Origin of the sequence: Kribbella sp. CA-245084, assembly GCF_050942355.1 — a bacterium.
Taxonomy (GTDB): Bacteria; Actinomycetota; Actinomycetes; order Propionibacteriales; family Kribbellaceae; genus Kribbella.
Map to the genome: position 1 here is coordinate 7,845,589 of NZ_CP192053.1, position 224,098 is coordinate 8,069,686.

The window sequence follows — 224,098 nt, forward strand, 5'->3', positions numbered from 1 at the left end:
GCCGCGAGCTCCGGACGCAGACCCTTGGCCTCGTACATCATCGCGAGCTCGCGCTCTTCTTCTTCCGGATGGATCTCGAGCTCGCGCCGTTCGACCGCGATCTCGGCCTTCATCAACTCGGTCTGGGACGACACCGAGGTGAACTCACCGGACGCCATCGAGCAGGCGCCGGCGACCAGGCCGGCCAGCCCGGTCATGATCACGACCTTGCCGGTCGCACCGCCGCCGACCACACCGGCGACCAGCGCGAAGTTCGAGACCAGGCCGTCCATCACGCCGAACGTCGCCGGCCGCAGCCAGCCGCCGGTCACGTCGCGATGGGAGTGGTGGAGTTCGGGTGCTTCGGTTTCCGCAACATCCGCGGTCATGGGGGAACATTCCTTCCGCAGGGTAGGTGAGGCTTCCCGCACTGAGGTTTGCGTAACCTCAGTTAATATGCATCACCTGTTACAACAGTCTATTCGTTACTTCTCGTTGGCGCCAACGGCACCTCGGTCCGCGGCCGACAGGTGCTGCACGGTCACGCCGGTGGCAGTCATCGTGCGGGTCACCGCCCGGCCGCCGTACACCCAGTAGATGACGAGCTCATCCCTGCCACGGTTGATGAATTGGTGCGGTACGCCGCCCGGCACCCAGGTCGCGTCACCTGCCTCCAGGTCGACCCGCTCGCCGTCGATGACCGCGGTCGCCTGGCCGGCGAACACCAGCACCGACTCCTCGACGTTGTGCGAGTGCATCGGGATTTCGGTGCCGACGGCAAACGTTGTGGTACCGGTGGTGATCCGGTTCGCGTCGCAGTTCCAGGCGCCGACGTACGGGACGGTGCGGACGCCGCTGCCGCGGTCGAACACCTCGGTCTCGTCCGGCCGGATCACCAGCCGGGGCGCGGGCTCCGGCGACCAGACCGTCTTGACGTTCATGAACTCGCGCATCCCGTAGACGCCGAGTTCACGGCCGTACCCGGACTGCTTGATCCCGCCGAACGGCAGGCGCGGATCCGACGCGACGATCGCGTTCACGAACACCGCGCCGGCGTCGATCCGCCGTACCAGCTCTGCCGATCGCTCGGGTGACGTCCACAGCGAGGCGCCGAGGCCGAACTCGGTCTGGTTCGCCAGCCGGATCGCCTCGTCGGCGTCACCGGCCCGGACGACGGCCGCGACCGGGCCGAACGTCTCCTCGTCGAACGCCGCCATCCCCGGCAGCACGTGATCGAGAACGGTCGGCAGGTAGAAGAACCCCGGCCCGGCAGGAGATCCCCCGCAGACGAGGGTGGCGCCGGATTTCACGGTACGGCGTACCTGGTCGTGCAACGTGTCACGTAGACCGTCACGAGCCAGCGGGCCGAGGGTGGTCTCACGCCGGAGCGGATCGCCGACGACGAGCTTCTCGATCTCGACGGTGAAGAGGTCGACGAACTCGTCGGCGACGGACTCCTCGACGATCAACCGCTTCGCGTTCACGCAACTCTGGCCGGTGTTGAGGAAGCGTGCTTTCACCGCGGCCCGCGCGGCCGCTTCGAGGTCGGCGTCGGCGAGGACGATGAACGGGTCGGATCCGCCGAGCTCGAGGACCTGCTTCTTCAACGCCTGACCGGCCTGGGTCGCGATGATCCGGCCGACCTCGGTCGAGCCAGTGAACGTCACCGCGGCGATCCGGTGGTCGGTGATCAGCCCGGCGACCTGCTCGGTCTCGACCAGCGCGACCCCGATCAGGCCGCTCGGCATTCCGGCGTCCGCGAGGACGGACTCGATCGCGAGCGCGCTCTGGGGCACCGTGTTCGCGTGTTTGAGGATCGCGCCGTTGCCGGCCGCGAGTGCGGGGGCGGCGAAGCGGAAGAACTGCCAGAACGGGAAGTTCCACGGCATCACGGCCAGTACGACGCCGAGTGGTTCGACCTCGATCCGGCCCTGCGCGGTGACCTGTTCGGCGGCGAGGAAGCCTGCCGCGTGGGCGGCGTAGTACTCGCAGGTGATCGCGCACTTCTCGATCTCGGCCTCGGCCTCGGTGATCGGCTTGCCCATCTCGGTGCTGATCAGGTGCGCGAGGCCGTCCTGACGCGCGCGGAGGGTGTCGGCGATCGATTGCAGGAGTGCGGCGCGTTCGTCGACGGACGTGTTGCGCCAGTTGCTCTGGGCAAGCAGTGCGGCGCTGAGCAGGCGGTCGACGCGGTCTTCGCCGTACGGCTCGAAGGCTGCGAGGTGTTCGCCGGTGGCAGGGTTGATCGAGGCGATCACAGGGTGTGCCCTTCGCTGAGGCGGTGCAGGACGTAGGGAAGTACGCCGCCGTGGCGGTAGTAGTCGTGCTCGCGGGGCGTGTCTAGGCGGACGCGGAGTCGGTAGGTGCGGCCGGCGGAACGCGCGGTGGCTGATTCGTCGTCGTGCAGCTCTATGTCGATCGGATCGTTGCCGGTGAGGTCGTCGCCCTCGCCGGGGAGGAACTCGAGCGGGAGGATGCCGAGGCCGACGAGGTTGGAGCGGTGGATCCGCTCGAAGGACTGGGCCAGGACTGCTCGTACGCCGAGCAGGGCGGGACCTTTGGCGGCCCAGTCGCGCGACGAGCCGGTTCCGTATTCCTTGCCTGCGACAACGATAATCGGTACGCCGGCTCTTTGGTATGCCATCGCGGCGTCGAAGATCGAGGTTGTGGTGCCGTCGGGTCCGCGGGTCAGTGGGCCTTCGGCGTCGACGAGTTGGTTGCGCAGGCGAACGTTGCCGAAGGCACCGCGCATCATCACCTCGTGGTTGCCTCGTCGGGAGGCGTAGGTGTTCAGCTCGGTCTCGCCGAGGTCTGTCAGATAGCGTCCGGCGACGCTGTCGCGCGGGATCGCGCCTGCGGGCGAGAGATGGTCGGTCGTCACGGAGTCGCCCAGGCGGACCAGTGCGCGGGCTCCGGTGAGGTCATCGGTCTGCTTGGTGAAGTAGTCCGGTCGCTGGAGGTACGTCGAGTTGCCCCAGGCAAACGTCTCGCCCTGCGGCGCGTCCAGCTCCTGCCAGCGGTCGTCGCCGGTGAACAGGTCGTCGTACGCGTGCTCGAAGAGGTCGGGGGCCAGCACCTCCCGCAGTACCGCGTCGATCTCGGCGGGCTCGGGCCAGATGTCGCGCAGGTAGACGTCACCGCTCAACGGCTCGGTCTGCAGGTCGATGTCGATCCGCCCGGCGAGCGCGTAGGCGATCACCAGCGGAGGCGAGGCGAGGTAGTTGAGCTTCACGTCGGGCTGGATCCGACCTTCGAAGTTCCGGTTCCCCGACAGCACCGCCGCCACCGTCAGGTCCTGCTCGCGCACTACCTGGGCGACGTCGTCGATCAACTCCCCCGATGCCCCGATACACGTCATACAACCGAACCCGGTCAGATGAAACCCAAGCTTCTCCAGGTACGGCGTCAACCCCGCCGCCCGCAGATAATCCATCACCACCCGCGACCCCGGCGACAACGTCGTCTTCACCCACGGCTGACTAACAACCCCCAACTCCACCGCCTTCTTAGCAACCAACCCAGCCGCCACCATCACCGCCGGATTAGACGTATTAGTACAAGAAGTAATAGCCGCCACAACCACAGCCCCATGCCCCGGAACATCTGTGGTGCGGGGGCCGTTGGGGAGTTCGGTTTCGGTGGCTTGCTTGGTGTTTGTCAGGGGGATTCGTTGGTTTGGGCGGCGTGGGCCTGCTATGGAGGGGACGATTGTGGAGAGGTCTAGGGATACGTGTTCGTCGTACAGGAGGTTGGCTGTGGGGTCGTGCCATAGGCCTTGGGTGCGGGCGTAGGACTCGACCAGGGCGACCTTCTGGGCGGGGCGGTTGGTGAAGGTCAGGTAGTCGAGGGTTTGGTGGTCGATGGGGAAGTAGGCCGCGGTGGAGCCGAACTCGGGGCACATGTTGGCGATCGTGGCGCGGTCCGGGACGGGGAGGTCGGCCAGGGCGGGGCCGGTGAACTCTACGAACTTGCCGACGACGCCGTGCGAGCGCAGGGTTTCGGTGATGGTGAGGACGAGGTCCGTGGCTGTGGTGCCGGGCGGCAGCGCGCCGGTCAGTGACACACCGACGACCGGCGGCAGGACCATCGAGACCGACTGGCCGAGCATCGCGGCCTCGGCCTCGATCCCGCCGATCCCCCAGCCGAGTACGCCGAGGCCGTTCACCATCGTGGTGTGCGAGTCGGTCCCGAGACACAGATCCGGGAACACCCACCCGTCACGCTCCTCGACGACCCGCGCCAGGTGCTCCAGGTTGATCTGATGCATGATCCCGGCCCCAGGCGGCACGACGTTCAACTGCCGGAACGTCTGCTGCCCCCAGCGCAGGAACCGGTAGCGCTCGGCGTTCCGCTCGTACTCGCGGGCCACGTTCAGCTGCAGCGCATCAGGCCGGCCGAACACATCCGCGATCACCGAGTGATCCACCACCAGCTCCGCCGGGATCACCGGATCGACCAGCGCCGGATCCTTGCCCAGCGCAACCATCGCGTCCCGCATCGCCGCCAGGTCGACCAGCACGGGTACGCCGTTCGTGTCGTGCAGGAACACCCGGGACGGGTACACCTCGAGCTCACCGGTTGCCCCCGGCTCCCAGTTCCGCAGTACGTCGCTCGCCGTACCGTGCCGGAGCGCGTTCTCCAGCAGGATCCGCAACGTCCGCGGCAAGTGATCCGGGGCGATCCCGGCGAGGTCCTGGATCCTGCTCACGTTGGCTCACCGATGGTGGCGACGACCGCGTCGGTGAAGGCGGCGGTGCCGGCAACGCCGCCGAGGTCGGCAGTCCGCGTGCCTTCAGCGACAGTTGCCCGAAGCCCCTGATTGACCAGGCCGGCGGCCTCGCTCAAGCCCAGCCAATCGAGCAGCATCGCACCCGAGGCGATCATCGCGGTCGGGTTGGCGAGTCCGCGGCCGGCGATGTCCGGCGCCGAGCCGTGGGCGGCCTGGGCCATGGCCCGGTCGTAGGAGGCGTTGATGGACGGCGCGATGCCGAGCGAGCCGGCCAGTTCACCGGTCAGGTCGGACAGGATGTCGCCGAACATGTTCTCCGTCACGAGTACGTCGAAGTCCGCCCCGTGCCGGACCAGGTGCACGGTCATCGCGTCGATGTGGAAGTCGTCGACCTCCAGCTGCGGGTAGTCGGCCGCGACCTCCCGGCAGATCTCCAGGAAGAACCCGGTGGTGGTCCGCAGCACGTTCGCCTTGTGCACGATCGTCAGGTGCCGGCTCCGCCGGAGCGCCAGCTCGCACGCCTGCCGGGCGATCCGTTCGATCGCCGGCCGGGTGAAGATCCCCATCGCGATCGCCACGTCCTTGGTCGGCATGAACTCGCCGGTGCCGCGATAGGTACTGCGATCCGCGTAGAACCCCTCGGTGTTCTCCCGCACCACGACCAGGTCGAGCCCGGGCACCAGGGCCGGCGTTCCCTCGAACGCGCGAGCCGGCCGGATGTTCGCGAACAGGTCGAAGTGCTTGCGCAGGAACCCGCTCGGGTTCAGCACGGCCCGATGCTCGGCCGGGTACGACGCACTGTCGTGGGGGCCGAGCAACCATCCGTCGAGCTTGTCCAGCGTCTCGACCGTGAGGTCGGGCAGCGCACTGCCGTGGCTCTCGATCGCCGCGGCGCCGACCGGGAGCGGAACCCACTCGACCGGCTCGGCGCCCGCCGCGGCCAGGCCTGCGTCGAGGACCCGGACAGCGGCCGGAACGATCTCCGGCCCGATGCCGTCACCGTCGAGAACTCCTAGTCGATACGTCATAGCCAGGAGTGTGAGTCGTTATAACGACTCACGTCAAGGTATCGCTCCGTGATGTCTCGCGCCTTGATATGCTGCGATCTGGTGTTATAACCGAAGGGAGCGCGCGTGACGAAGGCAGAGGCCGCCTACGATCTCGTCCGGGGGCAGGTGCTCCGGGGCGACCTCGTCCCGGGCGCGGTCATCCCGCAGGCCGCCCTCGCCCGCGAGCTCGGCGTGAGTACGACGCCGTTGCGCGAAGCACTGCGCCGGCTGATGACCGAGGGCCTCGTCGAGCTCGACGCGCACCGCGACGCCCGCGTGACCCGGTTGACCCTCGAGGAGGCCCGCGACCTGATCGAGGTACGCCGCTCACTCGACCCGCTCGCAGCCGGCCTGGCAGCCGAACGGCGTACCCGCGAAGACCTCGCGCTGATCCGGCAGACGGCCGACGAACTGCGGCCGTTGCGCACCGACCCCGGATCGGCCGAGCTGCTCACGCACCGGCGCTTCCACGTGGCGATCTACAGCGCGTCGCACAACCAGCTGCTGGTCCAGCATCTCGACGGACTCTGGGACAAGGCCGACCGCTATCGCAGGCTGGCGCTCGAGGACGGCCGGAGCGAGGCAGACCTGGACCGCACGCACTCCGAGCACCGCGCGCTGGTGGACGCGATCGCAGCCGGCGACTCCGCCACCGCAACGACGGTCATGCTGGCGCATGTCGAGGCCAGCCTCGGTGCCCGCGCGGTCGCCCGCCTGACGTCCGCCGCCGACCAACCCGCCGCCCGGTCGCTCCGGGGCATCCGAGGAGGCCGTTCATGAGTGACCTGTGGACCGGGCACCAGCACTGCGAGGTCGATGCCGACGGCTGGACGACGTTCTGGCGACTCGACCCTCGCGACCGCGACTTCCGCCTGTCCGACTGGACCGGCGATCCGGACCGCGCCGGTCATCGGCTCTGGGAGCGTGCGGCGACACCCGCGGGCGTGCGGGCAGCCTGGCGCACCTCGGCGACCTCGGTCGAGCTGGAGATCCGGGCCGCGCTCGGCATCTACACCAGGATCGCGCCCGTCGACATCCTGGTCGACGGCGAGCTGCACCAGCGGAGAGAGGTGCGGGAGGGCGAGCAGCGGCTGAGGATCGAGCTGCCGGGTCGACGGGCCGAGGTCGAGATCTGGCTTCCCCAGGCCGGAAGAATCGCGCTCCGCGAGGTGTCCTTCGACGGCCCTGACCGGGGCGGCGGGGTGGGGAACGAGTCGGAGGCAGCCGAGCCGCTCGCGCCGACCGGGCCGCGGTGGATCACCTACGGCAGCTCGATCACACAAGCCGGCGGTGCGTACGGACCATCGGAGACCTGGCCGGCGCTGGTCGCCCGGACGAACGGCTGGGACGGCGTCAACCTCGGTTTCGCCGGGGAGTGTCACCTCGACCCGATCGCGGCCCGGACGATCCGCGACCTACCGGCGCGGCTGATCTCGCTGTGTCTCGGCGTCAACATCCACGGCGGAGCGACGTACAGCGGCCGGACGCTCCCCGGCCAGGTCGAGTCGTTCATCGCCACCGTTCGCGAAGGCCATCCGCAGACTCCGCTCGTCGTGATCACCCCGCTGCCCGCCCCGGACCGCGAAGGCCGGACGAACGCGGTCGGCCTCACCCTCGAGGAGGTCCGCGACTGCGTCGAGCTCGGCGCCCGCACCGACCCCGGCGTACGCGTGATCGACGGCCGGACGATCCTCAGCGCGGATGAAGCCCGGGCCCTGTATGCGGACGAAGTGCATCCAGGGCCCGACGGCTACCGGCTGATCGGCAACCGCCTCGCCGAGCTGCTCACCCTCGACTGAATCACTCAGCCGGGCTGAGGCTCGTGCCGAGGGCCTGCCAGTCGAGGACCGGTGCGGCGAGTTGGCTGATCGTGGCGAGCAGGCCTAGGCGGGCGGCGCGGATCTCCGGCTCCTTGGCCATCACGAGGATCTCGTCGAAGAAGGCGTTGACCGGCTCGACCAGGACCGACGTGGCGGCGACGAAGTCGGACAGACCGGTTGGTGCCTGGCCGATCTTCTGGACCGCCTCGTGCAGCACGACCTCGGCCGGCTCGGTCAGCTTGCTCGAGTCGTACGACGCCTCGGTGCCCTCCGGGACGATCCGGCGTACCCGCTGGAGAACGGCGACCAGGTCGGCGAAGTCGCTGTTGCCGACCAGCTCCTGCAGCGTCTTCAGCGTTTCGTCGGCTGCGGCCGGAGCAGTTGCCAACGGCAACACTGCAGCGACCTGGAGGTGGTCGTCACCCCGGTCGAGAAGCTGCTGCTCGTACCGCCGGACGGTGAACTCGGCCACCTCGTCCAGCGACTCCGCCGGTACGTCGATGCCCTGGGCACCGATCTCCGCAGCGGCTGCCTGCAGCCCGGTCTCAAGGGTAATCGCCCGCAGCTCCGAGTGCTCACGCAGGATCGCGACCACACCGCCGGCCGCACGACGCAACGCGAACGGGTCCGAGCTTCCGGTCGGCTTCGCGCCGACACCGAACAACCCGGCCAGCAGGTCGAACCGGTCGGCCAGCGCGAGCAGTGCACCCGACGTGGTCGACGGCACCGGGTCACCAGCGGACCGCGGCAGCTCCATGTCGAACAGTGCCTGCGCAACACCCTCGGTCTCACCGGCGCGACGCGCGTACTCGCGGGCCATCGTGCCGGCCAGGCTGGTCAGCTCGACGACCATCTGCGAACCCAGGTCGAACTTCGCCAGGTCGGCCGCCCGCTTCAGCGTGGTGAGGTCGTCGCCGTCGAGCTCCACCGTGCCGGCCAGCGCCAGCGCGATCCGGCCGATGCGGCCCGCGCGGTCGGCCATCGAGCCGAGCCGCTCCTCGAAGGCCAGCTTCTCCAGCTCGCCCTTCATCGACTGCAGCGGCGTCTCCAGGTCGGCCCGCCAGAAGAACGCGGCGTCCTCGTAGCGCGCCCGCAGTACGCCCTCGTTGCCTGCGCGTACGACGTCCTCGTCCACGGAGCCGTTGGCCACGGCAACGAAATGCGGGAGCAGCTTGCCGTCGGCGTCGCGCACCGGCAGGTAGCGCTGGTGCTTGCGCATGACCGTCGTCAGGATCTCGCTCGGCAGGTCGAGATAGTCCGCCGCGAAGCCTCCGAGGATCGCCGTCGGCTCCTCGATCAGGTTGACGATCTGGTCGACGAGCGCGGACTCACCCTCGAAGTCGACCGCGCCGTTCACGCCCTTCGCCAGCTCGGTCGCCGCGGCGACGATCTGCGCGCGGCGCTTGGCCGGATCGGCCTCGATGCCGTGGATCCGGAGCAGATCGAGGTATCCCTCGGCGGAGGCGATCTCGACCTTCGGCGGCGCAGCGGTCCGGTGGACCCGCGTGGTCCGGCCGGCAGCAAGCGTCGACACCGACACCGGAACCACCTCGTCGCCGAGCAGCGCGACGAGCCAGCGGATCGGACGGGTGAACGACAGGTTGGCGTCGTTCCAGCGCATGTTCTTGTCGGAGCGGAGGCCCTTGACGATCTCGCTCAGGACCCCGCTCAGGACCTCGGCCGCACCGCGACCCGGGTCCGGCTTCGTCACCGCGACGTACTCGACGCCGTCGACGTCCAGGTCGTGCAGCTCGCCGGGGTCGACCTTCTGGCCGCGGGCGAACCCGGCGGCGGCCTTGGTGAGGTTGCCGTCGGCGTCGTACGCCGCGGCCTTCTTCGGTCCGCGGACCACGCGCTCGGCGTCCGGCTCACCGGCCTGAACGGAAGCGACGAAGGCGACCACGCGGCGCGGCGTCGCGTACGTCGAGATCGCGCCGTGGCCGAGCCGGGTCGCGCCGAGCTTCTCCTCCAGCGCGGAACGCACGGCCTCGGCGGTCTTCGTGACCTCCGACGGCGGCATCTCCTCGGTGCCGATCTCGAAGGTCAGCTGCCGCGTCCCGGTGAGCGCCGGGAACTCGGTCGGCTCGGCAGCGGCCGGCGGGAGCTCGGCGTGACCCAGCGGGTACTGCAGCTCCTCGCGACGCTCGGCCCACAGCCGCGAGACCTCGCGGGCCAGCGTGCGCATCCGGCCGAAGGCCTTCGCGCGTTCCGTCGTACTCACGGCGCCGCGGGCGTCGAGGATGTTGAAGGTGTGCGAGCAGCGCAGTACCTGGATGTGCGCAGGCACCGGGAGCCGGTCGTCGATCATCCGGCGCGCCTCGGCGGCGTACTCCTCGAACAGCCGCTTCTGCGACTCGACGTCGGCGTCGTCGAGGTAGTACCGGCTCATCTCGTACTCCGCCTGGCCGAAGGCCTCGCCGTACGAGATGCCCGGCGCGTAGGCGATGTCCTTGAAGTGCGAGACGCCCTGCAGCGCCATCATGATCCGCTCGATGCCGTAGGTGATCTCCACCGACACCGGGTCCAGCGTCATACCGCCGGCCTGCTGGAAGTACGTGAACTGGGTGATCTCGAGGCCGTCGAGCCAGACCTCCCAGCCCAGGCCCCAGGAGCCGGTCGCGGGGTTGGCCCAGTTGTCCTCGACGAACCGCACGTCGTGCGCGTGGATGTCGATCCCGAGCGCGGTCAGGCTCTCCAGGAACAGCTCCTGCGGGTTACCCGGGTCCGGCTTGAGCACCACCTGGAACTGGGTGTGGGTCTGCAGGCGGTTCGGGTTCTCGCCGTAGCGGCTGTCGTCCGGACGGACACTCGGCTCGACGTACGCCACCCGCCACGGCTCGGGACCGAGCACCCGCAGGATGGTCGCCGGATTCAGCGTTCCGGCCCCGACCTCGGTGTTGAACGGCTGCACGACCATGCAGCCCCGGTCGGTCCAGTACTTCGTCAGCGCCAGCAGCGCGTCCTGCATGGTGAGCACAGCAAACCTCAAGCCATCTTCGGGGGGTTTTCGGAGCGAAGTCTATTAGGCCCGCGAGGGTGCTATGCCCCGGATGACCAGGTCGAGCAGGTGGCCGGCCCGGCCGGAGTCCTCGCCACTGGCCAGCGCGATGCCGTTGACCAGCGTCAGCAGGTCGGAGATGTCCACGTCGGCAGGCACCGAGCCGTCCTCCTGAGCGCGCTCGAGCAGGAGCCCGCCGGCCGAGCGGATCCGGACGTGACAGCGCGAGCCGTGTTCGGCGCTCATCACCATTGCCGGACCGAGACCGTGGACGGTGGCGATGTGTCCGACCATGCCGTGCAGCCAGATCGTCAACGCCCGCAGGGGTTCCGGGTGTTCCCGGAGCTCCTCGGCCCGGGCACAGACGCCGGCGATGCTGCTCTCGAAGACGGCATCGAGGAGCGCGACCCGGCCGCCGAAATGGCGGTGCAGGGTGGCCGAGCCGACCCCGGCGCGGCGGGCGATCTCCTCCAGCGAGGCCTCGGCTCCCTGCTCGGCGACCACCTCGGCTGCGGCCGCGACCATCCGGTCGCGGTTTCGCCGCGCGTCCGCTCGCACGATCAGGCTCCTTGCTTAAGTGGGGTGGTACCCCATATCGTAACAGCCGTAAACGGGGTATCACCCCACTTATCTCTCGTGAGGAGCAGCAGATGCGGATCGGACTGGCGTTCGGGGACGCCCGCAAACAACGCGATCTCGCCGGGATCACCGAGCAGATCCGGACGGCCCGCGGCATCGACACCGCCTGGGTCACCCAGGGCCCGAACCTCGACGCCCTGCTCACCCTCGCCACCGCCGGCGGGACCTCGGTCGAACTCGGCACCGCGGTGGTGCCGTTCCCCCAGCGGCATCCGCTGATGCTGGCGAGCCAGGCGCTCACCGTCCAGGCAGCGACCGGCAACCGGCTGACGCTGGGGATCGGGGCCGGCATCGCGCTGATGGTCGGTTCGATGTTCGGGCTGCCGACCGATCGGCCGGCTCGCCGGCTCCGCGAGTACCTGGAGGTACTGCGGCCATTGCTCCGGGGCGAAGCGGTCGACCATCACGGCGAGACGCTGACCGCGGTCGGCTCGGTCGCCGTGGAAGGAGCCGTCGCGCCGCCGGTGCTGGTCGCTGCCCTCGGTCCGGCCATGCTCAAGGTCGCCGGCGAACTGGCCGACGGCACCATCACCTGGATGACCGGCCCCCGGACGCTCGAGACCCACGTCGTACCGTCGATCACCAAGGCGGCTCAGGGCCGTCCGGCGCCGCGGATCGTCGCCGGCCTGCACATCTGCCTGACCGCCGACCTCGAGTCGACGAGAACGCAGTACGCGACTGACTTCGCGCTGTCCGGCCAGGTGCCGGAGTACCGGGCCGTGCTCGACCGCGAAGGCGTCGACGGGCCGGCCGAGATCCTGATCGCCGGCGACGAGAGCGCGGTGCAGAAGGATCTGGACCGGCTGCGTGACACCGGGATCACCGACCTGATGCTCGCCCCGATCGGCACCCCAGAAGAACAAACCCGCACGACCGCCTTCCTGTCTACAGTGGTCCGGTGACGGTTACGGATGCGCACGGGGCGGTTGACGCGGTCTGGAGGATCGAGTCGGCGCGGATCATTGCGGGTGTTGCGCGGATCGTGCGGGACGTCGGTCTGGCGGAGGAGCTGGCGCAGGATGCGCTGGTGGCGGCGTTGGAGCAGTGGCCGCAGTCCGGCGTACCGAACAATCCGGGGGCCTGGTTGATGGCGATCGCCAAGCGCCGGGCGATCGACCTCATCCGGCGCAAGGACACCTACCAGCGCAAGCTCGCCGAGATGGGGCACGAGCTGGAGATCGACGGGGACAGCGTCGAGGACGACGTGGAGGCGATCCTCGAGGACCACATCGAGGACGACCTGCTCCGGCTGGTCTTCACCGCGTGCCACCCGGTGCTGACGATGGACGCCCGCGTGACGCTGACGTTGAAGCTGCTCGGCGGCCTGAAGACCGACGAGATCGCGCGCGCGTTCCTCGCGCCGGAGCCGACCATCGCGCAGCGGATCGTCCGGGCCAAGCGCAACCTGGCCAAGGCCGGCGTCGAGTTCGAGGTGCCGTCCGGGCCGGACCTGCTGGATCGGCTGTCGTCCGTGCTCGAGGTCGTGTACCTCATCTACAACGAGGGGTACTCCGCGACCGCGGGCGACGACTGGATGCGTCCGGCGCTGTGCAACGAGGCGATGCGGCTCGGCCGCCTGATCGCGGAGCTGATGCCGACCGAGCCCGAAGTACTCGGCCTGCTGGCGCTGATGGAGCTGCAGTCGTCCCGGGCAGGAGCCCGCATCGGACCGGACGGCGAGCCGGTGCTCCTGCTCGACCAGGACCGCCGCCGCTGGGACCGGCTACTGATCCGCCGCGGCCTCGAAGGCATCGACCGTGCCTGGGCCCTGGAGAAGCCGCCCGGCCCGTACCTCCTCCAAGCGGCGATCGCCGCCTGCCACGCCCGAGCCGCCGACCCGGAGGACACCGACTGGGCCCGGATCGCCGGGCTGTACGCCGTACTCGCGCAGGTCACGCCCTCGCCCGTGGTCGAGCTGAACCAGGCGGTCGCGATCTCGATGGCCTTCGGCCCGGAGCGTGGGCTGGAGGCCGTCGACGCGCTGGCCGACGACCCGTCACTGAAGGACTACCACCTACTGCCGAGCGTCCGCGGCGACCTCCTGTTCAAGCTCGGCCGCCTCCCCGAAGCCCGCGAGGAATTCGAGAAGGCGGCCGCGCTGACCCGCAACGAACGCGAACGAAAGCTCCTCCTCGAACGCGCCGCCGCCTGTTTCGAGTGACGTAGGTCACAGTGTGTCGAACCCGGCTGAGGGCAGCCGACGCACGTGTGAACACTGCCTCAGACAGGAGAACGAGATGAACACCGTCGTTTCGAAGGACGGCACCACCATCGCCTACGACCGCCGCGGGGACGGGCCGGCGCTCGTCCTCGTCGACGGCGCGCTCTGCTCCCGCGCACAGGGCCCGATGCCCGCGGTCGCCGAGGCGCTCGCTGACCGGTCCACCGTCTACAACTACGACCGGCGCGGTCGCGGCGACTCCGGCGACACCGGACCGTACGACGTCGACCGGGAGATCGAGGACCTCGCGGCCGTGATCGAGGCGGCCGGCGGATCGGCGTACGTCTACGGCTCGTCGTCCGGCGCGGCGCTCGCGCTCCGGGCCACGGCGGCCGGGCTGCCGATCGAGAAGCTGGTCGCGTTCGAGCCGCCGTACGTCGTCGACGACAGCCGGACCCAGATCCCGCGCACGTGGGTCGCCGACCTGCAGGCGCTCGAGCCGGGCGACGCGATCAAGTACTTCTTCACCAAGGGGATCGGGCTGCCCGGGATCTTCGTCACGATGATGAAGCTGATGCCGGCCTGGAAGCCGATGAAGGCGATCGCCCACACCCTGCCGTACGACGCGCAGGTCGTCGGCGACAACTGCTTCGGCGACCCGATGGACGCGTCCCAGTGGGCCTCGATCCAGCAGCCGGTGCAGGTGGTGAACGGCGGCAAGAGCCCGGCGTGGATGAAGGCGTCCACCCGAGCGCTCGCCGACGCGATCCCGGGCGCCGGGCACACCGAAGTACCGGGTCAGAACCACGTGATCAAGGCGACGGCGATTGCCCCGGTGATTGCGGGCTTTTGCCGGTAGGCGCGGATCTCCAGGCCATCACAATCGCGCCCGCCCGGCCCCGCTGAGCGGGAACCGGGCGGGCGCGACGGATTGTGATGGCGTGCAGATCCGGTAGATCAGGCGCCGGTGATCAGCGCGCCCGCGCCGGCGCGGGCCGCGTCGAAGCGAGCCGACGCGTCGGCCCAGTTGACGACGTTCCACCAGGCCTTGACGTAGTCCGGCTTCACGTTCTTGTACTGCAGGTAGAACGCGTGCTCCCACATGTCCAGCATCGCGATCGGGGTCTGGCCGGCCGGCAGGTTGCCCTGCTGGTCGTACAGCTGGTGGATCAGCAGCTGGCTGCCGAGCGCGTCCCAGCCGAGGATGGCCCAGCCGGAGCCCTGGATCGTGGTCGCGCTCGCGGTGAAGTTCGCCTGGAAGCCGTCGAACGAGCCGAAGAACTCGTCGATCGCGGCGCCGAGCTCGCCGTCCGGCTTGTCGCCGCCGTCCGGGGACAGGTTCTTCCAGAAGATCGAGTGGTTGACGTGGCCGCCGAGGTTGAAGGCCAGCGTCTTCTCCAGCCCGACGATCGATCCGAAGTCACCCTTGTCGCGGGCCTCGGCCAGCTTGTCCAGGGTGTCGTTCAGACCCTTCACGTAGGTCGCGTGGTGCTTGTCGTGGTGCAGCTCCATGATCTCGCCGGCGATACTCGGCGCGAGCGCGCTGTAGTCGTAGGGAAGATCGGGAAGCGTGTACGTGGTCAACTCTGCTCCTTCGTCGGGGCCCCCTGGGGCCGATATCTCCGATGTCCTGTTCTCAGCGGCACCAGCTTGAAACTTGAACCACGGTTGAGGTCAAGGAACCACGCTGACGAACGCAGCACCCTCTTCGACCCCGGTGCCCGATGCAGCCGTCACTCACACCGAACACCCCCAGCTTCACATACTCCGCCCAACGACCCACGAGCGAGTCTCACCGAGGCTGATGAAGGACCTTCAGCTCCGCGCGCAGCGCCTCGGCGAACACCTCCGGCTGGTCGGCGAAGCCGGTGTGGCCGCCAGGGAAACGGGTGGGTTCGATGCCCAGCCGGTCGGCCAACGCCGTGGACGTCCGGTCGCAGAGTTGCCCGGTCGAGTCGGCGCCGATCCCGATGACCACGTTCGCCGTACGCAGTTTGGCCAGGTCCGGGGTCCAGGTGATCGTCTCGCGCATCTCGTGGGAGAACCAGAACCGCTCGGACGCGACCTGCTGCGGGTCGCGTTCGCCGCTGAACATCATCTCGACGACCTCGTCCGGTACGCCGAGGTTGGCCAGCTGGAAGAACTGCTGCCAGGCGCCGACGACGTCACCGGCCAGGTAATCGGCCATCAGCTTCTCGGACTTCGCCAGCAGCTCGTCGCCGTCCTCGACCAGCCGATCGAGCGGCGGCTCGTGGGCGATCACCGCGCGTACGACGTCGAGGTGCTCCTGGGCGAGCGCCAGCACGCTGACGGCTCCCCCGCTCGAGCCGAGTACGACGGCAGGGCCGGCGTCGACGTGCCGGATCAGCCGGGCCAGGTCGTCGGCCCGCTGCTCGGGTCGCGACGTACCGCCGGGATTGAGGGTGCTTCGCTTGATCCCACGCGGATCGGTCGTCAGCACGGTGTAGTCACCGGCCAGCAGATCGGCCAGGGGTGCGAACGAGTCCGCGTCCATCGGCGCGCCGACCAGGACCAGCAACGGTCCTGATCCGCGCACCTCGTAGTACAACTCCGCCTCGGGAACCTTCAGTGTGTTGTTCATGCCACCTCCACGAACGACAGTGGCACGAATGGACACTCAGTTCTGGAAGACGTCCGAGTCCGGGCCGAAATCGGCCTCGTCGACGACCCGGCGTACCTCGACCTCGGCGCCGAGCGCCTCGGCCAGCCGGGCGGCCCACTCGATCGCCTCGTCGCGGTTGCGGACCTCGACCACGATCATGCCGCCGACCAGCTCCTTGGTCTCGGCGAACGGGCCGTCGGTGACCGTACGCCGGCCGTCCTCGACCTTCACCCGGGCGCCGAGCGAGCTGCGGTGCACGCCCTCCGCGAACAGCAGCACTCCGGCCTTCGACAGGTCCTCGACCACGTTCCCGACCCCCTCCGCAACCTCCGGCGGCGGAAACTTCCCGGCCTCACTGTCGGCGTCCGCCTTGTTGATGATCATGTAGCGCATCGCTGCTGCTCCTCGTCGTATCGATCGATCCCTTACTCCCACGTCGAGCAGCCCCCACCCAGATCGACACGCGCCGGTCGACGATCAGTCGGACGTTGCTTCGGCGATGGATCTGGGGGCTCGCACCGGCGAGAACTGGAGGTTGCCGGTGGGCATCATCCAGGTCATGACCTCGACCGCCAGGCGGCCCGCGCGGACTGCCGGATCGGCCTCGGCGTGTTGTCGGGCGGTTGCGGCATCCACCGACCAGATCGAGAAGCCGCGGAAGCGCTCGTCGTCCTGATCGACCAGGGGTCCGCGAGCCAGCACCAGTCCGCGATCCTGCAGCTCGGCGCCGTGGGCGAGATGGCGGTCCTGCAGGTCGGCGGCCTCGTCGTCCGTCATGGACGGCGCATCCGGGCGCAACGTCAGCAGGATCACCGTGTACCGGTCGAAGCGCATGCCGCCAAGCTACTCGCTCCTGGCGCTCAGTTGGGCTGGTCGCCGTTGGGGTTGTAGGCGCAGGCGTCGGCGAGGTTCTGGGTGGGGCCGGGCGGCGGGGTGGTGGTTGTGGTCGTCGGCTTGCGGGTGGTGGTGGTCGGCGTGACCGTGGGTGCGGGGGTGGACTCGAGGGCGTTCTCGACGGTGTCGCGGAGGGCCTGGTAGTCCGGGTGGAGGTACTTGAGGCGCAGCTTCTCCGGGTCCAGCGTGACGTTGGAGACCGTGCCGGCCTTGACCTTGAGAGCGAGCTCGACCATCGCCGGGAGCAGCTCCTGCGGGATGTCGGTCCGGAGCAGATGCTGCCCCGCTCGAGCGATCGCCTTGTACTTCGTGACGAGGGTCTGCGGGTCCGCCGCGTCGACGATGCTCTTGATCACGCACCGCTGCCGGACCTGCCGCTGGTCGTCGTCGGCGCCGTACCGGCCGCGGGCGAACCAGAGCGCGTGCCGGCCGTCGAGGTGCTGGTTCGGGCCGGGCTCGATCCACTCCTTCGGCGGGATGTGCGAGCTGCTGATACCGCCCATCGCGACCCGCTCGTTGACGTTGACCTTGATCCCGCCGAGCGCGTCGACGATCTCCGGGAAGCTCTGCAGGTTGACCTGCAGGTAGTAGTCGAGCTTCAGCCCGATCGCCTCACCGACCGACTGCTTGACGACGTCGGCGCCCTCGTTGTCCGACGGGCCGAGGATGCCGGGATGCGCGTCCGGGATGTTCTGGTACATCGCGGTCAGCATCCACTCGAGCCGGCCGTCGAGGCTGAGCCCCTCCTTGCCGAAGCCGTTCGGGTAGTACTTGTACAGCGGCGAGTCCTTCGGGAACGGCATGAAGGTCAGGTTCCGCGGCAGCGAGATCAGCGCGGTGTTGCCGGTCTTGGTGTCGATACTCGCCACGATCACCGTGTCGGTCCGCACCCCCTCCCGGCTCGGCGCGTCGTCGCCGCCGAGCAGCAGCAGGTTGAGCCGCGGTTTGTCCTCCCATGGGTCCTTGACGTTGACCGTCGTCGGCCGGGTCGCACTCTTGCTCTCACCCTGCGCCTGGAACACATCCTGTACGAGCGTCCGCTGCGCGAGCACACTCTGTACGCCGACGGCAGCGGGCGCCGCGATCGCGAAGCAAAGCATCCCGACGAACCCGGCCCCGACGGCCCGGCCCCCAGCGCCGCCCGTTGCCGGACGCAACGACCGGTGCGACGCGACGATCACGACGATCCAGAGGAACGCGACCGCGCCGATCACCACCGAGGTCATCAGCAGCCGGCTCGGTACGACGGCGGCAGCGAGGACCTCCTCCCGCCGGGTCAGTCCGACGTACACGGCGAGGCCGACCAGTCCGAGGAACAGGGTGAAGACGAACGCGCCGATCCGCCGGCGGCCACCGACGATCAAACCGAGTCCTGGAAGCAGTGCGCCCAACAGGGTGAGCCCCAGCAAGTTCGGCACCGATCGTGGCCGTCTTGTTGCTGCGCGCGCACGTCTCCCCATCGGCTCCCCTGTCGCCCGTCCCGCTTCCAGTGTGCGCCAAGTACCGCACTCCGTACCTCTTCAGACGTGTTACAGCGTTAATCGGTTGTCAATCGGCCGGATCCGGCCGGTAGGTTGACCGATCGTGCAGATTCTGGTGCTGGGTGGAAACGGGTTTGTCGGACGCGCGATCGTCGAGGACGCGCTGGCGCACGGAGCAGAGGTTGCGTCGTTCAGCCGGGGCAAGAGCGGGTCGCCGCTCCCCGCGCAGGTCACCGAGCTGATCGGCGACCGGGAGACCGGGGACTACGAAGCGCTGCGGACCGGTGAGTGGGACGCGGTGGTCGACCTGAGCGGCTTCCGGACCCGGGACGTCGACCAGGCGATGGATGTCCTCGGTGACCGGGTCGGGAGGTATGTGTTCGTCTCGAGCCACGCCGTGTACGTCCGCGACCTGCCGGCCGGCACCGACGAGACGGCGCCCCGGCGCGAGCCGATGCGGGACGCCGACGTACTGACGAACGACACGTACGGGCCCTGCAAGGTCGCGTGTGAGGACGACGTCCTCGAGCGGTACGGCGACCGGGCAACGATCATCCGTCCCGGTCGGGTGACCGGTCCGGGTGACTCGTCCGGTACGGCGTTGTACTGGATCCGCCGCGGTGCTCGTGGCGGCCGGGTCGCACTCCCGACCAAGCCCGAGGCGCCCTTGCAACTCATCGACAGCCGCGACGTCGCGCGCCTCGTGGTGCAGCTGATCACCGACGAGCGCGCCGGCGCGTTCAACGCGATCGGCCCGGACTCGACCATCGCCGAGCTCATCGAATCCGCCGCCGAACTGGCGCACTCGACGGTGGACATCGTCCCCATCCCGTTCGACTCGGTCCCGCCGCGCTTCCCGTTGATGGACCCGGAAGCTGAGTGGGGCGAACGCCGCCGCAACCCGGCCAAGGCCCGTGCGGCGGGCATGTCGGTCACCCCGCTCCGGCAAACCGTCGAAGATGTACTCGCCTGGGACCAGGACCGCGGCGCACCTGAACTGAAGATCGGCCTGACGCCCGAGCAAGAAGAAGAGCTACTCCGGCAGAGCTAACGTCCGGCCCGCATCCCGGGCCGCATTGATCGAGCGAGTCAGGGTGTCCTTCAGCGCCGTCGCCTCGTCGGTGAAGCCTTGGACGATCGACGTGTCGCCGACCGGCTCGGTGCGGGCGAGGAGTTCGATGTAGCGGTCGCCGTCTTCCAGCGCCGCTTCGGCGCGGAGGGCGGCGTCGGCGGAGCGGACCCGGTCGGCGTACTGGTCCAGGAGATCAACCTTGCGTTTGATCGCGTCGACGGACAGCGCGAGCGCGCGACGCTGCGGTCCGAGTACGGCGTCCAGCTCGGCGGTCTCCATCCCGCGGGCGACGTCCTTCTGCCGCGCACGCAGTACCGTCTGCTCCCGCAGCACCTGCGCGATGTCCCAGAGCTGCTCCGGGAGAACCAGCTCGTTCTTCACGTCGTCGAGCAGCCCGCGGCGGGTAACTGTTGCCTCAAGCACCGTTTTCACCGCACGCTGCGCACGCCCGAGCAACCGCGCCGCGATCTCGTCGAAGTCCTCCGGCAGCAGGTACTTCCCGTGCTGGATCCGGACCGCCTTGTGCCCGCGGTCCTCGACCATCGACTTCACCAGGATCCCGCCGGTGGCGAGTACGGCGACGCCGGCCAGCGCGACCGCCGCCCACGCCGCGACCGCGGTCGGCAGCGTGGCCGCCATCACGATCAGCGCCAGGATCCATCCGCCCACGCACACGGCGAGCCACACCAGCAACGTGCCGAACGTGTTCCCGGGAGCCGTCGACCACGACGTCTGCCGTTTCGGCCGGGGCGCATCGGCCGCGACGAACAACTCCGGCCGGTGCTCGTACAACCGCCGTACGCCCACAGGCACACCCGGCGCGAACACAGGCTCCATCGCCACCTCCGGAGAAGTCGTCAGCACTCAGCGTAGCCGGGCAGCGAGTCCGTCGAGGAAGACATCGAGGCCGAACTCGAACAACTTGTCCAGGTCGTATTCATAGTCGAACCCGTCGGCGAGCAACTCGCGGAACGCGGGCAGATCTCCCATCGCGATCATCGCGCCCAGCTTGTCCGACTGCTCGGTGACCCACTCGTCCGCGGTCACGCCGGTGTCCTGCTCGGCCTGCGCCTCGGCCTCCATCACCAGCGCCACGCCGCGCACGTACGCGAACAGGCTGATCATCGTCGACAACGCCGCACTCTTCTCGAACCCACGCAAGGCCCGCAGCACCGCATCCGTGTGCGGAAGCAATCGCGGCACCAACTGCGGCCGGCTCAGACTGATCGCGCTCGCGAGCCACAGATGCCGCCGGTACGCCGCCCAGTGCACCCGCGCCACCATCGCGATCGCCGCGCGCCAATCGTCCGGCGAGGTCCCGAGCGGGAACTCCGCGAGAGCCGCGTCGACCATCTGTACGACGAGCACGTCCTTGCCGCCGACGTATCGGTAGAGCGCCATCGTCGACACCCCGAGCTCGCTCGCGATCCGCCGCATCGACAACGCCGCCAGCCCTTCGGCGTCCGCGATCGCGATCCCCATCCGCACGACCTCGTCGCGATTCAGCTCCGGTTGCTGATCCGGTTGCGGAGTACGGCGCACAGCCCGGGGAGGCGGACCGACGACCGTCCCGACACCGGGGCTCGGATGCACCAGCCGCTCGGCCTGCAACGTCTGCAGCGCCTTCGTCGCGGTCGCCATCGCCACCCCGAAGTCGCGCACCAAGGCCCGCGTCGACGGCACCCGGTCCCCCGGCTTCAGCTCACCCGCCTGGATCCGCCGCCGCAGCTCGGCCGCAATCATCTCGTACTGCGTCATCCGACCCCTCCCGAGGTAGTGCACATACAATGTACGCGCACTATCCCGGAATGAGACCCCTCCTGACATGTCAGCTTAGGTAAGGCTATCCTCTGCCGCATGCAGGAAACGAACGGGCTGACCGGCGACGGCCTGTGCCTCGGGTACCACGGCCGACGTGTCGTCGACGGCGCCTCGCTGCACCTCGAGCCCGCCCGCGTGACCGCGCTCGTCGGTCCCAACGGCAGCGGCAAGTCGACGCTGCTGCGTGCGCTCGCCCGTCTCCATCACCCCGACGCCGGCAGCATCACCTTCCCCGGCGGCGGCAATGCGCTCGACCTGTCGGCGAAGGAGTTCGCCCGCAAGGTCACGCTGCTCTCGCAGTCCCGGCCGACTCCGAACGGCGTCAGCGTGCGCGACGTCGTCGGGTACGGGCGTCATCCGCACCGGAGCCGTTGGCGCAACGACGACGCGGACGGTCCGCGCGCGATCGACCACGCGATGACGGTCACCGGCGTCACGTCGATGGCCGAGCGCGCGGTCGACGAGCTGTCCGGCGGCGAGCTGCAGCGCGTCTGGCTCGCAACCTGTCTCGCCCAGGACACCGGCGTACTCCTGCTCGACGAGCCGACCACGTTCCTCGACCTGCGGTACCAGATCGAGATCCTGGACCTGATGCGCGAGCTCGCCGACGAGCACGGGGTCGCAGTCGGCGTCGTACTGCACGACCTGAACCAGGCCGCTGCGGTGGCGGACCGGATCGCACTACTCGATCAGGGGCGGGTACGTGCGACCGGTACGCCGGACGAGGTACTCCGAGCGGACGCGCTCACCGAGACGTACGGCATCACCATCGAGGTCGGCACCGATCCGGCCACCGGCCTGGTCACCACTCGCCCCATCGGCAAACACCTGTCCCGCGTCACAACGATCTGAAAGTCATCCTGATGAGACGAACCGCCATCGCTCTGGTCGCTGCTGCCCTGCTGGGTCTGACTGCCTGCGGAACCAGCGAACCGACCGCCTCCAACGACGCCAGTGATGCGGCCGCGCAGCCGGTCTCGCTGACCGACGCGCGGAACAAGAAGGTCGACCTGAAGGCTCCCGCGAAGAAGATCGTGGCGCTGGAGTGGAACGCCGCCGAGAACCTGGTCACGCTCGGCGTGATGCCGGTCGGCGTCGCGGACACCAAGGGATACACGAACTGGGTCACCGCGGCGAAGCTCGACCCGTCGGTGAAGGATGTCGGTACTCGCGGCGAGGCCAGCGTCGACGCGATCGTTGCCCTCAACCCCGATCTGGTGATCACGACGACCGACGAGGCCGCGAACACGATCACCCAGCTCGAGAAGGCCGCGCCGGTGCTGGTCATCCGCGGTGCGGACGCGAAGAACGCGATCCCGCAGATGAAGACGAACCTGGACCTGATCGGCCAGGCGGTCGGCAAGGCGGACCAGGCCAAGCAGCTGAACGCCGACTTCGACAAGGCGGTTGCCGACGGCAAGCAGAAGATCGCCGACGCGGGCAAGGCCGGTACCGGGTTCACGATGTCGGACGGGTGGAAGCAGGGCAGCACGATCTCGATCCGGATGTACACGACCGGCTCGCTGCTCGGTGCCGTCGCGACCGAGCTGGGTCTGAAGAACGGGTGGACCGGTGCCGGTGACAAGGACTACGGGCTCGCGCAGACCGACCTCGAAGGTCTGACCAAGCTGCCCGACGGCAACTTCCTCTACATCGCGAACAAGAACGACGGCGGTGACGTGTTCGGCGGCGACCTGGCCGGTAACGCGATCTGGAAGAACCTGCCGTTCGTGAAGACCGACAAGGTTCACCGTCTGCCCGACGGCATCTGGATGTTCGGCGGCCCGAAGTCGACCGAGCAGTTCATCGACGCCGCCGTACAGGCAGTCACCTCTTGACCCAGCAGGAGACCGTTCAGCCTGTTCCCTTGGCTGTTCCGGTTCGCCGGTTGCAGGTCACCGGAGTGTTCGTGCTTGCGGTGGTTGCGATCGTGGTGCTCGCCGGTGTGCATCTGACGCAAGGCACGTCTTCGGTGGGGGCCGGGGATCTGGTGCGGCTGGCGTTCGGGCAGGGGACCGACAACGCTGCGAACGTGCTGGTTGCGTCGCGGTTGCCTCGGCTGCTCGCGGGCGTGCTGGTCGGTATCGCCCTGGGGGTTGCGGGAGCGGGGTTGCAGTCGTTGGCTCGCAACCCGCTCGCTTCGCCCGACACGTTGGGGGTCAACGCAGGGGCGTATCTGGCGGTCGTGATCGTGGCCGCGTTCGGGGTGTCGTTGCCGGCGCTGCCCGCGGGTGGAGTCGCGTTCGTCGGCGGACTGGCAGCTGCGGGGTTGGTGCTGGTCCTGTCGGCGGGCGGCTCCACCGGGCCGACCCGGCTGATCCTGGCCGGGTCGGCGGTCGCGATGGCGCTCGCCGGCGTGACCACGCTGCTCCTGCTGCTGTATCGCGAGGAGACGGTCGGTACATTCGCGTGGGGCGCCGGCACGCTGGTCCAGACCGACCTGCGCGCAGTCACCCAGATGGCACCGATCGTTGCCCTTGGCATCCTGGCCGCGTTCCTGCTCGCCGCGAAGCTCGACATCCTTGCCCTCGGCGACGACACCGCCTCCGTCCTCGGCGTGAACGTACGCCGGATCCGCGTCCTCACCACGCTCGTCACCGTCATGCTCTCCGCGGCGGCCGTCACCGTCGCGGGACCGGTCGGTTTCGTCGGCCTGGTCGCACCGGTTCTCGTCCGCCTCCTCGCGCCGCTCGTCCCCGGCCTGCTCCGGCACCACGTACTGCTCCCGCTCTCCGGTCTCGCCGGCGTCCTCGTCGTACTCGCGTCGGATGTCGTACTGCGGGCCGCGTTCGGCGGGCAGGCCGGGGTAGAGATCCCGACCGGGATCATGACGATGGTGGTCGGCGCGATCGTCCTCATCTGGCTGGCCCGCCGGCACCGCGACTCCGGCCCGAGCCGCTCCCCCGGCGGTACGAGCTCCGGGCTGCGCAGTCGTCGTACGTTCTGGATCGTGACCGCGGCGCTCGTCGTACTGCTGGTCGCGGCCGGCGTCGGGGCGATGCTGACCGGCGACGCGCTCCTGCGTACCGGCGACCTCGCGAACTGGATCAACGGCGCCTCGGGCCGCGCGATCACCTTCGTGCTGGACCAGCGCTTCCCACGAGTCGTGTCGGCGCTGCTCTGCGGGGCCGCGCTGGCCATCGCCGGTACGACGGTGCAGGCGGTGTGCCGCAACCCGCTGGCCGAACCGGGCATCCTCGGCATCACCGGCGGCGCCGGGGTCGGTGCGATCGCCACGCTCATCCTGTTGCCATCAGCAAGCATTTGGTTGCTGTCCGGTGTCGCGGCGATCGCTGCGGTGGTGACGTTCGGGTTGGTGTATCTGATCTCGTGGCGGGGCGGGCTGAGCTCGGACCGGCTAGTGCTGATCGGGGTCGGCGTCTCGTCGGTGGCGACGGCGATCATCACGCTGCTGATCGTTGCAACGGATCCGTGGAATCTGAGTTTGGCGATGACGTGGTTGTCCGGGAGTACGTACGGGCGGACGCTGCCGCAGGTGCTGCCGGTGGCGATCGCCCTGATAGTCCTGACTCCAGTTGTTGCGCATGCCCGCCGGGAGTTGGATCTGCTGGCCCTTGACGATGATGTACCGCGGATCCTCGGCGTGCGGCTGGAGCGGACCCGGCTGCTGATGCTGTTGGCGGCTGCTCTGCTGACTGCGGCGGCTGTCTCCGCGATCGGTGTGGTCGGGTTCGTCGGGCTGGTTGCGCCGCACGCCGCACGCGCTTTGGTCGGCGGGCGGCACGCGCGGATCCTCCCGGTCGCGGCGCTGCTCGGCGCGATCCTCGTCAGCGTCGCGGACAGCCTGGGCCGGACCGTCCTCGCCCCCGCCCAGATCCCGGCCGGCCTCCTGACGGCCCTGATCGGAGCGCCGTACTTCGTCTACCTGCTCTGGCGAACACGGGTTCCCTCCCGCTGACTTCGTGTCAAGATGGGCGGCATGTTGCGCGAACTGCACCTCACCGGCAATCCGGACGCCGACAAGCTGCTCAACGACGACCCGTTCGCCTTGCTGGTCGGGATGCTCCTGGACCAGCAGTACCCGATGGAGCACGCCTTCTCCGGGCCGTGGAAGATCGCGAACCGGATGGACGGGTTCGACCTGCACAAGATCGCCGCGTCCGACCTGGAGACGTTCGTCGAGCTCTGCGTCACCCCGCCGGCCATCCACCGGTACGGCGGGTCGATGGCGCGCCGGGTGCACGCGCTGGCGCAGCACATCATCGACACCTACGACGGCGAGACCGAAAACATCTGGCTGAGCGGCCGGCCGAAGCCGGACGGCGCCGAGGTACTGAAGCGGCTGAAGGCGCTGCCGGGGTTCGGTGAGCAGAAGGCGAAGATCTTCCTCGCGATGCTCGGCAAGCAGCGCGGCGTACAGCCGAAGGGCTGGCGTGAGGCCGCCGGCCACTACGGCGACCGCGGCTCGCACCGCTCGATCGCCGACGTCACCGACGCCGCCTCGCTGACCGAGGTCCGCAACTTCAAGAAAGCCGCAAAGGCCGCCGCCAAGGAAGTCGCCGGCGCCTAGGTCCTGGCTGGATCACCAGACAGGACCTCGTCCCGCGACACCCGGGCCCGACCTGTTGCAGGTCGGGCCGTTTGCGTGCGGGTTGTCCCTTGTGAACCACGCGGTTTCCTGCAGGAGACGACCTGGCGTCTTATGCTCGGCTGGGGCAGTCACGGGAGGAGAGCGGATGGACATCCGGGATCTGGATCGTCGTGCCGGCGCAGTGCTCGGGGAAGTCGTGATGCAGGTGCGGACCGAGCAACTCTGGTTTCCCACCCCGTGCCCCGACTGGACCGTCCGCGGTCTGCTCCGTCATCTGGTCAGCCAGAACGAGGGTCTGGCCGCCGCTGCCCTGAACGGCACCGCCTCCATCCACACCTGGAACGGCGGCCGCCTCGCCGACAACCCGGCCGGCGCGTACCGCCGCTCGAACGTGCGGGTCGCTGACGCGTTCGCCGACGGCGGCGCGCTGGACCGGCTGGTGGAGGTGCGCGAGTTCGGCTCGTTTCCGCGCCGGATCGCACTGACCTTCCACCAACTCGATTGCGTCGTGCACGCCTGGGACCTGGCCCGCGCGATCGACGTCCCTTACAACCCGCCGCCGGACATGGTCGAGATGGCGCTCACCCTGGCCCGCCGGATCCCCGACACCGACGGAAACCGCGGCCCCGGCTACGCGTTCGACCGGACCGTGAAGGTCTCCGGCACAGCCCCCGACCTCGACCAGCTACTGGGCCTGCTCGGTCGCAACCCGGAGTGGGTTTCCCCGCTCGACTGAGTACTCCGGCAGATCGATGGCGTCCGGCTTCGCAATCGTCATCTTCGTCAGCGCGCCGGACATCAGCTTCGAGGTCATCATCCGGAGTACGAAATCGCGGTAGCGGATGCCGAACGACGACATCGGCATCGCCATCTTGATCCCGCCCGGCGGGAGCTCCATCCGCTGGTCGACGTATGCCTGCATCCGGGCCTGGTACGCCGGGAACGCGCGGGCGTGATCGCCGTCGACCGCGGCCAGCTCCCCCGCCAGCACGTAAGCCCCGACGAGCGAGAGCGCCGTACCGTGGCCGGCCATCGGTGAACCGCAGTACCCGGCGTCGCCGGCGAGCGTGATCCGGCCACGCGACCACTCCGGTACGACGACGCGGCTCGTGCTGTCCAGATAGAAGTCGTCGGCCCGGTCGAGCTGCTCCAAGATCTCCGCCGTGTGCCAGCCGAGTCCGACGTACTGATCCCGCACCAACCGCTTCTGCGCCGCGAGGTCGCGCCGGTCGTAGCTGATGACCGGCGACCGGAAGCTCAACAACGCCTTCGCGTACTGCGGATCGTGATCCGGCCGCAGTCCGACCCAGCGCCCGCGCGGCGCGGTGTACACCTTGAACCAGTGGTCCAACGGCTCCGGCGACTCGACGCTGAAGTACGACGTGTAACCGCCGAGGTGCTGCACGAACTCCGACTCCGCGCCGAACGCCAGCCGCCGCACCCGCGAGTGCACCCCGTCCGCACCGACCACCAGATCGAATCGCCGCCGGGTCGCGCTCGCGAATGTCACATCCACCCCGGCCGCATCCTGCTGCAGCTCGGCGATCGAGTCGCCGTACACGTACTCCACCCCGGCGGTCGCCTCGGTCAGGATCGCGGCGAGATCACCGCGCAGGATCTCGATCTCCGCGACCGGACCGGCGCCGTCCAGCAGTTCCGCGTGCATCACCGCGGACCGCGTGCCGTCGGCCCGCACATACTCGAGCCCGCGCTCGTGCATCTTCCGCTCGGTGACGGCCGGCATCACGCCCATCCGCTCGGCCACCGTCCGGGACACGCCCCGCAGATCGACGGTCTGCCCACCCGGCCGCGGTCCCGGCGCGATCTCGACAACCGTCGGCGCGAACCCGAACCGCCGCAACCAGAACGCCAACGCCGGCCCGGCAATGCCACCACCGGAGATCAGAACAGTCTTCATCACTCACCCCTTCGACTAGTGCGCGTACGCCGTAAACGGTGCACTAGGCACAGGGGTGACCGCCAGCGCGCACTAGTGCGCTAACGACAGGAGGTAGTCAGCGCGGGCGGCGGCGCGCGCGCTCAACCCGGAGGGCCGAGGTGGCCGAAACGGCACTACCTCCTGTCGTTAGAGGGTGAGCGCAAGCCGAGTCGCCTGGTCGATGGCTCGTTTGGCATCCAACTCGGCCGCGACGTCGGCGCCGCCGATCAGATGGACCGGGCGGCCCGTCGCCTGCAGTGCCTCCGCGAGGTCGCGGACCGGTTCCTGGCCGGCACAGACGACGACCGTATCGACGGCGAGGACCTTCGACTTCTCGTGCTTCGGGCCGAAGGTGAGGTGCAGACCTTCGTCGTCGATGCGCTCGTAGTTGACGCCGCGCAACTGCTCGACCTGCTTGTTCTTCAACGCTGCCCGATGCACCCAGCCCGTGGTCTTGCCGAGGTCGGCGCCGATCTTCCCGGACTTGCGCTGCAGCAGGTACACCTTCCGCGGCGACGGTTCCGGATGCGGTACGCCGAGCGCACCCGCGAGCTTGGTCGGATCACCGACGCCCCACTCCGCCTTCCAGGCCTCGAGATCCAACGCGGGCGACTCCGGCGTGGTCAGGAACTCGCTGACATCAACACCGATGCCACCGGCCCCGATCACCGCAACCCTTTCGCCGACAGGCTTGCCCTCGCGGACGACTTCGGCGTACGACAAGACCGTCGGATGATCGATCCCGGGGATCGCCGGAACCCGCGGTACGACGCCCGTCGCGAGCACGATCTCGTCGAAGCCGGCCAGATCCTCGACCGTCGCGCGGCGGCCGAGGTGCAGCTTCACGCCGCTCAGGTCGAGCCGCCGCCGGTAGTACCGGATCGTCTCGGCGAACTCCTCCTTGCCCGGGATCCGCCGCGCGATCCCGAACTGCCCGCCGATCTCCGCATCCGCCTCGAACAGCTCGACCCGATGCCCGCGCTCGGCTGCCGTCACCGCCGCTGCCAACCCGGCCGGCCCCGCACCGACGACCGCGATGCTCTTGGTACGACGCGTCGGCAGCAGCTGCAGCTCGGTCTCACGGGCCGCAAATGGATTGACCATGCAGCTCGCCTTCTTCTTCGCGAACACATGATCCAGACAGGCCTGGTTGCAGGCGATGCAGACGTTGATCTCGTCGGCCCGGTCAGTCGTTGCCTTCAGCACCCAGTCCGGATCGGCCAGGAACGGGCGGGCCATGCTGACCAGATCGGCATCGCCGCGCGCCAGCACCTCTTCCGCGACCTGCGGCAGGTTGATCCGGTTCGAGGTGACGACCGGGATACTCACGTGCGGCTTGAAGGCCGCAGTCACCGAGGTGAAGGCCGCGCGCGGGACCGAGGTGACGATGGTCGGTACGCGCGCCTCGTGCCAGCCGATGCCAGTGTTGATGATCGACGCACCGGCAGCCTCGATCTCCTTGCCCAGCGCAATCACATCGTCCCAGGTCTGACCGCCCTCGACCAGATCGGCCATCGACAGCCGGTAGATGATCAGGAAGTCGTCGCCGACCCGCTCCCGGGTCTGCCGGACGATCTCGACCGCGAGCCGGCGGCGGTTCTCCGGGCTCCCACCCCAGCGATCGGTCCGCTTGTTCGTGCGCTCGGAGAGGAACTGGTTGATGAAGTACCCCTCGGAGCCCATGATCTCGACGCCGTCGTACCCGGCCTCGCGGGCGAGCGCCGCGCAATCGACGTACGCCTTGAGCTGCTTGAGCACTCCGCGGTCGGTGAGAGCGCGGGGTTTGAACGGGTTGATCGGGGCCTTGAGGGCGGACGCGGAGACGCTGAACGGGTGGTACGAATACCGGCCGGCGTGCAGGATCTGCAGGGCGATACGGCCGCCGGCCTCGTGGACCGCATCCGTCAGCAGCCGGTGCTTCCTAGCCTGCCGACGGGTGGTCAACGTTGACCCGAAGGGCGTCAGCCAGCCGGTGCGGTTCGGCGCGTAGCCGCCCGTCACCATCAGGCCGACCCCGCCACGGGCGCGCTCGGCGAAGTACGCCGCGAGCTTGGGCAGATCGCTCAGCCGATCCTCGAGACCGGTGTGCATCGAGCCCATGATCACCCGGTTCGGCAGCACCACATGACCGAGGTCCAGGGGCTCCAGCAAATGTGGGTACGCCGTCATCGGTTGTCCTTCCGGAGGGCTTCGATCACTTCGTCGCACCAGGCGGTGAACGACTCCTCGGCGCGGATGCCGCCGCGCAGTACGAGGTACTGGTGCAGGTCGCGGCCGCGCAAGGTCGACGGCTTCGGGAAGTCGCGCTTCTGGATGCTGCGGTACACCTCGAGCCGCGTCGCGTGCTCGGCCCGGTGCCGCTCGATCTCCTTGAAGACGACATCCAGTGAGCCGAGGGATGCACCGCGGAGCTTCACGCCGAGCCCGTCCCGCAGTACTGCGGGATCCTCCGGCTCGGCGAGCCAACGGGTGAGCTCGGCCCGCCCGGCGGCCGCGACCCGGTAGACCTTCTTGTCCGGCCGGCCATCCTGCGCGATCTCGGTGTGCTTCACCCAGCCGGCGTCGTCCATCCGGCGCAGCACCCGGTAAATCTGCTGGTGCGTGGCCGGCCAGAAGTAGCCGATCGACCGGTCGAACCGCCGGGCCAGCTCGTAGCCGGACCCGGCGCGCTCGGTCAACGAGACCAGGATCGCGTGCTCCAGCGCCATGACCGGAGCCTACCTATGCAACTCGTTGCACTGCACCTGATTGCAATCCGGATCACATCCAGGACCCGGAACGGGTGCTCAGGGTTTGAGAGAATGGTTGCAGACGCCATCTATTGATCGGAGCCTCATGAATCACCCGACCAAGACGACGTTGCCAGGGATCGGCACGCGGCACGACCTGGTCACCGAAGGCGGTAAACACGTCTCGGTGGTGGTGCACAACGACGGCCGGCGGTTCCTCGGCTTCCACGACCCGGAGGACGACGACACCTGCCAGGCCACGGTCCCGCTCGGTCACGACGAGGCTGCCGCGCTGGCCCAACTGCTGATCCCCGAGCGGATCGACCCGGTCCCCGGCGAGCTCGAGATCGACCTCGTCACCGAGCACATCCCGATCACGGCCAAGTCGCCGTACTCCGGCCGCACGCTCGGCGACACCCAGGCCCGCAGCCGCACCGGCGCGTCGATCGTCGCCGTACTGCGGCGCACCGGCGCGACGCCCTCGCCGACGCCGGACTTCCGGTTCGCGACCGGCGACACCCTGGTCGTGGTCGGCACGCGCGAGGGCGTGGACGCCGTGGCCGACCTGATCGCGGGTGGGTGAGATGCACGAGAACATCACCGCCCTGCTGATCGAGCTGGGCGCGGTCATCCTTGCCCTGGGCATCCTCGGCCGGATCGCGGGCCGACTCGGGTTCTCCCCGATCCCCCTGTATCTGTTGGCCGGGCTCGCGTTCGGCCACGGCGGATTGTTGCCGTTGGCAGCGAGTGAGGAGTTCGTTGCCACCGGCGCCGAGATCGGCGTCATCCTGCTGCTGTTGCTGCTCGGGCTCGAGTACACCGCGTCCGATCTGGTCGGCACGCTGAAGACGCAGTACGTGTCGGGCGCGGTGGACTTCTTGTTGAACGCGTTGCCGGGTGCTGCCGTGGCGCTGCTGCTCGGTTGGGGTCCGGTGGCGGCGGTTGCGTTGGCCGGTGTCACGTGGATCTCGTCGTCGGGCGTGATCGCCAAGGTCGTCGGGGACCTGGGCCGATTGGGTAACCGCGAGACCCCCGTCGTACTCGGGATCCTGGTGCTCGAGGACCTGTCGATGGCGGTCTACTTGCCGATCCTCACCGCTCTGCTGGCCGGCGTCGGGCTGGCCGGTGGGAGCATGACGCTGCTGATCTCGCTGGGCACGGTGAGCGTGGTGCTGTTCATCGCGCTCCGGTACGGGCGGGTGATCAGCCGGGCGGTGTCCTCCGACAACCCCGAGATGCTGCTGCTCGTCGTACTCGGTCTGACGTTGCTGGTCGCGGGGATTGCGCAGCACCTGCAGGTGTCGGCGGCGGTCGGTGCGTTCCTGGTCGGGATCGCGTTGTCCGGCGAGGTCGCGCACGGTGCGCGGAACCTGCTCGCTCCGCTGCGCGATCTGTTCGCCGCGGTCTTCTTCGTGTTCTTCGGGTTGAGCACCGATCCGGCGAAGATCCCGCCGGTGCTGGCGATCGCGTTCGGCCTCGCCGTACTCACGGCACTCACCAAGATCGCCACCGGCTGGTACGCCGCACGCCGGGCCGGCATCTCGACGGCAGGACGCTGGCGTGCAGGTGGGACGCTGGTGGCCCGTGGTGAGTTCTCGATCGTCATCGCCGGCCTGGCGGTCGGGGTCGAGCCGAAGCTGGGGCCGCTCGCCACGGCGTACGTGCTGATCCTGGTCATCCTCGGCCCGATCGCCGCCCGCTACACCGAGCCGATCGCGCGCCGGCTGTTGAAGTCCAGGTCCGGACCGCCCCCACTGACCAAGGCTGCCGCCGAAGAGCGTGACCGCCTGCCGCAGGCGTGAGCTTGCCCGCGGTCGGTCAGTTGATCAGTGTCTGAAGTCCGCGCTCGTGATCGAGCAGGGCGCGCTTCCGCTCGATGCCGCCGCCGTAGCCGGTGAGGCTGCCGGTCGAGCCGACCAGGCGGTGGCACGGGACGATGATGCTGATCGGGTTCTTCCCGTTCGCGAGGCCGACCGCGCGGGCCGATTGCGGCTTCAGCCCGAGCGCGGAGGCGAGACCGCCGTACGTGGTGGTCTCGCCGTACGGGATGTCCTGCAGGGCGGTCCAGATCTGGCGCTGGAAGTCCGTGCCGACCAGGTGCAGCGGTACGTCGAACTTCGTGCGGCCGTGGTGGAAATACTCGTCCAGCTGCTCGGCAACCGCCGGCAGGGTCGCGTCGTCCCGGTCGCCGAAGCCGGCTTCGTCGGGGCGGTAGCGCTGCTGGTCCATGTACAGGCCGGTCAGCTCGCCCGCATCGGTCCCCACGAGAGTGAGAGGACCGAGCGGGCTGTCGATGACGGCGTACGTCACTGAGTGGATTCCCATTGCGCGCGGCTGATCCGGTAGAGCACGTGCCGCTGCAGGCGGTGGCCCTCCTCGATGCGCGGGTGGTCGAAGTCGCCGGCCTCGTCGTGCACCATCCCGATCCGCTGCATCACCCGCTGCGACGGCAGATTCGGGGTCGCGGTGAACGAGGCGATCTCGTCCAGTCCGGCCGGCCCGAACCCGTACGCCAGCGCGGCCCTGGCCGCCTCGGTCGCATAACCGTTGCCCCAGGCACCTTTCGCCATCCGCCAGCCGATCTCGACCCCGGGCAGGAACGGCGCCTCGAAGGTCGGCACGTTCAGCCCGGTGAAGCCGATGAACTCGCCGGTGTCCTTCACCTCCATCGCCCACAGCCCCCAACCGCGGCCGTCGAGCTCCGGGATGTTCCGATCGATGAGGGCGTCGCTCTGCTCACGCGTCTGCAGCGCCGGGAAGTGCTCCATCACCGCCGGGTCGGCGTTCAACGCGGCGAAAGGCTCCCGATCGGAGTCACGCCACTGACGAAGCAACAGACGGTCGGTGGTCAGGTCGGTCATTCTCACTCCGGAATCTTGTTGATCGCATGGTCACCGGTGGCCCACAGGTACTGGACGGCGTACGCACGCCAAGGCCGCCACGCGCGGGCGTGGTCGGTCAGGAGTTTGGGGGCCTCGGGCAAGCCTAGGTCACGGGCGGCGTAGCGGATACCTAAATCACTGGCCACAAAGGCATCCGGGTCACCGAGCGCGCGCATCGCGATCGACTCGACCGTCCACGGGCCGATCCCTGGCAGCGCCGCGAGTTGCTCCCGCGCGCGATCCCAGTCCGCACCGGCGCCGAGATCGATCTCCCCGTCGGCCAGGGTCCGGATCAGCGTCGTCAACGTCGTACGCCGGGATTTCGGAAAGGCCAGTGTCTCCGGATCGAGCCCGGCCAGCGCCTGCATCGTCGGGAACAGATGCGTCAGCCCGCCGGTCGCATCCTCGATCGGCTCACCGTGCTGCAGCACCAGGCGATGAGCGTGCGTCCGTGCGGCCGCGGTCGACACCTGCTGACCGAGCACCGCGCGTACGGCGAACTCCTCGCCGTCGACCGTGTGCGGAACCCGGCGCCCCGGCGCCTTCACGATCAGCGGCGCGAGGACCGGGTCCTCGCTGAGCAGGTCGTCGACCGCGATCGGATCCGCATCCAGGTCGAGCATCCGCCGGCAGCGACTGATCGCGATCGCGAGATCGCGCTGATCGGTGAGCGAGAGCTGACAGGCGATGTGGTCGGGCATCGGCCGCAACGCGACCACCCCATGACCGTGCGGGAGTCGCAGCGTGCGGCGGTAGTGACCATCGCGCCACTCCTCCACGCCTGGCACGCCGGTCGCGATCAGATGGCCGAACAGGTTGTCCGGCGTCAACGGAGCGCGGAACGGGAGGCGCAGCGAGATCGTGCCCGGCGCGACAGTCGTCGTACCCCGTCGGGCGCGGCGGCGCAGCTCGGTCGGGGAGAGCGCGAAGACCTCCTGCACGGTCTCGTTGAACGTCCGCACACTCGAGAACCCGGCGGCGAACGCGACGTCAGCCATCTGCAGGTTGCTCGTCTCGATCAGCAGGCGCGCGGTCTGGGCACGCTGCGCCCGGGCGAGCGCGAGCGGCCCTGCGCCGAGCTCAGCCAGCAGCTGCCGCTGCACCTGCCGCACGCTGTACCCGAGCTGACCAGCCAGCCCCGGCACGCCGTCGCGGTCGACGACGCCGTCCGCGATCAGGCGCATCGCGCGGGCCACCAGGTCGGCCCGGTCGTTCCACTCCGGGGAGCCCGGGCTGGCGTCCGGACGGCACCGCTTGCAGGCGCGGAATCCGGCCTGCTGCGCCGCGGCCGCGCTCGGGTAGAACCGCATGTTCTCGACCTTCGGCGGCACCACCGGACAGCTCGGCCGGCAATAGATCTTCGTGGTCAGGACGGCCGTGAAGAACCACCCGTCGAACCGCGCGTCCTTCGACTGGACGGCCCGGACACATCGCTCCCTGCACTCGTACACGTCCTCCAGCATCCCTGCCGCCACCGACAGTCGCTAGCGGTTTTACGACATGGAGGTGGACCGGGTCGCGGTTTTGCGACGCGACGATCCGGTGTCGGATTCTCGCCAGCTTCACCGTGACGGCTCGCGTGGACTGGATGGCATGAACGAACTGCTTGGCAAGAAGGCAATGGTGACAGGTGGCAGCCGCGGGATCGGCGCGGCCACCGCGATCGCGCTGGCGGAGAAGGGCGCCGACGTCGTGATCACCTACAACGCGTCCGCGGATGCGGCGGCAACTGTGGTGAAGGAGATCGAGAGCCTCGGGCGGCGTGCCGTTGCCCTCGCGGTCGACGCAGCGGATGCGATCGCGGTCGGCGACGGCGTACGACGGGCTGCGGAATCCCTTGGTGGGTTGGACATTCTGGTGAACAACGCCGGCGTGGGAGCGATCGCGCCGATCGGGGATCTCACGCTCGCCGATGTCGATCGCGTGCTCGCGGTCAACGTGCGCGGGGTGTACGCCGCGACGCAAGCCGCCGTACCACTGCTGTCCGACGGTGGACGTCTCATCCACCTCGGCAGCTGCGCCGCCGGCCGGGTCACGACTCCGGGGATGACGCTGTACGCGATGAGCAAGTCCGCTGTCACCGGGCTCAGCAAGGCGCTGGCCCGCGAGCTCGGGCCGCGGCGCATCACCTCGAACGTCATCCAGCCCGGCCCGATCAACACCGACATGAATCCCGCCGACGGCCCTTTCGCCGCCGTCCAGCGCGCCAACCTGGCAATCGACCGCTTCGGCGACTCCACCGAGATCGCCGCCGCTGTCGCCTACCTGGCCGGCCCTGACGCCGCCTACGTCACCGGCACCGAACTCACCATCGACGGCGGCCACACCGCCTGACCCCGCCAAACGCGGACCTCCACCACTGACCAAGCGCCAGCGACCCGGCCCGGCCCGGCCGGGATAGGCGGCGCCGGGCCGGCCCGGCGCCGCATTCGGGGACTTGGTCAGTGCTGGACGTCCGGCTGGCGGCGGGCCGAGGAGTGAACTGTTGTCGGTGGGGGTGGCTAGCGTGAGCGGTGTGAAGTTCTCGGTGACGGTTGGGGCGGTGGGGACCGGGCGGGATCCGCGGGGGATGGCGGAGCTTGCGCGGGTCGTGGAGGACTGCGGGTGGGACGCGTTGTTCCTGGAGGACTACCTCGTCTACCAGGGCGACGCGTCCCAGCCGACGTGGGACCCGTGGATCTGCCTGGCGGCGATGGCGATGTCGACCGAGCGGATCCGGATCGGTACGACGGTGACGCCGCTCCCCCGGCGCCGACCGTGGAAGGTGGCGGCGGAGGCTGTTGCGTTGGACCGCCTTTCCGATGGCCGAATGGTGCTGGGGGTCGGGATCGGGGATCCGGGCGATCCGTTCATGGAGGGGAAGAGCCCGAAGGTCTTGGCGGAGATGCTCGACGAAGGGCTCGAGCTGATCGACCGGCTGTGGAGCGGGGAGCCAGTCAGCTTCACCGGGAAGCATTACCGCTTGGAGGACGTGCAGTTGACGGCTCGGCCGATGCAGAAGCCGAGGATCCCGATCTGGGTGGGCGGCAACATGTTGGTGCCTGCGGTGCGGCGGAGGATCCTTCGGTGGGACGGGTCTTGCGCTTATAAGGGGAGCACGGACGCGTCGCAGCAGATCACTCCTGATGACGTGCGTCGGCTGTTGGAGGACGGCGCGCGCGAGGTGAAGGTGAGTGGCGGTGAGCCGGCGGCGTTCGCTGAAGCGGGGGCCGCCTGGTGGGGGCGGTGGATCGCGCCGATGGGCGTCGAGGAGACGCTGGCGATCGTCCGGCAAGGACCGCCGCCGCTCTGAACCGTTGACAGTTTTGGACGGCCCGGGGCAGACTGCGGATGTTTTTAACGTTCAAAAGGTCCGTGGGAGGTCGCGTGGCTACGCTCAAGCAGGTCGCCGCGCACGCCGAGGTGTCGGTGCAGACCGTGTCGAACGCCCTCAACGCCCCGCACCGGCTCCGGGCGGACACGCTCGAACGCGTCAACAAATCGATCGAACTGCTCAACTACCGGCCCAATCGTAACGCCCGCAGTCTGCGCACCAGCGCGGTCGAGCTGATCGGGTACTGCGTCCCGAACTGGCCGAACCAGACTCATCTCGTGATGGACCAGTTCCTGCACGCACTCTGCGCCGCCGCCGAACGCACCGGCCGGCACATCCTGCTGTTCACCGCACCGCCTGGCGTCGACGGCATGCCGACGTACGACGATCTGCACGCTCGTCGGCTCGTCGACGGCTTCGTGCTCTCGCAGACCGAGACGCACGATCCGCGGCACGGCTGGTTGAAGGAGCAGGGCATCCCGTTCGTCAGCTTCGGCCGGGTGTGGAAGCAGACCACCCAGCCCGGTCCGTGGGTGGACGTCGACGGTGCGGCCGGTTCCGCGTTGGCGGTCCGGCACCTGTACGAGACCGGCCGCCGCCGGATCGCCTTCCTGGGCTGGCCGAAGACGTCCGGTCTGGCCGAGGACCGCGCGGGCGGTTGGCGTGACGAATGCAAGCGACTCGGCCTGCCGATCAGCGGCCTGTCCGTGCGCTGTCGCGGGGACAGCCTCGACGAAGGCGCCCGGGTCACCGCGGCTCTGCTCGACGCCGGCCGCGAGATCGACGGGATCGTTGCCCTGAGCGACGTTCTCGCGCTCGGCGCACTCCGCGAGCTCACCCGCCGCGGCCTCACCGCCGGCCACCAGGTCGGCGTCACCGGCTTCGACGACTCGCCGCTCGCGGACGTCGTCTCCCCCGGCCTGACCAGCCTCCGGCAACCGATGGACGAGATCGCCGGCGAACTGATCAAGATCCTCACCGGCGCGCCCGACGGCATGCCAACCGAACGCTTGCTGCAGCCAGAACTGGTGATCAGGGGCAGCTCAGCCCCTGGCTGATTCGCGGTGCCTGTCCCCCCGGGCGCCCGTGAGAAGGAGGAAACCGCCAATGACTCCCGATCCGACCAACCGAAGTAGACGACGCAGCTCCAGCCCGCCCACCCCGCGGTCCGGCTCGGCCGCCCGGCAATCCGGCCCACCCATCCGGCGGTCCGACTCGGCCGCCCGGCGGCCGGTGCGCCGCACCGTCGGGGTCGCCTTGCTCGCCGCCGCGACCGTCCTCGCCGGCACCGCGTCCGCCCTCGCGGGCCCATCCACCACCGGGTCAGCCAGTGGTTCTTCGGCAGCTTCTCGCGCCGGTGGCGCGACCGGCGCGGCCGCCACCGGCAGTTCTCCAACTGCCGGCGCAGCCGGCACTCCCGAGCTCTCGGAGACCACTCGGCTCGCCGACCGGCGTTCTCTTGTGGTCGGCGACCGTGCCTACGCGATGGGCGACGAGACGGGCCTCTACCCCGCCTCCGGCTGGCATATCCGCGGCGAGATGGGCGGCTTCTGGACCCAGCCGATCAAGCTGCTCGACGGCATCTGGTTCGGCCTCGACGGCAACTGGCTCGGCAAGGACGTCGCCGCCGCGAAGTACACCAGCGGCCAGGGCTACAGCCGGATCGACTACTCCGGCTCGGTCAACGTACGCCGTACCGACTTCGTCCCCGACGGGGTCCGCGCGACGCTGGTCGGCCTCACGCTCAGCTCGAGTACGGCGAAGACGGTCAAGCTCGACGTGGACGCGCACTCGGAACTGATGCAGTCCTACCCGTGGGACTGGACCGCCCCGGGCGCCGCCGACGCGAACCTGCCGGACACCGGCGACTACGTCAACGGTGCGCTCAGGTTCCGCGAGCAGGGCACACCGACGTACCCGAACGCGACCGCTCACGACTATGCCGCGTTCGTCGGATCGTCCCTGCGTCCGACGGACAATGAGCTCGGGGCGAACTTCCGCGGCCCGCAGGACCCCGCGGTGATCTGCCCGAAGGACGGTACGACGCCAGCCCGGTGCGACGACTCGCTCGTCGGCAAGGGCACCGGCGGCCGGCTCACGTACGACGTGAAGCTGTCGGCGGGTCAGCAGAAGACGATCTGGTTCGCAGTCGCCGGATCGGACCAGGGCAGCCAGGCCGCGCAGCGCGAGTACGGCAAGGCACTGAGCAACCCGGACAAGTTGCTGCGGGCAAAGACCTCCGCCCGGCAGCAGATCGACGCGCAGTCCGCAGTGGACCTTCCTGGTGACCGGCTGCTGCAGCAGAGCGTCGAGTGGAGCAAGCAGAACCTCGCCGACTCGGTGCAGGAAGCGCACAACCTGCAGATCCGGGACGTCAACGAGGGCAAGGACTACCCGGCACCGGTCGGGACCGTCCAGACCGCGCGCTGGTTCGGCGCCGGCTTCCCCGACTATCCGTGGCTGTTCGCGACCGATGGTGAGTACACCGCGTTCGCCGCAGTCGCAGCGGGACAGTTCGACACCGTCAAGGACCACCTCAAGGCACTGCGCGACGTCAGCGACCTCCTGAACAACCGCAGCGGCAAGGTCGCGCACGAGGTCACCCCGACCGGTTCCGTGTACTTCGGCTCGAACCAGAGCGCGGGCAACACCGACGAGACGGTGAAGTTCCCGAGCACGGTCGCGCTGCTGTGGCGGTGGACGGGTGACAACAAGTTCCGCGACGACATGTATGACTTCAGCGTGCGGAACTTGCAGTACGTGTACCGCGAGCTGGACAAGGACGGCGACGGCTGGCCGGAGGGCCTGGGCAACGTCGAGCGCACCGGGATGGGCGTGGAGAAGCTCGACAACACCGTCTACTTGATCCGCGGTCTGACCGACCTCGCCGACCTGGCCGCGTCGAAGCACGACACGACGGTGCAGCAGTGGGCCACCACCCGCGCGAACGACCTCGAGTCCCGCTTCGAGGCGCAATGGTGGGTGCCGCAGGCGAAGGGGTACGCCGACTCGATCGACGACCCGGCCAACCCGGCGAACGACAACACGCCGATCTTCCAGCGGCACTGGATCGGTGTCACGCCGATGGAGGCGATCCTGAACCGGTCGGGGCAGACGGCCTCGCCGCTCGCCTCGACGGCGCACGCGAACACCGCTCTCGATCAGCGCGAAACGGCCTGCTACACAGGCGAATTCGGCCTGTTCCACACCGGCACCGGCGCGACGTCGGACCCGGCCGGGAACCCCGGCGCAACGTGCGATCCGGTCGTGTCGCAGGTGAAGAGCGAGCGCAGCATCTTCGGTCTGAACACGTCGATCATGGCCGTTGCGGAAGGCAACTTCGGTCGGATGGGCGCGAAGCAGCAGCAGGCCTACACCACCGGCAACGCCCGGATCCAGCTCGACCCGTCGGTCTGGGAGACCCCCGGCGCGATGCCGGAGATCGCTCCGTCACCCGACTCCGCGGCGAACATCGGCCGGCCGTTCTACGACCGCTCGATGGCGCTGCAGGCGTGGGGCGCGTACGGCATCCTCTGGCCGGTGATCCACCAGCAGCTCGGCGTCGACCCCGACCTCGGGCACGGCAAGATCTCCGTGGTGCCGCAGATCCCGGCCGGACAGCCGAAGGTGGCCGGTAGCAACATCCGGGTCGGTCGCGGCTCGGTAGATGTGTCCGCACGCCTTACAGGTAAGGCGTTGTCGACCGACGTGACCGCGAAGGGTGTCGGCGCGGCGCTCACGGTCGGCGCTGTACTCCCGTCCGGGGCGAAGGTGAAGAGCGTGTCGGTCGACGGGCACGCAGCGCAGTACAAGCTCGTCACCACCGCCCGCGGGACCGAGGTGCAGGTGCCGGCGAACGGCTCTCACACCGAACTGAGAATCACACTCCGCTGAGAGCTCCGTACGCAAGAACCCCGAGGTCGTTCGCGACCTCGGGGTTCTTCATTTCTGCACCGACGAGTTCAAGAAGGCGGGCCCCTCCGAGTATGAGTCGGAGGGGCCCGCACCAGCTGAAGGAAGGTGACGTCTCCAGCTTCCCGATACGGGTCCGTGGAGGCCGGCAGACCCCGTCACCGGTCTACCTCGGTGGGGATCCCCACCGCGAGGGCCCTCGGTTTCCGATCGACCCACCGCTCCAGTCCGAAGCGGCGTGTCGACATTTCTACGCTCTTCAGCGGGGGTCGCACAAGCCTTTCCTGGCAACAGTTTTGGTCGTCCACAGTGATCGCGCACCCATCCACAGAAACTGTCCCGGTTATGCACACCCCCTGTGCATAACGTGTCTTAGCCCTTAGCGGGTTTGAGTGCCATCGGTTGCAGAATGCGATACCCGGCGTACACGCCGAGCGCACTGACCACGAGGACGGAAGGTACGGCGACGGCGAGTGGTGGCCGGTGATATCCGGCGTTGGTGAGGATGTCGGCGAGCCATTGCGCGACGAGCAGGAACTCGGCGGCCACCGCGGGGATCAACGCCAGCGGCAGCATCAGCAGACCGCGCCAGAAGCCGAGGCGGACGAACGTGATGCCGAGCAACCAGCCCGTCACCTCGTGGGACAGGATCAGCAGGAAGAACTCGGCGAACACCAGGCCGACCTGCGAGGTGCTGGTGAACAGGTGCGGGTTGGTCAGCTTGTCGGGCCAGCCCTGCCACGCGTAGAGCGCATGCTCCACCTGGTAAGCAATCACCCAAACGATCGATGTAGCCGCCGCGGCGCCGGTCAGATAGATGCCTGAGGCAACCGCATACATCCGCCGGGTGACGCCGTGCGCAACGAGCAGCACCAGGTACGCCGGGGTGAGCGTCACGCCGATCGCCAGCGAGAAGTACTTCGGCGACTGGGTTCCGTAGTCCCACATGCTGCTGGTGACGCCGCTGGTCGCGAGCTGGATAACGAGCCCGATGACCAGGAACGCAACGATCATCACGATCCAGTAGCCGACGAGCATCTGCCGCATACCGACGGCCATCGACAGCAACACCGTCTTCAGCCGGCGCCAGTCGGTTGCTTCCCGCGGAAGCGTCGCCGCCTCGACTGTGGTGGTCATGAGCGGGCTCCTGTCAGGTGGACGAAGAGGTCCTGCAGGCCGACCGGACCGATCTCCAGGCCGGCTGCGGTCGCCTGCGCGAGCAGCGCCGGGTCGAGGTCGCCGAGGACCGTGGTGGACTTGGTGCCGCCCAGCCGCTCCTCCGCGAGCACGGTGAAGCCGGCGGTGAACTTGTCCACGGCCGCGGCCGGTCCGACGATCGAGGCGCCGCGACCGCGCAGTGAGTCCACCGGGGACTGTGTGACGAGGCGGCCGTTGTCGAGGATCACGACCTCCTCGAGCATCGCGCTGACCTCGCTGACCAGGTGGGTCGACAGCACGAACGTGCGCGGTACTTCGGTGTAGTCGGCGAGCAGTGCGTCGTAGAACAGGTTCCGCGACGGGACGTCCATACCGAGGTAGCTCTCGTCGAAGATCGTCAGCGGAGCCCGGCTGGCCAGGCCGAGGACGACGCCGAGCGCGGACTTCTTACCGCGGGAGAGCTTCTGGATCTTCTTGTTCAGCGGTACTTCGAAGCGGTCGAGTAGGTCGCCGGCGAGGTCGGCGTCCCAGTACGGGCGGAGCGCCGCGGCGAGACCGATCGCTTGTTTGACCTGCACTGCCTCGGGGCGGTCGCCGGACTCGCGGATCAGGCACACGCGGCTGGTGACGACGGCGTTCTCGTACGGCTCCTGCGCCGTACCGAGGTCGCCGCCCTCGATCAGCACCCGGCCCTCGTCCGGCCGGCGGAACCCGGCCAGGACGGCGGCGAGCGTGCTCTTCCCGGACCCGTTCCGGCCGAGCAGCCCGTGGATCTTCCCGGGCGCCAGCCGCAGATCAAGCCGATCCAACGCCGGCACCCCGGCAAACCTCACCGAGAGGTTCTCGGTCCTCACAGTCAGGGCGGTCATCAAGCGTCTCCATACGAACGGATGTGCTGCTGGATGTCTTTGAGGGGGATGCCGATCGCTTTGGCTTCGCGGATCATCGGGTCGACGACGTCGGCGAAGAACGAATCGCGGCGGCCGGTGCGGAGCAGGTCGCGGGCGTTCGGGGAGACGAACATCCCGATGCCGCGTTTCTTGTACAGCACGCCCTCGTCGACCAGCTGCGCGAATCCCTTGGCCGCGGTGGCCGGGTTGATCCGGTAGAAGGCGGCGTACTGGTTGGTCGACATCACCTGCTCGTCCTCGGCCAGCGCACCGGTCACGATGTCGTTCTTGATCTGCTCCGCGATCTGCAGATAGATCGGACTCCGATCGTCGAACACAACCCACCCCCCCTTCACTGGTTAGTTACTGGAGTAACGAACCGTAGCACCTGCCGGGTTCACCCACCGGCCGAGGACTGCGCCTGCTGGAGCGCCTTCTTCAGAGCCGGTACGACGGGGCCGACGCGGACCGCGAGCTGCGCCAGGCGGTCCTTGTGGCGGATCCGCTGCTCCTTGGTGACGATCGTGCGCAGGTCCGCGGTGGACGCGAGTACGACGATCGATGCCTCGCGGAGGTCTACGCGGGAGACGAGCCGCGAGGCCCGCAGGGTGTCGTGCGCGGCCTGCAGGAGCTGCCGGCGCATCAGCGGGTGGCGGATGGTGATGCGGTCCGCCGGGATGATCCCGAGGATGCGATGCGGCTCGACCTTGATCAGCCGCGCCCGGTCGAGCTCGTCGCGCACCCGGCGTACCGTCGCCCCCGGCCGCCGCTCAACCCAATGCCGCCACCGCCGCGGCCCCACCGCCCGCATCTCCTCAAGCACCCCCGCAAGCACGGGGTCAGTCGGAGCCGGCACCGTCGTCACCCGAGCCCGCCCACCATCATCATCAACAAGATTCCCCGCCAACTGCAGATCTACCAACACCGCCGCCCGCAGCACCTTCCCAACCTTCCCCCGACCAACCAACCGCTGCCGCTCCGAATCACAACACAACAGAAAGAGCCTGCCCGCCAAGGAGTCCGGAACCTGTAGGTTGCCAAGGGCAACCACCTTCCGGGGCGGTCGCGCGGCTGCGCCGCCCCTCGAGCCGGCCCCGGCGCCAGCCGGCCCAGCCGGCCCCCGAGGCACTCGGGGCGCACCCGCCCCGCCCGCACTTACCGCACCGCGGGCGCCCCCTGCGCTTCCTGCACTGCGAGCACTCCCGGCACCGCCGGCACCCGCCGCGCTTCCCGCCCTGCGGGTGCTGCCTGCGGCGGGGCGCAGCCCCGCCTCACCAGCAATCGTGTTCCTTCTACTCATCGTCTTCCTCCTTGGGAGGGCGGCCGGGGCGGCGGAGTTTGCCTACGCCGCCGGGGAGGCGGCCGGCGTCGGCCAGGGCTCGGCGGAGCAGGTACTCGATCTGTGCGTTGGTGCTGCGCAGGTCGTCGGCCGCCCAGCGGGCCAGCGCGTCGTGCACCACGGGATCCAGCCGGAGCAGGATCTTCTTGCGTTCGACAGCCACGGCAGACGACCACTCACTGGTAGAGCGAGCCGGCATTGACCACCGGCTGGGCGTCGCGGTCGCCGCACAGCACCACCATCAGATTGCTGACCATCGTCGCCTTCCGCTCCTCGTCCAGGTCGACCACCTCATGCTCGGACAGTCGGTCCAGCGCCAGCTCGACCATGCCGACCGCACCTTCGACGATCCGCTGCCGGGCCGCCACGACCGCGCCGGCCTGCTGGCGCCGCAACATCGCCTGAGCGATCTCCGGCGCATACGCGAGGTGCGTGATCCGCGACTCGATCACATGTACGCCGGCTGCGTGCACCCGTGCACCGATCTCCGCCGACAACTTCTCGGTGATCTCGTCCGTGCTGTCCCGCAGCGACAGCACGCCGTCCTCGGTGTGGACGTCGTACGGATAGCTGTTCGCGATGTGCCGCACGGCGGTCTCGGTCTGGATCGCGACGAACTCGACGAAGTCGTCCACCTCGAACATCGCCTGCGCGCTGTCCTCGACCTGCCAGACCACCACCGCGGCGATCTCGATCGGGTTGCCGTCGGCATCGTTGACCTTGGCAACGGCCGTCTCGTGGTTGCGGATCCGGGTCGAGACCTCACGCCGCGAGGAGATCGGGTTCACCCAGCGAAGACCGTTGGTCCGCACGGTCCCGGAGTACCGCCCGAGGATCTGCAGCACCCGGGCCCGGCCCGGCGAGACCGCGGTCAGCCCGGCGGCGACGATCACGCCGACCACGAACACCGCGATCCCGCCCACCACCTGCGGACCCCGGTCGTGGGTGGCGCCAATGATGACACCGGACACCCCGGCGACCAGCAGCACGAAGGCCAGCAGCGCCATCGGCCAGCCGTTCAGATCCCGGCCGGCCCGCTCGGTCACCCTCGGCGCCGGCATCTCCACCGCGACATCCACCATCACACACGCTCCCTTGCTCGAATATCGCAAAGGTAGCAAAGTGATATCACATTTACAAGCGCCCTGAGTCAGGCCTCATGGCAGGCGGGCGGCGAGCGACTCCAGGTGGGATTGCCAGACGGCGGAATGGGAGTTGGGCAGCGGGTCGATCGCGGAGGCACCCCACGCATGGATCGGGCGGATACCGTGCAGAGCGTTCACCAGCCACGCCTCGGTCGCGTTCTGCAGATCCTGTGGCGTGACGGCCCGCTCAGAGGTCTCGACCCCCTGAGCAGCTGCGATCCGGCGCAGGAGCTGTGCGGTCACCGAAGCGAGCAGCGGCCGGTCGGACTGCGGGAAGCAGAGCGTGTCGTCCTCCCACCACGCGACCGCCGAGTACGCCGCCTCGAGCACCGTCCCGTCGGCGTCGAGCAGCAGGATCTCGTCCGCGCGATCAGGCGCCGACTCCCTCAGCTTGCCGAGCAACTCCAGGTCCGGACCTTTGACCCGCGGCGCGGTCCGCGGATCAGGACCCTCGTGTACGGCGACCCGCACCCGACCGCCGATCGGCGGCGCCGGCCGCAGCTGGACGGCGAGCTCACCCGACGCCTGCAGCTCGTACCGCGGGAACCACCGCCCGAACCCGGGCAGCCGCCCGGCCTGCTCGTCCCAGAACCGTTCCGCGGCGACCCCCGCCGCGGCGCACGACCGGACGAACCGTTCCCGGTGCAGCTCCAGTCCCCGGACCTTGCCATTGGCAACCAGGAACGAATCCGCCACCAGCAGACCACTCATCTCCCCCACCCTTCATCCGCGGAAAGATCCGTACCCGCGACCGGCCCGGCCGACGGCTGCCGTTGCTTTCAGCACCATTTCTTCGTACTCCGCGACCGCGTCGGAGTCCAGCACGATCGCACCCCCTGCCCCGATCACAGTCTCGTCCGGAGTCAGCACCGCCGTCCGGATCACCACGCTCAGATCCGCCCGCCCGTCCAAGGACAGGTAGCCGAGCGCACCGGAGTACACCCCGCGTGCGCTCCACTCGAGCTCGTCGATGATCTGCATCGTGCGGATCTTCGGCGCGCCCGTCATCGACCCCGGCGGGAAGCACGCCCGGACCGCGTCGACCGCGGTCAGCCCGTCCCGCAACCGGCCGCGGACCGTGGTCACCAACTGGTGCATGGTCCGGTAGCTCTCGACCTGCATCAGCTGCGGCACGGTCACCGTTCCCGGCACGCTCACCCGGCCGAGGTCGTTGCGGATCAGGTCGACGATCATCAGGTTCTCGGCCCGGGTCTTGTCGTCCTCGGCCAGCGCCTTCGCCGCGAGCTGGTCCTGCGCGGGGTCGAGATCACGCGGCGCGGTCCCCTTGATCGGCCGGCACTCGGCCCAGCCGTCGGCGTCCACGGTCAGGAACCGTTCCGGCGAGGAGCTCGCCACCGCGAGATCGCCGTACCGCAAGAAGGCGGCGTACGGCGCCGGGTTCGCGGAGCGTTGCCAGCGGAAGAACTCGAACGGGTCCTGCACGGCCGGCAGGCGGACACGGTTCGTCAGGTTGACCTCGTACGTCTGACCGGCCTCGAGCTCCTCCAGACAGCGCGCGATGCCGGCCAGGTACGTCGTCCGGTCCTGCTCGAGATGCGCCTCGAGATCGAGCGTGGCGATCGCCGGGGTGTCGAGGCTGCCCATCCACCAATCAGTGGCGGCCTGCTCGGCCCGGTCCAGCCAGTCCTCGCCGGCACCGGGCTCGTCGACCGCGACGAGGTAGGTCCGGTGGTGATCGTGGTCGATGACGATGAACCGGTTCGCCCAGATCCAGAGCGCGTCCGGCGTCGGCGACTCGTGCGCGGCTCGGCCGCCGGTGAGTGCCTTCAGCTCGTACCCGAAGTACCCGACGTAACCGCCGCAGAACAGCCCGGCCAGCTCCGGCGGCGGCTCGGCGGCCCGGGCAGCCAGCAGGTCATGAAGCTCGGTGAAGACGTCGCCGTCGGCAACATCCCTGGTGATGACCTCAGCCCCGAGTGAAGTGCCCAGGACGGAGACCCGCCGCGGGGCGCGGTCGGTCAGGCTGCCGTCGAGCCAGAACGCGACGGGTTCGGCGGCCAGCAGCTCGCGGTAGACCGTCTCGCCGTCGAGCGCTCGATCGAGCGTCCGGACAGACCAACGCAGCGCACTCACAAGCACACCGTACCGACCGTCGGCCCGGAGCGGACCCCAGCGCTCAGGAGATGGTCAGTGCGACCTTCGTGCGCATCGCTGTGATGCGGCGGATCGGGATCGCGACCTCGAGGCCGTCCTTCGATTCGGCGCGATCCGCGAGCCATGCGGCGGCGGTGTCGCGGCGGACGTCCGGCGTACCCGGGAGGTAGAGCGCATTGACGAGTCGCGTCGCGTCGTCGGGGCTGCGGATCGTGTACACGTACCGCTCGCGCTGGCTCTCCATCACGTGGAACCCGGCGTGATGAAGCTGGTCCTTCAGCTCGGTGATCTCGCCGCCGGCCGGGAACTGCGGCGTCGACCGCAGCCGCGTGGTCAGACCGCTCAGCGTGCGGATGTCCCCGCGCCGCAGCGGCCGTACGGCGGGCACGATCGCCGCCAGGACGCCGCCCCGCCGCAGTACCCTGGCCGCCTCCGCGAGTACGTCGGGAAGCGGCTGGAGGACCATCAGGCCCATCGAGCAGGTGACGACGTCGAAGACCTCGTTCGCGAACGGCAGGTGCAACGCGTCGGCCTGGATCCTCGGACCGGGCGCACCGGCCAGCTGGGCCGGGTTGTTGTCGACACCGACCACCCACCGCCCGTACAGCTCACGCGCGACCGGCCCGTTGCCGCAGGCGAGGTCGAGCACCCGCCGGGCCTCGCCCGACACGGCACGGACCAGCCAGCGGTACGGCGTGTGGTCGCCGGCCACTGCCCGTGACAACAGCGCTTCCGTGCTGCCGGGCGTGGCGGTGTGGAACTCCCGCAGGTACTGCGGCCAATCGATCGCGTTCTCAGACATTGCGGGATGACGCTACCCGCCGGCAACCCGACGTACCGCATCGGGTGCTCAGCGTTAACACAGGCTTGATACTCAAACGCGGCTGACGAAGATGTGGCCGGCGGTCTCGTCGCTGATCACGCCGCCGGCCTCGCGGCTGCCGACCAGCACGCCGTCGGCGTCCATCGTCGAGTCCACCTCGCGACCGGGCAGTGCGCCGGCCTTGCGCAGTACGGCCATCGCGCCGTCGTCGGTCTGCACCGGCTCCGCGATCCGCCGGACGAGCACTCGCACGCTCTCGCCGGTGGACTGGTCGAGGACCTGGTCGAGCGGCTCGACACCGATCCGGAAGTCCTCGATGTCGCTCGCGATACCGCTGGTCTGCAGCTCCTCCAGACCCGGGATCGGGTTGCCGTACGGCGACTCGGTCGGGTTGTCGAGGATCTTCAGCAGCCGCAGCTCGACCGCGTCGCTCATCACGTGCTCCCAGCGGCAGGCCTCGGCGTGCACGTCCTCCCACTCGAGCCCGATCACATCGACCAGCAGACGCTCCGCGAGGCGGTGCTTGCGCATCACCCGGACGGCCTGCTTGCGGCCGACGTCGGTGAGCTCCAGATGGCGGTCGCCCTCCACCTTGATCAGACCGTCGCGCTCCATCCGCGCAACCGTCTGACTGACCGTCGGACCGGACTGGTGCAGGCGTTCGGCAATTCGTGCCCGGAGAGGGAGGATGCCCTCTTCTTCCAGCTCGTAGACGGTCCGCAGGTACATCTCGGTGGTATCGATCAGCTCGCTCACGACAACCATTCTCACCTATTGAGGCAACCCTTACCGAATCGCTGCTGGGTACTGGCGGATGATGAGCACGATGACAGCGGTGATGTGGTTCCGCCGGGACCTTCGGCTGGCGGACAATCCGGCCCTGCTCGACGCCGTGGCGGCCGGTGACGGCCGGGTCCTGGGCGTGTTCGTGGTGGATCCGTTGCTCTGGGAGCGTTCGGGCGATCCGCGCCGGGATCACCTCTCGGCGTCGCTGCGCAGCCTCTCCGAGTCGATGGGCGGACGGCTCGTCGTACGGCGGGGTGATCCGGCGATCGTCGTACCGGCTCTCGCGGAGGAGGTCGGGGCCGCGAGTGTGCATGTCAGCGCGGACTACGGGCCGTACGGACAGCAACGCGATCAAGAAGTTGAAGCCTCATTGAAGTGTCCGCTGATGCGGACCGGATCGCCGTACGCCGTGGCGCCGGGGCGGGTGCTGAATCAGCAGGGGCGGTCGTACCAGGTGTTCACGCCGTACTTCAAGGCGTGGCTGGCGCACGGGTGGCGACAGCCGGTTGAGGCGCCGGCCGACGTGACGTGGGTGAAGGCTGCCGGCGAGGAACTGCAGTCCGGAGCCGAAGCCGGTGAGAAGGCCGCGCTCCGGCATTGGCAGGCGTACCTCGACGACGTCGCGGCGTACGACGACGAGCGGGATCGGCCCGATCTGGACAGCACGTCGCGGATGTCGATCCCGTTGAAGTACGGCGAGATCCACCCGCGGACGATGCTCGCCGATCTGGCCCGCAAACGCAGCGCCGGCGCGGAGGCGTACCGACGTGAGTTGGCGTGGCGCGAGTTCTGCGCCGATCTGCTCGCGCGTCACCCGCAGGCCGCGTGGAAGCCGCTGCGCCCGGAGTTCGACAAGATGCAGTACGACGAGCCGGGCGAGCTGTTCGACGCGTGGTGCGCGGGCCGGACTGGGTTCCCGATCGTGGACGCCGGGATGCGGCAGCTGGCCGAGACCGGCTTCATGCACAACCGGGTGCGGATGGTCGTGGCGTCGTTCCTGGTCAAGGACCTCCACGTGCATTGGCGATTCGGCGCCCGCTGGTTCATGCGGACACTGCGCGACGGCGATCTCGCGTCGAACTTGCTCAACTGGCAGTGGGTGGCCGGTTGCGGCGCCGATGCGGCGCCGTACTTCCGGATCTTCAACCCGGTCAGCCAGGGCCAGAAGTTCGATCCCGACGGCGAGTACGTGCGGCGCTGGATCCCCGAGCTGCGGCACCTCGACGGCAAGACGGCGCACGAGCCCTGGCGGTACGGCGCCGACGCCTACCCGGACCAGATCGTCGACCACGGCGAGGCCCGCGCCGAGGCCCTCCGCCGGTACGCCGCCATCCGCTGACCGCTCCAAGCTCTTGACGAGCGTTTGCGTCATACCCCTATAGTGCTAGTTACCTAGATGAATGGGGTTATGGATGATCGAGTTTCATCTGGACGGCCGGTCGGGGGTCTCGCCGTACCAGCAGATCGTTCAGCAGGTCCGGAACGCATTGCGGCTCGGACTGCTGCGGGAGGGTGACCAATTGCCGACCGTGAAGGACGTGGTGGCGGCACTTGCGATCAACCCGAACACCGTGCTCAAGGCGTACCGCGAACTCGAGCACGAAGGCCTGGTCCAGGCCCGGCCCGGCCGCGGCACGTTCGTCACCCGCACGCTCACCGACAACACGCTCGCCGCGCACGGTCCGCTCCGGCAGGACCTCCGCCGCTGGCTCGCCAAGGCCCGCAAGGCCGGCCTCGACGACGAGAGCATCGAGGCGTTGTTCCTGACAACCTTTCGGTCCGCCGCTCAGGAGGACATAGCGTGAACACAGTTCTGCAGGCCCACGGGCTGGGGAAGAAGTACGGGCGGCGCTGGGCGCTGACCGATTGTGAATTGGTGGTTCCGGCCGGGCATGTGGTGGGGCTGGTCGGGCCTAACGGGGCCGGTAAGAGCACCTTGCTGAATCTGGCTGTGGGGATGCTGACGCCTACGGCGGGGACCGTCGAGGTGCTGGGGGCGCCTGCGGGAGCGCAGCAGGCGAAGGTCGGGTACGTCGCGCAGGACACGCCGACGTACGCGCGGTTGAGTATCGCGGACCACCTGCGGCTGGGCCGACGTTTGAACCCGGCGTGGGACGAATCCCTTGCACAGCGACGGATCCAGCACCTGAAGCTCGATCCGAAACAGCGGGCGGGCAAGCTCTCCGGTGGCCAGCGGGCGCAGCTCGCGCTCACGCTCGGTCTGGCGAAGCGACCCGAGCTGCTGGTTCTCGACGAACCCGTCGCGGCGCTCGATCCGCTGGCGCGGCGCGAGTTCCTGCAGGACCTGATGGAGGCGGTCGCGGAGCAGGAGCTCAGCGTCGTACTGTCCTCGCATCTGGTCTCCGACGTCGAGCGTGCCTGCGACTACGTGATCGTGCTCGTCGACTCGCGGGTGCAGGTCAGCGGCGAGATCGACACCCTGCTGGCGACGCACTACCGGCTGACCGGTCCGCGCCGCGATCCGAAGGACCTGCCGCGGGACCAGTTCGTCGTGACCGCGAGCCACACCGATCGGCAGTCGACGTACCTCATCCGGACCGAGCAGCCGATCCACGATCCGGCCTGGACGGTCACCCAACTCACGCTCGAGGACCTGGTGCTGGCCTACATGGGCCGCGACGTCCAGCCGGAGCGCCCAGTTCTGGAGGTGCAGCGATGATCTGGCTGACCTGGCGACAGTTCCGCGTGCAGTTCCTGGTCGTCGCGACCGTGATCGTCGCGGCCGGCATCACCCTCGCCATCACCGGCCCGGGCCTCGCCGACGACTACCGGCGACTGGCCGACTCGTTCATCGAGAGCCTCGGCTTCCAGCGCTTCAATCCCTTCCTGTACATCGCCGGCCAGGCACTGCTGTACGTCACGCCGCCGGTGATCGGGGCGTTCTGGGGCGCACCGCTGGTCGCCCGCGAGTTGGAGACCGGCACCCACCGGCTGGTGTGGAGTCAGAGCATCGGCAGGCGCCGCTGGCTCGCGACCAAGCTCGGCGTGACCGGTGGCGCCGCGATCGCGATCACCGGGCTGCTGAGCCTCGCGGTGACCTGGTGGGCCGAACCGATCGACAAGGCGATCAACGCCGGTCAGGACTCGAACACCTACCTGCCCCGGATGTTCCCGCCGGTCTTCGCCGCCCGCGGCCTGGTCCCGATCGGGTACGCCGCGTTCGCGTTCGCCCTCGGTGTCGCGCTGGGCCTCGTGATCCGTCGTACCGTCGTCTCCCTCGCGGTCACGCTGGCAGCCGTGATCCTGATCCAGATCATCACGCCGACGCTGATCCGGCCGCATCTGCTGGCGCCGACGGACAAGTTGATCGTCGCGAGCGCGGAGAACGTCCGGGGCTTCGGGCTCAGCGGGGACGGGCCGAGTCCGACGGTGAAGGAGCTGGAGGTCGCAACCGGAGCGGTCGGTGCGTGGAAGCTGTCCGACGACACCGTGGACAAGTCGGGCAAGGCGCTGAGCACGCTGCCCGACTGGGTCATCAAGTGCGCGCCGGCGCCGCCGCCGGGCCTGGCGCAGGCACCGACCAGCGACGCGGACCGGACCGCCTGCTTCCAGCGGCTCGCCGATGAGGGCTACCGGCAACATCTCCGCTACTACACCGCGGACAAGTTCTGGGACCTGCAGTGGCGGGAGTTCGGGTTCTTCCTGCTGATCGCCGTCGCGCTGGGCGGGTTCAGCTTCTGGCGGATCCGGCGCGACCTGTCCTGAACCGGCGTACGAGAAGGGCTGCCGCGAGGAGCGCGGCAGCCACGACCGCGGACGTCCACGGGAGTGTGACCGCGAGTACGACGCAACCGGTCAGGCCGAGCACGTTGACGGCACGGGGCCAGCGACGCTGGTCGCGCGGCTGGGTGAACGCGGAGGCGTTCGCGATCGCGTAGTACAGCAGGACTCCGAACGACGAGAAGCCGATCACGCCGCGCAGATCGGTCGTGAGCACCAGTACGCCGACGACCGCGGCGAGCGCGAGCTCGGCGTGGTGCGGCACCTGGTAGCGCGGATGTACGGCGGCCAGCCAGGTCGGGAGATCCCGGTTGCGGGCCATGGCGAGCGTGGTGCGGCCGACGCCGGCGATCAAGGCAAGCAGGGCGCCCAGGCTGGCGAGCGCGGCGCCGATCCGGACGATCGGTGTCGCCCAGGCCGCACCGACCCCGTCGACCGCGGCCGCGAGGGGCGCCGTGGTCGACGCGGGGTCGCCGGTCCGCAACAGCGCGAAAGCGACGAGCAGGTAGATGCCGATGGCAACGGCTAGCGCGATGGTGATCGCTCGCGGGATCGTTCTGGCCGGCTCGCGGACCTCCTCGCCCATGGTCGCGATGCGCGCGTAGCCGGCGAACGCGAAGAACAGCAGGCCTGCCGATTGCAGCACGCCGTACACCGAAGTGCTGGAGGCCGTGTGATGCTGAGGTTCACCGGTGTAGAGCAGGATCAGCACGAGAGCGAGGATGGCGAGCGTGCAGGTGACGAGGATTCTGGTGAGCCGTGCTGTCCGGGTCACTCCTCGGTAGTTGACCGCCGCCAGGGCGAGGACGGCGACCAACGCGATCAGCCGTCGCAACCAGTTGATGTCGGTAGCGTAGGTCGCGAAGGTGAGCGCCATCGCGGCGCATGACGCCGTCTTGCCGATCACGAAGCACCATCCCGCGGCGAATCCCCACCACTCCCCCAGACGCTCACGTCCGTAGACATAGGTGCCACCGGACACCGGGTAGACGGCCGCCAGTTGCGCCGAGGAGGCAGCGTTGCAGTAGGCAACGATCGCCGCGATGAGGAGGCCGATCAGCAGGCCCGAGCCGGCGGCGTGCGCCGCCGGCGACCAGACTGCGAAGACCCCGGCGCCGACCATCGACCCCAGCCCGATAACCACCGCATCCCCAACCCCCAACCGCCGCGCCAGCCCAGCCTGGGGCGCGCCGGTGCCGGCCCCGCCGGTGGCGGAGCGGCGCGGCCTTGGTTGTGCCGCGTCCGGCGGCCCGGGGTCAGGCGCGGTCATGTCAGATCTCCGCCGCCAGAGCCGCGGCAATCTTGGCCTCGGCATCGGCGACGACCTCCTTGGGCGCTTCGGGCAGCAGATCGGCCCACAGCGGCAGCATCTCCCGTTTGGCCTCGAGCATGCCCAGCGGCCGGGGGTAGAACCACACGTGGAAGTGGGCGGAACCGTCGCCCCAACGATAGACGTGCACCCGCGCGATGTCGCCGAGCGCGAGAATCGCCCGCTCGATCCGGGCGACCATCGGCCCGTAGCTCGTCGCATGCCCGTCGGGGAGGTCGGCGAAGCTGTCGTAGTGACCACGGCTGGCCAGCCAGACCACACCGGGAATCGTCACACCGGTGGCTCGGCACAGCGCCCAGTTGTCGTCGCTCCACAGCGGCCCCTCGTGCTCGGGCTTGTTGCCGGCCAGCCAGTCGCACAGCCCACACGGATCACCACCTGGCTCACCGACCCGCGGCGGCTCCGGGATCACCCGCGGCGGCGGGTCCAGTCTGGTCAACGGTTCGGCGTACGGAAGTGTCATGGCGGTCTCCTCCTGAGAAGATGATGCCGTCAGTGAAACACGCTTGTTGCGTTTCGTGCAACAGTCGTGTTTCACGCCTCCAGTACGCCGCGGAGTACCAGGTCGAGGGTCAGGCGGCGGGCCCGCGACCGGGACCAGTGGTGCCGGCCGCGCATGTGCACATAGGTGAAGGCGGCCGAGACCATCAGCACCTCGGCCACATCGCTGACCCGGCCGTGCGGGTGCAGCGTGCCGTCCGCCTCGCCGTCGCGGAGGAACCGCTCGAACGGATCCAGGAACGAGACCGGGCCGTTGCGCGCCTGTTCCTGATGGAACACCAGGTCCGACGACAACATCAGCGGGAGGTGCCGGTCGATCACGTCGAACAGCGCCTCAATGGCGCGGATCAGGCCCTCACGACCGGTCCCGGAGCCGGCCAGCACCGGCCACATCGTGTCCCGGTAGTCGTCGGCCAGCGCGTCCAGCAGGGAGTCCAGCAGCGCCTCGACCGTCAGGCCCTGCCGCCAGAGCGTGACCCGGGACCGGCCGACCTGCTCCGCGACACGCTCCAGCGTCACGCCGGCCCAGCCGTGCTCGCCCAGTACGGCGATGGTCGCCGTACGCAGCGTCTCGTCCACCGCCACGGTCATCCCGACCCCTCACTCTTGTGCAACATGATCGTTGCACTGCACCATGACTGTAGCAACCAACTGAGGAGGCGACGTGGACAGCAGGACCGAGATCCGGGTGCAGTTCACCGACCAGGAGCTGGCCGGGCTGACCGCGCTCGCGGCCGGGCTGCGCGGGGTGGCCGAGTCCGACCTGTCCGAGGAGGATGCACTGGTCGCGGCGGTGGAGATGGCGCTGACCCGGCTGATCGACGATTTCGAGGTGCCCGATCCGGCGACCCGCCAGCAGGTCCAGGTCGCCCGCGACGACCTGCGCGCGCACTGGATCCGAGGCGCCGCCGGGATCTAGGCCGTCGCCTTCAGCACACCCAGCAGGCGCGCGACTTCCGTCGCCACGGCGTCACGGGCCGGGCCGAGGTACTTCCTCGTGTCGACCAGCTTCGGGTTCTCGGCGAGCACCTCGCGAACGACGGCGGTGAAGACGTTGTTCAGGTGGGTGGCGATGTTGACCTTGGTCATGCCGGCCTCGACGGCCCGGGTGAGGTCCGGATCGGCGACCCCCGACGAGCCGTGCAGGACCAACGGCACCGGGACGGCCTGGCGGAGTTGCGTGATGAGGTCGAAGTCGAGGGTCGCGGTGCGCTCGGTCATGGCATGGCTCGAGCCGACCGCGACCGCCAACGCGTCGACGCCGGTCGCCTCCGCGAAGGCGAGTGCTTCGTCGGGGCGGGTGCGGGCGCCGGGTGCGTGAACGCCGTCCTTGCCGCCGACCTCGCCGATCTCGGCCTCGACGAAGACGCCGTGGTCGTGGCAGTACGCAACCACCTCGGTCGTCGCCGCCACGTTGTCGGCGTACTCGAGCTTGGAGGCGTCGTACATCACCGACGTGAACCCGAGCGCGACCGCCTCGGTGACCAGGTCGCGGTCCATCGCGTGATCCAGGTGTACGACGACCGGCACCGTCGCGGCTGCCGCAGCAGCCAGCGTGCCGAGACCGATCGGCTTGAGCGCGCCGTGGTACTTCACCGCGTTCTCACTGATCTGCAGGATCACCGGCGCACCCACCTGCTCGGCACCGGCGATCAACGCGGTCGCGTGCTCCAACTGGATCACGTTGAACGCGCCGACACCACGACCGGCCTTGGCCGCAGCCAGCACAACCTCGGCCCCGGAAACCAACGGCATGAGAACTCCTTCTAATTAACGGTGACCTGAGGTTGCCATCGGCGATACGCAGCGAGGTCGATGTCTCCGGCAACGGGTGTCAATACTGCAGCTGCGGATGCGGCGACGGCCGACTTGAGTACGACGGACCAGTCAGGCTCGGGTGATTCGGCAACGGCTGCCGCGACGACCGCCGTACACGCATCGCCCGCGCCGGTCGGGTTCCCGCTGACGGTCTCGACCGGCAGCGCCCGCCAGACGCCTTTCTTGCTGGCGGCAACCATCCCGCGCGGACCGTCCGTGATGACCGCAGCGGAAGCACCGAGCGCAACCAGCTCCGACGCGCCCTCCTCGACCTCCACCTCACCCACAGCAGCGCGCAACTCGGACGCGTTCGCCCGCACCACCGCGCCAGCACGAGCCGCGGCCTTCAACGCATCACCACCGGTATCGATCACCGACAGGACGTCGTGATGCCGCGCCCGCACCGCAAGCTCGGCGTACGCGTCGGACGGCAGTCCCGGCGGCAGGCTGCCCGAACACGCGAGCACGCCCATCCGCCCCCACGGCATCCGATCCAGGAACGCCCGCCACTCGTCGGCACTCACCGTCGGCCCGGCTTCGTTGAAGATCGTCGCGTCGCCGTCCACATCGTTGACAATGGCAACGGTACGGCGGGTCTCACCCGCGATCGGTGTGAGCAGCGCGGTCAGCCCGGCGTCGAACAGCTCCTCGGCGACCAGCTCACCCGTCACACCGCCGACGAACCCGAGCACCAGCACCTGATGCCCGAGCGTGGCCGCGACCCGCGCGACGTTCACGCCCTTGCCGCCGGCCCGCCGACGAATCCGATCGACGCGATGGCTCCCGCCGACCTGCAGTTCGTCGACCTCGTACGTCACGTCCAGCGCAAGGTTGAGCGTGACGGTCCCGATCAGTCCAGCCACGACCCGGCCCGCATCACTTTCTGTACGGCGTACTCGTCGTCGAGCAGGACCAGGTCCGCCCGCTTCCCGGTCTCGATCGAGCCGACGTCGTACCAGCCGAAGTGCTGCGCCGGGGTCGTCGAGGCCATCCGCGAGGCGTCCACCAGCGAGACTCCTGCCTTGACGGCGTTGCGGTAGGCAACATCCATCGTGAGCGTGCTGCCGGCGATCGAATGCGTGCCCTCGGCAAGCGTCACCAGACCGTTGGTGACGTCAACGGCCAGATCGCCGAGCTGGTACCGGCCGTCAGGCATCCCCGCGGCCGCCATCGCGTCGGTGATCAGCGCGATCCGGTTCACCCCGGCGGCCGCGAGCGCGACCCGGACAACCTGCGGGTCGAGATGCATGCCGTCGTTGATCACCTCGAGCAGCAGCCGCTGGTCGTTCAGCGCGGCGCCGACCGGGCCGGGATCGCGGTGGTGGAACGGCCGCATCCCGTTGAACAGGTGCGTCGCCACGGTCGCGCCGGCGTCCACACCGGCGACCATCTGTTCGTACGTCGCGTCCGTGTGGCCGAGCGCGGCGACCTTGCCCGCGTCGCCGACCTGGCGGATCGCTTCCAGCCCGTTCTCGAGCTCCGGCGCGATCGTCACCATTCTGACCGCGTCGCCGAGCACCATCGCGACGTCGTCCTTCAGCGGCGGCCGTAGCAGCGCCGGGTCGTGCGCGCCACAGCGCGCCTTGGACAGGAACGGCCCTTCCAGGTGGACGCCGGCGATCACGCCGTCGGCGACCAGCTCCGCGAGGCAGGCTGTCTGCGAGACGATGACGTCGAGCGGCGCCGAGACCAGGCTGGCCAGCGTGGTCGTCGTACCGTGCTTGCCGTGGAAGGCCGCGACCTTGCGCGCCTCCTCCGGATCGGTGGTCGAGTACGACGACCCGCCGCCGCCGTGCGTGTGGATGTCGACGAACCCCGGTACGACGGTGACGTCGCCCAGGTCCTCCGGCCGCCTGCCGTCCGCGGGCATCCCTTCGGACCGGCGCCCGAACGCGTGGATGTCCTCGTCGACCACCTGGATCCAGGCGTTCTCCAGAACGTCGTCCGGCGTGACCACCCGGCCCACGCGGTACGTCGTCATGCCGTCTCCTCCTCGTCGGCGGTAACGCTGTCCCAGGCCATCTGCGCGGCGCCCAGCATGCCCGCCTCCTCGCCCAGCACCGCGGCCACGATCTCGGGCTCGCGCTGGAACGTCAGGCGCGCGTGCACGCCCTCGCGCAGGGGCTGTAGCAGCGTCTCACCGGCGCCTACGAGGCCGCCGCCGATCGCGATGCGGGTCGGTGCGACCAGGGTCGTGTAGAGGACCAGGGCGTCGATCAGAGCCGCCAGCGCGTCCTGCCAGACCTTCGCCGCGTCCGGGTCTCCGGCCGCGAGTAGCTCCATGACCTCGCGGGCGCCGTCCACGGTCCGTCCGGTCCGGGCGGTGTACCGCCGGGCCAGAGCGGCGGCGGAGGCGACCGTCTCGAGGCAGCCCCACTGACCGCAGGCGCACAGCTCGGCCGTGTCGCCGTAGATGAACTTCGAGTGGCCGAGCTCGCCGGCGTACCCGTCACCGCTGACCAGGGACCCGTCGACGATCATCGCGGCGGCGATCCCAGTGCCCAGCGGCAGGAACATCGAGTTCGTCGTACCGGCCAGGGCGCCTTGGCGCAGCTCGGCGTACCCGCCGGCGCGGACGTCATGGGCGAGCACGATCGGCACGTCGTCGCTGATCGCGGCCTTCAGCTCAGCCAGCACCGGTGTCGCGACCCACTCCAGGTTCTCGGCGCCGACCGTCCCGTGTTCGGCGTCGATGACGCCGGGCACGACGACGCCGATCGCGCGCACCCGGTGCCCGTCGGCGGTCGCCTTCTGGCTGAGCTCGACGACGGTCTCCAGCAGCGCGTCGAGCACGGCACGGCCCCCAGCGTCCCGGGGAGTAGGCCTGGTCTCGCGGTGCAGCAGGGCACCGTCGGCGGCGACCAGGCCGCACTTCATCCGGGTTCCACCGAGGTCGACGGCAACCACGACTTCACAGGGGTCCACGGAGCGCCATTATGCAGCGTTACCCGGTGGTCCGAACATCCATGAGCAAAACACAAGACAAAACTCACTGGACCAGGGCACGGTCTGGAGCAGTGTCACCCGGGAGCCGTAGGCAGGGATCCACGGTTTCCGGGGCATTGGCGATGCGGTCAGGCCCGCAGGCCGCGGTCGAAGGCCGCAACCAGGAACGTGACCAGGTTCTCGGCGAGTTTGCCGGGATCCTCCGTACTCACAGCACCCCCGGAGCCGGCGGCACCCGGCGTCGGGGACAGGGCCTGTGACTGGTGCAGGGCGAGCAGACCGAGCATGTTCATGTACCCGAAGGCGACCGCGTCCGGCGACGCCTGCGGCAATGCCCGTTGCAGAGCGGCCAGGTACCGGCTCTCGATCGGATCCGACTCGGCCGCGTACAGCTCCCGGATCCGCCGGCTCGGATCGAACGCGATCCGGCCGATGAACCGGGCGACCACGGCACCGCGCTCGCCCCGGCGCAGCACCAGTTCCAGCCCGGGCTCGATGAACGCCCGGATCAGCTCCTCCGGCGTCGGCGGCCCGCCGGCCTCCAACTGGTCCAGCCGGCGTCTGCGCTCGGTGTTGACCGGCGCCATCGCGCGCGCCACGGCAGCCCGTAGCAGCGCTTCCTTCGAACCGAAGTGATAGTTGACCGCCGCGATGTTCGCGGCTGCCGCGACCGTGATGGCGCGCAGCGAGGTGCCCTCGTAACCCCCTTCTCCGAATCGTTGCTCAGCCACGTTGAGCAATCTTTCCCGGGTCGTTTCGACCGGTGTCTCCACAGAGTTCTCCTTCCCCCCAGCTACCGCACGCGCAGGCACCCCACCTGCTCACGCGCAGTAGCCTGCAGTCAGCATAGTTCAAACGGTCGTTTGAACTGGAGGGCTCAGCTCAGTTGTTGCGAGAAATCCTCAGATTTCTCTGAAACCCTTTCCTTCCCACGGTTCTCGGCACTCACACCTCCACCACAGCCCGTGCACGATCGGGTGAAACCTGTTATTGCGTTAGGGTCCGGGGCCATGACTTTCGTGCGGGTCGACCAACGATTCCGGGGGCCGGAGCGATCGGGCAACGGCGGGTACGTCGCCGGCCTGGTCGGAACGACATTGGCGGCGCAGCTCAACGGCGTACACGTTCCGCAGGTTCGCTTGCGGATGCCGCCACCGCTGCAGAAGGACCTCGATCTGTCGGCCAACGACGCCGGCGTTCAGTTGACTGACGGTGACGAGTTGGTCGCGAACGCAGTACCGGTCGACAGCGGTTTCCTCGCCGACGCGACGATCGATCCGGTCCCGGCGGACGAGGCCCGGGCCGCGGAGGCGGCGTACCGCGGGTTGCAGGATCATCCGTTCCCGAACTGCTTCGTCTGCGGCCCGTCGAACCAGGGTGGTCTGCAGCTGAGGCCAGGGCCGATCGGCGACGGGCGTACGGCGTGCACGTGGAAGCCCGCGGCGGATCTGGCGACCGACGGACTGATCGATGAGCTGTTCCTCTGGGCGGCGCTCGACTGCCCCGGCGGATGGACGATCGACCTCGAAGGCCGTCCGTCGGTGCTCGGCCAGCTGACCGCGTGCATCGACGCGCGGCCGCAGGTCGGCGAGGAGTGCGTCGCGCTCGGCCGCTACCTCGGTGAGGACGGCCGCAAGACGTTCACCGCGAGCACCTTGTACGACGCCGACGGCCGCGTGCTCGCCCGCGCGAAGCACACCTGGATCACGGTGGACCCGGCGGCGTTCAACTAGCGCGCTCGGGCGGCGTGGGCGCGGACCTTGGCGCGGTTGCCGCAGGTCGCCATCGAGCACCAGCGGCGACGCCCGCGCGGGTCGAGGAACAGCCAGCCGCAGGACGGGCAGGTGCGGACGTGCTCGCGGGACGGGCCGGTGAGCAGGTCGCCGGCCAGCAGCGCGAGGTTGTGGAGCGGGAGCGCGAGGTCTTCGCGCAGCTCCCAGGTCAGTCCGTCATCGGTCGGCACGAGCCGCCGGCCGCCGTACGCCTTCTCGATCACGCGGGCGGCGGCCTGAAAGGTCGACTCGGCGGCCTGGTCGGTCAGGACGTCGTACAGGTCGACGCGGAAGTCCAGGGTGGTCTGCAGCCGCCGTGCCACCTCGGTCTGGCTGCTGCCGGCCTGCTCGATCAGCCGGAACACGGTGGCCGGCGACAACAGGCCGACGTACGAGTTCCAGATCAGGAAGGCCTCGTACGACGTCAGCCACTCGGTCCGGGCGGGGCCACGGGTGGTCCACTCGGACCGGGTGTTGACGAAGTCGAGCACCGGATGCGCGCCGACCGGCCTCGGCAGGACGACGCCCTGCACAAGCTCGAGGTGGGACGGCAACGCATTCATCCGATCAGCCGCCTGGTTGGGTCGTCGGCGAAGTCGTCGGCGTGGTCGGCACCGGGATGCTGACGTTGCCGTTCTGCGGGATGACCATGAACTGGATCTTGCCCGACTCGATCGCGGTCTTCAGCAGGTAGCCGTTCGCACCGAGCAGCGCGACCTGCTGCTTGACCGACTGCAGCTCGACGTTCACCTGCTGGTTCTTCTGCTCCTGGGTGGCCTTCGCCAGCTCGGCACGCTGCTTGGCCTCGAGGCCGTCGATGATGCCCTTGTCCAGCGGCATCGGCTTCTGGATCGTGAACGACAGCTCACCGCAGTCGTTGCTGCCGTTGTAGCCCGGTCCGCAGAAGTAGTCACCGCCGACGGCGGCCGGCAGCAGCCGGGTGAACTCCGTGGACGCCGCGGTCTGGAACGCGGCCTTCTTCGCCTCGTTGTTGTAGAGCTCGGCCCAGCCGTAGTTGGTGGCGACCGCGGCCAGCGCCCGGTCGATCTGCGGCCGGAAGTAGCTCTGCAGCATGTCGTTCCAGCCGCGTTCCTCGTAGGCCTCGGTCTTCAGGCCGATGCGCTCGTGGAACGACTTGATCACGTCCTTGTCCCGGTTCAGCGTGAAGTACACCTGCACCCGGACGCCGAGCCGGACGTTGTCCTTGCTGACCACGGTGACCTCGTCGGCCGCGTCCGTGTCGGCGCCGTCACCGCCGATGATGTACGAGCGCTGGTCGATCGGGTACGTGTAGAGCGTGTCGCCGGGGCCGATCAGCTGGTTCGTCGAGCCCGGCGGGACGATCGACTTGAACTTCTTGTCCTCGATCACGCCGCCGCCGTAGTGCAGCCCGATCCGGTTCGCGTCGGTGTTCGCGAAGTTGAAGATGTTGAACAGGATGATCAGCGCGATCACGGCGACGATCAGCCCGCCGATCACCTTCACCTTCGCACTTCCCTTGGGCTTGATCGCGGCGGCCGCGTTCCCCAGTTTTGCCATCAGTCGCCTAGCTCCTTGCGTTCCACCAGTCGCCGTACATCGGCGAGGGTCAGGTCGGCGGTGACCGCGACGTCGCGCGGCACCGACGGATGCGAGGAGAGCGTACGCAGGCCCTGCTCGGCAGCCGCGACCGCCCGCTCGAGCGACCTGACCTCGTGCATCAGCGCCCGGTTCTCGGCATTGACCTCGGTCAGGGCCCGCTCCGCCTGGGCGGCCCGGCGGTACGACGCCCACCCGAACCAGCCGGTTCCGATCAGGATCAGCAGCGGGATCAGCCCCAGTTCGATCATGTCCCGATTCTCGTTCATCCCTGGGCGAAAAACGGTTGAACGGCGTACCGCCCGGCAGTAGGTTCTGAGTACACGCGAAGGGAGGTGGTCCAACGCATGAATTGCTATCGGACTCGTGAGGTGGCGGCGGGCTAACCGCCAACCACTAGTTAGTGGGCAAGTGGTCGGCCAATTCAACGCCAGCCACCGGGCCTGCGGGCAGTCAGGTAGTCCGCCTGACCCTGAGTTCGGCCACCCGGTCGTGTCTCCGGAAGCGCCCGCAGGCTTCTTTATGCCTTCAGTCTTCTGCCTTCCGTCTTATGCCTTCAGTCAGCCGGCGGGCAGTCCAGGCCGAGGGCCTCGCCGATCTCGCGGAGCTGGGCCTCGAAGTACGCACCGGCATCCGGCAGCACCCAGTGCAGCTGGCCGAAGACCTCCATGCAGATCAGGCCGTAGAGCCTGGTCCAGTAGGTCAGCGACAGGTAGATCGCGCCCGGCGGCATGCCCTGGAAGTGCTCGGACTCCTGCGTGAGCTGCGCGATCAGCTCCGTCCCGAGCAGCTCGTCGCGCGGGTACGGGAACGGCTTCCAGTGCCAGATCTGCGCGACCAGCTCCTTGAAGACGTCGCCGAATCGCATCGCCGCCTGGTGGCCGGGCGTCTCGTCGTGGTCGTCCGCGTCGGGCATCGGGACCGCCGTACCGAACAGCAGCGTGAACTCGGCCGGATGCGCGAGACCCCAGTTGCGTAGGCCGTTGGCCAGCAGGTACAGCCGCTCGCCCAGGTCGGGAACCTCTTCGGTCGTCTGCAGCTGCATCAGCGCGGTCGTCAGCTCGTCGTACAGGTCCGCGATCATCGCGCCGATCAGCGCCTCGTGACTCGGGAAGTACCGGTACAGCGCGGGCGGGGTCAGGCCGAGCTCGCGCGCCACCGCCCGCAGGCCGACCGCGGACGACCCGCCGCTGACCAGCAGCCGGCGCGCGGCCGCCTTGATCTCGGCCAGCGTCGCCGCTCTCCGCCGGTCCCGGCTCTCCACTTCGAAAACTCTCCTTGACATCGCGGTAGGGCAGGACCTTAGAGTGAACACCGTTAACAGTTAACGCTGTTCACTCAGGCTCCTGCCGTTCAATCTACTCGCTGGGGAGAGTTTCGTGTTCGAGACGCTCGGCCACTTCACGTACCGGCGACGCCGTCTGGTGCTCGCCCTGACCGGTGTCTTCGTCGTCCTCGGGCTGGCCTGGGGCACCGGCGTGTTCGGGTCGCTCGCGAACGGCGGCTTCGACGCGCCGGACACCGAGGCCGCGCACGCGGTCGCGACGATCGAGCAGAACGTCGGCCGCACCGGCACCGATGTCGTCGTGCTCTATCGCAGCCAGTCCGGGACCGTCGCCGACCCGGCCTTCAAGCAGGCCGTCGAGAGCCATCTCGCGGGGTTGCCGAGCGCCGACGTGACCGGCGTGTCGACGTACTGGAGCACGAAGTCGCCGGCGTTCGTGTCGAAGGACCAGCACAGCACGTACGCCGTACTCACGCTGGCCGGCGCGACACCGGAGGACCGGCTGGACACGTTCCACAAGATCGCCTCGCAGGTCCGGACGGCGCCGGCCGGGCTCGACACCAAGGTCGGCGGCGAGGTCGTGGTGTTCGACGAGGTGAACACGCAGACCGAGCACGACATCGTCAAGGCCGAGTCGATCTCGACGCCGATCGTGCTGGTGCTGCTGGTGGTCGTCTTCGGCGGCCTGGTCGCGGCCTCGCTGCCGCTGTTCGTCGGCGCGCTCGCGATCCTCGGCTCGTTCGTCCTGCTGCGCGGGTTGTCGGCGGTCACCGACGTGTCGATCTTCTCGATCAACATCGTCACGATGATCGGGCTCGGGCTGGCGATCGACTACGCGCTGTTCATCGTCACCCGGTTCCGCGAAGAACTTGCTCGCGGCAACGATGTCGAGGCCGCGCTGACCACGACGATGGCGACGGCCGGTCGGACGGTCGCGTTCTCCGGCGTGACAGTCGGCGTGGCGATCAGCAGTCTGGTGCTGTTCCCGGTGATGTTCCTGAAGTCGATGGCGTACGGCGGTGCTGCCGCCGTGGCGATCGCGATGGTTGCGGCGCTGACCGCACTGCCGGCGCTGCTCGGCGTGTTGGGTCATCGAGTCAATAGTCTGCGGATCTTCAAGCCACGCAAGGCTTCCGCGTCCGCTTCGGCATCGGCTTCGGCTTCGGGTGCGCAGGGCGCCTGGTATCGGCTGGCGCACAGCGTGATGCGGCGGCCGGTGCGGTATGTGCTGGTGCTCGTCCCCGTGCTGCTGATTCTGGGGATCCCGTTCCTGTCAGCGCAGCTGGGCGGCGTGGACCATCGCTCGTTGCCGCCGGGCGCTACTTCGCGGACGGTGACCGAGACGCTGCAGCGGGACTTCCCCGGAGCCGGCGGGTCGGACATCTACTCGGCGGTGCGATTCGATTCCGCACCGAGCGATCCGGCGGCGGCGTTGGCGCCGTACATCTCACGGCTGGAGCAGGTGCGGGACGTGGAGAACGTGCGGATCGGTGGTTACGCCAACGGTGTGGCATCCGTTGTTGTGCACACTCATTTCACCGGACAGGAGTTGGCGGCGCGGGCCGTCGTCCACGGGGTGCGCGCGGTGCCGGCGCCGACGGGTACGCAGGTCCAGGTCGGTGGTGAGACCGCTGCGGTGATCGATCTGCTGGACGTGTTGAAGGAGCGCGCGCCGTACATGGCCGGGTTCATCGTGGTGGTGACGTTCGTGCTGCTGTTCATTGCCTTCGGCTCCTTCGTGCTGCCGGCGAAGGCGCTGCTGATGAACGTGTTGTCGTTGTCGGCGGCGTTCGGGGCGATGGTGTGGATCTTCCAGGACGGGCATCTGTCCGGGTTCCTCGGGTTCACTCCGGCCGGGTTCCTCGATGCGACCAACCCGGTGCTGCTGTTCGCCGTACTGTTCGGGCTGTCGATGGACTACGAGGTGTTCCTGCTCAGCCGGATCCGGGAGGAGTACGACCGGACCGGCGACAACACCGAGGCGGTCGCGCACGGTCTGCAGCGGACCGGCGGGATCATCACCAGTGCGGCGTTGCTGCTGATCATCGTGGTGGCGGCGTTCTCGACGTCGGGCATCGTGTTCGTGAAGATGATCGGCGTCGGGCTGGTGATCGCGATCGCGCTGGACGCGACGATCGTGCGGGCGCTGCTGGTGCCGGCGACGATGCGGCTGCTCGGTCGTGCGAACTGGTGGGCGCCGAAGCCGCTGGTGCGGTGGTGGGAACGCAACGGCTTCCGCGAAACCGATCAGGGCTGGAGCCGGACCAAGTCCCAGGAACCAGAGCTGGCGGGACGGCGGTAGGCAAGGCGGTCGTGCAGCCGGCCGACGCGGCCCTGCCAGAACTCGATTGCTTCTGGGGCGACCAGGTAGCCGCCCCAGAAGTACGGCGTGGAGATCTCGGTGCCCTCCGGCCACTGGCGTTCGTACGACGCGTACTGCAGGTCGAGCTCCTCGCGCGACGCCACGGACTGGCTCTGCTGGGATGCCCACGCACCGAGCTGTGACTCGCGCGGCCGGCTGGCGAAGTACTCGTCGACCTCGTCGGACGGGAGCTTCGTGACCGTGCCCTCGATGCGGACCTGGCGCTCCATCGCGTGCCACGGGAACACGAGCGCGCAGAGCGGGTTGTCGGACAGGTCGTCGGCCTTGCGCGATTGCTGGTTGGTGTAGAAGACGAACCCTCGTTCGTCGACGCGCTTGAGCAGGACCGTCCGCGCCGACGGCCGCCCGTCGCCGTCGGCCGTGGCCAGCACCATCGCGTTGGGCTCCGCCAAGCCGGCCTCCCGGGCCTGCTGCAGCCAGGTTGCGAACTGCTCGATCGGGTCAGAGGCCATCTGATCCTCGAGCAACTCCCCCAGTCCGTACGTACGCCGCATCTCCGCAAGATCCACACGACGAGCCTACTGAAGGAAAGAACAACCCGCCCCTCCGCTTCGCTCCGGGGCGGGGAGAGGCAGGGCAAAGAACTACCCGCCCCTCCGCTTCGCTCCGGGGCGGGGAAGGGCTGGGCAAGCCCCTTCGCTTCGCTCAGGGGCGGGGAAGGGTGGGGCGGAGCCTAGTGCGGCCGGTTGACGTGGTGGTTTATCTCGGTGAGGTGTTGGTTGAAGGTGGCTCGGTAGAGGGCCTGGTGGAGGGTTGCCTCGGCGGCGGCTGAGCTTGCGCCGGCTATCGAGGCGGCCCAGAGCGTGCTGAGATCGCCGAAGCCTTCGACGTCGGTCAGGAGCGGTTCGATCAGGTCGCGGTCGGCGGCCGACGCGAGGTTCCTGCGGACCGGGGTGAACGGCGTGACCCCTCGGCGCAGGGGCTCGACGGCGTAGAAGTAGTCGAGCATGGTCGCGTTCTCGATACCGCTGTCGACGGCAGCCTGCAGCACGCGGTCGATCTGCTCGGCGACCGCGGCCCGGGCCGCCTGCGTCGGTCCTGCGGCGGGGATCAGCCTGGTCTGCAGGTGGTTGCTGAAGGCACGCAGCTTGTCGGGCAACGGGAGCTCGTCGAGTTGCTGTACGTCGCGTGGATAGAAGTAGCCGTGGGCAACCTCACGGACCGGTGCGCTAGTGATGAAGCCGTCAGGCGGTGGGTCGAACAGGCTGCTGGCCGGCTGCAGACCCTCCGCGTACCTGTGCCAGCTCAACGCCCGCTTGATCAGCTCCACCGGCTCGGCTCTTAGGTACGGAGTTGCGACGACCTGCTGCGGGACAGCCGTCGTCGCTTCGAGCACGTAGGCCTTGGTCGTCCGTTGCTGACGGTGGCCGTCGGCAACAATGTGTGTTCCTCCGGGCACAGCCAGCACACCGTCGTACGGCGTGCTGTCGTCCATGAACCATCCGCACCCGGCGGCGAAGGTCCAGCCGCGCGTCGACGCGACCGCCGGTACACCCGCGAACAACAGCGCGGCGACCGGCCGATTGGTCCAAACGCACCCGTCCGGCAACTGCAGCTCGAACAGCCGGCTGACACCGATCGAGTCGGTGGACAGCTCCAGTCGTTCCTCGGCCAGATTCACCTGTGCGCCGGCGTCGTGCCACGAGGTGCTGTCGCGGCTGTCCCAGAGGTGCAGTCCGACTGCTGCGCCGGCGTACCCGTGGTGTTCGGCCTCGCCGCCGTAGTACGCCTCCACGCGGGCACGACCGGCCGCGGCGCGTGCGGCGCTGTCGTGCGCGAAGGTGTAGGCGACCAGCGTTCCCATGCAGAGCCTGATGCCCGCTCTGCGGCGAAAGTTATTGCGGCGGTTGCTGGCCCGGGTACTGCGGGGGTTGTTGCGGCGGCTGATGTGGCGGGTACGGCGGTTGTTGCTGTTGGCCCGGGTATCCGCCCCACTGCTGCGGCTGCTGCTGCGGGTAGCCGGGCTGGTACCCACTACCGTCCTGCAGTTGTCCTGGACCTGCCAGCAGCTTCGCCACCTTGGCGTCGACAGCCCAGCGCCGCAGGCCGACCAGCAACAGCGGTATGCCGAGCAGGATCACAGATCCGTCGAACAGCAGGTACGACCCGCCGTACTTCGAACCCGGGAACTGGAACAGCTTGACCAGGTCCAGCGCCTGCCTGATCGGCAGCACCAGCACGGCCACGCCGACCACTGTCAGCAGCAGACCGGCACCGGTGGTCACACCGGAACCAATGGCCGGAGCCATCATCAGCAGGCCGAGCACGACCGCGACGCCGATCATCAGCGCGAGCCAAGGCAGCACCCGGTCCAGGTTGCTGTTGTACAGCTGGACGCGGATCAGCAGCCGATTGGTCGCGTAAGAGGCGACGACCATGGCTGCATAGGACGCAATGACGCCGATCACGAGCCCAAGGGCGGGGAGGGGCTTGGCCATGCCGTCGACAGTAGACCTCTCAGCGGTCCACCACCGGCGCAATGTCCTCGAACCGGTCACAAAGCTGTCGTGTCATCAGTTCCGAGAACTATGCTGCGGGAGCGCCGACACGAGGACGAGGGAGTCGCATGTCTGATCCGAGGACCGAGGTGCAGCACGGGCTGGAAGGCGTGGTCGCCTTCGACACGCAGATCGCCGAGCCGGACAAAGAAGGTTCGGCGCTCCGCTATCGCGGCGTGGACATCGAGGACCTGGTCGGCCGCGTCCCGTTCGAGAACGTGTGGGGCCTGCTGGTCGACGGCGCCTTCACCCCGGGCCTGCCGCCCGCCGAGCCGTTCCCGTTGCCGGTGCACACTGGCGACGTGCGCGTCGACGTACAGTCCGCGCTGGCGATGCTCGCACCCGCCTGGGGTCTGCGGCCGCTCTACGACATCGACGACGTGCAGGCGCGTGACGACCTGTCCCGGGCGGCGGTGATGGCGCTGTCGTACGTCGCGCAGGCGGCCCGCGGCGTCGGCCATCCGATGGTGCCGCAACGCGAGGTGGACAAGGCGACGACGATCACCGAGCGGTTCATGATCCGCTGGCGCGGCGAGCCGGATCCCAAGCATGTCAAGGCGGTCGACGCGTACTGGACGTCCGCGGCCGAGCACGGCATGAACGCGTCGACGTTCACCGCGCGGGTGATCGCATCGACCGGTGCGGACGTCGCTGCTGCACTGTCCGGTGCGGTCGGCGCGATGTCCGGTCCGCTGCACGGCGGTGCGCCGGCCCGGGTGCTGACGATGATCGAGGGCGTGGAGCGGTCCGGCGACGCACGCTCGTACGTGAAGGGCTTGCTGGACGCGGGCGAGCGGCTGATGGGCTTCGGGCACCGCGTGTACCGCGCCGAGGACCCGCGCGCCCGGGTGCTTCGTCGTACGGCGCGTGAGCTGGACGCCCCGCGGTACGAGGTGGCTCAGGCGCTGGAGCAGGCTGCGCTGGCCGAGCTGCGCGAGCGGCGGCCGGACCGGGTGCTGGAGACCAACGTGGAGTTCTGGGCGGCGATCGTCCTCGACTTCGCGGAGGTGCCGCCGCCGATGTTCACGTCGATGTTCACCTGTGCACGGACGGCCGGCTGGAGCGCGCACGTACTGGAGCAGAAGCGGACCGGCCGGCTGATCCGCCCGTCGGCCATCTACTCGGGTCCCGCGTCCCGGCCCGCCGACGCCATCGAGGGCTGGAACCCGGATTGGGCTTAACGGTCTTGGCTGGGGGTGCGGCCGGTGCGTTGTTTGTACTGGCGGCTGAAGTACGGAACGTCGGTGTAGCCGAGGGCGGCGGCTGTCTCGGTGACAGTCATGCCGCTCTCGGTGAGCAGTTGATGCGCGCGGTCGATCCGGGCCTGGATGAGGTACTGCGCGGGTGACATCCCGAACTGCGCGACGAACCTTCGCGTGAACTGGGCGCGACTCAGAGAAGCCTTGGAGGCCATCTCCGCGACGGTCCAGTCGCGGCCCGGGTCCTGCCGGAGCTGCCTGGCGATCTCGTCGACGGCGGTGTCGGTGACGCGTCGGCCCGGGGTATGGACGGCGTCCCAGATCAGCGCGATCAGTTGCTCGAGGCACAGTTCCGCCTGGCGCCGGCCGAGCGCGTCCTGCCTGCGGTACGACGCGTCGCTCGTGCGGGCGAGGACGCCGAGCAGCTCGCGATCCATCACCTCTCCCCAGCGCGGGTCGGGCGCTGCGCCTGTGGTCTGGAAATGCATGCCGAAGACCAGCAGCCGACGGTGCGGGTCGTGGGTGGCGCGTGGCGCATCACCGGGCTGGAACACCGCGCAGATGCCGGGGTGCAGGTCCTGGCGTTCGCCGTTGAGAACCAGCTCGCCGCGTCCGTCCATCACGCACCAGAGCAGGTGGTCCGCCAGCGGGCGCGAGGTCCACGACCAGCTCGGCTCACACCGCCAGAAGGTCGGTGCGGACACCAGCTCGAGCTCCAGCCGCTGCAACAAAAGTTCAACTCCTCGCGCGAATCCTCCGTGGTTCGGTGCCGGTACCAGGCAGGAGAATTGGATCTGCCAAGCAGCGTAGAGCACAGCCGCGGGAGTCGTGCATGAGCGTTTCATCCAACGTCGACGTCGTACTTCGGGAAGAGTTCGAGCGGACCGGTTACGCGCTGGTGCGCGGGCTGTTCAGCACCGACGAGGTCGACCGGTTGCGGGACCACTACATGGAGGTCCGGCAGCGCGGTCCGCGGGCGAACGACTTCGCGGGGCACAACTCCACCGACCGCGACCCGCTGAAGCGGTACCCGCGGATGGCGCAGATGCACCGCTGGGACGAGGCATCGCTGCAGTGGATGATCGACCCGCGCATCGACGAGGTCATGACGACGCTTCTCGGGCGGTCACCGTACGCCGTGCAGACAATGGTCTACTTCAAGCCGCCGGGCTCCCGCGGGCAGGCGTTGCACCAGGACAACTTCTATCTGAAGGCCGATCCGGGGACGTGCGTCGCGGCGTGGATGGCGCTCGACCGGGTCGACGAGGCGAACGGGTGCCTCGAGGTCGTGCCCGGCTCGCACCGGTGGCCGATCCTGTGCACGGAGAAGGCCGACACCACGGTCAGCTTCACCGATGTCACGGTCCCGCTGCCGTCGACCGGGTCCGCCGTATCGGTGGAGATGGAGCCGGGCGACGTGCTGTTCTTCCACGGGGCGCTGGTCCACGGCAGCAATCCGAACGTCACCACGGACCGCTTCCGCCGGGCGCTGATCGGCCACTACATCGAAGGCGAGGCGGAGCGGGTCGCGCAGTACTACCACCCGGCGCTCCGGATGGACGGGACCGAGCTCACGCTCGAGGTGGCCGAGGGCGGCGGGGCATGTGGCGAGTGGACCGAGACGCCGGACGGGCCGGTTGCCGTCCTGACCGGTACGCAGACCATCACCCGCAAGCACGAGTAGTCCGCGCGGTGAGCCCCGGAGCGGTGGGTTGGGCCGGGTGTGCGAGGATAGAGCGCGCTGACAGCGTCGTCGGCTTTCTGAGATGCAGACGACGAAGGGAAGACGCTGGTGACCAGCGACATTCAGATTCCTGCTGAGCTCAAGCCCGCTGACGGCCGCTTCGGTTCGGGCCCGTCGAAGGTCCGCCCGGAAGCCGTCGCCGCGCTGGCGACCGAAGGCGCGAAGCTGCTCGGCACCTCCCACCGCCAGGCCCCGGTCAAGAACCTGGTCAAGCGGGTCCAGGAGGGCGTGGCCGACCTCTTCCAGCTGCCCGAGGGCTACCAGGTTGTGCTCGGCAACGGCGGGTCGACGGCCTTCTGGGACGTAGCGACGTTCGCGCTGATCCGGGAGAAGAGCCAGCACCTGAACTTCGGCGAGTTCTCGTCCAAGTTCGCCAAGGCCGCGCAGCAGGCGCCGCACCTGGCCGACCCGTCGGTGATCAAGTCCGACCCGGGCACCCGTCCGGTCGCCGTGGCCGAGGCCGGCGTCGACCTGTACGCGTGGCCGCACAACGAGACCTCGACCGGTGTGATGGCGCCGGTCAAGCGCGTCGAAGGCGCCGACGAGGGTGCACTGGTCGCGATCGACGCGACCTCGGGTGCGGCCGGTCTGCCGGTCGACGTCAACGAGGCCGACGTGTACTACTTCGCGCCGCAGAAGGGCTTCGCGTCCGACGGCGGCCTGTGGATCGCGCTGATGAGCCCGGCCGCACTCGCCCGGGTCGAGGAGATCACCGCATCCGGCCGCTGGATCCCGGCGTTCCTGGACCTCGCGACCGCGGTCGACAACTCGAGCAAGAACCAGACGTACAACACGCCGTCGCTCGCCACGCTGTTCCTGATGGCCGAGCAGACCGACTGGATCAACAACCAGGGCGGTCTGGAGTGGAGCGTCGGGCGGACGACGGACTCGAGCAACCGGCTGTACACGTGGGCCGAGAAGTCGGAGTACGCGACGCCGTATGTCACCGACCCTGACGCCCGCTCGCTCGTCGTCGGCACGATCGACCTCGACGACGCGATCGACGCGGCGGCGGTCGCGAAGGTACTGCGCGCCAACGGCATCGTCGACACCGAGCCGTACCGCAAGCTCGGCCGCAACCAGCTCCGCGTCGCGATGTTCCCTGCGGTCGACCCGAACGACGTCGAGAAGCTGACCCAGGCCATCGACTACGTCGTCGAGAACCTCAAGTAGCCAGAGCCACCGAACAGCCGCCGTACCCCATGTGGGCGCGGCGGCTGCTTCATTTGCTCAGAGGTTGATGCGGAGGACGGCTCGGCGGTTGCCGGGGCGGCTTACTTCGGTGAAGCCGGCGGCGGTGAACATGGCGAGGGTGCCGACGGAGCCGCCGTCCACGAGGTCGGGGTAGCCCTCGAGGGCTTGCGCGCCGCCGGCGCGGGCGAAGGGGACGGTGGCTCGGGCCAGGGCGCGGCCGATCCCTCGGCGGCGGTAGCCGGCGCGGGTGACGAAGCAGGTCACGGCCCAGACGGTCGGGTCGGTCCTGTCCTCGTTGCGGCCGAGCCACGGGACGCGGAAGTCCCTGAGCAGCCTCGGGTGGTCCGCGCGTGGCGCGACGGCGCACCAGCCGACGGGCTCGCCATCGACGTACGCGACCAGGCCGCTCGTCTCCTGCGCCTTGCGGTTGCCGCAGGCTGTCTGGTCGCGGAGTCTCGCGGAGAGTTCCTCGGGGCCTTCGGAGTCCCAGGACTCCTTCGGCAGCATCCGGAAGCGCTGGCACCAGCAGCGTGCGGGATCAGCCGCCGAGAAGATCGCCTGCAGGTCGTCCCACGTGGCCTGGTTGGCCGGCACGATCGTCAACTGCTCGAACGCGATCGGCTCCCGCGAACCAGCCGACCGGAGAACGGCAACCCGCCTGGCCGGCGCCGCCTTCGGCTGGGTCGGCTTACGCGCCGGCGCCTCGAACGCCACCCCAACCTCCACCGGATCCCCCGCATCCAGCCGCTCAGGCTTTCGTACGGCGTCCTTCAGCGGCAGCAGGTAACCGCCGTCCCTCGACCACAACGACGTCTTCCACTCGGTGCTACCGAGCCGGGCACGGATCGGCAGCATGCCCCAGACGTTGTACCCGGCAGCCGACGCAGCAGCCTTCATCGCCTCGGCTGCCTCGTCAGGAACGGGCACGAAGTAGTACGGTGCCGGACCGCGCCACTCGATGACCTCGCCGCTGAACTCATGCTCCATGCCCCGATGCTAGGGCTGGTTCCGGACGTACAGCTTCCGGATTTGTGGATCAGACGTGCGGGCGGCGGTGGCCGGTGGGTGGTGACTGGCCGGTCAGACGGTCGTTCTCGGCCTGGCGGTCCCGGCGTTCGCGGCGACCCGGCGGGAACGTGACGACGGTGATGATGAGCGCGAACAGGCTGGCGCCGATGACGATCCAGCGGAGGTTGTGGCTCTTACCGGAGTCCGAGTTGCTGGAGTCTGACGTCGTGGCCGGCTTCGGCGTCGCACTGGCGGACGGCGGCGTGGAGGTGACTGCCTTGGCGGGAGCCGTCATCTGGTAGACGGCCGAGTTGGCGCCTTCGCTGCCGACGAGGACAGTGTTGTCCGTGGGGCCTACCGCGACGGTCTCGCCCTGGCCGAGGACTGCGGCGCCGCGGGCGACCACGGTGGGGGTCTCGCCCCAGGCGACCGTTGCGACGTCGGTGTACGTCCGGAGCACCACGCGCTGTCCGTCCGGCATGAACGTGCCGTCGGTGATGATCCCGGGAGGCGACGGCGCCAGCTTCGAGAGGTCGTTGGTGCCTTGGCGGCTCGGGGCGGGCGGGGCGGCGTAGATCCCGCCGGTGCCCTTGAGCTCCTTCGTCACGATGTACAGCTGGCTGGTGCCCGGCTCGATCAGCAGCGTCTCGGCGTCGTGCGCGCCGTCGGGGTACTTGAAGTCGAACTGGTGGTACTTGAGGTCGGCGTCCTCGAGGGTCGCCGGCTCCGGGATCGTGTAGATCTCGATCTGGTCCCGGCTGGCCTTGTTGTCGCCGATGTCCGCGATGTAGATCGTGCCGTCCCGGTCCACGCCGAGCGCCTCGACGTCGGTCACCTTCGCGCCGAACCGCAGTACCGCCTCCACCTTGCCGGTCGTGCCGTCGATCGCGAACACCCGGCCGGTGTCACCGGAGTCGTTCACGGTGTAGTACGTGCCGGGGTGCTTCACGCTCTTCGCCAGACCGGACGACTCCTTGATCCGGTCGTCGTTGATCGTGAACAGCTTCTTCGGAGCGGCCGCGGTCGGGTCCGCCTCCACCGTCGCCGAGGCGGTTGTGGGAAGTGCCACACCCGCCAGCGTGCAGAGGGTCGCCCCCACCAGCGCAAACGCCGTCCGAAGTCGCGTCACAAGCCCACCTCGGCACCCGCGGCCGGCCTACCAGGCGGCGTCTCGGCCGGCGGCGTCTCGGCCGGCGGCGTCGCGGGCGGTAGGAGGAGCTGGGCCAGGCGGGGGTTGACCTGCCACTCGGTGACCAGGGCCTCGTACTCGGCCTGGAGCTCGGCGGTCGGCTTCGCGCCGGTCCGCGCAGCGCGAAGCAGCAGATTGCGCGGCGTGTGCTGACTGTCCACGAACTGCACGACCTCCACCCGGTAACCGACCTGTCGGAGCACCGCCGCCCGCAACGAATCCGTCAGGACGTCGGCAAACCGCTCACGAACGATGCCATATCGCGTCATCAGCGCATAAGGCGCCGGTGGTGTGACGCTCTTGAGCTGCTTTTGGATGTCGTGATGACAACATGGGGCCGCGAGCACCAGCTGAGCCTCCCAGCCGACCGCCCGCGCGAGGGCGTCGTCGGTCGCGGTGTCGCAGGCGTGCAGCGCCAGCACGACGTCCGGCCGTACGTCGAGCTCGGCCGCCTGGATGGTCGCGTCGACGAACCGCAGGTGGTCCTGCCAGCCGAGCGCCTCGACCACCCGCGCGTTCCGCTTCCGGGCCGCCGGGTTGTGGTCGATCCCCGTCATCCGGACATCGTGCCCGGCCGCGGACAGCAGGTGGTACGCCGCCAGCGTGAGATACGCGTTCCCACAGCCAAGGTCGACCACCTGCAGCGGACGGTCCGTCGCGATCCGGCCGGCCCCGATCGCCTCGTCGAGCGCAGGCGCGAGCAGCTTGCAGAACTCCTCGATCTGCTTGTACTTCGCCTGCCGCGACGGCTTCACACGGCCCTGGTGGTCGCTGATACCGAGCTCGATCAGGAACGGCGCGGCCGGGTCGAGCACCCGCTGCTTCACCCGGTCGTGCCCGGTCTCCTGCTCCCGGCTGTCGTCCTGCCGGTGCAGCAGCTCCTTGCCCTTCTTGGTGTAGCGCAGCCGCAGGGTCTCGCTCGTCGTCTCCACGTGCCACGACCCGTACGGCAGGTCGAGGAGCTCGTCGACCGCCTTCTCCACGTCGTCCGCGGGGATGTTCCGCGTGTGGGCCTGCCGCTCGTCGAACTCGGTGATCTGCAGGTGCCGCTCGCCCTTCAGATCGACGTACCGCACCTCGACCCGCAGGTACGCCGGCGGGTCGAACCCGCGGCGCCGCCCGGACGCCAGCGCCCGCACCAGACTGCCCTGATCCAGCAGGGCAGCACGAACCACCTCCAGCGCCCCGGCCTCCGCCGACCGCGCCGGCTCGCCCGACCGCACCACTGGTTGCATCGCGCCATTGTCTCCGACCCCCACCCCCGATCTCAAAAGGGTCGCAGAAACCCACCGTCGCCACCCCCGAACTCCCCGTACACTCCCCGCTGCGCCGGTGTACTACGGTCACCTTCCCTCGCACAGCCAGGACGTGTAGCACATGTGCTACATTGGATGCATGGACGCCCTGGGACTTCGTGAACTTCGGCAGCACGCAAGTGATCTCGTCCGCCGCGCCGAAGCCGGCGAGCACTTGGTGATCACCGTGTCCGGCCGCCCTGCGGCAGTGCTCGGACCACCGGAGCGGGACCACTGGCGGCACTACGACGAGGTCGCAGACGTACTGGTCCGACGCACCGACGACGCCTGGGAAACCGATCGCGACCTGATCGACCAAGACCTCGTCGATCCCTGGGAGCCGAAGGAATGAGGGCACTGCTCGACACCAGTGTCCTCATCAAAGGGCTGGACAACCCGGTCGACGCCGAGTTTGCGATCAGCGCCATCAGTCTCGCCGAGTTGCACTTCGGTGTACTCGTCGCCAAGTCACCGGAGATCCGCGCCGCCCGCCTGCGCCGTCTTGCAGGTATCGAGCGCGCCTTTGAAGCGCTGCCCGTGACTGACGCTGTCGCTCGGACATACGGCTCGCTCGCAGCAGCGGTCGCGGCAGCAGGAGGGCAGCCGCGCGCCCGTGCGTTCGACCTGGTCATCGCGGCAACCGCGGCTACCCATGAGGCCGCCCTCTACACGCGAAACCCGAAGGACTTCCACGCGGTCCAGGAACTCGTCGAGATCATCGCTGTCTGACCACTCCCCGAAGCACATCAAACCGCCGGGAGACGACTCGGCGAGGCGGCGTTTGTGACGGTTCCCTCGGATGGCTCATTCGAGTTTTTGGTCGTCGGTGAGGAGGCCTAGGGAGCGGAGGCGGGTGGCGATTCCACCTTCCTGGCGGCCGAGGGTGGTGACGAGGGCGTCCTTGGTGGCGCCGTTGTGGAACATCTCGATCAGGGTCTGCTCGTCTTCGGGGGACCACTGGGTGAAGGCCTTCGGGTGGTTCTTGCGGGCCTGCTCGATCTTGCGGGTCATCGAGCGCGGGTTGAGCAGTTCGAGGGAGCGGATCCGGGCCTGGCGGTGGCGGCCGACCTCCTCGCCCTCGCGCCAGAACACCACCGCCCCGTCGTCGAACGTCATCAGGTCGGCGGGGACGTCGCAGTAGTCGGCGTCCTCGAGCATCACGCGCATCATTGCTGGTTCTCTCCATTCACGGTGGATGCGTGGTCGACAGAGAAGATGCCGCGATCCGACCCACCCGCAGCCCACCGATCCGCAACCTGTGGACAACCGATCGCACAAGTTGTTTGCAAAATCTCTTTGCAAAGAGTCTTTGCAGTCCTATGCTCGACACCATGAGCGACGAGACCACCCCCGAGCCGCCCCGCACAGTCCGGCTGGACCGCCACCTGGTGCGCGCCCTCGCCCACCCGATGCGGAACCGGATCGTCGGCCTGCTGCGGGTGTACGGCCCGCAGACCGCGACTACCCTGGCCGGCCGGCTCGGCGTGAACACCGGTGCGACCAGCTACCACCTCCGCCAGCTGGCCGACGCCGGTCTGGTGATCGAGGACGACACCCGCGGCAACGCCCGCGACCGCTGGTGGAAGGCCGCGCACCAGGGCACCGAGTTCAACAAGGCCGAGCTGCTCGAGCAGGAGCCCGAGCTGGCGCTGGGCTTCCTGCACGGAGTCGGACAGACGTACGCCGAGAACATCTTCGGCTTCATCGATGCGATGCAGACGATGCCCGAGGACTGGCGCGACGCCAGCCTGCTGGGGGACTACTTCTTCCACCTGCGGGCCGACCAGCTCGACGCGATGATGCACGAGGTCGTGGCGGTGCTGGAGAAGTACAAGACCCCCGACCTGACCGCTCCCCTGCCGGAGGGGGCCGAGCAGGTGACGGTCCAGATCCAGGCCTTCCCGCGCGAGACGCGGTAGCAGGGCACGGGGTGAGGCAGATGAGCGACAAAGGAAACCGGGCGCCGCTGATCGCGTTCCTGGTGGCGAACGTGGTGTCGGTCTGTGGCACCAGGGTGAGCGCCATCGCGATCCCCTGGTTCGTGCTGATCACCACCGGGTCGCCCGTAAAGACCGGTCTGGTCGCCATGGCCGAGATGACGCCGCTGGTCCTGGTCAAGGTCGCCGGTGGGCCGTTGATCGACAAGGTCGGAGCACGCCGCATCAGCGTCGTCGCGGACACCGCGAGTACTGCGGTAGTCGGTCTCGTCCCGCTCCTCCACACGCTGGGCCTGCTGCACTTCCCAACGCTTCTCGTGCTGGTTGCGATCGCCGGCGCCTGCCGGGGACCGGGTGACTCCGCGAAGGAGACGCTCATCCCGGACATCGCCCGTGCGGCGAGAGTGCCGCTGGAGCGAGTGACAGGCCTGGAGAGTACGACGGAACGCCTGGCCGGCTTCTTCGCGTACGCCCTGGCCGGCGGACTCATCACCCTCGTCGGTGCGGTCAACGCACTCTGGATCGACGCCGCATCGTTCGGCGTATGCGCCCTACTGATCGCCCGCTGGATCCCCAAGCCCACCAAGCAGCCAACCACCAACGAGCTCGAACAGGGCTACGGACAAAGGCTCCTCGAGGGCTGGCAGTTCCTTCGCACCGACAAGCTGCTGCTTCCGCTCGTCACCATGATCGCCGTGACCAATCTGCTCGACGCCGCGACCAGCACGGTCCTGCTGCCGGTCTGGATCAAGACGCACGGCTACGGCCCCGGACACACCAGCCTGATCCTCACCGCGTTCGGAGTGACAGCCACCGCATTCGCCTTGCTGGCTTCAGCAATCGGCGACCGGATCCCCCGCAAGCTAGTTTTCACCGTGGCCTTCCTTATCGCCGGAGCACCGCGCTTCGTAGCCCTGGCAGCAGGCGCACCGATCTGGGCTCTGATGGCGGTGTACGCCGTCGGCGGCATCGGAGCCGGCTTCATCAACCCGGTGCTCGGCGCGATCCGAGTCGAACGGATCCCCGGCCACCTGCTCGGTCGAGTCAACTCACTGTCGAACGCGGCCTGCTGGACCGGCGTACCGCTGGGTGGCGTGGTCGCCGGACTGGCCATCGCAGGCATCGGCTTCGCGCCCGCAGTGCTTGCCGGAGGCGCCATCTACCTGATTGCAACCATGTCGCCGGTGCTGATCGGCCGGCACGAGAGCTGGAAGGCTACACAGGATCCGACGGGTCCTCAGGAAACGGCGGCTGATCCGGATCGGGTGGCAGTCGCAGCACCTTAGCCTTCGTGGTGCTCTCCACCTCGCGCCGCATCCGGTCCCGCTCCGCCCGCAGCAGACCGAGCATCACCAGGTCCAGCAACATCCCACCCGCGGCCGCGAACTGCGTCGCAGCGAACTGGAAGACCTGTGTCATCAGCAACGACACCAGGACAGCCAACTCGAACAGCCGCACCGCCCGGGCCCGATTGCCCTTCCGCAGCGCCAGCGCACCCCGCACCGTGAACGTTGCCGATAGCAAGCTCCCGGCCGTGACGCCCAGCACTGGAAGGTGATTGAGCCCATCGCCGACGACGATCGCGATGAGCAGCGCACCAACCACCTGCAACGCCAGTACGGCGACAGCGATCCGCGGCGCCTTCGGGTGCGTGGCGAGTCGCTCGAACCCGCGCTGCAGCGCCTGCCACCCCGCATCGACCGGAGCAGCCAACTCGACCTCGTCGGCCGGGCACGCAGCCAGCAACTCCCTGGTCTCCTGCCGCCCCTGCACCTGCAGAGGCACCGCGCGCAGCAGCTCCGACGCCTCCGCCCGGCGACGCCGCGACAGACCGCCGGCGACACCCTCGACAGCGTGGTCGATGACGTTGGCCAGCTCCTCCCGCGGGTCGATCGGCCGCCGCGTGGTGAGGAACCGGAATCCGAGAATGATCAGCACGAAGACGACGTACACGATCGCCGCGGTCGGCTTGTAGAAGTAGTTGTTGTCCGAGGTGACGAACTTCCCCACCTCGTCGATGAACAGTCCGAACCCGATCCCGCCGACCGTCGCGGCGGCCGGCCGGACGACGGGTCCGACGTACCCGAGCAGCAGTGAGATCGCGATCAGCATCAGCAGGCCGCCGGGCAGCACGTGCGCGATGTGCAGACCCTTGCCGCCGATCTGCGGGTAACCGCTCAGGCTGAGGATCAGCCGGGTCACCAGGACCGTCGCCACCCCCGACACCACGAACGTCGTCAGGTGCTCCCCGGACCGCACATTGCGGACCAATCCGGCCCGCATCAGGTACGACGACCGCGCGGCGGTGCTGTTCGTCATTGGCGGGACGTTACCCGGGCCCCGGACCCAGCACAGCCACAGAGCGTTTGAGACGTATGAATACGAATCCACTTAGCTATTGCGCTTCATCCACCAGCGGCCTAATCTCTCGCGTAGCGGAATATCACTTCCACCAGGTGATACCCGTCCGCGCCGCCCACTAACCGGCCGAAGTCCTTCCAGAGCTGTGATCCGAAGGCTTCGGCCGATTTTCCGGCCAGTTTCTACATCGGTGAAGAAGGACTCCTGAGAGGAGGCCACCATGAGCACGAGCACCGAGATCTCGGCTCCGGCAGGCCGTGAACCGACAGCTGAGGTCCCTCCCCCGGCACCGCGTCCCAGACCCGGCCGGCGCACGGACCGGGTTGCCTACCTCTTCCTGCTCCCCTGGTTCACAGGACTGCTTCTGCTGACGGCCGCACCCCTGCTGGGATCGCTGTACCTGTCGTTCACCAAGTTCAACCTGCTGCAGTCACCGCACTGGAACGGCTTCGGCAACTACGTGAAGATGTTCACCGACGACCCGCGGTACCTGCAGTCGTTGAAGGTCACCTTCATCTACGTCGCGCTCACCGTCCCGCTGCAGCTGGGATTCGCACTCGCGGTCGCCGTGATGCTGAACCGCCCGATGCGCGGGATGGCCTTGTACCGCTCGATCTACTACATCCCCTCACTGCTCGGCGGCAGCGTCGCGATCGCGGTGATCTGGGGCCAACTGTTCGACGACGACGGCGTACTGAACGCCTTCCTGGCGTTCTTCGGCGTCGGCGGCCGCAGCTGGATCTCCAACCCCGACACGGCTCTCTACACGCTGGTGCTGCTGAACATCTGGCAGTTCGGCTCGCCGATGGTGATCTTCCTGGCCGGCCTCAAACAGATACCGCAGGAGCTGTACGACGCGGCCTCGGTCGACGGCGCGAACGCCTGGCGCCGGTTCTGGTCGGTCACCGTGCCGCTGCTGACGCCGATCATCTTCTTCAACGTCGTGCTGCAGATCATCCAGGCGTTCCAGGCCTTCACGCCGGCGTACGTCGTGAGCGGCGGCAGCGGAGGCCCGTCGGACTCCACGTTGTTCTACACGCTTTACCTGTACCAGCAGGGTTTCACGAACCTGAACATGGGCTACGCCTCCGCGATGGCGTGGGTGCTGCTGCTGATCATCGCGATCTTCACGCTGATCAACTTCGCGCTCGCCCGCCGCTGGGTCTACTACGAGGACCGCTGATGACGACACTCCAGCACGCTCCCGCAGCCCGGCGGCGTACCCGCAGGTGGCTGACCCATCTCGCGCTGATCGCCGGCACCCTGGTGATGGTCTATCCGCTGCTGTGGATGGTCGGCGGATCCTTCAAGGACGAGTCCGACATCTTCTCGCAGCTCAACCCGTTCCCCAGTTCGCTCGACCCGCGCAGCTACATCGCCGGCTGGACCGCGACCGATCCCACCTTCACGCGGTTCTACATCAACTCGATGCTGATCGCGGTGCTCGCGGTGGCCGGCAACGTGATCGCCTGCACGCTCACGGCGTACGCGTTCGCCCGGCTGGAGTTCCGCGGCAAGAAGGTGTTCTTCGCGATCATGCTCGGCTCGATCATGCTGCCGGCGCACGCGCTGCTGATCCCGCAGTACGTGCTGTTCTTCCACCTCGGCTGGGTGAACACCTATCTCCCGCTGGTGGTGCCGAAGTTCCTGGCCACCGACGCGTTCTTCATCTTCTTGATGGTCCAGTTCATCCGCACGATCCCGCGGACGCTGGACGAGGCCGCGATGATCGACGGCTGCGGCAAGGTCCGCATCTTCAGCCGGATCATCCTGCCGCTGACCGGACCGGTGCTGATCACCACCATGATCTTCACCTTCATCTGGACGTACAACGACTTCTTCTCCCAGCTGATCTACCTGTCCTACCCCAGCAGCGAGACCGTGCCGGTCGCGTTGCGGCGATTCGTCGACGCGACCGGCGACTCGTCGTACGGGCAACTGCTGGCCATGTCGGTGCTGTCGCTGGTGCCGACCTTCATCGTCTTCCTTCTCGCCCAGCGCCGGATCGTCGAGGGCATCGCCACGACCGGCCTCAAGGGCTAGCCCGAAAGGACCACAGTCATGACCACACAGATCGACCGGCGGCGCTTCCTGCAGGCCGGACTCGCGGCCGGCGTACTCGCTCCTCTGCTGGCCGCCTGCAACCTCGACCCCGCGGCCAAGGAGGCGAAGAACTCGGTCCGGTTCTCGAGCTACGGGGACCCGACCAAACTCGGCCTGCGCAGCAAGCTCGCCGACCAGTACACCTCGAGCCATCAGAGCGTGAAGATGGTCTTCGAGGGCACCGCGACCGCGGAGTACTGGGACAAACTCGCCACCCAGATGGCCGGCGGCAACGCCCCGGACGTGATCAACATCGACATCGCCCGGATCGGCCAGTACGGCGCGGCCGGCGCGTTGCAGTCGCTGGAGAAGTACATCCCGGACCCGATCGACACCAAACCGCTCGACAAGAACCTGCTGATCCAGGGGCAACTGAAGGGCGAGCAGTTCGGCATCCCGGTCGCGATGGGCGCCTACAGCATGGGGTACGACGTGACCGTGCTCGACCAACTCGGTCTGGAGCACCCGACGGAGACGTGGACCTGGGCCGACTTCGCGACGCTGGCGAACCAGGTCCGGGTGAAGTCCGGCAAGAAGATCTACGGCGCGGAGGATCCCAGCGGGGACACGGCGTCGCTGCAGATCTTCCTGCGTGGCAAGGGCGAGGACCTGTACAAGGACAGCGCACTCGCGTTCACCGATGCGTCGCTGACCGAGTGGTTCGAGTACTGGGCCGCGCTGCGGGCGACCGGCGGCACGATCCCGGCCGATATCGCAGCCCAAGCGAAGTACGGCGATTGGCCGACCAGCCCGCTGGTGAAGAAGCAGGCCGCGCTCGCACATATCCACACGCCCAACCTCAAGGGCGGTTTCCAGGATCTGACCAAGAACACCATCGACATCACCCTGCCGCCGCGGAACACGAAGGGCGGCAAATGCGGGACGTTCCCGGCGCCGAGCAGCTACCTGTCGCTCAACGCCAAGAGCCAGCGCGCAGACGACGCTGCCGCGTTCATCAACTGGTTCACCAACGGCGCCGAGGCCGCGAAGACGCTCCGGCTGATCAGCGGACCGCCCGCCTCGGCCGAGGGCCGGGACGTGCTACTGAAGGGCAGTGACCTGTCGGCGAGCGAGAAGCAGGTGCTCGCGTACACCGACCTAGCGCTGAAGAACTCGTTCGCCCCGCCGCAGGCCGCACCGGCTGCTTCGACCGCCGTCGGCGACCTGCTGCTGAAGGTCAGCCAGGACATCGCCTTCAACAAGATCTCGATCAAGCAGGCCGTGCCGAAGTTCATGGCCGACGCCGGCAAGACCCTCGACGGCAAGTGATTGGAGCCCTATGAACGAGCAGAACCCCGTCACGACCGGTCGCACCGCGACCTGGGCGATGGAGCAGCTCGCGCAAGCCCTGGCTGAGCAGGGGATCGCCGACACACCGGTCCGGCTCGCCACCCCCGACGAGGTCCCGGCCGCCGACCTCGCCGACGTGCCCGAGTCGTACGCCGTACTCCGTGTCGACGACGAGCTCGTTGTCGTTAGCAACGACGAGATCGGCCTGCGCTGCGGAGTACTCGAGCTCGCGGACCGAGTCGCCGCCGGCGAGGACCTCGCTGGTACGACGCCGTTCGCCGAGCAGCCCGCCGTACCCGTCCGGGGTGTGGTGCGGTCGTTCTCCAGCGTGGACGAGGACACGCCCTGGTTCCACGACCAGCGGTTCTGGACGGAGTACCTGACCTGGCTGGCCGCGTCGCGGTTCAACCGGTTCCACCTCGCGCTTGGCATGCAGTACAACTACGGCGCCGATCGCCATGGCGCGACCGACAACTACCTGTGCTTCGCCTACCCGTTCCTGTTCGACGTGGACGGCTACGACGTACAGGCTGAAGGAGTCGGTGCCGACGAGCAGAAGCGCAACCTCGACACGCTGCGCTTCATCGCTGCCGAGAGCAAACGGCGCGGGCTGAAGTTCCAGCTCGGTCTGTGGAACCACGCGTACGACTACGGCCGCGACTCGGTGCACCGGTACCCGATCACCGGGATCGGTCCGGAGACCCATGCGGAGTACTGCAAGGCTGGTATCGCCAAGCTGCTCGAGGAATGTCCCGACATCGACGGGCTCACCTTCCGGGTGCACTACGAGGGCGGCATCCCCGACGACAAGCACGAGATCTTCTGGCGGGCGGTCTTCGAGGGTGCGAACTCGGTCGGCCGGCCGCTAGAGATCGACATGCACGCGAAGGGCGTCGACCAGGCCCTGCTCGACGCCGTCGACCTGCCGAACCTGTCCCCGGTGCTGTCGGCGAAGTACTGGGCCGAGCACGTCGGGCTGCCGTACCACCAGGCCTCGATCCGGGCCAAGGAGACGGCCAAGCCGATCCCGGCCGGCCACGAGATGAAGGGCATCACCGAGTTCTCCCGCCGGTTCACCCGCTACGGGTACGGCGACTTCCTGCGCGAGGACCGGACCGTCGACCTGATATTCCGGGTCTGGCCGGGAACGCAGAAGCTGCTGGCGTGGGGCGATCCCGCGATCGCGGCCGGGTACGGGCGGCTGTCGACGTTCGGTGGATCCCGTGGCGTCGACCTGTGTGAACCTCTGTTCTTCAAGGGACGTCACGGCAGCGGTGAGGTCGGCGGGCGCGACCCGTATGTCCGCGAGGACCTCAGGTTGTCTGACAACCGGGAGTGGACCAAGTACCGCTACGGCTACCTGTTGTGGGGTCGGCTGCTGTACAACCCCGACGCCGAGCCCGAGACCTGGCGTCGTCACCTGCGCTCCACGTACGGCGAGGCCGCGGCGCACGTGGAGGACGCCCTGAGCCCATTGAGCCGGATCCTCCCGCTGGTGACCGTGGTCCACGGCGTCGGCGGATCGAACAACGGCTACTGGCCCGAGGTGTATCTCAACCTCCCGATCTCGTCGCGCGTCGAGTCGCCCCACTACGCCGGCGACACCGACCCGCCCGCGAACTGGGGTGGCGTCAGCCCGTTCGACCCGACGACGTTCTACGCGATCGACGAGTACGTCGCGGCACTCGCGAGCGGCGCGGTGTCGGCGAAGTACACGCCGCTCGAGGTGGCGGCCTGGATCGAGCGACTCGTCGACGACGGACAGCAGGCTCTCGACCGCGCTCGTCAGACCGCGGACGAGTCGGACGCGCAGGTCCGCCGGGTCCTGATCGATCTGGAGATCCTGGTCAGGATGGGCAGGTTCTTCGCCGGCAAGTTCCGCGCCGCGGTCGACTACTCGACTTATCGGACAACCAGACAGGTGAGCGCTCTGGAGTCGGCCGTCAGGGTCTACCAGTCGGCGAGGGACGCGTACGCCGAGATCCCGGCGATCGTCGACGGCGTCTACCAGCCCGACCTGCGGTTCGGGATCGAGGCATCCGAGCACGGCCACTGGGCTCATCGGATCCCGGACATGGACGCCGACCTCGCAGCCCTCGCAGAGGAACTGCAGGAGGCGACCGACACACAGCAGGTCACCCAGTTGGCCCAAGCACCGACCCGGCCGGCCACCTCAGGCGTCGACCACCAGGTGCCGGAGAGCTTCGACCGGGGCAAACCGGTCACGCTGTCGCTGGAGGTCGTGGATCCCGACGTGACCGGCGCGACACTGCACTACCGGCATGTGGACCAGTCGAAGCCCTGGCAGCAGGTCCCGATGGAGCTGTCCGGGCAGACGTTGTCCGGCACGATCGACGGTGAGTACACGGCGTCGACGTACCCGCTGATGTACTTCTTCAGCGTGCAGCACCGGTCCGGTGGGCAGGCGCTCTACCCCGGTCTGGCCGCCGACCTGTCCAACCAGCCGTACGTCGTCCTGGGCTCGGCAACCGTCACCGGATGAACGCTGCGATCACGACGATCGCGATGAGCGCTGCCAGCACGATAGAGGTGACGAGGCGACGGGTCCGGGGGTCCACTTGCTCAGGCTAGTGGACCCCCGTCCGGGTCGTTCACACCAGTGGGTAGTTGCCGACCAGGACACCGAGCGGATCGACCCGCTGCTTGATCTCCCGCAGTCTGGCCAGGTCGGGCTCGCTGATGGAGTCCTGCAGCGACTCCCACGCGGACAGACCGGTCGGCGGCATCTCACCGGTGTGCCAGGGCGCCAGGGTCTCCTTCAGCGCACGCAGTGCCGCCTCTGCCGGCTCCTGCAGCTCTGGCACCGGCACGATCGACACGGCGAGCACCATGTACTGCGCTGCCGGGTCGGCCGCCGCCACGCCGGCGTGACCAACCTCACCGCTCGCCCGCAGGTGCCGGATCTGCACCTGGAAGATCAGCGACGGCTGACCGGCGTACTCGAGCAGTGTGGCGATCAGCTCCGGTGTGAGCTCGTCGAACGTGCTGGTGATGAGCGAAAGCGCCTGCGGCGGCGCCGGCACCGCATTCATCTCCGCGACTCCACTGGGCGACAGCGGAGTGATCGTGTCGGCCACAGGTGTCCCGGCCGCACGGATGGTCGAAAGCACTCCCTCCAATGCTTCCGGCGCGTACGGCGTGATCGCATCGACCATGCAGAACGACTTCCCACGTACTGCGTCCGGCAACGCCGGTGAGTGCGGGTAGTGGATCAGGTACGCCCACAGCGTCACCTGCTCCGCCGCCTCCTGCGTCGCCTTCCCGTACGCCGTCAGCACCGCCTCCGACTGCTCGATCGGGAACATCAGCCGCCCACCCGTGATGTCCGGCGCCGGATGCAGGTCCACCTCGATCGACGTCACCACACCGAAGTTCCCGCCGCCACCGCGCAGCGCCCACATCAGGTCCGGGTCGACCGCGTCGTCGATCCATCGGCGGGCCCCAGCCCCGTCGACGATCTCCGCGGACCGCAGACTGCCCGCACCGCTCCCGAACGGGCGAGAGAACCACGAGAACCCGCCACTCGTGCAGAAGCCGGTCACCGAGATGTTGCTGCTCGTACCAGGGAGTCCGGTCAGTCCGGTGCCGTCCAGCGCTGTCTGCACGGTCCCCCAGCGCACTCCGGCACCCAGCCGCGCGATGCGGGCGTGGGAGTCGACCCAGATGTCGTCCAATGCGTCAGTGCGCACCACGATCGTCCCGTCGAGCGCACGGGTCGCACCGTGGCCACCTGCTTGCGCAGCCACCTTCAGCCCGCGCGCACCGGCGTACGCGATCGTGTACTCGATATCACTCGGCCCAGCCGCCTCTACGACGGCCGCGGGCTGTTGGTCGACGGACAGGTTCCACGCGCGTCGTACCTGATCCCAGTCCGGGTCGCCCGGCGTCACCAGCCGCCCGCTCAGTACCTGACGTAGTTCGTGCATGCCCACCACAATCCAGCCACCTCTCCCCCAGCGGTATCCCAGGTTTCTGGGGTACCTCATGGCCTGGCACTGGTGCAGACTGATTTGGTGAAGACCTACCACGCGGAGTCCGCACGCGCAGGCCTGGAGGCTGCCGCGGACGCCGGGCTGTCGTGGCAGGACTTCGGACTGGCGACGATCGAGCTGTTGCAGCGGGCGATACCGAACGACGGGATCTGCCTCGGGCCGGCCGATCCAGCAACCAGTCTGCTGACCGGACGGGTGAAGAGCGGGCTGCGCTGGGCGGACGAGGTCGCGTTCGTCCAGCACGAGTACGGCGCTCCGGACATCAACCGGTTCGCCGATCTGGCCCGGCGGGAGATCGGCGTCAGCATCCTGGACGAGGCGACGGGCGGCCGCCCCGAGCTGAGTGCACGGCACCGGGAGATGGTCGCCAGCACCGGTCTGCGGCATGAGATGCGCGGGACGATGCGGTCGGACCACCGAATGTGGGGTTTCTACACGCTGTACCGAGAGAAGGGGCGCACCGGGTTCTCACCGGCCGAGGCCGAGTTCATGCACCGGCTGGAGCCAGTGCTAACGCGTGGCATGCGGCGTGGTCTGATCTCTGCGGACGTCGAGTGGCAGGACAGCGGTACTGCGGTCGTGATCGTCAACGCGGCCGATGAGATCACCTCGGCCACACCGGCCGCAGAGGATCGCATCGCGGACCTGGGCGGCGACCTGTGGTCGCGGCTGCCGGTCTCAGTGGCGATCGTGGTGTCTGCGGCGCGCTGCGTACCCGGACTCGCCACGCAGGTGCCACAGATGCGACTGCGCAGTCAGTCCGGTCAGTGGCTGACCGTCCAAGCCGCATCGGTCCGCGGACCGGATGGGCTGACCACAGACATCGCCGTCACCATCGAGCCCGCTGGCGCGGCGATCATCCCGCTCGTCGTCGCGGCGTACGGACTGACCGAGCGCGAGCGGGCCGTGGTGCAAGAAGTGCTGGGTGGCGCGAGTACTGCGCAGATCGCGGACCAGCTGCACTTGTCGCCGTACACCGTGCAAGACCACCTGAAGGCGATCTTCGACAAGGTCGGCGTCTCCAGCCGCCGCGAACTCTCCTCCCGCATCTTCATCGACCACTACGCCGGCCGCGTCGGCCAGAACGTCGGCGCAGACGGCTGGTTCAGTGGAGAGTGATGAGGGGTTCGGGGCGGTGTACGCCGCGGGGGCGGTAGCCGAGGGCGTCGGAGAGGCCTAGGTAGTCGGACAGCAGCCAGATGATGGCGAGCCACATCTCGGTGCCTTGCAGGCCGGGGATTGCGCGGTCGTCGGTGCCGTCGGGAGCGAAGGCGAAGCCGGCGCCGTCGACCCAGCGCGGGAGGATCGCGCGCAGTTGTTCCTCGGCCCAGCGGCGGGCGTCCTGCTCGCCGTACGTCGTCTGTTTGCGGGCCAGCCACAACGGGTGGATGACGTCGAGGATGTTGCACGAGTTGTAGTTGTCGCCGGTGAACATGCGGCGGTCGTTGCTGTGGGCAAGGACAGTGGCGACCGCTTGTTCGGGGTACGGCAGCGGGAGGCCGAACTGGGCGTAGGTACCGCGGGTGAGGCGGTAGAAACCGTTGACGACCTGCAGCCAGCCGTCGTCGGGATGTTGGTGTCCCCAAGCACCGGTCGTTGGGTCGACCCTCGTCACGAGCCAGCCCATCAACGCTTCGAGTGGGCCGGATTCCTTGTGGTCATGGAGATTCCGGGCGATAGCCGTGCTGAGGTGGTCGATACCGGACCCGGCCGACCAGGACCTCCTTGCCCAGGGCAAATTGTCCAGGTCGGTGAAGGTGAATGTGGTGTCGATCGGGTGCTCGAAGCTGCTGCCGAGGACCTGGAGCGCGTAGCCGACACACAGGACGTGATAGCCGGCCGGGCCTTCCAGGACAGAGAGTTTGGTGTCATCCGGAAGGTCCAGCCCGGAGTCCGAGAGGTCTCCTGGTGCGACCAGTCCGGTCTTCGGGTCCTGCCGGTGACGCAGCCGGCGGACCAGGTCGTCGCGCGTGTGCCCGAGCGGAGTACGACGTACCAGCAGGTCGGCGATCTCGATCGCGTCGCACCACGGGCGCACCGCCGGCTCATGGTCGAGGTCAGGACGGTCGACGAAACGCTCGCCGTCCCAACAACGAGCGAGTACGTCGTCCACCTGTGAACGCGCCTTGGCGGCGAAGGCTGTCAACTGGGTACGGAGGTCACCTGACATGGAGGATCCTGTTCGCGAGCGGAGGACGCGGGCGGGGTTGCCGGCGGCGACCGAGTTGGCCGGGATGTTCTTGGTGACGACCGCGCCGGCGCCGATGATGGTGTGTGGGCCGACGGTGACACCGTCGAGGATCGTCACGTTGGAGCCGATCCAGACGTCGTCGCCGATCGTGATGCCGAGGGCGGTGTGAGGTTGTTTGAAGATCGGCTGACCGGGAGCCGTGCCGTGATTGAACGCGAGCAGCGACGTATGGGCGCCGATCCGTACGCCGTCGCCGATCGTCACTGTGCCGCGAACGGCGGAGAACGGGTTGATCGTGGAGTCGGATCCGAGCGTGATGTTTCCGGTGACGTAGGCGTGCGCGGCGATGTACGAGCGCTCCCCCATCGTCAGCTCGTCGCAGTACACGGCGGCCGACTCCGCGACGTACACGTCGGCGTCGAGCCGGACCGACCCGCCGAGACGCGACTGCCGTTCGGCCTGGCGATCGCGTTCGGCGTCGGAGGCCGTTCGCTTGTACTCCCACGGCAGGAAATCGAGTCGCAACGGCTCATTCGGCAGCATGGGAAAACGCTATCCAAAACACCGCGAGCCCGCCAGCCCCGAAATGCCGCTGCTAATCTCCCGTCTGTGCGGGGAGCCAGGCGATGACGAGCAGCGGATCTGTGACCGACGGCGGTGAGGTCGGCGACGACGGCCCACAGGGCAGTACGCGCCGCAGTCATCGGGTCACGATCAGCGATCTCGCGCGCCGGCTGCACATCTCGAAGGCGTCGGTCTCGTACGCGCTGAACGGCCGGGCCGGCGTCAGCGAGGAGACCCGGCAGCGGGTGCTCGATCTGGCCGAGGAGCTGGGCTTCCACCCGAACTCCGCCGCGGTCGCGCTGTCGGCCAGCCGGACCCGGACGATCGGGATCGTGATCGCCCGTGACCCGGCGCTGATCTCGACCGAAGCGTTCTACATGCGCACGCTGGTCGGCATCGAGCAGTACCTGAACGAGGTCGATTCGTCGCTGCTGCTGCGGCTCACGGGCGAGCACGGCGAGGATCTCGACGTACTGCGGCGGTGGTCGCGGCAGGGACGTGTCGACGGGTTCATCCTGTTCGACGAGCACGACGACGACCCCAGGATCCCGCTGCTGAAGGAGCTCGGGGTTCCGTGCGTGGTGGTGAGCTCGAACGCGCCGGACGATTCGGTCGGGCGGTTGATCAGCTCACCGGAGGAGACGGTCGGGTTGCTGCTCGATCATCTGGTCGAGCTCGGGCATCGGAACATCGCGCATATCAGCGGGCCGTTCACGTTCGTCCACGAGCGGCTGCGGGTGCAGATCCTGCAGGAGCAGGCCGAGCGGCGCGGGGTCGCCGTACGGCAGATCGAAGGCAGCTACCGCTACGACGACGGCGCCGAGCTGACCCGTCAACTGCTGGCCGATCCGAATCCGCCGAGCGCGATCGTGCTCGGGAACGACCTGATGGCGGTCGCGGCCCTGCGGGTGGCGATGGACCTCGGTACGGCGGTGCCCGCCGAGGTCTCGATCCTCGCGTGGGACGACTCGCCGCTGTGCGAGCTCGCCCGGCCCGGTATCACCGCGGTCGACCAGAAGACGATGGAACGCGGGCGGGCCGCCGCCGATCTCCTGCTCCGGATCGTCACGGTCGAGGGCGAAAAGCACGAGGAAGCGCCGGCCGGCGAGCTGCGGGTCCGGGATTCCAGCGGTCCGGCCCCTTTCTGACCACTTTCAAGACTCTGTGAATTCATTCGGATTCGGAGGGTGTTGGATTGCGTTTACCGGGGCCTCGCGAGAGGTTGGATCAGTCACGAGGTCGTAACGAAGACCCCGGAACTGAACCGGTTAGGGTTTCGAAACTTAACCGGTTAGGTCAGTATGGGGCCGATCCGCCTTCGCAGCTCTGTGGAGGCTCGACGGGACGAGGGAGTCCGACGTGAGACTGCGTTCGTTAGTAGCCGCGGTGGCGGCGACCGCCATGGGAATCAGCCTCGCCGCGTGTGGTGGTGGCGACAAGAACGACTCCTCCGGCGGCGGTTCGGGTGGTGACCAGACGCTGACCTACTGGGCCAGCAACCAGGGCACCAGCCTGGACAACGACAAGGAGGTGCTGACCCCGGTCCTGCAGAAGTTCACCCAGGACACCGGCATCAAGGTCAACCTCGAGGTGATCGGCTGGAACGATCTGCAGACGCGGATCCAGACCGCGATCACCTCCGGCCAGGCGCCGGACGTGGTCAACATCGGCAACACCTGGGCGGCCTCGCTGCAGGCGACCGACGCGTTCCTGCCGTTCGACGGCGACGCGATGGGCGCGATCGGCGGGAAGGACAAGTTCGTGCCGACGGCTCTGGCGACCGGCGGCAAGGAGGGCACCGACCCGACCTCGGTCCCGCTCTACGGTCTGGCCTACGGCCTGTACTACAACAAGGCGATGTTCGCCGCGGCCGGCCTGCAGCCGCCGAAGACCTGGGAAGAGATGGTCACCGACGCGCAGAAGCTGACCGTTCCCGCGAAGAAGCAGTGGGGTATGGCGCTGGCGGCCGGCAGCTACACCGAGAACGTGCACTTCGCGTTCATCAACGCCGCGCAGAACAAGGCCGACTGGTTCGACGCCGACGGCAAGCCGACCTTCACCGGTGACGGCAACGTGCAGGGCGTCCTGCGGTACCTCGACCTGATGCAGAAGGACAAGGTCGCGAACCCGTCGAACGCGCAGTACGACAACGGCACCAAGTCGGTCAACGACTTCGCCACCAAGAAGGTCGCGATGGTCATCAACCAGAACAACGCCGACTCGTCGATCGTTGCCAACGGCATGAAGGCCGGCGAGTACGGCGTCGTACCGTTCCCGGCTCCGTCCGGCGCCGAGCAGGTGGCCAGCCACGTGGCCGGTATCAACCTGTCGGTGTTCAAGAACACCAAGCACAAGGACGCGGCGCTGAAGTTCGTCAAGTACATGACGGACGCGACCACGCAGACGACGCTGGGCAAGCCGTTCTCCTCGCTGCCGGTGCTGAAGGACGCGAAGCCGGTCTTCACTACCGACGCGGCCGAGGCGGCGACGTTCCAGGATGTCTACAACACCAAGTCCAAGCCGCTGCCGCTGGTGCCGGCCGAGGACCAGTTCGAGAGCACCGTCGGCAAGGCGATGAACTCGATGTTCGCCAAGATCGCCACCGGTGGGACCGTCACGGCCGACGATGTGAAGGCGGCCCTGAAGACCGCCCAGGATCAGGTGGCCGCAGGTAGCTGACCCGCGCTCAGTGGCCCGGACGACTCGTCCGGGCCACTGCCCGCGTCAGCCCACACCACCGATCCGACAGACAGGAGGCGACCAGTCGATGTCCGTCGCCACACAGGAAGCGACGCCGGCCGCCGCGAAGCCTGCGAAGAAGAAGACCAGGCGGGGCCCCGAACACCGCCCCGGACTGAACCGTTGGCTGCCGTATCTGCTGCTGGCGCCGGCCGTGCTGGCCGAACTGCTGATCCACATCATCCCGATGGTGGTCGGCATCTGGATGAGCTTCATCAAGCTGACCAAGTTCTTCATCGCGAACTGGTCCGCGGCCCCGAGCGCCGGGCTCAACAACTACAAGGTCGCGCTGGACTTCAACAACGCGGTCGGTGAGGGCCTGCTGAAGTCGTTCGGCGTCACCGTCGCCTTCTCGCTGATCACGGTCGCGCTGTCGTGGCTGCTCGGGATGGCCGCGGCGGTCGCGCTGCAGCCGCCGTTCCGCGGGCGCGGCATCATCCGGACGTTCTTCCTGGTGCCGTACGCGCTTCCGGCGTACGCCGGGATCCTGACCTGGAACTTCATGCTCCAGCGCGACACCGGCGCCGTGAACCACGTGCTGAACCAGTTGCACCTCAGCGACGGACGGACGTTCTGGCTGATCGGCAGCAACGCGCTGGTCTCGCTGATCGTGGTCGCGACCTGGAAGCTGTGGACGTTCGCGTTCCTCACGCTGATGGCCGGCCTGCAGAGCATCCCGGGCGATCTGTACGAGGCCGCGTCGGTCGACGGCGCGGGCAACCTGCGGCAGTGGCGCAACATCACGCTGCCGTCGCTGCGGCCGGTCAACCTCGTGCTCGTACTCGTCCTTTTCCTGTGGACGTTCAGCGACTTCAACACGCCGTACGTGCTGTTCGGTACGGCGCAGCCGCCCGCCGGTGACCTGATCACGTTCCACATCTACAACGCGTCGTTCCTGACCTGGAACTTCGGCACCGGTGCGGCGATGTCCGTCCTGCTGCTGATCTTCCTGATGATCGTCACCGGCGCGTACCTGCTCGTCACCGGAAGGAGGTCGCGTCGTGCGTGAGACCCAGGGGTTCAAGATCTACCGCGGTGTCGTGCTGACCGTGCTCGGCCTGTTCGTGCTCGTCCCGCTGTACGTGATGATCACGTCGTCGCTGAAACCGCTGAAGGACGTGCAGGGCGCGTTCAGCTGGTGGCCGTCGAACCTGACGCTGGCGCCGTTCGTGGACATGTGGAAGACGGTGCCGCTGGCCCGGTACTTCGTGAACAGCACGATCGTCTCCGTGTCGGCGACGGTGTTCTCGGTGGCGATCGCGATCCTGGCCGCCTTTGCGGTGTCGCGGTTCCGGTTCCGTGGGCGGACGGCGTTCACCACGACGGTGCTGTCGACGCAGATGTTCCCGGGCGTGCTGTTCCTGCTGCCGTTGTTCCTGATCTTCGTGAACATCAACAACTCGTTCGGGCTGCAACTGGTCGGCACGCGGCTCGGGTTGATCATCACGTACCTGACGTTCAGCCTGCCGTTCTCGATCTGGATGCTCGCCGGGTACTTCGACAGCATCCCGCGCGAGCTGGACGAGGCCGCGCTGGTGGACGGCTGCGGGCCGATGGGCGCGCTGTGGCGCGTCGTACTTCCCGCCGCGCGTCCTGGCGTGATCGCGGTCGCGATCTACTCGTTCATGACCGCGTGGGGCGAGGTCCTGTTCGCCTCGGTGATGACCACCGAAGCCAACCGCACCCTGTCCGTAGGCCTACGCCAGTACTCCACCCAAACCAACATCTACTGGAACCAGATCATGGCCGCCGCCCTGGTAGTCAGCGTCCCAGTAGTAATCGGCTTCCTCCTCGCCCAACGCCACTTCGTCGCCGGCGTCACCGCCGGCGCCGTCAAGTAGCGGACGCCCGTCACTGACCAACCTCCGCCCGGCGTGCCGTCGCACGCTCAGCAAGCCAGGCTGAAGGGCCGAACGGGGAGGTTGGTCAGTGGTGCAGGTCCGCCGCCGTCTCAGACGAACAGCTTCTCGCCCCAGTACCCGCCGGGGGTTACCCCCGGCGGGCAGGCGAAGATGCCGGAGCCTACGTGGTGGATGTACTCGTTCATCGTGTCGCTCTTGGCGAGTTGGTTCTGGATCGGGATGAACTGTTTGCGGGGGTCGCGTTGGTAGGCGAGGAAGAAGAGGCCGGCGTCGAGGCGGCCGAGACCGTCGGAGCCGTCGACGAAGTTGTAGCCGCGGCGGAGTAGTTCGGCGCCGTTGTTGAAGGTGGGGTGCGCGAGGCGGACGTGTGAGTCGGCCGGGATCTTCGGTTCGCCGTCGGCCTGCTTGGCGTTGAAGTCGAGGGTGTCGAACTCGTCGGACTTGCCCAGCGGGGCACCGGTGCCCTTGCCCCGGCCGATGATGCCTTCTTGTTCGCCGAGCGACGTACGGTCCCAGATCTCGATGTTCATCCTGATCCGGCGTGACACCAGGTACGAGCCGCCGACCATCCAGTCGGGGCCGTCCTCGGGCTGCACCCACAGCTGTTGCTCGAGTTTGTCGGCGTCCTCGAGCTTGAGGTTGGCCGTGCCGTCCTTGAAGCCGAACAGGTTCCGCGGGGTCGCCTGGGCGCGCGAGGTCGACGACGTACGGCCGAAGCCGAGCTGGGAATACCGTACGGCGACCCGTCCGAAGCCGATCCGGGCGAGGTTGCGGATCGCGTGTACTGCGACCTGCGGGTCGTCGGAGCAGGCCTGTACGGCGATGTCGCCGTACGAGCGGGTCGGGTCGAGGTCATCGCCGATGAAGTGCGGCAGGTCGACGAGCGCCTTCGGGCGTTTCGCGGCGAGACCGAACCGCTTGTCGAACAGGCTCGGTCCGAACCCGACGGTAATCGTCAACCGCGCCGGCGGCAGACCGACCGCCTCGCCGGTGTCCTCGGGCGGTGCTTCGTCGGGTCCGTTCACCGCGCCGTACTGACCGATGTCCCGCCCGGCCGTCAACAGCGCGGCCGCGGCGGTCCACTCCTTCAACAGCCCGATCAAGTCGTCCCGACTCGTCGTCGTCACATCAAACGCGGCAAAGTGCAGCCGATCCTGCACCGGCGTGATGATCCCGGCCTGGCGCGGCCCGTGAAACTCCACCGGCCCGTTGTTGTCGGCAGCCTGCGACGGTTCACTGGCCAATGCGGAGTGCGCGGCGTACCCGGCAACTCCGGTCGCGACCGCTGCACCAGCCGCGCCGAACAGGCCGCGGCGCGAGATTCCCTTGCGCTCGGTCATTTTTGGGCGATTACTCCGGCTACTTTGCTGACTGGCTCGGCCAGGCCGTCGACTACGGCGCCGAGGGCTTTCTTCTCGGCTTCGGAGGCCGTGTAGGGCTTGAAGCCGGCGTCGTCGCGGTATTTGTCGAGTGCGGCGAAGACGGCCTTGAAGTTGGTGTCCAGCTGGGTGACCAGCGCCTTGTCGCGCGACTGCAGTGCCGGGCGGAGCGCCTGGATCGCGGCCTGCGAGCCTTCGACGTTGGCCTGGAAGTCCCACAGGTCGGTGTGCGAGTAGCGGTCCTCCTCGCCGGTGACCTTGCCAGTCGCGACCTCGTCGAGCAGTTCCTTGGCGCCGTTGGCCAGCTGCAGCGGCGTCAGCTTCACGACCTTGGCCTTCGCGACCACCGTCTTGACGTCGGTCAGCAGCTGGTCGGCGTACTTCTCCATGCCCTTGGTGCTGTTGGAGACCCACAGCGCCTGCTCGATGCGGTGGTACCCGGTCCACTCGGTGCCGGGCTCGACATCGTTGACCCGGGCATCGATCTTCGGGTCGAGGTCGCCGAACGACTCCGCGACCGGCTCGATCCGCTCCCAGTACGTCCGCGACACGGGGAACAGCGCCTTCGCCTTCGCGACGTCGCCGGCCTTCACCGCGGTGACGAACTCGACCGTCTTCTGCTCCAGCGCGATCGCCTGCGAGTTCACGTACCGCTGGTAGCTCGAGGTCGCCTGCTTCAGCTCGGTGTCGGTGTCGACCTGCGCGGGCGCGTCACCGGTCACGGTGAGGTCGCCGCGGATCCCGTCGCCGACCATGCCCGGCTTGCAGACCGCCTGGTACTTGCCGGTCGGCAGCTCGACGATCAGGTCCCGCTTCAGGCCCGGGCCGATGTTCTCGACCTCGCCCATCACCCGGTCGCCCTCGGCGTACACGTAGAACTCGGTGATCTTGCTGCCGCCGTTCGCGACCGAGAACGTGCTGGTGCCGGACTTCACGTCGCGGCGGCTGAGGTCACAACCCGAGTCGGACGCCTTCACCGAGACCGGGCCGGTGCCGTCGTCCTTGGCCGCTGGCTCGTCCTTCGCGCACGCGGTCAGCGCGCCGATACTGATGACGACGCCGAGGATGGCGGCCCGACGGGGCAATGAGGTGGACATGGTTCTCCTGAGCGGGGATGTGAGGGGGTGGTTCAGGCCGCTTCGCCGGCGGTCTTGGCCACCGGTACGGGCGGCGGCGTGGAGCTCTTCACCGGACGGAAGTAGAGCACCATCACCGGGACCAGATAGACGACCCACGCGGTGGCCTCGAGCACGGTCGGGGTCGGGTTGAAATTGAAGATGCCCTTCAGCAGTACGCCGTACCAGCTGTCCGGCGGGATCACGTGCGAGATGTCGAAGGCGAGGTGCTGGATGCCGGGCAGGATGCCGGCCTCCTGCAGGTCGTGGAACCCGTACGCGAAGATGCCGGCCGCGACCAGGATCAGCACCGCGCCGGTCCACTTGAAGAACACGGCCAGGTTGATCTTCACCGCGCCCTTGTAGATCGCGATCCCCAGCAGCACCGACGTACCGAGCCCGAGCAGGACGCCGACCAGCGGTACGGCGGTGGTCGCGGTGGCGGCCGACGCGTACACGATGAACGCGGTCTCGATGCTCTCCCGGAACACCGCCAGGAACGCGAGGATGACGACGGCGCGGGAGCCGACCTCGAGGGCCTGCCCCATCCGCTCGCGCAGTTCCTTGGCGATGCTGCGGGACGCCTTGCGCATCCAGAAGATCATCCAGGTGACGAAGCCGACCGCGAGGATCGACATCACCCCGCCGACGGTCTCCTGGGTGGTGAACGACTTCGCGGTCAACGCGGTGACGAACTGGAGCAGACCCCAGGCGACCGCCGCGACAGCAAGTGCCGAGACGACTCCGATCCAGACCAGTTTCAGTCGATCGCGATGTCCGGACTTGACCAGGAACGTGGCGAGGATGCTGACAACCAGCGAAGCCTCGAGTCCCTCACGGAGTCCGATCAGATAATTCGCGAGCATGGCGGCGACACTTCCATAGCATTAGGTACGGCTAACCTTGCTGAGGTTAACCTAAGAAGTCCCATTCGCCTACTGTGTCGTACGCCGCACTCTGGCCCGGACCCTCACCGAGCCGGGATTCGATCAAACGCAGGCTGCCGGCGGTCCAGACCGGGCTGTCGTAGGTGTCGAAAACCCTGACCCACCTGGTCACATCGATCGGCCGCCGCAACCGGGCCAGCGTGACATGCGGGGTGAACTTCCTGCCCTCGACGGTGACACCGGCGCGACTCGCCGCCGCCCGGGTGGTCATCGCCAGGTGCTTGAGTGATTCGCTGTCATCACGTACTCCGGCGTACAGCACACGTGCATCCGGTACGCCGGGAAACGCGCCGGCGCCGGTCAGCTGCAACTCGAACGGCTTCTGCCGTTGTGCGGCCGACTCCAGCCGCTCCTCGAGTTCCTCGGTCTTCCAGTCCGGTACGTCGCCGAGGAACGCCAGCGTGATGTGCCAGTGCTGGTCCGAGGCCCACCGGATGTCGTCATCCGGATGCTCCCGCCGCGGCTCGACGAACTCGTTCAGATCCTCCACAACTTCGATGGGTGGCACCACGGCCACGAACAATCGCATCCCCCGAGATTAGGCGGTCGGAGGTGCGGACCGCGTGTTAATTTGGGGGTCGATCGACAGGACGTGGCTAGGGTTCCGCCGCCCGCGGGCGGGCTGGTCCGAGCGCCACGACCCACCGCGACGGTGGGCATCTGAAGGGGCAAAAGCCTGGTAGGGCGACGTCGGCGCACTTGACCGTGCCCGTCGAACGCCCGAGGTGATGTCCGTGTTCCGTCGTCCCGCAGACTTTCGTTCCATCCTTGCGCTGCCCCGGATCAAGTCCCTGGCCGTCAGTTCGCTGCTGGCCCGGATGCCGAAAGGCATCATGCCGCTGACTCTGGTGCTGCTGGTGACCCAGCGGACGGGGTCGTACGCGCTCGCCGGCACGGTGACCGCGCTCTTCGCACTGGGCGACGCGGCGACCGCTCCCTGGCAAGGTCGTCTCGTCGACCGGTACGGGTACGCCCGGGTGCTGATCCCGATCGCTCTGGTCCACGTGGCGGCCACGATCGGTCTCGTCAGCACAAAGACTCCCGCCGTTCTCGGCGCACTGGCCGTCCTGGCCGGTCTCGGCGTACCGCCGATCTCTGGAGCCGTGAAGGCCTTGTGGGCGGAGCTGGTCACCGAGGACCAACTGCCGGCCGCTTACGCGATGGAATCCCTGCTGCAGCAGAGCTTCTTCCTCTTCGGCCCACTGCTGGCGACCGGACTGATCGCACTCGCCGGGCCCGCCGTGACCGCACTCACAGCCGCCACATTGGTTGCTGGAGGCACCTTTGGTTTCGTCGTGGCAGCCGGTCCGCGCCGCCCCCGTCCGCACGAGCGTTTGCGCCACGGCGCGTTGCGGATAGCCGCAGTCCGGATCCTGAGCACGAGCACCCTGCTGCAGAGCCTGACGTACGGCGTCCTGCCGATCGCGCTCGTCGCCTCGGCGGCACGTGCGGGCGCGCCGACGGCCGCCGGAATCGTCCAGTCGACGCTGACCCTGGGTGGGCTGATCGGCGGCATGCTCGAGGCGTCGAGAGACTACGTCCGGTTGATGGTGTGGTTCGGCTGTGGGCTGGTGCCGCTGTCGGTGTTCGCCGCGATCGAGTCCCCGGCCGGCCTGATCGGACTGGCGGTCACGCTGACGGCGACCGGCCTCCTGGCTACGCCGCTGGCCATGTCCGGATACCTGTTGATCAGCCGCGCGACGCCTGTCGAATGCCGCACCGAGGCGTTCGCCTGGCAGTCGACCGGTCTGGCGATCGGTACGGCGCTCGGATCCGCGCTTGGCGGGATGTTGGTCGACCGAGGTGGACCCGCGCTCGCGTTCGCCGTACCGCCCGTCGCGGTCGGGGTCGCGGCGGCCCTGGCGGCGACGCTCCGGCGCTGGATGCCTTCCGTCTTCGGCTGATGTCGCGTCAGACTGCGGCATGGACGAGTTGAAGCTGCCGTCGCCGTGCGTGGTGATCCTGGTCGGGCCGGGGGCCTCGGGGAAGTCGACGTGGGCGGCGGAGCGGTTCGGGGCGGACCTGATCGTGTCGAGTGATCGATTGCGCGCGTTGGTCGGGGCTGGTGAGGACGATATTGCGGCCAGTGTGGATGCGTTCGCGTTGCTGGATGTGGTGGTGCGGCAACGAATCGGGCGGCGGCTGACGACTGTCATCGACACCCTGGGACTGGACAGGGAACGACGCGCGGCGTGGCTCGGCTTGGCGCGGGAAGCCGGAATGCCCTGTGTGGCCGTGGGTTTCGACACGCCGGCCGCGGAGTGCCGGAGACGGAATCGGGAGCGGGACTCGAAGCGGATTCCGGCCGATGTGCTGACCTCGCAATTGAAGTCGTGGGCGGCGGCCAAGAAGGAGCTACCGGACGAAGGGTACGACCAAGTCCTGCAACCGACGGCCGTCCGAGTGGTTCCCGAAGCGTTTGTCGAGGCAGGCGCGGCGGCCGTGCGGCAGGCGGAGAGGCCGAGCGGGCTGCGGTTCGGGTTGCAGTTGAGCAGTTACACACATCCGAGTGGTCGGGTGGGGATGGCTTCGTGGGTGCGCGAGGTGGCTGCGCGGGCGGAGGCGGTCGGGTTTGACGCGATTTACGTCATGGATCACTTCCGGCAGATTCCGCAGGTGGGCCGCGCTTGGGACGACTTCCTGGAGAGTTGGACGACGCTCGGCTATCTGGCTGCCTGTACGACGCGTGTGCGGCTCGGGACGCTGGTCTCGGGGATCACGTATCGGAACGTCGCGCACCTCGGCAAGATCGCGGCGACTCTCGACGTACTGAGTGGTGGGCGGGCGGTGTGTGGGGTCGGGCTCGCGTGGTTCGAGGCCGAGCACAAGGCTTATGGGTGGTCGTTCCCGCCGGTGAGTGAGCGGTATGCGCTGCTCGAGGACGCGTTGCAGTTGCTGCCGGTTTTGTGGGGACCAGGCAACAAACCGTTCCACGGCAAGGTTCTCGACGTACCGGACACCACGTGCTACCCGCGGCCGTTGCAGGAACACCTGCCCGTGCTGGTGGGTGGAAGCGGGCCGCGAACCCTGAGGCTCGCCGGGCGGTACGCCGACGCGGTGAACGTGTTCGGCGACGTCGCCGCAGTACGGAAGGCCGCCAGCCATCTCGGAGACCGACCCGTCGAGCTGACGCATCTGTCGACAACGCTTGTGGGCAAGGACTCTCAGGAGGTCGACCAACTCGTCCAGAAGCTGCGGCCGCGCAACGTGAACCCGGCGCGGTACGCCGCCATGGTGAACGCGGGCACGGTGGACGACCAGATCGGACGGTTCCGCGAGCTGTCCGAGGCGGGTGTGGCCGAAGTGATGATCAGCCTGCCCGACCTCGAGACACTCGACACAGTCGCCGAGGTGATCTCAGCCTTCCGGGTGTAGATCCAGCTGGAGTAGGGCGTTCTCGATCAGTTCGGGCATCGCGGGGTGGATCCAGTACTGGCCGCGGGCCATCGCGTAGGCGTCCAGCTCGAAGCTCATCGCCTGGATGATCGGCTGGATCACGGTCGGCGCCTGCGGGCCCATGATGTGCGCGCCGATGATCTGGCCGGTCTTCGGGTCGGCCAGGATCTTCGCGAACCCGGTCGTGTCCTCCATCGCCCAGCCGTACGCGATATCGGCGTACCGCTGAACCGCTTTAACATAAGGGATCCCGCGCTCCTTCGCCTCCTCCTCGGTGAGACCGACGGAGGCGATCTGCGGCGCGCTGAAGACCGCGTGCGGTACGAAGCGGTGGTCGGCCTCGATCCGGTCGTCGGGGTTGAGCAGGTTGTGCTTCACCACCCGCGCCTCGTGGTTCGCGACGTGCTTCAGCTGGTGCGGTGTGGTCACGTCGCCGAGCGCGTAGATGCCGTCGACGGTGGTCTGCTGGTACGCGTCCACGACCACGCGCGCCTCGTCGTCGACCTCGACACCGGTGGCGCCCAGGTTCAGCAGGTCCGAGTTCGGTTCACGGCCGACAGCGATCAGCAGCTCGTCGACGATCAGCTCGTCGGCCCCGTCCGGGTTCAGCATCCCGACCAGGATCGAGCCGTCGTTCCGGCGCTCGACCCGGATGGTCTCGTGGTTCAGGCGTACGTCGTACAGCTCCTGGGCGATCTTCGTGTACGCCGATGCGAGCTCGGCGTCCTCATGCCGGAGCAGCACGCCCGAGCGGGCCACGATCGTCACCTCGACCCCGAACGACGCGAACACATGCGCGAACTCAGCCGCGACGAACCCGCTGCCGATGATCGCCAGCCGGCGCGGCAGCTCCTCGAGCCGCATCACCGTGTTCGAGGTGTGGAACCCGGTCTCCTCGAGCCCCGGGATCGGCGGCACGATCGGCCGGCTGCCGGTGGCGAGCACGAACTGGTCGGCGCTGAAAACGCTCGTCGACCCGTCCTTGTTGTCGACGGTCAGCTCCTTGAACCCGGTGAACCGCCCGGTCCCGTCGTACACGGTGACGTTCGCGTTGTCCGCGTTGTGGTGCCGGTACTCCGAACCGCCCGCCGCGATCGGGTCGATCCGGCCGAAGATCCGGTCCCGGACGTCGGGCCAGCGGACGCCGAGCAGCTCCTCGTCGACGCCGTACCGTGAACTCTTCGACGGGGTCGCGGCGACGTCGGCAGCGTGCACGAACATCTTGGTCGGGATGCAACCGACGTTCAGGCAGGTGCCGCCGAAGGTGCCGCGCTCGACGATCGCGACCTTCCGGTCGGCGAACCGCCGGTTCACGATCGTGTTGCCGGATCCTGTCCCGATGATCACCAAGTCGTAATGCGTCACACCTCATTGTGGCGCTTACACGCAAGTCGGCTTGGGTCGGGGCAGGAAGGAAAGAAGAAGGTGTGAAGAAAGGGGTGGCGCTTACACGCAAGTTGGTCGGTGGTTACACGCAGGGACCTGCGGTGGACCCGCTCAGCAGGGAAGATGGGCAGGGTGGGTAGTGGTGAGCTGACAAGCACGAACGGCACGGTCGTCTGGGACGGGATCGGCGTCCTCCGGCTCCGGTACGACGGAACTCGAGCCGGACTGGATGCGCTGACCAGCTCGTTGTGGACCCGGTTGGGCGAACGGATTCTGCCGGTCGAAGCCCTGCAGTCGGTCGAGGTCGGCGCCGCGGGCCTCAAGCTCATCCTCCGCGACGGGGCCGACCCGCTGCAGTCCGTGACCGGCGGTCAGGTCGTGATGGATCCGTACGACTTCCCGGAGGTCGATCCCGCGCTCGCGGAGCAGATCGCCCGCGACATCCGCAGTACTCTCGTCCGCCGCGACGTACCGGCGACGCCGTCTGCTCGCTGGTTGCTCGCACCGCCGGCCGCGCCGGACCGGCTCGAGGGCCGGGACGCGATCCTGTCGGTCGCGAACGGGCTGCTCACATTCGACTACAAGCGGTCCGCCGGCCGGAAGAAGAAGTCCCTCGGCGAGCGGTGGTCGGTGCCGCTGGGCGAGATCGTCGACGTCGAGTGGACGCCGAACCAGGGACGGTTCAACACCCGCGGCTTCCTCCGGGTCGCGACGGCCGGTACGCCGGTCGAGCGCCCGAAGCCGAAGCACGACCCGGCGGCGATGCTCATCCCAGGCGGCGCCGACGTCGACGCCCTGTTCTTCGCCGCCCGCCTGCTGACCCGGATCAGGCCCTAAGCGACCCTTGGCCCGACGTCCTGCTTCGGCCCGACGTCCTGCTTCGCAGCGGGTGCAGGCTCGTCCTGAAGCGGGACAGTCTCCAGGACCGCCTTGTCGCCCAGCAGGTCGGTCTGCGGCAGCACCTCGAGATGCGGGCGCGGCAGCAACCGCGGCCGGATCGCGAGACCGCGCCGGCGGGAGAAGTACAGCACCGAGGCCACGGTCCCGAGCACGGTCAACCCACCGCCGACGATCAGCGAGTACCGCGCGCCGAGCACCTGGCCGATCCAGCCGATGAACGGCGAGCCGATCGGCGTACCGCCCATCAGGACCGTCATGTACAGCGCCATCACCCGGCCGCGCATGGTCGGCTCGATGCTGAGCTGCATGGTCGCGTTCGCCGAGGTCAGCATGGTCAGCGAGGCCAGCCCGACGATCGGCAGCACCAGCGCGAAGGTCAGGTACGTCGGCATCAGGGCGCTGACGATCTCGGCGATACCGAACGCGAGCGCGGCCCCGATCACCAGGCGAGCCCGGATCCGGACCCGGCGGGCAGCGAGCAACGCGCCGGACAGCGAGCCGATCGCGAGGACCGAGCCGAGGATGCCGTACTCCCCCGCGCCCTTGTGGAACACGCTCGTCGCCATCAGCGCCGAGGTGAGCTGGAAGTTCAGGCCGAAGGTGCCGGCGAAGAACACCGCGACCAGGACCATCATCAGGTCCGGCCGGCGCCACAGGTAGCGCATGCCGTCGCGGATCATGCCCTTCTCGCGGCCGGCCGGCTTCGGGGTGTGCAGCTCGGACACGCGCATCAGCCGCAGCGAGACGATCACCGCGGCGTACGTGAATCCGTTGACCAGGATCACCGGACCGGTGCCGATCCAGTTGATCAGCAGACCGGCCAGCGCCGGGCCGAGCAGCCGGGCCGCGTTGAACGAGGCCGAGTTCAGCCCGACGGCGTTCGACAGCTCGTCGCGGCCGACCATCTCGACAACGAAGGCCTGCCGGGTCGGGGCGTCGAACGCGGTGCCGACGCCGAACAGCAGAGCCAGCAGGTACACGTGCCAGGTCTGCACGACACCGCCGATCGTCAGACCGCCAAGCGTCAACGCAACGGCGGCCATGAAGATCTGGGTGATCGTCAGCACGGTCCGCTTCGGGAAGCGGTCGGCGATCAGACCGGCGTACGGACCGAACAACAGGGCAGGCAGGAACTGGAGTCCGGTGACGATGCCCAGCGCCGTACCGGAGTGGGTCAGCTCGAGGACCAGCCAGTCCTGGGCGACACGCTGCATCCAGGTGCCGACGTTCGAGACGATCGCGCCGGAGGCGTAGAGACGGAAGTTACGGACTTTGAACGCGCGGAAGGTCGGGCTCACTGGGCCGCCAGGCGTTCGAGAACAGGTGCTGCCTTGCGCAGGATGTCGCGCTCCTCGGGGGTCAATTGCTTCAGCTTGGTCTGCAGCCACTCGTCGCGGCGGCGCCGGTTCGCGTGGATCAGCTCGTCGGCGCGGGAAGTCAGCTCGACGACGATCTGACGCTTGTCGGTCGGGTGCTGGCGGCGGATCACCAGACCCGCCTCCTCCATGTTCGTCACGATCCGCGTCATCGACGGCGGCTTCACCTGTTCGTGGGAAGCCAGCTCGCCGATCGTCATCGACTCGTGCTTGGACAGCGCGCCGAGCACGCTGAGCTGGTTTGCGGTGAGGTCGTGACCGGGCTCACGCTGGCGCCGGATCTGCCGGGACAACCTGAGCATCGAGGACCGCAGGGCACTGGCCAGCCCGACGTCACTCTTCACCTGCTGGGCTACGACTTCGGGCATGTCTTTACCTTAACTCATTACCTTTGCTAACTAAAACCGGAAACCGAGGGGTGGTATTCCCGGCCCGCTAGAGTTCCGGGTCATGAGCGTGGAGCTGGAGCGGTACGAGCAGCGGTTCCGGCGGGCCGGGCTGCCGCTGTTCATCGAGGACTTCTCGCCGACGCACGACATCTTCACGCGGGCCACGCCGCTGCTGGTGCTCGTGTTCCTGGCCGAGATGCTCGGGGCAACCTCACTGGACTGGCACTGGTGGCAGAACCTGCTGGCCGCGCTGGGCGGGCTGATCGCGCTGGTGGCCGGGTTCGGGCTGCTGAACCGGCTGCGCGGGCGGCCGTTCTGGTCGTTGCCCACCCGCTTCGGCATCCCGGAGCTCGCGGTCTTCGTCCTGCTGCCCGCGCTGTTGCCGCTGGTCACTCAGGAGCAGCTCCGGCAGTTCTTCGGGATCGCCGCCAGCAACCTCCTGCTGGTCGGCCTCGTGTACGCCGTGGTCGGCTATGGCCTCGTCGGTACGACGCTGTGGGGCCTGCGCCGACTCGCGGGTGAGCTGGCCAACTCCGTGGCCAGCCTGGTCCGGGCGCTGCCGCTGCTGCTGATCTTCTCGCTGGTGCTGTTCATCACCGCGGACACGTGGCAGGTGTTCGCGGGTATGCCGGTCGCCTTCCTCGTTTTGCTTGCGGTCGGCTTCGCCGTACTCAGCAACCTGTTCCTGATGCTGCGACTGCCACGCGAGCTGGAGACGATCGAACGCGACGTCAGCTCCGGGCCGCCCCTGCGCCGCGTCCAGCGGATGAACCTCAGCCTCAGCCTGGTGATCCGTCAGTGGATGCAGGTCCTCGTCGTCAGCACCGGCGTCGGCCTGTTCTTCGTTGCCTTCGGCATGCTCGCGATCAGCGACCACATCTACCAGCAGTGGGGCATCGACCACGGCAACTGGTCGCACACCTTGCTCGTGCTGGACCACCCGGTGGTGATCAGCTCGTCACTGGTGAAGGTTGCCGTCGGCATCGCAACCTTCACCGGCCTGTACTACTCGATCGCGCTGCTGACCGATGCGACGTACCGCGCCGACTTCCTCGAGAGCCTCACCACCGAACTCCGCGACCTCTTCGTCACCCGCGCCGAGTACCTGGAGCTGCGCTCAGGGCCTCAGGTCAGCCAGTCGGTCAGCGGGCCGATGGCGAAGTAGACGACGAAGAGGGCGGCTACCACCCACATCAGCGGGTGGACCTGGCGGGCCTTGCCGCGGACGGCTTTGAGGATCACGTACATGACGAAGCCGGCGCCGATACCGGCGGAGATCGAGTAGGTGAACGGCATCAGGATGATCGTCAGGAACGCCGGGAACGCGACCTCGATGTCGTCGAAGTCGATGCCCTTCACCTGCGTCATCATCAGGAAGCCGACCAGGATCAGCGCGGGCGTCGCCGCCTCGTAAGGGACCAGCGTGACCAGCGGCGCGACCACCATCGAGATCAGGAAGCAGATCCCGGTGATCACGCTCGCCAGGCCGGTCCGCGCGCCCTCACCGACACCAGAGGCCGATTCGATGTACGACGTGTTGCTGGACACGGACGCGGCCCCACCGGCGGCGGCCGCGACGCTGTCGACGATCAGGATGCGCTGCGAGTTCGGCGGGATGCCGTCCTTGTCGAGCAGACCGGCCTCGGCGCCGATCGCGGTCATCGTGCCCATCGTGTCGAAGAAGTCGGCCAGCATCAGCGTGAACACCAGCAGCAGCGCCGACACCACCCCGATCTTCTCGAACGAGCCGAACAGGCTGAACTCGCCGATCGTGTCCAGGTTCGGTTTCGTGAACCACTGGTCCGGCAGCTTCGGCACGCTCAGGCCCCAGCCGCCGGGGTTGTCCGCGGTCCGGGCGCCGATGTTCCCGATCGCCTCGATGATGATCGCCAGCACGGTCGCGGCCAGGATGCCGATCAGGATCGCGCCCTTCACCTTCCGCGCGTACAGCGTGACGATCAGGATCAGGCCGAAGACGAAAACCAGCACCGGCCAGCCGCGGAGCGTGCCACCGACACCCAGCTCCACCGGCGGACCGGTCGGCGCGCCGGGTCGGCGTACGAAGCCTGCGTCGATCACACCGATGAACGCGATGAACAGGCCGATGCCGACGCTGATCGCGATCTTCAACTGGAGTGGAACCGCCTCGAAGACCGCTTTGCGGAACCCGGTCAGTACCAGGATCAGGATGATCAGGCCCTCGAGCACGACCAGGCCCATGGCGTCCGCCCAGGTCATCTTGGTCGCGACCGAGAACGCGATGAACGCGTTCAGGCCGAGCCCGGTGGCCAGGGCGAGCGGAAAGTTCGCGACCACGCCCATCAGGATCGTGACCACGCCGGCCACCAGCGCCGTCGCAACCGCGATCTTCGCGATCGCCGCCGCCGGGTCGGTGCCGCCGCCGACGAACTGGCCGGCGCCGTCCTTGACGGTGCCGATGATCAGCGGGTTCAGCACGACGATGTAGGCCATCGTGAAGAACGTGACCAGCCCGCCGCGGATCTCCCGTCCGAGCGTGGACCCGCGTTCACTGATCTTGAAGAAGGAGTCGAGTACACCGGAACCGGAGCGGGCCGTCGAGGCCTGGGGCGAGCTCATGACCGCATCGTGCCAGTTCCTACCGGCCAGTTGCGAGCACTGACGTCAAACCGTTGCGGGTTAGGGTAGGGGGGTGACGGAGGAGCAGGGCGGGACCAAGAAGCGCACCGACCCCACGAGCCAGCTGGCGCGCGGGGAGCTGGTGCACGCCGAGGTCAAGCCGCTGGACCTGTCCGGCATCCCCAGCGTCATCACCGGTATCGCCCTGTGGGTGGTCGCCTTCGTCGTCCTCCTGATCTTCCGCGACCACCTGAAGGCCAACGGCCTCGACTGGTGGCTCTGGGTCCCCGTCGCCGGCTTCGGCCTCGGCCTGATCGGCCTCTGGTACTGCAAACGCCGCTGGACCGCCATCCAGGCAGGCCACCGCCCCGCCACCGAAGACTGAATCAAAGGACGGCCGCGACAGTTCTTATTCCCGCGCGCTGGGGTGCTGGGGTGGTCGTACGCCCACGCCGTACCGAAGGAGAGCTCTAGTGCCGATCGAGTATGAGGCGAAGGTGCTGGGGATTGATCCGGACATTGTCGAAGGCAAGGTCTTGGACCTGGGCGGCCGCCGGGTCGCGGATCGGATGATGCGGCGGTTCGTGTACGACGTCGTACCGGGTGACGCATCGCGCTGGATCCGCCTGCGGGACACGGGTTCTGAGGTGACGCTCACCGTGAAGGAGATCGCCCACGACGGCATCGACGGTACGACGGAAACCGAGGTCGTCGTCAGCTCCTTCGAAACCACCAACGAACTGCTCCGCCAGATGGGCTTCAAGCCCAAGTCCTACCAGGAGAACCGTCGAACAAGCTTCGAGCTGTACGGCGCCCAGCTAGAAATCGACCACTGGCCCCACATCCCGCCGTACCTGGAGATCGAGAGCCACTCCCACGAACACGTCGTGGAGGTCGCCGCCGCACTCGGTTACCCCGAGCACGAGCTAACAGGCGAGAACACCATAAGGGTCTACGCCCGCTACAACATCAACCTCGCAGATATCCCCGACCTACGCTTCACCGACTAGCCAGCCCCGTCAGGAGCCCTCCCACGTCGTTCACCTCACGCCAAGCTCACCTGGCGGCCCCGCCGGAGGCGGCAACGAGAACAGGCGCGGCCGTTAGGCCGGGTCCGATGTGTGCGGCCGGTGGTACTTATTCGGCTGGTTGGTCGGCTAGTTCGAGGGTGTCGTAGCCGGTGGTGTCGAAGGCGTGGTCGGGGGTGGGGGGTTCGGGGATGTCGATGGTGGCGTCGGAGTGAGCGCCGCAGCCGTAGTCGTAGGCGACTACGCGGGCCTCGCCGGGGGCCATCTCGTTGGCGCAGACGCCGAAGGCCTGGCCGAGGCTGTCGGCCAGGCGGATCCAGTAGCCGCAGGAGTAGCACTTGTACGGGACGGCCTGCGCGATCGGCGACGTCGGCCCGAAGTCACCGGCGTACCAGCGTTCGGCCGCATCCTCGCGCCCGAACGGCGACAGCACGCGCTCACGACCGAGCCCGAGCTCCTCGACCACCGTGAGAACGTCCTCAGGAGCGTCGGAGGTGTCGGTGAAACCCGGCTCGAGGCGCGGGTCGTCGGGGAGCGTCGGGAACAGGTCGCCGGGACGGAGGTCGCCGGGCTGGACTCGATCCGACCACGGGACCCACTCGGGTGCGGTGATCGCGACGTCGCCGGGCAGCATCACGACCTCGTTGACCGTGACGGTCTTGGCGCGGGAGGCGCGGGTGACGGTGACCGCCCAGCGCCAGCCGCGGTACCCGGGGTGGGTGGAGGCGAAGTAGTGCGTGACGAGCCGCTCGCCCTCGACCAGATGACCGAGGTGTTCGCCGACCTGCGCGGCGCCTGCCTCGGCGATCGCAGCTTCACGGGCCGGTTCGACCGCCGCGACGGCGATGGCGTCGGGTTTGGCGCGGACCGGTTCCGGAGCTCTGACGGGAGTCACAATCGCCCATTCTCGCACGCCCGCCGTCGTACTCCGAACCGCCGTCGATCAACCGCCCGTACGCGCGGTAACTGCGCTCTGTCCCCGCCGCGAGGCAGGATGGTCCCATGCACTCCCCCGACCCCGACGACCCGCAGGTCGGCCCCGGCAACCGCGCAAGCGATGCCGCAGGCCGGTCACGCGGCGACGCCGGCCGGAGGCGGGAGGAGAATGGAAGCCAGCGGGGCGCCGAGCAGCCTTCGAACCGGGGGACTGCGCACGAGCAGGCGGGTGGTGGCATGGGGGGCAACACCGAAGAGACTGACGGCCGAGCCAGCAACTCAGGCGCAAATGCGGCGGGGAAGTCGGCGGGTGAGCGGTTGACTGATGCTCGGGGGCGGGTGGGGTCTGCGAGTAAGAAGGTCGGGCATGCGTCGAAGGTGGGGGCCGAAGGGGTTGCTACGGCTTCCAAGAAGGCGGCTGAAGTCAGTGGGAAGGTCGGGCGGGCGACCGGTCGGCGGATCCGCGGGCTGACTGGTGCTCAAGGGGCCAATGAGTCGGGGCTTTCGCGGTTGATCGAGCTGGGCGCGGTCAACGCGGCCGGTGATACGGCGTTCGCCGTTTCTCTGGCCGGGACGGTGTTCTTCACCGTGCCGAGCGACCAGGCGCGCGATCGGGTGGCGTTGTTCCTGGTGCTGACGATGGCTCCGTTCGCCTTGATGGCGCCGCTGATCGGCCCGATCCTCGACCGGTTCCGGCACGGCCGGCGCTGGGCGATCGGCGCGACCCTCGGCGTACGGGCGTTCCTCGTCTGGAGTCTCGCGTCCTCGATCTCCGGCCACGGCTCCGCCTGGCTGTATCCGGCGGCACTCGGCTGCCTCGTGGCCTCCAAGGCGTACGGCGTCACGCGCGCCTCCGCCGTACCGCGGCTGCTCCCGAAGCAGATCACGCTCGTCACCGCCAACTCGCGCATCTCGCTGGCCGGTGTCGCCGGCGCCACGATCGGCGCCGGAATCGCGGCCGCGTTCGCCTCGATCGGCCCGCAGTGGTCGCTGCGCTGGGCGGCGCTGGTGTACATCGTCGGCCTCATCCTCGCGATCCGTCTGCCGAACGCGGTCGACTCCCCCGCCGACGAAGAAGTCACGGGTACGGCGGGGCGCGAGGCACGCCGGCGCGCCATCACCGCGGCGGTCGCACGCGGGATCCGGTGCAATCTCGGACTGCGGTTCGTGTCCGGCTTCTTGACCATGTACTTGGCGTTCCTGTTGCGCGACCAGCCGATCAGCGGTGTGAAGGGCGCGGTCGCAGCCGGTGCGGTGATCGCCGCTGCCGGTCTCGGCAACAGTCTCGGCACCATCCTCGGATCGTTGCTCAAGGCACGTAAACCGGAAGCGGTCGTGCTGGTGGTGCTGCTCGCGGACGCCATCGTCGCGGTCGCGGCGGCGGTTCTCTACGGTCTGCCGATCCTGATCGCGCTCGGTCTGGTGGCCGGGCTGTGCAGTTCGCTCGGCAAGCTGTCGCTGGACGCGATGATCCAGCGGGACGTGCCGGAGTCCGTGCGTACGTCGGTTTTCGCTCGCTCGGAGACCGTGCTGCAACTGGCCTGGGTGATCGGCGGCGGGTGCGGGATCGTGCTGCCGCTGATCCCGCGGCTCGGATTCGGGTTCCTCGCAGGCGTGCTGGTGGTCGTCGTCTTCCTCGTACTGCGGATGCGCCCGGCGGCCCGCCCGACCGAAGGCCCACTGCGCCCCGGCGGTCTCGGTGGACCGCGGGCCGGAGCACACCCGCACGACACGAAGTCGTACGGCGGACGCTCCGAGAGCACGACCCGGACGATCCTCACCACCAGCGTCGCCGAGCAACGGGCAAACCGCGCGCGCCGCTCGGACTCGGGCGACGAGACAACCATCGAGTGGCGCGGCGGCGGTCAACCGCCGGCCGGTCCTCCGCCCGACCGGCCGCGAGGCTCGAGTCGGCGTCCCGAAGCCAGCAGTCGCCCGGAGCCACCATCCGGACGTTGGTGGAGCGGCCAGCCCGACGAGGACGACGACACCCAGAACCAAGCCCCCTGGGCCGAAGAACCAACCGAGGAACGCAACCAAGCCAACCCCTTCAAACGCCGCCCCGGCAACAACCCCCGCCACCCACCCCGCTAACACTGCGGGTCCGGCGTACTGCGGCTCCGGCGTACCGCGGGTCCGGCTGGCGGGTTGTCGGCTGAATGGCTGGTTGTAGCCCGCCAGCGGCGCAAGAACCCGCCAGCGAGAAGCGGCGGCCGGTGAAGATGCACACCGGTCGCCGCTTTGGGTTGTAGGTCAGAGGACTGGGGTTAGGTCGGACTCCTCGGTGGCGGGTTCTGGGGCTTTGGTGGGGGTTGGGTGGGTGGTGCCGCGGAGGGTGAGGGTGGCCAATGCGGCGGTGGTTAGTAGGAGGAGGGTGCCGACGACGGCTACCACGTTCATGCTGTGGGTGAAGGCGTGGCGGGCGGTGGTTAGGACGGTGTCGGCCAGTTGACCTGGGAGGTGTGCGGCGGCGGCGGTTGCGGCCGGTAGGCCCTCTCGGACGGGACCGGCGACACCCGCGGGCAGGTTGGACGGGAGGTCGGAGCGGTACGCCGCGGTGCCGATCGAGCCCAGGATCGCGATCCCGAGCGCCCCGCCGAACTCCGAGCAGGTCTCCATCACCGCGGACGCCGAGCCGGCGCGCTCCGGGGCGACCGAGCCGACGACCGCCTCAGTGACCAGGGTCATCACCATCACCAGACCGGCAGCCAGCAGACCCGCGCCGACCAGCGGCACTGCCAGCGACGAGTCGACGTGCACCTGGGTGAGCACGGCGTACCCCGAGGCCGCGAGTACGAACGCTCCGCCGATCACATACGCACGGTCCATCTTGTTGGCCAGCGCGGTAGCCAGCGGAGCCGCGCCACCGACGAGCACCGACGGAGCCAGCGACCACAGGGCGGCCTTGAGCGGCGAGAGCCCGTGCACCAGCTGCAGGTACTGGGTCAGGAACACCGCGTTGCCCACCAGCGCCAGGGTTCCAACAGTGTTGGCAGCCAGCGAACCGCTGAACGCCCGGTTGCGGAACATCGACAGGTCGACCATCGGGTACGCCGCAGTCCGCTGCCGCTGCACGAAGAGGACCCCGAACACCAGCCCGGCCACGATCGCCACCACCGGCAGCACCGACGCGCCGTTGGCCGCGATCTCCTTGATCCCCCAGATCACCGGCAGTACGGCGGCCAACGAGAGCACCGAACCCAGCAGGTCGAACCGTCCACCGGCAGGAGTCTTGAACTCGGGCAGCAGCATCGGCGCAAGCACCAGCAGGAGCACCATCGCCGGGGTGTTGATCAGGAACACCGAACCCCACCAGAAGTGCTCCAGCAGGAACCCGCCGAGCACCGGCCCGAGAGTGATCCCGCCCATCATCACCGCGCTCCAGAACGCGATCGCCTTCGACCGCTGCTTCGGGTCGTGGAACATGTTCCGGATCAGCGCCAGGGTCGACGGCATCAGGGTCGCGCCGCCGATCCCGAGCAGGGCGCGGGCCGCGATCAACTGCTCGGGGTTCTGCGCGTACGCCGCCGCGATCGAGGCGACCCCGAAGCCGACCGCACCGAAGATCAGCAGCCGGCGGCGCCCGATCCGGTCGCCCAGCGAGCCCATGGTGATCAGCAGGCCGGCCAGCACGAATCCGTAGATGTCGAAGATCCACAGCTGCTCGGTCGCCGACACGCCGAGGTCCGCGCTGATGAACGGGACCGCGAAGTACAGCACCGAGACATCCATCGAGACCAGCAGCAGCGGCAGCGCGAGCACGCCGAGCGCGATCCACTCCTTGCGTCCCGCGAGTTCCGGCTTACTCATGATGCCCCTCCGAAGATTTATCTGTCTACGCCGCACACTGTGTGCGCCATACACAGACCATACACAAGACTGTCTATGCTGTAAACAGATAAGGTGGTGACCATGGAAGAGAGCGAACTGCCGCGGGTGCTCCAGCAGCTCTGGGGATTCGAGGGGCGGAGCCGGCCTGGGCCGAAGCCGGCGTTTCAGGTCGGCGACATCGGTCGCGCGGCGATCAAGCTCGCGGACGCGGGCGGGCTCAGCGCGGTCTCGATGAGCAAGGTGGCCGCCGAGCTGGGCGTGACCACGATGGCGCTCTACCGGTATGTCGAAGCGAAGGACGACCTCTACATCGTCATGCTCGACGAGGCGTTCGGCCTGCCACCGGATGTCAGCGACGCGGAGGACTGGCAGGACCGGATCACGACCTGGGCCGAGGCATTCCGGTCCGCGCTGCAGGCGCACCCGTGGATCCTGCAGGTCCCGGTGTTCGAGCCGCCGCTGTCACCGAACCAGCTGGTCTGGATGGAGGAGGGCCTGCGCGCGTTCGAAGACACGCCGCTCACGCCGAGCGACCGGCTGTCCGCGATGCTCCTGGTCAACATCTACGTCCGCGGTACGACGGGCCTGAGCGTGAACATGCTCAACCTGCCGCCGCAGGAAGCCGCAGCCGCCGGCGAACGCTACGCCCGCCGCCTGCGCATGCTCGCGACACCGGAGCGTTTCCCCGCGATCAAGGCGACCCTCGACGGACCGCAGGACTTCATCGACAACGACCCGACCGAGTTCCATTTCGGGCTGACCACGGTCCTCGACGGCATCCAGACCCTGATCAGCCGGCGCACCTAGAAGCCGGGCCCAATCACAGCTAGAAGTCGAGCTTGTCGGCGACGCCGCGCAGTACCGTGGCCACCTGCTTGGCGGACTTGTTGTCGGGCTGGCGGCCGCGGCGGTAGTTCTCGCCGATCCGGTCGAGGAGCTTGATCAGGTCCTCGATGACGACCTGCATGTCCTCGGGCTTCGGGCGCATCGCCTTCGCGACCGACGGCGGAGGGTCGATCAGCCGGACCTGCAGGGCCTGCTCGCCCTTGCGTCCCTCGACGACTCCGAACTCGACCTTCTGCCCGGGCTTCAGGTTGGTGACACCGGCCGGCAAGGCCTCGGCGCGGACGTAGACGTCCCCGCCCTCCTCCTTGCTGAGGAAACCGAACCCCTTGTCGGAGTCGTACCACTTCACCTTGCCAACGGGCACGGGAACCTCTTCAGTAATCGTCGTCGGAAGCAAGCGAGCCGCAAGGCCCGCTCAGGAAACCCAGCGTACGTGACCCGGCGCAACCGCGCCTCCGGGAAACTACCTGATCCGGCAGTCTTCCCGCACCTCACAAACTCCGATACTTTTCGGGATCCGCGAGCCGCTCGTTCATCGACCCGGACCGGAACCCGCGCGGGTCGACCTGCGCCGCCGCGAACCCTTCGGCCATGACCGCATCGACCAGCTCCCGGTGGTCGACCCGATCGAGGAGCGCGGCGTCGATCTCGATCGAGGCGCTCTCGCCGAGATCACGCACCCGCACGTTCTGCACGTCGTACGACGCAAGCCGCCCGCGGACCGCCTGCTCGGCGCGGTCCACCCGCACAAGCAGGTTCGGCGTGATGCGGATGCCGTACGCGATCCGGCTCGACAGGCACGCCGCGGCCGGCTTGTCCGAGGTCTCGAGCCCCCAGCTGCGCGACGCCGTACGGATCTGCGCCTTGGTCAACCGCGCGTCCCGCAACGGCGTCAGCGCACCGCGCTCGAACGCGGCCCGGATCCCCGGCCGGAAGCCGGCGATCGCGTCGTCGGCGTTCGTCCCGGTGGCGATCGCGGTGATGCCGAACTCGTCCGCGATCGGCTGCAGCGTCTCGATCAGCTCGGCCTTGCAGAAGTAGCAGCGGGCACCCGAGTTGGCCTGGTACCCCTCGCGCTCCATCTCGTGCGTATGCGGGCTGACATGCCGTACGCCGAGAGTGTCGGCGAAGCGCGCGGCCGGCTCCAACTCCGCCGCCGGAAGCGACGGCGATACGGCGGTCGCCGCGACGACGTTGGCCGCCCCGATCGCACGCGCCGCGGCCGCGAGCAGGAACGCCGAATCGGCGCCACCGCTGAACGCCACGACCATCTTGTCGTACGACGAGAGCCGCTTCATCAACGCTTCCAGCCGCTGCTCGAGCACGTACTCATCGAGCCAGGCCGGGAACTCCGTGAGGTCGTTCAGTACGACGTCAGCGCCGTACGCCCGCAGCTCGTCCGCGGTGAACGGACCGGTCGCGACCGACACCGCCAGCGCGCCCGCCGCGTGCGCTCCGTCGATATCGGCGGTGTGATCGCCGACGAAGATCGTGGCCTCGTGCTCGCGCAGCGCCGTACCCTTCTCGGCTCCGTGCAGATCACCGACCGGCTCGTCGACGTCCAGGCCGAGGTGCTCGAGGTGCAGCCGGACCGACGGGGTGTACTTCGCGGACACGACCATCGTCCGCCCGCGCAACGCCCGGATCGCGGCCAGCGACTCGGCGACGCCCGGCAGCGGCAGGCTGCCCGTGATCGCGTGCGACGGGTAGTGCTCGCGGTACCGCGCGACCATCGCGTCGACCTGCTCCGGCGGGAACCAGTTCGCCATCTCCCAGGTCAGCGGCGGCCCGAGCCGGCTCACCACCAGGTCGGTGTCGATGTAGACCCCGGTCTCGGCGGCCAGCAGGTCCCAGACGGCCTGGATCCCCGGCCGGGAGTCGATCAGCGTCATGTCCAGGTCGAATCCGACCACGAGCTCCGGCACATCGGCGGCGGTCGGGGCGGGCTGGATCTCGGCGGTTGACACGTCCCCAACCCTACGTGCTCCGAATGAACCACCGGCAGCCGAGACCAAATTGGACATTCGGCGACATTCTGTCCGAGCACTTGACATCGGAGGCTGTTTTGTAAACCCTCGACCTCATGACCTCGTTTGCCGATCGGACCAAACGCCGGCTGCGTGACGAGCTACTCGACGCGGCGCAGGAGGCGGTCGTCGCCGGTGGGTACGACGGACTCCGGATGGCCGAGGTCGCTCGCCGTACGGGCGTCTCCCGTCAGACCGTCTACAACGAGTTCGGCGACAAATGGGGGCTGCTGGAAGCAGTCGCGGCCCGGGAGACCGAACGGTTCCTGCTGGATGTCAACACCGCAATAGCCGAGCAGTCCGACCCGATCGACGGTCTGCGGGCCGCGGTCGAGCGGGCGCTCACGCTGGCCGGCGAGAACCCGCTGATCAAGGCGGCGCTGAGCCAACCCGGATCCGACCAGGCCAGTCAACTGCTGACCACACGGGGGCAGCAGGTCATTGAACTGGCCCACCTCCGGCTGGGTGCCCACGTCAGGGAGCACTGGCCGGAGGTTCCCGCAGAGGACGCGACCAGCTGCGTGGACGTCGCCTTGCGCGTCGTCATCAGCCACATCGTCACGCCGGGCCCTCCCCCGGCGGCGGTGGCCGATCAGCTGGCTCGCGTCCTCTCACCCTTCTTAGCCGAGTCCCGGAGGTTGCACGTATGAACGACCTGCATCGGAAAGGCTTCACCACGCTGAAGGCCGGCGGCCTCAACTGGGACGCGCTGCCGCTGCGCCTGTTCGACAAGGGCAACCGCAAGTTCTGGAACCCGCGTGACATCGACTTCAGCCAGGACGCGAAGGACTGGCAGGAGCTGAGCGCGGACGACAAGGACAACGCGTTGATGCTCTGCTCGCAGTTCATCGCGGGCGAGGAGGCGGTGACCGAGGACCTGCAGCCGTTCCTGCAGGCGATGGCTGCCGAGGGCCGGTTCGGCGACGAGATGTACCTGACCCAGTTCTGCTTCGAGGAGGCCAAGCACACCGCGGTCTTCCGGCTCTGGCTCGACGCTGTCGGCGTCACCGACGACCTGCACCACTACGTCGAGAACAACCCCGGGTACCGCGCGATCTTCTACGAGGCCCTGCCCGTCGCGCTGAAGTCGCTGGCCGACGATCCGTCACCGGGCAACCAGGTCCGCGCCTCGGTCACCTACAACCACGTGGTGGAAGGGACTCTGGCCCTCACCGGCTACCACGCGTGGAACCTGCTCTGTACGGCGCGCGGCGTACTGCCCGGCATGCAGGAGTTGATCCGCCGGATCGGCGACGACGAGCGCCGGCATATGGCGTGGGGCACGTTCACCTGCCGTCGGCACGTCGCCGCGGACGAGGGGAACTGGAAAGTCGTCACCGACACGATGGAGGAGCTCCTCCCCCACGCGCTGACGCAGATCCAGTGGGCGATGGACAACACCGCCGCGCTCCCGCCGGAGATCAACCCGACCGCGCTGATGACATACGCCGGTGACCGCGCGACGCGTCGACTCGGCGCGATCGAGTCGGCTGTCGGCGCCGACGTGGCCGGGATCGACCTCGACTACTCCCCCGAGAAGCTCGAGGACGACTTCGGCGACGAGGACTCAGCCGCGCTGGCGGCGGTTCGCCAGTAGAACGATCAGCGCTGCCGTCGCCAGTACCGCGGGAAGCCAGGTGACCGTCGTCGTACCGAGGTGGTCGGCGACCTGGCCGCCGGTGAAGGCACCCAGCGCGATGGATCCGTTGTAGACGCCCACCAGGACAGCGGATGAGGATTCGGGGGCGTTGGGCGCGGCGGCGTGTCCCCATGCTTGCGTGCTGACGCTCGTTCCGCCGTACGCCAGGCCCCACAGGATGAGCAGGAGCAGCGAGCCTGCCGTGCCGACGAAGGGCAGTGCCGCGGTGGCGAGCGCGATACCGGCGGCGATGACCGCGAGGGCGCGGGTCGGGCGGAGGGCGCCGGTGAGGAAGTTGCCGACGACACCGGCCACGCCGTACGCGAGCAGGAAGGCGCCGATCAACGCCGGACCGGTGTGCGGCTCGATCAGCGGACGGACATAGGTGTACGCCGCGAAGTGGCCGGTCACGATCAACGCGACGAGGACCAGGCCGACGCGAACGTCCTTGATCTGCAGGACTTCTCGTACGTCGGACAGCTGGACCGATCGCTCAGGGGCGAGGTTCGGGAGGAAGGCTACGAGCGCGGCGGCGAGGCCGAGTGAGAGCAGCCCGACTCCGACGAACGCCCAGCGCCAGCCGACGAGCTCGCCGACGTACGCACCGGCCGGAATGCCAAGCACAGAAGCGATTCCGATGCCGCTGAAGATGAGCGAGGTCGCCGGGCCGGCCGCGTGCTCGGGTACGACGCGACGCGCGAGCCCGATCGTCAGCAGCCAGACGCCGCCGATCGAGATGCCCATCAAGACGCGGGCTGCGATGAAGACCCAGTAGACCGGTGCGATTGCGGCGACGAATGCCGCGAAGGCGAGCAGCACCATCAGTCCGCCCAGGACTGCCCGGCGGTCCCGCCTGCCCAAGACCAGCGGCAGGACGGGCGCGGCCAACGCGGAGACCACGCCGGTTGTGGTGAGCGCCAGGCCGGCGGTGCCTTCCGATACGTGAAGCGATCCGCCGATCGGAGTGAGCAGGCCCACGGGAAGCATCTCGGCCGTCACCACGGTGAACACCGTCGCCGACATGACTATGGATGCAATCCAGCCCCGGGTGTCCACCTCGTCCGCGCAGATCGTCGTCATACCTCCAGTGAGCGGCCGCAAGGCGACCCGGAACAACGGCGATGTGGTCATGCTTGTATTAGCTGAGCTAATCGATGAAGGTGGAACCATGGCCGTCGAGATCCGCGAACTGGAGTGCTTCCTGGTGCTCGCGGACGAGCTCCACTTCGGCCGTACGGCGGAACGCCTGTACCTCTCGCAGAGCCGGGTCAGCCAACTGCTCCAGTCACTGGAGCGCCGCATCGGCGGGCCGCTGTTCGAGCGCACGAGTCGCCGGGTCGCGCTGACGCCGCTCGGCAAGGAGTTCCTGACGTCGCTGCGCCCGGCGTACGCGGCCTTGGAGCGAGTCGTCGAAGCCGCCCGCGAGTACGCCGCCGACACCAAGGGCAAGCTCCGGATCGGCTTCCAGGGCACGGCGAACGACGAGATCCTCGGCGCGGTCGGCGGGTTCCAGTCGCGCAACCCGAACTGCTTGATCGACGTCTGCGAGATCCCGCTGAACGATCCGTTCGGCGCGCTCCGGCGCGGTGAGCTCGACGCCGCCGTCGTACTGCTGCCGGTTGCGGAGGACGACCTCGTGGTCGGCCCGATCTTCTCCCGCCAGCCGCAGACGCTCGCGGTGTGCACGCAGCACCGGCTCGCCGGCCGCGCCTCGATCGACGCCGAGGACCTGGCCGGCGAGACCCTGATCGCGTACGCCGGCCCGGCGCCCGGCTACTGGCGCCAGGCCCAGGCGCCGACGCAGACACCCGGTGGAGCGCTCATCCACCGCGGTCCGGACGTGAAGACCCTCCAGGAAGGTCTTTCGCTGATCGCCGCCAATCGCGGCGGCATGATCATCTGCCGGCCCACCGCCGCCCTCAACGGCCGCGCCGGCATCGCCACCGTCCCCCTCACCGGCCTCCCGGACTCCGCCCTCGCCCTCATCTGGCGCCGCGGCGAAGACACCCCCTCGGTCAAGGCCTTCGCCGAACACCTCAGCAGCTAGCTCGACAGGTAGTGCACCGGGTGTACGCCGTACGCACGGGGCAATCCACGCTCAGGTGCACTAATCACCACCCGACACCTCCTGTCGAGCTGCACATCAACCGCCGGTCAGAGCTTGTGGACCTCGGTGTCGGCGGGGGCGAGGAGGCGGCCGTCGGCGGCGTGGATCTCCAGCGGTCTCAGGGGCTTGTGGTTGCGGCGGTCGACGAGTTCAGAGTGGGGCTCATCAGCGGCGAACGCGAACGCCTCGCCCCACTGGCGGAGGGCGACGATCACGGGGAACAGCGCCTCGCCTTTGGCAGTCAGCTCGTAGCCGGATGGCACCTGTTCGAGGATGCCGTTCTCGACCAGCGCGCGCAGGCGGGCGCTGAGGATGTTCTTCGCCACGCCCAGACTGCGCTGGAACTCGCCGAACCGCCGGCTGCCGTCGAACGCGTCCCGCACGATCAGCAGCGACCACCAATCGCCGACCGCGTCCACCGAGCGCGCGACCGGGCAGCTCTCCTCGTCGAACCGGGTCCGTTTGACCACCATTCACCTCCTGGTTGCAACATGCTACCAACATCTCATACGGTAGCAACATGCAACCAAGCAGACTGTTCCTCGCCGTCGCGGCCGGGGTGGCGGTCGCGACCGTGTACTTCGCCCAGCCGCTGCTCGTGACGATGGGCACCGATCTCGGGATCGCCCCGGGAACGGTCGGGGTCTTCGTCACCGTCACCCAACTCGGGTACGCCGCCGGCCTGTTCTTCCTTGTCCCGTTGGGCGATCTGCTCGACCGCCGCCGGTTGATCCGCCGGCAGTTCTTGCTGCTGGCAACCGCCCTGCTGCTGACCGGGATCGCCCAGAATGCCGCGATGCTCCTGGCCGGGCTCGCCGCCGTCGGCGCGCTCGCCGTCGTGACCCAGTCCCTGGTCGCGTACGGCGCTTCACTGAGCGCGCCGGCCGAGCGCGGTCGCACGGTCGGAATGATCACCAGCGGGATCGTGCTGGGCATCCTGCTCGCGCGCACGGTCTCCGGCGTCGTCACCGATCTCCTGGGCTGGCGAGCGGTCTACCTGATGGCCGGTGCTGCTTGCCTGGTCATCGCCGGCTGCCTGACCGGCAGTCACGAACGCCCGTCGTCGCGCCTGACCTACGGCGAGCTGCTCCGCTCCACGATCAACCTCTGGAGCGAACCGTCGTTCCGCGAGAGCGCCATCCGCGCCTTCTTCATCTTCGGCTCGTTCAGCACGCTGTGGAGCGCGATCGCACTGCCGTTGACTTCGCGGTCGTTGTCGCACACAGAGATCGGCGCGTTCGGGCTGATCGGTGCGGCCGGAGCATTGGCTGCCGGCCCGGCCGGCCGACTGGCGGATCGTGGCCATGGGCAACTGGTCACGCTGATCGCGTCGGTGCTGCTAGCAACGAGTTGGATTGCGACGGCGCATCTCCTGGTGGGGTTGGCGATCGGCGCGGTCCTGCTCGATCTCGCCGTACAGGCCATTCACGTCACGAACCAGAGCCTGATCTATCGGCCGGAGCTCGGGAGCCGGTTGATCGGCGGCTACATGGTGTTCTACTCGTTGGGCAGCGGGCTGGGCGCGATCGCGTCGACCGCGCTCTACGAACGCGCCGGCTGGAGCGCTGTCTGTCTGCTCGGTGCGACCTTCGGCGTCGGCAGTTTAGTCACGTCAATCCGAGGAGCTCGACGGAGCGCTCGCGCATCTCGACCTTGCGAATCTTGCCCGTGACGGTCATCGGGAAGTCGTCGACGAGCAGGACGTACTTCGGGATCTTGAAGTGCGCGAGCTTGCCGGTGGCAAAGGTTCTGACGGCGGCGGTGTCGAGGGGGTCGGCGCCGGGCTTGAGTTTGATCCAGGCGCAGAGCTCCTCGCCGTACCGTTCGTCGGGGACGCCAATGACCTGGACGTCGGCGATCGACGGATGGGTGTAGAGGAACTCCTCGATCTCCCGTGGATAGACGTTCTCGCCGCCGCGGATGACCATGTCCTTGATCCGGCCGACGATGTTCACGTACCCGTCCTCGCGCATCGTCGCGAGATCGCCCGTGTGCATCCAGCGGGCCCGGTCGATCGCCTCCGCGGTCTTCTCCGGCTCGTCCCAGTACCCGAGCATCACGGAGTACCCGCGGGTGCACAGCTCGCCCGGCTCGTTCCGCGGTACGACGAGGCCGGTGGCCGGGTCGACCAGCTTCACCTCGACATGAGGCATGACGCGGCCGACAGTCGACGTACGGCGGTCGAGATCGTCGTCGCGCCTGGTCTGCGTTGACACCGGGGACGTCTCGGTCATCCCGTAGCAGATCGCGACCTCGGCCATGTGCATGTCCGCGACGCAACGCTTCATCACCTCGACGGGGCAGGGCGATCCGGCCATCACGCCCGTACGCAGGCTGGTCAGGTCGTACTCCGCGAAGTCCGGCAGACCGAGCTCCGCGATGAACATCGTCGGTACGCCGTACAGCCCCGTGCAGCGCTCGTCCTGCACGGCCTTCAGCGTCGCGGCCGGATCGAACGCCGGGCCGGGGATCACCATGCACGCGCCGTGAGTGGTGCAGCCCAGATTGCCCATCACCATGCCGAAGCAGTGATAGAAGGGCACCGGGATGCACAGCCGGTCGTCCGCGGTGAACGCGATCGTCTCGGTGACGAAGAAGCCGTTGTTGAGGATGTTGTGGTGGCTGAGTGTCGCGCCCTTCGGGAATCCCGTCGTCCCGCTGGTGTACTGGATGTTGATCGGATCGTCGAAGGACAGCTCGGCCTCGCGGGCCTGGAGCGCGTCGACGGTGATCCGGGAAGCGTCGTCGCGGAGTGCGTCCCAGTCGCCGGTGCCGAGGTAGATCGTCTCCTCCAGCGCGGGGCACTTCGGCCGGACCTCCTCGACCATCTCGCGATAGTTGCTGGTCTTGAATTCGGTCGCGGAGACAAGCATCCGGACGCCGGACTGGTTCAAGGCATAGGCCAGTTCGTGAGTCCGGTACGCCGGGTTGATGTTCACCAGGATCGCGCCCATCAACGCGGTCGCGTACTGCGTGATCGTCCATTCGGCCTGGTTCGGCGCCCAGATGCCGACCCGGTCGCCCTTCGCGATCCCCCGCGCCAGCAGGCCGCGCGCGACGAGTTCGACCTCCGCGCCGAACTCGTCGTACGTCCAGCGCCTTCCGGTCTGGACCTCCACCAGGGCCTCGCGATCGCCGTACTCGTTGATCGTTCGCCTCAGGTTGGCGCCGATCGTTTCACCCAGCAACGGAACCTCGGACACCCCGGACGCGTACGACGGAAGGCTCATCTTTTTATCGTCACCTCGCTCAGATGGCTCTGCAAGTGCACGTCCGGTTGGAAACAGGGGGTCTCCCTCCCCCTCCTCAGTCTTTCCTTCCCTCAACGGGAGCGACAGCGAAGGTGCACGTGCAGCGGGAAACAGGGGGTGGACGGCAAGCAATGTCATGACCAACTCTCTGTCACAACGGTAGCGCTGTGTGGTTGGACCGTTACATTAGTTGTGAGAGGTGTGAGGCGATGGACCGATCGATGGAAGGTCACGCCCGCAGCGACCGTCCGCCGCGGCGTTCTGCCGAGGCGGCTCAACGTACCGCTGCGGTACAGGAACGCGTCCAAGCCCTGGGCAACATCCTGGCCGACGCGCTGGCCGTCGATGTCAACGGCACCGATCTGCAAACCCTCAAACGGGCTCACCGGCGGGCTCCACCGACCGTCTCGCCGGCCGATCTCGAAGCGCATCCCGGACCTGTCTGGGATGCGTTCGTGCCCCACCCACCGGTTCGCTGGTGGGGCGCCCAGCGCCGGTTCTCCCGCCGGCTCGCCGATGCGGAGGACCGGTTCGCGGAGGCGATCGAGCGGCACCGGGCGTCCGAGGAGACCCGGCGCGAGCGGGTCGCCAAGGCACTGCGGGAGCAGGTCGAGCACCAGCGCCGGCTCGACGAGGCAACCGCGGAACAGCATGCGCGGATCGACGCGTACGAGCGCGCGGTGGCGAACCGCGGCCGGGCGGCGGTGACGCGCTACTTCACCAAGGCGCTGGATCGGCTGCCGGACCCGCTGGACTTCCCCCGCAGGCGCAAGGTCGGGTACGTGCCCGAGTCGACGCTGCTCGCGGTGGAGTGGGACCTCCCTGACGTCAGCGTGGTGCCGGCTGAGGCGTCGTACCGCTATGACCGCGCTGTCGACGCGGTGCTCGCCGTACCGCGCGATCCTCTCGAGCTGCGGCGGCTGTACCAGCAGCTGGTCGCGCAGCTGGCCTTGCGGGCCTTGCACCTGGTCTTCGGTAGTGACAGGTACGGCGTGGTCGACACCGTCGTGTTCAACGGGATGGTGGAGTCGGTGGACCTCACCACCGGGCAGACCGTGCGGCCGTGCCTCATCACCTTGCGGGCAACGCGGGAGCAGTTCGAGGCGCTAGTCCTGGACCAGCTGGATCCGGTGGCCTGCATACGGCACTACTTCGCTGCAGAGGTGTCACGGCACCCGGAGGAGCTGCAGCCGGTGGAGCCGGTGCTGGAGTTCGACCTGGCCGATCCACGCACCATCGAGGCAGTGGACGTGATCAGTGAGATCGACGCCCGCCCCAACCTGCTGGACCTGAGCCCCGAGTCCTTCGAACACCTCGTCCACAACCTCCTGACCCGCATGGGCCTGGAGACCCGCCTGTTCCGCCGCGGCACCGACGGAGGAATCGACTGCGTCGCGTACGACCCCAGGCCGATCACCGGCGGCAAGTTCGTCGTACAGGCGAAGCTCTGGACCCGCACCGTCCCCCCGTCCGCCGTCCGCGACCTCTTCGGCACCGTAGTAGACGCCGGCGCCACCAAAGGCATCCTCATCACCACCTCCGGCTTCGGCCCCACCAGCTACCAGTTCGCCAACGGCAAACCCCTCCAACTAATAGACGGCACAGCCCTCCTCTCCCTCTGCCACCTCCACAACATCCCCGCCCGAATAATCCCGAGAGCCAGCTGACAATGCCCTAAAAAGTGGGCATATGCCTGATATAGTGGGCACTGGAGGTGAGGTGTGCATGCGGTTCTCAGAGCCGATGTCCAGTGTCGTTCCCGGATTGCACGGCCGGGTCCTCGGAGTGCTCGCGCGGACCGATCGCGCACTGACAGGGCGATCCGTTGCCGCGCTACTGCATTCGCCGGCAAGTCCGAGCGGAGTGCAGAAAGTGCTGGATGACCTTGTGCGCAACGGTGTTGTCATCGCTGAGCCGGCTGGTCGTGCTCGGCTCTACACGCTCAACCGGGATCACGTGGGCGCTGCGGCCATCGATCAGCTCGCGCGGCTCCGCGACGTACTGCTTGAGCGGATCAAGGCCGAAGCGGAATCGTGGACGATACCCGCGAAGGCGATCTGGCTGTTCGGGTCGACGGCTCGTGGACAGGGAGATGCCGACAGCGACCTCGATCTGCTGATCGTCCGGCCGGACGACGTCGACGACTCGGAGCCGGGCTGGCTCGAGCAGGTCGAAACCCTGTCAGCGCACGCAAGTCTGTGGTCCGGCAACTCGTGTGAAGTCGTCGAGTACAGCGCGGAAGAGATCCGCGACCTCATCAGCCACGGCGAGCGCATCGTGACCGAGCTACGCCGCGATGCACTTCCGATCGCCGGCCGCACACCACGGCAAACCCTCGACCGAAAGGCGGGCTAGTGACCGCGCTCGACGAAGCCCGAGCGCACCTGGCAAAGGCTCGCGAGTTCCTCGAAGCCGCCGATCTGACGAACGACCTCCAGCTCTACAACGCAGCAGCATCCAATGCCGTCACCTCAGGCATCAACTCCAAGGACGCGATATGCCTTACCCTCACCGGCCGGACCAAGAAGTCTGACAACCACGCCGAGGCGATCGCGGAGCTGAAAGGCGCCGGATCGGCCGGCCGGGACAGCAGCGCGACGCTGGCCCGGCTCCTGAGGCTCAAGTCCAAGTCGCAGTACCAGGTTGCTTCGGTGTCTGCCGCGGATGCAGCAAAGAGCATCGACTGGGCCACACGATTGTTCGAAACCGCCAAAAGCGTCGTCTCTACTTGAGTGGGGTTTCGTAGATCTGGAGTTCGGTGCCGTGGGGGGTGTCGCCGTCGTCGGGGGCGGTGATGAGGCGGAGTTTGTCGGGGGTGGATTCGAGGGCTACTGGGTTGCGGGTGGCGTTGTGGTTGGTGGTTGGGGAGAAGTACGGGAACGGGATCTCGTGGAGGATGCGGTTGGTGCGTAGGTCGAGGAGTGCCAGTCCGCCGAGGTCGTACGACGTGTTGTTCGGGCCGGGCAGCGTGGTCACACCGCCGCACAGCTGCTTGCCGTCGGCGGTGTAACTGCAGTCCTGGTAGTCGACGAAGTGCGACGCGTTGGCGAGCTTGCTGAGCTGCTTGCCGGTGGGAGTCCAGCTGTAGAGAGTGCGGGAGCCCCAGCTCACCCCGTGCACGTGACCGGTCGTCCGGTCGCGCACTACTCCTCCGACGTGGTCCTGCACCCGGAAACGCTCGGTCACCTCGTACGTCGTCGGGTCGACCGTGTAGACGATCGCCCGCGAGTCCGGCCGGTACTCCGCCACCGGCACCCACAGGTCCTTCCCGTCGAAATCCAGTCCACCCGGGTGGTACGCCGTACCCTCGCCGAGCTGGATGTCCTGCTTGAGATTCCCCTGCCGATCCATGGCGAACAGATGCCCGATCCCCGCGCCTGGCGTCCGGTCGTACCCATCCACCGGCACCGGCGCCTCCAGCACCTCGACGCTGGTCATGAAGATCAGCTCCCCCACCAGCGCGATCCCCTGCGGGTGGTAGGTCGGGAACTTCAACGGCACCCGCTCCACAAGCGCCCACGCAGTACTGCGATCGGTGGCCTGGAACGCACGCGTCAAGTCAGAGTCCCGCATCAAAGGCTCCTCGCTCGATAGTCGATGGTGAAGTGTGTGATGCCCAGGTGACTTCCAGGTGATGCAGACTGGCCGCTATGGACACAGGGGTAAATGTTGTCGGGTCGGGGCAGGTTACTGGGGCGCCGGATCTGTTGCGGATCTCGTTCGGGGTCGAGCATGGGGCGCCGGATGTGGCTTCTGCGGTTGCTCGGGTCGGGGAACGGACCGACGCGGTGATCGCTGCGCTGCGGGGTCAAGGCGTGGAGCAGTCGCAGCTGGGGACCAGCGCGGTAAGCGTCTACCAGGAGTTCAAGGGGATGGAGGCCGACGCGCCGTACCGGGCGTCGCACACGATCACCGTCGTGACCAAGGACCTGACCGGGTTCGGCCGGCTGCTCAATGCGGCGGTCGATGCTGCAGGCAACAACCTGGCGCTGCACGGGCTCGAGTTCGACATCGAGGACAAGGCCGAGCTGCTGACCCGGGCGCGGGAGCTGGCGTTCGGGCAGGCGAAGGCGAAGGCCGAGCATCTAGCCGCTCTTGCGGGCTTCTCCCTCGGCTCGGTCTCCGCGATCGCGGAGACCCAGGCACACGCCCCCTGGGTCTCTCAGTCGGTGTCCCTCGGCGGCAAACAGGATGCCGGGGTGAACATCGTGCCCGGCGGCCAGGAGGTTCAGGTCTCGCTGCAGGTGCAGTTCGCCTGGGCGTAACGCGCGTCTCAAAAGCAGAACAAGGGTTGCGTTGTCGGTGCCTTCGTAGAGACTTCTCTCATGTATGCACCGGCGCCGCTGCGGCGGCAACTGAGTCGGTCCGGGCTGTTACTGCTCGGACCGGCCTTCGTTGCGGCCGTTGCGTACGTCGATCCGGGCAACTTCGCGACGAACATCGCGGCCGGCGCTACGTACGGTTACCTGCTCTGCTGGGTGGTCGTCGGCGCCAACCTGATGGCCGTCCTGGTGCAATATCTCGCGGCCAAGGCGAGCATCGCCACCGGGCGGACCCTGCCGCAGCTGTGCCGTGACCACTTCCGGCGGTCGACGTCGACCGGGCTGTGGGCGCAGGCCGAGGTGGTGGCAATCGCGACCGACCTGGCCGAGGTCGTCGGCGGTGCGATCGCACTGAATCTGCTGTTCAAGATCCCGCTGCTGCTCGGCGGCGCGATCACCGGCGCGGTGTCGTTCGCCTTGCTGATCTATCAATCGAAGCGCGGCCAACGCCCGTTCGAGGCAGCGATCATCGGCCTGCTCGCCGTCGTACTCATCGGCTTCGTGGTGTCGACGGCCAAGTCGGATCCGTCCGCGACCGGCGTGGTCGGCGGCCTCGTGCCCCGCCTGGACGGGACGCAGTCGCTCGTGCTCGCGGCCGGCATGCTCGGCGCGACCGTGATGCCGCACGCGATCTGGCTGCATGGTGCGCTCGTCACCGACCGCCACTGGAAGAGCATCCGCTCCCAGGAAGGCAAATCCCGGGTACTGCGTGCTACCCGACTCGACGTGGCAATCGCCATGGCGCTGGCCGGCGCGGTCAACCTGGCGATGGTCGTGCTGGCCGCGGCCGCCTTGAAGGGCACCGGCGCCGACTCGCTCGACGCGGCTCATCTCGCGATCGGCGACCGCCTCGGCCAACTCCCGGCCTTGTTGTTCGCGCTCGCCCTGTTGGCCAGCGGTTTCGCCTCCTCCTCGGTCGGGACGTACGCCGGTTCGGTGATCCTGGACGGCTTCTGGCGGCGCCGTGTCCCGCTGGCGGCCCGCCGTTTGATCACGCTGATCCCGGCCCTGGTGGTCCTCGCGATCGGCATCGACCCGAGCCGCGCACTGGTCGTTTCGCAGGTGGTCCTGAGCTTCGGCATCCCGTGCGCGCTGTGGCCGTTGGTGAGATTGACCGCATCCCGGCGCGTCATGGGTAACCTTGTCAACCGCTGGGCGACTACTCTCGCGGCATGCCTGGTAGCGACCGCCGTCACGGCCCTCAACGTCGTACTGATCGTGCTGACCATTCGGGGATGACGTGACCCGGGTGTTCGCCGTGAGCGACATCCACGGCCACCTGGAGAAACTGACCGCCGCCCTGCAGGACGCCGGACTCACCGATGCCGACGGCAACTGGGCCGGTGACGATGCCCGGCTGTGGTTCCTCGGCGACTTCTTCGACCGCGGCCCGGACGGCATCGGCGTACTGCGGTATGTGCGCGATCTGATCGAGCAGGCGCCGGGCGGCGCGATCGAGATGCTGCTCGGCAACCACGAGATCCTCGCGCTCGGGATGCGGAAGTTCGGCGACACGTTCGTCCCGCACGACGGAATCACCCTGCGCAGTTTCGAGCGTTCGTGGGCCCTGAACGGCGGGCAGGACCGCGACCAGGAGCTGCTCACCGACGACGAGACGGCCTGGCTGCTCGACCGGCCGATGCTCGCCCTGGACGCGGGCCATCTGCTGATGCATTCCGACACCTCGGAGTACGTCGAATGGGGTGACTCGCTCGAGGCCATCAACGCCGCGGCCGGCGCCGAGCTGCACTCCGACGACATCGAGGTGTGGTGGGAGATCTGGCGCCGGATGACGTCGCGGTACGCGTTCCGCGGTGACGGCGGGCCGGAGATCGCCCGCATCATGCTGCAGCACCTCGGCGGTCACCGGATCGTTCACGGCCACAGCATCGTGGCCGACCAGCTCGGCATCGACCCGCAGTACCTGACCGAGCCGCTCCTGTACGCCGAGGGCCTCGTGCTGGGCATCGACGGCGGCGCGTTCGACGGCGGACCGTGCCTAGTCGTCGAGCTGGAAGAGCTCACCACGGAGTGACCCGGCCCGCGGCGACTATTTGTCGGCTGTGAGCGTGCCGCCGATGGCCCAGCTGTCCGGCGGTGTCTCCTGGATCCAGACCTGGACGCTCTCGGCCGGGACGCCGAGGCTGTCGACGAAGGCGTCGGTGACCTTCTGGACGAGTTCGCGCTTGAGCTCCGGGGTCCGCGGGCCTTGCAGAACGGTGACGATGGGCATCGGATTGCCTTTCTCTGTTGGGTTCTGAGCCCATTTCAGTCGTCATCGCCGTCGCGAACGAGACGCAGATCCGATGTGTAGTCATCACTCGAACTGATCGGACGCCTTGCGGCAGGCTTCGAGCAGTACGGCGAGGTCGCCACCGACCGTCGTACCGGCCGGGACCGCGAGGCTCGTGGTCAGCGCGAGCCGGGGGCGTGGTCGCCGGAACACCACCCGGCCTTCGCGGAGCAGGCGGGCGTGGGACTCGTAGATGACCGTCCAGCTCGGGCTGCCGGCGCCGATCGCGGCGTGGGTGTCCTGCAGGCTGCTGGAGCGAGGGCCTAATACCGGCTCGAAGCCTGCCGCGGCGCAGGCTGACATGACGAGGTCGACCAGTGGTGGGTTGGTGCGGCGTTGGGTTATGCGGAGTGGCATCTCTTGGAGATCTTTGAGTGCGATCTCGTCGTTCGGAGCAGCTGACTTGGGTAGTGCGATCAGCAGTGCGTCTTGCCAGACGGGGACGAACTCCAGGCCGGCGGCCTCATCAAGGCCTCGGACGAAGGCGGCGTCCAGTTGGCCGCTGCGGACTCGGTCGAGTCTGGCGCGGGTTGACGTGCTGACCAGGTCGACGTGAAGCGCCTGGGACGAGAGCTCCGCGACTACGGTCTCGAGGCGCTCTCCCAGTCCTGTGCTGGTGCCAAGGCGGAGTGTTCTGCCCGGGCGACCGGTGGCGGCGGTGCGGGCAGTTTCTACCGAGGCCAGGACGGCGCGGGCGGCAGGGAGGAAGCGTTGGCCGGCCTCGGTGAGGCGGATCGCGCGGGCCGAGCGGTCGAAGAGGAGTACGTCGAGCTCGCGTTCCAGGCGCGCGATCTGCTGGCTCACGCCGGGCTGGCCGATGCCGAGTTGTTCGGCGGCGCGACCGAAGTTCAGGACCTCGGCCACGGTCACGAAGTACTGGATCTGCCGTAGCTCCACATCAGACATGATGCACGGGGGAATGACGCCGTGGCGGTCGGGGTTGTCTGCAGGTATGGCGGACAAGACTGTGAAGATTCCTGGGCCGGACCACCCGATCACCGTCGGGAAGAACCCGGATCGTGTGGTCGTGAAGGTCGGCGACCAGGTGATCGCGGACACGCACGACGCGCTGTCGCTGCAGGAGGCGAACTACCCCGCGGTGCAGTACATCCCACGGAAGGACGTCGACCTCACGCAGCTCGAGCGGACCGACCACGCGTCGTACTGCCCGTACAAGGGTGACGCGTCGTACTACAGCGTCCTCCCAGCCGGTGCGGACGGAGTGAATGCGGTCTGGACGTATGAGCAGCCGTACGACGCGGTCGCGGACATCCGCGAGCACGTCGCGTTCTACCCCGACAAGGTGTCGATCGAGATCATCGCCGACTGACGAAGTCGGTGAGCACCGGGGCGAGCAGCTCCGGCGGTACGACGTGGTGGTGGCCCGCGAGCTCGACGAGTTCGGCCGCGGGCAGGATCGTCACGATCCGGTGCGCCGCGTCGACCATGAACGGCGCTGACACGGTCCCGGCGAGCACGAGCGTCTCCGGCTTGATCGCGCGCAGCACCTCAACCGGAGTACCGGTGCCGGCGAGGCCGTGTTCCATCACTGCGAAGTCGTAGGCGAGCGTCGGCGCGCGGTCCGCGACACTCGGGGCGTACTCGAGCGCGTCCTGCTTCGGCAGTCCCGTCATCATCAGGAACAGCTCGACCGCCTCCCGGTTCTGCCCCTCGCGGATCAGTTCGAGCACCTGCTCGCCGTCGTCGGACGGATCCACGTCATCCGGCCCGTACGGCGGCTCGTGCAGCATGACGTGGGTGAACGGCAGCCCGGTGCTCGCCGCGATCGCTGCGAGTCCAGCGCCGGACGAGTGGCCGTAAATGGCCGCCGTACCGCCGAGGGCTGCCACCAGTGCGGCGATGTCGTCCACCTCGCGCTGCACGGCGTACGGCGTACCGTCGCCGGAGTCACCGCGCCCGCGGCGGTCGTACGTCACCACCTCGAAGTCGCTCGCCAGTACGTCGGCCAGCGGCCGCAGCGACTGCCGGTCGCACAACGCTCCCCCGACCAGGACCAGGGGGTGGCCACTGCCCAGCCGGTCATAGGCGATCGTCGTACCGTCCGCAGACGTCACTGTCTCCATGTTTGTCCTCCAAGGTGGTGTCGACGGTGTGACGTCGGAGCCGATGGGCGGCTTTCGACATATCCACTGGCGGTTGACCGGTCTGGGTGATTCACTGCCTGGCGATGATCACCAGAGTCGACACCTACCTTCATAGCGTCCCGCTGTCCGGTTCAGTCGCCGAACAGGTCGGACCGTTCACCCTCTTCCGCAGTACGACGGTGTGGCCGTACTACGCGCGTCCTGTGCCGGGCTCCGGCGTCACGATCAAGCCGGACGATGTCGAGCTCGTGCGGGAACGCTGCGCCGAGCTGGAGATCCCGCTGAGCTTCGAGTGGGTCGTCGACACCTGTCCGTCGCTGGGACCGGCTGCAGCTGCTGCGGGCCTTACTGTGGTCGAGCATCCGTTGCTGGTGCTCGAGCGCGACGACTTCCGGCCTGTAGTAGCGGATGCTCGCCTGGAGATCCTGTCTGCCGACGAGGACGTGGTCCGGCAGTGCCGTGCGGTCGCCGACCTGGCGTTCAGCGACCCGGGTACTGCGGTCGGCACCGCCGGCCCGGCTGAGCGGGACGCCGCTGCGGCTGAGACGGCCGACAAGATGGTGGCGACGCTGCAGGACCGGGCGCTCCGGGGTGTCTCAGTCAGCGCCGGAGCGTTCACCGACGACGGCATGGTCGCCAGCGGAACGCATCAGCCGGTCGACTCCGCCACGGAGATCGTCGGCGTCGGCACGCTCCCGTCGGCACGCCGCCGCGGTCTGGGGGCTGCTGTGACGTCGAAACTGGTCGAGCACGCGTTCGCCAACGGAGTGGACCTGGTGCTGCTGTCGGCCGAGTCCGATGCCGTTGCAGCCGTCTACGAGCGGGTCGGATTCCACCGGATCGGGAGCGCTGGGGCAGCGGAGTGACGGGCAGCCCGACCTCGCGCCTCGTCGTACTGCGCGGGAACTCGGGCTCCGGCAAATCCACCACGGCAAAGGCACTCCGCGAACGCCTCGGCCGCGGCACGGCCTGGGTAGAGCAGGACCACCTGCGCCGAATCCTGCTGCGCGAGCACGACCTCCCCGGCGGCGTGAACATCGGACTGATCGATCTGAACGCCCGCTACGCGCTCGACCACGGGTACGACGTGGTGCTCGAAGGCATCATGCACGCCGGCCGGTACGGCGACATGCTCCGCCGGCTGACGCACGACCACCTCGGCACCACGTTGCACTACTACTTCGACATCCCGTTCGAGGAGACCGCTGTCCGGCATGCCACGCGGGAGCTGGCCGGAGAGTTCACCGTCGAGGCCATGCGGGAGTGGTATCGCGAGCGGGACCTGCTGGACGGCGTCAAGCAGACCGTGATCGGTCCGGACAGCGCACTCGACCGAACCGTGGGTCAGATCCTGACCGACCTTGGGGTGGAGACCGGCGGGGCCGTACCGTTGTAGGGATGAGCACTACCGAGCCGACCCGCCCCCGTACCCTCGCTGAGGCGCTGCGGTCCTGGGACGACGCCGGGCTCGGTGAGCTGCTGCGACGGCGGCCCGATCTGGCGCTGCCGATTCCTGCGGACACCGGACAGCTGGCGGCGCGGGCGACGAGCAACGCGTCGGCTGCGCGGGCGGTCAACCGCCTGGACGAGTTCGGTGTGGACCTGCTGGAGTCGCTGTCCGCATTACCTGAGCCGGTCGACCTGGAGTCGCTGGCGCGGGGTGTGGATCAGCCGGTGGAGGTAGTCCGGCCCCGAGTGACCGAGCTGCTGGACCTCGCTCTGGTGTGGGGCACCGAGGACGACCTGCGGCCAATCCGTGCGGTGCACGAGCTGCTCGGTCCGACGCCTGCCGGGCTCGGTCCGGTCACCACACGGCACTTCGGTGACCTGGACAAGCTGATCGACGAGGCTGGTCCGGATGCGCGGGCCGTGCTCGACAAGCTGACCTGGGGCCCGCCGACCGGTTCGGTGGAGAAGGCCGAGCGTCCTGTGACGATCGCATCTGCCCGTACGCCGGTAGAGCGGTTGCTGGCCCGCGGCCTCGTCGTACCCAAGGACCCGAACACCGTCGTACTGCCGCGGCAGATCGGGCTGCATCTGCGGGGTGGACGTGTGCTGGCGTCGACCAGGCCGGTGCCACCGCCGTTGGACGGCAAGAAGGTGTCCGCTTCGATCGCGGACCGGGCCGCGGCTGGTGCCGCGCTAGACATGGTGCGGTTGGTGGACCGTGCGTTGGAGCAGTTGGGGACCGAGCCGCCGCCCGTACTGCGGACTGGTGGCATTGGTGTCCGTGAGCTCCGCAACGTGGCCGGGAAGATCGGTGCGGAGGAGCAGAACACCGCAGCGGTGCTGGAGATCGCGTACGCCGCTGGACTCGTTGCAGCGGTAGAGGTAGGCACCAGCGAGCTGTGGTTGCCCACCGGCGCCTACGACGACTGGCTGGAGCTGGACCTGGCGCATCGGTGGGCCCAGCTCGTTATTGCCTGGTTCTCCGGGCTCAGAGCGATCGGACTGATCGGACGGCGGGACAGCGGCGCTGGTACGGCGGCTGCACGAGAGCGGCTGATCAACGCACTGGCTCCGGACCTGGAGCGGTTGCTGGCGCCGGAGATCCGCGTGCTGGCGTTGCAGGCCCTGGCCGAAGCCGGTGCTGGCACTGCGCCTGCTCCGGAGACTGTGGTGACGTGGGTCGCGTGGCATCGTCCTCGGCGTGGCGGGCAGTTCCGCGACGACCTGGTCGAGTGGAGCGTGTCCGAGGCGGCCTTGCTCGGTCTGACTGGGCTGGGTGCGATGGCGAGTCATGCGCAACCGCTCTTGGGCGCTGAGCCGACTGCTGATGAGCTGGCCGAGGCGATCAGTCCGCTGATGCCGGAGCCGGTGTCGGAGGTGCTGCTGCAGGCAGACCTCACTGCAATCGCTCCTGGTCCACTGGTCCGCGTTGTGCAGGACGAGCTGTCCGCAATGGCAGATGTCGAGTCGGATGGTGGCGCGGGCGTCTACCGGTTCAGTGAGAACTCGGTGCGACGTGCATTCGACCTCGGCCGTACTGCGGAGCAGCTGCACGCCTGGTTGGTCGAGCATTCGCGTACTCCGGTGCCGCAGCCCCTCAGCTACCTCATCGACGATGTTGCGCGACGCCACGGCGTACTGCGACTCGGCACGGCGTCGACGTACCTGCGGTGTGACGACGAGACCGTGCTGACCCAGCTGCTCAACTCGAACCTGCCTGGTGTCCGCTTCCGTCGGTTGGCGCCGACGGTGGTGGTGTCGCCGTCCCCGCCGGACATGGTGCTGAGCCGACTGCGCGACGCCGGGTTGGCGCCGTTGGCGGAGACATTCGATGGTGCTCTGCACGTGACCGGTACGCCGCGACGTGGTGAGGCGCCACGTCGACGTACCAGCAGGGACTTCAACGAGAGCGCGTTCGACCTGACCGACGACCAGGTGAAGGCCGTCATCGAGAAGGTCCGGGCCGGCGACCGCATCGCCGCCGAACGCCCCGACGACCAGGGCCTCGTCGAACCAGCGGCCCCCGCCGCGACCATCGCCGTACTCACCAACGCCGCGGAGTCCCACAGCCGCACCTGGATCGCGTACGTCGACCACAACGGCACCTCGTCCGAACGCATCGTCGAACCAGTCCGCGTCGCCGACGGCTGGCTAACCGCCTACGACGACACCACCGACAACCCCCGCACCTACGCCTTGCACCGAATCTCCGCGGCGCGGGCCGTCGAGTGACGGACGACGACAACCGGGCCCTCTGGGCCATGTTCCGCTGGTCCCCGAACGGCGGCTACCTGCCTCTGATCGCCTCGGCCATGGTCTGGCCGAGGCCGCGGCAGGCCTGGTACCAGCTCCGTCTGCGGACCGGCGGTCGGCTGGCGCCTGCCAAGGACCTGGATCTGATGCTGGAGTCCGGCGGGTGGCGGACGAGCCTCGCGGCGATCTGGCTGATCGCCGCCGGCCGGCGCGGCGACCTGCGTCCACGGATGGAACGAGACCTTCTGGCGGGCCGAACGGGCGGCCTCGGCTGGAGCTACTGCATCCCTTGGCCTGCCTGGGCACGGAGACCGACGCCCAGATCCTCGCCCGCTACCTCGACCACGCACTCACCTTGCCGGTCGAGCGGGAGGGCTACGAGACCCAGTGCCAGGGAGCAGCCCTGGCCACTCTGGTGTACCTCGACGAGCAGCTGAGCACCATGTACGCCCAGCGCTTCCTCGGTGAAGGCGGCCCGTGGGAGTGCTGGCCGGGATCCGCGGACGACGACCTGGCAAGCTACGCCGAGGGCATCCGCGACGCAGTCGTCTTCGCCGCCGGGGGCAACCCGGGGATCCGCCGGCGACACAAGTCAGGGCGAGACTGAGGAGCGACGGGTGACAGACGGTCCACTGCTGATTGTCCTGACCGGATTGCCGAACTGCGGGAAGACCACGCTGGCTCGAGCGCTCGAGCAAGAGGGCGCGACCGTGGTCGAGCTGGACCACATCAACCGCGAGCGCGGGTTCCGGATCGAGGACGGCGTGCCGATGGCGGAATGGCCGGAGACGATCCGGCAGGCGGAGGCGAGGATCGAGGAGAGCAGCGCCGATGTGGTCGTCCTCAGCTGGGTCAATCCGGGTGAGCGCGACCGCCAACGCTGGCGGGACTTCGCGTCAGCGCGAGGGATGCGCCATCTGGTCGTGTACCTCGCCGCTGACCAGGAGCTGCTCGACACCCGTCGCAGCGTCGCCGTTGCCGCACCGGACCGCCACATCCTCTCCGACGAGGTCCTGCAGCGCGTGCAACGCCGCTTCCAGCCGCCAACAAACGCACTGGTCCTCGAAGCCAGCTGGAGCACCCAGAAACAGGTGGAGCTCGTGACCGCCGCCCTGTGAATTGACCGCTCAGGCACAATGGAAGGTCGGGGCGAGATTGAGGAGCAACGGGTGACAGACGGTCCACTGATCGTGCAGTCGGACAAGACGTTGTTGTTGGAGACCGCACATGCGGAGGCCAACGAGTGTAGGAAGGCCATTGCGCCGTTCTCTGAACTGGAGCGGGCGCCGGAGCATGTGCACACCTATCGGCTGACGCCGCTGGGGTTGTGGAACGCGCGGGCCGCTGGGCACGACGCGGAGCAGGTGATCGACGTACTGCTGCGCTACAGCCGCTACCCGGTCCCCCACTCGCTGCTGGTCGACATCGCCGAGACGCTGGACCGGTACGGGCGTCTGCGGCTGGAGAAGCACCCGCAGCACGGACTGGTGCTGGTGACGACCGACCGGCCGGTGCTGGAGGAGGTGCTGCGCAGCAACAAGGTCAAGCCGATGCTGGGCGAGCGCCTCGACGACGACACCGTGCTGGTGCACCCGTCGGAGCGCGGCCACCTCAAGCAGACCCTGCTGAAGCTCGGCTGGCCCGCTGAGGACCTGGCCGGGTACGTCGACGGCGAGGCGCACAAGATCGACCTCAAGCTCGACGGCTGGGAGATGCGCCCGTACCAGCAGCAGGCGGTCGACTCGTTCTGGCACGGCGGCTCCGGTGTCGTCGTACTGCCCTGTGGTGCGGGTAAGACGATCGTCGGCGCGGCTGCGATGGCACAGGCGTCGGCGACCACGCTGGTCCTCGTCACCAACACGGTGTCCGCGCGGCAGTGGAAGGACGAGCTGCTGAAGCGGACCAGTCTGACCGAGGAGGAGATCGGCGAGTACTCCGGTGCGCGCAAGGAGATCCGGCCGGTCACGATCGCGACGTACCAGGTGATGACGACGCGCCGGAAGGGCGTCTACACGCACCTGGAGCTGTTCGACGCCCGCGACTGGGGCCTGATCGTGTACGACGAGGTGCACCTGCTGCCCGCACCGATCTTCCGGATGACCGCGGACCTGCAGACCCGGCGCCGGATCGGTCTGACCGCGACGCTGGTCCGCGAGGACGGCCGCGAGGGTGACGTGTTCTCGCTGATCGGCCCGAAGCGGTACGACGCTCCGTGGAAGGACATCGAGGCGCAGGGCTGGATCGCACCGGCCGACTGCATCGAGGTGCGGGTGGATCTCGAGCAGACCGAGCGGTTCGTCTACGCGACCGCCGAGCCCGAGGACCGCTACCGTCTGGCCGCGTCCACGCCGGCGAAGTCCCGGCTGGTACGACGGATCGCCGACCATCACGCGGACGAACCACTGCTCGTCATCGGTCAGTACATCGACCAGCTGGACGAGCTCGGCGAACGCCTGGAGTGCCCGGTGATCAAGGGCGAAACCACCGTCCGCGAACGCCAACGCCTCTTCGACGCCTTCCGCCACGGCGAGATCACCCGCCTGGTGGTCAGCAAGGTAGCCAACTTCTCCATCGACCTGCCCGAGGCGTCGGTCGCAATCCAGGTCTCCGGCACCTTCGGCTCCCGCCAGGAAGAGGCCCAGCGCCTAGGCCGCGTCCTCCGCCCCAAGGGCGACGGCCGCACGGCCCGCTTCTACTCCATCGTCGCCAGAGACACCATCGACGCCGAATTCGCCGCCCACCGCCAACGCTTCCTAGCCGAACAGGGCTACGCCTACACCATCGTCGACGCCGAGAACCTCTTCGCCTGAGTAGAACGTGCAAGGTCGACAGGAGGTGTCGGGTTGAAGTGGTCCTCGTCGCGCTCGACGCTCGCACCGTCGGGCGCGATCCGCTGGACATCTCCTGTCGAGATGGCACGCAGTCAGCTGGCGAGCCGCCGAGCCAGCGCGGCCTTCACGGTCGCGACGACCCAGGCGGGGTCACCGATCACCTGCTCGTAGGTGAATCGGAGCACGAGCCACCCTGCCGCCACCAGTTCGTCGTATCGATGGCAGTCAGCGGCGAAGTCTCGCCGGGAGCCGTGAAATTCGAAGCCTTCTGCCTCCAGTGCCAACCGGGCTGTTCGGTGCCCGAGATCGACCCTGGCCCGAAACGGCCCATGGGTCACCAGCACCTGTGGTTCGAAGCCCCCGATGCCGGCACTGATCAGAAGTGCCCGGAGTATTGACTCGAGGAAGCTGTCGGACAGGCCGTTCGCGGCTGCCGCTGTTCTACGAGCGTTCGGGCAGCCGTGGCCACGCATCGCGCCAGTTGCTGCGAGGAGTTCGTCCTGGCTTAGCCGGCCGGTCGCGAGGGCTGCGTCTGCGACAGCCAGAGCCTCGCTGAACGGAAGGATCCGAGAGCAATCTACGACAGTCCGCAGCAACGAGGTGATCCGGTTCCGGCGTTCGCCAGACGTGGTGTCGGCCCAATGCAAAACAGCTGGCGGTCCCGGACGTGGATGGCGCTTGGTCGGGACGATGACATGTGGTTTCTCCGGCCTCAGCAGTAGTGGGAGGCCCAGCGCCTGGGCGGCGCTCAGATGCGACAGGACTCCGTCGTACGCGAGCACGGCCACCTCGTCGGCGGGAAGGCCCGGCAACGCATAGATCCCCAGGGCGATCCGCACTATTTCACCGCGCTCGAGCGCGGCCACGACGGTGCGGCGGGAAGTCGCCCTGATCAGTTCGGCGCGGGTTGCCCAGCCGCCGTGGCGCTGGAGGACCGCACCGACGGATTCCATCCGAGGATGGTGCCTCAAATGGGTCGTACGGTGACGTGGCTTATCCACAGCGGGCCAGCTCGACAGGACGTGTCCGCGGCCGAGGATGCCACGCACGCTCAGCTGATCGGCAGCCAACCTTCAGTGGACATATACGTCCTGTTGAGCTTGCACGCGTCCTATTCGCCTAGGCGGGTGTGGATGCCGTTGAAGTGGCTTTTCATGGAGTGGGCGTAGGTGTCTGGGTTGGCTGACTCGAGGGCATTGAGGAGGTCTCGGTGCCAGGCGGCGGCGTCTGCGGGGGTGTACCGGGCGCCGGGGAGGCGGGCGTCTACCTGGGCGAAGGTGCGCCAGAAGACTGACAGTAGGTCGATGACCAAGGCATTGCCGAGGGGCTCGTAGAGGGCCTGGTGGAAGGCCCAGTCCTCGTCGGGGAAGTACTGGCCGTCGGAGGCTTTGGCCTCCATGCGTTGGACGATCGGCTCCAGCGTGTCGTACCCGTACTGCTTGAAGTGGGCCACCACGTCGTCCGCCAGGCCGACCTCGATGGCCTGGCGGACCTCCAGGACGTTCTGTACGTCGCGGAGGTCGCCGGCCATCGACTGCGACATGCGGAAGGCCAGTCCGTCCTCGAGGGACTGCAGGTTCACCTCGCCGACGTACGTCCCGTACCCGTGCCGGATCTCGATGATCCCGACGGCCTGCAGTGCCTTCATCGCCTCGCGCAGCGGGTGCCGGCCGACGCCGAGCTGCGCCATCAGCTCCTGCTCGTTGGGCAGCGGGTCACCCGCCTTCAGCCCGCGCTCCAGGATGTACGACTTCATCGCATCCCGGATGAAGGACTGATTCCCTGCCGCACCTCGTGCCCGGCTGAGCCCACCCGTTGTCACTGCCGGCCTCCCTTAAGTCAGGACCGCTCAGTGTAATCCGGCGCGGTCCAGTAGGGGCCGGACCGCGGCGATCTCCGTGTCGTTCAAAGGAATGCAGGGGTACGCCGTGATCGGGCAGTCGATCACGCCGAGCAGGTGCAGCCCGGCCTTGAACGCGCCCAGTGCGGCCGAGCTCGCGCCCATCCGCTTCCGGTCCGCGACGTTGATGATGTCGAACAGCCGGAACAGCCGGTCCTGCTCCGCCCGCGCAGCCGCCGCGTCACCAGCGACAGCCGCCTCGAACAGCCGGACATAGCCCGCCGGGTCCACGTTGCCCAGACCAGGTACGACGCCGTCCACGCCGAAGGCCAGTGCGGAGTCGACCGTCACCTCGGAGCCGGTCATGATCGCGAAGTCGTCCAACTGCTTCTCGCGACGGGAGAGCACCAACTCGCGCAACGACGTCTCCTGGCCGGACGAATCCTTCACGCCGGCGATCACGCCCTGCTCGCCAAGAGCCACGACGACGGAGGCGGGGAGCTTGGTGCCTACTCGGGACGGGATGTCGTAGGCGTAGAGCGGCACGTCGCCCGCGAGACCAGCCAGCTTCTCGAAGTGGCGTTCGATCTCGGCGCGGTGTGTTGCTGCGTAGAAGGGTGCTGTAGCGACCAGTGCGTCGACACCTGCCTTGAGAGCGGCGGAGGCGTGGGCAGCGACCCGGTTGGTCGACGTGTCGATGACGCCGGCCAGCACCGGCACCTGTCCGGCCACCTCCGCCACGGTCGTCTCCAGCACGACCTGCCGCTGCTCGTCGGTCAGGAACGTGCCCTCACCGGAGGTGCCGAGCACGAACACCCCGTTCACACCCCCGGCCAGCTGGTACTGGATCAGCCGCGCCAGCGATGCGGTGTCGACGTCGTACGACGGGGTGAGCGGAGTGACGAGCGGCGGTACGACACCAGTCAAACGGGCGGATGCAGTCAAGGGGTCTCCCAACCTCAAAGGGCGAATGTGGCGAAGCGCAAGGTCGCGAACGAGGACGTCTCACCGGCCTCGTAGAAGATGCCGACGGACCCGTCGGCCAGCAGCACCAGATCGGAATACCCGGCCATGGCCTCGTGCACGACCAGAGCCGGCTCCCACGACACACCGGAGTCCTCGGACACGAAGACGGTCAGCTCACGGCGGGACGTCGGGTTGACCGGTGTGGACAGCAGGAGCCGTCCGTCGGGCAGGCAGACCACGCTGCCCTGGATACCCGGTGCGGTGATCTCAGGGATCCCGGCGTACGGCGCATCGAGGGTCTGGCCGCTGTCGGACGACCAGGCGTGTACGCGAGCCGGTCCGGTGCCCTGGTGGTTGCGGGCGTTGAAGTAGAGCCGTCCGTCGGGCAGTTCGGTCACGGTGGTCTCGTTGGCGTTGATCTCCGCGCCGTCGTTGCGATCGACGAAGCCGACGGACCAGCTCACACCACCGTCGTCGCTGTAGATGCAGTGCCCGCCGTTGAGCCGGATCAGGTCGTCCACGGGCTCGGACGGCACGTACGAGTGGTTCGCCGGTACGACGAGACGCCCCGAGCGCAGCGTGATCCCGTGACACGGCCCGGTCGCGTACCAGCCCCAGTCCGCCGGCTTCACCTGCGACGTGATCTCCGCCGTCGGACTCCAGGTCGCTCCGTCGTCCGACGACCGCTGCACGAACACACGCCGTCCGGACTCCGGATCAGTGCCACGAGCCAGTGACATCTCGACGGCGTTCGCGCCGTTCTCGACTGTCACCAGCACGACGTCCCCGGACACCGGGTCGAACAGCGGCACCGGATTGCCGCAGGTCTTGCCGGCCTTGGCCGACACCACCTGCACCGGCAGCCAGGTCTGCCCGCCGTCCAGCGAACGCCGCAGGACGATCTCGATCTCGCCCGCGTCACCGGACCCGTGCAGCCGTCCCTCGCAGAACGCCAGCACCAGCGAACCCCGCGCCACCACGGACGGGATCCGGTACGTGTGGTAGCCGCTCCCGGCGGGGTCGAAGACGATTTCCATCGCGCCGACTCTTGAAGACATAGGACGTACTATGTCATGGTGAGGCCCTCCGATGGAAGTGAGGCCTCATGCCAGTCAGCAGAAGATCTTTCCTCGGCGGCGGCCTGGCCGCCGCCGCTGTCGCGGTCACGGGTACGCCGCTGCTGGCGGGGTGCGCGTCGGACAAGAAGAACACCGCGGCCGCCAACTCGGCAGTGAAGCTCCCGACCTACACGAAGTACGGCGAGATCAAGCCGGACCTGCCCGGCACCGACGTGGTGCTCGACGGGTTCCTGAAGTACCCGGCGAACCCGGTGAAGGCAATCTCCGAGGTTCCCGGCGACGGCAAGCCGATCACGTTCATGACCAACATCCCGGGTGCGATCCCGCCGTCGGTCGACAAGAACCAGTTCTGGCAGGAGCTGAACAAGCGGCTCGGCTCCGAGCTGCAGATCAGCATGGCGTCGAACGACGAGTACAACGACAAGTTCGCCACCCGGATCGCCGGCGGCGACCTGCCGGACATCCTGAACGTCCCGCCGGGCACGCCGCAGATCCCGGGACTACTCAAAGCCAAGGCGATGGACCTGACCGAGCACCTGTCCGGCGATGCCGTGAACAAGTACCCGTTCCTGGCGAACATCCCGAGCCTGTACTGGAAGGGCTGCGTCTTCAACGGCGCGATCTACGGCGTCCCGGTGCCGCGCGGGATGTCGCGCACGTCGCTGCCGCTGTACCGCACCGATCTGCTCGCCGCGAAGGGCATCAACGATCCGGCGCCGAAGAACTTCGAGGAGTTCTTCGACATCTGCAAGGAGATGACCGCGGCGAAGGAGAACCGCTGGGCGTGGACCCGCGTGCCCACGTCGTACATCCGGATGATGCTCGGCCTTCCGAACAACTGGAAGCAGGAGGGCGGCAAGTTCACCTCGGTGTACGAGGTCGACGGCAACGAGGACGCGCTCGAGGCGTCGCGCAAGATGGTCGCTGCCGGCGTCATCAACCCGGACACGTTCAGCGCCAAGGCGGCCGCCCGCAAGCAGTGGTTCAACGGCGGCACCGCGGCCTTCGACTACGACAGCTTCGTGGCCTGGAACCAGTACTACTCCGACAACACCGCGGGCGACGCGTTCGGCGTCAACATGCTCGACGTACCGGGCTTCAGCAGCGGTGACGGCAAGGTGTGGATGGGCGCGGCGCTGAACAACGTCACCGCGTTCAACAAGTCCACCAAGCACTCCGCGGAGACGCTGCTCAAGGTGGCGAACTGGATGGCCGCCCCGTTCGGCACGGAGGAGTATCTGTTCCGCAAGTACGGCGTGGAGGGCCGGCACTACACCATGCAGGGCACCGACCCGGTCCCGACCAAGACCGGTGTCGTGGAGACGGGCATCGGCCTGCAGTACATCTCCGACTCGACGCTGGCGCTCTACTGGGCCGGCAAGCCCGCCGTACCGACGAACCAGCACAAGATCCAGCAGAAGATCGCGGACCGGCTCGTGTACGACGCGTCGTACGGGCTGTACTCCGAGACGATGTCGAAGCAGTGGGGTCAGCTGACCGGCGTACTGACCGATCTGGAGAACCAGATCGTGCAGGGCAAGAAGCAGGTGTCCGAGTGGGCACCGGCGGTCAAGACCTTCCTGTCCTCGGGCGGTGAGAAGATCCGCGGCGAGCTGCAGGACGCCTTCACCGCGACAGGCGGGAAGTAATGCTGCAACGGTCCTCGAAGCGTCCGCAGCAGCAGCTGAGCCTCGGCCGGCGGCTGCTGCGGGACCGCGTGCTGCTGCTGTTCGCACTGCCGGGCTGTGCGCTGATCATCGTGTTCCACTATGTGCCGTTGCTGGGCAACGTGATCGCGTTCAAGGACTACCAGCCGTTCCTTGGCATCACCAGCAGCGACTGGTCGGGCTGGGCGAACTTCAGCGTGATCTTCAACGGCGACCCGGCGTTCCTGCGGGCGCTGAAGAACACGCTGATCCTCACCTGCCTGCAGTCGGTCTTCGTGTTCCCCGCGCCGATCCTGCTCGCGCTGCTGCTGAACTCACTGTTCTCGGAGCGGATCAAGCGGATCGCGCAGAGCATCCTCTACCTGCCGCACTTCATGTCGTGGGTGATCGTGGTCGCACTGTTCCAGCAGATGCTCGGCGGCAGCGGGTTGCTGAACAACTACTTGCGGTCCCACGACCTGGCCACGATCAACATCATCGGGAACTCCGAGCTGTTCCACGTGCTGCTGACGTCGCAGATCATCTGGAAGGACACCGGGTGGGCGACCATCCTGTTCCTGGCGGCGCTGTCCCAGATCGACTCGCAGCTGTACGAGGCGGCGAGTGTGGACGGCGCCAGCCGGATGAAACAGCTGTGGCACGTCACGCTGCCCGGACTGCGCGGGATCATCATCCTGCTGTTCATCCTGCGGCTGGGTGACTCGCTGACCGTCGGGTTCGAGCAGATCATCCTGCAGCAACAGGCGGTCGGGCGCGACGTCAGCGAAGTACTGGACACGTACGTCTACAACAACGGCGTACTCGGTGGCGCCTGGGGCGTGGCAGCCGCGGTCGGCCTGGTCAAGGGCGTCGTCGGCGTGATCCTCGTCCTCACCGCGAACAAGGTCGCCCACATCTTCGGCGAGCAAGGGGTGTACCAGCGATGAGTACCAAGATCGTCCAGGGTGTGCCGATGCCCGGCTGGCCGATGCGGATCTTCAAGGGTCTCGTGCTGCTGGTCTTCTGCGCGGTCGTGATCATCCCGTTCGTCGGCGTGATCTCGACCAGCGTGGCGCCGAACAAACAGATCAACGAGTCCGGCGGCCTGGTGCTGTTCCCGAAGTCGGTCAACTTCGCGGCGTACGAATCGCTGTTCGCCGGCGGCGTGGTCACGCAGGCACTGTTCGTCAGCATCTTCGTCACCGTCATCGGCACGGTCCTCAGCCTGACCGTGTCGGGTCTGCTCGCGTACGCCCTGGCGCGGCCCAGCTTCACGGCCGGGCGGCCGATCCTGCTGATCGTGCTGTTCAGCATGCTGTTCTCGCCGGGCATCATCCCGACGTACCTGACCGTGAAGGGCGTCGGGCTGCTGGACAGCATCTGGGCGCTGATCGTGCCGACGATGATCAGCGCGTTCAACGTCGTCGTACTGCGGGCCTTCTTCATGAACCTGCCGAACGAGATCACCGAGAGCGCCCGGATCGACGGCGCGGGTGAGCTCAAGACGTTCACGTACATCGTGCTGCCGCTGTCGAAGGCGGTGCTGTCGGTGATCGGCCTGTTCTACGCGGTGGCCTACTGGAACGCGTTCTTTTCCGCACTGCTCTACCTCAACGACTCCAAGCTCTGGCCGTTGCAGCTGGTACTGCGGACCTACGTCATCAACGACACGCAGCTGGGCAGCGCGGAGCTTGGCACCGAACTGCTCCCACCGCAGGCCTCGATCCAGATGGCGATCCTGGTCGTGTCGATCGTGCCGATCCTGATCATCTACCCGTTCCTGCAGCGCCACTTCGCCAAGGGCGTTCTCACCGGCGCCGTCAAGGGCTGATCACAGCCCCGTCTCAAAGTGCGTTTCGGGGGTTGCCCAGGGCAACGCCAGGGTTGCGCCTGGGCAAACCCTGTGGGAACGGCAGGTACCGTCGAAAAGTATGGGGATCGAAGCGCTGGAGCGGGTGGGGCAGGGTGGGGAACAGCAGCAACGAGGAGTCCAGGTTTTCTGGAGGGTGGTACGGGAAGCAGTCCTGTTGGCCACCCTCTTCCTCGTCTACAGTGCGGGCCGGCAGATCGCGGCCCGGCATACCGGCTCTGCGTTCGACCATGCACACGAGGTGTTGTCGTTCCAGAACTGGCTGCACCTGCCGAACGAGGCCACGATCCAGCACTGGGCGCTCCAGTTCCCTCATCTGATCCAAGGCGCCAACCTGTACTACGCGAGCGTGCATGCGCCGCTGACCGCCGCCGTACTGCTCTGGCTGAGCATCTGGCGGCCGAAGGCGTACTCGCATGTCCGCTGGACGATGGTGTCGCTGACCGGACTCGCACTGATCGGTCACATCGCGTTCCCGCTGGCGCCGCCGCGGATGATGCCAGGCTTCATCGACACCGGGCTGCGGTTCGGTCAGTCCGTCTACGGCCCCGACCACACCGGCGGGCAAGCGAACCAGTTCGCCGCCATGCCGAGCCTGCACGTCGGCTGGGCGGCCCTGATCGCACTGTCGATGATCCTGATCACCAGGTCGCGCTGGCGCTGGCTATGGCTGTTGCACCCGATCATCACGTTCAGCGTGGTCGTCGTGACCGGTAACCACTACTGGCTGGACGGCATCGTCGCACTGCTACTGCTCGCGGCCAGCCTGCCGTTCCTGCTGCGGTCCGGCCTGCACGCCGACAGGCCGCGCTCGCGTAATTCGGTACCACCGCGGAAGGTGCTCAAGTAACGTAGCTGGGCTCCCCCACTGCTGCCGGAGGTTTCTGCATGCCCCCCGATACGTCTGACACCCTCCAGGCCGAGAAGGACTACCTCAAGAACTCCCGGGCCGCGCTGGCCGTGATGCGGGAGAAGACCGGCGCCCTGGAGATCCACAGCGCCGACCGGGTCAACCAGGAGTTCCTGAAGGCCGCCATCTACCGGCGGATGAAGGAGCTCGAGGACGACCCCGACGTACCGCTGTTCTTCGGGCGGCTGGACTACCTCGAGCCGACCGACGAGACCTTCCACGTCGGCCGCCGGCACGTGAACGACACGCTGGGCGAGCCGCTGGTGGTGGACTGGCGAGCAGACATCTCGGTGCCGTTCTACCGGGCCAGCAAGACCGAGCCGATGGGCGTGGGGGTACGCCGTCGGTTCGGCTTCACACACGGCGAGATGACGGCGTTCGAGGACGAGGACCTCACCGCGAGCGGGCAGGTCGAGCAGCACAGCAACATCCTCGACGCCGAGATCGAGCGCCCGCGTTCCGGCCCGATGCGGGACATCGTGGCGACCATCCAGCCGGAGCAGGACGTGATCGTCCGGGCCGGCGTCGAGGACACCATCTGCGTGCAGGGAGCGCCCGGCACCGGCAAGACCGCGGTCGGGCTGCACAGGGCGGCGTACCTGCTCTATGCGTACCGGGACCAGCTGAGTCGGGCCGGTGTGCTCGTGGTCGGCCCGAACGCGAGCTTCCTGCGCTATATCGGCGACGTCCTCCCCGCGCTGGGTGAGATCGAGGCGAAGCAGACCACAGTCGAGGAGCTGGTCGGGCGGGTGAAGATCGCCGGACCGGGGGCTGCGCTGGTCGATGTACTCAAGGGCGACGCGCGGATGGCCGAAGTACTGCACCGCGCTGTCTGGTCGAGCGTCAATCTGCCCCTGGAGTCGCTAGTCGTGCCGCGTGGGGCACACCGCTGGCGCGTGGCGGCGTACCAGGCCGAGGAGCTGATCACCGAGCTGCGCAACCGTGGCATCCGGTACGGCGCCGGCCGGGCGATGCTGCCCCAGCGACTGGCCCATGCGGTCCTGCTGCGCATGGAAGCGGCCGGCGACTCACCCGACGACCGGGTGCAGGACTCAGTCGCGCGGAGCCGACCGGTCAAGCAGTACGCCGAGGCGCTCTGGCCGGCCGTTGACCCGGCGAAGCTGCTCTTCCGGCTCTTCACCGACCCTGAACTGCTGGCTGAGCACGCCGACGGCATTCTCACCGCGGACGAGCAGGCGATGCTGATCTGGGACAAGGTGCCGCGGTCCGCCGGTGCGGCCAAGTGGTCCGTCGCCGATGCCACTCTGATCGACGAGATCGCCGATCTGGTCGACCGTACGCCGTCACTCGGCCACGTCGTGCTGGACGAGGCACAGGACCTGTCCGCCATGCAGCTGCGCGCTGTCGGACGACGGTGCTCGACCGGCTCGATGACTGTCCTCGGTGACATCGCGCAGGGCACCACACCGTGGGCCACGCCGTCCTGGGACGAGGCGTTGAAGCACCTGGGCAAGACAGGCGCCCACACCGAAGAGCTGACCGCGGGCTTCCGCGTCCCTGGCCAGGTCATCGAGTACGCCGCCCGCCTCCTCCCGACAATCGCGCCGCACCTCAAGCCCCCGACAGCCGTACGACGGGCGCGTGGTGAGCTCACGATCTCCCGCGTACCGGACAGCCTCGCCGCCGCGGTCGCCGCCGTACGTGAGGTGTCTGAGCGTCCCGGGTCGATCGGGCTGATCGTTCCGGACGCACTCGTGATAGCGACCCGGAAAGCGCTGCACGGCATCCCGTTCTCGGTCCTGGGCGACGAAGACGACGTTGACGCACACCTGGACGTCGTGCCGGCGTCGCTTGCCAAGGGTCTCGAGTTCGACCACGTCGTGCTGGTGGAGCCGGCCGGCATCGTGGCAGGCGAGGCCGACGAGCGGACCGGTCTCCGTCGGCTCTACGTCTGTCTGACCCGCGCCGTCACGTCACTGGTCGTGGTCCACAACGAAGACCTGCCTTTGGTTCTAGAAGCCGCGTGAGCCACCGGACCGGCGCGACGAGCGCCGGGACGAGCCGCCACCGCTCGAGCGCGTCCGCGACGAGAAGGAGCTCCGCCGGCTCGAACTGCTGTACCAGCTGCTCCCACTGTCGTCACTCGAGCTGCTGCTCGACGAGGCTGCCCAGTCGCCGACGGAACTGCCGACGTCCGAGCTGAACCGGCTGAAGCCTGCACCCGGCCGACGGGACCGCCAGCGCGACCGCATCTCCTCGCCACGGCGCCGGAAGTCGGAGTCCGGGAACCACCACACCCGGCCGTCGCCCTGCGACCAGTAACCGTCGACGTACGCGGCGAGGTCCTCGGCGTGCTCCCAGTACGGCGTCGAGAGCTGCCACCCCTTCACCATCCGGATCTGGGGCTCCTCGCCCGCCTCGTCACGTTGCTTGCAGTCCGCGCAGACGTCGACCGAGCGAGCCGCTCCGTCCTCGGGCTTCCACTCGATCTCGTCCGTGCTCGGTCCGTGCCGCGGGTCGAAGAAGCAAGGCGCGGTCGGCTCCGGGATCGGCTTGCCGGCCCGGAGCGCGTCCAGGCACACCATTCCGTAGCGGGCGGAGCCGAGCAGCGTCGTGACTGCCTCGATGTCCTTGTCGCCCTCGGCCTCGTCCAGCCGGTGCCGCGCTTTCTCGACCGTGTCGAGCACGTCCTTCGACAGCTTGGACTGCTGCGGGTCGGACACCGTCGGCAGCGCGGAGACCTGCTGCGAAAGGGCGATGACCTCTTCGTCCAGCAGCGGCTTGCTGACGCTGAGGTGAGTCTTCTCGTCCTTCCGTCGCGTCCTGCGAGCACCCCACGCGGTCAGGCCGTACCAGAGCCCGATCACCCCGGCCAGACCACCGGCGTACGGCGCGGCGTCGACGTAGAACGGTTTGTTGACCACCTGAGCCCGCTCGATGAACTTCTCCAGCATCGGCTCGTACTCCGGCGCACAGCAGTCGACAGCCTGGTCCACAGCGTCGCCAACGAAGTACGTCGGCCCATGGTCGGCCCGCTGTACGGCGTGGAACCCGCGTCCCGCGGACTCCGAGTTTGCATCGACGAGTACGCCGTACACGCCCTCGACGCCGACACGGTCATACAGCTGGTCGGCGATCTCCTCACCCTCCCAGGCGAGGTTCACGTAGTACCCGCTGTCCGACGTGTTGATCTTCGACGCAGGGATGACGGCGATGCGGATCGGAGCGGACGCCTTCTTGGCAGCGGCGTCGAGCGCCGCGACCTCACTGCTGGTCAGCTCCTTCACGTCCGGGTCGACCCAGACACCGGCGTCGCCCAGGTGACTGGCGACGGTGTTCATATACGCGTCAGGGTCCGTGGCCGCATGAGCCGGCAACGCGGGCAGGGCCGACAGAGCGATGATGGCGAACGCGCCGAGCAGGCGTTTCATCGTGATCCTCCCGAGAGGCGGTCGCGGCAGGCACTACAGACCGGGACTTCCCGTGGCTTGCCGCCGGGTGGCGTGTACATCCAGTCGGTCACGGACGTGCCGTGGCTGGGATCGAAGAAGCACGCGGCTCTGCGTGCCGGAGCAGGTGTACCGGCGACCTTGGCCTGTGCACAGGCCAGTCGCCAGCGCCCGTACTCGACCGTGGCCCGGACTTCGCGCAGCTTGTCGTCGTTGGGCTCACCATCGACCACGCGGCCGGCATCGGCGTACGCATCCATCGCCGCTTGCACATCGGCCCCGGTATCCACGCCATCCAGACGCACGTCTGCCGCATCCAGTTCCTCACCGAACCGCGTCACGTCCTCACGCGCCGTCGCCCGCCGCTCGTCGAGCGTGTCCACCTCATCCGGCAGCACCTCGTACGACGGCCGGTAGAGCGCCGGCCGGCTGTCCTTCTTTCGCGACAGCGCACGGATGGAGCGAGCGAGGAAGAGGGCAGCCAGCAGCATCACCAAGGCGGCCGGCAGAGCCCACAGCCAGGTTGAGCCCGACGACGACTTCTTCGGTACGTCGAGTTGGTCGAGCACTCCGTTGAGCGTGCCGACCGGATCGGAGCGGCTGTGCTTACCCAGCTCGTCGGTGAGGATCTCCGCGATCGGGGTGTCGACACCGACCGCACTCCCCCAGCTGATCGCGCCGCCGAACACCACCAGGTAGATGCCGTCCGCCTGCTGACGATCCACCAGCTGGTCGACGTACGTATGGGCCGCAGCACTCTGGTCACCGGGCCCGAGTACGGCGGCGGGCACGACCGCGATGCGAATCGCCGGGTCGTGCCCGTTCACCCGTTCAGCCAGCTCGGCGGCGTCCTTGTCCGGTACCAGCGACCGCTGCGCCGGATCGACGTACACCGGTGAGGTCTTCCAGCCGTCGACCACTGCCGCCGGATCGCTGGAGCCCGTCAGAGTCGAGGCGAGCAACAGCACACCGGCAAGCAGACGCATGGGCAGAAGCCTGCCCTACCGGAGGTCCTCCTCAGTCAGCAGCCGCTGTGACGAAGATGTCCTCCTCGCGCTCGAGCTCCTCGACCCGCTGGAGCGCAGAGTCACGCCAGAGCGCGTAGACCAGGCCGAGCACGACCAGCGACAGTGCGCTGGCCAGCACCGGCAGATAGCCGACGCCGAACGACTGGATGACCAGTCCGCCGACCACGGCCGACAGTCCGGCTCCGAGGTAGATGGCGGAGGCGTTCAGCGAGATCAGCAGGCCACCGCCGAGCTCGAGCAACAGGTTCTGGATCGGCGGATTGAAGGCCCAGGTCAGCATGCCCCAGACAACCAGTGCGGCACCGGCACCCACCTCGGTGGTCAGCGTGACGTCGAGGGTCGCGAGGACGGCTGTGATGCCGATCATCAGGACGGCGAGAGTACGGAGGCTGCCGAAGCGGTCCGTGATCCGGCCGCCGAGGAAGTTGCCGATGACCGCGCCCACGCCGTACAGCAGGAGGAGCAGCCCGGTGACATTGCCGGTCAGGCCGGCGGTGTGCTTCAGCAGCGGGACGATGTAGATGTACACGCTGAACGCAGCGAGCACTGCAAGGACTGTGATCGCCAGGATGATCTGCACGCGTCGATCGGTCACACCGGCGAACCGTTCGCGCAGACTGACCGCTGGAGGCGCATCGACCGTGGGCAGCGCGGCCCGCTCGGCGATAGCGACCAGGACGGCGACCGCGGTGATGAGAGCGAACACGCCCTTGTAGCCAAGGCTCGGGCCGAGCAGCGTGCCGGCAGGTACGCCGAGCACCAGCGCGAAAGTCAGACCGCCGAACACGATGGCGACTGCTCTACCGCGCTCCTCCGGTCGCAGCAGGCTCGTGGCGAACAGAGTGGCTGCCGGCGTGTACATGGCGGCGCCGAACGCAGCCACGACCCGGCCGGCGATCAGGATCGGGTAGTTGACGGCCAGCGCGGCGATCAGGTTGCCGAGCGCGGCCAGGACCAGTGCTGCGATCAGGAGCGTACGGCGCTCCCACCGGCCGGTCAGCGTCGACAGGATCGGCGCACCGATCGCATAAGACAGGGAGAACGCGGTGGCGAGCTGGCCCGCGGCAGTCAGCGAGACATGCAGCTCGGAGCTCACGTCGGGGAGCACACCGGACACGACGTACGCGCTGGTGCCCACCGCGAACGCACCAGCACCGAGCAAGTAGATCCGTGCGGACATCGAAGGCCTTCCGGGAAGAGGTTCGCTAGTTCGATCGTCATCGTACTACGATCTTCATCGAACTTCGACGGGCGTCGTACTATGGACACCATGAACGAGCGGAGCGAGTTCATCTACAAGCACAGCCACCTCGTGCCTCGTCGGCGCCCGGAGCGAAGCGGAGGGCGTCGATGAGTTCTAAAGTTCTCCCGCAGCCGGAGCGGGACGAGATCCGCGTAGAAGCGGTTCTGCAGGCACTGGGCGAGCCCGTCCGGCTCACGATCGTCCGTGCATTGGCCGACAACCCGGCAGGTGTCTGCTGCGGCGAGATCGAGCTCCCGGTCACTGCGTCCACCCGCGCCCACCACCTCAAGACGCTCCGCGAGGCCGGCGTGCTCTCCACCCACACCGACGGCACCCGCCGGATCAGCATCCTGCGCCGCGACGACCTCGAGGCGCTCTACCCCGGCCTACTCACGGGCATCCTGTCCGCCAAGCAGTAACCGCCTGCACACACCCGGTGAACCTGCACGCCAACCGCAAGGTGGCGGTGGGGTGATCGAGGGCTGGTTGTAGAGGTGCTGCTGGCAGACTGAAGCAGTGGTGGAGCTTCGGGCGCAGTGGGCTGACCTGGTGCCCGGGTCTGCCTCGCTCGCGGACGAGCTCGTCGCACGGTACGTCGAACGCAACCGCCGCGCGTACCGCGACCAGTACCTCGCCGTCGTCCTCACCGCACTGGACTCGTTCATCCAGCTCTCCACGGACCCGACCAGCGTCCGGCTCGCAGCGTGGTTCCACCGGGCGGTGCACGAGCCGGGCGGCACGCCGTCCGAGGACGCCGAGGCTTCAGCCCGGTTGGCCGAGCAGTTCCTCCCGCAGTACGGCGTACCGCCGATCCGCATCGCCGAGGTCGCCCGCCTGATCCGTCTGACCGGTGACCTCGCCGCACCACCACCGGACGCCTACGCACCACCCCGCCGCGACGCGAACGGCGACGTACTGCTCGATGCCGTCAACGCGATCCTCGCCGCCGACCCCAGCCGGTACGCCGTGCACACAGCCGAGGTACGCCGGGACGCCAGCGATCGCAAGGTCGCACTCGAGCACCGGTACGACGAAGTACGCGAACTGCTCGATGGGCACCTCTACCGCACGCAGCTGGCCCGCCAACGACTCGGACCGGTCGCACGCGTCAACCTCGAGTCAGAGCTGGCCGGACTGGACAGCGAACTCCCTGCTCCGTGGCGTGGTTGGCAACAGGCCGCATTGACCGCGACCGCTACCTTCACCGCGATCGCGGCCGCCGTTGTCGCCATCGCCGCCTCTGGTGCGTCCTGGCAAACCCCAGCAGCACAAGACGAAGCCGGCTGGCCACCTATCGCGCTGGCCGTCCTGTCGTTCTTCAGCGCACCGATCCTGTTCCGCTGCGCCCGCAGCGCCAGCCAGCGCGCCCGCCTCATCGCCGGCGCCGTATTGGCGATCGCCGTGACCGGACTGCTCGTCGCCTGGGCGCAGGCACCCCGGACGAACGTTGCCGTCGGCGTCGGCCTCCGCGTCCCGTTGATGATCTCCGCACTGCTCCTGCTGCTGATCGCCAGCGCTGCAGCTCTGGTGGCCTCACTGCTCCGCACCAGGACGGCCCGCTTCCTCCCGGCGCGCAACCTGGGCCAACAACTCGCGTGGCTGGCAGCACCGGTCGCAGTGGCTCTCGCGCTGCTGCTGATCATCCAGCCGCTGTCGCGCGGCTATGTGCTCAGCTCCAACGAGCGGGTCGAAGGAACACCAGGCCAAGCCGGCAAGGCGACACCGTCCGTCATCGACGGCAGCGTCGCGTGGGTCAGTGAGTCGGTTGCCGGCACCGGCGCAGAAGAAGCAATCGGCACCCGCTACGGCATCGCGATCCCTCGTCCGAGCGGCGTGGTCGAGATGCTCGATGCGGCCACCGGCGAACTGCGCTGGCGCTACAGCCGATCCGATTCCGACGAGAAGCCGGTCATCGCTGCGACCGGCAACGGCGACTACGTCCTCGCTCAGTTCGCCGACGTCGGCTACCTCCTGCTCGACGCGAACACCGGCGAGCGCAAGGCCGCGTGGCCCGGCCGGACGCGGGACCGGTTCATCCAGCAGTCCCAACCCCTGCTGACCGGCGATCGCTCCGGCAAGCTGCACGGCGTCGACCCGAGCGGCCACGAACGCTGGACGTACGACGCCGGCAACTGCACCGACCTGGGCGCGATCGCCACGGCCGAGACAGTGGTCACGTTCGTCAGCCACACCTGCGACGACCGCCCCGACGAAATGGCTGCGCTGGACGTCCAGTCCGGCAAGAAGCTGTGGACGAAGACGTCGGACACGTACCGGCGACCTGTCATCGTGGCCGGTCTGGTTGTCGTGGCCGAGCCCGGCGGGGACTCCGACGTACCTGCGGCACTGACGGCGATCGAGCCGCGGACCGGCGACGTCCGCTGGCGTTGGGAAGTGCCGAGGACCTGGTCCTGCCGCACTCTGCTCAACGCTGCCGGGAAGTACCTGATCGTCGTCGACTGCCCCGGCCCGAGCAGCCTGGAGAACCGCAAGACCATCGTCACCGCGATCGACGCCAACACTGGTCTGACCGCCTGGCAGACCCAGGCACCCGTCAGCCCACGCGTGAAGGTCACGGTGACCGCGGACGGCCGCGTCATCTCGCTGGACCGCGGCGCGACCAGCTGCGTCGCAAACGTGATCAGCCAGACCGGCTTCCGTCAGGTCCGCCTGCCCACCGGCATCTCCTGCAATCGCGATCCGCGTGCTGTGGGCAATCTGGTCCTCACGTCCGGCACGGGCACGGTCATTGCCCTGCGCTGAGCTGCTTCTGCGCGGAGGCCAGCAGCTCGACGATGCGGGTGCCGAAGGCTACGTCGGTCGGGTGGGACTCACCTGACTCGGCTGCCACGACCAGCTCCTCCGCGGCGAGGCGGAGCGCGTCCGAGGCAAGGGTGGTCCGCTCCGGGAGCAGCGCCGTACCGGACTCTCCCCAGACTCCGGTCTCGAAGTTGCTGCCGGCCGGTGGGGCGAGCAGGGTGATGCTGGCCGTGCTGGTCGCACCGGACTCGTGGGTGAGGACCATGTGGATCAGACCGTCGCCGCCACCGACAGCCGTGAGCTCGCCGATCGGACCGAGCATCGCGGCCAGGTTGGACAGCGCGTGCGGGCCGACATCCCAGAGCGATCCCCACTCCTCGCGCCGCCAGACCGAGTTCGTGTAGCGGTTGCCCGGCGCATCCAAGGAGGCGAGCATCCGGCTCCAGCCGCCCTTCCAGCCACCGGTGGCCTCCAGACCGGCGAAGAACTCGCGCATCGGCGGCTCGAACCGCTGGGTGAGGAACACGACCGACGCGATGCCCTCGTCCTCGGCCTCCTCGACCAGCGCGCGGGCGTCGTCCAGCGAGTCGGAGACCGGCTTGTCGAGCAGCAGATGCTTCCCGACGGCTGCCGCTTCGAGCGCCATCGACGCCTGCACTCTCGGCGGAACGGCGAACGCGAGCGCGTCGACGGACTCGAGTAACTCCGCGTAGTCGTCGTACGCGGTCAGCCCGAACTCACCCGCGAAGGCGGCCGTTTTCTCCGGATGCCGCCCCCAGACGCCGGCCAACTCGACCCCGGACGCCGCCGTGAGCCCCGGAGCGTGCGTCCGCGCCGCCCACCCGCCCGTCCCCACCAGACCGAACCGCATCTCGCCCTCCAAGGCCGAAAATGTGATCTGCACCGCAATTCCACCGGTGGAATTCGATGCCGGACGCACCTGTCGAACCGGTCAGGTGACGAGCCGATATCGCTTTGGCCACGACCCTATCCGGGAACCCCGGATCGGTCGGTAGAGGCTCCGATGGGGTGCCAGACTCCTTAGCCATGGACCTGCGCGACCAGTGGAATCGCCTGCTGCCGCACGCGCAGCCGTTGGGCGACGATCTGCTGGCTCGTTACGCAGAGCAACATCGCCACTATCACGACCAGCGCCACCTGACCGAAGTGCTGGAGACCATCGACGATCTGGCCGAGTACGCCGACGATGCGGACAGCGTCCGGCTGGCGGCCTGGTTCCACGACGCGATCTACGACCCGCAGGCCGATCCCGGTGAGAACGAGGAGGTCTCGGCCCAGTTGGCCGAGCTCGAACTGGCGGCGTACGGCGTCGAGGCCGCGCAGGTCGAGGAGATCGGCCGGCTGGTCCGGCTGACCGCGAAGCACGACTGCGCCCCGGACGACCGCAACGGCGCCGTGCTCTGCGACGCCGACCTGCGGATCCTGAGCCTGCCGCAGCACCGCTACGACGAGTACGCCGCCGGGATCCGGCAGGAGTACGCACATATCGCGGACCGCGACTTCGCCCGCGGGCGGATGACGTTCCTGCAGGGCCTGAGCGACACACGCCTGTACGTGACACCGAGAGGGCACGAGGAGTGGGAGCGACCGGCCCGGGACAACCTGACCCGGGAGGTCGGGTCCCTGGGCCCTAGGGCGGCCCGACCGGTCGGCGGGCTGATCCCGATCATCTACTTCGGTGCTGCCCTCGGTGCGGTCGTCGCGTCCTCGGTCCTCCTGGGCCGCGGCCTCGGTGCGGCTGCCAAGTGGCCGGCCGACCCGACCGACGCCGGTGGCTTCCCGGTGTGGGCGCCGATCGCCGGTACGGCGGTGGCGGCCGCTCTGACCTGTGCGTGGTTCCGGCGTGCTCAGCAGCGACTGGTGACCATTCCGGCCGTTGTCTTCGGTGTTGTCGGTGTGGTCGCGATCGGCTTGTGCTGGTGGCGCTGGCCGGCCGCACAGCCCGGTGCAGCCATGTCGGAGCGCTGGCCGTACCTCATGCTCGCTTCGGTGGCTCTGGTGCTGGCCGGCGCGCTGCTGGCGCTGGCAAGGCGGTTGCGGCTCGCACCGCCGTACGCCCAGGCTCCGCCGCGGTGGCTGGGAGTCGGCGCGACCGCGATCTGCGGTGCGCTGCTGGCGTGGGTCGTGGTGTCGGCCGGTGAGCCGTTCGTGCAGGCCCGCCTGGAGACCGCCAACACAGTCAGTACGACGACCACGATCGAGCCTACGCAGCTGCCGGTCCAGCTCGACGGGACGCTGGCGTGGAGCCGCGAGGTCCCCGCAACCGGTGCGATCACGGGTACTGCGGGTGGAGTCGCCGAACTGCGGTCCGACGGCGTGGTGATGTCTGACGCGGCCACTGGCCAGATCCGCTGGCGCTACTCGCGTGCCGACGTACAGGACGCGGCGTCGAGCGGTGCGAAGGGCCTGCTGGTGTCCGCGGATACCAGGACGATCGCGGCGCATCTCCCGCATTCGGAGTACCGCGAGCCGGCGGGCATCGACCTTCCGACGTACGCCGTACTGGATGCGGTGAGCGGGAAGGTGCTGACCGAGGTCCACACCGACGGTACGGCGCTGGCGGTCGACGAGAACCAGCTGCTCGTGGCTGAAGGCAACTACGTCGTGGCGCACGGCGTGAGCAGCCCGACGCACTGGCGGGCGCAGGTGCGCTGCAACGTGACCCAGGGCGAGCTGGTCGGCGACCAGGCGGTCGTCGTGGACGCATGTGCCGGGAACGGTGCCGTCGTACGCGGGCTGGATCTCAAGACCGGCGCTCAGCGCTGGGAGGTCGACCTGGGTGCACGGATCGACCTGAGTGCGGAGCTGGACCCGTCCACCTGGGTCGGGGACCTGGTCGCCGTACCGGACACCCGTGAGGTGTCCGGACTGATCTGGACCGGGGCAGCCGGCGGGACGCTGTACCAGTGGAGCGTCGACGTCGGCGAGGGCCGCATCATCTGGACCACGCCGGTGCCGGGGACACCGCGGCCGAGGCTCGGGTCGTCGTCGTGCGACGCGCAGCTGGCTGCCACGCACGCGTCGCTAGTACTCGTCACGTGCCGGACCGGGAACGACCCTGGACAGGCACAGACGTACGACGTGTCGTCGTCGAGTCCTGCTGACGGGACACCGCAGTGGCATCACCTGCTGCAGGTGCCACCGAAGCTGCAGCAACCGGAGTACCCGCGGAACGGGTTCGGGCTGCTGCCGGACGGGCGTGTGGTCACGCTGATGCCGCAGCAGAACGGCAGCTGCTCCCCCGTCATGATCGGCACCACCGGCGTACAGCCGCGACCGATCCTGCCGAGTGTGAACGCCCAGCCGGTCGCGAAGTCCGAAGAGGTCACCTGCAACAAGCCGGCCGTCGCCGTGGCGGCCGCCCGCCCCGTCTTCTCCGACGGCACCCGGTTGTTCGCACTCAACTAACTCCCTCTCTTCTCTCTCTCCTTCCTTCCCTTGCCTTCTCCCGCGCGCAGCGCGGGAATTCCTTTGCCCTGGGCACGGTTGATGTCTACCGTGATGCGCATGTTCCGCGTGGTTTTCTTCGAGCACGACCTGTCAGGCACCGGCCTGACGGGCGCTCCCACGTGGGCATTGTCAGTCGATTCAGCCACCGGCACTCGAAGCTGACCCTCCTCCTGCTGCACAGGACCCGCGGAGGAGGGTGGCCCGAGACCGGCCCCCTCCACGCGGTGACAGCGGTGTGAGGGCTTGCCGGAGGGTCCTGGCTCTTATCGAATCCTCTGACATGCAAGGGAAAACTCATGGCCAAGAGCCAGTTCGTGCGGACCAAGCCGCACCTCAACATCGGCACGATGGGTCACGTCGACCACGGCAAGACCACGCTGACCGCCGCGATCACCAAGGTGCTCGCGGAGCGCGACCCGAGTGTCAACCGCTTCGTCGCCTTCGACGGCATCGACCGTGCGCCGGAGGAGATCCAGCGCGGGATCACGATCAACATCTCGCACGTCGAGTACGAGACCGCGACCCGTCACTACGCGCACGTCGACATGCCCGGGCACGCCGACTACGTGAAGAACATGATCACCGGCGCCGCGCAGGTGGACGCCGCGATCCTGGTCGTCTCCGCACAGGACGGCGCCATGCCGCAGACGCGGGAGCACGTGCTGCTCGCGCGCCGGGTGGGCGTGCCGTACCTGGTGGTCGCGCTGAACAAGGCGGACACCGTCGACGACCCCGAGCTGCTCGACCTGGTCGAGCTGGAGGTCCGCGAGCTCCTCTCGGAGTACGGCTTCCCGGGCGACGAGGTGCCGGTCGTGCGCGTGTCCGGTCTGAAGGCGCTGGAAGGCGACCCGAAGTGGACCGCCGCGATCGGTGAGCTGCTGGACGCAGTCGACAGCTACGTGCCGGTGCCGGACCGTGAGCTGGGCGAGCCGTTCCTGATGCCGATCGAGAACGTGCTCACCATCAGCGGCCGCGGCACAGTGGTCACCGGTGCGGTCGAGCGCGGTTCGCTGAAGCTCGGTGACGCGGTCGAGGTCGTCGGCCTCGGCCCGACGGTCACCAGCACGGCGATCGGCATGGAGACGTTCGGCAAGTCGCTGGAGTCCGCGGACGCGGGCGACAACGCGGCGGTGCTGCTGCGTGGTGTGAAGCGCGACGAGGTCCGTCGCGGCCAGGTGGTGGCGTTGCCGGGCAGTGTGCAGCCGCACCGGAAGTTCCGGGCGACCCTGCACGCACTGTCCACGGCGGAAGGTGGTCGGCACACCCCGTTCGCCGCGGACTACCGCCCACAGTTCTACTTCCGTACGACGGACGTGTCCGGCGGCATAGACCTCGGTGAGATCACCCTGGTGATGCCCGGTGACACGATCGACCTCGGCGTGGAGCTGGAGAAGCCGATCGCGATGAACGTCGGCCTCGGCTTCGCGGTCCGCGAAGGCGGCCACACCGTAGCCGCCGGCACCGTGACCGAATTGCTCGACTGAACAACGGCCCCCGATCTACTCGGTCGGGGGCCGTTTTCTGTGCCGGAGCCCCGCGGCGGTGATGCGGCGGACGAGCTCCCGGCTGGCCACCGGGACGGCGCCGGCTGCGATGAGGTCGTCGTACCGGTCGCTGGGTACGTCGTAGTGGTCGCGGTCGAAGCCGCGGGACGGGATGCCGGCGGCCTTCGCGAATGCGTGCAACTCCTCGTAGGACTCGTCGCTGACCAGGTGGGACCAGACTCTGTCCCAGGCCGGCCAGGCGGGTGGGTCGATGAGGATCATTCGCGGGCGTCCTGGGCGTCGAGCAGATTGCGCCAGGAGCGCACGAACCGGGAGTTCACGTACGCCTTCGTCCACGAGCCGTCCTGGCGCACCGACGTACCGACGTGGAACCGGCGTACGCCGCTCTGGAACAGCCACGGAACATGCTCCGGCTGCAGACCACCACCGGCCATCATCACGCCGGCCACGGCGGAGTCCGCCTTCGCCAGCTTGCACAGCTCGTCCAGCCCGTGGCTGACACCGATCGACGAGCCGGCAGTCAGTACGCAGTCCAGACCGGGCATCGTGCGCAGGGCACTCCACGCCCGCTGCTGCTCGAGCACGGCGTCTATAGCGCGGTGGAACGTCCACGGCGTACCGGCGAACGTGCTGGTCAGTGCAGACACCGACTCGACGTCCACCTGGTTGTCGGGTGTCAGGAAGCCGAGCACGAACCCGTCCGCACCAGCTGACAGGTATGACTGCGCCATGGCGGTCAGCCGGTTCAGCTCGGCGCCGTCGGTGGTGAACGAGTTCTCCAGCCGCAGCATGACCCGCAACGGCAGATCGGTGACGCGGCGGATCGCACTGACCGTCGACACCGACGGGCACAACCCGTCCGCCTCCATCGAGGCGCACAGCTCCAGCCGGTCCGCCCCACCCTCCTGCGCCGCCTCCGCATCCGCCGGATGCAGGGCGATGATCTCCAGCAACGAACCCATGCCCGCTATCTTCTCGCACCTTCGCGGAATTGGTGTTGCACTCGCCGCCAGCCTTCTGTATCGTTTTTCTAGAACGATTTAGAAGAACGATACAGAAGAGGTGAGCGAGATGGCCGGAGTGACGCTGAAGACGGTGGCCAAGGCCGTCGGCGTTTCGCCGTCGACCGTCTCGAACGCGTACAACAAGCCCGACCAGCTCTCCACCGCGCTCCGCGAGCGGATCCTGGCCACCGCCCACGAGCTCGGGTACGCCGGACCGGACGCATCGGCTCGGGCCCTGCGGAGCGGCAAGGCCGGGGCGGTCGGGGTGCTGTTCACCGACAAGCTTGCCTACGCCTTCTCGGACCCCTACGCGGTCGGCTTCCTGGCCGGGCTCGCCGAGGTCGCGGAGGAGTTCGCCACCAGCCTGCTGCTGATGCCGCTCAGTTCGACCGACATCGCCGGCGGGAGCAACGCAGTACAACAAGCAGCCATCGACGCGGCGGCGATCTTCTGCGTACCGGGTGGGCATCCGGCGCTGGACATCCTCGCCAACCGTGGGATCCCGGCCGTCTCGACCGATCGGGGCGACCATCCGGACCTGTCCTGGGTCGCGATCGACGAGGTAGAAGCAGCCGCACAACTGGGCGAGCACCTGACCCGGCTCGGTCACCGCGACGTCGTCGTACTGGTCGACAACGCCGAGGCCGCCGGCGGTCGCCCGGTCGAGCTGACCCTCGACGAGGTCGGGTACACCGACTGCGAGCTGCGGATCCAAGGACTGCACAAGACGATGCCGGACGCGCGGCTGCGCATCGTCTCCGGCGGGCACAACGCGTTCGCGTCCGGAGTACGCGGCGCGGAGTACGTGCTCGACTCACAGGACCGGCCCACCGCGATCGTCGGGCTCAGCGACGTACAAGCCCTCGGCGCGATGGAAGCAATGAAGGTCCGGGGGCTGACCCCCGGTCGCGATCTGACCCTGGCCGGGTTCGACGACATCCCGGCCGCCGAAGTTGCCGGGCTGACCACGGTCCGCCAGCCGATCAAGGACAAAGGACGCGCGGTCGGACGGATCCTGCTGGACCCGTCAGCCACCGAGCGCCAAGTACTGATGCCGACGCAGCTGATCGTCCGCTCCACCAGCGGACCGGCTCCGAAGCGCTGACAAATCCACACAGCTCGATCGTCTACACGACCAGCACGTCGGCACACCACCCTGGAACCGACCGGTTCCCGGGCTGATCGAACACGCTCTCAGGAGGGAGCAGCACCATGACGTACTTCATCCCCGGCAACACCGCGGTCGAGAACGCCCGCACCCTGGCCCAGTCCGCTCTTCCGAACGCTCCCCAGGTCCACGACGAGTACGAGGAGCCCCGCCGCCCGCTCGCCATCCGCGCCCGCTTGAGCGCCGTACTGCGGACGACAGCACGGCACGAGCTCCGGCTAGCCGACCGCATCGACCCAACCTGCTCCGCCCTCAGCTGAGCTCCTCCCAAACCCCCACGACCCACTTGAGTCGTGGGGGTTTGGTCTACCACCCCCGCGTGCTCTGCGACTGCTTCCTTCGTCGCCACGCTCCTCAGCGCAGTCACTCCGCGCGCTACCCACCCACCCCCGGCTCAGCGCCGTGCATCCCTTCCGGCTACCGCCGGACTCTGCTCGCGCGGCTCGCGGTTGACTACGAGCGTGGCGTCGCCAGCATGCTCTGCCTGACGGGGATGCGACCTGCCCCGGCTCAGCGGCGAGCACGTTCCACCTGGCGCCGCACGTTTCTCGCTCGGCTCGCGGCTGACTGCGGACATGGTGTCGGGGACACGTTCTTACCTGAGCACACTGTGATGCACCGGGTGAACGGCCAGCTCCGAACGTCTTCTCGGTCTGCGATGGGGTTTTGTCGGTGTCGTCTGGCACTCTGAAGGGCGATGAACGAGCCAGGGGTGTTGCTGACTGCGCGGGCGATGGTGCTGCACGACCTCGCCGCGCGGGGCTTTGACGACGCGGTGATGGTGTCGCTGCTCGAGGACGCCGTGGCCGGTCGTCAGTGGTGGCTGGACCAGTGGCCCGATGGCGCCGAGCACATTGCCGGGCTCGTCGCCCAGGATGTACAGGATCGCCTGGTCGACTCGGGAGTTCGCTGGCCGCGCTGCACCGCCTGCGACGACCTCCACGACCACGAGCTCCGGATCGAGCCGGAGTTGGGTCCGGATCCGCAGTGGGTCTGCGAACGAGCCGGCATCGCAGTCGCCCCGCTGGGCCATCTGACCTAACAGCTCTACGCACGATCAGCCGCTCCCCGAGCAACCTAGGCGGCTCCACTCACCTCGACAGCGCCGGCGTAGCGCGCGACGAGGGAGCCCGCATAGCCTGCGCGTCCCGTCGGGAAGTGTGAGCCCACCCCACCACCTCCGTACTCAACCGCGAGCGCCGCGAGCGACCCGCCGGGAGCGCGCGAAGCGGCGCGCTGAGGAGCGAAGACAGCGCCCGCGTAGCGCCGGGGGCAGGCCACAAGCGAGTCCCCGGACACCAGCTCGGCAGTCGATCGCGAGCGGAGCGAGCAGAGTCCGGCGGCAGCCGGAAGGGATGCACGGCGCTGAGCCGGGGGCGGGTGGGCGCGCGCGGAGTGACTGCGCTGAGGAGCGCAGCGACGAAGGAAGCAGTCGCGGAGCACGCGGGGAGGACCACCTCCACTCAGGTCGAGCGTGCCCCGGCGACGCCCCGCCCGCAGTCGACCGCGAGCCGCGCGAGCAACGCCCGGCGCCAGCCGGAAGGGATGCACGGCGCTGAGCCGGGGGCGGGTGGGTGCGCGCGGAGTGGGTGCGCTGAGGAGCGCCGCGACGAGGGAAGCGTCCACGTAGCTCGCGGGGGCTGAATTCCCCGACGCTCGACTCCGGGTTATACCTGATTGCGCTACATGTAGACACGCTACTATTGTCTGTCTACATGAAGGCTTTGACGGTGCTCCGGGTGACGGCTGGGCTGCATGCGGTGGTGATCTGCCTGCAGCCGGTGTTCGCGGGGATCTACCTGGACGGCTCGCCCGAGGGCATGCGGATGCACGAGCCGACCGGACTTGTGATCGTCTTCCTGGGTCTCGTGCAGTTGCTGGTGGCAACGATCTGGTGGCGGGTCGGCGGGCGGTGGCAGGCGGCCGCGGTGAGCCTGTTGGTCTGGGCGGGCGAGGTCGTCCAGGTCGCGATGGGTTACAGCCGCCAACTGGCGATCCACATCCCGCTCGGCATCGCGCTGGTCGCAACCACAGTGGCACTCACCTTCTGGATCAATCGCCAGCGCGTCAGCAGGGGTCAGCAGGTGGCAGCGTGACCACGACCACCGAGCAGCTGGCCAAGGTACGCCGTCCGCGCGCCACCCTTCAGCTTCTCCGCATCATCCTCGTCCTCCATGCGGTCCTCGTGATCGCGCAACCCATAGCCGCCGGGTACTTCCTGTCCGGCAACGTCGACGCGATGACCGACATCCACGCAACCATCGGCGGATCCGTCTGGATGGTCGCGTTCCTCCAGACGATTGTCGCCGCGTGCTACACGATCGCGGGTCGCGGCCGGCTCTGGCCGACCATCGCGTCCGCCGTACTCGTCATAGCGGAGTTCGTCCAGCTCACCTTCGGCTACCTGCAGAACTTCGCCGTACACATCCCGCTCGGCACCGCCATCGTGACCGCCGTCGTCTGGATGACGGTCTGGTCGTTCCGTTCCACCGCACGATTGAGTCGCCGGGAGGCGAAACGATGAAGATGTCCCGCCGCGGGTTCATGGTCGCCAGCGCCGGTGCCACACTGGCGCTGACGAGTTGCGGCCAGGAGGCCAAACCCGCACAGGCCGGAGAACTCCTGCGCAGTAAGGTGAAGCTGCCCGCACCCTTCCAAATCCCGCTGCCGATTCCGCCGGTGAAGAAGCCGACAAGATCTGACGCGAAGGCCGACTACTACCGCGTCGTACAGCGCAAGGCGAGCCTCGAGATCCTCCCCGGTCTCAAGACCGAAGTGATGGGGTACGACGGCCTGTTCCCCGGGCCGACCTTCGACGTACGCAGCGGCCGCACAACCGTCGTCGAGCAGGTCAACGAGCTCGATGTGTCGACGGTCGTCCATCTCCACGGCGGCCACACCCCGGCCCCGAGCGACGGCTGGCCCCTCGACCTGATCATGCCCGCGAACGGCGGCCACACCGAACACCACATGATGTCCGGCGGTGAAATGACGATGGGCAAACGCACGTACACGTACCCGAACACCCAGCGCGCCGCGACGCTCTGGTACCACGACCACACGATGGACTACACCGCACCGCAGGTCTATCGAGGGCTGTTCGGACTGCATCTCATCCGCGACGACGAAGAGGACAACCTCCCGCTCCCGAAGGGTGATCGGGAGATACCGCTCGTGATCGCGGACCGCGCGTTCGACGCCGACGGCTCGTTCTTGTACCCGGCCGCGAAGGATGGTCCCGGCGTCGAACCGGCGTACATGGAAGGGGTGATCGCGGACGTCACGCTGGTGAACGGCGCGCCGTGGCCGGTCCATGAGGTCGATGCGGTCCGGTACCGCTTCCGCATCCTCAACGCCAGCAACGCCCGCCGGTACGAGCTTGCCTTCAGCAACGGACCGGCGACGTTCGTCCAGATCGGCAGCGACGGCGGGCTGCTCGATGTACCGGTCGAACACAAGACCGTCGTGCTCGCGCCGGCCGAGCGGTTCGACGTGATCGCGGACTTCTCGCAGTACCAGCCGGGCGACGAGGTGACGCTGGTCAACAAGCTCGACGGCAACGCCAACATCATGCGCTTCAAGGTCGCCCGCAAGGCCGTTGACGAGAGCAACATCCCGGCAAGGCTCTCGTCGTACGCCGTGACGCCCCGGCCGGCCGGCGTCGTACGACGGGAGTGGCGGTTCCGCCGTGGCAGCGCCGGCGATCATCGAGGCTGGACGATCAACGGGAAGGCGTTCGATCCCGCGGTGATGCAGGCGCAGGTGAAGCTGGATCAGTACGAGATCTGGACGTTCGTCACCGACGTACACCATCCGGTGCATGTGCATCTCGCGCCGTTCCAGGTGCTCAGTCGCGGCGGGAAGGCGAAGGTCGCGGAGTACGACCACGGCTGGAAGGACACCGTCGACATCCGTCCCGCCGAGGTGGTCGAGGTACTGGTCAAGTTCACCGCCCACAAAGGCAAGTACCTGATCCACTGCCACAACCTCGAACACGAGGACATGGCGATGATGGCCGCCTTCGAAACGATCTAGGTACGACGCCGCCGGCACCGAGAGCCAGCGAGCTGACCGGATGGCGGAGCGCGCTGTACCCGGCGCCCTTGAACGCACTCTCGAGCATGAGGACGAGCACGAAGAGCGGGCCGGCGATCAGTCCGCAGACCAACAGCCGATCCGTCAGGTCCGACGCTCGACGACCACCGGCGCGGACATCAGCGTGTGCCCGCTGCTAATGCTTCGGCGGCCCTGGTGCGAAGGGCGGCGCGGTCTACGCCGGCCGCCTCGAGGGCGCGAGCCACCCGGCCGCGTTCGGTGGCGAGGAGACCGACCAGGATGCGCATCGGGCCGATGCGGCCGCCGCCCAGCTTCGGTGCGGCGTCCATCGCCCGGTGCAGCAGGAGTTTGGTCGACTCGCCGATGTGCGGGTCACGGCCTCGTTCGGGTGTTGCTTCTGGCAACAAACCCATCCGGACCGCGATCCCGGCAACGGCCAGGCTCTGCTCCCACTCGCGATTCAGCGCGATCCGGATCGCGTCTTCGGTCAAGCCGACCTCGGCCAGCAACTGCGCGGCCGCGGAGTCGTGCACCCCGGCCAGCGCGAGCAACACATGCTCGGCCTCGATCGTCCGGGAGCCGTCGCGGCGGGCCTCGGCGCGGGCCGACCGCACCAGGATCGAGCGAACATCGGTCGACATCAGCGCCTCCTCAGGGCAACGCCGGCGGCGAGCAGCCGCCGGGCATGTTTCTTGTGCACCGCCTGCCGGGTGACCCCCAGCACCTCGGCCACCTCGGCCCAGCTCCAGCCGGACCGCATCGCGCGCTCCACCTGGCTGTCCTCGAGCCGGTCAGCCAGTCGGCGCAGCGCCACCACCGCGGCCAGCCCGGCCGCAGGGTCCTCGGGATCCACCAACTCGGTCATCTAAGCAACTTAGGTTGACAACCTCGAACTGTCAACCCAAGTTGCTGGGGCGACCACTTGACGCACCCCACCGACACTCCTATATTCAACACATCAGTTGATCAAGGGAATGGTTGATAAACATGACAGTTGACGACGATCAGCTCGACCGGTCGTTCGCGGCACTCGCCGACCCGGTCCGGCGGGCGATGATCGCGCGGCTGTCGCGCGGACCGGCCACGGTGAACGAGCTGGCCGAACCGTTCCCGATCACCAAGCAGGCGGTGTCGCGGCACATCCAGGTGCTCGAGGCCGCCGGGCTGATCACCCGGAGCCGGGACGGCCAGCGCCGCCCGTGCCATCTGGTGCCGGCCGCCCTCGAGGCACTGACGAGCTGGATCGACGAGTACCGGCTCGAAACCGAACGCCGCTTCCGACGGATGGAAGCACTGTTGAAGGAGCAGACATCATGACTGGAACCGTCATCAACACCCCGGCAGGCACCCCGTTCGTCGAGGTCACCCGGGAGTTCGCCGCCACACCGGCCCAGCTGTTCAAGATCATGACGGATCGCGACCTGGTCGCCGAGTGGCTCGGTCCGCGCAATCTGGACGCGACGATCGAGGAGTACGACGTACGTCCCGGCGGCACGTATCGCTACATCCACCGCGACGACTCCGGCGAGTACGCGTTCCGCGGCGTCTTCCACACCGTGGAGCAGGACAAGCTCGTCATCCAGACCTTCGAGTGGGAGGGTGCGCCGGGCGAGGTCTGCCTGGAGAAGATGACGCTAGAACCGACGGAGAACGGCGTACGGCTGCACCAGCAGTCGGTGTTCCCGTCGGTGGGCGCCCGCGACCAGTCGATCGAGTACGGCATGGAGAACGGCATCAACGACTCCATGGACCGCCTCGCCGAACTGCTGGCGAAGTCATGAGCCGGGTCGTCGTCGACATCTCGGTCTCCCTGGACGGCTACGTCACCGGGCCGAACGTCGGCCTCGACAACGGGCTCGGTGACAACGGCATGGCCCTGCACGACTGGGTCTTCCACGGCAACGACGCGGACCGCGCCGTCCTGGACGCCGCCTTCGAGGGGACCGGTGCCGTCATCCAGGGCCGCAACCTGTTCGACATCATCGACGGGCCCGGTGGCTGGAGCGAGGAGATGGGGTACGGCGCGAAGCCGACCGGCGAGGTGAATCCGCCGGTCTTCGTCGTCACCCACACTCCACCGGAGAAGACTCGCCTGGGCGACCGGTTCCGGTTCGTCGGCAGCCCCGCCGAGGCGGTCACGCAAGCGCTGGAGGTTGCTGACGGCAAGGACGTTGTGGTGATGGGCGGTGGGCAGATCTGCCACGAGGTCCTCGCGGCCGGGCTGGCCGACGTACTGCGGTTGCACGTAGCAACCGTCGTACTCGGGGACGGGACGCGGCTGTTCCCGGCCGAGCCGGCGAGCGGGCTGAAGCTCGCGCTGACCGAGGCCGTCTCCACTCCGAGCGCGCAGCACCTCACCTACCGGGTGGTGAAGTAGCCATGGGCAACGTTATTGCGACTGCAGCGGTATCACTGGACGGGTTCGTCGCGGACACCGAGGACGGGGTCGGGCCGCTGTTCGACTGGTACAACAACGGCCCGGTCGAGGTCTACGGGTCCGACCCGGGCCGGCCGTTCCACCTCAGCCAGGCGAGCGCCGACTACATCAACGCGACCTGGCCGAACGTCCGCTCGTGCGTGATCGGGCGCCGGCTGTTCGACATCACCAACGGGTGGAACGGCGTACCGGCGGTCGGCGAGCACGTCTTCGTCGTCACCCACAAGCCGCCGACGGACTGGCCGTTCCCGGACGCGCCGTTCACGTTCGTCAACGGCATCGAGGAAGCGATCACGCAGGCACGCGCCTACGCCGGCGACCACGACATCAGCATCACCGGCGGCAACCTCACCGGCCAGGCCATCGCAGCCGGCCTCATCGACGAGATCGCCTACAACCTGGTCCCCGCCCTCTTCGGCACCGGCATCAAGTTCTTCGGCGACTACGTCGGCCCACAGGTCCTCCTCGACAACCCCCGAATCATCCAAGGCGACCGCGTAACCCACCTGCATTACCGCGTCAGCAGAGGATGATCCGCGATCACGGTGTGGGAGCCGGGGGCTATCTCGGTGAAGCCGGCGTCCTGGACGACGGGGCGGTCGCTCGCCAGTAGTTCGCTCCAGCGGGCGCGGGTCGGCGTACGGACAGCCAGCGCGAAGTCCGAGGCTTCCCACTCCTTGCGGGCTTCGGCTGACAAGGCCCACCAGGCGAGCTGCGCGGCGTGACCGCATTGCGCCATCGCCTTGCCGCTGGACATCTCCAGCTCCGGATTCACCCACAGCACAGGTACGCCGGCCTCGACCGGCTGAAGCTCCTCGGCGTCCACGAAGTCGGTCCCGCTCACCTGCAGATTGGCGATCTCGGCCGGTACGTCGTCGACCGGCGTCGGCGGAAACACCCGAACCTGAGCGGCCGCAGTCTCCGGCTCTTCGGCCCCAACCCCGTGGCCGTGCACGGTGATGCCTGGTAGGGCTTCGGCTCGGCGCCACTCGGTGCCGCGGGCGCGTTTCACGATCTTGCGGATGCGGTCGTCCTGCCAGGACGTCATCGCCTCGGCCCACTCGCCCTCGCCGTACGACCGCTCGTCCGCGAGGATCGCGAGAACCGCACGCGCGGCCGTCTCCAACGCGTCGGTCTGCGCCGGCCGGGCGTTCTTCTCGACCCGAACCACCAGGGTCAGCACGTGTTCCACACCCGCGAGTTTGCCAGTGCGGATCTCCAGGCCATCACAATGGTCCGTCGCTCGGCGGCTCCCGCGGGGACACGGCAAGCGGTCGCGATTGTGGTGGCCTGGAGATCCGCAGCCCCAGTGTAAGTTGGCCGCATGCAGCAGTACCTGGATCTTCTTCGGCATGTGTTGGACAACGGGGCGGAGAAGGGGGACCGGACCGGGACGGGCACGTTGAGTGTGTTCGGCTACCAGTCGCGGTACGACCTCACGCAGGGTTTTCCGGCGGTGACGACGAAGAAGCTGCATCTGCGGTCGGTGATCGGGGAACTGATCTGGTTCCTGAGCGGCTCCACGAACGTCAAGTGGCTGCACGAGAACAACATCTCGATCTGGGACGAGTGGGCCGACGCGGACGGTGAGCTGGGGCCTGTGTACGGCTACCAGTGGCGCTCCTGGCCGACGCCGGACGGACGGCACGTCGACCAGATCACCAAGCTGATCGAGTCGATCAAGAACAACCCCGACTCCCGCCGGCACATCGTTAGCGCGTGGAACGTCGCCGACGTGGACGACATGGCCTTGCCGCCGTGTCACACCATGTTCCAGTTCTACGTCGCGGACGGCCGGCTCTCCTGCCAGCTGTACCAGCGGTCCGCCGACATCTTCCTCGGCGTTCCGTTCAACATCGCGTCGTACGCACTGCTCACCCACATGGTCGCGCAGCAGACCGGGCTCGAGGTCGGCGACTTCGTGCACACACTCGGCGACGCCCACCTGTACCTGAACCACCTCGATCAGGCCCGCCTGCAGCTGACCCGCGAGCCGCGCCCGCTGCCGACGCTGCAGCTGGCGAAGCGCGACTCGATCGACGGCTACGAGATCGCCGACGTCGAGCTGATCGGCTACGACCCGCACCCCGGCATCAAGGCGCCCATCGCCGTATGAGCATCATCCTCATCGCCGCGGTCGGACAGAACGGTGTCATCGGGCGGGACAACGACCTGCCCTGGCGCATCCGCGAGGACTTGCAGCGGTTCAAGCAGCTCACGCTCGGCCACACGCTCGTGATGGGCCGCAAAACCTACGACTCGATCGGCCGCCCGCTACCGGGCCGCCGTACCGTCGTCGTCACCCGCCAACCGGACTGGTCCGCCGACGGTGTCGCCGTGGCCCACTCCCTCGACGAGGCCCTCCAGTACGACGGCACGCTGTACGTCGCGGGCGGCGGCGACATCTACCGCCAGGCCCTCCCCCACGCGTCCCACCTCGAACTCACCGAGGTCGACCAGTCACCCGACGGAGACGTCACGTTCCCTTCCGTCCACCCGGCACACTGGACCGAAACCGCCCGCGACGCCCGCGACGGCTTCAGCTTCGTTAGTTACCGCCGCAGCTAACAACGAGTACGCAACAGGCCGCCCATGGGGACCTGGAACCGACTAGATTGTGTGCGCGTCACGGAGGTGACAGGGCGCGGGCGCGGGGACGCCTCGCGGAGGCCACCGGAGGGGAACGACGATGACCGAAGCAGATAACACAGCAGGTGCGGCTCAAGCGGCCGCGGCGCAGTCGCCGTTGCAGCCGCCGACGGCTACCGCGCCGGGGCTGATACTGACCGCGCCGCCGGCGTCACAGCCTGTGGCCGAGACGGCCGCGCCGAGCATGGCACCCGCCGTCGATGCGGCCGCGCTGCCGGGGCTCGACGCGAAGGTCGACACGTTCCTGACCTCGCTGATGGCGGCCGAGCCGCGGTCCCCGGAGTTCGCGGCGAAGGCGAGCGACGTCCGCAGCATGGGTGACGTCGACATCCGCGCCGCCGCCGAGAGCTCGAACCGGTTGCTGCAGCAGCCCGTGAAGGCGCTGCAGAGCGGTGGCCTGTCGGAAGGTTCGACCGTCGGCAAGACGCTGCTCGAACTGCGTCGTACGGTCGAGGACCTGGACCCGAAGGAAGCGACCGGGCCGAAGAAGCTGCTCGGGATGATCCCGTTCGGCGACAAGATCGAGGACTACTTCCGCAAGTACCAGAGCGCGCAGACCCACCTCGAGGGCATCCTGCACAGCCTGCGCAACGGCCAGGACGAGCTCGGCAAGGACAACGCCGCGCTGAACCTGGAGAAGCAGAACCTCTGGGACGCGATGACCCGGCTGAACCAGTACGTGTACGTCGCCGAGCGCCTCGACGCGCGCCTGTCCGCCGCGATCGCAGAACTCGAGGCGACGAACCCGGACAAGGCGAAGGCGTTCCGCGAGGACGTGCTGTTCTACGTCCGGCAGAAGCACCAGGACATCCTCACGCAGCTGGCCGTGTCGATCCAGAACTACCTGGCCATCGACATCGTGATCAAGAACAACATCGAGCTGATCAAGGGCGTCGACCGCGCGTCGACCACCACGGTCTCGGCTCTGCGTACGGCGGTCATCGTCGCGCAGGCGCTGGGCAACCAGAAGCTCGTGCTGGACCAGATCACCGCGCTGAACACGACCACCAGCGGCATGATCGAGCGCACCTCGCAGATGCTGCGGGACAACTCGGTGGCGATCCAGCAGCAGGCCGCGTCGGCGACGATCGGGCTGCCGCAACTGCAGGCCGCGTTCGCCAACATCTACGCGACCATGGACGCGATCGACACGTTCAAGGTCGAGGCTCTGGACAACATGGCCGCCACGATCGGCACGCTGGAGACCGAGGTGACCAAGTCCCGCAGCTACCTGGACCGCGTCGCCCAGCAGAACCAGCAGGTCGTGCACGGCAGCCTCGACCTGAACCTGGGTCGCTGATTCCGGCGTCGGCCGGCGGACGGGAAACTGCATGGCACTCGGTGACTTCTTCGCGCGGCTGACCGGTCGCAAGCAGGAGGCGCCCGAACCTGCCGCGGTCCCCCGTCCGCCGACCACCGAGGACCTGCTCGCGTCCCTGGTCCGCGTCGAGCAGTTGGTTGCCAACGGCGCCGTACCGGCCGTCGTCGCGTCCCGGGTCGGCCGCGTGGTCCGCGTCGTACGGGACACGATCCCCCGGCTCGGGAACCTGGGCGGCAGCGCACAGGCGTACTCCGTGATGGCGACGGCGACCGACTACCTGCCGGAGGCGATCGGCGGGTACCTGCGCCTGCCGCGGCAGTGGGCCGACACCCGGCCGGTCGACCGGGGCAAGACGTCGCTGATGATCCTGATCGATCAGTTGGACCTCTTGGCCGCGACGATGGACAAGGTGTTCGACGCGGTGAACCGGGCCGACGCGGCGGCATTGATCGCTCACGGCAGGTTCCTGCAGGAGAAGTTCGGCACCGGCTCCACCGGCGGAGGCTTGGCTCTCGGCCCGACCGAGTCAACCCCGCCACCGGACCTCGGGCCGAGCACAGGCCCGGCGGGACCACTGGCACCACCACCTGGACGAGGAGGGTCATGAGCACCGCGGGGGGACTACAGGAGGCGCTGTCCGGACTGCTGACCGTCGCGGCTCGTGCCGGCGTCGCGGAGGAGCAGGCCCGCACCGAGGCGCTCTCACTCGCTGCCGCTCTGGCCGAGTCGGCACCTGGTGCGCCTGCTGACTGGGCCAAGGCGGTCCAGGGTGGGACAACACAGGACTTCTTCGACGCAGCGGTTCGTGGACGACGCTGGCGGGGCGCTCCGACCGCCGTGCTCACCGAACTGATCGCCATCAGCTCCCCAGAGAAGGCGGCGTACGCCGAAGCACTGGCGGAGATCGCGTCCGCGGCGTGCACGCTGGGCGAGCCGACCATGCGGGTAGTAGGCAACGCATCAGTGGCAGCTGCTGCACAGCTGCAGGCCGCGGGCGCGCGCCCGGTCCAGGCCACCTCCACTCCCACTCCTACTTCAGCTGCTCCAGCACCGGCTGCCCAGCCGGCAGAAGTACAGGTTCCAGAGAAGACGGTTGAGGAGCTGCTGGCTGAGCTGGACGAGTTGACCGGGCTGGCGCGGGTGAAGCGGGAAGTGCACCGGCAGGTCGCCGTACTGCGGGTTGAGAAGCTGCGGGCCGAGGCGGGGCTGAAGAGTCCGACCATCACGCGACACCTGGTGTTCGTGGGCAATCCGGGGACCGGGAAGACGACCGTCGCGCGCTTGGTCAGCGGGATCTACAAGGCACTCGGCCTGCTGTCGAAGGGGCAACTGATCGAGGTGGACCGGTCGGAGCTGGTGGCCGGCTATCTCGGGCAGACCGCCACGAAGACCGCTGAGGTGGTCGCGTCCGCGGCGGGTGGCGTGTTGTTCATCGACGAGGCGTACAGCCTGACGGCGGGCGACACCGGCGCCGACCAGTACGGGCGCGAGGCTGTCGACACGCTGGTCAAGGAGATGGAGGACCGGCGCGACGACCTGGTCGTGATCGTTGCCGGGTACCCCGAGCCGATGGAGGCGTTCATCGCCGCGAACCCGGGGCTGGCCAGCCGGTTCCGGACCACGATCGAGTTCGAGAACTACACCGACGAGGAACTGAGCGACATCCTCACCGGGCTCAGCGAAGCGGCGGACTACGAGCTCGTCCCCCAGTCGCTGAAGAAGTTCCGGGAGATCCTGGTCGCGACGCCGCGGGACAGCTCGTTCGGCAACGGCCGCTTCGCCCGCAACGTCCTCGAGGCCGCCATCGGCCGGCACGCCTGGCGCCTCCGCGACGTCACGGCACCAACCACGGACCAGCTGCGTCAGATCCTCGCCGACGACCTCACCGACGAGCCCGAACAGCCCGACCAGCCCGCCGACCCCGAGCTGCCGGCCGAGCCCAGGCATGCCGCCGACGCCGAACAGCCCGCGGAGCCCGCGGCAGCAGATCAGTCCGAGCAAGGAGATCAGGCGTGACCCAGACCCAGAGTGCGCCGCCCGCGACCTGGTCGCCGCCGGCCCCACCCGCCGGTACGACGCAGCCGGCCGCCCGGACCGCGAGCCGCCGCAACGCCATCGCCCAATGGTTCCAGGGCACCCCGGGCCGGATGCGCGCCTTCCTCATCCTGGCCGCGGTGGCCAGCATCCTGTTCGGGATCGCCGCCGCCCAGGGCCACGCCCAGTCGAGCGGCGCCTTGGAGCGCGCCGAAGCGAACGCCGCCCAACTGGTCCGGATCCAAGGGATCCACACCAACCTGGTCAGCGCCAACGCCGACGCCACGAACGCCTTCCTGGTCGGCGGTCTCGAGCCGCCCGCGCAGCGCCAGCACTTCGTCGACTCGATGGCCGCGGCCGCCCGGCTGATCTCGGAGGCCTCCACCGCCCAGCCCGCCGACCAGAACGTCCTCGGCCAGCTGAACACCACGCTGATCACCTACAACGGCCTCATCGAGCAGGCCCGCGCGAACAACCGCCAGGGCCTCCCGATCGGATCGCAGTACCTCAAGGACGCGAACGCAGTACTGCAGGACGACTCGCTCCCACTGGTGAACGCGCTGGTCCAGGCCAACGAGAAGCGGGTGGAGGACGAGTTCGACGGTGTCGGCCACGGGACCATCTGGGTTCTCGTCGGCGGTCTGCTGGCGCTGGTGGTCTTCGGGATCACGCTGCGCTGGCTGGCCCGGCGTACGCATCGCTATCTGAACCTCCCGATCGTGGTCGGCGCCGCGCTCATCCTGATCGTCACGATCATGGGCGGCGTCACACTCTCGTCGGCGTCGAGCGCAGCATCCGACACCCGATCCGACTCCTACGCGAAGACGCTGGCACTGTCGACGGCCCGGATCGCGGCGTACGACGCCCGCTCGAACGAGAGCCTGACCCTGATCGCCCGCGGCTCCGGCGACGCCTTCGACAAGGCGTTCAACGACGCGGCCGCCGTGGTCGACGACCAACTCGGCAAAGCATCGGGTACGACGGACGGCCTGCAGGACCTGTGGTCTGCGTACAAGGACGTCCACGCCGAAGTACGGAAGGACGACACCGGCGGCAACTGGGACGAAGCAGTGAACAAGGCCGTCGGCACGTCGAAGTCCGGGAAGGACTCGGTCAAGACCTTCACCGCATTCGACACGCAGTCAGCCAGTCAGCTGCAGTCCACGAGCGAGGACGTCTCGAGCAAGCTGTCCGACGCCCGCGGCAGCATCCGCCTGTTCGGCTGGCTGGGCCTCCCGATCGGCATCCTCGCCGCCCTACTCGTCGCCTGGGGCATGTCACAGCGCCTGGAGGAGTACCGATGAAAAAGCTCATCCCACTCGCAGTCGCAAGCGCCCTCCTGCTGACCGCCTGCAGCTCCGGCAACTACGCGGCGACACAGATCCCGGCCGAGCCCGCGCCGACGACGTCGTCCGCGGCGCCGACCACGACTGCGCCGTGCGACAAGTCCACGGAGCTGCAGTCGTACGCGCCCGAAGGGCCGCTGCCCGCGCCGATGCATATGACGCCCAACACGACGATGGCGGACATCCAGGCGCGTGGCCGGCTGATTGCCGGTGTCTCTGCAGACAGCCTGCACCTCGGTTCGCGCAACCCGATCACCGGGCAGATCGAGGGCTTCGACATCGACATGATCAACGCGGTCGCGGATGCGATCTTCGGCAAACCGGCGCCGGGCAAGCCGCACAAGGTCGAGCTGCGGGTGATCTCCAGTCCGCAGCGGATCCCGTCGCTGCAGAACAAGACGGTCGACATCGTCGCTCGCAACATGACGATCAACTGCGACCGCTGGAAGCAGATCGCGTTCTCGGCGGAGTACTACCGCTCGGGCCAGAAGACCCTGGTTCCGCTTGACTCGAAGGCGAAAAGCGTCGATGAGCTGTCCGGCAAGACGATCTGCGCCCCGGCCGGGTCAACCAGCCTGGCGAACCTGATCAAGAAGAACCCGAAGGTCAAACCGGTCACAGCCGACACCGACACCGGCTGCCTGGTGCTCTTCCAGCAGGGCAAGGCGTACGGCATCTCCGGCGACGACACTGTGCTGGCCGGGGACGCCGCGCAGGACCCGTATGCCATGGTGATCCCGAACGAGCGGTTCAGCGAGGAGCCGTACGGTCTCGGGATCAACAAGGACAACGTGGACTTCGTCAGGTTCGTCAACGGCGTGCTCGAGCAGATGAAGGCAGGCCCCGACTGGATGGCCTCGTACAACAAGTGGCTCGGCCCTGACCTGGGGCCGCTGCAGGCCGCACCGACGCCCGCTTACGGCCGGTGAGTCGATGACGGTACGCACGCCGACGGTCTCGGCGCCTCCGCCGCCGGGGAGGATGGGGAGCAGTGTTCCGGCGACGGAGCTGTTGTCTTTTCTCGGTGCGCTTGGGGAGTGGCGGGATCGGCGGAAGGCTGAGCTGGACGAGCTCGACCAGGCCGCGCTGCACTCGCCGGAAGCGGATGCGTTGAGTGCGGATGTCGTGCTGAGCATGACCGTGTGGAAGGCCGTGTCGGATCGGTACGAGTTGATCCTGGTGACGTGGGATTCCGGCCGCGTCGGACCGACGGAGACCGAGCGCATCTCGGCATTGATCTGGGGCGGGCTCGATGCCGGCGGCGCAGGCGGATCGCTCGCAGTGTCGTTGCCCGAGGCATGCAAATTGTCGGACGCGCTGGCGGCTACCCTGCGCGGGAAGCTGGCGCTCGACCCCGGTGACGCCGACCTGGCCGCGCGGCTGCGGCAACTGCGGGCGCAGGTCGAGCGGATCAGCGACCTGGTGAAGCTGGAGCCTGCCAACGTGCGCGACCAGGCGCTCGCGCATCACCACGACCTCGATCGCCGCCTCACGGATCTTGCCGACCGCAACAAACGCGGCGCGGACATCGGCGGTCTGATCGGGCCGTTCGAGATCGACGCCGCCCGCACGGAACGCGACCTGATCGTCGGCGCCGCCACCCGCAAGGAGCGGGCCGCCGACGTCGCCCGGGCGCGGACGCTACGCGGCGAGCTCGAAGCGCAAGGTACTGCGGTCCGCGCGCTCGCGGACAAGGCTGTCGCCACGGTGACGCCGGCGCCGCGTCTCGCCGTACCGGATGTCACTGCGCTCGGGCCCGTGCCGAACACGCCGTCCGAGCTCGAGAAGTACCTGACCCGGTTGGACGCCGTACGGCGGGCGCTCGGTCAGGCGCAGGCGGCGTACGGCGCTGCGCTGGGGAAACGTGACGAGCTGAGCCAACTGCTGGACGCCTATCAGGTGAAGGCGGCAAGTGTTGCCAAGGGCAACGAAGATCTCGCCGAGCTGTACCGGCGCGGCCGAACGGTGATCGAGGCGGAGCCGGTGGACCTGGCTCGCCTCGGTGCACTGGTAGCGGCCTACCAGGCCTACCTGGAAGGGACGAAATGACGACCTGCACTCAACCGGGCTGCACCGGCACCATCGTTGACGGGTACTGCGACGTCTGCGGCTCCCCCGCCGCGCCAAGCCAGGCGGCAAGTCAGGCAGCAAGCCAAGCGGCAAGCACCCCGGCGTCCGGCGCCTGCACCCAGCCCGGCTGCACCGGCACGTACGTCGACGGCTACTGCGACGTGTGCGGCTCCCCGGCATCGTCCAGCCCCAGCGCGGCCGCAGCAGACCCCGACCCGATCAGCTCGGTCTCGACCGTCTCGCGCGCGTCCAACCGCCTGGCCTCCACGCCGCTCGGCTCCGCCCGCGCCGCCCAGGCCGGCTCGAAGCTGACCCGCAAACTCGGTACGTCGTCCACCCGCCTGCGCGGCGCACGACTCGGCGCCGGCCTGACGCACGTACCGTCGATCCCCGCGATCGACGCCAGCAAAGCGATCCTGGCCAACCCGATGGTCCCCGAGGACCGCCGCAACTGCCCGAACTGCGGCAACGCGGTCGGCCGCTCCCGCGACGGCCAGCCCGGCCGGACCGAAGGCTTCTGCCCCCACTGCCGCAGCCGGTACTCGTTCTCGCCCAAGCTGAAGGCCGGCGATCTGGTCGGCGGGCAGTACGAGGTGCGCGGTTGCCTCGCGCACGGCGGTTTCGGCTGGATCTACATGGCTCAGGACCGCAACGTGTCCAACCGCTGGGTCGTCCTGAAGGGTCTGCTGAACTCCGAGGACCCGGACGCCGTCGCGGCCGCGATCGCGGAGCAGCAGTTCCTGGCTCGCGTCGAGCATCCGCTGATCGTCGAGATCTACAACTTCGTCACCCACGACGGCGCCGGCTACATCGTGATGGAGTACGTCGGCGGTACCTCGCTGAAAACGTTGCTCAAGCAACGGATGACCGCCAACAACGGCCAGTACGACGCACTCCCGATCGACCAAGCCATCGCGTACCTGCTGGAGATCCTGCCCGCGTTCTCGTACCTGCACGATCTCGGCCTGGTGTACTGCGACTTCAAGCCGGACAACATCATCCAGGTCGGCGACGCGGTCAAGCTGATCGACCTCGGCGGCGTCCGCCGGATCGACGATCTCGACTCGGCCATCTACGGCACGGTCGGATTCCAGGCGCCCGAGGTTGCCGAGGTCGGCCCGTCCGTTGCCTCCGACATCTTCACGCTCGGCCGGACGCTGTGTGTGCTAGCGATGGAGTTCCGCGGCTACCAGGGCCGGTACGTCGACTCGCTGCCGCCGGTGGCCGAAGTACCGCTCTTCCAGAAGTACGATTCGGTGTACCGCCTGCTGGCGAAGGCCTGCGCGAAGGACCCGGCGGACCGCTTCCAGTCCGCGGACGAGTTCCGGGTACAGCTTCTCGGCGTACTGCGTGAGGTCGTGGCGGACAAGCAGGGCGTCAAGGCGGCCCAGCACTCCGCGTCGTCGCTCCTCTTCGGCACTCCGGGTGACAAGTCGACCGGACTGGGCGACACGCTCGAGCCATGGCAGCAGCTGCCGTCGCTGGCACCCGACGAGAGCGACAAGATGGCAGGCTGGCTGAAGACCGTCAGCGTGCCCGACGCGGCCAAGCGGCTCGAGCTGCTGATCGACGCGCCCGAGCAGTCCGCGCAGACGCTGCTGGAGGTCGCGGAGGCCGCACTGGAGGTCGGGCCCGAGCGCTACGACATGGTCGACACTGCGGTCGCCGACCTGCTCAACGCCGACCCGTGGGAGTGGCGGGCGGTCTGGATGGCCGGACTGGTCGCCCTGGCTCGCGGTGACTCGGCAGCTGCGCAGTCCGCGTTCAACGCCGTCTACGGCCAGGTGCCGGGCGAGCTGGGACCGAAACTCGCGCTGGCGATCGCCTGTGAGCACAGCGGCGAGTACGACGTTGCCGAAGGCCTCTACCTGACCTGTGCGCGCACGGACGCCAACTACATCGCACCGTCCGCGTTCGGCCTGGCCACGATCCGTACGTCGCGCAACGACCTCGACGGTGCGCTCGGCGCGCTGGACCTGGTCCCGCGCACCAGCGGCGCGTATGTACGGGCCCGTCGCCAGCGAGCCGGTCTGCTGGCAGGATCGGGGCGTGGCCTTCCCGCGCTCGCCCAGGCGATGGACAGCATCACCGCGCTGACCATCGACCCGGTCGACCGGGCCAACCTGGCCGCGGACGTGTTCCGGACGGCGCTGGCCGAGGTCCAGCAGTCCGGTCCGCAGGAGGCTCTGCGGATCGACGGGCGGGCGGCGACCGAGTCAGCCCTGCGGGACGGGCTCGAGGCGACCTACCGGTTGCTGGCCGACCAGGCCGAGACCCGGCCGGAACGGATCGCCCTGGTCGACCAGGCCAACGAGGTTCGAGGATGGACGTTGCGATGACGAGTACGACCGAGACGGTCTGCCCCAGCTGTGGCGGCCCGGTGTCCGAGACCGATCGCTTCTGCGAGGCCTGCGGCGCCGAGCTCACCCCGACGACCACGCCGACCTCGACAGCGCTCGACACCGACACCGAGCCGACGATCGAGATCACCGCGGCCACGGTCGAGGAGGTCGGTCCGTGCAAGTCGTGCGGCGGCGTCGTCGGCGCGGACGGGTACTGCGAGACGTGCGGCGTCAAGGCAGCCAAGCTGCGGGACCACTTCGAGGAGCAGCCCGCACCGTGGGTGGCCGGAGTGTGCGACCGCGGCATCCGGCACAGCCGGAACGAGGACGCGATGGCCATCGCGGCGGACGCCGAGCCGGGCAGCCGGGCGTTGCTCGTGGTCTGCGACGGCGTGAGCTCCTCGCTCGACTCCGACGTGGCGTCACTGGCCGCGGCGCGGGCGGCGTGCGAGGTGCTGCAGGCCGGGCACGCTCAGGGCCTCGGCACCGAGTCGTCCCGGGGCAGTGCGATCGCAGCCCGGCTGAAGGCGGCGGCTGACGCTGCGAGTGACGCCGTACTCGACAACACCAGTCCGGACAGCCCTAACCCGGCGTCCTGCACGTTCGTGGCGGCTGTCCTGGAGGACGGGCTGCTCGTAGCCGGCAACGTCGGGGACAGCCGCGCGTACTGGTTCCCGGACGAGGCCGAGCCGGTCGCGCTGACCGTCGACGACTCGTGGGCGGCCGAGCTGATCGCCACCGGTGTCTCGCGCGAGGAGGCCGAGTCCGGCCCGCACGCGCACGCGATCACTCGCTGGCTCGGCAAGGACGCGCCGGACCACACGCCCCGGACCACGACGCTGCACGTGACCGGGCCGGGCTGGCTGGTCGTCTGCTCGGACGGCCTGTGGAACTACTGCTCCGAGGCGGCACCGTTGGCCGACCTCGTCCGTCAGACTGCTGCGGGGTGTGGTGGCGAGCCGAAGGCCACCGCGTCCGCACTGGTCGACTGGGCCAACGCCCAGGGCGGCCAGGACAACATCACCGTCGCGCTCGCACGCATCTAAGGAGAGGGACCCGAGATGGCCGACTTCACCGCCAGCGTCTACCAGAACGAGTTCCTGCCCGACGGCGGGACCGACGTACACGCGATCGTCACGGTGAACTGCACAGGTGCCGGCGCAGCCGGACAGTCCGGTAGCGGAGACGCGGGCGAGATCATCATCGTCGACACGTCCGGCTCGATGGGCCGCGACGGCGTACAGGCAGCGGCGTACGCCGCACAGACCGCGCTCGACCAGATCCTCGACGGGGTCTGGTTCGCGGTGATCTCCGGCAACGACCGGGCGCAGCTCGCGTTCCCGCCGTCCGCGGAGCCAGTGATGGTCAGGATGGATCCGTACACCCGGCAGGCGGCCAAGGACGCGGTATCCCGCTTCTACGCCGACGGCGGTACGGCGATGGGCACCTGGCTCCGACTGGCATCGCGGGTCTTCGCGACCGTGCCGTCGCTGTCCCAGAAGCACGCGATCCTGCTGACCGACGGCGAGAACCAGCACGAGACGCCGGAGGCGCTGACCCAGGCGATCGAGTCGGTGACCGGCCAGTTCCAGTGCGACACCCGCGGCGTCGGCGTGGCCTGGCAGGTGGACGAAGTACGGCGGATCGCGCAGGCACTGCTCGGCACGGTCGACATCATCCCGGCGCCTGACCAGCTGGCCGCGGAGTTCTCCAAGCTGATCCAGAACGCGATGAGCCGCGGTGTCGCCCAGGCGGACCTGCGGGTGTGGGCGCCGCAGGGTGCCGAGGTGCTGTTCGTGCGGCAGGTCGCGCCGACGGTCGAGGACCTGACGTCGCGTCGTACGGCGATCAACCCGCTGACCGGCTCGTATCCGACCGGCTCGTGGGGTGACGAGTCCCGCGACTACCACGTGGCGATCCGCCTGGCTGCAAAGGCGATCGGGCAGGAGCAGTTGGCCGCCCGGGTGCAGCTGGTGATCGGCGATCAGACCGTCGCGCAGGGCCTGGTCAAGGCGCTGTGGTCGGCCGACGAGGCGCTCACCACCCGCATCAGCCCGGAGGTCGCGCACTACACCGGGCAGACCGAGCTCGCGCAGGCGATCCAGGACGGTCTGGCCGCCAAAGCAGCCGGTGACACGGCGACCGCGACCACGAAGCTGGGCCGGGCGGTGCAGCTCGCGGCCGCGACCGGCAACGAGGAAGCGACCACGCGGCTGCGCAAGGTTGTCGACATCGACGACCAGGAAACGGGTACGGTGCGGCTGAAGCGGACCGTGGAGAAGGCCGACGAGATGGCGCTCGACACGGCCTCCACCAAGACCACCCGGGTGAAGAAATGACCGTCAACTGTCCGAGTGGGCACCCGTCCACCTCGACCGACTACTGCGACGTCTGCGGGCTGCCGATCGGCGCCGCCGCCACTCCGGCGGCAGCCGCCGTACCAGCGCCCGCTGTCGCAGCGCCTGGTCCGGCCGCCACGCCGGCTGCGGCCCCGGTCGGCCAGTCGTGCCCCAACTGTCAGGAGCCGGCGTCTGCCGACGCGCTGTTCTGCGAGAACTGCGGCTACGACTTCACCACCGGCACCATGCCGCGAGCCGCGTCGCCGCTGGACCTCTCTTCGTCCGGCCCGACACCGCCGGCGCCGCCCGCTGCCGTTGCGGAGTGGGTCGTCGAGAGGTGGGTCGACCCCGACTGGTACGCCGTACAGCAGAGCGACGACCCGTGTCCGTCGCCAGGCCTGCCGACGGTGATCCCGTTGACCGAGAAGAGCCTGCTGATCGGGCGTCCGTCGCGCAGCCGGAACATCCACCCGGAGATCGACTGCGGTGACGACACAGGTGTCAGCCGCCGCCAGGCACAGCTCACCACGGACGGCCAGCGCTGGTGGGTCGAGGACCTCCAGTCCTCCAACGGCACGTACGTCGCCTCCGCCGCCGGCCCCCTCCCGGAGGACCCGATCATCCCCGGCCAGCGCCAGGAGCTGAACCCGGACGACCGCGTCTACGTCGGCGCCTGGACCCGCCTCGTCGTACGCAAGTCCACCCCGGAAGAGCAGGCCGGACAGGCCTGAGATCTCCGGCCGAAAGCCGGGCGAAACTTCATCTAAGTCCGAGTTGTTAAACTAACCTGGACTTAGACGAAAAGGAGTCCAGGTTTGAGCCGACAGGTGTCAGCTATCTGGCGCGCAAATTCTGATGCCTATGGTCCACGAAAGCACCGACGCCCCTGTGAGTACACAGCGTATGTGCCGGACCTTCTGAGTGCCCACGCGCTGGATCTCACCGCGGAATTGGCGGCAGACGTAGCCGACACAGAGCGCGAGCTGGCAGCGTTCGAGGGCGCCCCGGACCAGGGCCTGGAACAGCTCGCTCGCTTCCTCCTGCGCGCCGAAGCTGTCGCGTCGTCGAAGATCGAAGGGCTACAGGTCAACAGCCGACGACTCGCGAGACACGAGGCTCGGATCGCGGCCGGCATCCCGGATCGCGACGCCACGGCCGAGGCAGTTCTCGGCAACGTCCTGGCAATGCAGCATGCCGTGGACCAGGTGGCCACCGCTGAGACAGTCGAGCTGCAGCACCTGCTCGACATCCACGCAGCGCTCATGGAGCATTCGGACCAGCCGGATATCGGCGGACACGTCCGCACCACGCAGAACTGGATCGGTGGCAACGACTTCAATCCTTGCCAGGCAGTTTTCGTTCCACCACCTCCGGAGTACCTCGCCGGCTTGCTGGAAGACCTTTGCCGCTTCATTAATCGAGACGACCTCCCCGGGACTGTTCAAGCTGGTCTCGTCCATGCGCAGTTCGAGACCATCCATCCCTTCGCCGACGGCAACGGCCGGACCGGTAGAGCCTTGATCCAGGTAGTCCTCAAACGGAGAGGTTTGGCCCGGAACTTCGTCCCGCCGGTCAGCCTCGCCCTCGCAACGCGGGCCTCAGCGTATGTCGACGCACTGACGCGATTCCGGTACGTCGGCGACGCCGACCACGACGAGGCCCTCTCCGGCATCCGGGACTGGCTCGATCTCTTTCTCAGTGCTGTCCGCCGCGCCACGGCCGACGCCGCGAACCTGCAGAAACTGCTGGAACAAATGCAGGAGGACTGGCGTACGGCGGCTCGGCCGCGCTCCGGCAGTGCGGCCGCCCGGCTCCTGTCCGAACTGATCGCGAACCCCGTCGTGACCAGCGATGACGTCATCCGGCTGACCCAGGCCAGCCGATCCGCGGCGTTCGCAGCCATCGACAGTCTGAGTGCCGCCGGTGTCATCCGGCCAGTGGGCGACCAGCATCGCTACCGGATGTTCGAAGCATCCCGGGTGTTCGATGTACTGACTGATTACGAGCGGGCGACCGCGACCGAGTCAGGCGACACCCGCGACGAGCGACCACGGCGAGCCGTGCCCTACCGGCGAAATTCTGAACCGACCTGAGTCATTGCAGCCTGCGGAAGACGTCACTCGAGGGGTTGTGGCTCTCGGGTCCAGGTCGGCGACGGGTTGAAGCACAGCCATTCGATGACGGTCGAGCCGACGACGATCGGGATCGCCCAGGCCCACGGGTGGTGCGGGAGGCTGACGACCGCGATCGCGGTCCAGAGCGCGATCCAGCCCCCGCCGTACCCACGGAGGACGCCGCGGTACCAGAGTCCGCCGGGCGCCTCCGCGGAGCGCTGGCCGAGGTAGACGAACAGGTACGACGCGATGGTGATCGGCCAGAAGTACCAGAGCCGGCCCCAGTCGTACGGGACCATCACCAGTGCGGTCAGGCAGACCAGCGCGATCGTCCAGTGGTAGACCTCGCCGGCCCAGTTCAGCCCGCGCCGCCGCAACGTCAGCACGATCGCGAGCGGGCCGAACAGCACGGCGAGAATCCCGGCCGCGACATGCAGAATCAACGCGATGTCACGCATCGCAGCGACTCCCCCGCTCCCCGCTCCCCCCGGAGCTATCTGACATGTCAGGGAGCATAGGGCGCGAGGTCGTCGCTCGTCTGCACCTCGGCCGGGCGAGTTCAGCTCTCCGGGAAAGAGAGCACCCGGCGGACTGCGAAGTTCCGGTATCCCTGCCGGACAAAGGACTTCGCCATCGGCACGTTGCCGAAGTCGGTGTCCGAGCGGATCCGCTCCGCACCGGTCTCGGCCAGTACGTGGGTGATCTCGGCCAGCAGGTCGTCGACGTACCCCTGTCCGCGGTGCTCCGGCACGACCCCGATGTACCCGACCACCGGGCCGCCCGCGTTGGCCGACGGCATCGCGAACCCGACCAGGTCGTCCTCGGCGTCGTACGCGAGCCGCCACCACGATCGGTCGCCCTGCATCGACTTGTACGACTCGAGGTCGGCGCGGGCCGCGCCCTCGACGCCGAGCCGTGCGATCTCGCGTGCGGTCGCGGCGTCCAGGCTGCCCTGACTGACCCGGGCGAACACGTCGACGAACGCCTCGTCGTCGGCCGGCTCGAACCGCAGCCGCGTCGACCGCTTCGGCAGCCCGTACTCCGACCGCCACTCGTACCGCAGCCGATCGGTGACCGCGGTCAGCCCGGCCGCCGCGGCCGCCTGGGCACGCGGCTCGAGTTCGGCGACCACCGCGGGATCGTCCTGCCAGTCGGCATCGAGGAAGAAGTGGTACTCCGGCGGCTCGAAGCCGTCCGGGCGCGCCGCGATGGCGTGCTTGATCAGGGCGGTCCACACCGGCGCCGGGTCGCCGTCGCCGACGTAGTACAGGCCGTCGATGCTGTACGGGTGCTCGTCGACGTCGCGGCCCCACCAGATCGCGAGCGCCTGGATTTTGCCGTCCTCCTCGACGACCCAGGTCCACTCGTCGCGGTACATGCCGGCGGCGACGTACTCGTCGTACCCGTCGGGGTTGGTGATGTTGACGGACTTCTGCTCGATCAGAGCATGGATGGTGTCGAGATCGGCCTCGACGGTGTTGCGAATCGTCACAGATCCTCCAGCAGGAGGCGCGGATCCGCTCAGTGCGAGCTGTGGGAGCGGACCGGGTGCGCCGGGAAACAAATCGGTGTGCTCATCGGTCGCTCCTTCCACTCCAAGGCTGGTCTCGCCGGGCCAGACTCTAAGCGGGCGATGGGGTCATAGTCCACCTGTTATTCACACCTGGGATGTACGAACGTTTGATTATCTGGGAAGCGTGCCAGACATGAGAACCCTCATCGCCGCCGTGGTCCTGGCGACCACCGCCGCCTTCGGCTCCACGGCCTACGCCGCCCCAACCACCGCCCCAGCCACCGCCCCAGCCACCGCCCCGACCTCCGTCACTTACGTCGTCGCTGCTTCTGCTCCTGCGGCGATCGATAGCTGCGCGCTCAGCTCCCTGCCTTCGCAGGCCGCCGACACGCTCGGCCTGATCCACTCCGGCGGACCGTTCCCGTACCGGCAGGACGGGACCGTCTTCCAGAACCGGGAGGGCATCCTGCCCGACGAGTCGAGCAGCCACTACCACGAGTACACCGTGAAGACGCCCGGCTCGTCCGACCGCGGCGCCCGCCGGCTGATCGGCGGCGGCGCGACGACCGACCCCGAGCACCTCTACTACACCGGCGACCACTACGCCTCGTTCTGCGAGGTCGACGAGAACAGCTGAAACCCTGAGAGTAGTCTCGTCGGCACGTTGAGTGATCACTCCATGGACGGAAGGACGCCTCACCGATGCCGACTCCGCGACCGGGCCGTGCTAGTGCTCTTGGCCGTGCCAGCCGTCGTACTGGCCGTGCCGGCCGTCGTACTGGTCGTGCCGGCCGCCGTACTGGCCGTGCCGGCCGTCGTGCTGGCCGTACTGGCAGTGCTGGCCGTGCTGGCCGTGCTGGCCGTTTGGTAGCTGCCGGTCTGTTGTTGTCCGCCGCGCTGGTCGCCTTCGGCCGGCCCGATACCGGGCTGGCCGAGGCGACCGGCGATCCGCTGAAGCTGACCAACGGGTTCTACGTCGACCCCGGCTCAGCCGCGGCGGCGTACGTACGGCTGCATCCCGAGGACACCGAGCTCGCGTCGAAGATCGCCGGTCAGGCGTCGGCCCGATGGTTCGGCACGTGGAGCGGGGACGTGAAGGCGGCGGTTGCGGCGTACACGATGGCTGCGGACCGGGCCGACAAGCTGCCGGTGCTCGTCGCGGACAACCTGCCCGGCGGACCGTGCGGCGTCGGCGGTGGGGCGGCGACTGAGGCGGCGTACCGGGCTTGGATCGCGGGCCTGTCCGACGGCATCGGCGTACGGCCGGCCGTCGTCGTACTCGAGCCGGATGCGCTGGCGCGACTCGACTGCTTCCCGCCGGCGGAATGGGACGGGCGGATCGCGATGCTGAAGTACGCCGTGGGGCTGCTCGCGGTGAAGAACGTGAACACCTGGGTGTACCTGGACGCGGGGAACGTGGCGTCCGGCGACGCGAAGGAGATAGCTCGGCGGCTGCGACTAGCCGACGTCGGCAAGGTCCGCGGCTTCGCACTGAACACTGCGAACTACTTCACGACGTCCGAGTCGGTCAGCCGCGGCACGGCGATCCTGCAGGCGCTCGGGGGCGGGTCCCACTTCATCGTCGACACCAGCCGCAACGGCAACGGCTCCGACGGCAGCTCCTGCAACCCACCCGCCCGCAAACTAGGCACTCCCCCCGCCAAGTCCACCTCCCCGGTAGACCTCACCCTCTGGCTCCGCACCCCCGGCGAATCCGACGGCCTCTGCGGCCAAACCCCCACCCTCCCCACCCGAACCTTCTCCCCTCTCCTGGCTCACCACCTAATAACCGGCACCTAACCGACCCGTCGAGTCGTGGTAAACGGCTTGAGCCCATATCGCCGAGTCGTGAAATTCGGCGACGAAATGCAGCCAGGATTCACGACTCGCGGGACCGGGCACCGACCAAGCGCCACGACTCGTGCCGCGACACGAGCAAGCGGTCCCGAGCCGGGGCTCGGGACCGCTTGTTTGTACTGCGTGTGCTGTCGGACTTCAGGTCAGAAGTCCATGCCGCCCATGTCGGGCGCGCCGCCCGGAGCGGCCGAGGCCTTCTCCGGCTTGTCGGCGATGACGGCCTCGGTGGTGAGGAACAGGGCCGCGATCGACGCTGCGTTCTGCAGCGCGGAGCGCGTCACCTTGGCCGGGTCGATGATGCCGGTCTTGATCAGGTCCACGTACTCACCGGTCGCGGCGTTCAGACCGTGACCCGGCTCGAGGTTGCGAACCTTCTCCACCACGACGCCGCCCTCGAGGCCGGCGTTCACGGCGATCTGCTTGAGCGGAGCCTCGACGGCCGAGCGCACGATCTGCGCACCGGTCGCCTCGTCACCCTCGAGCTCCAGCTTCTCGAACGCCGCGACGGACGCCTGCAGCAGAGCCACGCCGCCACCGGCGACGATGCCCTCCTCGACGGCCGCCTTCGCGTTGCGAACGGCGTCCTCGATGCGGTGCTTGCGCTCCTTCAGCTCGACCTCGGTGGCCGCGCCGACCTTGATCACCGCAACACCGCCGGCCAGCTTGGCCAGGCGCTCCTGCAGCTTCTCGCGGTCGTAGTCGGAGTCCGACTTCTCGATCTCGGCGCGGATCTGGTTGACCCGGCCGCCGATCTGGTCCGCGTCGCCCTCGCCCTCGACGATGGTCGCCTCGTCCTTGGTGACGACGATCTTGCGGGCCTGGCCGAGCAGCTCCAGGTCGACCGTGTCCAGCTTGAGACCGACCTCCTCGGAGATCACCTCGCCGCCGGTGAGGACGGCGATGTCGACCAGCATGGCCTTGCGGCGGTCACCGAAGCCCGGCGCCTTGACGGCGACGGCCTTGAAGGTGCCCTTGATCTTGTTGACGACCAGGGTCGCCAGCGCCTCGCCCTCGATGTCCTCGGCGATGATGGCCAGCGGCTTGCCGGTCTGCATGACCTTCTCCAGCACCGGGACCAGGTCCTTGATGCTCGAGATCTTGCTGTTGACGATCAGGATGTACGGGTCGTCGAGAACCGCTTCCATCCGGTCGGTGTCGGTCACGAAGTACGGCGAGATGTAGCCCTTGTCGAAGCGCATACCCTCGGTGAGCTCGAGCTCGAGGCCGAAGGTGTTGCTCTCCTCGACGGTGATGACGCCTTCCTTGCCGACCTTGTCCATCGCCTCGGCGATGATCGAGCCGACCTGGGTGTCCGCGGCCGAGATGGACGCGGTCGCCGCGATCTGCTCGCGGGTCTCGACCGGCTTCGCGAGCGACAGCAGCTGCTCGCTGACGGCCTCGGTCGCCTTCTCGATGCCCTTCTTCAGGCCCATCGGGTTGGCGCCGGCCGCGACGTTGCGCAGACCCTCGCGGACGAGAGCCTGGGCCAGCACGGTGGCCGTCGTGGTGCCGTCACCGGCGACATCGTCGGTCTTCTTGGCAACTTCCTTGACGAGCTCGGCCCCGATCTTCTCGTACGGGTCCTCGAGCTCGATCTCCTTGGCGATGGAGACGCCGTCGTTGGTGATCGTGGGGGCGCCCCACTTCTTCTCCAGCACGACATTGCGGCCCTTCGGGCCGAGCGTCACCTTGACGGCATCGGCGAGGGTGTTCATCCCTCGCTCGAGGCCACGGCGCGCCTCTTCATCGAAAGCAATCAGCTTGGGCATTCTCCGCGAGTCCTCCCGCGTCGAGTCTTTGTGGTCCAGCCGGCCCGGATGCCCGCGACGGACGGCACCGACCCGCGACGCTCATGTCCCGCCGCGCTCCGGCACCTCATCGAGGCCGTCTTCTTGCACACTCCCGGGGCGCGAGCACTTATCACTCTCGCCCTTGGAGTGCTAACCAAGTATTAGCACTCGACCCCAACGAGTGCAAGCCGGACCCCGGCTACGGTGAACCCATGGTGACGCTGCGTCCGGCCGGCCCGGACTCCTGGCTCGACCTAGCGACGGTGATGGGTGAGCGCGGCGACCCGTCCCGCTGCTTCTGCCAGTACTTCCGCCTCCGAGGCAAGGCGTGGTCGGACAACAGCCCCGCCGCCAACCGCGAAGGCCTCAAACAGCAGGTTTGCACCGCTGAGCAGCCGCCCGGTGTCCTCGCGTACGACGGAGGTACGCCGATCGGCTGGTGTGCAGTCGCCCCGCGTACGGCGTACCCGCGTGTCATCGCCTCACCCAACTGGCGCACCGACCACCCGGACGCCTGGGTGATCACCTGCTTCGTCGTACCGGTCGGCAACCGCCGCCAGGGCGTCGCTGGCGAGCTGGTGCTCGGCGCTGTGGAGCTGGCCCGCTCGTACGGCGCCTCCACCGTCGAGGCCTGCGCCGTCGACACCGCCACCACGGGCCGGATCCCGTCCGCCGACCTGTACCGCGGCCCGCTGTCGGTCTACCTCAGCGCCGGCTTCACCGAGGTCAGTCGCACCAGCCCGCAGTGGGTCCTGGTCAGGCGCTCAGCTGGGCAACCAGATACTTCGGGGCGGTGAGGCGGTAGGCCTCGGTGATGAGCTCCTGCAGCTCCTCGCCGTCGGCCAGGTCGAGCCGGATGAGCACCCAGGCGAACCGACCACCTGCCCAGGACGGCGAATACGCCTCCGGATCCTCCGCGACCAGCGCCTCCTGCTCCTCCCGGAGAGCCTTCAGGTGCAGGTGCGTCTGGTCCTCGGACATGTAGGCGAAGCTCTTGTTGCGGACCTTGAAGACCGGCTGCCCCGCCCATCCCTCGTGCTCCTCGGCGCCCGGCAACCCCGCCATCACCTTCACCACCGCCTGCGCATCCATACCCCAACGCTAGGCACCCCCACCGACAGTTTCCTCAGCCCGTGACAGTCACCGTCACGGTCGCACCCGGCTTCAGCATCGTGCCCGGAGCCGGTGACACCTTCAGCACCAGCCCAGCGGTGTAGTTGGGCGACTTGACCGTGTGGAACTGGGCCTTCAGCCCGACCTGCCGAAGCAGAGCGGCGTACGCCGTCCCCGGCGGCCCGTTGATGCCCGCCCGGAGCGCCTCGAAGCTCGGCACGCCGGTCCGGTCCGTCACGATCGCGATCCGCGCCAGCATGCGGTCGACCTCCGCGGCACTCGTGGACGACTCGGCGCGGAACCACACCCTGAGGGACGGGATGCTGACGGTGCTGCTGCAGGTCGTCGTGTTGGCCTTCGGGTAGTTGGACATCGAGCAGGTGGTCCGCTGCCGCTCGGCGCGTACTCCGCCGATCTGGAACGTCTCATCGGCACGGAACTCGGCCCGCGGACTGCCGTAGTACAGGCTCACGCTCTCGACCCCGGCGGGACGGAACGCCATGCAGAGCAGCATGGCGCTCGGGTCGTCGATCTGGACCGTGTCCTGCATCGGAGTACCGCACTGGCTCCTGTTGGTCGGCCAGTCTGCCGGGACGGAGATCGCAGCGTGGCCGAATCCGACCATTCTCATCGCGGGCGGGACAGGAGTTGGCGAGGTGACGGTCGGCGTGCGAGAGGTCAGCAGGGTCGATGCACCGATGACAGCCCCGACGGCAACTACGGCCGCGGCGACGACTCCCGCAGTACGGCGGTGGCGTCGGCGGGCTGCTCCGGCGTACAGAGTGTCCAGTGGGGGTGGGCCGACCGGGGTTTGCTCGGCAGTGCGTTCCAGTAGGTCTGTCAGCTTCATCGGGGGTCTCGCAGTTCTGCAAGATGTGGGTCCTGTGCGAGGGCCTTCACTGCACGGGACAGGCGGCTCTTGACCGTGCCTGCGGCTACGCCCAGGACAGTCGCCATCTGTAGTTCGGTCAGGTGCGCGTAGTACCGCAGTACGACGGCTGTCCTTTGGTCGTCGGGCAGTCCGTCGAGTGCGCGCATCACGGCGTCCGCTTCGTCGATACCAGCAGTCGGATCGACGTCGGCGCGTTCAGGTAGCACTGCGGACGGTCGCTCTCCGTGCCAGCGGCGCCGTCTGGAGGAGCGGAAGCAGTTGACCAGCACCCGGTGCACGTACGCGTCGCGGTCGTCGGCGGCGCGGACCCGGTTCCACTTGACCAGGCAGCGCTCCAGTGCGGTCTGGACGAGGTCTTCGGCTTCAGGCGGAGTACAGCCGAGCAGTACCGCGCTGCGGACCAGCGTGGGCCAGCGCGCGGTCACGTACTCACTGAAGTCGTCCATACCCCCTCCTCACCCGTACAGACAGGGTGATGGCCGCCGCAGGTTCCCTCTACTTGATCACTGTCAGGGTGACTGTTTCGCCTGGGCTCAGGAGCGTTCCGGGAGACGGGGAGATGCTGACCAGGCGACCGGGCTTGTAGACCGTTGACGTCCTGGTGCTGATCTCCGTCTTGAGCCCCAACTCCCGGAGGCGCTCCGCGTACGCCGTACCGTCGCGGCCGTCGTCCAGCGACCGCGAGCTCGGTACGCCGACCCGGTCCGGCAGGATCTCGATCCGCGCGAGGATCTCGTTCACCTCGCCCGCACTGGTGGACGATGAGGCACGGAACCAGACGTGCAACGACGGCAGGCCCACTGCGCCCCAGCACACTCCGTCGCTGGCACAGGTAGTCCGACGGCGCTCAGCCGGTACTCCGTTCAAGGTGAACGTCTCGTCGACCCGGAAGCCGCTCGGCGGGTCGGTGCCCAGCTCCACGCTGTCGACGTCCGGCGGACGCGGCAGGTCGCAGTACGACGCCGCGGCCGGATCGTCGATCAGCACGGTGTCGCGGTGCGGGATACCGCAGCGAGAGGCGTTCGTACCCCACACCTTCGGTACGGCGATCGCCGCGTGCCCGTAGCCGACCATCCGCATCGCCACCGGCCCTGGGGGCGGTTCAGGGGTGGTGATCAGAGTCCCGCTGCCGTTGGAGCTCAGTGCGTTGGTCACACCGATCACGGCCAGCACAGTGATCGCGGCGGCAGCCGATGCCAGAACGCCGCGGGTCCGACTGGTGCGCAAGGGCTCCACAGCCCTAAGTGTGAGTGCCGGCGGCGTGCTCCGATAGCGAAAGTCGTCAGGGGTGGATCAGGGGTCGGTCGGTACGGATCCGGATGCCGTGAACGGTGCGGAAACGGGACAGTGGAGCCATGACGAACTCCAACGCACCGTTCCAGAACCTGTCCGGCAAGGTCCTCCGTCGTTCCTCGAACCAGCGGATGCTCTCCGGAGTCTCCGGCGGCATCGCCGAGTACCTCAACGTCGACGTGACCCTGGTCCGCCTCGGCTGGGTGGGCCTCACCCTCATCACCGGCGGCGCCGCGATGATCGGCTACGCGGTGGCGTGGATCGTGATCCCGGAGTCCGACGGCAAGGCCGTGTGGCAGAACGTTCAGCAGTCGGTCAACCAGAACCAGCAGCACGACTCGACCGAGAACGACATCGCCTCTCGCATCTACGACGACACCACTACCAACAACAAGCCCCCGGCCGCATGACTCACTCTGCGCCTGTAGAAGGCGCAGAGAGCCCGGCGGGGTGACCGCAGCGGCGGTCACCCCGCCTGCAGCTGTCTAGACCTTCAGTGCCGGCTTGCGCAGCGCAGCCAGCGCCTGGTCCGGGTGGTCGGCGAAGACCCCCTGCAGCCCCAGAGCGGCGAATCGCTTCAGCTCTGTCGAGTAGTCGGTGGCAGTAGGCAGGAAGCGGCGCTCCGCGCGGAACGTCCACACCTGCACAGCCAGACCGACGCGGTGAGCCTGCTCCACCAGACGGGTCGGCTCCCCCAGACAACCGTCCGCAGTACGCGGAATGACCAGGTCCTTGTGCGGCGCCAGCACCTGAGCGTACGTCGCTATCTCCCGCAGCCCGGCCGGCTCGATCAGGTCGGCGTACGTGCGACCGTCACCGGTGCGCAGGAAGTCGTTCGGAGCGCTCTCCGAGTCGATCAGCTGCACCAGCGGCACCCGCGTCATCACCGCCAGCCGTCGCAGGCTCGTCGGCTCGAACGACTGCACCATGATCTCGTCGTCGCACAGTCCGAGCGCCAGGATCCGCTCCGTCAGCAGCTCCTCCAGCGGCAGTCCGAGCCGCCGGAAGTACGCCGGGTGCTTGATCTCGGGGATCACCCCGATCGGATGACCGAGCCGCGCCGACTCCCGCCGCGCCAGCTCGACCACCTCGTCGAAGGTGGGGATCGCTTCCAAACCGTCGTACGCCGTGTTGTTCGCCCGGAGCGCGGGCATCCGTTCCCGCGCGCGTAGCGTGCGTAGCTCGGCGAGTGTGAAGTCCTCGACGAACCAGCCGGTGACTGCTGTCCCGTCAACGATCTTGGTGATCTTCCGGTCCGCGAAGACCGGGTGCTCGGCGACGTCCGTCGTACTCGAGATCTCGTTCTCGTGCCGGCAAACCAGGACGCCGTCGAGAGTCGCGACCAGGTCAGGTTCCAGGTAGTCGGCGCCCTGTGCCGCGGCCAGCCGATAGGCCGCCGGCGTGTGTTCCGGGCGGTAGCCACTCGCTCCCCGATGCGCGATCACCAACATGGATCCAGGACAGGGGCCGGACATTGCCCGGCGGGAACCCGTTGCCCAACGCAAGGTGAAGGTCTACCGACCGTCACCGTCAGGCCCATGCGTGGGGGTCCACAGACGCGAGTAATTCGCATGCGGAGTGTCGGAGCCGCGACCTAGCCTGAGGGGGACATGAGACAACTTCCTCTCGCCGATCCAGGCGTCCCGAATCATCGTTCGCCGGCCCGCTACCTGTGGTGGGTCGCCGGCGGTCAGGCCCGCACGCTCGCCGGCGGGATGGCCTTCGGCATTCTGTGGATGGGAGCGCAGGCGTTCATCCCGGCGATCCTCGGGCGGGCGATCGACGAGGGCATCGCGGCGCAGGACGGCGAGCGGCTGCTGCGGTGGACCGCGCTGCTGTTCGCGGTCGGTGTGGTGCAGGCGCTGGCCGGCATCATGCGGCACCGGTTCGCGGTGACGAACTGGCTGATGGCGGCGTACCGGACCGTCCAGGTGGTGACGCGGAAGTCGGCCCACCTCGGAGCGACCCTGCCGAAGCACCTGGCTACCGGTGAGGTGGTCAGCGTCGGTGCCGGCGACCTCGCCTACGTCGGGAACCTGATGGAGGTCTCGGCCCGCTTCTCCGGCGCGATCGTCGCGTTCGTCGTGGTCGCGGCGATCCTGCTCTCGTCGTCGACGACGCTCGGCCTGGTGGTGCTCATCGGCGTACCGATCATGCTCTTCTGCCTCGGGCCGATGCTGCGGCCGCTGCACCGGCGGCAGTCCGCGCAGCGCGAGGCGGTCGGCGAGCTGAACTCGTTGGGTTCGGACATCGTGGCCGGGCTGCGGGTGCTGCGCGGTATCGGCGGTGAGGAGTCGTTCTCCCGGCGGTACCGGAGTGAGTCGCAGGAGGTGCGGAAGGCGGGTGTGCGCGTCGCCGGCATCCAGTCGATGCTGGACGCTGCCCAGGTGCTGCTGCCAGGCATCTTCGTGGTGCTCGTGGTCGGCCTGGGTGCGCACTTCGCACTGCGGGGCGACCTGAGCGCCGGGTCGCTCGTGGCCTTCTATGGGTATGCGACGTTCCTGGTGCTGCCGCTCCGGACGGCGACGGACTTCGCCAACCAGTTGATGCGTGGGCTGGTCGCGGCCGGCCGAGTGATCCGCGTGCTGAAGCTGGAGCCGGACGTCACCGATCCCGCAGCGCCACTGCCGCTGCCGGACCACGGCGACCTGGTCGATCCGGTCTCCGGCGTGCGTGCGCGTGACGGACTGCTCACCGCAGTCGTGTCCGCCGAGCCAGACAGCTACGCCGAGCTCGCGGACCGCCTGGGAAGGTACGACGACGCCAGCGAGGTCAGGTACGGCGGCGTGACGCTGGCCAGCGCTACCCGAGCGGCTGTGCGGGAGCGGATCCTTGTGAGCGACACCGGCTCCCAGATGTTCACCGGCGTACTGCGGACCGAGCTGGACCCGGACGGCCGCCGTACCGATGACGAGCTGATGGCTGCGCTGTTCACGGCGTCTGCCGAGGACGTACTGGTCGCAGTGCCGGACGGGCTCGACTCCGAGGTCGAGGAGAAGGGCCGCTCGTTCTCCGGTGGTCAGCGTCAGCGGCTGGTGCTCGTGCGCGCGCTGCTCGCGGACCCGTCCGTGCTGGTGCTGGTCGAGCCGACCTCGGCCGTCGACGCGCACACCGAGGCGCGGATCGCGGAACGGCTGCGCGACCACCGAGCCGGCCGGAGCACCGTCGTACTGACCGCGAGCCCCCTGCTGCTCGACCGCGTCGATGAGGTCATCTTCGTCGCCGCCGGCCGGGTGGTTGCCACCGGCAAGCATCGTGACCTGCTCGACAACGAGCCGCAGTACCGCCGTACCGTCACCCGCCAGACCGAAGAAGAGGAGGCCCTCCGATGAGGCAGATCCTGCCCGTTGCCGGGCCGGCCGAGATCCGGCAGCATGCGCGCCGGCTGGCGCTGCGGCACCCGCGCAACCTGCTGATCGCACTGGTGCTGCACGTGTTAGCGGCGGTGTCAGGGCTGGCGGCGCCACGGCTCATCGGCGACCTGGTGGAGGACGTGCAGAACGGCACCACCGCTGCGAAGGTCAACGAGGTCATCGCGGTGATCGCGGTCTTCATCGTCGCGCAGTCGCTGCTGACCCGCTGGGCGCGGTACCGCTCGTTCGCGCTGGGCGAGCAGGTCCTGGCCGAGCTCCGTGAGGAGTTCGTCGACAACGCTCTGGCGCTGCCGATCGGCACTGTCGAGCGGGCCGGCACCGGTGACCTGCTGTCGCGGACGTCGCGGGACGTCGACACGTTGTCGCGGACGGTGCGGTTCGCCGTACCGGAGACGATCATCGCGTTCGTCACCGTGATCTTCACGGCCGTCGCGACGGTGCTCGTCGGTGTGTGGGTGCTGGTCCCGCTGGTCGCGATGGTTCCGCTGCTGTGGCTGAGCACGAAGTGGTACCTGCGTCGCGCTAAGGACGGTTATCTTCGCGAGAACGCGGCGTACGCGCAGATGACGAGCTCGCTCGCGGAGACGGTCGAGGGTGCGCGGACGGTCGAGGCGTTGCGGCGGTACGACGATCGCGTGCGGCGCGGGGACGTGGACATCCGCGGGTCGTATCTTGCCGAGCGGTACACGTTGTTCCTGCGGACCGTGTACTTCCCGGTCGCCGAGCTGGGCTATCTCGTGCCTGTCGTGGGCACGCTGCTGTTCGGGGGTTGGCTGCACCTCAATGGTCATGTCTCGCTCGGCGAGGTGACGGCTGCCGTGCTGTATGTGAACCAGCTGATCGATCCGGTCGACCGGTTGCTCTCTTGGCTGGACGAGCTTCAGTCCGGCGGTGCGGCGTTCGCCCGGCTGCTGGGGATCAGCGACGTGCCGGATGACCGGACACCGTCGGGGCAGAAGCCTTCGTCGGAGTTGGTCGAGGCGCGCGACGTGCGGTTCTCGTACGTCGATGGTCGCGACGTACTGCATGGTGTGGACCTGACCATTCAGCCGGGTGAGCGGATCGCGATGGTGGGGCCGTCGGGTGCCGGCAAGTCGACGCTGGGGCGGTTGGTCGCCGGCATCCACCCGCCGCGGACCGGTTCGGTGACCGTCGGCGGTGTCGGCATGACGGAGCTGCCCCTGGATGAGCTCCGCAAGCAGGTCGCACTGGTCACCCAGGAACACCACGTCTTCGTCGGCACGCTCCGGGACAACCTGTCGATGGCACGCCCGTTTGCGTCCGACGCCGAGCTGTTGGAGGCCTTAGCAGCGGTAGACGCCCGTGAGTGGGCGCAGGCGCTACCGGACGGGCTGGACACCCGCGTCGGCTCCGGCCAGCTCGCGCTAACGCCTGCCCAGGCACAGCAACTGGCACTAGCCCGGTTGGTCCTGGCCGACCCACACACCCTGGTGCTCGACGAGGCAACCTCCCTCATCGACCCCCGAGCCGCCCGCCACATGGAACGCTCGCTAGCCGCCGTACTAGAAGGCCGCACAGTCATCGCCATCGCCCACCGCCTCTACACCGCCCACGACGCCGACCGCGTAGCAGTAGTAGAAGACGGCCAAATAACAGAACTAGGCAGCCACGAAGACCTAGTAGCCCGCCAAGGCTCCTACGCCGCCCTCTGGACCTCCTGGCACGGCTAACGGGTGAAGAGGGGTGAAATACCTGCCCTCCCCGCCAGCAGTTGGCGGCCCTCGCTCCCTCCCCGCCCCCGAGCGGAGCGAGGGGGCGGGTTCTTTAGCGTTTGCGTAGTTGGAGGACTGCTGAATCGACATGGGGTGGTGGGGTAAAGGCCTTGCGGGGAAGGCGAAGCCCAACAGAAGGGTCGTAGTAGCGGAACCACCGGTTCGCCCCCGGCGCCTCGCCGCGGGCCCACCGGTTCGCCACCTGCCGTTGGAGCACGAGGTCCGCCGACACCAGGCGTGAACCCGGCGCCAGCAACCGCTTCAACAGCAACGTAGAGATGTTGTACGGCGGACTGGACACCACCCGGAACGGCCGCGACGGCAACCGGAGATCGCCGGCATCGGCACGGACCACCGTCACCGGCGCATCCGCGAACCGTTTCCGCAACCGATCGGCACGACCGGGATGGAGTTCGACGGCGACCACCCGGGCGCCGGCCCGGACCAGCGGTGCAGTCAGCGCACCGAGTCCGGCCCCGACATCGAGAACGAGCTCACCGGGTTTGACCCCGGCCGCGTCCACAACCCGTTGGGCCCAACGACTATCGAGCGGATGCCATCCCCAGGCACCCCTCGCCTGCCCGGAGCCGGGCACGACGGACCATCACGAAGTACGTAATCATGCAACGGACCCTAGACCGTCGAACCCCAACAGCTCAAAGCATTTTCGGCGCCGCACCGAGCGACAGAACCGTCTCCGTCGTACGCCGCTGCGCCAGCTCGAGCCGGCTCTTCTTCGCCACGGACGTGCCCTTCGCGAGCTCACGCCGTACGTCGAGAACCCGCACCGGCAGCACATCCGTCATCAGCAGAGGCGCGAACTCAGCCTGCTCGGTCGACCACCGATCGCCGTCACGCTTGAACGTGAAGCGGACAAGCAGCCCCTCGGCCTTCGTGCTCTCGGGTTCGCGATGCGCGGCCACCAGATTGCCCAGACCGTACGCGACCCACTTGCCGTCAATCTGCTCCATCGGCTGCACAACATGCGCATGGTGCCCGATCACCAGATCAATGTTGCTATCAGCAAGCAGTTGCGGCGCGACCTCCCGCTGCTGGTCGTTCAGCTTGCTCGAGTACTCGGTACCCCAATGGCAGCTGACCAGGACGAGATCGGCGCCGCGATCCTTCGCCTCCTGCGCCTTGCGGGCGATCGTCTTCGCGTCGATCTTGCCGGCGCGCCAGGTCTGACCGTTCGGGTACGGCAACCCGTTGAACCCGAACGTGAAACTGAGCGACGCGATCTTCACCCCGCCGACGTCGATGATCGTCGTCTGCTCCGCCTCGGCCCGCGACCGCGCCGTACCCGCATGCCTCAAACCCACCTTCTCCAAGGTGTTCAGGGTCCGGTCGACCCCGTTCGCGCCGCCGTCGAAGCTGTGGTTGCTGGCGGTCGTGCACAGGTCGTACCCGGTCTGCTTGAGCGCGGTCGCGATCTGCGGCGGACCTTGGAAGAGCGGGTAACCGTGATACGGACCACCGGCAGGTGCGAGCGGGGTCTCCAGATGCGCGATCGAGAGATCCGCCTTCTGCACAAGGGGTTTCACGCTGCCCATCAGCGGTGCGAAGTCCCAGTCCCCACCCTTGCCATCACGTTTCGCCGTGGTCCACAGACGTTCGTGAAGCAGTACGTCGCCAGTCGCGACCACGGTGATCCGATCGGGCTGGTTGCCCTGTTTCGGCTCTGTCGCCTGCGCGGTCTTCGTACCGTGACTGCCGGTCGTATCCGCGTAGGTATCCGCGATACATCCGGTCGTCGCCATCGCCGCGGCGCCGGCCAGCATGCCCCCGAGCACCGCACGTCGTCGTACTGCCATCCCCACCCCCTCGTCGCCGATGAAGACGCGGCACCGGGGGCTTTGGTTGGGACGGAGATCCGATCGTGTCCTACGCGATCAGATTGGAACTGCTGGCTCTACCTTCCGGCCGGCTGTCCTGGCACGCGTCGACGAGGTCGTCGAGGGAGATCTCGAGGGTGGCGGCCACAGCAGCCACCGTGAACAGGGCCGGCGTCGGGATGCGACCGGTCTCGATCTTGCGGAGCGTGTCGACCGAGACGCCGCACGCCGCAGCCACCTCGACCATGCTGCGCTCGCCGCGCGCCTCGCGGAGCAGACGGCCGAGCTGACGACCGCGTTCGCGGTCCCAGGTGGACAGAGGTGGTCGGACCATGAGTGTGATAATAGTACCGGTATAGTTATCCGGTGAAGTCGAGTCGTGAACGAGGAAGCAAACGATGGTCGAGTTGAAGACGGCGGCGGAGATCGAGCAGATGCGCGAGGCCGGGCGGGTCGTCGGTACTGCGCTAGCCGCGGTGAAGAAGCAGGCCGCAGCCGGGGTCTCGCTCCGCGAGCTCGATGAGGTCGCTCGCGACGTACTGCGTTCCGCCGGGGCGGTGTCCTTGTTCGAGGGGTACCAGCCGGGGTTCGCGACATCGCCGTTCAGCGGGGTGATCTGCACGTCGGTGAACGACGCCGTACTGCACGGGCTGCCGAGTGACCTTCGCCTGGAGGACGGGGATCTCCTCAACGTCGACTGCGGTGCGTCGATCAACGGCTGGTGCGCGGACGCCGCGACCAGCTTCAGCGTCGGTACGCCGCGGCCCGAGGACCTCGAGCTGATCGCGACCACCGAAGAAGCACTCGCCGCGGGCATCGCCGCCGCCGTCGAAGGCAACCGCATCGGCGACATCAGCGCCGCGATCGGGCGTATCGGCAAGCGCGACAGCGTCGGCACCAACCTCGACTTCGGCGGCCACGGCGTCGGCCGACGCATGCACGAAGACCCCCATATCGCCAACGGCGGCCGCCCCGGCCGAGGCCTCAAACTCCGCGCCGGCCACGTCTTCGCCATCGAGCCCTGGTTCTGGTCCGGCCCCGGCTCCACCTACATCATCGACGAAGACGGCTGGACCCTCCGCTCCGCCGACCACACCCGAGGCGCCCACGCCGAACACACCGTCGCCATCACCCCCAAAGGCCCCCAAATCCTCACCCTCCCGTAAGCACTGAGCGTCGAGGAAGGTAGTCATCCCACGCGCCGGACTACGCGCGACTCCTTCGTCGCCGCACTACGCCGTCGCCCCACCCACCCTCCGGCTATCGCCGGCGCATCCTTTCCGGCTACCGCCGGACGTGCGCGCTACCGCACGGTCGACCGCCACGCCTGCACGCAAACCGCCCTGCCGAGCGGCACATGAAACTCGCTTAGCCGCGCCGTCCTCGCGAGCCTGACAGCACGCGGGCGGCGGCGCACTGCGATAGGCCGACGAACCGCCGTCCGCTAGTCCGACGGGCCGTCCCAGCCATGTGCGACTGGCACCGCGCAGCGCGCAACATCGGGAAGCGACAGCGCAGCGTTGCACGGCGCCGATGGCGCACAGCTGTACAGGCCGTGGCGTGCGGGCGGGAGTGCAGCGTGTGGGCGGCGCGGCATGCAGGCGGCGCGGCTTGCGCCGGTGTGGCCGGCGGCGGCGTGCGGCGTGCCGCGTGCGGCAAACCAACCAAGTGACTGCGAGCGTCGTCTTCCTGCGAACTTGTCGTCGACGAGGCACGCGCCCTTACACGTTATCGACGTGCCCTCCGTAGGAGGTGACACTCGTGGTGGACGGGAACTGACAGCTTCTCCACCTACTGATGGGGGAACGGGTGAAAAGGAGAAACGTCATCACAGCGGCCGCCGTTGTCGTCGCGGCCAGCGTGGGCGTTGGGCTGGTGGTTCAGGGGTCCGGGGATCTGAATCGGATCAGGCAGGGCGACGCCTTCGGGGCCGAGGACGGGTCTTATGAGATCGGTATGCCGACCGTTCTGGTGAACGAGGAGGTCTGGTACATGACGCCGTCGATGACCAACCGCTCGTCGGAGACGCTGACCCTGGAAGACCTTCAGCCCGGTACCACGCCGGAAGGCATCACGTTCATCGGGGCGCGGCTCTTCGAGAAAGAGGTGTTCATTGCCGGCGCCCCCCTCTCGTGGGACACCGGCGGTGGCTCTGCCTACGATCCGTCGACCCGCGTATCGAGCGGTGTGCAGGGCCTTACTTTGCTACCCGGACAGAGGTTTCCGGACGACAAGATCATCTACCTGCATATCCGAGTCACCACCAGCAAGCGTCCACTCAAAGTGGATGGCGTCAAGTTCATCTACGAACAGAACGGCAGGCGCTACTCACAAACACTCAGCGCGAGCCTCGCCATTGTCTCGCAGTCGCAGAGGCGATAGCGGGTTCAGAACAGCGGCTGTTGGGTTGGGGGCTGGGTGGCGGGTGGTTGTCGGCGCGAAGGTGGGGAGCGGAAGCGGGCTGTGGTGGGGTCGGGTTCTCCCCAGCCGGAGTCGGAGATGGGGCCGGGGGCTTCGACGATGCCTTGGGGGTGCATGCCGTTGATGGGTTTGGGGCGGTGGGAGGAGCCTTGGCCGAAGCCGTGTTTGTCGAGGAGGGGGCGGGCTTTGTCTTCGAAGGCTTTGCGGTAGCTGGGGCTGGCGTAGGAGCCGTGGGCGTAGAGGGACTCGTAGCGGGAGACGAGGTCGGGGTGGTCGCGGGCCAGCCAGGTCATGAACCAGTCTTTGACGCCGGGGCGTAGGTGCAGGATGAGAGTGGTTACGCCGGTGGCGCCGGCTTCGGACAGTTGGCCGAAGAGGTGGTCCAGGTGGTCGGCTGAGTCGGTCAGCCACGGGAGGACGGGAGCGACCATCACGCCGCACGGGAGGCCAGCGTCGCGGATGGCCCGGATCAGGTCCAGGCGACCTCGGACCGAAGGGACACCAGGCTCGAGGCGGCGGCGGAGTTCTTCGTCGCCTAGAGCCAAGGAGATGCCGATGCCGACTCGCACCTCGGAGGCAGCCGCAGACAGTAGATCCAGATCCCTGCGGAGCAAGGTGCCTTTGGTCAGGACCGACAGGGGTGTGCCGGAAGCGGCGAGCGCCTCGATGATTCCGGGCATCAGGCGGTAGCGGCCCTCGGCGCGTTGATACGGATCGGTATTGGTGCCCAGGGCAACTTGTTCGTGACTCCAGGACGGGCGCGCCAGTTCGCGCCGGAGCACGTCGGCGACGTTGGTCTTCACCACGATCTGCCGGTCGAAGTCCTCGCCGGTGTCGAGTTCCAGATACTTGTGGGTCGGTCGGGCGAAGCAATACCGGCAGGCGTGCGTGCAGCCGCGATACGGATTGACCGTCCAGTTGAACGGCAGACCCGTGCCAGGCACCGAGTTCAGCGCGGAGCGTGCGACTACCTCATGGAACGTGATGCCCTGGAACTCCGGCGTCGTCACCGACCGAACCAGGCCCGCGATCAACCCGAGCCCCGGCAACGTGCCCGGGGTCTCGACGTCGATTTGCTGACCTGCCCATCTCATGCCATATAGTCGAACACATGTTCGAGCTTGCAAGCAAGTCAGCGGAAGGCGGCGGCGTTGGCGGCTGCCCACGCGCGGTAGGTCAGCGCGGGTCTGCCGATGAGCTCGGGCACCGCCGGTTCGGGCTTCATCGGATACTCCGCCATCATCCGGAAGCCATCAAGCAACCACTGGGCGGTCTCCAACCCGATCGCCGGCGCAAGCTCGTCGAGGTACTCCTGCGGCGTCTGCTCGACAAAGCGCACCTCGCGTCCGATCGCCTCCGCGATCTGCGCGACTTCCTCCGGCGGCGTCAGAGCCTCCGGCCCGCTCATCATGATCTTCTCGCCGTTGAAGCGCTCCGACAGCAGCACCACACGCGCGACCGCAGCGATGTCCCCGAGGTCGATCGGCGTCTGCACAGCCCCGGCGTAGGGCGCTCGCACGACACTCTCGGCCTTGATCGACGGCGCCCAGCTGAGCGTGTTGTTCATGAATTGCCCCGGCCGCAGGAAGGTCCAGTCGAAGCCACCCGCCTCGATCGCACGCTCGATCCGGTAGTAGTGCCACGCCGACGGATCCCCTTGCGCCTCATACTCAGCCGGCTCCCCGGACAGTACGACGACTCGCCGCACACCAGCCTCCTGAGCGCAGCGGACGAAGTCGTCGACGTACGCCGGGAGCGGCGCGAGATAGACCGTGTCGATGCCGGCCAGCGCAGCCGGCAGCGTCGAAGGCGTCCCGAGATACCCGAGGGCGATCTCCACCTCGTCCGGCAGCGCCGCGCGAGCCGGGTTGTTGGTCAGCGCCCGGACCGGCGCGCCCGCCGACACCAACTCATCCACGAGCAACCGACCCACACTGCCGGTCGCCCCTGTCACCAAGATCGTCATGCCGCTCCCCTCTTATCGACAATTCTCGTAGGGTATACGAGAATTCAACCGAGCGCCTATCGTTGTCGGCGTGAGCGAGCGGCGGAGCGGTCAGGGTCAGCCAGACAAGACGCTGGCGTTGCTATGGCGCAACCACCGCCGCCCCGCGGCGGAACCGACCGCGAACGACCCGGCCAGCCAGCGCGGCACGGGCCAGCAGCACGGCACGGGCCAGCAGCACGGCGCGAGCGAGCAGCACGGCGCGGGCCAGACGCACGGCGCGGGTCAGCGGCGGGGCGCGGGTCGGCGACCGTCGCTCAACGTGGACGACGTCGTGCAGGCAGGCATCCGTTTGGCGGACCAGCAAGGACTCGCAGCAGCGTCGATGGGCGGGCTCGCCAAGGAGCTCGGCGTCGGCACGATGACGCTGTACACCTACGTGCCGTCGAAGGACGAGCTGCTTGACCTGATGGTCGACCAGGTGCTCGTCGAACGCGAGCTCCCCGGCCCAGATACGGCACGCCCCGAGGACTGGCGCGAGCAGGTGGAGATCTACTCACAGCAGACCCGCGCGATGTTCCAGCAGCACCTGTGGCTGTCGCAGGTCTCGACGATCCGTCCGCCGGTCGGGCCGGGCATGCTGGCCGGCCGCGAGTACCTGCTGTCCGCAGTGCTCGGCCTCGGCCTCAGCGCGACCGAGACGAACACCGCTGCCCTCGCCATCACGACGTACGTCGACTCCGCGGCTCACCTCGAGGCGGAGAGCCGACTGGTCGAGCGCACCACGGGGCAGACCAACGACGCCTGGTGGTTCGAGCGCAACGACCTGTGGGAGACGTACTTCGACGTCGACAGGCATCCCGCGATGACGGCGATCTGGCACGCGAAGGGGTACGAGTCAACTGCCGCTGACTCGTACCGCTACGGCCTGGACCGCCTCCTCGACGGCATCGAGGCGATGAAACCCCTATAGATCAAGGGAGATCCAAGCCGGGTCGTGATCCGTCCCGTCCCGCGCCAGCTTGCGGCGACGCCCGATGAACGACCCCGTCAACCGCGGCGCCAGCGCCGGCGACAACCAGATCTGGTCGATCAGGTCGAACGACCGCGGCTGCCCCGACTCCTTGAACGTCGACGTCCACGCCGGGCTCGCCGGCAACTCGACCGTCGTCTGCACGGTGCCCACCTCGGTCGGCGCCGTCAGCGCGCTGACAAGTCCGGCCTTCTCGTAGGCGACCAACGCGGACGAGTCCGGGGTGTCGTTCATGTCGCCGCACAGCAGGTAACGCTGACGCGTGCTCATCCGCGACCCCATGATCCGCACGATCGTCTCGGCCTGCTGCGTCCGCAGGAGTTGCGCCGCCGCCTCGGCCGCAGCCTGGTCCGCCACCTTGAAGTCGACGAACTTCGACTTCAGGTGCGTACCGAACACCGTCAGGATCTTCCGCCCGCGAGCGTCCAGGATCTCCGCCTCGACCAGATCACGCGAGAAGATCGGCCGATCCGGTACGTCGGGATGGAACGTCCGCTGATAGCTCGTCACCCCACCAAGAGGACGGCGCGACAGCAGCCCGATATCGATGAACCGCGTCGAGTCGTTGCCGTCGATCACCATCACGTGCTGATACGTCCCGTTCAGGTGGTCGCGGTTGAACTCGCGCAGTACGTCGACGTTCTCGATCTCCTGCACGATCCAGACATCGACGTCCGCGCCGAGCAATCGCTCCGCCACCCGGTTGGTGTCCTCGGGCTTCTTCGCCGTCAGCAGCTTGCCGTTCCCGTCGAGCTGCAACCGCCGCCGATGCTCGTCGTCGAACGTGTACGTCGCCGGCACCGATCCGGTCCCGCTCGCCAGCACGTCGACCGCACCCTCGAAGTTCCACCGGTCGAACAGGTTGTTCAGGTTGAACGTGCCCACCGTGAGAGCCATGTCCCCCACCTCCCCTAACGGAAAGGTACGCCGCCGTCACGAACTCCGGACGAACATTCAGGTGCGGATACCCGACAAAACATCGGCGCCGACCGGGTTGAGGCTGTGCCGGACGGAGCTTCCGATTCGATGCGTGGTGACGAGCCCTGTGTCGTGGAGGATCCGCGCGTGCTCGCTGGCCGACGCCAGTGAGATGCCGACGCGCGCCGCCAGCTCACTGGTCGAGCACGCGCCGACCGAGATGCCCTTCAGAACAAGCGCTCTGGTCTTCCCGAGCAGATCGGCGACCGCGCGCTCGCGATCGGGGCGCCGGACGACGACTTCCGGCTGACCGGGGTCGGGCCGCACCGGATACACCAGCACCGGCGGCAATGAAGGATCGAGCAGCATCATCGGGTACTTCCAGCAGAAGAACGACGGCACCAATCGCAGGCCGCGGCCGTTCAGGTAGAGGTCGCGGTCGATGTGCGGCGTGTCCACCGAGAGCACCGGCGCCGCCCAGCGCAGCGACTGATGCAGCTCCGGGATCAGCGACTCGAATCCGTTGCTGGCCACAGTGTCGTTGTGTCGAGCAACGGCCGGCTGGATCGTGGTCACGATCATCGGCATCTGCGGCGCGATCTTGGTCCGGTGGAACGAACGCAGCCCATGCACGAGCCGCGTCATCACCTTGGTGTCACCGGTCGCGAGCCGCCGGGTCCAGCCCGGCAACCGCACGCTGTCCGACAACCGCCGCAGCTCCGACCTCAACTGAACAGCCGGCGTTGCCGCGACCGCAGTCAACCCCGCGTCAAGTCCGTCCGCCGCCGCACGCGGCGTAAGGAAATCCGGCGAGTACCCGACCGGCGGCGTCAACGCGAGCAATTCCTGCTCGAGCGCACTCAAGCGGGACCGAGCCCGCTCCCGCCAAGCCCCGAAGACCTCCGGCTCCTCATTCCCTTGCAGGATATGAAGCCCGAGCAGGACCTCCCACAACGGATCCGGCCGCTGCGCGATCGTCGTCCTGGCCAGGTCCGAGCATTCGAAATGAATGCGGAACACCACGACCCCCTCCCCCGAGGAAGTCACCCACCGTGGTCAGTAGGCGACTGTTCGACGATAACAGCCGCCCGGTTCACCCGCTGTGACGAATTACTCCCACTCGATCGTGCCCGGGGGCTTGCTCGTGACGTCGACAGTGACTCGGTTGATCTCGTCGACCTCGTTGGTGATGCGGGTCGAGATGCGTTCGATCACGTCGTACGGCAAGCGGGCCCAGTCGGCGGTCATCGCGTCCTCGCTGGTGACAGGACGCAGTACGACGGGATGCCCGTAGGTGCGGCCGTCGCCCTGGACGCCGACCGAGCGTACGTCGGCCAGCAGGACCACCGGGAACTGCCAGATCTCGCGATCGAGGCCGGCCGCGGTCAGCTCGGTGCGGGCGATCAGATCGGCCGCGCGGAGGATGTCGAGCCGCTCGCGGGTGACCTCGCCGATGATCCGGATGCTCAGGCCGGGACCCGGGAACGGGTGTCGGTAGACCATCGTCTCGGGCAGGCCGAGCGCCAGGCCGAGCTCGCGGACCTCATCCTTGAACAGCGTCCGCAGCGGCTCGATCAGGCTGAACTGCAGGTCGTCGGGCAGACCGCCGACGTTGTGATGCGACTTGATGTTCGCCGCGCCGGTGCCGCCGCCGGACTCGACCACGTCCGGATACAGCGTGCCCTGGACCAGGAACTCGATGTGCCGCTCGGCGTCCACCTTGCGTGCGGTCGCCTCGAACGTCCGGATGAACTCCCGGCCGACGATCTTCCGCTTCTGCTCCGGATCGGTCACCCCTGCGAGCGCGGTCAGGAACTGCTCCTCGGCGTCGATCGCCTCGAGCCGGATCCCGATCGCGGCGACGAAGTCCTTCTCGATCTGCTCGGACTCACCGGCCCGCTGCAGGCCGTGGTCGACGTACACGCAGGTCAGCTGGTCGCCGATCGCCTTGTGGACCAGGGCCGCCGCGACCGCGGAGTCGACGCCGCCGGACAGCGCGCACAGCACCTGCTTGTCGCCGACCTGCTCCCGGATCAGCTCGACCTGCTCGTCGACGACGTTCGTAGTGGTCCAGTCGCCGGAACAGCCGGCGATCTCGTAGAGGAAGTGCTCCAGCACAGCCTGCCCGGCCTGCGAGTGCAGGACCTCCGGGTGCCACTGCACACCGGCCAGACGCCGGTCCAGGTCCTCGAACGCCGCGACCGGCGCACCCTCGGACGCTGCGAGTACGGCGAACCCGGCGGGCGGCGCATGTACTGCGTCGCCGTGCGACATCCACACGTTCAGGTCCTCGGGGATGTCCGCGAGGAGCGTGCCCGGCTCGCTGACGGTGACCGGCGTACGGCCGAACTCGCGCAGTCCGGTACGCCGGACGTCGCCGCCGAGCGTCTGCGCCATCGCCTGGAACCCGTAGCAGATCCCGAACGCCGGTACGCCGGCCTCGAACAGCCGGGTCTCGACCCGCGGCGCGCCCTCGGCGTACACCGACTGCGGGCCGCCGGACAGGATGATCGCCTTCGGCTCGCGCGCCAGCATCTCCTCGACCGGCATCGAGTGCGGCACGATCTCGGAGTACACCTTCGCTTCGCGCACGCGACGCGCGATCAGCTGCGCATACTGCGCTCCGAAGTCGACAACCAGGACCAACTCATGCTGCGTCACCTGGCAAAGCCTATCGGTGCAGGTCAGCTGGGCTGTAATCCGCTGGACGCGCGGTCACCGGCAACGGGTCGTTGGTGATCTCCAGCCCGGGGAATCGGCGCCGCATCGCGGCCTCGTGGCGGGACGCGCCGGGCTGGTCGCCGATGTAGTCGGCGATCTGGTGCGGTCCGAACCACAGCCGCACGCGACGGCGGGAGGTTGAGGTCACGAGACGCGACGCTAGTGGGGACAGTTGTCCTCGGTGTTACCGTCCGTTACAACCAGGAGACGCTTCGGGGCCCGGAACGAGAGCAGCTCGATCATCGGCGGCTCCTCCACCAACCGCACACGAGCCAACAGCCCCTGAGCACATTCCAACGCGACCCGAGCCTCGAGCCGAGCCAGCCCCGCGCCGAGGCAGCGGTGGACACCGATCCCGAACGCAAGGTCAGCCGGCCCGCCATGTCCGGAAAGCCCGAGCAGAACCGGCGCGCCCGCGGGAAGGTCCACGTCGCCCACGGTCGCCGGGCCGGAGGTGACCCGCCGCCAGGTCGGCACCGAGGATGCATCCGCCAGCGTCCGCTCGACCAACTCACCCAGGTCAGCCCGATCCGGTGCGACCAGGGTGTGGTGGAAGGCGGTGGAGATGAGTTGGGTGGTGGTCTCCTGGCCGGCGATCAGCAGGAAGTAAGCGACAGCGCAGATCTCCTCGTCGGTCAGGCCGAGAGTGACAAGCGCACCGAACAGATCGTCGGCGGGCTCGAGCCGGGCAGAAGTCGTCCGGGCGCGCAACCAGGCGTAGAACTCGGCCGCACTGTGAGCCAACTCCAACTGCCGATCCTCGTCCGGCCACCCCCAGAACAGCTCAAGCGAGTCCAGACTCCAGGCCTTCAACGCAGGTACGTCGACCTCGCGCATACCGAGCAGCTGCAGTACGACGAGCGCCGGCGGCTCCGCGGCAATCGCCTGCACGAGGTCCACCTGTTCACCGGCCGCGAGACGCGCCGAGGCCTCCGAGACCCGCGCGGACGTCAGCTCTCTGGTCAGCGGCTCAACGGCAGCGACCCGAGCAGGGCTGAAAAACCGAGCAACAGCAGCCCGGATCGGCCGATGGGACTCCCCCGCGTTGTTCGCCAGCGTCGGCGGCAGCGCGAACCCGACCCCCGACAGCACCCGCAACGCCTTCACCGACAGCGGGGTGTGCGCGAGTACGGCGTTGTCCGGCCGGAACGTCTCCGGATCCAGCAACACCTCACGCGCCAACGCCGGATCGTCGACAACCCAGTACCCCAGCGCCTCGTCGTACCGGGCCGGGCAACCGCTCACTCGAACCAACTCGGGGCGGCAGCCTTGAACGCTTCCTGGTCGAGCGATCCCGCACCGGCAGGAATCCGGCCGATCACCGGCACGCCGGTGACCGCGGGCAGATCCTCCAGGTTGCACTCCTCGGCGAGATCCGGCTCTGCGGGCAACGAGCCGATCACCAGTCCCTCGATCGGCAGTCCCCGCGACCGCAACGCTTCGACGGTCAGCCCGGCGTGGTTCAGCGTCCCGAGACCGGCCCGCGCGACAACGACGAAACCGAACGGTGTCGTCAGATGCCCGGCAAGGTCCGCAAGGTTGTTGCCCTCAGCATCCAGCCCGACGAGGATCCCGCCCGCGCCCTCGACCAGCACGGTGTCGTTCGTCCGGGCCAGCTCGTCGATCGCCTTGGCGTGCACGGCAACCGGGGGCAACCTGACGCCTTCCCGGCGCGCCGCGGTCGTCGGCGCCAACGGATCGCGCAGCCGGATGCCCTCGTGCAGTTTGGTCAGCCCGCTCAGCCGGTGAATGTCGTCGAGATCCCCCTGCTCGTCCGGCGCGACTCCGGTCTGCGCCGGCTTCACAACAGCAACCGACCCAACAGCACGGACCGCCAAGGCAGCCGTCGTAACGGTCTTCCCGACGCCGGTATCGGTGCCGGTGATGAGCAGGATCATGAGACCTGCCCGATCGCGTCAACAATCACCGCGCACGCACGGTCGAGGTCGGCGCTGGACAGACCTGCGTGAGCGGTCAGCCGCAGGCGAGAGATTCCGTCCGGCACCGAAGGCGGTCTGAAGCTCCCGACGCGTACGCCATTGCGTCGGCACACGTCCGCAGCCTCAACGGCCTGCTGCGGGCCGGGCATGGGGACGGAGACGACCGGTCCGGCGCCGGGGGTGATCGACCGGTCGGGTGGGAGGGCGGCGGTGCAGGCGGCGGCGAGGTGGGCGGTGGCGGCGTGAATGGCGGCGGGACGGTCGGGCTCGGCGATCAGCACCTCGAGGGCTGCGAGGGCTGCGGCGCAGGCGGCCGGGTTGAGGGCGGTGTCGTAGATGAAGGGGCGGGAGCGGTTGATGAGGTGGTTTCGGAGGATCTGGGGGCCCAGGACCACGCCGCCTTGGGAGGCCATGGACTTGGACAGTGTCATGGTGATGACGACGTGGTCGAGCCCGGCCAGATTGTGGGCGTGGACGGAGCCGTGGCCGTTGCCGGTGACGCCCAGGCCGTGGGCCTCGTCGACTAGGAGGACGGCGTTGTGGGTGCGGGCCGTCGCGGCCAGGGCCATCAGCGGAGCCTCGTCGCTGAGGACGGAGAAGACGGACTCGGTCATCACCACCGCGTGCGGTTCGTTGCGCTCGGCAAGCACCTTCTCGACGGCCTCGACGTCGTTGTGCGGGACGATCTCGACGCGGGAGCGGGACAGGCGGCAGGCGTCGACGAGGGAGGCGTGGACGTGTTCGTCGGAGACCAGAAGGGTGCCGGGGCCGCCGAGGGCGGTGACCACGCCGAGGTTGGCGAGGTAGCCGGAGGAGAAGACGAGCGCGGACTCCTGGCCGGCGTACGCGGCCAGCTCGGATTCCAGCTGCTCGTGCAACGCCGTCGTACCGGTGACGAGGCGGGAGGCGGTCGAGCCGGTGCCCCACACGCGGACAGCCTCGGCGGCGGCCTCGATGACCCGGGGATCCCGCGAGAGGCCCAGGTAGTCGTTGCCCGCGAGGTCGATCAGGTCCTCGTCGGCGGGCCGGGGGCGGAGGCGTCGGGTCAGGCCGCGGGACTCCAACGCGACCGCCTTCGGGGCGAGCCAGTCCTCGAGCATCAGCCGGCCTCCTCGATCGCAGCGGTGATCCCCGCCGCGATGGTCGCGATCTCCTCGTCGGTGCACACGTACGGCGGCATCGTGTAGACGAGGTCGCGGAACGGCCGCACCCACACCCCGCGCCGCAAGGCGGCCTCCGTCATCCGTGGCAGATCCACCGGCCCACCGAGTTGTACGACGCCGACCGCGCCCAGCACGCGCACGTCCTTCACCACAGGCAACTCCCGCGCCCCGGCCAGCCCGGACGACAATCCTGCGGAAATCGCACCGACGCGAGCCGCCCAGTCCTGGGACAACAGCAGTTCGATCGAGGCCAGGGCGACCGCGCAGGCCAGCGGATTCGCCATGAAGGTGGGGCCGTGCATCAGGGCGCCGCCTGGGCCGTCGGAGACCGTTCGCGCGACGTCCGTCGTACAGAGCATGGCTGCGAGGGTGAGGTAGCCGCCGGTCAGGGCCTTACCTACGCAGAGGATGTCGGGCTCGACGTCGGCGTGTTCGGAGGCGAAGAGCGTGCCGGTGCGGCCGAAGCCGGTGGCGATCTCGTCGAGGATCAGGAGGAAGCCGTGGCGGTCGGCGAGCTCACGCAGTACCTGCAGGCAGGCTGGGCTGTACGGATACATGCCGCCGGCGCCCTGTAACACAGGCTCCACGATGATCCCGGCGATCTCCTCGGCGTGCTGCTCGGCGAGCGCGGCAACAGCAGCGGCCCAGGCCTGCAGCTCGGGATCGTCAGTAGGACGGTCGAAGTCGGCTGGGGGTTGGGGCCCGAACACCTGTTCCTGAAGAGCGCCGGTGAACAGCGAATGCATGCCGTTGACCGGGTCACAGACGCTCATCGGGGCGAAGGTGTCGCCGTGGTAGCCGCCGCGCACAGTCAGCATCCGGGTCCGGCCATTGTTGCCGCGGGCAACCTGGTACTGCAGCGCGAGCTTGATCGCGACCTCGACCGAGACCGAGCCCGAGTCGCAGAAGAACACGTGCTGGAGCGGTGCGGGCGTGATCTCCACCAGCCGCTCGGCCAGCCGGATGGCCGGCTCGTGCGTCAGCCCGCCGAACATCACGTGGCTGAAGTCATCGACCTGGCTCTTCACCGCGGCATCCAGCACCGGGTTCCGGTAGCCGTGGATCATGCACCACCAGGACGCCATCGCGTCGATCGCCTCGACGGTCCCGCCGGCGCCGTCGTCGAGCTGCAGCCGTACGCCGGACGCCCCGCGGACCAGCCGCACCGGCGACGGCGCGGTCAGCGACGAGTAGGGATGCCAGAGCAGCTCCGAATCCTGCTGTAGCAGCGCATTGACCGACTGTGACACCGTGTCCCGCCTCCATCCTGAGGACCCACCACGGTAATCGCTGCGCGCCGCCCCCGGCGTGACGGGTGGTCAGGATGTGGGCGACATCTCCTACACCTTGGTCCCGGCGGTCGCGATGTGCAGTGTCACCGCGTCAGGGTGCAACAGCGCCCGACCCATCGCCGTCACCGCCCGGGTGCCCTCGACAGCCTCGTCCCGGATCCACTGCACCGGTGCGACGAGCCCCAGCGGCTCGACCTGCGCCAGGGACTCCAGGAAGTACCTCGACTCGAGCACGGTCCACGCGCGCTCGCGCTCCCAGGTGATCGCGTCCGCGGTTCGAGCCTGTTGCTGCCAGCCACCGTTGTCGTCGCGCTGATTGCCGTACACCAGCTGCCCGTCCGGTCGCAGTATGCCGACGCGGTCGGCCCATTGCCCCGCGTCGATCAGCTCGGCCGCCCGCAGCACTCCCGCATAGCCGGCATCGTGAGCGCTCTGCTCGACCAGCCGGCCGAAGCCGAACTTCTCCAGCGCCCGGATGTGCCGCTCGAGGACGCCCAGCCGGCTCCGCGCCTCGTGTACTGCGAGGAGCGCGATCTCGACCTGATAGCCGGCCGCCTTGAACCGGGTGGCCGACGCGGCGAAGACGTCCGCGTCGGCGAGCTCCGTCTCGACGATCACGTCGTACCGCTCCCGGATGACCAGTTCCTCGGCCAGCGCGAGCCAGCGCAGGCCGTCGGCGGCGACGTACCTGCCGGCCGCCGGGGGTACGTCGGTGATCGGCTCGTAGAAGTCCGGGTGGTACGGCTCGTAGGTCAGGGCGCTGATCACGACCGGGCGTCCACGGCGCTGCAGCACCGCCTTCGCCAGCGCAGTGATCGAGGCCTTGCCGTCACCGGGCTGACCGCCGACGAACACCACGATCGGCTGCTCCTGCGGTACGCCGGTCAGCTGGTCGGGGACGATCCGGTCACGGAAGATCCGCCCGCTCTCGGCCTCGTCGAGCAGATGTTCATCGTCGCTGGTTGCTGCAGTCCCCCACGGTGCGATCACGATCGTCCCTGCGCCTCGTCATCCGTCTCGTCGCCGTCGTCGTCCGACTCCTCGTCGGCGTCATCATCCTCGTCCTCGTCGTCATCGTCCGCGAGGAGGTCGTCGGCATCGGCGCGGAGGCTCTCGGTCGCACGGGTGTCCAACGGGGTGAGTTCCTGCCCGCGGGTCGCCCAGGACAGCTGATCCACCCGCCAGAGCGCGATCGTGTCGGTGTTGGGCTCGTCCGACTGTTCCTCGGTCGAGATCCACTGCGTGTAGATGCCGATCGACTGCCGGACCCCCTCCAGGACAGTCTCGTACCCGACTCCCCGCGGCGCCGTCCAGGTCGTCGCACCAAGCTCGGCAAGCACGTTGACAGCGGCGACGTTGACCACGCGTGAACTTTATCCGACCGGCTGGGTCAGGTCTGCCAGCACCCAGGTCCGGCTGAACGGGGAGTGAACCCTGGGCGCAGTTATGTTTCCAACGCGCCGAACCGGAGGGGAACCCGTAGCCGGTCAGCGGCGTCTGCTTCTGCACAACAGTCCCGAGCCGCGCCGCGGCTCGCAGCGAAGAGGGGTAACACGTGGCGTCGTACGGCAGCAAGGAAAGCAAGGGCAGCAAAGGCGGCGGCAAGGGCGGGAAGGGCTCGGGCTCGACGGGCAACGACCAGCCGGTCCTGTACCCGACAACGCATCGCCCCGGCAGCAAGGGCAAGGGCGGTCAGGGCCAGGACCGCTAGCCCGCTGCATCACAGCTGCTGACAGACAACGACCAACCATGAGCCGCGGACTGCGGCCATGCCAGGAGGGATAGACGATGGCAACAGGTAAAGACGGCAAGGCCAGGGAGCACAAGGGCAAGGGCAAGGGCACCGAGACCAAGCACCAGTACGGTCAGGCCCGCAACCAGGCCGACCAGAAGCGCAACCCGAATCCGAACACCCAGGCCGGCCGCGCCATCATCAAGGCGAACAAGGAAAAGGGCAAGGACGGCAAGAGCAAGTAGCAACCCTGCGACACTCTGCCGGGGCGACCGTGGAACGGTCCGCCCCGGCTCACGTTCGGGTCAGCGGCGGCGGGAGCCGCGTTTGGAGTCGGGCCGGCCCGACTGACCAGGCTGCGCGCCGCGGCCCGACCGGCCACCGGCACGCTTGCCGCCCGAGGCGCCGGCCTTGCTGCTCGACTTGGCAGGCTTGCCGCCGGAGTTGGCGGGCTTGCCTCCCGAGTTGGCGGGCTTGCTGCCCGTGGCCCCAGCGGCCGGGGCGGCTTCGAGGGCTGACTTCACTGCGGTGAAGGCGTCGTTGGCGTTGCGGGCCGGGCGTACGCCGGTGAGTTTGGGGATGGCCGCGCGCTGGCGGCGGGTGTGGGTCTGGATCCGTTCGACCACCCGCTTGCGAACCTCGACCATGTCGTCCGCGTTCAGGTTCTCGACCGACTTGCCGCGATCCAGCGCGACGTCGAACCACTCGGTGTAGCCGTGGGTGTGGACGACCTGGTTCGGCGACTTCTGCCCCAGCCGGCGGTACTGCGGGAGGAGGTCGTACCGCTCGTCGAGCCCGAGGACCTCGTCGCGGAGCCCGCGCTCGACCTGATGGTCGTACGTCGCGGCGACGCGCTGGTCGATCTCGCTCGCGGACCGGTCGACCGAGAACACGACCTGTCGGGTGGCCGGTGCGACCGCCCGCTCGGGATCGTTGCCCATGGCCCGTGCCAGCGCGTTCACGATCGCGTCGTAGTTGTTCTCGTGGATCTTCGCGGCGCCCTTCGGGTCGAGCCGGCTGAGTACGGCGTACGCGTCCTCGGCCATGCTGCGCGGGAAATCGCGGCGGATCGCGTTCCGCGCCTCGGCGACCGCATCCACCTCCCAGCCCTCGAGCAGCGAGCGAACGTAGACGCTCGTACCCCCGACGATCACCGGCACGCCGCCGGACGCCCAGGTCTGCTCCATGTGCCCGCGCGCCTGTGAGACGAACGTCTCCAGCTCGAGCTTCCGCACCGGCTCGGTGACGTCGATCATCGTGTGCGGGATGCCGCGCATCTCTTCCGGTGTCGTCTTGCTGGTGCCGATGTCCATGTACCGGTACACCTGCCGCGAGTCCGCGGAGACAACCATCGTCGGCAGACCGAGCTCGTCCTGGATCCGCAGACACAGGTCGACCGACACCGCGGTCTTGCCCGCCGAGGTCGGCCCGTAGAGAGCAACCAGCAGGCGAGGCGCGGCATCAGGCATGCCCTCAAGCCTAGCCGGGCTCAGCCCGAGGTCAGTTCACCGTGGACGGAGCAGCGGGCCGACCAGCCCATCGGGTGGACCTGGACGACCATCCGGCGGCGGCACTCGGCGCAGTACCGCGGCGGCTCCAGCGCCAACGCCCGGCGGCAGTCGTCGTGCTCGCCATCCTCCACGGAACGGCCGCAGCGCCCGCAGTAGATCTCGGTCACAGCGTCTTCTGCAGCTCTTTCACCGGCATCTTCAGCTCGGCGAGCAGGTCGAGGTCGGCGGTCGCCGGACGGCCGAGGGTGGTCAGATAGTTGCCGACGATGACGGCGTTGATTCCGCCGAGCAGTCCGTCCCGCGTCCCCAGGTCGCCGAGGGTCAGCTCGCGGCCGCCGGCGTACCGCAGGACGGTGCGCGGCATGGCCAGCCGGAACGCGGCGATGGTCCGCAGCGCGTCCTTGCCGTCCATGATCTCGAGGTCGCCGAACGGCGTACCCGGTCGCGGGTTGAGGAAGTTCAGCGGGACCTCGTGCGGGTCGAGCTCGGCCAGCTGCGCGGCCAGCTCGGCGCGCTGCTCGAGCGTCTCGCCCATCCCGACCAGGCCGCCGCAGCACAGCTCCATCCCGGAGTCGCGCACCATCAGGCAGGTCTCCCAGCGCTCCTCGAACGAGTGCGTGGTGACGACGTCGCCGAAGTACGACCGGGCCGACTCGAGGTTGTGGTTGTACCGGTGCACGCCCCAGGACTTCAGCTCGTCGACCTGCTCCTGGGTGAGCATGCCGAGCGAGCAGGCGATGTTGATGTCGACCTCGGCATTGATCGCCTCGATACCGGCCTTCACCTGGCTCATCAGCCGCTCGTCTGGTCCGCGCACGGCGGCGACGATGCAGAACTCGGTGGCGCCGGTCTTGGCGGTCTCCTTGGCTGCCTCGACCAGCTCGGGGATGTTCAGCCAGACCGCACGCACCGGCGAGGTGAACTGACCGGACTGCGAGCAGAAGTGACAGTCCTCGGGGCAGCCGCCGGTCTTGAGCGAGATGATCCCCTCGACCTCGACCTCCTCGCCGCACCACTTCACCCGGACGTCGTGCGCGAGTGCGAGCAGTTCGGGCAGCCTGTCGTCGGGTGTGCCGAGGACCTCGACCAATTGCTCCTGGCTCAGCCCGCTGCCCTGCTCCAGAACCTGCTCACATGCCACGTCCAGGATGTCGCTCATGCCTTCTCCTGCCTCATCAGAACGGTCGGCTCAGAGTAGGTCAGACCGGTACGCCGGTTCTGCGGCGGGCGTCACGTGCAACACCTCGGGCCGAAGTGCCTCACGACCACTCTCCGCACTTCCCGGGAAAAGTTTCTGGACTTTTCTTTGGAACCTCGTAACCCGGTGTAGATGGGCTCGTTGATGTGTACGAAGGCGGTTACCGCAAGGAAGACCGCCACCCGGTTACCTGGAGCAACAAAAGCTGATCATTGCGATCAGCACGCAGAGTGGTCACAAGGCCTCGAAGCGCAGGAAATCGGATGTAAGGTAGTAACCAAGAGCTCGGGTCGCCAGCCATGGTTGGTGACCCGATCCCAAGCGCCGGGCGCCTCACCCCGGCTTGAGTGGGTCCCTCGGGAAACGATTTGGGCGGAAACGTTCCCGAGGGACCTGCTCCCTTTTCCGGACCTTTTACTAAGCCTCAGCAAACTTACTGCTGAGGCTTATTCATTTCCCCGGCCGTGCATTCTTTTCCGATCGCCGGAGATCGCGAATGCGTTACGGCTTCGTCACAGACTGTTTCGGGATGATCGGAAGCCGGAGAGCGCCGGGGGCATCAGCCGGAACAACCGGGCTCGCCGGCTTCACCGGCTGGATGCGTTGATAGGCCGCACCCACCGCCGGCCGCGGGTCGTCACCGCCCTTGTTCGGCCAGAAGGACAGCGCGCGCTCGGCCTGGGCCGTGATCGTCAGCGATGGGTTGACGCCGAGGTTCGCGGAGATCGTCGAGCCGTCGACGATGTGCAGGCCGTCGTACCCGTAGACCCGGTGGTACGGATCGACCACGCCGGTCTCGGCCGAGTCGCCGATCGCGCAGCCGCCGATGAAGTGCGCGGTCATCGGCACGTTGAACGGCTCGCCGATCGTGCCGCCCGGCGTACCGTTCATCAGCTTCGCCATCCGCCGGACCACCTGGTTCGCCACCGGGATCCAGGACGGGTTCGGGGCGCCGTGGCCCTGCTTGGACGTCAGCCGCCAGCGGCCGAGCCGGTCCCGCTTGCCGTACGTCGTGATCGAGTTGTCCGCGGTCTGCATCACCAGCGCGATCACGGTCCGCTCGGACCAGTGCTTCAGGTCGTACAACTTGCGGATGTTCTTCCGCTGTACGCCGAGCTCTCGCAGCCAGGTCCGCCAGCGCGGCTTGTCCCCGTCGCCGTCGGTCAGCACGGTCTGCAGCAGCGACATTACGTTGCTTCCCTTGCCGTACCGCACCGGCTCGATGTGGGTGATGTCGTCCGGGTGGAACGACGACGTGATCGCGACCCCGCGGCTGTAGTCGACGTCGCGATCCTTCGAGATCGCGCCGAGGAGCGACTCCGAGTTGGTCCGGGTCAGTACGCCGAGCCGGTCGGACAGCCGGGGCAGCTTGCCCTCGTCCCGGAGCCGGTGCAGCAGCTTCGCCGTACCCAGGGCCGACGCGGCGAAGATCACTTGCTGCGCGGTGAAGCGCCGGGTGAGCTTCTTGTTCGACGTACGGCGGGTGTCCACGGCGTACCCGCCGTCGGGCAGCGGCTCGACCGAGGTCACGGTGGTCAGCGAGTAGACCTCCGCGCCGGACTTCTCGGCCAGGTACAGGTAGTTCTTCGTCAGCGTGTTCTTCGCGTTGTGGCGGCAGCCGGTCATGCACTCGCCGCAGTCGATGCAGCCGATACGGCGCGGTCCGGCGCCACCGAAGTACGGGTCGGCGACCTCGACACCGGCCTCACCGAAGAAGACGCCGACCGGCGTCGGGTGGAACGTGTCCCCCACGCCCAGGTCGTCGGCAACCTGCTTCATCACCTTGTCCGCCGGCGTGAAGCCCGGGTACGTCGTGACGCCGAGCATCCGCTTCGCCTGGTCGTAGTACGGCGCGAGCTCGGACTTCCAGTCGGTGATGTGCGCCCACTGGCGGTCGGTGTAGAAGGCGGGCAGCGGTTCGTACAGAGTGTTCGCGTAGACGAGGCTGCCGCCGCCGACTCCGGCGCCGGACAGGATGATCACGTCACGCAGCGCGCTGATCCGCTGGATGCCGTACATCCCGAGCTTCGGCGCGAACAGAAACCGCTTGGTGTCCCACGAGTTCTTCGCGAACCCGATGTCCTCGAACCGGGCACCGGCCTCCAGGACGGCGACGCGATACCCCTTCTCGGTCAACCGCAGCGCCGACACCGATCCGCCGAAGCCGGACCCCACGATGACGACGTCGTAGTCGAAACTCACGGGCGCCCGATCTTCTTCAGCACCCGCAGGGCGCCGGTCATCAGCTCGGCGAACTTCTCGTCGGACAGGCCGTGCGAGGCGGCGATCGGGATCAGCCGTTGGGTGGCGATCGCCTGCGGTTCGACGTACCGGCGGATGCCTTCGACACCCTGGCGTCGGCCGAGGCCGGACGACCGCATGCCGCCCATCGGTGTGTCGATCGAGCCGAACGTCGCGCCGTACCCCTCGTTGACGTTGACCGTGCCGGCCATCAGCTGCGCGGCGACCGCACGACCACGCCGGCCGTCGCGGCTCCAGACGCTCGCGTTCAGGCCGTACTCGCCCTCGTTCGCGCGCTGGATCGCCTCGGACTCGTCGGAGAACCGGTAGATCGAGACGACCGGGCCGAAGGTCTCGTTGTCGAAGCACTCCATCGCGGGCGTGACGCCGGACAGCACGGTCGGCTCGTAGAAGAGCGGCCCGATGTCCGGTCGCGGCTTGCCGCCGACGAGCACGGTGGCCCCCTGCGAGCGGGCGTCCTCGACGTGCCGGGTGACCGTCTCGAGCTGGGCCTTCGAGATCAGCGAGCCCATGTCGACGTCCCAGCCGGTGCCGGCGCTCAGACGGAGCTTCTTGACCCGGTCCACGAAGGCGGTGACGAAGGCGTCGTACACCTGGTCGGCGACGTACAGCCGCTCCATCGAGACGCACAGCTGGCCCGCGTTCGCGAAGCAGGCCCGTACGGCGCCCTCGGCGGCGCGGTTGATGTCGGCGTCACGCAGTACGAGCATCGGGTTCTTGCCGCCGAGCTCGAGGCTGCAGCCGATCAGCCGCTCACCGCACTGCTTCGCGACCAGCCGGCCGGTCCTGGTCGAGCCGGTGAAGCAGATGTAGTCCGCGTTCTGGATCAGCGCGCCACCGACGGTCGGGCCGTCGCCGTTCACCGCGAGCCAGGCCTCCCGCGGCAGACCGGCTTCGTACAGCAGCTCGATCCCGCGGAGCGCGGTCAGCGGGGTCTGGCTGTCCGGCTTGTGCACGACCGTGTTGCCGGCCAGGATCGCCGGCAGGCCGTCGCTGATCGCCATCGTCAGCGGGTAGTTCCACGGCGAGATGATGCCGATGACACCCTTCGGCACGAACCGCTCCTCGGCCCGGGTGAGCAGCGGGAAGATGCCGAGCTTGCGCTGCGGCTCGAGCAGCTCCTGCGCCTTGCGGCCGTAGTACCGGGCTGTCAGCGCGACGTGTGCGAGCTCCTCGAACGCCTGCTTCCGCGCCTTGCCGGACTCGCGGATGATCAGGTCGACCAGCTCGTGCCGGTGGTCGAGGACCAGGTCGTGGTAGCGCAGCAGGATCGCGGCGCGCTCGGCGAGCGGCACCCGTCGCCAGCTCTGCTGCGTCTTCCGGGCCAGCCGGACCGCCGCGACCACGTCGTCCTCGCTCGAGACCGGCAGGTCCGCGATCGGCTGCCCGGTCGCCGGCGCGTACGACGTCCTGGTGCCCGCCGTCGCCCGCAGCAGCCCCGACAACCGGCGGATGACCGACTGATCGGTCGCGTACGACGCGGTCGGATCGAGCTCCGGGTCCGCGGGAATCGAGGTCTGCTCGCTCATCTGCCTAGGCTACCTGCCAGTAATCGACAGTGTCAGTATCAGATCCCCATTAAGCTGTGCGGCTGAGAGTGCGTCTGAGCGTCCTGCGTCGTTGCGAGCAGGTGCTCGGTGCGGTGCATCGGCGCACGGGAGCGAAGGGTTCGATGCGGAGCATCGTGGCCTTTGCTCCCGTGCGGCGAGGTGCCGTGCCGAGTGCCGCGCAGTAGGCGCAGGACGCTCAGAGGCACTCTGAAGCCGGTGAAGGGGTGGAACGTCAAGATGGTGGACAGCGGGGGGCTCTGGACGCCTCCTGAGGACGAGCTCGGCGAGGCGCTGCAGACAGCCCAGGTGCTGATCGAGGAGGGGCGGGCCGACGAGGCCGGGCCGTTCCAGCAGCGGGTCATCGAGCTGGCCAGGGAGCGGGCCGAAGGGTCCCCGAACCACTACGAGGCCAAGCACCTGATGGCCGCGACCCAGTACGAGCTGGCCGGCTCGCTGAACGCGTCGGGCCGCCACGAGGAGGCGCTGGCCGCGCTGCACGAGGCCCAACTCGGCTACACCGAGCTGCAGGATGCCGGCGTGCTGGATGCCACCAGCTTCCTCGCCGATATCCGCGCCCGGCGCGCCATGACGCAGGCCCACCGCGGGCACG

At 68.3% G+C, this 224,098-nt stretch carries 223 protein-coding genes (2 of these 223 running past the window's edge); 111 read left to right on the forward strand and 112 right to left on the reverse strand.

Going from position 1 to position 224,098, the window contains the following annotated elements; genetic code table 11:
• The 4 genes from ACQPYH_RS37490 to ACQPYH_RS37505 all read right to left on the reverse strand — a co-directional run.
• Nucleotides 1–368, reverse strand: the 5' portion of a protein-coding gene (locus ACQPYH_RS37490; protein WP_432881493.1) for a VIT1/CCC1 transporter family protein. 355 nt of this gene lie to the left of the window's left edge; the window shows 368 of its 723 coding nt (coding positions 1–368); it begins with the start codon at nt 366–368; the stop codon falls past the left edge of the window.
• Nucleotides 369–464: 96 nt separating this feature from the next.
• Nucleotides 465–2,237, reverse strand: a complete 1,773-nt coding sequence (locus ACQPYH_RS37495) for an aldehyde dehydrogenase family protein (RefSeq protein ID WP_432881496.1) — start codon at nt 2,235–2,237, stop codon at nt 465–467.
• Entirely contained in the window at nt 2,234–4,687 is a 2,454-nt protein-coding gene (acnA, locus tag ACQPYH_RS37500; RefSeq protein ID WP_432881499.1) for an aconitate hydratase AcnA, read from the reverse strand. The genes ACQPYH_RS37495 and acnA overlap by 4 nt, the downstream gene beginning before the upstream one ends.
• Nucleotides 4,684–5,736 (reverse strand): isocitrate/isopropylmalate dehydrogenase family protein, encoded by a 1,053-nt coding sequence (locus tag ACQPYH_RS37505; RefSeq protein WP_432881501.1) that lies wholly within the window; start codon nt 5,734–5,736, stop codon nt 4,684–4,686. Before ACQPYH_RS37505 ends, acnA begins: the two co-directional genes overlap by 4 nt.
• 105 nt (nt 5,737–5,841) lie before the next feature.
• Between ACQPYH_RS37505 and ACQPYH_RS37510 the strand changes: the two genes are divergently transcribed.
• Both ACQPYH_RS37510 and ACQPYH_RS37515 read left to right on the forward strand, forming a co-directional pair.
• The gene (locus ACQPYH_RS37510) at nt 5,842–6,537 is read left to right on the forward strand and encodes a GntR family transcriptional regulator (RefSeq protein ID WP_432881503.1); all 696 of its coding nucleotides are present in this window, start codon (nt 5,842–5,844) and stop codon (nt 6,535–6,537) included.
• Nucleotides 6,534–7,556, forward strand: a complete 1,023-nt coding sequence (locus ACQPYH_RS37515; protein ID WP_432881506.1) for a GDSL-type esterase/lipase family protein — start codon at nt 6,534–6,536, stop codon at nt 7,554–7,556. Before ACQPYH_RS37510 ends, ACQPYH_RS37515 begins: the two co-directional genes overlap by 4 nt.
• Nucleotide 7,557: 1 nt before the next feature.
• Here the strand turns inward: ACQPYH_RS37515 and ACQPYH_RS37520 are convergent, their stop codons facing one another.
• Nucleotides 7,558–10,545, reverse strand: a complete 2,988-nt coding sequence (locus ACQPYH_RS37520; RefSeq protein ID WP_432894573.1) for a glycine--tRNA ligase — start codon at nt 10,543–10,545, stop codon at nt 7,558–7,560.
• A gap of 54 nt (nt 10,546–10,599) precedes the next feature.
• Nucleotides 10,600–11,133: a TetR/AcrR family transcriptional regulator gene (locus ACQPYH_RS37525; protein ID WP_432881509.1), complete on the reverse strand. Its 534-nt coding sequence runs from the start codon at nt 11,131–11,133 to the stop codon at nt 10,600–10,602.
• A gap of 92 nt (nt 11,134–11,225) precedes the next feature.
• Here ACQPYH_RS37525 and ACQPYH_RS37530 point away from each other — a divergent pair, with 92 nt between their 5' ends.
• The 3 genes from ACQPYH_RS37530 (at nt 11,226) to ACQPYH_RS37540 (ending at nt 14,234) form a co-directional block, all read left to right on the forward strand.
• A complete protein-coding gene (locus ACQPYH_RS37530) occupies nt 11,226–12,116 on the forward strand; it encodes a TIGR03564 family F420-dependent LLM class oxidoreductase (RefSeq protein WP_432881511.1) in 891 nt (296 codons plus the stop codon).
• Complete coding sequence (locus ACQPYH_RS37535) at nt 12,113–13,375, forward strand: RNA polymerase sigma factor (RefSeq protein WP_432881513.1); 1,263 nt, start codon at nt 12,113–12,115, stop codon at nt 13,373–13,375. The genes ACQPYH_RS37530 and ACQPYH_RS37535 overlap by 4 nt, the downstream gene beginning before the upstream one ends.
• Nucleotides 13,376–13,451: 76 nt before the next feature.
• Nucleotides 13,452–14,234, forward strand: coding sequence for an alpha/beta fold hydrolase (locus ACQPYH_RS37540; protein WP_432881516.1), 783 nt, complete (start codon nt 13,452–13,454; stop codon nt 14,232–14,234).
• A 98-nt stretch (nt 14,235–14,332) separates the two neighbouring features.
• On the opposite strand, the gene ACQPYH_RS37545 is transcribed toward ACQPYH_RS37540, so the two are convergent.
• From ACQPYH_RS37545 to ACQPYH_RS37565, 5 genes are all read right to left on the reverse strand, one after another.
• Nucleotides 14,333–14,959 (reverse strand): superoxide dismutase, encoded by a 627-nt coding sequence (locus tag ACQPYH_RS37545; protein WP_432881518.1) that lies wholly within the window; start codon nt 14,957–14,959, stop codon nt 14,333–14,335.
• A 208-nt stretch (nt 14,960–15,167) separates the two neighbouring features.
• Nucleotides 15,168–15,977 carry an alpha/beta fold hydrolase gene (locus ACQPYH_RS37550; protein ID WP_432881521.1) on the reverse strand — a complete coding sequence of 270 codons (810 nt, stop codon included), beginning with the start codon at nt 15,975–15,977 and terminating at the stop codon, nt 15,168–15,170.
• Between the two features lie 36 nt (nt 15,978–16,013).
• Nucleotides 16,014–16,391, reverse strand: coding sequence for a YciI family protein (locus ACQPYH_RS37555; RefSeq protein ID WP_432881524.1), 378 nt, complete (start codon nt 16,389–16,391; stop codon nt 16,014–16,016).
• Between the two features lie 84 nt (nt 16,392–16,475).
• Nucleotides 16,476–16,832 carry a YciI family protein gene (locus tag ACQPYH_RS37560; RefSeq protein WP_432881526.1) on the reverse strand — a complete coding sequence of 119 codons (357 nt, stop codon included), beginning with the start codon at nt 16,830–16,832 and terminating at the stop codon, nt 16,476–16,478.
• 26 nt (nt 16,833–16,858) lie between these two features.
• A complete protein-coding gene (locus tag ACQPYH_RS37565; RefSeq protein WP_432881529.1) occupies nt 16,859–18,310 on the reverse strand; it encodes an LCP family protein in 1,452 nt (483 codons plus the stop codon).
• A gap of 166 nt (nt 18,311–18,476) precedes the next feature.
• Here ACQPYH_RS37565 and ACQPYH_RS37570 point away from each other — a divergent pair, with 166 nt between their 5' ends.
• Nucleotides 18,477–19,424, forward strand: coding sequence for an NAD-dependent epimerase/dehydratase family protein (locus ACQPYH_RS37570; protein ID WP_432881531.1), 948 nt, complete (start codon nt 18,477–18,479; stop codon nt 19,422–19,424).
• Here ACQPYH_RS37570 and ACQPYH_RS37575 read toward each other — a convergent pair.
• The gene (locus ACQPYH_RS37575) at nt 19,407–20,282 is read right to left on the reverse strand and encodes a hypothetical protein (RefSeq protein WP_432881534.1); all 876 of its coding nucleotides are present in this window, start codon (nt 20,280–20,282) and stop codon (nt 19,407–19,409) included. The genes ACQPYH_RS37570 and ACQPYH_RS37575 overlap by 18 nt on opposite strands.
• Nucleotides 20,283–20,309: 27 nt before the next feature.
• Nucleotides 20,310–21,203, reverse strand: a complete 894-nt coding sequence (locus tag ACQPYH_RS37580; RefSeq protein WP_432881536.1) for a GntR family transcriptional regulator — start codon at nt 21,201–21,203, stop codon at nt 20,310–20,312.
• Between the two features lie 99 nt (nt 21,204–21,302).
• Here ACQPYH_RS37580 and ACQPYH_RS37585 point away from each other — a divergent pair, with 99 nt between their 5' ends.
• From ACQPYH_RS37585 to ACQPYH_RS37605, 5 genes are all read left to right on the forward strand, one after another.
• Nucleotides 21,303–22,118, forward strand: a complete 816-nt coding sequence (locus ACQPYH_RS37585) for an ABC transporter ATP-binding protein (protein WP_432881539.1) — start codon at nt 21,303–21,305, stop codon at nt 22,116–22,118.
• An 11-nt stretch (nt 22,119–22,129) separates the two neighbouring features.
• A complete protein-coding gene (locus tag ACQPYH_RS37590; RefSeq protein ID WP_432881541.1) occupies nt 22,130–23,104 on the forward strand; it encodes an ABC transporter substrate-binding protein in 975 nt (324 codons plus the stop codon).
• 29 nt (nt 23,105–23,133) lie between these two features.
• Nucleotides 23,134–25,185, forward strand: a complete 2,052-nt coding sequence (locus tag ACQPYH_RS37595) for an iron ABC transporter permease (RefSeq protein WP_432881544.1) — start codon at nt 23,134–23,136, stop codon at nt 25,183–25,185.
• A 21-nt stretch (nt 25,186–25,206) separates the two neighbouring features.
• Nucleotides 25,207–25,797, forward strand: a complete 591-nt coding sequence (locus ACQPYH_RS37600) for an HhH-GPD-type base excision DNA repair protein (protein WP_432881546.1) — start codon at nt 25,207–25,209, stop codon at nt 25,795–25,797.
• A gap of 166 nt (nt 25,798–25,963) precedes the next feature.
• Nucleotides 25,964–26,554 (forward strand): TIGR03086 family metal-binding protein, encoded by a 591-nt coding sequence (locus ACQPYH_RS37605; protein ID WP_432881549.1) that lies wholly within the window; start codon nt 25,964–25,966, stop codon nt 26,552–26,554.
• Here ACQPYH_RS37605 and ACQPYH_RS37610 read toward each other — a convergent pair.
• The 3 genes from ACQPYH_RS37610 to ACQPYH_RS37620 all read right to left on the reverse strand — a co-directional run bounded on the left by ACQPYH_RS37610 (nt 26,504) and on the right by ACQPYH_RS37620 (nt 30,465).
• Nucleotides 26,504–27,736 (reverse strand): FAD-dependent monooxygenase, encoded by a 1,233-nt coding sequence (locus ACQPYH_RS37610; protein ID WP_432881552.1) that lies wholly within the window; start codon nt 27,734–27,736, stop codon nt 26,504–26,506. The genes ACQPYH_RS37605 and ACQPYH_RS37610 overlap by 51 nt on opposite strands.
• A 168-nt stretch (nt 27,737–27,904) precedes the next feature.
• Entirely contained in the window at nt 27,905–29,926 is a 2,022-nt protein-coding gene (locus ACQPYH_RS37615) for an FAD-dependent oxidoreductase (protein WP_432881554.1), read from the reverse strand.
• Nucleotides 29,923–30,465, reverse strand: a complete 543-nt coding sequence (locus ACQPYH_RS37620; protein WP_432881557.1) for a PadR family transcriptional regulator — start codon at nt 30,463–30,465, stop codon at nt 29,923–29,925. The genes ACQPYH_RS37615 and ACQPYH_RS37620 overlap by 4 nt, the downstream gene beginning before the upstream one ends.
• A gap of 127 nt (nt 30,466–30,592) precedes the next feature.
• Between ACQPYH_RS37620 and ACQPYH_RS37625 the strand changes: the two genes are divergently transcribed.
• Complete coding sequence (locus tag ACQPYH_RS37625) at nt 30,593–31,069, forward strand: cation:proton antiporter regulatory subunit (protein WP_432881560.1); 477 nt, start codon at nt 30,593–30,595, stop codon at nt 31,067–31,069.
• A gap of 1 nt (nt 31,070) precedes the next feature.
• The gene (locus ACQPYH_RS37630) at nt 31,071–32,288 is read left to right on the forward strand and encodes a cation:proton antiporter (protein ID WP_432881563.1); all 1,218 of its coding nucleotides are present in this window, start codon (nt 31,071–31,073) and stop codon (nt 32,286–32,288) included.
• A gap of 16 nt (nt 32,289–32,304) precedes the next feature.
• Here ACQPYH_RS37630 and ACQPYH_RS37635 read toward each other — a convergent pair whose 3' ends face one another.
• The 3 genes from ACQPYH_RS37635 to ACQPYH_RS37645 are packed head-to-tail and all read right to left on the reverse strand — an operon-like array spanning nt 32,305 to nt 34,843.
• Nucleotides 32,305–32,811, reverse strand: a complete 507-nt coding sequence (locus tag ACQPYH_RS37635; RefSeq protein ID WP_432881566.1) for a methylated-DNA--[protein]-cysteine S-methyltransferase — start codon at nt 32,809–32,811, stop codon at nt 32,305–32,307.
• On the reverse strand, nt 32,793–33,347 hold the full coding sequence (locus ACQPYH_RS37640; protein WP_432881569.1) for a GNAT family N-acetyltransferase: 555 nt from the start codon (nt 33,345–33,347) through the stop codon (nt 32,793–32,795). The genes ACQPYH_RS37635 and ACQPYH_RS37640 overlap by 19 nt, the downstream gene beginning before the upstream one ends.
• Before the next feature lie 2 nt (nt 33,348–33,349).
• Nucleotides 33,350–34,843, reverse strand: coding sequence for an AlkA N-terminal domain-containing protein (locus ACQPYH_RS37645; RefSeq protein WP_432881572.1), 1,494 nt, complete (start codon nt 34,841–34,843; stop codon nt 33,350–33,352).
• 118 nt (nt 34,844–34,961) lie between these two features.
• On the opposite strand from ACQPYH_RS37645, the gene ACQPYH_RS37650 reads away from it, so the two are divergent.
• The 4 genes from ACQPYH_RS37650 (at nt 34,962) to ACQPYH_RS37665 (ending at nt 40,575) form a co-directional block, all read left to right on the forward strand.
• Nucleotides 34,962–35,702: an SDR family NAD(P)-dependent oxidoreductase gene (locus ACQPYH_RS37650; RefSeq protein WP_432881574.1), complete on the forward strand. Its 741-nt coding sequence runs from the start codon at nt 34,962–34,964 to the stop codon at nt 35,700–35,702.
• Between the two features lie 172 nt (nt 35,703–35,874).
• Entirely contained in the window at nt 35,875–36,660 is a 786-nt protein-coding gene (locus ACQPYH_RS37655) for an LLM class flavin-dependent oxidoreductase (RefSeq protein ID WP_432881577.1), read from the forward strand.
• Between the two features lie 74 nt (nt 36,661–36,734).
• Complete coding sequence (locus tag ACQPYH_RS37660) at nt 36,735–37,739, forward strand: LacI family DNA-binding transcriptional regulator (protein ID WP_432881579.1); 1,005 nt, start codon at nt 36,735–36,737, stop codon at nt 37,737–37,739.
• A 49-nt stretch (nt 37,740–37,788) separates the two neighbouring features.
• Nucleotides 37,789–40,575, forward strand: a complete 2,787-nt coding sequence (locus ACQPYH_RS37665) for a glycogen debranching protein (protein ID WP_432881581.1) — start codon at nt 37,789–37,791, stop codon at nt 40,573–40,575.
• A gap of 390 nt (nt 40,576–40,965) precedes the next feature.
• Here ACQPYH_RS37665 and ACQPYH_RS37670 read toward each other — a convergent pair whose 3' ends face one another.
• From ACQPYH_RS37670 to ACQPYH_RS37715, 10 genes are all read right to left on the reverse strand, one after another.
• A complete protein-coding gene (locus ACQPYH_RS37670; protein ID WP_432881584.1) occupies nt 40,966–41,730 on the reverse strand; it encodes a hypothetical protein in 765 nt (254 codons plus the stop codon).
• On the reverse strand, nt 41,727–42,620 hold the full coding sequence (locus ACQPYH_RS37675; RefSeq protein ID WP_432881586.1) for an ATP-binding cassette domain-containing protein: 894 nt from the start codon (nt 42,618–42,620) through the stop codon (nt 41,727–41,729). The genes ACQPYH_RS37670 and ACQPYH_RS37675 overlap by 4 nt, the downstream gene beginning before the upstream one ends.
• Entirely contained in the window at nt 42,620–42,979 is a 360-nt protein-coding gene (locus ACQPYH_RS37680; protein WP_432881589.1) for a GntR family transcriptional regulator, read from the reverse strand. Before ACQPYH_RS37680 ends, ACQPYH_RS37675 begins: the two co-directional genes overlap by 1 nt.
• 59 nt (nt 42,980–43,038) lie before the next feature.
• Nucleotides 43,039–43,941 (reverse strand): GOLPH3/VPS74 family protein, encoded by a 903-nt coding sequence (locus tag ACQPYH_RS37685; RefSeq protein ID WP_432881591.1) that lies wholly within the window; start codon nt 43,939–43,941, stop codon nt 43,039–43,041.
• Nucleotides 43,934–44,143 (reverse strand): hypothetical protein, encoded by a 210-nt coding sequence (locus ACQPYH_RS37690; RefSeq protein WP_396408692.1) that lies wholly within the window; start codon nt 44,141–44,143, stop codon nt 43,934–43,936. Before ACQPYH_RS37690 ends, ACQPYH_RS37685 begins: the two co-directional genes overlap by 8 nt.
• A gap of 13 nt (nt 44,144–44,156) precedes the next feature.
• On the reverse strand, nt 44,157–45,062 hold the full coding sequence (locus tag ACQPYH_RS37695; RefSeq protein WP_432881602.1) for an SPFH domain-containing protein: 906 nt from the start codon (nt 45,060–45,062) through the stop codon (nt 44,157–44,159).
• A gap of 75 nt (nt 45,063–45,137) precedes the next feature.
• A complete protein-coding gene (locus ACQPYH_RS37700; protein ID WP_432881605.1) occupies nt 45,138–45,836 on the reverse strand; it encodes an aminotransferase class IV in 699 nt (232 codons plus the stop codon).
• A 12-nt stretch (nt 45,837–45,848) separates the two neighbouring features.
• A complete protein-coding gene (pabB, locus tag ACQPYH_RS37705) occupies nt 45,849–47,219 on the reverse strand; it encodes an aminodeoxychorismate synthase component I (protein WP_432881607.1) in 1,371 nt (456 codons plus the stop codon).
• A gap of 43 nt (nt 47,220–47,262) precedes the next feature.
• Nucleotides 47,263–48,042: a class I SAM-dependent methyltransferase gene (locus ACQPYH_RS37710; RefSeq protein ID WP_432881609.1), complete on the reverse strand. Its 780-nt coding sequence runs from the start codon at nt 48,040–48,042 to the stop codon at nt 47,263–47,265.
• 72 nt (nt 48,043–48,114) lie between these two features.
• Nucleotides 48,115–48,828, reverse strand: a complete 714-nt coding sequence (locus ACQPYH_RS37715; RefSeq protein WP_130443599.1) for a metal-dependent transcriptional regulator — start codon at nt 48,826–48,828, stop codon at nt 48,115–48,117.
• Nucleotides 48,829–48,880: 52 nt separating this feature from the next.
• Here ACQPYH_RS37715 and ACQPYH_RS37720 point away from each other — a divergent pair, with 52 nt between their 5' ends.
• The 4 genes from ACQPYH_RS37720 to ACQPYH_RS37735 all read left to right on the forward strand — a co-directional run bounded on the left by ACQPYH_RS37720 (nt 48,881) and on the right by ACQPYH_RS37735 (nt 52,575).
• Nucleotides 48,881–50,188 carry a cryptochrome/photolyase family protein gene (locus ACQPYH_RS37720; RefSeq protein ID WP_432881611.1) on the forward strand — a complete coding sequence of 436 codons (1,308 nt, stop codon included), beginning with the start codon at nt 48,881–48,883 and terminating at the stop codon, nt 50,186–50,188.
• A 73-nt stretch (nt 50,189–50,261) separates the two neighbouring features.
• Nucleotides 50,262–50,654 (forward strand): GntR family transcriptional regulator, encoded by a 393-nt coding sequence (locus ACQPYH_RS37725; RefSeq protein ID WP_165549724.1) that lies wholly within the window; start codon nt 50,262–50,264, stop codon nt 50,652–50,654.
• Entirely contained in the window at nt 50,651–51,529 is an 879-nt protein-coding gene (locus tag ACQPYH_RS37730; protein ID WP_432881615.1) for an ABC transporter ATP-binding protein, read from the forward strand. The genes ACQPYH_RS37725 and ACQPYH_RS37730 overlap by 4 nt, the downstream gene beginning before the upstream one ends.
• A complete protein-coding gene (locus ACQPYH_RS37735) occupies nt 51,526–52,575 on the forward strand; it encodes an ABC transporter permease subunit (RefSeq protein ID WP_432881618.1) in 1,050 nt (349 codons plus the stop codon). The genes ACQPYH_RS37730 and ACQPYH_RS37735 overlap by 4 nt, the downstream gene beginning before the upstream one ends.
• Here ACQPYH_RS37735 and ACQPYH_RS37740 read toward each other — a convergent pair.
• The 3 genes from ACQPYH_RS37740 to ACQPYH_RS37750 form a co-directional block, all read right to left on the reverse strand.
• On the reverse strand, nt 52,541–53,860 hold the full coding sequence (locus tag ACQPYH_RS37740) for an APC family permease (protein ID WP_432881621.1): 1,320 nt from the start codon (nt 53,858–53,860) through the stop codon (nt 52,541–52,543). The genes ACQPYH_RS37735 and ACQPYH_RS37740 overlap by 35 nt on opposite strands.
• A gap of 1 nt (nt 53,861) precedes the next feature.
• On the reverse strand, nt 53,862–54,383 hold the full coding sequence (locus ACQPYH_RS37745) for a hypothetical protein (protein WP_432881624.1): 522 nt from the start codon (nt 54,381–54,383) through the stop codon (nt 53,862–53,864).
• Between the two features lie 71 nt (nt 54,384–54,454).
• Complete coding sequence (locus ACQPYH_RS37750) at nt 54,455–55,012, reverse strand: hypothetical protein (protein ID WP_432881626.1); 558 nt, start codon at nt 55,010–55,012, stop codon at nt 54,455–54,457.
• Nucleotides 55,013–55,085: 73 nt separating this feature from the next.
• Between ACQPYH_RS37750 and ACQPYH_RS37755 the strand changes: the two genes are divergently transcribed.
• Complete coding sequence (locus tag ACQPYH_RS37755; protein ID WP_432881628.1) at nt 55,086–55,340, forward strand: hypothetical protein; 255 nt, start codon at nt 55,086–55,088, stop codon at nt 55,338–55,340.
• On the opposite strand, the gene ACQPYH_RS37760 is transcribed toward ACQPYH_RS37755, so the two are convergent.
• The 5 genes from ACQPYH_RS37760 to ACQPYH_RS37780 all read right to left on the reverse strand — a co-directional run bounded on the left by ACQPYH_RS37760 (nt 55,337) and on the right by ACQPYH_RS37780 (nt 59,916).
• The gene (locus ACQPYH_RS37760) at nt 55,337–56,176 is read right to left on the reverse strand and encodes a class II fructose-bisphosphate aldolase (RefSeq protein WP_432881630.1); all 840 of its coding nucleotides are present in this window, start codon (nt 56,174–56,176) and stop codon (nt 55,337–55,339) included. The genes ACQPYH_RS37755 and ACQPYH_RS37760 overlap by 4 nt on opposite strands.
• Before the next feature lie 11 nt (nt 56,177–56,187).
• Complete coding sequence (locus ACQPYH_RS37765) at nt 56,188–57,102, reverse strand: 1-phosphofructokinase family hexose kinase (RefSeq protein ID WP_432881632.1); 915 nt, start codon at nt 57,100–57,102, stop codon at nt 56,188–56,190.
• Nucleotides 57,090–58,220, reverse strand: a complete 1,131-nt coding sequence (gene nagA / locus ACQPYH_RS37770; RefSeq protein ID WP_432881635.1) for an N-acetylglucosamine-6-phosphate deacetylase — start codon at nt 58,218–58,220, stop codon at nt 57,090–57,092. Before nagA ends, ACQPYH_RS37765 begins: the two co-directional genes overlap by 13 nt.
• On the reverse strand, nt 58,217–59,164 hold the full coding sequence (locus tag ACQPYH_RS37775) for an ROK family protein (RefSeq protein WP_432881638.1): 948 nt from the start codon (nt 59,162–59,164) through the stop codon (nt 58,217–58,219). Before ACQPYH_RS37775 ends, nagA begins: the two co-directional genes overlap by 4 nt.
• A 149-nt stretch (nt 59,165–59,313) precedes the next feature.
• The gene (locus ACQPYH_RS37780) at nt 59,314–59,916 is read right to left on the reverse strand and encodes a TetR family transcriptional regulator (protein WP_432881640.1); all 603 of its coding nucleotides are present in this window, start codon (nt 59,914–59,916) and stop codon (nt 59,314–59,316) included.
• Between the two features lie 279 nt (nt 59,917–60,195).
• Between ACQPYH_RS37780 and ACQPYH_RS37785 the strand changes: the two genes are divergently transcribed.
• Complete coding sequence (locus tag ACQPYH_RS37785) at nt 60,196–60,918, forward strand: hypothetical protein (RefSeq protein ID WP_432881643.1); 723 nt, start codon at nt 60,196–60,198, stop codon at nt 60,916–60,918.
• Here ACQPYH_RS37785 and ACQPYH_RS37790 read toward each other — a convergent pair.
• The 4 genes from ACQPYH_RS37790 to ACQPYH_RS37805 form a co-directional block, all read right to left on the reverse strand.
• Nucleotides 60,915–61,520, reverse strand: coding sequence for a CGNR zinc finger domain-containing protein (locus tag ACQPYH_RS37790; protein WP_432881646.1), 606 nt, complete (start codon nt 61,518–61,520; stop codon nt 60,915–60,917). The two genes, ACQPYH_RS37785 and ACQPYH_RS37790, sit on opposite strands and share 4 nt — an antisense overlap.
• A gap of 4 nt (nt 61,521–61,524) precedes the next feature.
• On the reverse strand, nt 61,525–62,496 hold the full coding sequence (locus ACQPYH_RS37795; protein ID WP_432881648.1) for an SPFH domain-containing protein: 972 nt from the start codon (nt 62,494–62,496) through the stop codon (nt 61,525–61,527).
• Entirely contained in the window at nt 62,496–62,786 is a 291-nt protein-coding gene (locus tag ACQPYH_RS37800) for a hypothetical protein (protein ID WP_432881651.1), read from the reverse strand. Before ACQPYH_RS37800 ends, ACQPYH_RS37795 begins: the two co-directional genes overlap by 1 nt.
• A 305-nt stretch (nt 62,787–63,091) precedes the next feature.
• Nucleotides 63,092–63,799, reverse strand: coding sequence for a TetR/AcrR family transcriptional regulator (locus tag ACQPYH_RS37805; protein WP_432881653.1), 708 nt, complete (start codon nt 63,797–63,799; stop codon nt 63,092–63,094).
• A gap of 115 nt (nt 63,800–63,914) precedes the next feature.
• On the opposite strand from ACQPYH_RS37805, the gene ACQPYH_RS37810 reads away from it, so the two are divergent.
• A complete protein-coding gene (locus tag ACQPYH_RS37810) occupies nt 63,915–66,122 on the forward strand; it encodes an MMPL family transporter (RefSeq protein WP_432881655.1) in 2,208 nt (735 codons plus the stop codon).
• Here the strand turns inward: ACQPYH_RS37810 and pdxH are convergent.
• The 3 genes from pdxH to ACQPYH_RS37825 form a co-directional block, all read right to left on the reverse strand.
• Nucleotides 66,068–66,712 (reverse strand): pyridoxamine 5'-phosphate oxidase, encoded by a 645-nt coding sequence (gene pdxH / locus ACQPYH_RS37815; RefSeq protein ID WP_432881658.1) that lies wholly within the window; start codon nt 66,710–66,712, stop codon nt 66,068–66,070. The two genes, ACQPYH_RS37810 and pdxH, sit on opposite strands and share 55 nt — an antisense overlap.
• Nucleotides 66,713–66,876: 164 nt before the next feature.
• The gene (locus ACQPYH_RS37820; protein ID WP_432881661.1) at nt 66,877–68,007 is read right to left on the reverse strand and encodes a hypothetical protein; all 1,131 of its coding nucleotides are present in this window, start codon (nt 68,005–68,007) and stop codon (nt 66,877–66,879) included.
• A gap of 31 nt (nt 68,008–68,038) precedes the next feature.
• Nucleotides 68,039–68,641 (reverse strand): hypothetical protein, encoded by a 603-nt coding sequence (locus tag ACQPYH_RS37825; RefSeq protein WP_432881663.1) that lies wholly within the window; start codon nt 68,639–68,641, stop codon nt 68,039–68,041.
• Nucleotides 68,642–68,769: 128 nt separating this feature from the next.
• Here ACQPYH_RS37825 and ACQPYH_RS37830 point away from each other — a divergent pair, with 128 nt between their 5' ends.
• Nucleotides 68,770–69,882, forward strand: a complete 1,113-nt coding sequence (locus ACQPYH_RS37830) for a citrate synthase 2 (protein WP_432881665.1) — start codon at nt 68,770–68,772, stop codon at nt 69,880–69,882.
• On the opposite strand, the gene ACQPYH_RS37835 is transcribed toward ACQPYH_RS37830, so the two are convergent.
• Complete coding sequence (locus ACQPYH_RS37835; RefSeq protein ID WP_432881667.1) at nt 69,879–70,631, reverse strand: helix-turn-helix domain-containing protein; 753 nt, start codon at nt 70,629–70,631, stop codon at nt 69,879–69,881. The genes ACQPYH_RS37830 and ACQPYH_RS37835 overlap by 4 nt on opposite strands.
• Nucleotides 70,632–70,732: 101 nt before the next feature.
• Here ACQPYH_RS37835 and ACQPYH_RS37840 point away from each other — a divergent pair, with 101 nt between their 5' ends.
• Both ACQPYH_RS37840 and serC read left to right on the forward strand, forming a co-directional pair.
• Nucleotides 70,733–71,584 carry a phytanoyl-CoA dioxygenase family protein gene (locus ACQPYH_RS37840; RefSeq protein ID WP_432881670.1) on the forward strand — a complete coding sequence of 284 codons (852 nt, stop codon included), beginning with the start codon at nt 70,733–70,735 and terminating at the stop codon, nt 71,582–71,584.
• A 108-nt stretch (nt 71,585–71,692) separates the two neighbouring features.
• Nucleotides 71,693–72,817 (forward strand): phosphoserine transaminase, encoded by a 1,125-nt coding sequence (serC, locus tag ACQPYH_RS37845; RefSeq protein WP_432881672.1) that lies wholly within the window; start codon nt 71,693–71,695, stop codon nt 72,815–72,817.
• 57 nt (nt 72,818–72,874) lie between these two features.
• Here the strand turns inward: serC and ACQPYH_RS37850 are convergent, their stop codons facing one another.
• The 3 genes from ACQPYH_RS37850 to ACQPYH_RS37860 are packed head-to-tail and all read right to left on the reverse strand — an operon-like array spanning nt 72,875 to nt 76,270.
• Nucleotides 72,875–73,825: a GNAT family N-acetyltransferase gene (locus ACQPYH_RS37850; protein ID WP_432881675.1), complete on the reverse strand. Its 951-nt coding sequence runs from the start codon at nt 73,823–73,825 to the stop codon at nt 72,875–72,877.
• Between the two features lie 49 nt (nt 73,826–73,874).
• Nucleotides 73,875–74,975, reverse strand: coding sequence for a hypothetical protein (locus ACQPYH_RS37855; RefSeq protein WP_432881678.1), 1,101 nt, complete (start codon nt 74,973–74,975; stop codon nt 73,875–73,877).
• Nucleotides 74,972–76,270: a class I SAM-dependent methyltransferase gene (locus tag ACQPYH_RS37860; protein WP_432881680.1), complete on the reverse strand. Its 1,299-nt coding sequence runs from the start codon at nt 76,268–76,270 to the stop codon at nt 74,972–74,974. Before ACQPYH_RS37860 ends, ACQPYH_RS37855 begins: the two co-directional genes overlap by 4 nt.
• A 160-nt stretch (nt 76,271–76,430) precedes the next feature.
• Between ACQPYH_RS37860 and ACQPYH_RS37865 the strand changes: the two genes are divergently transcribed.
• Nucleotides 76,431–76,682 (forward strand): type II toxin-antitoxin system Phd/YefM family antitoxin, encoded by a 252-nt coding sequence (locus tag ACQPYH_RS37865; protein ID WP_432881683.1) that lies wholly within the window; start codon nt 76,431–76,433, stop codon nt 76,680–76,682.
• A complete protein-coding gene (locus ACQPYH_RS37870; RefSeq protein WP_432881686.1) occupies nt 76,679–77,059 on the forward strand; it encodes a PIN domain-containing protein in 381 nt (126 codons plus the stop codon). The genes ACQPYH_RS37865 and ACQPYH_RS37870 overlap by 4 nt, the downstream gene beginning before the upstream one ends.
• Before the next feature lie 75 nt (nt 77,060–77,134).
• On the opposite strand, the gene ACQPYH_RS37875 is transcribed toward ACQPYH_RS37870, so the two are convergent.
• The gene (locus tag ACQPYH_RS37875) at nt 77,135–77,500 is read right to left on the reverse strand and encodes a hypothetical protein (RefSeq protein ID WP_432881688.1); all 366 of its coding nucleotides are present in this window, start codon (nt 77,498–77,500) and stop codon (nt 77,135–77,137) included.
• 161 nt (nt 77,501–77,661) lie between these two features.
• On the opposite strand from ACQPYH_RS37875, the gene ACQPYH_RS37880 reads away from it, so the two are divergent.
• Together ACQPYH_RS37880 and ACQPYH_RS37885 are read left to right on the forward strand one after the other, a co-directional pair.
• Nucleotides 77,662–78,249 (forward strand): helix-turn-helix domain-containing protein, encoded by a 588-nt coding sequence (locus ACQPYH_RS37880; protein WP_432881690.1) that lies wholly within the window; start codon nt 77,662–77,664, stop codon nt 78,247–78,249.
• 20 nt (nt 78,250–78,269) lie between these two features.
• Entirely contained in the window at nt 78,270–79,553 is a 1,284-nt protein-coding gene (locus ACQPYH_RS37885) for an MFS transporter (protein WP_432881693.1), read from the forward strand.
• On the opposite strand, the gene ACQPYH_RS37890 is transcribed toward ACQPYH_RS37885, so the two are convergent.
• On the reverse strand, nt 79,483–80,586 hold the full coding sequence (locus ACQPYH_RS37890) for a hypothetical protein (RefSeq protein WP_432881696.1): 1,104 nt from the start codon (nt 80,584–80,586) through the stop codon (nt 79,483–79,485). The two genes, ACQPYH_RS37885 and ACQPYH_RS37890, sit on opposite strands and share 71 nt — an antisense overlap.
• 262 nt (nt 80,587–80,848) lie before the next feature.
• Between ACQPYH_RS37890 and ACQPYH_RS37895 the strand changes: the two genes are divergently transcribed.
• From ACQPYH_RS37895 to ACQPYH_RS37910, 4 genes are read left to right on the forward strand one after another with little or no spacing between them, the layout of a single operon-like run.
• Nucleotides 80,849–81,811, forward strand: a complete 963-nt coding sequence (locus tag ACQPYH_RS37895; protein WP_432881698.1) for a carbohydrate ABC transporter permease — start codon at nt 80,849–80,851, stop codon at nt 81,809–81,811.
• The gene (locus ACQPYH_RS37900; protein WP_432881701.1) at nt 81,811–82,671 is read left to right on the forward strand and encodes a carbohydrate ABC transporter permease; all 861 of its coding nucleotides are present in this window, start codon (nt 81,811–81,813) and stop codon (nt 82,669–82,671) included. Before ACQPYH_RS37895 ends, ACQPYH_RS37900 begins: the two co-directional genes overlap by 1 nt.
• An 18-nt stretch (nt 82,672–82,689) precedes the next feature.
• Complete coding sequence (locus tag ACQPYH_RS37905) at nt 82,690–84,000, forward strand: ABC transporter substrate-binding protein (RefSeq protein WP_432881704.1); 1,311 nt, start codon at nt 82,690–82,692, stop codon at nt 83,998–84,000.
• A 10-nt stretch (nt 84,001–84,010) separates the two neighbouring features.
• Complete coding sequence (locus tag ACQPYH_RS37910; RefSeq protein WP_432881707.1) at nt 84,011–86,524, forward strand: hypothetical protein; 2,514 nt, start codon at nt 84,011–84,013, stop codon at nt 86,522–86,524.
• A gap of 109 nt (nt 86,525–86,633) precedes the next feature.
• On the opposite strand, the gene ACQPYH_RS37915 is transcribed toward ACQPYH_RS37910, so the two are convergent.
• A complete protein-coding gene (locus ACQPYH_RS37915) occupies nt 86,634–87,968 on the reverse strand; it encodes an FAD-binding oxidoreductase (protein WP_432881709.1) in 1,335 nt (444 codons plus the stop codon).
• A gap of 87 nt (nt 87,969–88,055) precedes the next feature.
• Between ACQPYH_RS37915 and ACQPYH_RS37920 the strand changes: the two genes are divergently transcribed.
• On the forward strand, nt 88,056–89,153 hold the full coding sequence (locus tag ACQPYH_RS37920; protein ID WP_432881712.1) for a helix-turn-helix transcriptional regulator: 1,098 nt from the start codon (nt 88,056–88,058) through the stop codon (nt 89,151–89,153).
• Here the strand turns inward: ACQPYH_RS37920 and ACQPYH_RS37925 are convergent.
• Nucleotides 89,140–90,768, reverse strand: a complete 1,629-nt coding sequence (locus tag ACQPYH_RS37925; protein ID WP_432881714.1) for an acyltransferase — start codon at nt 90,766–90,768, stop codon at nt 89,140–89,142. The two genes, ACQPYH_RS37920 and ACQPYH_RS37925, sit on opposite strands and share 14 nt — an antisense overlap.
• An 83-nt stretch (nt 90,769–90,851) precedes the next feature.
• Here ACQPYH_RS37925 and ACQPYH_RS37930 point away from each other — a divergent pair, with 83 nt between their 5' ends.
• From ACQPYH_RS37930 to ACQPYH_RS37945, 4 genes are all read left to right on the forward strand, one after another.
• The gene (locus ACQPYH_RS37930; protein ID WP_432881717.1) at nt 90,852–91,937 is read left to right on the forward strand and encodes a LacI family DNA-binding transcriptional regulator; all 1,086 of its coding nucleotides are present in this window, start codon (nt 90,852–90,854) and stop codon (nt 91,935–91,937) included.
• Nucleotides 91,938–92,148: 211 nt separating this feature from the next.
• Nucleotides 92,149–93,468, forward strand: coding sequence for an ABC transporter substrate-binding protein (locus ACQPYH_RS37935; RefSeq protein ID WP_432881720.1), 1,320 nt, complete (start codon nt 92,149–92,151; stop codon nt 93,466–93,468).
• 88 nt (nt 93,469–93,556) lie between these two features.
• Complete coding sequence (locus tag ACQPYH_RS37940) at nt 93,557–94,537, forward strand: carbohydrate ABC transporter permease (RefSeq protein WP_432881722.1); 981 nt, start codon at nt 93,557–93,559, stop codon at nt 94,535–94,537.
• Nucleotides 94,530–95,369, forward strand: coding sequence for a carbohydrate ABC transporter permease (locus tag ACQPYH_RS37945; RefSeq protein WP_130441026.1), 840 nt, complete (start codon nt 94,530–94,532; stop codon nt 95,367–95,369). Before ACQPYH_RS37940 ends, ACQPYH_RS37945 begins: the two co-directional genes overlap by 8 nt.
• A 110-nt stretch (nt 95,370–95,479) precedes the next feature.
• On the opposite strand, the gene efeB is transcribed toward ACQPYH_RS37945, so the two are convergent.
• The 4 genes from efeB to thpR are packed head-to-tail and all read right to left on the reverse strand — an operon-like array spanning nt 95,480 to nt 99,360.
• Entirely contained in the window at nt 95,480–96,730 is a 1,251-nt protein-coding gene (gene efeB / locus ACQPYH_RS37950; protein WP_432881725.1) for an iron uptake transporter deferrochelatase/peroxidase subunit, read from the reverse strand.
• Nucleotides 96,727–97,866: an iron uptake system protein EfeO gene (gene efeO, locus ACQPYH_RS37955; protein ID WP_432881728.1), complete on the reverse strand. Its 1,140-nt coding sequence runs from the start codon at nt 97,864–97,866 to the stop codon at nt 96,727–96,729. Before efeO ends, efeB begins: the two co-directional genes overlap by 4 nt.
• 32 nt (nt 97,867–97,898) lie before the next feature.
• Nucleotides 97,899–98,750 carry an iron uptake transporter permease EfeU gene (efeU, locus tag ACQPYH_RS37960; protein WP_432881730.1) on the reverse strand — a complete coding sequence of 284 codons (852 nt, stop codon included), beginning with the start codon at nt 98,748–98,750 and terminating at the stop codon, nt 97,899–97,901.
• A gap of 46 nt (nt 98,751–98,796) precedes the next feature.
• The gene (gene thpR, locus ACQPYH_RS37965; protein WP_432881733.1) at nt 98,797–99,360 is read right to left on the reverse strand and encodes an RNA 2',3'-cyclic phosphodiesterase; all 564 of its coding nucleotides are present in this window, start codon (nt 99,358–99,360) and stop codon (nt 98,797–98,799) included.
• Nucleotides 99,361–99,565: 205 nt separating this feature from the next.
• Here thpR and ACQPYH_RS37970 point away from each other — a divergent pair, with 205 nt between their 5' ends.
• Nucleotides 99,566–100,735, forward strand: a complete 1,170-nt coding sequence (locus tag ACQPYH_RS37970) for an MFS transporter (protein ID WP_432881735.1) — start codon at nt 99,566–99,568, stop codon at nt 100,733–100,735.
• A gap of 19 nt (nt 100,736–100,754) precedes the next feature.
• Entirely contained in the window at nt 100,755–102,206 is a 1,452-nt protein-coding gene (locus ACQPYH_RS37975) for an LLM class flavin-dependent oxidoreductase (protein ID WP_432881738.1), read from the forward strand.
• Here the strand turns inward: ACQPYH_RS37975 and ACQPYH_RS37980 are convergent.
• Nucleotides 102,189–103,592, reverse strand: a complete 1,404-nt coding sequence (locus ACQPYH_RS37980; protein ID WP_432881741.1) for a mycothione reductase — start codon at nt 103,590–103,592, stop codon at nt 102,189–102,191. The genes ACQPYH_RS37975 and ACQPYH_RS37980 overlap by 18 nt on opposite strands.
• Before the next feature lie 144 nt (nt 103,593–103,736).
• Here ACQPYH_RS37980 and ACQPYH_RS37985 point away from each other — a divergent pair, with 144 nt between their 5' ends.
• Nucleotides 103,737–104,450, forward strand: a complete 714-nt coding sequence (locus ACQPYH_RS37985; RefSeq protein ID WP_432881744.1) for a DUF4429 domain-containing protein — start codon at nt 103,737–103,739, stop codon at nt 104,448–104,450.
• Here the strand turns inward: ACQPYH_RS37985 and ACQPYH_RS37990 are convergent.
• Both ACQPYH_RS37990 and ACQPYH_RS37995 read right to left on the reverse strand, forming a co-directional pair.
• Entirely contained in the window at nt 104,447–105,811 is a 1,365-nt protein-coding gene (locus tag ACQPYH_RS37990) for an MFS transporter (protein ID WP_432881747.1), read from the reverse strand. The genes ACQPYH_RS37985 and ACQPYH_RS37990 overlap by 4 nt on opposite strands.
• The gene (locus ACQPYH_RS37995) at nt 105,808–106,257 is read right to left on the reverse strand and encodes a MarR family winged helix-turn-helix transcriptional regulator (protein ID WP_432881749.1); all 450 of its coding nucleotides are present in this window, start codon (nt 106,255–106,257) and stop codon (nt 105,808–105,810) included. Before ACQPYH_RS37995 ends, ACQPYH_RS37990 begins: the two co-directional genes overlap by 4 nt.
• Nucleotides 106,258–106,339: 82 nt before the next feature.
• Between ACQPYH_RS37995 and ACQPYH_RS38000 the strand changes: the two genes are divergently transcribed.
• A complete protein-coding gene (locus tag ACQPYH_RS38000) occupies nt 106,340–107,443 on the forward strand; it encodes a hypothetical protein (RefSeq protein WP_432881752.1) in 1,104 nt (367 codons plus the stop codon).
• Here ACQPYH_RS38000 and ACQPYH_RS38005 read toward each other — a convergent pair.
• Nucleotides 107,404–108,876: an NCS2 family permease gene (locus ACQPYH_RS38005; RefSeq protein ID WP_432881755.1), complete on the reverse strand. Its 1,473-nt coding sequence runs from the start codon at nt 108,874–108,876 to the stop codon at nt 107,404–107,406. The genes ACQPYH_RS38000 and ACQPYH_RS38005 overlap by 40 nt on opposite strands.
• Before the next feature lie 73 nt (nt 108,877–108,949).
• Between ACQPYH_RS38005 and ACQPYH_RS38010 the strand changes: the two genes are divergently transcribed.
• Together ACQPYH_RS38010 and ACQPYH_RS38015 are read left to right on the forward strand one after the other, a co-directional pair.
• The gene (locus tag ACQPYH_RS38010) at nt 108,950–109,261 is read left to right on the forward strand and encodes a DUF2530 domain-containing protein (protein WP_432881757.1); all 312 of its coding nucleotides are present in this window, start codon (nt 108,950–108,952) and stop codon (nt 109,259–109,261) included.
• 88 nt (nt 109,262–109,349) lie between these two features.
• Nucleotides 109,350–109,886 (forward strand): class IV adenylate cyclase, encoded by a 537-nt coding sequence (locus tag ACQPYH_RS38015; RefSeq protein WP_432881760.1) that lies wholly within the window; start codon nt 109,350–109,352, stop codon nt 109,884–109,886.
• Nucleotides 109,887–110,013: 127 nt separating this feature from the next.
• On the opposite strand, the gene ACQPYH_RS38020 is transcribed toward ACQPYH_RS38015, so the two are convergent.
• Nucleotides 110,014–110,799, reverse strand: coding sequence for a DUF3027 domain-containing protein (locus ACQPYH_RS38020; protein WP_432881762.1), 786 nt, complete (start codon nt 110,797–110,799; stop codon nt 110,014–110,016).
• Between the two features lie 359 nt (nt 110,800–111,158).
• On the opposite strand from ACQPYH_RS38020, the gene ACQPYH_RS38025 reads away from it, so the two are divergent.
• Nucleotides 111,159–112,934: an MFS transporter gene (locus ACQPYH_RS38025; protein WP_432881765.1), complete on the forward strand. Its 1,776-nt coding sequence runs from the start codon at nt 111,159–111,161 to the stop codon at nt 112,932–112,934.
• Nucleotides 112,935–113,093: 159 nt separating this feature from the next.
• Here ACQPYH_RS38025 and ACQPYH_RS38030 read toward each other — a convergent pair whose 3' ends face one another.
• Entirely contained in the window at nt 113,094–114,650 is a 1,557-nt protein-coding gene (locus tag ACQPYH_RS38030) for an MFS transporter (RefSeq protein WP_432881767.1), read from the reverse strand.
• A 102-nt stretch (nt 114,651–114,752) separates the two neighbouring features.
• Between ACQPYH_RS38030 and ACQPYH_RS38035 the strand changes: the two genes are divergently transcribed.
• Nucleotides 114,753–115,478: a TetR/AcrR family transcriptional regulator gene (locus ACQPYH_RS38035; protein ID WP_432881770.1), complete on the forward strand. Its 726-nt coding sequence runs from the start codon at nt 114,753–114,755 to the stop codon at nt 115,476–115,478.
• A 19-nt stretch (nt 115,479–115,497) separates the two neighbouring features.
• Here the strand turns inward: ACQPYH_RS38035 and ACQPYH_RS38040 are convergent, their stop codons facing one another.
• Nucleotides 115,498–115,881 (reverse strand): cold-shock protein, encoded by a 384-nt coding sequence (locus tag ACQPYH_RS38040; RefSeq protein ID WP_432881773.1) that lies wholly within the window; start codon nt 115,879–115,881, stop codon nt 115,498–115,500.
• A 127-nt stretch (nt 115,882–116,008) separates the two neighbouring features.
• Nucleotides 116,009–117,484 (reverse strand): ATP-dependent sacrificial sulfur transferase LarE, encoded by a 1,476-nt coding sequence (gene larE / locus ACQPYH_RS38045; protein ID WP_432881776.1) that lies wholly within the window; start codon nt 117,482–117,484, stop codon nt 116,009–116,011.
• 116 nt (nt 117,485–117,600) lie between these two features.
• Between larE and ACQPYH_RS38050 the strand changes: the two genes are divergently transcribed.
• Together ACQPYH_RS38050 and ACQPYH_RS38055 are read left to right on the forward strand one after the other, a co-directional pair.
• A complete protein-coding gene (locus tag ACQPYH_RS38050) occupies nt 117,601–118,194 on the forward strand; it encodes a TetR family transcriptional regulator (protein WP_432881779.1) in 594 nt (197 codons plus the stop codon).
• Entirely contained in the window at nt 118,191–119,141 is a 951-nt protein-coding gene (locus tag ACQPYH_RS38055; protein ID WP_432881782.1) for a R2-like ligand-binding oxidase, read from the forward strand. Before ACQPYH_RS38050 ends, ACQPYH_RS38055 begins: the two co-directional genes overlap by 4 nt.
• On the opposite strand, the gene ACQPYH_RS38060 is transcribed toward ACQPYH_RS38055, so the two are convergent.
• Nucleotides 119,112–120,314 carry an MFS transporter gene (locus tag ACQPYH_RS38060; protein WP_432881785.1) on the reverse strand — a complete coding sequence of 401 codons (1,203 nt, stop codon included), beginning with the start codon at nt 120,312–120,314 and terminating at the stop codon, nt 119,112–119,114. The genes ACQPYH_RS38055 and ACQPYH_RS38060 overlap by 30 nt on opposite strands.
• 37 nt (nt 120,315–120,351) lie before the next feature.
• On the opposite strand from ACQPYH_RS38060, the gene ACQPYH_RS38065 reads away from it, so the two are divergent.
• Nucleotides 120,352–121,230: a LysR family transcriptional regulator gene (locus ACQPYH_RS38065; protein ID WP_432881788.1), complete on the forward strand. Its 879-nt coding sequence runs from the start codon at nt 120,352–120,354 to the stop codon at nt 121,228–121,230.
• 107 nt (nt 121,231–121,337) lie between these two features.
• Here the strand turns inward: ACQPYH_RS38065 and ACQPYH_RS38070 are convergent, their stop codons facing one another.
• Nucleotides 121,338–121,763, reverse strand: a complete 426-nt coding sequence (locus ACQPYH_RS38070) for a winged helix-turn-helix transcriptional regulator (RefSeq protein WP_432881791.1) — start codon at nt 121,761–121,763, stop codon at nt 121,338–121,340.
• Nucleotides 121,764–121,810: 47 nt separating this feature from the next.
• Here ACQPYH_RS38070 and ACQPYH_RS38075 point away from each other — a divergent pair, with 47 nt between their 5' ends.
• The gene (locus ACQPYH_RS38075) at nt 121,811–122,962 is read left to right on the forward strand and encodes an MFS transporter (RefSeq protein WP_432881793.1); all 1,152 of its coding nucleotides are present in this window, start codon (nt 121,811–121,813) and stop codon (nt 122,960–122,962) included.
• On the opposite strand, the gene ACQPYH_RS38080 is transcribed toward ACQPYH_RS38075, so the two are convergent.
• Nucleotides 122,898–124,520, reverse strand: coding sequence for an AMP-binding protein (locus ACQPYH_RS38080; protein ID WP_432881796.1), 1,623 nt, complete (start codon nt 124,518–124,520; stop codon nt 122,898–122,900). The genes ACQPYH_RS38075 and ACQPYH_RS38080 overlap by 65 nt on opposite strands.
• 230 nt (nt 124,521–124,750) lie before the next feature.
• Between ACQPYH_RS38080 and ACQPYH_RS38085 the strand changes: the two genes are divergently transcribed.
• The 3 genes from ACQPYH_RS38085 to ACQPYH_RS38095 are packed head-to-tail and all read left to right on the forward strand — an operon-like array spanning nt 124,751 to nt 127,273.
• Entirely contained in the window at nt 124,751–126,208 is a 1,458-nt protein-coding gene (locus tag ACQPYH_RS38085) for a restriction endonuclease (RefSeq protein WP_432881798.1), read from the forward strand.
• A 58-nt stretch (nt 126,209–126,266) separates the two neighbouring features.
• Nucleotides 126,267–126,896, forward strand: coding sequence for a nucleotidyltransferase domain-containing protein (locus ACQPYH_RS38090; protein WP_432881801.1), 630 nt, complete (start codon nt 126,267–126,269; stop codon nt 126,894–126,896).
• Complete coding sequence (locus ACQPYH_RS38095; RefSeq protein WP_432881804.1) at nt 126,896–127,273, forward strand: HEPN domain-containing protein; 378 nt, start codon at nt 126,896–126,898, stop codon at nt 127,271–127,273. The genes ACQPYH_RS38090 and ACQPYH_RS38095 overlap by 1 nt, the downstream gene beginning before the upstream one ends.
• On the opposite strand, the gene ACQPYH_RS38100 is transcribed toward ACQPYH_RS38095, so the two are convergent.
• Nucleotides 127,266–128,114, reverse strand: a complete 849-nt coding sequence (locus ACQPYH_RS38100; protein WP_432881806.1) for a DUF6454 family protein — start codon at nt 128,112–128,114, stop codon at nt 127,266–127,268. The genes ACQPYH_RS38095 and ACQPYH_RS38100 overlap by 8 nt on opposite strands.
• A 77-nt stretch (nt 128,115–128,191) precedes the next feature.
• Here ACQPYH_RS38100 and ACQPYH_RS38105 point away from each other — a divergent pair, with 77 nt between their 5' ends.
• Genes ACQPYH_RS38105 through ACQPYH_RS38115 form a run of 3 tightly spaced genes read left to right on the forward strand, consistent with a single transcriptional unit; the run spans nt 128,192 to nt 130,898 of the window.
• Complete coding sequence (locus ACQPYH_RS38105; protein ID WP_432881808.1) at nt 128,192–128,806, forward strand: SIMPL domain-containing protein; 615 nt, start codon at nt 128,192–128,194, stop codon at nt 128,804–128,806.
• A 60-nt stretch (nt 128,807–128,866) separates the two neighbouring features.
• Entirely contained in the window at nt 128,867–130,102 is a 1,236-nt protein-coding gene (locus ACQPYH_RS38110) for an Nramp family divalent metal transporter (protein ID WP_432881811.1), read from the forward strand.
• 19 nt (nt 130,103–130,121) lie between these two features.
• Complete coding sequence (locus ACQPYH_RS38115; RefSeq protein ID WP_432881814.1) at nt 130,122–130,898, forward strand: metallophosphoesterase; 777 nt, start codon at nt 130,122–130,124, stop codon at nt 130,896–130,898.
• A gap of 15 nt (nt 130,899–130,913) precedes the next feature.
• Here ACQPYH_RS38115 and dmpI read toward each other — a convergent pair whose 3' ends face one another.
• Both dmpI and ACQPYH_RS38125 read right to left on the reverse strand, forming a co-directional pair.
• Entirely contained in the window at nt 130,914–131,096 is a 183-nt protein-coding gene (gene dmpI / locus ACQPYH_RS38120; protein ID WP_134107497.1) for a 4-oxalocrotonate tautomerase DmpI, read from the reverse strand.
• Between the two features lie 84 nt (nt 131,097–131,180).
• A complete protein-coding gene (locus ACQPYH_RS38125; RefSeq protein ID WP_432881817.1) occupies nt 131,181–132,053 on the reverse strand; it encodes a LysR family transcriptional regulator in 873 nt (290 codons plus the stop codon).
• 55 nt (nt 132,054–132,108) lie between these two features.
• Here ACQPYH_RS38125 and ACQPYH_RS38130 point away from each other — a divergent pair, with 55 nt between their 5' ends.
• Complete coding sequence (locus tag ACQPYH_RS38130; protein ID WP_432881820.1) at nt 132,109–132,486, forward strand: DUF427 domain-containing protein; 378 nt, start codon at nt 132,109–132,111, stop codon at nt 132,484–132,486.
• Here the strand turns inward: ACQPYH_RS38130 and ACQPYH_RS38135 are convergent.
• Nucleotides 132,473–133,240: an alpha/beta fold hydrolase gene (locus tag ACQPYH_RS38135; RefSeq protein ID WP_432881823.1), complete on the reverse strand. Its 768-nt coding sequence runs from the start codon at nt 133,238–133,240 to the stop codon at nt 132,473–132,475. The genes ACQPYH_RS38130 and ACQPYH_RS38135 overlap by 14 nt on opposite strands.
• 104 nt (nt 133,241–133,344) lie before the next feature.
• Here ACQPYH_RS38135 and ACQPYH_RS38140 point away from each other — a divergent pair, with 104 nt between their 5' ends.
• The 7 genes from ACQPYH_RS38140 (at nt 133,345) to ACQPYH_RS38170 (ending at nt 139,773) form a co-directional block, all read left to right on the forward strand.
• Nucleotides 133,345–134,127, forward strand: coding sequence for a GNAT family N-acetyltransferase (locus ACQPYH_RS38140; RefSeq protein ID WP_432881826.1), 783 nt, complete (start codon nt 133,345–133,347; stop codon nt 134,125–134,127).
• Complete coding sequence (locus ACQPYH_RS38145) at nt 134,124–134,657, forward strand: kinase (RefSeq protein ID WP_432881829.1); 534 nt, start codon at nt 134,124–134,126, stop codon at nt 134,655–134,657. The genes ACQPYH_RS38140 and ACQPYH_RS38145 overlap by 4 nt, the downstream gene beginning before the upstream one ends.
• 2 nt (nt 134,658–134,659) lie before the next feature.
• Nucleotides 134,660–136,942 (forward strand): helicase-associated domain-containing protein, encoded by a 2,283-nt coding sequence (locus tag ACQPYH_RS38150; protein ID WP_432881831.1) that lies wholly within the window; start codon nt 134,660–134,662, stop codon nt 136,940–136,942.
• Nucleotides 136,943–137,022: 80 nt separating this feature from the next.
• Entirely contained in the window at nt 137,023–137,400 is a 378-nt protein-coding gene (locus ACQPYH_RS38155) for a DUF6000 family protein (RefSeq protein WP_432894577.1), read from the forward strand.
• Entirely contained in the window at nt 137,286–137,570 is a 285-nt protein-coding gene (locus tag ACQPYH_RS38160; RefSeq protein ID WP_432894580.1) for a DUF6000 family protein, read from the forward strand. Before ACQPYH_RS38155 ends, ACQPYH_RS38160 begins: the two co-directional genes overlap by 115 nt.
• A gap of 10 nt (nt 137,571–137,580) precedes the next feature.
• Nucleotides 137,581–138,081 (forward strand): AAA family ATPase, encoded by a 501-nt coding sequence (locus tag ACQPYH_RS38165; RefSeq protein ID WP_432881834.1) that lies wholly within the window; start codon nt 137,581–137,583, stop codon nt 138,079–138,081.
• Nucleotides 138,082–138,099: 18 nt separating this feature from the next.
• Entirely contained in the window at nt 138,100–139,773 is a 1,674-nt protein-coding gene (locus ACQPYH_RS38170; RefSeq protein WP_432881837.1) for a DNA repair helicase XPB, read from the forward strand.
• A 113-nt stretch (nt 139,774–139,886) separates the two neighbouring features.
• Here ACQPYH_RS38170 and ACQPYH_RS38175 read toward each other — a convergent pair whose 3' ends face one another.
• From ACQPYH_RS38175 to ACQPYH_RS38190, 4 genes are all read right to left on the reverse strand, one after another.
• Nucleotides 139,887–140,747 (reverse strand): DUF559 domain-containing protein, encoded by an 861-nt coding sequence (locus ACQPYH_RS38175; protein WP_432881839.1) that lies wholly within the window; start codon nt 140,745–140,747, stop codon nt 139,887–139,889.
• 158 nt (nt 140,748–140,905) lie between these two features.
• Nucleotides 140,906–141,550 (reverse strand): FadR/GntR family transcriptional regulator, encoded by a 645-nt coding sequence (locus ACQPYH_RS38180; protein ID WP_432881841.1) that lies wholly within the window; start codon nt 141,548–141,550, stop codon nt 140,906–140,908.
• Between the two features lie 93 nt (nt 141,551–141,643).
• Complete coding sequence (locus ACQPYH_RS38185; RefSeq protein WP_432881843.1) at nt 141,644–142,579, reverse strand: dihydrodipicolinate synthase family protein; 936 nt, start codon at nt 142,577–142,579, stop codon at nt 141,644–141,646.
• Nucleotides 142,580–142,593: 14 nt separating this feature from the next.
• The gene (locus tag ACQPYH_RS38190; RefSeq protein ID WP_432881845.1) at nt 142,594–143,658 is read right to left on the reverse strand and encodes a sialidase family protein; all 1,065 of its coding nucleotides are present in this window, start codon (nt 143,656–143,658) and stop codon (nt 142,594–142,596) included.
• Nucleotides 143,659–143,705: 47 nt separating this feature from the next.
• Between ACQPYH_RS38190 and ACQPYH_RS38195 the strand changes: the two genes are divergently transcribed.
• From ACQPYH_RS38195 to ACQPYH_RS38215, 5 genes are all read left to right on the forward strand, one after another.
• The gene (locus ACQPYH_RS38195; protein ID WP_432881847.1) at nt 143,706–145,328 is read left to right on the forward strand and encodes an extracellular solute-binding protein; all 1,623 of its coding nucleotides are present in this window, start codon (nt 143,706–143,708) and stop codon (nt 145,326–145,328) included.
• Nucleotides 145,328–146,272 (forward strand): ABC transporter permease subunit, encoded by a 945-nt coding sequence (locus ACQPYH_RS38200; protein ID WP_432881850.1) that lies wholly within the window; start codon nt 145,328–145,330, stop codon nt 146,270–146,272. Before ACQPYH_RS38195 ends, ACQPYH_RS38200 begins: the two co-directional genes overlap by 1 nt.
• Nucleotides 146,269–147,156: a carbohydrate ABC transporter permease gene (locus ACQPYH_RS38205; RefSeq protein WP_432881853.1), complete on the forward strand. Its 888-nt coding sequence runs from the start codon at nt 146,269–146,271 to the stop codon at nt 147,154–147,156. Before ACQPYH_RS38200 ends, ACQPYH_RS38205 begins: the two co-directional genes overlap by 4 nt.
• A gap of 196 nt (nt 147,157–147,352) precedes the next feature.
• The gene (locus ACQPYH_RS38210) at nt 147,353–148,045 is read left to right on the forward strand and encodes a phosphatase PAP2 family protein (RefSeq protein WP_432881856.1); all 693 of its coding nucleotides are present in this window, start codon (nt 147,353–147,355) and stop codon (nt 148,043–148,045) included.
• Nucleotides 148,046–148,083: 38 nt separating this feature from the next.
• Nucleotides 148,084–150,093 carry a HelD family protein gene (locus ACQPYH_RS38215; RefSeq protein ID WP_432881859.1) on the forward strand — a complete coding sequence of 670 codons (2,010 nt, stop codon included), beginning with the start codon at nt 148,084–148,086 and terminating at the stop codon, nt 150,091–150,093.
• Here ACQPYH_RS38215 and ACQPYH_RS38220 read toward each other — a convergent pair.
• The 3 genes from ACQPYH_RS38220 to ACQPYH_RS38230 are packed head-to-tail and all read right to left on the reverse strand — an operon-like array spanning nt 150,079 to nt 153,723.
• Nucleotides 150,079–151,497: a hypothetical protein gene (locus ACQPYH_RS38220; protein ID WP_432881862.1), complete on the reverse strand. Its 1,419-nt coding sequence runs from the start codon at nt 151,495–151,497 to the stop codon at nt 150,079–150,081. The two genes, ACQPYH_RS38215 and ACQPYH_RS38220, sit on opposite strands and share 15 nt — an antisense overlap.
• The gene (locus ACQPYH_RS38225) at nt 151,494–152,501 is read right to left on the reverse strand and encodes a hypothetical protein (RefSeq protein ID WP_432881865.1); all 1,008 of its coding nucleotides are present in this window, start codon (nt 152,499–152,501) and stop codon (nt 151,494–151,496) included. Before ACQPYH_RS38225 ends, ACQPYH_RS38220 begins: the two co-directional genes overlap by 4 nt.
• A 31-nt stretch (nt 152,502–152,532) precedes the next feature.
• Nucleotides 152,533–153,723 (reverse strand): MFS transporter, encoded by a 1,191-nt coding sequence (locus ACQPYH_RS38230; protein WP_432881867.1) that lies wholly within the window; start codon nt 153,721–153,723, stop codon nt 152,533–152,535.
• A 170-nt stretch (nt 153,724–153,893) separates the two neighbouring features.
• Between ACQPYH_RS38230 and ACQPYH_RS38235 the strand changes: the two genes are divergently transcribed.
• Together ACQPYH_RS38235 and ACQPYH_RS38240 are read left to right on the forward strand one after the other, a co-directional pair.
• Entirely contained in the window at nt 153,894–154,205 is a 312-nt protein-coding gene (locus tag ACQPYH_RS38235) for an ArsR/SmtB family transcription factor (protein ID WP_432881870.1), read from the forward strand.
• A 97-nt stretch (nt 154,206–154,302) separates the two neighbouring features.
• A complete protein-coding gene (locus ACQPYH_RS38240; RefSeq protein WP_432881872.1) occupies nt 154,303–156,549 on the forward strand; it encodes a PQQ-binding-like beta-propeller repeat protein in 2,247 nt (748 codons plus the stop codon).
• Here ACQPYH_RS38240 and ACQPYH_RS38245 read toward each other — a convergent pair.
• Nucleotides 156,533–157,450, reverse strand: a complete 918-nt coding sequence (locus tag ACQPYH_RS38245; protein WP_432881875.1) for a Gfo/Idh/MocA family protein — start codon at nt 157,448–157,450, stop codon at nt 156,533–156,535. The genes ACQPYH_RS38240 and ACQPYH_RS38245 overlap by 17 nt on opposite strands.
• 143 nt (nt 157,451–157,593) lie before the next feature.
• Between ACQPYH_RS38245 and ACQPYH_RS38250 the strand changes: the two genes are divergently transcribed.
• Nucleotides 157,594–159,975 carry a hypothetical protein gene (locus ACQPYH_RS38250; RefSeq protein ID WP_432881878.1) on the forward strand — a complete coding sequence of 794 codons (2,382 nt, stop codon included), beginning with the start codon at nt 157,594–157,596 and terminating at the stop codon, nt 159,973–159,975.
• A gap of 338 nt (nt 159,976–160,313) precedes the next feature.
• Complete coding sequence (tuf, locus tag ACQPYH_RS38255) at nt 160,314–161,501, forward strand: elongation factor Tu (RefSeq protein WP_432881880.1); 1,188 nt, start codon at nt 160,314–160,316, stop codon at nt 161,499–161,501.
• Nucleotides 161,502–161,516: 15 nt separating this feature from the next.
• Here the strand turns inward: tuf and ACQPYH_RS38260 are convergent, their stop codons facing one another.
• Both ACQPYH_RS38260 and ACQPYH_RS38265 read right to left on the reverse strand, forming a co-directional pair.
• Nucleotides 161,517–161,783, reverse strand: coding sequence for a DUF4031 domain-containing protein (locus ACQPYH_RS38260; protein WP_432881883.1), 267 nt, complete (start codon nt 161,781–161,783; stop codon nt 161,517–161,519).
• Nucleotides 161,780–162,484, reverse strand: a complete 705-nt coding sequence (locus ACQPYH_RS38265; protein ID WP_432881886.1) for a copper homeostasis protein CutC — start codon at nt 162,482–162,484, stop codon at nt 161,780–161,782. Before ACQPYH_RS38265 ends, ACQPYH_RS38260 begins: the two co-directional genes overlap by 4 nt.
• 109 nt (nt 162,485–162,593) lie before the next feature.
• On the opposite strand from ACQPYH_RS38265, the gene ACQPYH_RS38270 reads away from it, so the two are divergent.
• The 6 genes from ACQPYH_RS38270 to ACQPYH_RS38295 all read left to right on the forward strand — a co-directional run bounded on the left by ACQPYH_RS38270 (nt 162,594) and on the right by ACQPYH_RS38295 (nt 167,729).
• Nucleotides 162,594–163,631, forward strand: a complete 1,038-nt coding sequence (locus tag ACQPYH_RS38270; RefSeq protein ID WP_432881889.1) for a LacI family DNA-binding transcriptional regulator — start codon at nt 162,594–162,596, stop codon at nt 163,629–163,631.
• A 107-nt stretch (nt 163,632–163,738) separates the two neighbouring features.
• The gene (locus tag ACQPYH_RS38275) at nt 163,739–163,954 is read left to right on the forward strand and encodes a hypothetical protein (RefSeq protein ID WP_432881892.1); all 216 of its coding nucleotides are present in this window, start codon (nt 163,739–163,741) and stop codon (nt 163,952–163,954) included.
• A 437-nt stretch (nt 163,955–164,391) separates the two neighbouring features.
• Nucleotides 164,392–164,736, forward strand: a complete 345-nt coding sequence (locus ACQPYH_RS38280; protein WP_432881894.1) for a hypothetical protein — start codon at nt 164,392–164,394, stop codon at nt 164,734–164,736.
• Nucleotides 164,737–165,409: 673 nt separating this feature from the next.
• A complete protein-coding gene (locus ACQPYH_RS38285) occupies nt 165,410–165,790 on the forward strand; it encodes a hypothetical protein (RefSeq protein WP_432881897.1) in 381 nt (126 codons plus the stop codon).
• Nucleotides 165,787–166,218 carry a hypothetical protein gene (locus ACQPYH_RS38290; RefSeq protein WP_432881900.1) on the forward strand — a complete coding sequence of 144 codons (432 nt, stop codon included), beginning with the start codon at nt 165,787–165,789 and terminating at the stop codon, nt 166,216–166,218. The genes ACQPYH_RS38285 and ACQPYH_RS38290 overlap by 4 nt, the downstream gene beginning before the upstream one ends.
• A complete protein-coding gene (locus tag ACQPYH_RS38295; protein WP_432881903.1) occupies nt 166,215–167,729 on the forward strand; it encodes a multicopper oxidase family protein in 1,515 nt (504 codons plus the stop codon). The genes ACQPYH_RS38290 and ACQPYH_RS38295 overlap by 4 nt, the downstream gene beginning before the upstream one ends.
• A gap of 179 nt (nt 167,730–167,908) precedes the next feature.
• Here ACQPYH_RS38295 and ACQPYH_RS38300 read toward each other — a convergent pair whose 3' ends face one another.
• Together ACQPYH_RS38300 and ACQPYH_RS38305 are read right to left on the reverse strand one after the other, a co-directional pair.
• On the reverse strand, nt 167,909–168,391 hold the full coding sequence (locus tag ACQPYH_RS38300) for a Clp protease N-terminal domain-containing protein (RefSeq protein WP_432881906.1): 483 nt from the start codon (nt 168,389–168,391) through the stop codon (nt 167,909–167,911).
• Nucleotides 168,391–168,615 (reverse strand): hypothetical protein, encoded by a 225-nt coding sequence (locus ACQPYH_RS38305; protein ID WP_130441176.1) that lies wholly within the window; start codon nt 168,613–168,615, stop codon nt 168,391–168,393. The genes ACQPYH_RS38300 and ACQPYH_RS38305 overlap by 1 nt, the downstream gene beginning before the upstream one ends.
• Before the next feature lie 122 nt (nt 168,616–168,737).
• Between ACQPYH_RS38305 and ACQPYH_RS38310 the strand changes: the two genes are divergently transcribed.
• From ACQPYH_RS38310 to ACQPYH_RS38325, 4 genes are read left to right on the forward strand one after another with little or no spacing between them, the layout of a single operon-like run.
• Nucleotides 168,738–169,067 carry an ArsR/SmtB family transcription factor gene (locus ACQPYH_RS38310; RefSeq protein WP_432881909.1) on the forward strand — a complete coding sequence of 110 codons (330 nt, stop codon included), beginning with the start codon at nt 168,738–168,740 and terminating at the stop codon, nt 169,065–169,067.
• Nucleotides 169,064–169,531 (forward strand): SRPBCC domain-containing protein, encoded by a 468-nt coding sequence (locus ACQPYH_RS38315; RefSeq protein WP_350859088.1) that lies wholly within the window; start codon nt 169,064–169,066, stop codon nt 169,529–169,531. The genes ACQPYH_RS38310 and ACQPYH_RS38315 overlap by 4 nt, the downstream gene beginning before the upstream one ends.
• Nucleotides 169,528–170,127: a dihydrofolate reductase family protein gene (locus ACQPYH_RS38320; RefSeq protein WP_432881912.1), complete on the forward strand. Its 600-nt coding sequence runs from the start codon at nt 169,528–169,530 to the stop codon at nt 170,125–170,127. The genes ACQPYH_RS38315 and ACQPYH_RS38320 overlap by 4 nt, the downstream gene beginning before the upstream one ends.
• A 2-nt stretch (nt 170,128–170,129) precedes the next feature.
• A complete protein-coding gene (locus ACQPYH_RS38325; RefSeq protein ID WP_432881915.1) occupies nt 170,130–170,720 on the forward strand; it encodes a dihydrofolate reductase family protein in 591 nt (196 codons plus the stop codon).
• Here ACQPYH_RS38325 and ACQPYH_RS38330 read toward each other — a convergent pair.
• Complete coding sequence (locus ACQPYH_RS38330; protein WP_432881918.1) at nt 170,699–171,379, reverse strand: aminoacyl-tRNA hydrolase; 681 nt, start codon at nt 171,377–171,379, stop codon at nt 170,699–170,701. The two genes, ACQPYH_RS38325 and ACQPYH_RS38330, sit on opposite strands and share 22 nt — an antisense overlap.
• 132 nt (nt 171,380–171,511) lie before the next feature.
• Here ACQPYH_RS38330 and ACQPYH_RS38335 point away from each other — a divergent pair, with 132 nt between their 5' ends.
• From ACQPYH_RS38335 to ACQPYH_RS38395, 13 genes are all read left to right on the forward strand, one after another.
• Entirely contained in the window at nt 171,512–172,303 is a 792-nt protein-coding gene (locus tag ACQPYH_RS38335) for a thymidylate synthase (protein WP_432881920.1), read from the forward strand.
• Nucleotides 172,300–172,755, forward strand: coding sequence for a dihydrofolate reductase (locus ACQPYH_RS38340; RefSeq protein WP_432881923.1), 456 nt, complete (start codon nt 172,300–172,302; stop codon nt 172,753–172,755). The genes ACQPYH_RS38335 and ACQPYH_RS38340 overlap by 4 nt, the downstream gene beginning before the upstream one ends.
• Before the next feature lie 121 nt (nt 172,756–172,876).
• Nucleotides 172,877–174,136: a toxic anion resistance protein gene (locus tag ACQPYH_RS38345; protein WP_432881925.1), complete on the forward strand. Its 1,260-nt coding sequence runs from the start codon at nt 172,877–172,879 to the stop codon at nt 174,134–174,136.
• Between the two features lie 31 nt (nt 174,137–174,167).
• Nucleotides 174,168–174,764, forward strand: a complete 597-nt coding sequence (locus ACQPYH_RS38350) for a hypothetical protein (RefSeq protein ID WP_130441196.1) — start codon at nt 174,168–174,170, stop codon at nt 174,762–174,764.
• Nucleotides 174,761–176,173, forward strand: a complete 1,413-nt coding sequence (locus tag ACQPYH_RS38355; protein WP_432881928.1) for an AAA family ATPase — start codon at nt 174,761–174,763, stop codon at nt 176,171–176,173. The genes ACQPYH_RS38350 and ACQPYH_RS38355 overlap by 4 nt, the downstream gene beginning before the upstream one ends.
• Nucleotides 176,170–177,495: a hypothetical protein gene (locus tag ACQPYH_RS38360; RefSeq protein ID WP_432881931.1), complete on the forward strand. Its 1,326-nt coding sequence runs from the start codon at nt 176,170–176,172 to the stop codon at nt 177,493–177,495. Before ACQPYH_RS38355 ends, ACQPYH_RS38360 begins: the two co-directional genes overlap by 4 nt.
• Nucleotides 177,492–178,466, forward strand: coding sequence for a glutamate ABC transporter substrate-binding protein (locus ACQPYH_RS38365; protein ID WP_432881934.1), 975 nt, complete (start codon nt 177,492–177,494; stop codon nt 178,464–178,466). Before ACQPYH_RS38360 ends, ACQPYH_RS38365 begins: the two co-directional genes overlap by 4 nt.
• Before the next feature lie 4 nt (nt 178,467–178,470).
• On the forward strand, nt 178,471–179,586 hold the full coding sequence (locus ACQPYH_RS38370) for a hypothetical protein (RefSeq protein ID WP_432881936.1): 1,116 nt from the start codon (nt 178,471–178,473) through the stop codon (nt 179,584–179,586).
• Nucleotides 179,583–181,946, forward strand: coding sequence for a tetratricopeptide repeat protein (locus tag ACQPYH_RS38375; protein ID WP_432881939.1), 2,364 nt, complete (start codon nt 179,583–179,585; stop codon nt 181,944–181,946). Before ACQPYH_RS38370 ends, ACQPYH_RS38375 begins: the two co-directional genes overlap by 4 nt.
• Nucleotides 181,931–182,995, forward strand: a complete 1,065-nt coding sequence (locus tag ACQPYH_RS38380; RefSeq protein WP_432881941.1) for a protein phosphatase 2C domain-containing protein — start codon at nt 181,931–181,933, stop codon at nt 182,993–182,995. The genes ACQPYH_RS38375 and ACQPYH_RS38380 overlap by 16 nt, the downstream gene beginning before the upstream one ends.
• A 15-nt stretch (nt 182,996–183,010) precedes the next feature.
• Complete coding sequence (locus ACQPYH_RS38385; protein WP_432881944.1) at nt 183,011–184,288, forward strand: VWA domain-containing protein; 1,278 nt, start codon at nt 183,011–183,013, stop codon at nt 184,286–184,288.
• Nucleotides 184,285–185,019: an FHA domain-containing protein gene (locus ACQPYH_RS38390; RefSeq protein ID WP_432881946.1), complete on the forward strand. Its 735-nt coding sequence runs from the start codon at nt 184,285–184,287 to the stop codon at nt 185,017–185,019. Before ACQPYH_RS38385 ends, ACQPYH_RS38390 begins: the two co-directional genes overlap by 4 nt.
• 174 nt (nt 185,020–185,193) lie before the next feature.
• Nucleotides 185,194–186,381, forward strand: a complete 1,188-nt coding sequence (locus tag ACQPYH_RS38395) for a Fic family protein (RefSeq protein ID WP_432881948.1) — start codon at nt 185,194–185,196, stop codon at nt 186,379–186,381.
• A gap of 23 nt (nt 186,382–186,404) precedes the next feature.
• Here ACQPYH_RS38395 and ACQPYH_RS38400 read toward each other — a convergent pair whose 3' ends face one another.
• Both ACQPYH_RS38400 and ACQPYH_RS38405 read right to left on the reverse strand, forming a co-directional pair.
• Nucleotides 186,405–186,860: a hypothetical protein gene (locus tag ACQPYH_RS38400; protein WP_432881951.1), complete on the reverse strand. Its 456-nt coding sequence runs from the start codon at nt 186,858–186,860 to the stop codon at nt 186,405–186,407.
• 101 nt (nt 186,861–186,961) lie between these two features.
• A complete protein-coding gene (locus tag ACQPYH_RS38405) occupies nt 186,962–187,894 on the reverse strand; it encodes a GNAT family N-acetyltransferase (RefSeq protein ID WP_432881954.1) in 933 nt (310 codons plus the stop codon).
• A 214-nt stretch (nt 187,895–188,108) separates the two neighbouring features.
• Here ACQPYH_RS38405 and ACQPYH_RS38410 point away from each other — a divergent pair, with 214 nt between their 5' ends.
• The 3 genes from ACQPYH_RS38410 to ACQPYH_RS38420 all read left to right on the forward strand — a co-directional run bounded on the left by ACQPYH_RS38410 (nt 188,109) and on the right by ACQPYH_RS38420 (nt 189,715).
• The gene (locus ACQPYH_RS38410; RefSeq protein ID WP_432881956.1) at nt 188,109–188,552 is read left to right on the forward strand and encodes a ribonuclease domain-containing protein; all 444 of its coding nucleotides are present in this window, start codon (nt 188,109–188,111) and stop codon (nt 188,550–188,552) included.
• 99 nt (nt 188,553–188,651) lie between these two features.
• Nucleotides 188,652–188,786, forward strand: coding sequence for a hypothetical protein (locus tag ACQPYH_RS38415; protein WP_432881959.1), 135 nt, complete (start codon nt 188,652–188,654; stop codon nt 188,784–188,786).
• Entirely contained in the window at nt 188,780–189,715 is a 936-nt protein-coding gene (locus ACQPYH_RS38420; RefSeq protein WP_432881962.1) for a glycoside hydrolase family 6 protein, read from the forward strand. The genes ACQPYH_RS38415 and ACQPYH_RS38420 overlap by 7 nt, the downstream gene beginning before the upstream one ends.
• 200 nt (nt 189,716–189,915) lie before the next feature.
• Here the strand turns inward: ACQPYH_RS38420 and groL are convergent, their stop codons facing one another.
• On the reverse strand, nt 189,916–191,541 hold the full coding sequence (groL, locus tag ACQPYH_RS38425) for a chaperonin GroEL (RefSeq protein WP_432881965.1): 1,626 nt from the start codon (nt 191,539–191,541) through the stop codon (nt 189,916–189,918).
• 233 nt (nt 191,542–191,774) lie between these two features.
• Here groL and ACQPYH_RS38430 point away from each other — a divergent pair, with 233 nt between their 5' ends.
• Entirely contained in the window at nt 191,775–192,359 is a 585-nt protein-coding gene (locus ACQPYH_RS38430) for a GNAT family N-acetyltransferase (RefSeq protein WP_432881968.1), read from the forward strand.
• Here the strand turns inward: ACQPYH_RS38430 and ACQPYH_RS38435 are convergent.
• From ACQPYH_RS38435 to ACQPYH_RS38450, 4 genes are read right to left on the reverse strand one after another with little or no spacing between them, the layout of a single operon-like run.
• The gene (locus ACQPYH_RS38435) at nt 192,319–192,654 is read right to left on the reverse strand and encodes an MmcQ/YjbR family DNA-binding protein (RefSeq protein WP_432881971.1); all 336 of its coding nucleotides are present in this window, start codon (nt 192,652–192,654) and stop codon (nt 192,319–192,321) included. The genes ACQPYH_RS38430 and ACQPYH_RS38435 overlap by 41 nt on opposite strands.
• Before the next feature lie 34 nt (nt 192,655–192,688).
• Nucleotides 192,689–193,525, reverse strand: coding sequence for a PASTA domain-containing protein (locus ACQPYH_RS38440; RefSeq protein ID WP_432881974.1), 837 nt, complete (start codon nt 193,523–193,525; stop codon nt 192,689–192,691).
• Nucleotides 193,522–194,013, reverse strand: coding sequence for a SigE family RNA polymerase sigma factor (locus ACQPYH_RS38445; protein ID WP_432881976.1), 492 nt, complete (start codon nt 194,011–194,013; stop codon nt 193,522–193,524). Before ACQPYH_RS38445 ends, ACQPYH_RS38440 begins: the two co-directional genes overlap by 4 nt.
• A gap of 49 nt (nt 194,014–194,062) precedes the next feature.
• Nucleotides 194,063–194,803 carry a PASTA domain-containing protein gene (locus ACQPYH_RS38450; protein WP_432881979.1) on the reverse strand — a complete coding sequence of 247 codons (741 nt, stop codon included), beginning with the start codon at nt 194,801–194,803 and terminating at the stop codon, nt 194,063–194,065.
• A 119-nt stretch (nt 194,804–194,922) separates the two neighbouring features.
• On the opposite strand from ACQPYH_RS38450, the gene ACQPYH_RS38455 reads away from it, so the two are divergent.
• Nucleotides 194,923–195,270 (forward strand): PspC domain-containing protein, encoded by a 348-nt coding sequence (locus tag ACQPYH_RS38455; protein ID WP_130441236.1) that lies wholly within the window; start codon nt 194,923–194,925, stop codon nt 195,268–195,270.
• 75 nt (nt 195,271–195,345) lie between these two features.
• On the opposite strand, the gene ACQPYH_RS38460 is transcribed toward ACQPYH_RS38455, so the two are convergent.
• A complete protein-coding gene (locus ACQPYH_RS38460; protein ID WP_432881981.1) occupies nt 195,346–196,311 on the reverse strand; it encodes a glycerophosphodiester phosphodiesterase in 966 nt (321 codons plus the stop codon).
• Nucleotides 196,312–196,470: 159 nt separating this feature from the next.
• Between ACQPYH_RS38460 and ACQPYH_RS38465 the strand changes: the two genes are divergently transcribed.
• Together ACQPYH_RS38465 and ACQPYH_RS38470 are read left to right on the forward strand one after the other, a co-directional pair.
• Entirely contained in the window at nt 196,471–198,192 is a 1,722-nt protein-coding gene (locus tag ACQPYH_RS38465; RefSeq protein WP_432881983.1) for an ABC transporter ATP-binding protein, read from the forward strand.
• Nucleotides 198,189–199,925, forward strand: coding sequence for an ABC transporter ATP-binding protein (locus ACQPYH_RS38470; protein WP_432881985.1), 1,737 nt, complete (start codon nt 198,189–198,191; stop codon nt 199,923–199,925). Before ACQPYH_RS38465 ends, ACQPYH_RS38470 begins: the two co-directional genes overlap by 4 nt.
• 94 nt (nt 199,926–200,019) lie before the next feature.
• Here ACQPYH_RS38470 and ACQPYH_RS38475 read toward each other — a convergent pair whose 3' ends face one another.
• The 3 genes from ACQPYH_RS38475 to ACQPYH_RS38485 form a co-directional block, all read right to left on the reverse strand.
• Nucleotides 200,020–200,562: an rRNA adenine N(6)-methyltransferase family protein gene (locus ACQPYH_RS38475; protein WP_432881988.1), complete on the reverse strand. Its 543-nt coding sequence runs from the start codon at nt 200,560–200,562 to the stop codon at nt 200,020–200,022.
• 61 nt (nt 200,563–200,623) lie between these two features.
• Nucleotides 200,624–201,781 carry a CapA family protein gene (locus tag ACQPYH_RS38480; RefSeq protein ID WP_432881991.1) on the reverse strand — a complete coding sequence of 386 codons (1,158 nt, stop codon included), beginning with the start codon at nt 201,779–201,781 and terminating at the stop codon, nt 200,624–200,626.
• 70 nt (nt 201,782–201,851) lie between these two features.
• Entirely contained in the window at nt 201,852–202,136 is a 285-nt protein-coding gene (locus ACQPYH_RS38485) for a helix-turn-helix domain-containing protein (protein ID WP_432881993.1), read from the reverse strand.
• 64 nt (nt 202,137–202,200) lie between these two features.
• On the opposite strand from ACQPYH_RS38485, the gene map reads away from it, so the two are divergent.
• Together map and ACQPYH_RS38495 are read left to right on the forward strand one after the other, a co-directional pair.
• Complete coding sequence (gene map / locus ACQPYH_RS38490; protein WP_432881996.1) at nt 202,201–202,968, forward strand: type I methionyl aminopeptidase; 768 nt, start codon at nt 202,201–202,203, stop codon at nt 202,966–202,968.
• Nucleotides 202,969–203,599: 631 nt separating this feature from the next.
• Nucleotides 203,600–204,184, forward strand: coding sequence for a hypothetical protein (locus tag ACQPYH_RS38495; protein ID WP_432881999.1), 585 nt, complete (start codon nt 203,600–203,602; stop codon nt 204,182–204,184).
• 5 nt (nt 204,185–204,189) lie between these two features.
• On the opposite strand, the gene ACQPYH_RS38500 is transcribed toward ACQPYH_RS38495, so the two are convergent.
• The gene (locus tag ACQPYH_RS38500; protein WP_432882001.1) at nt 204,190–205,317 is read right to left on the reverse strand and encodes an Rv2578c family radical SAM protein; all 1,128 of its coding nucleotides are present in this window, start codon (nt 205,315–205,317) and stop codon (nt 204,190–204,192) included.
• Between the two features lie 38 nt (nt 205,318–205,355).
• Nucleotides 205,356–206,189, reverse strand: a complete 834-nt coding sequence (locus ACQPYH_RS38505; protein ID WP_432882004.1) for an NAD(P)H-binding protein — start codon at nt 206,187–206,189, stop codon at nt 205,356–205,358.
• A 70-nt stretch (nt 206,190–206,259) separates the two neighbouring features.
• Here ACQPYH_RS38505 and ACQPYH_RS38510 point away from each other — a divergent pair, with 70 nt between their 5' ends.
• On the forward strand, nt 206,260–207,141 hold the full coding sequence (locus ACQPYH_RS38510; RefSeq protein ID WP_432882006.1) for a TetR/AcrR family transcriptional regulator: 882 nt from the start codon (nt 206,260–206,262) through the stop codon (nt 207,139–207,141).
• Here ACQPYH_RS38510 and ACQPYH_RS38515 read toward each other — a convergent pair.
• From ACQPYH_RS38515 to ACQPYH_RS38560, 10 genes are all read right to left on the reverse strand, one after another.
• The gene (locus ACQPYH_RS38515; RefSeq protein ID WP_432882009.1) at nt 207,136–208,098 is read right to left on the reverse strand and encodes an endonuclease/exonuclease/phosphatase family protein; all 963 of its coding nucleotides are present in this window, start codon (nt 208,096–208,098) and stop codon (nt 207,136–207,138) included. The genes ACQPYH_RS38510 and ACQPYH_RS38515 overlap by 6 nt on opposite strands.
• Nucleotides 208,099–208,155: 57 nt before the next feature.
• Nucleotides 208,156–209,142, reverse strand: a complete 987-nt coding sequence (locus tag ACQPYH_RS38520; protein WP_432882011.1) for an ArsR/SmtB family transcription factor — start codon at nt 209,140–209,142, stop codon at nt 208,156–208,158.
• An 87-nt stretch (nt 209,143–209,229) separates the two neighbouring features.
• Nucleotides 209,230–210,780, reverse strand: coding sequence for a glutamine-hydrolyzing GMP synthase (guaA, locus tag ACQPYH_RS38525; RefSeq protein WP_432882013.1), 1,551 nt, complete (start codon nt 210,778–210,780; stop codon nt 209,230–209,232).
• Between the two features lie 10 nt (nt 210,781–210,790).
• The gene (locus ACQPYH_RS38530) at nt 210,791–210,988 is read right to left on the reverse strand and encodes a hypothetical protein (RefSeq protein WP_432882016.1); all 198 of its coding nucleotides are present in this window, start codon (nt 210,986–210,988) and stop codon (nt 210,791–210,793) included.
• Between the two features lie 11 nt (nt 210,989–210,999).
• On the reverse strand, nt 211,000–212,085 hold the full coding sequence (locus ACQPYH_RS38535) for a hypothetical protein (protein WP_432882019.1): 1,086 nt from the start codon (nt 212,083–212,085) through the stop codon (nt 211,000–211,002).
• The gene (bioD, locus tag ACQPYH_RS38540) at nt 212,082–212,738 is read right to left on the reverse strand and encodes a dethiobiotin synthase (RefSeq protein WP_432882021.1); all 657 of its coding nucleotides are present in this window, start codon (nt 212,736–212,738) and stop codon (nt 212,082–212,084) included. Before bioD ends, ACQPYH_RS38535 begins: the two co-directional genes overlap by 4 nt.
• The gene (locus tag ACQPYH_RS38545; protein ID WP_432882024.1) at nt 212,735–213,880 is read right to left on the reverse strand and encodes an 8-amino-7-oxononanoate synthase; all 1,146 of its coding nucleotides are present in this window, start codon (nt 213,878–213,880) and stop codon (nt 212,735–212,737) included. Before ACQPYH_RS38545 ends, bioD begins: the two co-directional genes overlap by 4 nt.
• Nucleotides 213,880–215,151, reverse strand: a complete 1,272-nt coding sequence (gene bioA / locus ACQPYH_RS38550) for an adenosylmethionine--8-amino-7-oxononanoate transaminase (RefSeq protein WP_432894583.1) — start codon at nt 215,149–215,151, stop codon at nt 213,880–213,882. Before bioA ends, ACQPYH_RS38545 begins: the two co-directional genes overlap by 1 nt.
• Before the next feature lie 132 nt (nt 215,152–215,283).
• The gene (locus ACQPYH_RS38555) at nt 215,284–216,225 is read right to left on the reverse strand and encodes a zeta toxin family protein (protein WP_432882026.1); all 942 of its coding nucleotides are present in this window, start codon (nt 216,223–216,225) and stop codon (nt 215,284–215,286) included.
• Complete coding sequence (locus ACQPYH_RS38560; RefSeq protein ID WP_432882028.1) at nt 216,222–216,599, reverse strand: hypothetical protein; 378 nt, start codon at nt 216,597–216,599, stop codon at nt 216,222–216,224. The genes ACQPYH_RS38555 and ACQPYH_RS38560 overlap by 4 nt, the downstream gene beginning before the upstream one ends.
• Nucleotides 216,600–216,790: 191 nt before the next feature.
• Between ACQPYH_RS38560 and ACQPYH_RS38565 the strand changes: the two genes are divergently transcribed.
• Entirely contained in the window at nt 216,791–216,946 is a 156-nt protein-coding gene (locus ACQPYH_RS38565) for a hypothetical protein (RefSeq protein WP_432882031.1), read from the forward strand.
• Nucleotides 216,947–217,023: 77 nt separating this feature from the next.
• Nucleotides 217,024–217,212, forward strand: a complete 189-nt coding sequence (locus ACQPYH_RS38570) for a hypothetical protein (RefSeq protein ID WP_432882033.1) — start codon at nt 217,024–217,026, stop codon at nt 217,210–217,212.
• A gap of 60 nt (nt 217,213–217,272) precedes the next feature.
• Here the strand turns inward: ACQPYH_RS38570 and ACQPYH_RS38575 are convergent, their stop codons facing one another.
• From ACQPYH_RS38575 to ACQPYH_RS38595, 5 genes are all read right to left on the reverse strand, one after another.
• A complete protein-coding gene (locus ACQPYH_RS38575; protein WP_432882036.1) occupies nt 217,273–218,436 on the reverse strand; it encodes a tRNA (adenosine(37)-N6)-dimethylallyltransferase in 1,164 nt (387 codons plus the stop codon).
• Between the two features lie 20 nt (nt 218,437–218,456).
• Complete coding sequence (locus ACQPYH_RS38580; RefSeq protein ID WP_432882039.1) at nt 218,457–218,645, reverse strand: hypothetical protein; 189 nt, start codon at nt 218,643–218,645, stop codon at nt 218,457–218,459.
• Complete coding sequence (gene bioB / locus ACQPYH_RS38585) at nt 218,642–219,637, reverse strand: biotin synthase BioB (protein WP_432882041.1); 996 nt, start codon at nt 219,635–219,637, stop codon at nt 218,642–218,644. The genes ACQPYH_RS38580 and bioB overlap by 4 nt, the downstream gene beginning before the upstream one ends.
• Nucleotides 219,638–220,177: 540 nt before the next feature.
• Nucleotides 220,178–221,878, reverse strand: coding sequence for a GMC oxidoreductase (locus tag ACQPYH_RS38590; RefSeq protein ID WP_432882043.1), 1,701 nt, complete (start codon nt 221,876–221,878; stop codon nt 220,178–220,180).
• Nucleotides 221,875–223,467: a succinic semialdehyde dehydrogenase gene (locus tag ACQPYH_RS38595; protein WP_432882045.1), complete on the reverse strand. Its 1,593-nt coding sequence runs from the start codon at nt 223,465–223,467 to the stop codon at nt 221,875–221,877. Before ACQPYH_RS38595 ends, ACQPYH_RS38590 begins: the two co-directional genes overlap by 4 nt.
• A gap of 258 nt (nt 223,468–223,725) precedes the next feature.
• On the opposite strand from ACQPYH_RS38595, the gene ACQPYH_RS38600 reads away from it, so the two are divergent.
• Nucleotides 223,726–224,098 carry the beginning of a hypothetical protein gene (locus ACQPYH_RS38600; RefSeq protein WP_432882047.1) on the forward strand. It continues 1,076 nt past the right edge of the window, so the window shows 373 of its 1,449 coding nt (coding positions 1–373); the start codon lies at nt 223,726–223,728; its stop codon lies beyond the right edge, outside the window.

Excerpts from the sequence above, each read along its gene's own strand:
- ACQPYH_RS38340 (WP_432881923.1), top strand. The coding sequence starts at position 172,300 with ATGAGCATCATCCTCATCGCCGCGGTCGGACAGAACGGTGTCATCGGG.
- groL (WP_432881965.1), bottom strand. The coding sequence starts at position 191,541 with ATGCCCAAGCTGATTGCTTTCGATGAAGAGGCGCGCCGTGGCCTCGAG.
- ACQPYH_RS38595 (WP_432882045.1), bottom strand. The coding sequence starts at position 223,467 with ATGAGCGAGCAGACCTCGATTCCCGCGGACCCGGAGCTCGATCCGACC.
- ACQPYH_RS38110 (WP_432881811.1), top strand. The coding sequence starts at position 128,867 with ATGTATGCACCGGCGCCGCTGCGGCGGCAACTGAGTCGGTCCGGGCTG.
- ACQPYH_RS37875 (WP_432881688.1), bottom strand. The coding sequence starts at position 77,500 with ATGATGCGCGTGATGCTCGAGGACGCCGACTACTGCGACGTCCCCGCC.
- ACQPYH_RS38215 (WP_432881859.1), top strand. The coding sequence starts at position 148,084 with ATGCCCCCCGATACGTCTGACACCCTCCAGGCCGAGAAGGACTACCTC.
- ACQPYH_RS38300 (WP_432881906.1), bottom strand. The coding sequence starts at position 168,391 with ATGTCGACCGATGTTCGCTCGATCCTGGTGCGGTCGGCCCGCGCCGAG.
- ACQPYH_RS38270 (WP_432881889.1), top strand. The coding sequence starts at position 162,594 with ATGGCCGGAGTGACGCTGAAGACGGTGGCCAAGGCCGTCGGCGTTTCG.
- ACQPYH_RS37640 (WP_432881569.1), bottom strand. The coding sequence starts at position 33,347 with ATGACCGACCTGACCACCGACCGTCTGTTGCTTCGTCAGTGGCGTGAC.
- ACQPYH_RS37715 (WP_130443599.1), bottom strand. The coding sequence starts at position 48,828 with ATGGTTGTCGTGAGCGAGCTGATCGATACCACCGAGATGTACCTGCGG.
- ACQPYH_RS38460 (WP_432881981.1), bottom strand. The coding sequence starts at position 196,311 with ATGTTGGTGATCGCGCATCGGGGAGCGAGTGGCTACCGCCCGGAACAC.
- ACQPYH_RS37820 (WP_432881661.1), bottom strand. The coding sequence starts at position 68,007 with ATGGGAACGCTGGTCGCCTACACCTTCGCGCACGACAGCGCCGCACGC.
- ACQPYH_RS38085 (WP_432881798.1), top strand. The coding sequence starts at position 124,751 with ATGGACCGATCGATGGAAGGTCACGCCCGCAGCGACCGTCCGCCGCGG.
- ACQPYH_RS38440 (WP_432881974.1), bottom strand. The coding sequence starts at position 193,525 with ATGAAGCTGACAGACCTACTGGAACGCACTGCCGAGCAAACCCCGGTC.
- ACQPYH_RS37520 (WP_432894573.1), bottom strand. The coding sequence starts at position 10,545 with ATGCAGGACGCGCTGCTGGCGCTGACGAAGTACTGGACCGACCGGGGC.
- ACQPYH_RS38390 (WP_432881946.1), top strand. The coding sequence starts at position 184,285 with ATGACCGTCAACTGTCCGAGTGGGCACCCGTCCACCTCGACCGACTAC.
- ACQPYH_RS38320 (WP_432881912.1), top strand. The coding sequence starts at position 169,528 with ATGAGCCGGGTCGTCGTCGACATCTCGGTCTCCCTGGACGGCTACGTC.
- ACQPYH_RS38445 (WP_432881976.1), bottom strand. The coding sequence starts at position 194,013 with ATGGACGACTTCAGTGAGTACGTGACCGCGCGCTGGCCCACGCTGGTC.
- ACQPYH_RS38130 (WP_432881820.1), top strand. The coding sequence starts at position 132,109 with ATGGCGGACAAGACTGTGAAGATTCCTGGGCCGGACCACCCGATCACC.
- ACQPYH_RS37915 (WP_432881709.1), bottom strand. The coding sequence starts at position 87,968 with ATGCACGAACTACGTCAGGTACTGAGCGGGCGGCTGGTGACGCCGGGC.
- ACQPYH_RS38150 (WP_432881831.1), top strand. The coding sequence starts at position 134,660 with ATGAGCACTACCGAGCCGACCCGCCCCCGTACCCTCGCTGAGGCGCTG.
- ACQPYH_RS38060 (WP_432881785.1), bottom strand. The coding sequence starts at position 120,314 with ATGACCACATCGCCGTTGTTCCGGGTCGCCTTGCGGCCGCTCACTGGA.
- ACQPYH_RS38380 (WP_432881941.1), top strand. The coding sequence starts at position 181,931 with ATGGACGTTGCGATGACGAGTACGACCGAGACGGTCTGCCCCAGCTGT.
- ACQPYH_RS37910 (WP_432881707.1), top strand. The coding sequence starts at position 84,011 with ATGAACGAGCAGAACCCCGTCACGACCGGTCGCACCGCGACCTGGGCG.
- ACQPYH_RS38365 (WP_432881934.1), top strand. The coding sequence starts at position 177,492 with ATGAAAAAGCTCATCCCACTCGCAGTCGCAAGCGCCCTCCTGCTGACC.
- ACQPYH_RS38375 (WP_432881939.1), top strand. The coding sequence starts at position 179,583 with ATGACGACCTGCACTCAACCGGGCTGCACCGGCACCATCGTTGACGGG.
- ACQPYH_RS37540 (WP_432881516.1), top strand. The coding sequence starts at position 13,452 with ATGAACACCGTCGTTTCGAAGGACGGCACCACCATCGCCTACGACCGC.
- tuf (WP_432881880.1), top strand. The coding sequence starts at position 160,314 with ATGGCCAAGAGCCAGTTCGTGCGGACCAAGCCGCACCTCAACATCGGC.
- ACQPYH_RS37905 (WP_432881704.1), top strand. The coding sequence starts at position 82,690 with ATGACCACACAGATCGACCGGCGGCGCTTCCTGCAGGCCGGACTCGCG.
- ACQPYH_RS38430 (WP_432881968.1), top strand. The coding sequence starts at position 191,775 with ATGGTGACGCTGCGTCCGGCCGGCCCGGACTCCTGGCTCGACCTAGCG.
- ACQPYH_RS38275 (WP_432881892.1), top strand. The coding sequence starts at position 163,739 with ATGACGTACTTCATCCCCGGCAACACCGCGGTCGAGAACGCCCGCACC.
- ACQPYH_RS37600 (WP_432881546.1), top strand. The coding sequence starts at position 25,207 with ATGTTGCGCGAACTGCACCTCACCGGCAATCCGGACGCCGACAAGCTG.
- ACQPYH_RS37785 (WP_432881643.1), top strand. The coding sequence starts at position 60,196 with ATGACTTTCGTGCGGGTCGACCAACGATTCCGGGGGCCGGAGCGATCG.
- ACQPYH_RS38350 (WP_130441196.1), top strand. The coding sequence starts at position 174,168 with ATGGCACTCGGTGACTTCTTCGCGCGGCTGACCGGTCGCAAGCAGGAG.
- ACQPYH_RS37585 (WP_432881539.1), top strand. The coding sequence starts at position 21,303 with ATGCAGGAAACGAACGGGCTGACCGGCGACGGCCTGTGCCTCGGGTAC.
- ACQPYH_RS38260 (WP_432881883.1), bottom strand. The coding sequence starts at position 161,783 with ATGATCCTCATCGACCCACCCGCCTGGCCGGCCTGGGACAGAGTCTGG.
- ACQPYH_RS37610 (WP_432881552.1), bottom strand. The coding sequence starts at position 27,736 with ATGAAGACTGTTCTGATCTCCGGTGGTGGCATTGCCGGGCCGGCGTTG.
- ACQPYH_RS38155 (WP_432894577.1), top strand. The coding sequence starts at position 137,023 with ATGGTCTGGCCGAGGCCGCGGCAGGCCTGGTACCAGCTCCGTCTGCGG.
- ACQPYH_RS37930 (WP_432881717.1), top strand. The coding sequence starts at position 90,852 with ATGACGAGCAGCGGATCTGTGACCGACGGCGGTGAGGTCGGCGACGAC.
- ACQPYH_RS37825 (WP_432881663.1), bottom strand. The coding sequence starts at position 68,641 with ATGGCCAAGCCCCTCCCCGCCCTTGGGCTCGTGATCGGCGTCATTGCG.
- ACQPYH_RS37800 (WP_432881651.1), bottom strand. The coding sequence starts at position 62,786 with ATGATCGAACTGGGGCTGATCCCGCTGCTGATCCTGATCGGAACCGGC.
- ACQPYH_RS37665 (WP_432881581.1), top strand. The coding sequence starts at position 37,789 with ATGACTCCCGATCCGACCAACCGAAGTAGACGACGCAGCTCCAGCCCG.
- ACQPYH_RS37975 (WP_432881738.1), top strand. The coding sequence starts at position 100,755 with ATGGACGAGTTGAAGCTGCCGTCGCCGTGCGTGGTGATCCTGGTCGGG.
- ACQPYH_RS37865 (WP_432881683.1), top strand. The coding sequence starts at position 76,431 with ATGGACGCCCTGGGACTTCGTGAACTTCGGCAGCACGCAAGTGATCTC.
- ACQPYH_RS38305 (WP_130441176.1), bottom strand. The coding sequence starts at position 168,615 with ATGACCGAGTTGGTGGATCCCGAGGACCCTGCGGCCGGGCTGGCCGCG.
- ACQPYH_RS38030 (WP_432881767.1), bottom strand. The coding sequence starts at position 114,650 with ATGAGTAAGCCGGAACTCGCGGGACGCAAGGAGTGGATCGCGCTCGGC.
- ACQPYH_RS37575 (WP_432881534.1), bottom strand. The coding sequence starts at position 20,282 with ATGGAGCCTGTGTTCGCGCCGGGTGTGCCTGTGGGCGTACGGCGGTTG.
- ACQPYH_RS38135 (WP_432881823.1), bottom strand. The coding sequence starts at position 133,240 with ATGGAGACAGTGACGTCTGCGGACGGTACGACGATCGCCTATGACCGG.
- ACQPYH_RS38470 (WP_432881985.1), top strand. The coding sequence starts at position 198,189 with ATGAGGCAGATCCTGCCCGTTGCCGGGCCGGCCGAGATCCGGCAGCAT.
- ACQPYH_RS38355 (WP_432881928.1), top strand. The coding sequence starts at position 174,761 with ATGAGCACCGCGGGGGGACTACAGGAGGCGCTGTCCGGACTGCTGACC.
- ACQPYH_RS38485 (WP_432881993.1), bottom strand. The coding sequence starts at position 202,136 with ATGGTCCGACCACCTCTGTCCACCTGGGACCGCGAACGCGGTCGTCAG.
- ACQPYH_RS38050 (WP_432881779.1), top strand. The coding sequence starts at position 117,601 with ATGACCTCGTTTGCCGATCGGACCAAACGCCGGCTGCGTGACGAGCTA.
- ACQPYH_RS38225 (WP_432881865.1), bottom strand. The coding sequence starts at position 152,501 with ATGCGTCTGCTTGCCGGTGTGCTGTTGCTCGCCTCGACTCTGACGGGC.
- ACQPYH_RS38055 (WP_432881782.1), top strand. The coding sequence starts at position 118,191 with ATGAACGACCTGCATCGGAAAGGCTTCACCACGCTGAAGGCCGGCGGC.
- thpR (WP_432881733.1), bottom strand. The coding sequence starts at position 99,360 with ATGCGATTGTTCGTGGCCGTGGTGCCACCCATCGAAGTTGTGGAGGAT.
- bioD (WP_432882021.1), bottom strand. The coding sequence starts at position 212,738 with ATGATCCTGCTCATCACCGGCACCGATACCGGCGTCGGGAAGACCGTT.
- ACQPYH_RS38335 (WP_432881920.1), top strand. The coding sequence starts at position 171,512 with ATGCAGCAGTACCTGGATCTTCTTCGGCATGTGTTGGACAACGGGGCG.
- ACQPYH_RS38385 (WP_432881944.1), top strand. The coding sequence starts at position 183,011 with ATGGCCGACTTCACCGCCAGCGTCTACCAGAACGAGTTCCTGCCCGAC.
- ACQPYH_RS37860 (WP_432881680.1), bottom strand. The coding sequence starts at position 76,270 with ATGCAACCAGTGGTGCGGTCGGGCGAGCCGGCGCGGTCGGCGGAGGCC.
- ACQPYH_RS37850 (WP_432881675.1), bottom strand. The coding sequence starts at position 73,825 with ATGGAGCATGAGTTCAGCGGCGAGGTCATCGAGTGGCGCGGTCCGGCA.
- ACQPYH_RS37830 (WP_432881665.1), top strand. The coding sequence starts at position 68,770 with ATGTCTGATCCGAGGACCGAGGTGCAGCACGGGCTGGAAGGCGTGGTC.
- ACQPYH_RS38465 (WP_432881983.1), top strand. The coding sequence starts at position 196,471 with ATGAGACAACTTCCTCTCGCCGATCCAGGCGTCCCGAATCATCGTTCG.
- ACQPYH_RS37685 (WP_432881591.1), bottom strand. The coding sequence starts at position 43,941 with ATGAGTAGAAGGAACACGATTGCTGGTGAGGCGGGGCTGCGCCCCGCC.
- ACQPYH_RS37940 (WP_432881722.1), top strand. The coding sequence starts at position 93,557 with ATGTCCGTCGCCACACAGGAAGCGACGCCGGCCGCCGCGAAGCCTGCG.
- ACQPYH_RS37630 (WP_432881563.1), top strand. The coding sequence starts at position 31,071 with ATGCACGAGAACATCACCGCCCTGCTGATCGAGCTGGGCGCGGTCATC.
- efeB (WP_432881725.1), bottom strand. The coding sequence starts at position 96,730 with ATGACCGAGCGCAAGGGAATCTCGCGCCGCGGCCTGTTCGGCGCGGCT.
- ACQPYH_RS38265 (WP_432881886.1), bottom strand. The coding sequence starts at position 162,484 with ATGGGTTCGTTGCTGGAGATCATCGCCCTGCATCCGGCGGATGCGGAG.
- ACQPYH_RS37620 (WP_432881557.1), bottom strand. The coding sequence starts at position 30,465 with ATGGCGCTGGAGCACGCGATCCTGGTCTCGTTGACCGAGCGCGCCGGG.
- ACQPYH_RS37515 (WP_432881506.1), top strand. The coding sequence starts at position 6,534 with ATGAGTGACCTGTGGACCGGGCACCAGCACTGCGAGGTCGATGCCGAC.
- ACQPYH_RS37670 (WP_432881584.1), bottom strand. The coding sequence starts at position 41,730 with ATGACCACCACAGTCGAGGCGGCGACGCTTCCGCGGGAAGCAACCGAC.
- ACQPYH_RS38410 (WP_432881956.1), top strand. The coding sequence starts at position 188,109 with ATGAGAACCCTCATCGCCGCCGTGGTCCTGGCGACCACCGCCGCCTTC.
- ACQPYH_RS37615 (WP_432881554.1), bottom strand. The coding sequence starts at position 29,926 with ATGACGGCGTACCCACATTTGCTGGAGCCCCTGGACCTCGGTCATGTG.
- ACQPYH_RS38310 (WP_432881909.1), top strand. The coding sequence starts at position 168,738 with ATGACAGTTGACGACGATCAGCTCGACCGGTCGTTCGCGGCACTCGCC.
- efeU (WP_432881730.1), bottom strand. The coding sequence starts at position 98,750 with ATGCTCGCGAATTATCTGATCGGACTCCGTGAGGGACTCGAGGCTTCG.
- ACQPYH_RS37985 (WP_432881744.1), top strand. The coding sequence starts at position 103,737 with ATGGGCAGGGTGGGTAGTGGTGAGCTGACAAGCACGAACGGCACGGTC.
- ACQPYH_RS38140 (WP_432881826.1), top strand. The coding sequence starts at position 133,345 with ATGATCACCAGAGTCGACACCTACCTTCATAGCGTCCCGCTGTCCGGT.
- ACQPYH_RS38065 (WP_432881788.1), top strand. The coding sequence starts at position 120,352 with ATGGCCGTCGAGATCCGCGAACTGGAGTGCTTCCTGGTGCTCGCGGAC.
- ACQPYH_RS37900 (WP_432881701.1), top strand. The coding sequence starts at position 81,811 with ATGACGACACTCCAGCACGCTCCCGCAGCCCGGCGGCGTACCCGCAGG.
- ACQPYH_RS37725 (WP_165549724.1), top strand. The coding sequence starts at position 50,262 with ATGATCGAGTTTCATCTGGACGGCCGGTCGGGGGTCTCGCCGTACCAG.
- ACQPYH_RS37740 (WP_432881621.1), bottom strand. The coding sequence starts at position 53,860 with ATGACCGCGCCTGACCCCGGGCCGCCGGACGCGGCACAACCAAGGCCG.
- ACQPYH_RS37700 (WP_432881605.1), bottom strand. The coding sequence starts at position 45,836 with ATGAGTGGTCTGCTGGTGGCGGATTCGTTCCTGGTTGCCAATGGCAAG.
- ACQPYH_RS38250 (WP_432881878.1), top strand. The coding sequence starts at position 157,594 with ATGGACCTGCGCGACCAGTGGAATCGCCTGCTGCCGCACGCGCAGCCG.
- ACQPYH_RS37530 (WP_432881511.1), top strand. The coding sequence starts at position 11,226 with ATGCGGATCGGACTGGCGTTCGGGGACGCCCGCAAACAACGCGATCTC.
- ACQPYH_RS38435 (WP_432881971.1), bottom strand. The coding sequence starts at position 192,654 with ATGGATGCGCAGGCGGTGGTGAAGGTGATGGCGGGGTTGCCGGGCGCC.
- ACQPYH_RS38090 (WP_432881801.1), top strand. The coding sequence starts at position 126,267 with ATGCGGTTCTCAGAGCCGATGTCCAGTGTCGTTCCCGGATTGCACGGC.
- ACQPYH_RS38345 (WP_432881925.1), top strand. The coding sequence starts at position 172,877 with ATGACCGAAGCAGATAACACAGCAGGTGCGGCTCAAGCGGCCGCGGCG.
- ACQPYH_RS38370 (WP_432881936.1), top strand. The coding sequence starts at position 178,471 with ATGACGGTACGCACGCCGACGGTCTCGGCGCCTCCGCCGCCGGGGAGG.
- ACQPYH_RS37895 (WP_432881698.1), top strand. The coding sequence starts at position 80,849 with ATGAGCACGAGCACCGAGATCTCGGCTCCGGCAGGCCGTGAACCGACA.
- ACQPYH_RS38500 (WP_432882001.1), bottom strand. The coding sequence starts at position 205,317 with ATGAGATGGGCAGGTCAGCAAATCGACGTCGAGACCCCGGGCACGTTG.
- ACQPYH_RS37885 (WP_432881693.1), top strand. The coding sequence starts at position 78,270 with ATGAGCGACAAAGGAAACCGGGCGCCGCTGATCGCGTTCCTGGTGGCG.
- ACQPYH_RS38080 (WP_432881796.1), bottom strand. The coding sequence starts at position 124,520 with ATGAGCCTTCCGTCGTACGCGTCCGGGGTGTCCGAGGTTCCGTTGCTG.
- ACQPYH_RS38195 (WP_432881847.1), top strand. The coding sequence starts at position 143,706 with ATGCCAGTCAGCAGAAGATCTTTCCTCGGCGGCGGCCTGGCCGCCGCC.
- ACQPYH_RS37840 (WP_432881670.1), top strand. The coding sequence starts at position 70,733 with ATGAGCGTTTCATCCAACGTCGACGTCGTACTTCGGGAAGAGTTCGAG.
- ACQPYH_RS37760 (WP_432881630.1), bottom strand. The coding sequence starts at position 56,176 with ATGCCGTTGGTTTCCGGGGCCGAGGTTGTGCTGGCTGCGGCCAAGGCC.
- ACQPYH_RS37795 (WP_432881648.1), bottom strand. The coding sequence starts at position 62,496 with ATGGCAAAACTGGGGAACGCGGCCGCCGCGATCAAGCCCAAGGGAAGT.
- ACQPYH_RS38200 (WP_432881850.1), top strand. The coding sequence starts at position 145,328 with ATGCTGCAACGGTCCTCGAAGCGTCCGCAGCAGCAGCTGAGCCTCGGC.
- ACQPYH_RS37870 (WP_432881686.1), top strand. The coding sequence starts at position 76,679 with ATGAGGGCACTGCTCGACACCAGTGTCCTCATCAAAGGGCTGGACAAC.
- ACQPYH_RS38505 (WP_432882004.1), bottom strand. The coding sequence starts at position 206,189 with ATGACGATCTTGGTGACAGGGGCGACCGGCAGTGTGGGTCGGTTGCTC.
- ACQPYH_RS38400 (WP_432881951.1), bottom strand. The coding sequence starts at position 186,860 with ATGCGTGACATCGCGTTGATTCTGCATGTCGCGGCCGGGATTCTCGCC.
- ACQPYH_RS38005 (WP_432881755.1), bottom strand. The coding sequence starts at position 108,876 with ATGAGCTCGCCCCAGGCCTCGACGGCCCGCTCCGGTTCCGGTGTACTC.
- ACQPYH_RS38105 (WP_432881808.1), top strand. The coding sequence starts at position 128,192 with ATGGACACAGGGGTAAATGTTGTCGGGTCGGGGCAGGTTACTGGGGCG.
- ACQPYH_RS37625 (WP_432881560.1), top strand. The coding sequence starts at position 30,593 with ATGAATCACCCGACCAAGACGACGTTGCCAGGGATCGGCACGCGGCAC.
- ACQPYH_RS38295 (WP_432881903.1), top strand. The coding sequence starts at position 166,215 with ATGAAGATGTCCCGCCGCGGGTTCATGGTCGCCAGCGCCGGTGCCACA.
- dmpI (WP_134107497.1), bottom strand. The coding sequence starts at position 131,096 with ATGCCCATCGTCACCGTTCTGCAAGGCCCGCGGACCCCGGAGCTCAAG.
- ACQPYH_RS38070 (WP_432881791.1), bottom strand. The coding sequence starts at position 121,763 with ATGGTGGTCAAACGGACCCGGTTCGACGAGGAGAGCTGCCCGGTCGCG.
- ACQPYH_RS37555 (WP_432881524.1), bottom strand. The coding sequence starts at position 16,391 with ATGCGCTACATGATCATCAACAAGGCGGACGCCGACAGTGAGGCCGGG.
- efeO (WP_432881728.1), bottom strand. The coding sequence starts at position 97,866 with ATGTCCACCTCATTGCCCCGTCGGGCCGCCATCCTCGGCGTCGTCATC.
- ACQPYH_RS38075 (WP_432881793.1), top strand. The coding sequence starts at position 121,811 with ATGCAACCAAGCAGACTGTTCCTCGCCGTCGCGGCCGGGGTGGCGGTC.
- ACQPYH_RS38515 (WP_432882009.1), bottom strand. The coding sequence starts at position 208,098 with ATGGCTCTCACGGTGGGCACGTTCAACCTGAACAACCTGTTCGACCGG.
- ACQPYH_RS37745 (WP_432881624.1), bottom strand. The coding sequence starts at position 54,383 with ATGACACTTCCGTACGCCGAACCGTTGACCAGACTGGACCCGCCGCCG.
- ACQPYH_RS37650 (WP_432881574.1), top strand. The coding sequence starts at position 34,962 with ATGAACGAACTGCTTGGCAAGAAGGCAATGGTGACAGGTGGCAGCCGC.
- ACQPYH_RS37735 (WP_432881618.1), top strand. The coding sequence starts at position 51,526 with ATGATCTGGCTGACCTGGCGACAGTTCCGCGTGCAGTTCCTGGTCGTC.
- ACQPYH_RS38230 (WP_432881867.1), bottom strand. The coding sequence starts at position 153,723 with ATGTCCGCACGGATCTACTTGCTCGGTGCTGGTGCGTTCGCGGTGGGC.
- ACQPYH_RS38235 (WP_432881870.1), top strand. The coding sequence starts at position 153,894 with ATGAGTTCTAAAGTTCTCCCGCAGCCGGAGCGGGACGAGATCCGCGTA.
- ACQPYH_RS37560 (WP_432881526.1), bottom strand. The coding sequence starts at position 16,832 with ATGCGCTTCGACCGGTACACGGTGATCCTGCTGACGTTGCGCCCGGAT.
- ACQPYH_RS38190 (WP_432881845.1), bottom strand. The coding sequence starts at position 143,658 with ATGTCTTCAAGAGTCGGCGCGATGGAAATCGTCTTCGACCCCGCCGGG.
- ACQPYH_RS37890 (WP_432881696.1), bottom strand. The coding sequence starts at position 80,586 with ATGACGAACAGCACCGCCGCGCGGTCGTCGTACCTGATGCGGGCCGGA.
- nagA (WP_432881635.1), bottom strand. The coding sequence starts at position 58,220 with ATGACGACGTACCGCGTGGGCCGGGTGGTCACGCCGGACGACGTTCTG.
- ACQPYH_RS38455 (WP_130441236.1), top strand. The coding sequence starts at position 194,923 with ATGACGAACTCCAACGCACCGTTCCAGAACCTGTCCGGCAAGGTCCTC.
- ACQPYH_RS37675 (WP_432881586.1), bottom strand. The coding sequence starts at position 42,620 with ATGACCGCCCTGACTGTGAGGACCGAGAACCTCTCGGTGAGGTTTGCC.
- ACQPYH_RS38570 (WP_432882033.1), top strand. The coding sequence starts at position 217,024 with ATGGCAACAGGTAAAGACGGCAAGGCCAGGGAGCACAAGGGCAAGGGC.
- ACQPYH_RS37720 (WP_432881611.1), top strand. The coding sequence starts at position 48,881 with ATGAGCACGATGACAGCGGTGATGTGGTTCCGCCGGGACCTTCGGCTG.
- ACQPYH_RS37605 (WP_432881549.1), top strand. The coding sequence starts at position 25,964 with ATGGACATCCGGGATCTGGATCGTCGTGCCGGCGCAGTGCTCGGGGAA.
- ACQPYH_RS38180 (WP_432881841.1), bottom strand. The coding sequence starts at position 141,550 with ATGAAGTCGTACATCCTGGAGCGCGGGCTGAAGGCGGGTGACCCGCTG.
- ACQPYH_RS38205 (WP_432881853.1), top strand. The coding sequence starts at position 146,269 with ATGAGTACCAAGATCGTCCAGGGTGTGCCGATGCCCGGCTGGCCGATG.
- ACQPYH_RS37995 (WP_432881749.1), bottom strand. The coding sequence starts at position 106,257 with ATGCCCGAAGTCGTAGCCCAGCAGGTGAAGAGTGACGTCGGGCTGGCC.
- ACQPYH_RS37695 (WP_432881602.1), bottom strand. The coding sequence starts at position 45,062 with ATGGTGGATGTCGCGGTGGAGATGCCGGCGCCGAGGGTGACCGAGCGG.
- ACQPYH_RS38495 (WP_432881999.1), top strand. The coding sequence starts at position 203,600 with ATGGGGGAACGGGTGAAAAGGAGAAACGTCATCACAGCGGCCGCCGTT.
- ACQPYH_RS37550 (WP_432881521.1), bottom strand. The coding sequence starts at position 15,977 with ATGAACAACACACTGAAGGTTCCCGAGGCGGAGTTGTACTACGAGGTG.
- ACQPYH_RS38285 (WP_432881897.1), top strand. The coding sequence starts at position 165,410 with ATGAAGGCTTTGACGGTGCTCCGGGTGACGGCTGGGCTGCATGCGGTG.
- ACQPYH_RS37790 (WP_432881646.1), bottom strand. The coding sequence starts at position 61,520 with ATGAATGCGTTGCCGTCCCACCTCGAGCTTGTGCAGGGCGTCGTCCTG.
- ACQPYH_RS38220 (WP_432881862.1), bottom strand. The coding sequence starts at position 151,497 with ATGAAACGCCTGCTCGGCGCGTTCGCCATCATCGCTCTGTCGGCCCTG.
- ACQPYH_RS38325 (WP_432881915.1), top strand. The coding sequence starts at position 170,130 with ATGGGCAACGTTATTGCGACTGCAGCGGTATCACTGGACGGGTTCGTC.
- ACQPYH_RS37590 (WP_432881541.1), top strand. The coding sequence starts at position 22,130 with ATGAGACGAACCGCCATCGCTCTGGTCGCTGCTGCCCTGCTGGGTCTG.
- bioB (WP_432882041.1), bottom strand. The coding sequence starts at position 219,637 with ATGAGCGACATCCTGGACGTGGCATGTGAGCAGGTTCTGGAGCAGGGC.
- ACQPYH_RS38035 (WP_432881770.1), top strand. The coding sequence starts at position 114,753 with ATGGAAGAGAGCGAACTGCCGCGGGTGCTCCAGCAGCTCTGGGGATTC.
- ACQPYH_RS37505 (WP_432881501.1), bottom strand. The coding sequence starts at position 5,736 with ATGACGTATCGACTAGGAGTTCTCGACGGTGACGGCATCGGGCCGGAG.
- map (WP_432881996.1), top strand. The coding sequence starts at position 202,201 with ATGGTCGAGTTGAAGACGGCGGCGGAGATCGAGCAGATGCGCGAGGCC.
- ACQPYH_RS37580 (WP_432881536.1), bottom strand. The coding sequence starts at position 21,203 with ATGACGCAGTACGAGATGATTGCGGCCGAGCTGCGGCGGCGGATCCAG.
- ACQPYH_RS38170 (WP_432881837.1), top strand. The coding sequence starts at position 138,100 with ATGGAAGGTCGGGGCGAGATTGAGGAGCAACGGGTGACAGACGGTCCA.
- ACQPYH_RS38545 (WP_432882024.1), bottom strand. The coding sequence starts at position 213,880 with ATGCTCGAGGACTGGCTCGCCCCGAAGGCGGTCGCGTTGGAGTCCCGC.
- ACQPYH_RS38480 (WP_432881991.1), bottom strand. The coding sequence starts at position 201,781 with ATGGCAGTACGACGACGTGCGGTGCTCGGGGGCATGCTGGCCGGCGCC.
- ACQPYH_RS37880 (WP_432881690.1), top strand. The coding sequence starts at position 77,662 with ATGAGCGACGAGACCACCCCCGAGCCGCCCCGCACAGTCCGGCTGGAC.
- ACQPYH_RS38000 (WP_432881752.1), top strand. The coding sequence starts at position 106,340 with ATGAGCGTGGAGCTGGAGCGGTACGAGCAGCGGTTCCGGCGGGCCGGG.
- ACQPYH_RS37925 (WP_432881714.1), bottom strand. The coding sequence starts at position 90,768 with ATGCTGCCGAATGAGCCGTTGCGACTCGATTTCCTGCCGTGGGAGTAC.
- ACQPYH_RS38175 (WP_432881839.1), bottom strand. The coding sequence starts at position 140,747 with ATGGAATCCGTCGGTGCGGTCCTCCAGCGCCACGGCGGCTGGGCAACC.
- ACQPYH_RS37710 (WP_432881609.1), bottom strand. The coding sequence starts at position 48,042 with ATGTCTGAGAACGCGATCGATTGGCCGCAGTACCTGCGGGAGTTCCAC.
- ACQPYH_RS38575 (WP_432882036.1), bottom strand. The coding sequence starts at position 218,436 with ATGCCTGATGCCGCGCCTCGCCTGCTGGTTGCTCTCTACGGGCCGACC.
- ACQPYH_RS38280 (WP_432881894.1), top strand. The coding sequence starts at position 164,392 with ATGAACGAGCCAGGGGTGTTGCTGACTGCGCGGGCGATGGTGCTGCAC.
- ACQPYH_RS37750 (WP_432881626.1), bottom strand. The coding sequence starts at position 55,012 with ATGACCGTGGCGGTGGACGAGACGCTGCGTACGGCGACCATCGCCGTA.
- ACQPYH_RS38315 (WP_350859088.1), top strand. The coding sequence starts at position 169,064 with ATGACTGGAACCGTCATCAACACCCCGGCAGGCACCCCGTTCGTCGAG.
- ACQPYH_RS38100 (WP_432881806.1), bottom strand. The coding sequence starts at position 128,114 with ATGCGGGACTCTGACTTGACGCGTGCGTTCCAGGCCACCGATCGCAGT.
- ACQPYH_RS37635 (WP_432881566.1), bottom strand. The coding sequence starts at position 32,811 with ATGGGAATCCACTCAGTGACGTACGCCGTCATCGACAGCCCGCTCGGT.